This is a genomic window from Cellulomonas aerilata (genome assembly GCF_007991755.1).
In the GTDB taxonomy this organism is placed as follows: Bacteria; Actinomycetota; Actinomycetes; order Actinomycetales; family Cellulomonadaceae; genus Pengzhenrongella; species Pengzhenrongella aerilata.
In genome coordinates this window covers 1-210,180 of record NZ_BJYY01000014.1, presented here as the reverse complement: position 1 = coordinate 210,180, position 210,180 = coordinate 1, and the positions used below count along the sequence as shown (strand labels likewise).

Annotated in this window: 180 protein-coding genes, 3 tRNA genes and 2 riboswitches; of the genes, 54 read left to right on the top strand and 129 right to left on the bottom strand. The window is 74.7% G+C overall.

Translation table 11 applies throughout. From position 1 onward, the window contains the following. Positions 1-316: 316 nt before the first annotated feature. Entirely contained in the window at positions 317-763 is a 447-nt protein-coding gene (locus CAE01nite_RS11860) for an FAD synthase family protein (RefSeq protein ID WP_146904593.1), read from the bottom strand. 427 nt (positions 764-1,190) lie between these two features. On the opposite strand from CAE01nite_RS11860, the gene CAE01nite_RS11855 reads away from it, so the two are divergent. The 3 genes from CAE01nite_RS11855 to CAE01nite_RS11845 are packed head-to-tail and all read left to right on the top strand — an operon-like array spanning position 1,191 to position 5,184. Further along, complete coding sequence (locus CAE01nite_RS11855; protein WP_146904590.1) at positions 1,191-2,867, top strand: tyrosine-protein kinase domain-containing protein; 1,677 nt, start codon at positions 1,191-1,193, stop codon at positions 2,865-2,867. Beyond that, positions 2,864-4,168 carry a hypothetical protein gene (locus tag CAE01nite_RS11850; RefSeq protein WP_146904587.1) on the top strand — a complete coding sequence of 435 codons (1,305 nt, stop codon included), beginning with the start codon at positions 2,864-2,866 and terminating at the stop codon, positions 4,166-4,168. The genes CAE01nite_RS11855 and CAE01nite_RS11850 overlap by 4 nt, the downstream gene beginning before the upstream one ends. Continuing rightward, positions 4,165-5,184 (top strand): glycosyltransferase, encoded by a 1,020-nt coding sequence (locus tag CAE01nite_RS11845; protein ID WP_146904584.1) that lies wholly within the window; start codon positions 4,165-4,167, stop codon positions 5,182-5,184. The genes CAE01nite_RS11850 and CAE01nite_RS11845 overlap by 4 nt, the downstream gene beginning before the upstream one ends. A gap of 42 nt (positions 5,185-5,226) precedes the next feature. Here CAE01nite_RS11845 and CAE01nite_RS11840 read toward each other — a convergent pair whose 3' ends face one another. From CAE01nite_RS11840 to CAE01nite_RS11820, 5 genes are all read right to left on the bottom strand, one after another. Further along, complete coding sequence (locus CAE01nite_RS11840; RefSeq protein ID WP_246131168.1) at positions 5,227-6,168, bottom strand: glycosyltransferase family 2 protein; 942 nt, start codon at positions 6,166-6,168, stop codon at positions 5,227-5,229. A gap of 52 nt (positions 6,169-6,220) precedes the next feature. Then, on the bottom strand, positions 6,221-9,550 hold the full coding sequence (locus tag CAE01nite_RS11835; protein WP_146904581.1) for a LamG-like jellyroll fold domain-containing protein: 3,330 nt from the start codon (positions 9,548-9,550) through the stop codon (positions 6,221-6,223). Positions 9,551-9,764: 214 nt separating this feature from the next. After that, positions 9,765-14,252: a PKD domain-containing protein gene (locus tag CAE01nite_RS11830; protein WP_222595914.1), complete on the bottom strand. Its 4,488-nt coding sequence runs from the start codon at positions 14,250-14,252 to the stop codon at positions 9,765-9,767. Positions 14,253-14,360: 108 nt separating this feature from the next. Continuing rightward, positions 14,361-15,119, bottom strand: a complete 759-nt coding sequence (locus tag CAE01nite_RS11825) for a DUF4352 domain-containing protein (protein ID WP_146904578.1) — start codon at positions 15,117-15,119, stop codon at positions 14,361-14,363. Beyond that, the gene (locus CAE01nite_RS11820) at positions 15,116-16,294 is read right to left on the bottom strand and encodes a DUF1972 domain-containing protein (RefSeq protein WP_246131167.1); all 1,179 of its coding nucleotides are present in this window, start codon (positions 16,292-16,294) and stop codon (positions 15,116-15,118) included. Before CAE01nite_RS11820 ends, CAE01nite_RS11825 begins: the two co-directional genes overlap by 4 nt. Before the next feature lie 461 nt (positions 16,295-16,755). Here CAE01nite_RS11820 and CAE01nite_RS11815 point away from each other — a divergent pair, with 461 nt between their 5' ends. The 3 genes from CAE01nite_RS11815 to CAE01nite_RS11805 are packed head-to-tail and all read left to right on the top strand — an operon-like array spanning position 16,756 to position 19,987. Beyond that, a complete protein-coding gene (locus CAE01nite_RS11815) occupies positions 16,756-18,300 on the top strand; it encodes a lipopolysaccharide biosynthesis protein (RefSeq protein ID WP_146904571.1) in 1,545 nt (514 codons plus the stop codon). Further along, positions 18,297-19,232 (top strand): glycosyltransferase family 2 protein, encoded by a 936-nt coding sequence (locus CAE01nite_RS11810; RefSeq protein WP_146904568.1) that lies wholly within the window; start codon positions 18,297-18,299, stop codon positions 19,230-19,232. The genes CAE01nite_RS11815 and CAE01nite_RS11810 overlap by 4 nt, the downstream gene beginning before the upstream one ends. Continuing rightward, entirely contained in the window at positions 19,229-19,987 is a 759-nt protein-coding gene (locus tag CAE01nite_RS11805; protein WP_146904565.1) for a CDP-alcohol phosphatidyltransferase family protein, read from the top strand. The genes CAE01nite_RS11810 and CAE01nite_RS11805 overlap by 4 nt, the downstream gene beginning before the upstream one ends. Before the next feature lie 36 nt (positions 19,988-20,023). On the opposite strand, the gene CAE01nite_RS11800 is transcribed toward CAE01nite_RS11805, so the two are convergent. Then, the gene (locus CAE01nite_RS11800) at positions 20,024-21,277 is read right to left on the bottom strand and encodes a glycosyltransferase family 4 protein (RefSeq protein ID WP_246131166.1); all 1,254 of its coding nucleotides are present in this window, start codon (positions 21,275-21,277) and stop codon (positions 20,024-20,026) included. Between the two features lie 292 nt (positions 21,278-21,569). Next, positions 21,570-21,644: riboswitch (cyclic di-GMP riboswitch) on the top strand. Positions 21,645-21,660: 16 nt separating this feature from the next. Here CAE01nite_RS11800 and CAE01nite_RS11795 point away from each other — a divergent pair. Both CAE01nite_RS11795 and CAE01nite_RS11790 read left to right on the top strand, forming a co-directional pair. Continuing rightward, positions 21,661-23,805: a PKD domain-containing protein gene (locus CAE01nite_RS11795; protein ID WP_146904562.1), complete on the top strand. Its 2,145-nt coding sequence runs from the start codon at positions 21,661-21,663 to the stop codon at positions 23,803-23,805. A gap of 509 nt (positions 23,806-24,314) precedes the next feature. Next, entirely contained in the window at positions 24,315-25,928 is a 1,614-nt protein-coding gene (locus CAE01nite_RS11790) for a right-handed parallel beta-helix repeat-containing protein (RefSeq protein WP_146904559.1), read from the top strand. 89 nt (positions 25,929-26,017) lie between these two features. On the opposite strand, the gene CAE01nite_RS11785 is transcribed toward CAE01nite_RS11790, so the two are convergent. The 7 genes from CAE01nite_RS11785 to CAE01nite_RS11755 all read right to left on the bottom strand — a co-directional run bounded on the left by CAE01nite_RS11785 (position 26,018) and on the right by CAE01nite_RS11755 (position 33,475). After that, positions 26,018-26,881: an O-fucosyltransferase family protein gene (locus CAE01nite_RS11785; protein WP_146904556.1), complete on the bottom strand. Its 864-nt coding sequence runs from the start codon at positions 26,879-26,881 to the stop codon at positions 26,018-26,020. Positions 26,882-27,155: 274 nt separating this feature from the next. Further along, positions 27,156-28,691, bottom strand: a complete 1,536-nt coding sequence (locus CAE01nite_RS11780; protein ID WP_146904553.1) for a sugar transferase — start codon at positions 28,689-28,691, stop codon at positions 27,156-27,158. Positions 28,692-28,842: 151 nt separating this feature from the next. Then, a complete protein-coding gene (pth, locus tag CAE01nite_RS11775; protein ID WP_146904550.1) occupies positions 28,843-29,451 on the bottom strand; it encodes an aminoacyl-tRNA hydrolase in 609 nt (202 codons plus the stop codon). A gap of 128 nt (positions 29,452-29,579) precedes the next feature. Beyond that, positions 29,580-30,215, bottom strand: a complete 636-nt coding sequence (locus CAE01nite_RS11770) for a 50S ribosomal protein L25/general stress protein Ctc (protein WP_146904547.1) — start codon at positions 30,213-30,215, stop codon at positions 29,580-29,582. Positions 30,216-30,584: 369 nt separating this feature from the next. Further along, a complete protein-coding gene (locus CAE01nite_RS11765; protein WP_146904544.1) occupies positions 30,585-31,568 on the bottom strand; it encodes a ribose-phosphate diphosphokinase in 984 nt (327 codons plus the stop codon). Continuing rightward, positions 31,565-33,238, bottom strand: a complete 1,674-nt coding sequence (gene glmU / locus CAE01nite_RS11760) for a bifunctional UDP-N-acetylglucosamine diphosphorylase/glucosamine-1-phosphate N-acetyltransferase GlmU (RefSeq protein WP_146904540.1) — start codon at positions 33,236-33,238, stop codon at positions 31,565-31,567. Before glmU ends, CAE01nite_RS11765 begins: the two co-directional genes overlap by 4 nt. A gap of 165 nt (positions 33,239-33,403) precedes the next feature. Then, positions 33,404-33,475: transfer RNA gene (locus CAE01nite_RS11755), tRNA-Gln, on the bottom strand. A 97-nt stretch (positions 33,476-33,572) separates the two neighbouring features. Here CAE01nite_RS11755 and CAE01nite_RS11750 point away from each other — a divergent pair. Further along, positions 33,573-34,184: a TetR/AcrR family transcriptional regulator gene (locus CAE01nite_RS11750; RefSeq protein WP_146904644.1), complete on the top strand. Its 612-nt coding sequence runs from the start codon at positions 33,573-33,575 to the stop codon at positions 34,182-34,184. Between the two features lie 58 nt (positions 34,185-34,242). Continuing rightward, a complete protein-coding gene (locus CAE01nite_RS11745) occupies positions 34,243-34,812 on the top strand; it encodes a MarR family winged helix-turn-helix transcriptional regulator (RefSeq protein WP_146904538.1) in 570 nt (189 codons plus the stop codon). Positions 34,813-34,827: 15 nt separating this feature from the next. On the opposite strand, the gene CAE01nite_RS11740 is transcribed toward CAE01nite_RS11745, so the two are convergent. The 7 genes from CAE01nite_RS11740 to metG form a co-directional block, all read right to left on the bottom strand. Continuing rightward, positions 34,828-36,663, bottom strand: coding sequence for an ABC-F family ATP-binding cassette domain-containing protein (locus tag CAE01nite_RS11740; RefSeq protein ID WP_146904535.1), 1,836 nt, complete (start codon positions 36,661-36,663; stop codon positions 34,828-34,830). A 137-nt stretch (positions 36,664-36,800) separates the two neighbouring features. Next, positions 36,801-37,772: a 4-(cytidine 5'-diphospho)-2-C-methyl-D-erythritol kinase gene (locus tag CAE01nite_RS11735; protein ID WP_146904532.1), complete on the bottom strand. Its 972-nt coding sequence runs from the start codon at positions 37,770-37,772 to the stop codon at positions 36,801-36,803. Between the two features lie 22 nt (positions 37,773-37,794). Then, positions 37,795-38,673 (bottom strand): 16S rRNA (adenine(1518)-N(6)/adenine(1519)-N(6))-dimethyltransferase RsmA, encoded by an 879-nt coding sequence (gene rsmA, locus CAE01nite_RS11730; RefSeq protein ID WP_146904528.1) that lies wholly within the window; start codon positions 38,671-38,673, stop codon positions 37,795-37,797. Positions 38,674-38,728: 55 nt separating this feature from the next. Continuing rightward, positions 38,729-40,009: a resuscitation-promoting factor gene (locus CAE01nite_RS11725; RefSeq protein WP_246131165.1), complete on the bottom strand. Its 1,281-nt coding sequence runs from the start codon at positions 40,007-40,009 to the stop codon at positions 38,729-38,731. Positions 40,010-40,270: 261 nt separating this feature from the next. After that, entirely contained in the window at positions 40,271-41,557 is a 1,287-nt protein-coding gene (locus tag CAE01nite_RS11720; protein WP_246131164.1) for a resuscitation-promoting factor, read from the bottom strand. Between the two features lie 182 nt (positions 41,558-41,739). Next, the gene (locus CAE01nite_RS11715; RefSeq protein WP_146904525.1) at positions 41,740-42,651 is read right to left on the bottom strand and encodes a TatD family hydrolase; all 912 of its coding nucleotides are present in this window, start codon (positions 42,649-42,651) and stop codon (positions 41,740-41,742) included. 10 nt (positions 42,652-42,661) lie between these two features. Beyond that, on the bottom strand, positions 42,662-44,290 hold the full coding sequence (gene metG / locus CAE01nite_RS11710) for a methionine--tRNA ligase (protein ID WP_146904522.1): 1,629 nt from the start codon (positions 44,288-44,290) through the stop codon (positions 42,662-42,664). A 206-nt stretch (positions 44,291-44,496) separates the two neighbouring features. On the opposite strand from metG, the gene CAE01nite_RS11705 reads away from it, so the two are divergent. Then, positions 44,497-45,186, top strand: coding sequence for an isochorismatase family protein (locus CAE01nite_RS11705; RefSeq protein WP_146904520.1), 690 nt, complete (start codon positions 44,497-44,499; stop codon positions 45,184-45,186). Between the two features lie 166 nt (positions 45,187-45,352). On the opposite strand, the gene CAE01nite_RS11700 is transcribed toward CAE01nite_RS11705, so the two are convergent. Both CAE01nite_RS11700 and rsmI read right to left on the bottom strand, forming a co-directional pair. Beyond that, on the bottom strand, positions 45,353-46,984 hold the full coding sequence (locus CAE01nite_RS11700; RefSeq protein ID WP_146904517.1) for an HNH endonuclease: 1,632 nt from the start codon (positions 46,982-46,984) through the stop codon (positions 45,353-45,355). Between the two features lie 136 nt (positions 46,985-47,120). Then, positions 47,121-47,969, bottom strand: a complete 849-nt coding sequence (rsmI, locus tag CAE01nite_RS11695) for a 16S rRNA (cytidine(1402)-2'-O)-methyltransferase (RefSeq protein ID WP_146904514.1) — start codon at positions 47,967-47,969, stop codon at positions 47,121-47,123. A 40-nt stretch (positions 47,970-48,009) separates the two neighbouring features. Here rsmI and CAE01nite_RS11690 point away from each other — a divergent pair, with 40 nt between their 5' ends. Further along, positions 48,010-49,998, top strand: coding sequence for a dolichyl-phosphate-mannose--protein mannosyltransferase (locus CAE01nite_RS11690; RefSeq protein ID WP_246131163.1), 1,989 nt, complete (start codon positions 48,010-48,012; stop codon positions 49,996-49,998). Positions 49,999-50,039: 41 nt separating this feature from the next. On the opposite strand, the gene CAE01nite_RS11685 is transcribed toward CAE01nite_RS11690, so the two are convergent. From CAE01nite_RS11685 to CAE01nite_RS11660, 6 genes are all read right to left on the bottom strand, one after another. Then, positions 50,040-51,509, bottom strand: a complete 1,470-nt coding sequence (locus CAE01nite_RS11685) for a beta-N-acetylhexosaminidase (protein WP_146904512.1) — start codon at positions 51,507-51,509, stop codon at positions 50,040-50,042. 367 nt (positions 51,510-51,876) lie between these two features. Next, on the bottom strand, positions 51,877-53,367 hold the full coding sequence (locus CAE01nite_RS11680) for an outer membrane protein assembly factor BamB family protein (protein WP_146904510.1): 1,491 nt from the start codon (positions 53,365-53,367) through the stop codon (positions 51,877-51,879). 465 nt (positions 53,368-53,832) lie between these two features. Then, positions 53,833-53,905, bottom strand: a tRNA-Ala gene (locus tag CAE01nite_RS11675). 56 nt (positions 53,906-53,961) lie between these two features. Next, positions 53,962-55,107, bottom strand: a complete 1,146-nt coding sequence (locus tag CAE01nite_RS11670) for a SepX/GlpR family protein (RefSeq protein WP_146904508.1) — start codon at positions 55,105-55,107, stop codon at positions 53,962-53,964. Between the two features lie 76 nt (positions 55,108-55,183). Next, a complete protein-coding gene (locus tag CAE01nite_RS11665) occupies positions 55,184-55,804 on the bottom strand; it encodes a GNAT family N-acetyltransferase (RefSeq protein ID WP_146904506.1) in 621 nt (206 codons plus the stop codon). Positions 55,805-55,807: 3 nt separating this feature from the next. Beyond that, positions 55,808-57,040, bottom strand: a complete 1,233-nt coding sequence (locus CAE01nite_RS11660) for a molybdopterin molybdotransferase MoeA (RefSeq protein ID WP_146904504.1) — start codon at positions 57,038-57,040, stop codon at positions 55,808-55,810. A gap of 95 nt (positions 57,041-57,135) precedes the next feature. Here CAE01nite_RS11660 and CAE01nite_RS11655 point away from each other — a divergent pair, with 95 nt between their 5' ends. Then, entirely contained in the window at positions 57,136-57,795 is a 660-nt protein-coding gene (locus CAE01nite_RS11655) for a 5-formyltetrahydrofolate cyclo-ligase (protein WP_146904498.1), read from the top strand. On the opposite strand, the gene CAE01nite_RS11650 is transcribed toward CAE01nite_RS11655, so the two are convergent. Beyond that, positions 57,773-60,502, bottom strand: coding sequence for a penicillin acylase family protein (locus CAE01nite_RS11650; RefSeq protein ID WP_246131162.1), 2,730 nt, complete (start codon positions 60,500-60,502; stop codon positions 57,773-57,775). The two genes, CAE01nite_RS11655 and CAE01nite_RS11650, sit on opposite strands and share 23 nt — an antisense overlap. A 190-nt stretch (positions 60,503-60,692) precedes the next feature. Between CAE01nite_RS11650 and CAE01nite_RS11645 the strand changes: the two genes are divergently transcribed. The 3 genes from CAE01nite_RS11645 (at position 60,693) to mscL (ending at position 62,597) form a co-directional block, all read left to right on the top strand. Continuing rightward, complete coding sequence (locus CAE01nite_RS11645; RefSeq protein WP_146904492.1) at positions 60,693-61,055, top strand: FmdB family zinc ribbon protein; 363 nt, start codon at positions 60,693-60,695, stop codon at positions 61,053-61,055. Between the two features lie 143 nt (positions 61,056-61,198). Further along, a complete protein-coding gene (locus tag CAE01nite_RS11640) occupies positions 61,199-62,047 on the top strand; it encodes an SAF domain-containing protein (RefSeq protein WP_246131161.1) in 849 nt (282 codons plus the stop codon). Positions 62,048-62,087: 40 nt separating this feature from the next. Further along, positions 62,088-62,597, top strand: coding sequence for a large conductance mechanosensitive channel protein MscL (gene mscL, locus CAE01nite_RS11635; protein ID WP_246131160.1), 510 nt, complete (start codon positions 62,088-62,090; stop codon positions 62,595-62,597). A 209-nt stretch (positions 62,598-62,806) separates the two neighbouring features. On the opposite strand, the gene CAE01nite_RS11630 is transcribed toward mscL, so the two are convergent. The 4 genes from CAE01nite_RS11630 to CAE01nite_RS11615 form a co-directional block, all read right to left on the bottom strand. Next, complete coding sequence (locus tag CAE01nite_RS11630; protein ID WP_146904489.1) at positions 62,807-63,013, bottom strand: hypothetical protein; 207 nt, start codon at positions 63,011-63,013, stop codon at positions 62,807-62,809. Next, positions 63,010-67,794, bottom strand: a complete 4,785-nt coding sequence (locus CAE01nite_RS11625; protein ID WP_146904486.1) for a PDDEXK-like endonuclease domain-containing protein — start codon at positions 67,792-67,794, stop codon at positions 63,010-63,012. The genes CAE01nite_RS11630 and CAE01nite_RS11625 overlap by 4 nt, the downstream gene beginning before the upstream one ends. A 466-nt stretch (positions 67,795-68,260) precedes the next feature. Beyond that, entirely contained in the window at positions 68,261-68,833 is a 573-nt protein-coding gene (locus tag CAE01nite_RS11620; RefSeq protein WP_186816563.1) for a DUF3995 domain-containing protein, read from the bottom strand. Between the two features lie 35 nt (positions 68,834-68,868). After that, the gene (locus CAE01nite_RS11615; protein WP_186816562.1) at positions 68,869-69,384 is read right to left on the bottom strand and encodes a DUF2809 domain-containing protein; all 516 of its coding nucleotides are present in this window, start codon (positions 69,382-69,384) and stop codon (positions 68,869-68,871) included. 173 nt (positions 69,385-69,557) lie between these two features. Between CAE01nite_RS11615 and CAE01nite_RS11610 the strand changes: the two genes are divergently transcribed. Further along, on the top strand, positions 69,558-69,968 hold the full coding sequence (locus CAE01nite_RS11610) for a PPOX class F420-dependent oxidoreductase (RefSeq protein ID WP_146904477.1): 411 nt from the start codon (positions 69,558-69,560) through the stop codon (positions 69,966-69,968). Between the two features lie 58 nt (positions 69,969-70,026). On the opposite strand, the gene CAE01nite_RS11605 is transcribed toward CAE01nite_RS11610, so the two are convergent. The 6 genes from CAE01nite_RS11605 to CAE01nite_RS11580 all read right to left on the bottom strand — a co-directional run bounded on the left by CAE01nite_RS11605 (position 70,027) and on the right by CAE01nite_RS11580 (position 77,114). Beyond that, on the bottom strand, positions 70,027-71,682 hold the full coding sequence (locus tag CAE01nite_RS11605; protein WP_246131159.1) for an ABC transporter ATP-binding protein: 1,656 nt from the start codon (positions 71,680-71,682) through the stop codon (positions 70,027-70,029). Beyond that, positions 71,679-72,689: an ABC transporter permease gene (locus CAE01nite_RS11600; protein WP_146904475.1), complete on the bottom strand. Its 1,011-nt coding sequence runs from the start codon at positions 72,687-72,689 to the stop codon at positions 71,679-71,681. The genes CAE01nite_RS11605 and CAE01nite_RS11600 overlap by 4 nt, the downstream gene beginning before the upstream one ends. After that, positions 72,686-73,645, bottom strand: coding sequence for an ABC transporter permease (locus tag CAE01nite_RS11595; RefSeq protein ID WP_246131158.1), 960 nt, complete (start codon positions 73,643-73,645; stop codon positions 72,686-72,688). Before CAE01nite_RS11595 ends, CAE01nite_RS11600 begins: the two co-directional genes overlap by 4 nt. A gap of 4 nt (positions 73,646-73,649) precedes the next feature. After that, the gene (locus tag CAE01nite_RS11590) at positions 73,650-75,224 is read right to left on the bottom strand and encodes an ABC transporter substrate-binding protein (RefSeq protein WP_246131157.1); all 1,575 of its coding nucleotides are present in this window, start codon (positions 75,222-75,224) and stop codon (positions 73,650-73,652) included. A 241-nt stretch (positions 75,225-75,465) separates the two neighbouring features. Further along, on the bottom strand, positions 75,466-76,047 hold the full coding sequence (locus CAE01nite_RS11585) for a helix-turn-helix domain-containing protein (RefSeq protein ID WP_146904472.1): 582 nt from the start codon (positions 76,045-76,047) through the stop codon (positions 75,466-75,468). Positions 76,048-76,223: 176 nt separating this feature from the next. Continuing rightward, positions 76,224-77,114: a DUF1028 domain-containing protein gene (locus CAE01nite_RS11580; protein WP_146904469.1), complete on the bottom strand. Its 891-nt coding sequence runs from the start codon at positions 77,112-77,114 to the stop codon at positions 76,224-76,226. Between the two features lie 264 nt (positions 77,115-77,378). Here CAE01nite_RS11580 and CAE01nite_RS11575 point away from each other — a divergent pair, with 264 nt between their 5' ends. Then, positions 77,379-77,588 carry a DUF1918 domain-containing protein gene (locus CAE01nite_RS11575; protein ID WP_146904466.1) on the top strand — a complete coding sequence of 70 codons (210 nt, stop codon included), beginning with the start codon at positions 77,379-77,381 and terminating at the stop codon, positions 77,586-77,588. Between the two features lie 90 nt (positions 77,589-77,678). Here CAE01nite_RS11575 and CAE01nite_RS11570 read toward each other — a convergent pair whose 3' ends face one another. Beyond that, the gene (locus CAE01nite_RS11570; protein WP_281285597.1) at positions 77,679-77,891 is read right to left on the bottom strand and encodes a carbonic anhydrase; all 213 of its coding nucleotides are present in this window, start codon (positions 77,889-77,891) and stop codon (positions 77,679-77,681) included. Positions 77,892-78,195: 304 nt separating this feature from the next. On the opposite strand from CAE01nite_RS11570, the gene CAE01nite_RS11565 reads away from it, so the two are divergent. Both CAE01nite_RS11565 and rlmC read left to right on the top strand, forming a co-directional pair. Further along, positions 78,196-79,365 (top strand): S8 family peptidase, encoded by a 1,170-nt coding sequence (locus tag CAE01nite_RS11565; protein WP_146904463.1) that lies wholly within the window; start codon positions 78,196-78,198, stop codon positions 79,363-79,365. 134 nt (positions 79,366-79,499) lie between these two features. Further along, positions 79,500-80,675, top strand: a complete 1,176-nt coding sequence (gene rlmC, locus CAE01nite_RS11560) for a 23S rRNA (uracil(747)-C(5))-methyltransferase RlmC (RefSeq protein WP_146904460.1) — start codon at positions 79,500-79,502, stop codon at positions 80,673-80,675. Between the two features lie 117 nt (positions 80,676-80,792). On the opposite strand, the gene CAE01nite_RS11555 is transcribed toward rlmC, so the two are convergent. The 11 genes from CAE01nite_RS11555 to CAE01nite_RS11505 form a co-directional block, all read right to left on the bottom strand. Next, a complete protein-coding gene (locus CAE01nite_RS11555) occupies positions 80,793-81,773 on the bottom strand; it encodes an alpha/beta hydrolase (RefSeq protein ID WP_146904457.1) in 981 nt (326 codons plus the stop codon). A gap of 3 nt (positions 81,774-81,776) precedes the next feature. After that, the gene (locus tag CAE01nite_RS11550; protein WP_146904439.1) at positions 81,777-82,649 is read right to left on the bottom strand and encodes an HpcH/HpaI aldolase/citrate lyase family protein; all 873 of its coding nucleotides are present in this window, start codon (positions 82,647-82,649) and stop codon (positions 81,777-81,779) included. Then, positions 82,646-83,860 carry a CaiB/BaiF CoA transferase family protein gene (locus CAE01nite_RS11545; protein ID WP_146904436.1) on the bottom strand — a complete coding sequence of 405 codons (1,215 nt, stop codon included), beginning with the start codon at positions 83,858-83,860 and terminating at the stop codon, positions 82,646-82,648. Before CAE01nite_RS11545 ends, CAE01nite_RS11550 begins: the two co-directional genes overlap by 4 nt. Beyond that, entirely contained in the window at positions 83,860-86,043 is a 2,184-nt protein-coding gene (locus tag CAE01nite_RS11540) for an SUMF1/EgtB/PvdO family nonheme iron enzyme (protein ID WP_146904433.1), read from the bottom strand. The genes CAE01nite_RS11545 and CAE01nite_RS11540 overlap by 1 nt, the downstream gene beginning before the upstream one ends. Continuing rightward, positions 86,040-87,062 carry a ribokinase gene (locus tag CAE01nite_RS11535; RefSeq protein ID WP_146904430.1) on the bottom strand — a complete coding sequence of 341 codons (1,023 nt, stop codon included), beginning with the start codon at positions 87,060-87,062 and terminating at the stop codon, positions 86,040-86,042. The genes CAE01nite_RS11540 and CAE01nite_RS11535 overlap by 4 nt, the downstream gene beginning before the upstream one ends. Further along, on the bottom strand, positions 87,059-88,435 hold the full coding sequence (locus CAE01nite_RS11530; protein WP_146904428.1) for an ADP-ribosylglycohydrolase family protein: 1,377 nt from the start codon (positions 88,433-88,435) through the stop codon (positions 87,059-87,061). The genes CAE01nite_RS11535 and CAE01nite_RS11530 overlap by 4 nt, the downstream gene beginning before the upstream one ends. Further along, the gene (locus CAE01nite_RS11525; protein WP_146904425.1) at positions 88,432-89,652 is read right to left on the bottom strand and encodes an ADP-ribosylglycohydrolase family protein; all 1,221 of its coding nucleotides are present in this window, start codon (positions 89,650-89,652) and stop codon (positions 88,432-88,434) included. The genes CAE01nite_RS11530 and CAE01nite_RS11525 overlap by 4 nt, the downstream gene beginning before the upstream one ends. 39 nt (positions 89,653-89,691) lie before the next feature. Continuing rightward, entirely contained in the window at positions 89,692-90,990 is a 1,299-nt protein-coding gene (locus CAE01nite_RS11520; RefSeq protein ID WP_146904422.1) for an ABC transporter substrate-binding protein, read from the bottom strand. A gap of 149 nt (positions 90,991-91,139) precedes the next feature. After that, positions 91,140-91,967: a carbohydrate ABC transporter permease gene (locus CAE01nite_RS11515; protein WP_146904420.1), complete on the bottom strand. Its 828-nt coding sequence runs from the start codon at positions 91,965-91,967 to the stop codon at positions 91,140-91,142. Next, positions 91,967-92,926 (bottom strand): carbohydrate ABC transporter permease, encoded by a 960-nt coding sequence (locus tag CAE01nite_RS11510; protein ID WP_146904417.1) that lies wholly within the window; start codon positions 92,924-92,926, stop codon positions 91,967-91,969. Before CAE01nite_RS11510 ends, CAE01nite_RS11515 begins: the two co-directional genes overlap by 1 nt. Further along, positions 92,923-93,993, bottom strand: coding sequence for a LacI family DNA-binding transcriptional regulator (locus CAE01nite_RS11505; RefSeq protein WP_146904414.1), 1,071 nt, complete (start codon positions 93,991-93,993; stop codon positions 92,923-92,925). Before CAE01nite_RS11505 ends, CAE01nite_RS11510 begins: the two co-directional genes overlap by 4 nt. A gap of 233 nt (positions 93,994-94,226) precedes the next feature. Here CAE01nite_RS11505 and CAE01nite_RS18190 point away from each other — a divergent pair, with 233 nt between their 5' ends. The 3 genes from CAE01nite_RS18190 to CAE01nite_RS11490 all read left to right on the top strand — a co-directional run bounded on the left by CAE01nite_RS18190 (position 94,227) and on the right by CAE01nite_RS11490 (position 96,956). Next, a complete protein-coding gene (locus CAE01nite_RS18190) occupies positions 94,227-94,565 on the top strand; it encodes a hypothetical protein (protein WP_186816561.1) in 339 nt (112 codons plus the stop codon). Between the two features lie 371 nt (positions 94,566-94,936). After that, positions 94,937-96,352, top strand: coding sequence for an HNH endonuclease signature motif containing protein (locus tag CAE01nite_RS11495; RefSeq protein ID WP_186816560.1), 1,416 nt, complete (start codon positions 94,937-94,939; stop codon positions 96,350-96,352). A gap of 193 nt (positions 96,353-96,545) precedes the next feature. Further along, positions 96,546-96,956: an OsmC family protein gene (locus CAE01nite_RS11490; RefSeq protein ID WP_146904405.1), complete on the top strand. Its 411-nt coding sequence runs from the start codon at positions 96,546-96,548 to the stop codon at positions 96,954-96,956. Positions 96,957-96,981: 25 nt separating this feature from the next. On the opposite strand, the gene CAE01nite_RS11485 is transcribed toward CAE01nite_RS11490, so the two are convergent. Then, entirely contained in the window at positions 96,982-98,685 is a 1,704-nt protein-coding gene (locus tag CAE01nite_RS11485; RefSeq protein ID WP_146904403.1) for a non-homologous end-joining DNA ligase LigD, read from the bottom strand. A gap of 156 nt (positions 98,686-98,841) precedes the next feature. Between CAE01nite_RS11485 and CAE01nite_RS11480 the strand changes: the two genes are divergently transcribed. Together CAE01nite_RS11480 and galE are read left to right on the top strand one after the other, a co-directional pair. After that, a complete protein-coding gene (locus tag CAE01nite_RS11480; RefSeq protein ID WP_146904400.1) occupies positions 98,842-99,777 on the top strand; it encodes a S1C family serine protease in 936 nt (311 codons plus the stop codon). 112 nt (positions 99,778-99,889) lie between these two features. Next, positions 99,890-100,870, top strand: coding sequence for a UDP-glucose 4-epimerase GalE (gene galE, locus CAE01nite_RS11475; protein WP_146904397.1), 981 nt, complete (start codon positions 99,890-99,892; stop codon positions 100,868-100,870). 37 nt (positions 100,871-100,907) lie between these two features. On the opposite strand, the gene CAE01nite_RS11470 is transcribed toward galE, so the two are convergent. From CAE01nite_RS11470 to CAE01nite_RS11455, 4 genes are read right to left on the bottom strand one after another with little or no spacing between them, the layout of a single operon-like run. Beyond that, on the bottom strand, positions 100,908-101,585 hold the full coding sequence (locus tag CAE01nite_RS11470) for a class I SAM-dependent methyltransferase (protein WP_246131156.1): 678 nt from the start codon (positions 101,583-101,585) through the stop codon (positions 100,908-100,910). Between the two features lie 32 nt (positions 101,586-101,617). After that, a complete protein-coding gene (locus CAE01nite_RS11465; protein ID WP_146904392.1) occupies positions 101,618-102,460 on the bottom strand; it encodes a ChbG/HpnK family deacetylase in 843 nt (280 codons plus the stop codon). Further along, complete coding sequence (locus tag CAE01nite_RS11460; RefSeq protein WP_146904389.1) at positions 102,457-103,215, bottom strand: glycosyltransferase family 2 protein; 759 nt, start codon at positions 103,213-103,215, stop codon at positions 102,457-102,459. The genes CAE01nite_RS11465 and CAE01nite_RS11460 overlap by 4 nt, the downstream gene beginning before the upstream one ends. Next, positions 103,212-104,531 carry a putative hexosyltransferase gene (locus CAE01nite_RS11455; RefSeq protein ID WP_146904387.1) on the bottom strand — a complete coding sequence of 440 codons (1,320 nt, stop codon included), beginning with the start codon at positions 104,529-104,531 and terminating at the stop codon, positions 103,212-103,214. Before CAE01nite_RS11455 ends, CAE01nite_RS11460 begins: the two co-directional genes overlap by 4 nt. A gap of 105 nt (positions 104,532-104,636) precedes the next feature. Between CAE01nite_RS11455 and CAE01nite_RS11450 the strand changes: the two genes are divergently transcribed. The 4 genes from CAE01nite_RS11450 to CAE01nite_RS11435 are packed head-to-tail and all read left to right on the top strand — an operon-like array spanning position 104,637 to position 107,123. Then, positions 104,637-105,497, top strand: coding sequence for a hypothetical protein (locus CAE01nite_RS11450; protein WP_146904384.1), 861 nt, complete (start codon positions 104,637-104,639; stop codon positions 105,495-105,497). A 44-nt stretch (positions 105,498-105,541) separates the two neighbouring features. Beyond that, positions 105,542-106,324, top strand: a complete 783-nt coding sequence (locus tag CAE01nite_RS11445; RefSeq protein ID WP_146904381.1) for an SDR family oxidoreductase — start codon at positions 105,542-105,544, stop codon at positions 106,322-106,324. Further along, positions 106,321-106,737 carry a hypothetical protein gene (locus CAE01nite_RS11440; RefSeq protein ID WP_146904378.1) on the top strand — a complete coding sequence of 139 codons (417 nt, stop codon included), beginning with the start codon at positions 106,321-106,323 and terminating at the stop codon, positions 106,735-106,737. Before CAE01nite_RS11445 ends, CAE01nite_RS11440 begins: the two co-directional genes overlap by 4 nt. Beyond that, complete coding sequence (locus tag CAE01nite_RS11435) at positions 106,734-107,123, top strand: YchJ family protein (protein WP_146904375.1); 390 nt, start codon at positions 106,734-106,736, stop codon at positions 107,121-107,123. Before CAE01nite_RS11440 ends, CAE01nite_RS11435 begins: the two co-directional genes overlap by 4 nt. 18 nt (positions 107,124-107,141) lie before the next feature. Here the strand turns inward: CAE01nite_RS11435 and CAE01nite_RS11430 are convergent, their stop codons facing one another. After that, positions 107,142-108,710: a flotillin family protein gene (locus CAE01nite_RS11430; RefSeq protein WP_146904372.1), complete on the bottom strand. Its 1,569-nt coding sequence runs from the start codon at positions 108,708-108,710 to the stop codon at positions 107,142-107,144. A 205-nt stretch (positions 108,711-108,915) separates the two neighbouring features. On the opposite strand from CAE01nite_RS11430, the gene CAE01nite_RS11425 reads away from it, so the two are divergent. Then, entirely contained in the window at positions 108,916-109,935 is a 1,020-nt protein-coding gene (locus CAE01nite_RS11425; RefSeq protein ID WP_146904369.1) for a DNA glycosylase AlkZ-like family protein, read from the top strand. Between the two features lie 97 nt (positions 109,936-110,032). On the opposite strand, the gene CAE01nite_RS11420 is transcribed toward CAE01nite_RS11425, so the two are convergent. From CAE01nite_RS11420 to CAE01nite_RS11385, 8 genes are all read right to left on the bottom strand, one after another. Continuing rightward, positions 110,033-111,352: a pectate lyase family protein gene (locus CAE01nite_RS11420; RefSeq protein ID WP_222595912.1), complete on the bottom strand. Its 1,320-nt coding sequence runs from the start codon at positions 111,350-111,352 to the stop codon at positions 110,033-110,035. 301 nt (positions 111,353-111,653) lie between these two features. Further along, positions 111,654-112,238 carry a mycothiol transferase gene (locus CAE01nite_RS11415; protein ID WP_146904366.1) on the bottom strand — a complete coding sequence of 195 codons (585 nt, stop codon included), beginning with the start codon at positions 112,236-112,238 and terminating at the stop codon, positions 111,654-111,656. Positions 112,239-112,336: 98 nt separating this feature from the next. Beyond that, on the bottom strand, positions 112,337-112,981 hold the full coding sequence (locus CAE01nite_RS11410) for a transaldolase family protein (protein WP_186816559.1): 645 nt from the start codon (positions 112,979-112,981) through the stop codon (positions 112,337-112,339). An 8-nt stretch (positions 112,982-112,989) separates the two neighbouring features. Continuing rightward, positions 112,990-114,468: a xylulokinase gene (xylB, locus tag CAE01nite_RS11405; protein WP_146904361.1), complete on the bottom strand. Its 1,479-nt coding sequence runs from the start codon at positions 114,466-114,468 to the stop codon at positions 112,990-112,992. Then, positions 114,468-115,121: a KpsF/GutQ family sugar-phosphate isomerase gene (locus CAE01nite_RS11400; protein ID WP_146904359.1), complete on the bottom strand. Its 654-nt coding sequence runs from the start codon at positions 115,119-115,121 to the stop codon at positions 114,468-114,470. The genes xylB and CAE01nite_RS11400 overlap by 1 nt, the downstream gene beginning before the upstream one ends. Before the next feature lie 12 nt (positions 115,122-115,133). Continuing rightward, the gene (locus tag CAE01nite_RS11395) at positions 115,134-116,777 is read right to left on the bottom strand and encodes a sugar ABC transporter ATP-binding protein (RefSeq protein ID WP_146904357.1); all 1,644 of its coding nucleotides are present in this window, start codon (positions 116,775-116,777) and stop codon (positions 115,134-115,136) included. A gap of 1 nt (position 116,778) precedes the next feature. Next, entirely contained in the window at positions 116,779-117,795 is a 1,017-nt protein-coding gene (locus CAE01nite_RS11390; RefSeq protein WP_146904355.1) for a substrate-binding domain-containing protein, read from the bottom strand. Positions 117,796-117,835: 40 nt separating this feature from the next. Continuing rightward, positions 117,836-118,900 carry an ABC transporter permease gene (locus tag CAE01nite_RS11385; protein WP_146904352.1) on the bottom strand — a complete coding sequence of 355 codons (1,065 nt, stop codon included), beginning with the start codon at positions 118,898-118,900 and terminating at the stop codon, positions 117,836-117,838. Between the two features lie 139 nt (positions 118,901-119,039). Here CAE01nite_RS11385 and CAE01nite_RS11380 point away from each other — a divergent pair, with 139 nt between their 5' ends. Then, positions 119,040-120,029 carry a sugar-binding transcriptional regulator gene (locus CAE01nite_RS11380; RefSeq protein ID WP_186816558.1) on the top strand — a complete coding sequence of 330 codons (990 nt, stop codon included), beginning with the start codon at positions 119,040-119,042 and terminating at the stop codon, positions 120,027-120,029. Next, on the top strand, positions 120,026-120,700 hold the full coding sequence (locus CAE01nite_RS11375; RefSeq protein ID WP_146904347.1) for a ribulose-phosphate 3-epimerase: 675 nt from the start codon (positions 120,026-120,028) through the stop codon (positions 120,698-120,700). The genes CAE01nite_RS11380 and CAE01nite_RS11375 overlap by 4 nt, the downstream gene beginning before the upstream one ends. A gap of 27 nt (positions 120,701-120,727) precedes the next feature. Here the strand turns inward: CAE01nite_RS11375 and CAE01nite_RS11370 are convergent, their stop codons facing one another. Continuing rightward, entirely contained in the window at positions 120,728-121,624 is an 897-nt protein-coding gene (locus tag CAE01nite_RS11370) for a helix-turn-helix transcriptional regulator (RefSeq protein ID WP_146904345.1), read from the bottom strand. Positions 121,625-121,748: 124 nt separating this feature from the next. On the opposite strand from CAE01nite_RS11370, the gene CAE01nite_RS11365 reads away from it, so the two are divergent. Further along, positions 121,749-122,513, top strand: coding sequence for an SDR family oxidoreductase (locus CAE01nite_RS11365; protein WP_146904342.1), 765 nt, complete (start codon positions 121,749-121,751; stop codon positions 122,511-122,513). Between the two features lie 65 nt (positions 122,514-122,578). Beyond that, positions 122,579-123,808 carry a saccharopine dehydrogenase family protein gene (locus CAE01nite_RS11360; protein WP_146904339.1) on the top strand — a complete coding sequence of 410 codons (1,230 nt, stop codon included), beginning with the start codon at positions 122,579-122,581 and terminating at the stop codon, positions 123,806-123,808. Positions 123,809-123,880: 72 nt separating this feature from the next. On the opposite strand, the gene CAE01nite_RS11355 is transcribed toward CAE01nite_RS11360, so the two are convergent. Further along, positions 123,881-123,953: transfer RNA gene (locus CAE01nite_RS11355), tRNA-Arg, on the bottom strand. A gap of 162 nt (positions 123,954-124,115) precedes the next feature. Between CAE01nite_RS11355 and CAE01nite_RS11350 the strand changes: the two genes are divergently transcribed. Beyond that, a complete protein-coding gene (locus tag CAE01nite_RS11350) occupies positions 124,116-125,051 on the top strand; it encodes an alpha/beta hydrolase (RefSeq protein ID WP_146904336.1) in 936 nt (311 codons plus the stop codon). A gap of 43 nt (positions 125,052-125,094) precedes the next feature. On the opposite strand, the gene CAE01nite_RS11345 is transcribed toward CAE01nite_RS11350, so the two are convergent. Next, positions 125,095-126,333, bottom strand: coding sequence for a CAP domain-containing protein (locus tag CAE01nite_RS11345; RefSeq protein ID WP_146904333.1), 1,239 nt, complete (start codon positions 126,331-126,333; stop codon positions 125,095-125,097). A gap of 274 nt (positions 126,334-126,607) precedes the next feature. On the opposite strand from CAE01nite_RS11345, the gene CAE01nite_RS11340 reads away from it, so the two are divergent. Further along, positions 126,608-127,102 (top strand): OsmC family protein, encoded by a 495-nt coding sequence (locus tag CAE01nite_RS11340; protein WP_146904330.1) that lies wholly within the window; start codon positions 126,608-126,610, stop codon positions 127,100-127,102. Further along, positions 127,099-127,959, top strand: coding sequence for a hypothetical protein (locus CAE01nite_RS18185; protein ID WP_186816557.1), 861 nt, complete (start codon positions 127,099-127,101; stop codon positions 127,957-127,959). The genes CAE01nite_RS11340 and CAE01nite_RS18185 overlap by 4 nt, the downstream gene beginning before the upstream one ends. Before the next feature lie 100 nt (positions 127,960-128,059). Here the strand turns inward: CAE01nite_RS18185 and CAE01nite_RS11330 are convergent, their stop codons facing one another. Then, positions 128,060-129,049, bottom strand: coding sequence for an aldo/keto reductase (locus tag CAE01nite_RS11330; protein ID WP_146904329.1), 990 nt, complete (start codon positions 129,047-129,049; stop codon positions 128,060-128,062). A gap of 65 nt (positions 129,050-129,114) precedes the next feature. On the opposite strand from CAE01nite_RS11330, the gene CAE01nite_RS18180 reads away from it, so the two are divergent. The 6 genes from CAE01nite_RS18180 to CAE01nite_RS11305 all read left to right on the top strand — a co-directional run bounded on the left by CAE01nite_RS18180 (position 129,115) and on the right by CAE01nite_RS11305 (position 133,895). Next, the gene (locus CAE01nite_RS18180) at positions 129,115-129,291 is read left to right on the top strand and encodes a hypothetical protein (RefSeq protein ID WP_186816556.1); all 177 of its coding nucleotides are present in this window, start codon (positions 129,115-129,117) and stop codon (positions 129,289-129,291) included. Beyond that, positions 129,288-129,761: an SRPBCC family protein gene (locus tag CAE01nite_RS11325; RefSeq protein WP_186816555.1), complete on the top strand. Its 474-nt coding sequence runs from the start codon at positions 129,288-129,290 to the stop codon at positions 129,759-129,761. The genes CAE01nite_RS18180 and CAE01nite_RS11325 overlap by 4 nt, the downstream gene beginning before the upstream one ends. Before the next feature lie 39 nt (positions 129,762-129,800). Beyond that, positions 129,801-131,174, top strand: coding sequence for a low temperature requirement protein A (locus CAE01nite_RS11320; RefSeq protein WP_222595911.1), 1,374 nt, complete (start codon positions 129,801-129,803; stop codon positions 131,172-131,174). A 179-nt stretch (positions 131,175-131,353) separates the two neighbouring features. Then, positions 131,354-132,178 (top strand): dimethylargininase, encoded by an 825-nt coding sequence (gene ddaH / locus CAE01nite_RS11315; protein WP_146904324.1) that lies wholly within the window; start codon positions 131,354-131,356, stop codon positions 132,176-132,178. 50 nt (positions 132,179-132,228) lie between these two features. Beyond that, on the top strand, positions 132,229-133,419 hold the full coding sequence (gene rocD, locus CAE01nite_RS11310; RefSeq protein WP_146904611.1) for an ornithine--oxo-acid transaminase: 1,191 nt from the start codon (positions 132,229-132,231) through the stop codon (positions 133,417-133,419). Positions 133,420-133,433: 14 nt separating this feature from the next. After that, entirely contained in the window at positions 133,434-133,895 is a 462-nt protein-coding gene (locus tag CAE01nite_RS11305; protein WP_146904321.1) for an Lrp/AsnC family transcriptional regulator, read from the top strand. Between the two features lie 85 nt (positions 133,896-133,980). Here the strand turns inward: CAE01nite_RS11305 and CAE01nite_RS11300 are convergent, their stop codons facing one another. The 4 genes from CAE01nite_RS11300 to CAE01nite_RS11285 form a co-directional block, all read right to left on the bottom strand. After that, the gene (locus CAE01nite_RS11300) at positions 133,981-134,943 is read right to left on the bottom strand and encodes a universal stress protein (RefSeq protein WP_146904318.1); all 963 of its coding nucleotides are present in this window, start codon (positions 134,941-134,943) and stop codon (positions 133,981-133,983) included. A gap of 207 nt (positions 134,944-135,150) precedes the next feature. Beyond that, positions 135,151-135,669 carry an HNH endonuclease gene (locus CAE01nite_RS11295; RefSeq protein WP_146904316.1) on the bottom strand — a complete coding sequence of 173 codons (519 nt, stop codon included), beginning with the start codon at positions 135,667-135,669 and terminating at the stop codon, positions 135,151-135,153. A 183-nt stretch (positions 135,670-135,852) separates the two neighbouring features. Then, positions 135,853-136,695, bottom strand: a complete 843-nt coding sequence (locus CAE01nite_RS11290) for a C40 family peptidase (RefSeq protein ID WP_307724995.1) — start codon at positions 136,693-136,695, stop codon at positions 135,853-135,855. Positions 136,696-136,702: 7 nt separating this feature from the next. Beyond that, positions 136,703-136,867: riboswitch (cyclic di-AMP (ydaO/yuaA leader) on the bottom strand. A 331-nt stretch (positions 136,868-137,198) separates the two neighbouring features. Beyond that, positions 137,199-137,954 carry an iron-dependent transcriptional repressor DtxR gene (locus tag CAE01nite_RS11285; protein ID WP_146904312.1) on the bottom strand — a complete coding sequence of 252 codons (756 nt, stop codon included), beginning with the start codon at positions 137,952-137,954 and terminating at the stop codon, positions 137,199-137,201. Between the two features lie 153 nt (positions 137,955-138,107). On the opposite strand from CAE01nite_RS11285, the gene serC reads away from it, so the two are divergent. After that, entirely contained in the window at positions 138,108-139,241 is a 1,134-nt protein-coding gene (serC, locus tag CAE01nite_RS11280; RefSeq protein ID WP_246131155.1) for a phosphoserine transaminase, read from the top strand. A 129-nt stretch (positions 139,242-139,370) separates the two neighbouring features. Here the strand turns inward: serC and CAE01nite_RS11275 are convergent, their stop codons facing one another. The 4 genes from CAE01nite_RS11275 to CAE01nite_RS11260 all read right to left on the bottom strand — a co-directional run bounded on the left by CAE01nite_RS11275 (position 139,371) and on the right by CAE01nite_RS11260 (position 143,879). After that, complete coding sequence (locus CAE01nite_RS11275) at positions 139,371-140,000, bottom strand: hypothetical protein (protein ID WP_146904310.1); 630 nt, start codon at positions 139,998-140,000, stop codon at positions 139,371-139,373. 65 nt (positions 140,001-140,065) lie between these two features. Beyond that, a complete protein-coding gene (locus tag CAE01nite_RS11270; RefSeq protein ID WP_146904307.1) occupies positions 140,066-141,877 on the bottom strand; it encodes a DUF4012 domain-containing protein in 1,812 nt (603 codons plus the stop codon). A gap of 42 nt (positions 141,878-141,919) precedes the next feature. Beyond that, positions 141,920-143,275, bottom strand: coding sequence for an MFS transporter (locus CAE01nite_RS11265; protein ID WP_146904304.1), 1,356 nt, complete (start codon positions 143,273-143,275; stop codon positions 141,920-141,922). A gap of 22 nt (positions 143,276-143,297) precedes the next feature. Further along, on the bottom strand, positions 143,298-143,879 hold the full coding sequence (locus tag CAE01nite_RS11260; RefSeq protein ID WP_307724994.1) for a MarR family winged helix-turn-helix transcriptional regulator: 582 nt from the start codon (positions 143,877-143,879) through the stop codon (positions 143,298-143,300). 153 nt (positions 143,880-144,032) lie between these two features. On the opposite strand from CAE01nite_RS11260, the gene CAE01nite_RS11255 reads away from it, so the two are divergent. Continuing rightward, positions 144,033-144,578 (top strand): VanZ family protein, encoded by a 546-nt coding sequence (locus CAE01nite_RS11255; protein ID WP_146904302.1) that lies wholly within the window; start codon positions 144,033-144,035, stop codon positions 144,576-144,578. On the opposite strand, the gene CAE01nite_RS11250 is transcribed toward CAE01nite_RS11255, so the two are convergent. From CAE01nite_RS11250 to CAE01nite_RS11210, 10 genes are all read right to left on the bottom strand, one after another. Beyond that, the gene (locus CAE01nite_RS11250; RefSeq protein ID WP_186816554.1) at positions 144,529-145,098 is read right to left on the bottom strand and encodes a CAP domain-containing protein; all 570 of its coding nucleotides are present in this window, start codon (positions 145,096-145,098) and stop codon (positions 144,529-144,531) included. The genes CAE01nite_RS11255 and CAE01nite_RS11250 overlap by 50 nt on opposite strands. A gap of 2 nt (positions 145,099-145,100) precedes the next feature. Further along, complete coding sequence (locus CAE01nite_RS11245) at positions 145,101-146,414, bottom strand: UDP-glucose dehydrogenase family protein (protein WP_146904296.1); 1,314 nt, start codon at positions 146,412-146,414, stop codon at positions 145,101-145,103. A 74-nt stretch (positions 146,415-146,488) separates the two neighbouring features. Then, positions 146,489-147,955 (bottom strand): NCS2 family permease, encoded by a 1,467-nt coding sequence (locus CAE01nite_RS11240; protein ID WP_146904293.1) that lies wholly within the window; start codon positions 147,953-147,955, stop codon positions 146,489-146,491. A gap of 224 nt (positions 147,956-148,179) precedes the next feature. After that, a complete protein-coding gene (locus CAE01nite_RS11235) occupies positions 148,180-149,469 on the bottom strand; it encodes a CDP-glycerol glycerophosphotransferase family protein (protein ID WP_186816553.1) in 1,290 nt (429 codons plus the stop codon). After that, the gene (locus tag CAE01nite_RS18175) at positions 149,466-150,776 is read right to left on the bottom strand and encodes a polysaccharide biosynthesis protein (protein ID WP_186816552.1); all 1,311 of its coding nucleotides are present in this window, start codon (positions 150,774-150,776) and stop codon (positions 149,466-149,468) included. Before CAE01nite_RS18175 ends, CAE01nite_RS11235 begins: the two co-directional genes overlap by 4 nt. Further along, positions 150,766-151,821, bottom strand: coding sequence for a glycosyltransferase family 4 protein (locus CAE01nite_RS11230; protein WP_146904291.1), 1,056 nt, complete (start codon positions 151,819-151,821; stop codon positions 150,766-150,768). Before CAE01nite_RS11230 ends, CAE01nite_RS18175 begins: the two co-directional genes overlap by 11 nt. Then, entirely contained in the window at positions 151,818-152,897 is a 1,080-nt protein-coding gene (locus CAE01nite_RS11225) for a glycosyltransferase family protein (RefSeq protein ID WP_146904288.1), read from the bottom strand. The genes CAE01nite_RS11230 and CAE01nite_RS11225 overlap by 4 nt, the downstream gene beginning before the upstream one ends. A 94-nt stretch (positions 152,898-152,991) precedes the next feature. Next, positions 152,992-154,011: a glycosyltransferase family 2 protein gene (locus CAE01nite_RS11220; protein WP_146904286.1), complete on the bottom strand. Its 1,020-nt coding sequence runs from the start codon at positions 154,009-154,011 to the stop codon at positions 152,992-152,994. After that, a complete protein-coding gene (locus CAE01nite_RS11215) occupies positions 154,008-155,114 on the bottom strand; it encodes a glycosyltransferase (RefSeq protein ID WP_146904283.1) in 1,107 nt (368 codons plus the stop codon). Before CAE01nite_RS11215 ends, CAE01nite_RS11220 begins: the two co-directional genes overlap by 4 nt. Beyond that, positions 155,114-156,601, bottom strand: a complete 1,488-nt coding sequence (locus CAE01nite_RS11210) for a sugar transferase (RefSeq protein WP_146904280.1) — start codon at positions 156,599-156,601, stop codon at positions 155,114-155,116. Before CAE01nite_RS11210 ends, CAE01nite_RS11215 begins: the two co-directional genes overlap by 1 nt. 209 nt (positions 156,602-156,810) lie before the next feature. On the opposite strand from CAE01nite_RS11210, the gene CAE01nite_RS11205 reads away from it, so the two are divergent. The 3 genes from CAE01nite_RS11205 (at position 156,811) to CAE01nite_RS11195 (ending at position 161,224) form a co-directional block, all read left to right on the top strand. After that, on the top strand, positions 156,811-158,361 hold the full coding sequence (locus CAE01nite_RS11205; protein ID WP_146904278.1) for a tyrosine-protein kinase domain-containing protein: 1,551 nt from the start codon (positions 156,811-156,813) through the stop codon (positions 158,359-158,361). 109 nt (positions 158,362-158,470) lie between these two features. After that, positions 158,471-159,796 (top strand): O-antigen ligase family protein, encoded by a 1,326-nt coding sequence (locus CAE01nite_RS11200; RefSeq protein WP_146904275.1) that lies wholly within the window; start codon positions 158,471-158,473, stop codon positions 159,794-159,796. 336 nt (positions 159,797-160,132) lie between these two features. Beyond that, on the top strand, positions 160,133-161,224 hold the full coding sequence (locus CAE01nite_RS11195) for an acyltransferase family protein (protein ID WP_146904272.1): 1,092 nt from the start codon (positions 160,133-160,135) through the stop codon (positions 161,222-161,224). Between the two features lie 1,346 nt (positions 161,225-162,570). Here the strand turns inward: CAE01nite_RS11195 and CAE01nite_RS11190 are convergent. Both CAE01nite_RS11190 and CAE01nite_RS11185 read right to left on the bottom strand, forming a co-directional pair. Beyond that, entirely contained in the window at positions 162,571-163,104 is a 534-nt protein-coding gene (locus CAE01nite_RS11190; RefSeq protein WP_222595910.1) for a peptidase, read from the bottom strand. Positions 163,105-163,173: 69 nt separating this feature from the next. Continuing rightward, a complete protein-coding gene (locus tag CAE01nite_RS11185) occupies positions 163,174-165,138 on the bottom strand; it encodes a DUF4012 domain-containing protein (RefSeq protein ID WP_146904266.1) in 1,965 nt (654 codons plus the stop codon). A gap of 149 nt (positions 165,139-165,287) precedes the next feature. On the opposite strand from CAE01nite_RS11185, the gene CAE01nite_RS11180 reads away from it, so the two are divergent. Further along, entirely contained in the window at positions 165,288-165,899 is a 612-nt protein-coding gene (locus tag CAE01nite_RS11180; protein ID WP_146904264.1) for an arsenate reductase/protein-tyrosine-phosphatase family protein, read from the top strand. A gap of 169 nt (positions 165,900-166,068) precedes the next feature. Here the strand turns inward: CAE01nite_RS11180 and CAE01nite_RS11175 are convergent, their stop codons facing one another. The 23 genes from CAE01nite_RS11175 to CAE01nite_RS11065 all read right to left on the bottom strand — a co-directional run bounded on the left by CAE01nite_RS11175 (position 166,069) and on the right by CAE01nite_RS11065 (position 188,095). Beyond that, on the bottom strand, positions 166,069-166,566 hold the full coding sequence (locus CAE01nite_RS11175; RefSeq protein WP_146904262.1) for a hypothetical protein: 498 nt from the start codon (positions 166,564-166,566) through the stop codon (positions 166,069-166,071). Further along, positions 166,563-166,925: a response regulator gene (locus tag CAE01nite_RS11170; protein WP_222595909.1), complete on the bottom strand. Its 363-nt coding sequence runs from the start codon at positions 166,923-166,925 to the stop codon at positions 166,563-166,565. The genes CAE01nite_RS11175 and CAE01nite_RS11170 overlap by 4 nt, the downstream gene beginning before the upstream one ends. Positions 166,926-167,012: 87 nt before the next feature. After that, positions 167,013-167,471 carry a chemotaxis protein CheX gene (locus CAE01nite_RS11165; protein ID WP_146904259.1) on the bottom strand — a complete coding sequence of 153 codons (459 nt, stop codon included), beginning with the start codon at positions 167,469-167,471 and terminating at the stop codon, positions 167,013-167,015. Then, complete coding sequence (locus CAE01nite_RS11160; RefSeq protein WP_146904256.1) at positions 167,468-167,863, bottom strand: response regulator; 396 nt, start codon at positions 167,861-167,863, stop codon at positions 167,468-167,470. Before CAE01nite_RS11160 ends, CAE01nite_RS11165 begins: the two co-directional genes overlap by 4 nt. Next, a complete protein-coding gene (locus CAE01nite_RS11155; protein ID WP_146904253.1) occupies positions 167,860-168,684 on the bottom strand; it encodes a CheR family methyltransferase in 825 nt (274 codons plus the stop codon). Before CAE01nite_RS11155 ends, CAE01nite_RS11160 begins: the two co-directional genes overlap by 4 nt. Then, positions 168,681-169,922, bottom strand: a complete 1,242-nt coding sequence (locus tag CAE01nite_RS11150) for a protein-glutamate methylesterase/protein-glutamine glutaminase (RefSeq protein WP_146904250.1) — start codon at positions 169,920-169,922, stop codon at positions 168,681-168,683. The genes CAE01nite_RS11155 and CAE01nite_RS11150 overlap by 4 nt, the downstream gene beginning before the upstream one ends. 300 nt (positions 169,923-170,222) lie before the next feature. Then, positions 170,223-171,863, bottom strand: coding sequence for a methyl-accepting chemotaxis protein (locus CAE01nite_RS11145; RefSeq protein ID WP_146904247.1), 1,641 nt, complete (start codon positions 171,861-171,863; stop codon positions 170,223-170,225). Positions 171,864-172,063: 200 nt separating this feature from the next. Further along, positions 172,064-172,483 carry a chemotaxis protein CheW gene (locus tag CAE01nite_RS11140; RefSeq protein ID WP_146904244.1) on the bottom strand — a complete coding sequence of 140 codons (420 nt, stop codon included), beginning with the start codon at positions 172,481-172,483 and terminating at the stop codon, positions 172,064-172,066. Beyond that, a complete protein-coding gene (locus CAE01nite_RS11135) occupies positions 172,480-175,083 on the bottom strand; it encodes a chemotaxis protein CheA (protein WP_246131170.1) in 2,604 nt (867 codons plus the stop codon). The genes CAE01nite_RS11140 and CAE01nite_RS11135 overlap by 4 nt, the downstream gene beginning before the upstream one ends. A gap of 238 nt (positions 175,084-175,321) precedes the next feature. Then, positions 175,322-175,558: a carbon storage regulator CsrA gene (csrA, locus tag CAE01nite_RS11130; protein WP_146904239.1), complete on the bottom strand. Its 237-nt coding sequence runs from the start codon at positions 175,556-175,558 to the stop codon at positions 175,322-175,324. Between the two features lie 91 nt (positions 175,559-175,649). Further along, on the bottom strand, positions 175,650-177,146 hold the full coding sequence (locus CAE01nite_RS11125) for a hypothetical protein (RefSeq protein ID WP_146904236.1): 1,497 nt from the start codon (positions 177,144-177,146) through the stop codon (positions 175,650-175,652). Further along, complete coding sequence (locus tag CAE01nite_RS11120; protein WP_146904233.1) at positions 177,124-179,190, bottom strand: flagellar biosynthesis protein FlhA; 2,067 nt, start codon at positions 179,188-179,190, stop codon at positions 177,124-177,126. Before CAE01nite_RS11120 ends, CAE01nite_RS11125 begins: the two co-directional genes overlap by 23 nt. Positions 179,191-179,707: 517 nt before the next feature. Further along, entirely contained in the window at positions 179,708-180,799 is a 1,092-nt protein-coding gene (locus tag CAE01nite_RS11115; protein ID WP_146904230.1) for an EscU/YscU/HrcU family type III secretion system export apparatus switch protein, read from the bottom strand. A 31-nt stretch (positions 180,800-180,830) separates the two neighbouring features. Continuing rightward, complete coding sequence (locus tag CAE01nite_RS11110) at positions 180,831-181,592, bottom strand: flagellar biosynthetic protein FliR (protein WP_146904227.1); 762 nt, start codon at positions 181,590-181,592, stop codon at positions 180,831-180,833. Between the two features lie 4 nt (positions 181,593-181,596). Then, the gene (locus CAE01nite_RS11105; protein ID WP_146904224.1) at positions 181,597-181,869 is read right to left on the bottom strand and encodes a flagellar biosynthetic protein FliQ; all 273 of its coding nucleotides are present in this window, start codon (positions 181,867-181,869) and stop codon (positions 181,597-181,599) included. A gap of 3 nt (positions 181,870-181,872) precedes the next feature. After that, positions 181,873-182,745 (bottom strand): flagellar type III secretion system pore protein FliP, encoded by an 873-nt coding sequence (gene fliP / locus CAE01nite_RS11100; protein ID WP_146904221.1) that lies wholly within the window; start codon positions 182,743-182,745, stop codon positions 181,873-181,875. Then, positions 182,745-183,677 (bottom strand): FliO/MopB family protein, encoded by a 933-nt coding sequence (locus CAE01nite_RS11095; protein WP_146904218.1) that lies wholly within the window; start codon positions 183,675-183,677, stop codon positions 182,745-182,747. The genes fliP and CAE01nite_RS11095 overlap by 1 nt, the downstream gene beginning before the upstream one ends. Beyond that, on the bottom strand, positions 183,677-184,390 hold the full coding sequence (gene fliN / locus CAE01nite_RS11090) for a flagellar motor switch protein FliN (RefSeq protein WP_146904215.1): 714 nt from the start codon (positions 184,388-184,390) through the stop codon (positions 183,677-183,679). The genes CAE01nite_RS11095 and fliN overlap by 1 nt, the downstream gene beginning before the upstream one ends. Next, complete coding sequence (locus tag CAE01nite_RS11085; RefSeq protein WP_146904212.1) at positions 184,390-185,310, bottom strand: flagellar motor switch protein FliM; 921 nt, start codon at positions 185,308-185,310, stop codon at positions 184,390-184,392. The genes fliN and CAE01nite_RS11085 overlap by 1 nt, the downstream gene beginning before the upstream one ends. A 226-nt stretch (positions 185,311-185,536) precedes the next feature. Further along, on the bottom strand, positions 185,537-186,058 hold the full coding sequence (locus CAE01nite_RS11080) for a flagellar basal body-associated FliL family protein (protein ID WP_146904209.1): 522 nt from the start codon (positions 186,056-186,058) through the stop codon (positions 185,537-185,539). 2 nt (positions 186,059-186,060) lie between these two features. Next, positions 186,061-187,032, bottom strand: coding sequence for an OmpA/MotB family protein (locus tag CAE01nite_RS11075; RefSeq protein ID WP_146904206.1), 972 nt, complete (start codon positions 187,030-187,032; stop codon positions 186,061-186,063). After that, complete coding sequence (locus CAE01nite_RS11070) at positions 187,029-187,808, bottom strand: motility protein A (RefSeq protein WP_146904204.1); 780 nt, start codon at positions 187,806-187,808, stop codon at positions 187,029-187,031. Before CAE01nite_RS11070 ends, CAE01nite_RS11075 begins: the two co-directional genes overlap by 4 nt. Further along, positions 187,808-188,095: a flagellar FlbD family protein gene (locus CAE01nite_RS11065; protein WP_146904201.1), complete on the bottom strand. Its 288-nt coding sequence runs from the start codon at positions 188,093-188,095 to the stop codon at positions 187,808-187,810. The genes CAE01nite_RS11070 and CAE01nite_RS11065 overlap by 1 nt, the downstream gene beginning before the upstream one ends. A gap of 202 nt (positions 188,096-188,297) precedes the next feature. Here CAE01nite_RS11065 and CAE01nite_RS11060 point away from each other — a divergent pair, with 202 nt between their 5' ends. The 4 genes from CAE01nite_RS11060 (at position 188,298) to CAE01nite_RS11045 (ending at position 193,119) form a co-directional block, all read left to right on the top strand. Beyond that, a complete protein-coding gene (locus CAE01nite_RS11060; protein ID WP_186816551.1) occupies positions 188,298-189,719 on the top strand; it encodes a sensor histidine kinase in 1,422 nt (473 codons plus the stop codon). After that, complete coding sequence (locus tag CAE01nite_RS11055; RefSeq protein ID WP_146904196.1) at positions 189,716-190,378, top strand: response regulator; 663 nt, start codon at positions 189,716-189,718, stop codon at positions 190,376-190,378. Before CAE01nite_RS11060 ends, CAE01nite_RS11055 begins: the two co-directional genes overlap by 4 nt. 235 nt (positions 190,379-190,613) lie before the next feature. Continuing rightward, positions 190,614-192,596 carry a coiled-coil domain-containing protein gene (locus CAE01nite_RS11050; protein ID WP_146904193.1) on the top strand — a complete coding sequence of 661 codons (1,983 nt, stop codon included), beginning with the start codon at positions 190,614-190,616 and terminating at the stop codon, positions 192,594-192,596. Between the two features lie 100 nt (positions 192,597-192,696). Next, the gene (locus tag CAE01nite_RS11045; protein ID WP_146904190.1) at positions 192,697-193,119 is read left to right on the top strand and encodes a helix-turn-helix domain-containing protein; all 423 of its coding nucleotides are present in this window, start codon (positions 192,697-192,699) and stop codon (positions 193,117-193,119) included. An 84-nt stretch (positions 193,120-193,203) separates the two neighbouring features. Here CAE01nite_RS11045 and CAE01nite_RS11040 read toward each other — a convergent pair whose 3' ends face one another. From CAE01nite_RS11040 to CAE01nite_RS10985, 12 genes are all read right to left on the bottom strand, one after another. Then, positions 193,204-194,523, bottom strand: a complete 1,320-nt coding sequence (locus CAE01nite_RS11040) for a sensor domain-containing phosphodiesterase (protein WP_146904187.1) — start codon at positions 194,521-194,523, stop codon at positions 193,204-193,206. A gap of 249 nt (positions 194,524-194,772) precedes the next feature. Beyond that, entirely contained in the window at positions 194,773-195,948 is a 1,176-nt protein-coding gene (locus tag CAE01nite_RS11035; protein WP_146904184.1) for a flagellar hook protein FlgE, read from the bottom strand. A gap of 54 nt (positions 195,949-196,002) precedes the next feature. After that, positions 196,003-196,449, bottom strand: coding sequence for a flagellar hook assembly protein FlgD (locus CAE01nite_RS11030; RefSeq protein WP_146904181.1), 447 nt, complete (start codon positions 196,447-196,449; stop codon positions 196,003-196,005). Positions 196,450-196,575: 126 nt separating this feature from the next. After that, on the bottom strand, positions 196,576-198,144 hold the full coding sequence (locus tag CAE01nite_RS18775) for a flagellar hook-length control protein FliK (RefSeq protein WP_146904178.1): 1,569 nt from the start codon (positions 198,142-198,144) through the stop codon (positions 196,576-196,578). Positions 198,145-198,243: 99 nt separating this feature from the next. After that, positions 198,244-198,675 carry a flagellar FliJ family protein gene (locus tag CAE01nite_RS11020; RefSeq protein WP_146904176.1) on the bottom strand — a complete coding sequence of 144 codons (432 nt, stop codon included), beginning with the start codon at positions 198,673-198,675 and terminating at the stop codon, positions 198,244-198,246. After that, the gene (locus tag CAE01nite_RS11015) at positions 198,675-200,009 is read right to left on the bottom strand and encodes a FliI/YscN family ATPase (RefSeq protein ID WP_146904173.1); all 1,335 of its coding nucleotides are present in this window, start codon (positions 200,007-200,009) and stop codon (positions 198,675-198,677) included. Before CAE01nite_RS11015 ends, CAE01nite_RS11020 begins: the two co-directional genes overlap by 1 nt. Further along, positions 200,006-200,650: a FliH/SctL family protein gene (locus CAE01nite_RS11010; RefSeq protein WP_146904170.1), complete on the bottom strand. Its 645-nt coding sequence runs from the start codon at positions 200,648-200,650 to the stop codon at positions 200,006-200,008. The genes CAE01nite_RS11015 and CAE01nite_RS11010 overlap by 4 nt, the downstream gene beginning before the upstream one ends. Continuing rightward, complete coding sequence (gene fliG / locus CAE01nite_RS11005; protein WP_146904596.1) at positions 200,643-201,644, bottom strand: flagellar motor switch protein FliG; 1,002 nt, start codon at positions 201,642-201,644, stop codon at positions 200,643-200,645. The genes CAE01nite_RS11010 and fliG overlap by 8 nt, the downstream gene beginning before the upstream one ends. A gap of 68 nt (positions 201,645-201,712) precedes the next feature. Further along, a complete protein-coding gene (fliF, locus tag CAE01nite_RS11000) occupies positions 201,713-203,290 on the bottom strand; it encodes a flagellar basal-body MS-ring/collar protein FliF (RefSeq protein WP_146904167.1) in 1,578 nt (525 codons plus the stop codon). Next, positions 203,290-203,631 (bottom strand): flagellar hook-basal body complex protein FliE, encoded by a 342-nt coding sequence (gene fliE / locus CAE01nite_RS10995; protein WP_146904165.1) that lies wholly within the window; start codon positions 203,629-203,631, stop codon positions 203,290-203,292. The genes fliF and fliE overlap by 1 nt, the downstream gene beginning before the upstream one ends. Continuing rightward, positions 203,631-204,044: a flagellar basal body rod protein FlgC gene (gene flgC / locus CAE01nite_RS10990; protein WP_146904162.1), complete on the bottom strand. Its 414-nt coding sequence runs from the start codon at positions 204,042-204,044 to the stop codon at positions 203,631-203,633. Before flgC ends, fliE begins: the two co-directional genes overlap by 1 nt. After that, positions 204,044-204,385 carry a flagellar basal body rod protein FlgB gene (locus CAE01nite_RS10985; RefSeq protein WP_146904159.1) on the bottom strand — a complete coding sequence of 114 codons (342 nt, stop codon included), beginning with the start codon at positions 204,383-204,385 and terminating at the stop codon, positions 204,044-204,046. The genes flgC and CAE01nite_RS10985 overlap by 1 nt, the downstream gene beginning before the upstream one ends. 587 nt (positions 204,386-204,972) lie before the next feature. Here CAE01nite_RS10985 and CAE01nite_RS10980 point away from each other — a divergent pair. After that, positions 204,973-205,866, top strand: coding sequence for a type IV toxin-antitoxin system AbiEi family antitoxin (locus CAE01nite_RS10980; RefSeq protein ID WP_186816550.1), 894 nt, complete (start codon positions 204,973-204,975; stop codon positions 205,864-205,866). Between the two features lie 500 nt (positions 205,867-206,366). On the opposite strand, the gene CAE01nite_RS10975 is transcribed toward CAE01nite_RS10980, so the two are convergent. The 4 genes from CAE01nite_RS10975 to CAE01nite_RS10960 form a co-directional block, all read right to left on the bottom strand. Further along, a complete protein-coding gene (locus tag CAE01nite_RS10975) occupies positions 206,367-206,729 on the bottom strand; it encodes a hypothetical protein (protein ID WP_146904153.1) in 363 nt (120 codons plus the stop codon). Further along, positions 206,726-207,184, bottom strand: a complete 459-nt coding sequence (gene fliS, locus CAE01nite_RS10970; protein ID WP_146904150.1) for a flagellar export chaperone FliS — start codon at positions 207,182-207,184, stop codon at positions 206,726-206,728. Before fliS ends, CAE01nite_RS10975 begins: the two co-directional genes overlap by 4 nt. 34 nt (positions 207,185-207,218) lie before the next feature. Beyond that, on the bottom strand, positions 207,219-208,685 hold the full coding sequence (gene fliD, locus CAE01nite_RS10965) for a flagellar filament capping protein FliD (protein ID WP_146904147.1): 1,467 nt from the start codon (positions 208,683-208,685) through the stop codon (positions 207,219-207,221). A gap of 163 nt (positions 208,686-208,848) precedes the next feature. After that, a complete protein-coding gene (locus tag CAE01nite_RS10960; protein WP_146904145.1) occupies positions 208,849-209,979 on the bottom strand; it encodes a flagellin N-terminal helical domain-containing protein in 1,131 nt (376 codons plus the stop codon). Positions 209,980-210,180 lie beyond the last annotated feature (201 nt).

Here is a 210,180-nt window from a genome sequence, read left to right as displayed (position 1 = left end):
GGGCGCACGCCGGCCGGGGCGACGACGTCGAGCGCCCCGCGCGCGGGGACGAGCTCGACCGCCCGCGCGGCGGCCGGGTCGGCGAGGAGGGCGGGGAGCAGACCGGAGAGGTTCATGCGCGTGGGACCACTGTCTTCCGAGGGGCGTGAGGTGCCGCCCGGCGCACCACCGGGACAGCGCAGACGCCCCGGATCCGTCAGGAGCCGGGGTGCTCACCCATCGTAGGACGGCGGACCGACACCGCCCGAGGGCGCGGGGTCCGCCCGGAGTGAACGCGGTCCGTGGACGCCGGTCCCACGGGGCCCGGCCCCGGAGGTCAGGCGCGAGCGGCCTCAGGGCGCCCGGCGACCATACCGTCCAGCGCCTGGCGCAGCAGGGTGCTGGAGGTGTGGATCGTGTAGGGGAAGTAGACGACGTCCACGCCGACGGCGGCGAAGTCCCGCTCGAGCTTCAGGCCCTTGGGGGTGCCCCGCCAGTCGTCGCCCTTGAAGATCACGTCGAACTGCACGGACCGCCAGGTCTCGACCTTGTCCGGGACCACCTCGGCCACCACCTCGTCGACGAACGAGATGTGGCTGACGATCTCCATCCGCTCCGCGAGCGGGACGACCGGCGACTTGCCCTTGGTCAGCAGGCACATCTCGTCGGAGACCACGCCCGCGATCAGGTGGTCGCAGTGCTGCTTCGCCTGGCGCAGGATGTTGAGGTGCCCGACGTGGAACATGTCGTACGCGCCCGGCGCGTAGCCGACGATCTTCGTCACAGGTCCTCCTCGTGCGCTGTCAGGGCGTGCCTCGTGCGTGCCCACAGCACCGGGGGGTGCGGGTCCGCCCCTCGGCCCGCGCTCCCATGGTAGGCGGTGCCCCTCGCCGGCCCGCCACGGCCGTGCGGGTGAACCTCGCCCGCGCCGGTGCCCCGTCGTGGCCGGCGGGGGCCACCGGTGGGCCGCAGGGTCGCGGCGGTAGACTGACGGGGCCTCCTCCCGCCCGTGTCGCGGCCGGTGGCCCCACGCCATCCCCCGGCGCGCATGTGGGTGAGCAGGTGGGTGAACTTGGTCGCCGGTGAGCACGTCGTCTGCTGCGAACGGGCTCGTCACCGCACTCGCGGGCCCAAGAGTGCGGTCCACTAGGAACCACGGCACGACGGCCACCACGGCCACCACCACTCGGCCTGGAACGAAGGGACGCCCCATGGATCCGAGCGACTACCTCCGGGCGCTGCGCAAGCGCTGGGTGGTCATCGCCGTCCTCGCGCTGGTCGGGGCGTCGGTCGGCTACGCGATCGCGGCCACGACCACGCCCGTGTACCGCGCGACGACCAAGGTGTTCGTCTCGCTGCAGGGCGGCGAGACCGTCAGCGAGCTGGTCCAGGGCTCCACGTACACGCAGAACCTCGTGCAGTCGTACGTCGCGCTGGCCACCATGCCGGTGGTCCTCGACCCGGTCATCGACGAGCTGGGGCTGGACACCACGTCCCGGACGATGGCGCGCACCATCACGGCGGAGGCGCCGATCAACACCGTGATCGTGGAGATCGCCGCGACCGACAGCTCCCCCGCCCAGGCCGCGCTGGTCGCGGACGCGGTCGCGGAGCAGCTCGCGGTCGTCGTCGAGGAGCTGTCCGCGTCGGCCGGCACCCGCAGCGAGACGGTGTCGATGCGCACCGTCGCGCCCGCCGACGTCCCGCGCTTCCCGATCGCGCCGAACACCCGGTTCCTGGTGGCGACCGGACTCCTCGCCGGCCTGGTGATCGGTGTGGTCTTCGCTCTCGCGCGTGAGCTGCTGGACACCAAGGTCCGCGAGAGCAAGGACGTCGCCCGGGTGACCGACGCCGCGGTGCTCGGCTCGATCGGGGCACGCACGCGTCTGCGCGACGCGGGTCCGGTCATGCAGGTGGAGCCGCACAGCCAGACGGCGGAGGCCTACCGGCGCCTGCGGACCAACCTCCGGTTCCTGGACTTCGCCGGTCCCCTGCACTCCGTCGTCGTGACCTCGCCGCTGCCCGGTGACGGCAAGTCCACGACCTCCACGAACCTGGCGCTGTCGCTCGCCGAGGGACCGGCGCGGGTGCTCCTCGTCGACGCCGACCTGCGCCGCCCGTCCGTCGCGGAGTACCTGGGCCTCGAGGGGTCGGTGGGCCTGACCACGGTCCTCATCGGCGGCGCGGACCTGCACGAGGTCGTCCAGCCGTACGGCGAGGGCAACCTCGACGTGCTGCCCTCCGGCGCCATCCCGCCGAACCCGACCCAGCTGCTGAGCTCGCCGGCGATGGTGGACCTGCTCGCCCAGATGGTGGCGTCCTACGACCTCGTGATCCTGGACTCCCCGCCGCTGCTGCCGGTGGCCGACTCCGCGATCCTGGCCCGCCTCGCCGACGGCGCCCTGGTGGTCGCCGCCGCCCGCAAGACCCGGCGCCCCCAGCTGGCCGAGGCCATCGGCAGCCTCAACGCCGTCGGCGCGGTGTGCCTGGGCGTCGTGCTCAACCGCGTGGCGCGGCGCGAGACCGAGGGCTACTACGGCTACGCGCCCGAGGAGCTGGCCGCGCAGTCCGCCGGTCGCGGGCGGGCCGTGCGGCGCAAGGGTCCCCGACGACGTCGTCCCGACGTCCCCGAGGTGGCACCCGGCCGCAGCGGCGTCGTCAGGGTCGCGCCGGCGCGGGCGCCCGGCGGCCTCGTCAGCGCCGAGAGCGACACCCGGACGGCGCCGGTGCAGGCGGTCCCCGGTGACGTCCCGGGCATGTCGCCCGCCGTGCCGCCGGTGCTCGGTGACACGCACCTCACGACGGACGACGCCGCGGCGACGCAGCACGACCTGCGCAGCCGGACGCAGGTCCCGTCCGGCACGGACCAGGGGTCCAGGCGGCGATGACCGCCGTGGGGCTCCGGCCCGCCGCGCCACCACCGGAGCGACGAGAGCCGCCGCGGCCGGGTCTGCCGGCCGTCCGGGTGCTCCCGCAGGCCACCTCGGCGCCCGCCGTGCTGCGGTACTGGGTCGCCGCGGCGCTCCTGCTCGCGCTGGGGCTGCGCCAGACCGTCGCGGTCGGGGTGACGTCGGGCCTGGTGCTCGCCCTGGCGCTCGCACCGGTGTGGGCTCCGGCGCTCGCGCGCTACCGGGGTGCGCGGACGGTCGCGGTCTGCGCCGGGCTCGCGCTGGTGTGGGGCCTGTGGCTGACGGAGGCGTCGCTCGCCGAGCGCGGGGCCAGCCTGGCGAACCTGGTCGGGACCACGGCCCTGCTGCTCGGGGTGGTGTGCACGGCGGGCGTCCTGCTGTGGGCACGCGACGTCCTGCCAGTCAGCCACATGGGGCTGTGGTTCGCGCTGGGGATGCTCGCGTCCGCGGCGACGGGCGCGGCCCGGCTCAGCGACAACCCGTGGAAGTTCGCCTTCGGCATCCCGATCGCGATCGCCCTGCTCTCGCTCGTGCACCGGCCGCGCGGCACGGTCCGGCAGGTCCTCGCCCTGGTCGCTCTCGCCGGCGCGTCCGCGCTGCAGGACTCCCGGTCGTACTTCGCCACCTTCATGCTGGCGGCCCTGCTCGTCGCGTGGCAGCTGCGACCGACCGGCAGCCGGCGGGGGTCCGCTGTCGGGACCGTGCTCGTGGTCAGCGCGATCGGGCTGGTCGTGTACCAGGTCGGCAGCTCCCTCCTGGTTCAGGGGTACCTGGGGCGGGAGGCGCAGGAGCGCTCGATCGCGCAGATCGAGACGAGCGGGTCGATCCTGGTGGGCGGCCGGCCGGAGCTCACCGCGACGCTGGCGCTCATGCGAGAGCATCCCCTGGGCTTCGGGTCCGGCGCCGTCCCCGGCCCGGCCGACGTGCTCACGGCCAAGGAGGGCATGGCGTCCATCGGCTACCAGCCGAACAACGGCTACGTCGAGAACTACATGTTCGGCGACGACTTCAAGCTGCACTCCATGGTCGGGGACAGCTGGGCCTACTTCGGCTTCGCCGGGCTGCTGCTCATGGCCGTCGTCGCCCTGCTGCTGCTCGGGAACCTCGCACGCCAGCTGGCCGCGCGCACCGCCAGCGGCCTCGTGGTCTTCCTCACGTGCTGGACGGCGTGGAACCTGCTGTTCAGCCCGCTGTACAGCGCGGCGCCGACGCTCGGGCTCGCGCTCGGTCTCGGCCTGCTCGCTCGCGAGCCCGCACGGTCCCGCGTGGTCGGCGCATGAGCGACCCGCGCGAGCAGCGGCCCGTCCGGGTGCTGCAGTCCTTCGGCGGCCCACGCCCGACCACCAACCCCTACCTCGTGCAGCTGCTGGACTCGCTGCCGGCCGACGTGCGCGCGCGCACGTTCTCGTGGCGGGACGCGCTGCGGGGCGACTACGACGTGCTGCACGTGCACTGGCCGGAGCTGCTGGTCCGGTCCGCCGGGCGCGGCCGGACGGCGCTGCGCCGGCTGGCGTTCACGGCGCTGATGCTCCGGCTGCTCCTGCGGCGGTCCGCCGTCGTGCGGACCCTGCACAACGTCTCCCCGCACGAGGGCGGCTCGGCGTCCGAGCGGGCGCTGCTGCGGTGGCTCGACCGGTCCACGACGCGGTACGTCCGGCTCAACCCGGCCACCGAGCCGCCGACGGCGGCGCCGGTCGACACGATCCTGCACGGGGACTACACGCGCTGGTATGCCGACCAGACTGTGCCGGACCCCGTGCCCGGGCGGGTGCTGCACTTCGGTCTCGTCCGCCCGTACAAGGGTGTCGAGGAGCTGCTGGACGCCTTCGCCGCCGTCACCACGCCGGGCGCTCAGCTGCGCCTGGTCGGCCGGGCGACCGACGACGGCCTGGCCGCACGCATCCGGGCCGCGGAGCGGACCGATGCGCGGGTCAGCACCCTGCTCGACTACGTCGACGACGAGACCCTGGCGCACGAGGTGGGGTCCGCGTCGCTCGTCGTGCTGCCCTACCGGCGGATGCACAACTCCGGGGCGCTGCTGCTCGCGCTGTCCCTCGGCCGCCCGGTGCTGGTCCCGTCCAACGAGGTCACCGAGGCGCTGGCGCAGGAGGTCGGCGGGCACTGGGTCCGGACCTACCCGGGCGACGCGGTCACCACCGCGGCCGTCGAGGAGGCCCTGTCCCTGCCGGTCGACGGCGTGCCGGGACCGGACCTGAGCCGGCGCGACTGGACCGACATCGGCCGGCTCCACCGCGACACCTACCGTGCGGCGGTCACGGCCCGCCGGGCGGGCTGACGCCGACCGACGGGCTGCGTCCTGCAGGAGGCCCGGCTCCCGCTACGGCCGGCGGTACTCCGAGTACACCGAACCCCAGGCCCCGGCGACCAGCCCGGCGCCCCGGGCGACGGTCCGGACGCCCCGCACCCGGTGCGGCAGCGATCCGGTGACGGCCCCGACGCCGGCCCGCGCCGCCCCGGCCACCACGCGGATCGTCCCGCGCGTGGTCAGCACGGCCCGCTGCACGGCCCGCTCGCGCGGGGACGCGGCCAGCAGGAGCGAGGTGTGGCTCCAGGAGTTGCCCGAGCGGAACGCCCGGCGCAGGACCCACTCCCGTGACAGCCGGGACGCCGGGACGACGTCGACCACGAGGGCGCTGTCGCACCACACCAGGCGACCGCCCGCCCGGGTCAGCTGCCGGGTGAACAGGGTGTCCGACCCGCCGGTGATCCCCAGGCCGAGGTCGAAGGTGAGGCCCTCGCGGCGCACCTGCGCGAGGTCGAGCAGCAGGTTGTTCGTGGCGGCCAGCTCGACCGTGGTGCCGGTGGGCAGGCGGCGACGGTCGAAGAACCGCCCGGCCGCCACCCACGCGTCGGGGTCGCGCTCGTACTCGGAGACCACCGGGCCAACGACGGCGGCGGGCCGGTCGACGAGGTAGGTCCGCACCAGGTCCACGAGCCAGTGCTCGCTCGGCCGCTCGTCGTCGTCGATGAACACCAGGAGGTCGGTACCGGCCTCGGTCAGCGCCCGGTTCCGGGCGGCGGCGATCCCCGGCTCGGGCTCGTGCACGTAGCGGACCAGGTCGGACCCGTGGTCCACCACGGTCGTCCGCGCCCCTCCGTCGGGGTCGTTGTCGACCACGAGGACGCCGGCCGGAGGGTCCAGGGTGCGCGCCTGCTGGTCCAGCGCCGGCAGCACCGCGGCCAGGTCCCCCGGGCGCCGGTACGTCAGCACGGCGACCGTGACCGACTGGCTGACGGGCAGCGCGGGCTGTGCGGGCACGGCGTCACCCTCGAGGTCCTGCGCCGAGCCCGGCGACGGACGGTCGACCGCCTCAGCCACGCGGTGCACCGGCCCAGAGGTCGTCGTACGTCGCGACCGCGGGGGCGTTGGTGGAGGTGGACGACAGGTACGTCCCCACCCCGACGCCTCCGCCGGCCTGCAGCGCGGGTGTGGCGTCGGTCGCGGTGATCTGCCAGGCGTCCGGCTCGGCGTCCCCGGCGGGCCACGTCTTGACCCGCAGCGTGGTCGGCGACGTCCCGGTGACCTGCAGGCGCACCGCGAGCCGGTCACCGGCGGCGTAGCTCAGGCCGGGGACGTCCACGGCCCGGACCGCCGTGCCGCCGCGGGCGGCCTGGAGGTTCACGACGCCGGTCGGGTACAGCCGCAGCCGTGCGCGGTAGTCGCCGGCCGTGCCGACCTTGCGTCCGATCACGGACACATAGGTACCCCCGCCGGTCGGAGGCGTGCCCAGACCGACCACCACCTGGACCTCGGTGTCGGTCGAGGACCCGGCCAGCACGGAGGTCACGTCCCGGCCGGGCGCCGGGAGCACCTGGCGCCCCACCCCGCCGTCGACGGAGAAGCTGGACGCCGCGCCGCTCGTGGCCCACGCACCACCGACGGCGGCCGTGCCCCAGCCACCGGTCACCGTGCGGTCGAAGGCGTCGCGGGCGAGCTCCCCGGCGGGCAGGGCCGGCGGGGTCGCCGCGGTGACCGTGACGGGCTGGGTGGTGGACGCGGCCGCGGCGGCGTCGTCGGTGACCCGCAGGCCGACGGTGTAGGTGCCCGGCGCCGCGTACGTGTGGGACGCGGTCGGTCCGGTGGCGGTCGTGCCGTCGCCGAAGTCCCAGGCGTACGAGGCGACGGCGCCGTCCGGGTCGCTGGACGCGGACCCGTCGACGGTCACGGCCAGCCCGTCGGTGGTGGCGGTGAACGAGGCGGTCGGACCCGCGTTCGCCTCGTCGGCCGCCGGCGCGTCCGCAGGCGGGCTCGCCGCCGGCGCGTCCGCCGGTGGGCTCGCCGTGGCCGGCCCGCCCAAGGCCTCGTGGCCGGCGATCTGCGTCGCACTCAGGGCCGTCGGGTACACCGCCACCTCGTCGATCGAGCCGTTCAGGTAGCCGCTCGTCTTCGTGCCCGCCCAGCTCGGCCCGAGCGAGTCGCCGCCGATGCGCCAGTAGCCCCGGAAGGCCTGGCCCGCGGTGGCGTCGGTGCGCGAGCCGACCAGCGCGCCGTCGACGTACAGCTTCAGGCCGCCCGACCCCAGCGACGCCGCGACGTGGTGCCAGGCGCCGTTGTTGTACGACTGGGTGCTGGACACGGTCTTCGTGCCGTTGGAGTTGACGCCGAAGTAGATCTTCCCGGCGTTGTCCATGTAGAGGTGCCGGTCGTAGCTCGTCGAGCCGCCGGTCAGCGCGTTGCCGTAGCCGACGATCTTGCCGCCGGCCGTGGACGACGTCTTGACCCACGCCTCGACGGTGAACGTGTTCGGGCCGGGCTCGGGGGCGATGGTCCGGGCCGCCGCGAAGCCGGTGGACGTCCCGTTGAAGGCCGACGCGCCGTCCCCCGCGACCGCGCCCGGCGCGCCCCGCGTCACGCCGGTGCCTGCCGTCGCGTCGGTGAAGCCGACCCAGTCCTGCACCGCGGTCCCGGACGCCTCGCCGAGCCGCCAGTACAGCGACGCGCCGTCGTCGAAGACCTTGGCCGGGTACGGCTGCGTGGTGGTCGCGGTGGTGACGCCGACCAGGCTGGTCTTGGTGGTGTTCCCCATCGGGTCGCTGACGGCGAGCAGGTACTTGGGGGTCGCCCCGGGCGCCGTGTCCACGAACGTGCCGGACCTGGCACTCCAGAAGGGCGCGGTGACCGCCTTCTCGTAGTTCGGCGGCGTGGTCGGCGACGTCGTGGTCGTCCGGTAGACCCGGTGGGTCAGCGTCGCGTTGTCCCGGTCCCAGTACGCCGGCCAGGAGACCCGGACCTCGCCGGCCTTGACCGACCGCACGCGCGGGTTGACCGAGGCCTGCACCTGGCGCGGGGCGTCCTTGTCGGGTGCGATGGCCGAGACGGCGAACCGCACCAGACCCTGCTGGCCGGTGCCGTTCACCTTGGTGAACTCGCCGCCCATCACCACGTACTCGCTGGTGCCGGTGACGGCGAACGGACCCTGGCTCTGCCCGGTGAACGTGCCGCTGTTCACCGCGGGGAACCAGTTGAGCAGCTGCGGCGCCTTGTTCCCGGCGAAGTTGAAGTACCCGTGGGGGTCCCTCGTCACCGTGCCCCGCGCCGCCGTGGTCGTCGCCGTGGCGCGGTACTCCTGCCGCGGGCTGAACTCGGGGAAGCCGCCGATGTTGCCGCAGTAGTGCTTGTGGCTCGCGGAGTAGATCACCCCGCCGATCGCGAACGACTGGTGCGTGTCGCCGTGGCAGTCCTCCACCCACTCGATCGCGCCGTCGCTCCACCTGGCGGCGAACGACCCCTCGAGGTTGCCTCCGGACCCGAAGTGGTAGCCGGAGCCGTAGAAGTACTGGGCGTCCCCGCTGAGGCTGGTGATCGCGGAGTTGGCGCCGCCGTTGCGGATGAGGTTGTTCGCCGGCAGCGCGACGGACTGGCGCGTCGCGAGGTCGACCCGCGCGAGGCCGTAACCCGGTGTCGAGGCCCCGTTGAACGTGGTGAACGCTCCGCCGACGATGAGGTGGCTGGCTGTCGGTGACAGCTGCAGGGCACGGACCTGGTCGTTCGCGTTGCCGATCGACGCCTGCACTGCACCCGCCGTGTTCACCGCCGCGATCCGGACGCGCTCCTGCCCCCCGACCGAGCTGAAGACGCCGCCCAGGTACACCGTCGAGCTGGTCGCCGTGATCGCGCGGACCGCACCGTTGACGCTCGGCTTGAAGGCCGCGTCGAGCGCCCCCGTCGCGGTGCTGTACGCGACCAGGTAGTCGCGTGTCGTGTCACCGTTCACGTCGGTGAAGTTGCCGCCGACGTAGAGCCGGCTGCCGTCGGGCGACGCCCCGAGCGCCTCGACCTTGCTGTTGAGCCTGGGCGCGAACGCCGTGTACTGCCCCGTGCGGATGTCGTACGCCATGAGGTTCGTGCGCGCGACCGTGGACACGCCCGGAGCGGCGCCGGCGGGCCTCACCGCAGTGAACTCCCCGCCGACGTAGACGGTGTTGCCGATGATCTGCTGGTCCCACACCACGCCGTTGATCTGCGCCGTCGGCAGGGCGTCCGAGCTCACCGTCCTCGGCAGCGTGGTGTCCGACGGTGCGGTGTCCGCCGCTGCGGGAGCCGCCGCGGACACGGCCGTCAGCGCCCCTGCCAGGCCCACGGCGAGAGCCCCCACCGCCGCGGTCGCTCGTCGGGTCAGCCGGTCGAGTCTCGGTCCCATGGGATCCCCGCGTCGCTCGGGTGGTGCAACAGGTGTGGGCGCCACGAGGCTAACCGCTCACCCTGACACGCGGACCGGGCCGCGCGGGTGAACTGCGGTCGGCGTGCTCGGGCACGCGGCCGGTCGCACGGGCACGCCGGCGACGACGGACGGTCCGGCACCCGTGGGTGCCGGACCGTCGCCGTGCGGTGGACGTGCTGGTGGCCGACCTGCGTCAGGCTCCCGCGACCGGGGCGCCGGCGGTGGGACCGGCCCACACGCGGTCGAAGCTCGCGACCGTCGGGGCGTTCGTCGACGAGCCGGACAGGTACGCACCCAGCCCGATCCCGCCGGCGACCTGCAGCCCGGCCGTGGCGTCGGTCACCGTCCGCTGCCAGTCGGCGGGCTCGGACTCGCCGACCTTCCACACCTTCGCCCGGATGGTGGTCGGAGCCGTACCGGTCACCTGCAGCCGGACCTGGAGCGCGTCGCCCGCCGTGTACGTGACGGGGACGGTCACCGCGCCCAGGGTCGTCCCGGTGCGGGCCAGCGTCAGGTCCACCTTCCCGGTCGGGTAGATGCGCAGGCGGGCCTTGTAGTCCTCGGACCCCACCTGGCGGCCGACGACGGAGAAGTACACGCCGCCGCCGGTCGTCGGCTTGTCCAGGCTCATCTGCGCCTGGAGCTCGGTGTCGGTCGACGTGGCGCCGTTCAGCGACGCCTTGAGGTCGGCACCGGCGGTCGCCAGGCGCTGGCGCCCGACGCTGCCGTCCACGGAGAACAGCGACGCCGAGCCCGTCGTCGTCCACGCGCCGCCGACCTCGGCGGTGCCCCAGCCGTTGGCGACGGTGCGCCCGAAGGCGTCCTGCGCGACGGCGGTCGACGCCGGGGGCGTGGGCGGGGCGGGCGGGGCGGTCACCGTGACCGTCGCCGACTTCGTGCCCTTGCCGCCGTCGTCGTCGGTCACCGTGAGGACGACCGTGTAGGTGCCCGGCTCGGCGTAGGTCCACGACGCCGTCGGGCCGGTGGCCGTGCCGCCGTCACCGAAGGCCCAGGCGTAGGACGCCACGGTGCCGTCCGGGTCGCTCGACCCGGAGCCGTTCACCGACAGCGCCAGACCCTGCGCCGACGAGGTGAAGGAGGCCGTCGGCGCGACGTTGGCGGGCGGGGCCGGCGCGACCGTGACCTGCTGGGAGGTCTGGGTCCTGGCGCCGTCGTCGTCCGTCACGGTCAGGCCCACGGTGAAGGTGCCCGCGGCGGAGTAGGTGTGCGACGTGGTCGCGCCCGTGCCCGTGGTCCCGTCGCCGAAGCTCCAGTCGTACGAGGCGATGGTGCCGTCGCTGTCGGCGGACGCCCGCGCGTCGAGGTCGACGACCAGGTTCCGGACGCCGGGGGTGAACGCTGCCGTCGGTGCGACGTTGGCCGGCGCGGCGACCTTCACGGTCGCCTGCTCGGTGTCCGTCCCGCCCGCGGCGTCGGTCACCGTCAGACGCACGGTGTACGTGCCGTCGACGGCGTACGTGTGAGCGGCCGTCGGGCCGGTGCCGGTCGCGCCGTCCCCGAACTCCCACGCGAAGGTGAGCGCACCGCCCTCGGGGTCGGACGACGCCGTGCCGTCCACCGTGACACCCAGGGCGTCCACGGCCGAGGTGAAGGCCGCGGTGGGCAGCCCGTCGGCCGGCCCGCCGGTGGTGCCCAGCGCGAAGTGGTCGGCCACCGTCTGGGCGCCGAGCGCACGGGAGTAGATCGCGGCCTCGTCGACCTTGCCGTCGAAGCCCTGCGACGGACCCCAGTTGCGGTCCGCGCCCACCCGCCAGTACCCGGTGTAGGACTGCGCGCCGGTCACCGCGTTCTGCGCGACCAGCACACCGTCGACGTACAGGCGCATGCCCTCGGACGACTGGGTGGCGACCAGGTGGTGCCAGGCGCCGTCGTTGTAGGGCGCCGTGGAGGAGATGACGTTCTTGACGGAGGTCAGCGCGCCGAAGGACAGCCGGCCGTCGGTCTCCATGTACACCGTGCGGTCGTAGGAGGTCGACACGGCGTCCTTGCTGGTGCCGAAGCCGATGAGCCGGCCGCCGCGGGTCGTGGTCGTGGAGAACCACAGCTCCTGGGAGTAGACCCTCGGGTTGACGACGGACGTGTCGCCGGAGACGTAGTCGTCCACGCCGTCGAGGGTCACGGCCGTGGTGGCACCGGACGCGAGCGGCCCGGCGGCGCCGAGCGTCACGCCGCTGCGGTAGGTGCCGTGCAGGCCCGCGAGCCCGGTGTCGACCGCCTGCGTGCCCTCGGTCTCACCGAGGCGCCAGTAGAGCTCCGGCCCGGCGTCGCGGACCGCGGCGCCGTACGCGTCGGACGGCTTGACCGGCAGCGTGGAGGTGCGACCGGAGACCAGGTAGTGGTCGAGCAGCTGCTCCTGCACCAGGACGGTCGGGTAGACGGCGACGTCGTCGATGGCACCGGCCAGGTACTTGCTGGTCGGCGAGTTGGTCCAGCTCACCCCGATGGTGTCGCCGCCGATGCGCCAGTAGCCGTTGTACGCCTGCCCGCTCGTGGTGTCGGTGCGCTGGCCGACGATCTTGCCGTCGACGTACAGGCGCATGCCGTTGGAGCCCAGCGAGGCCGCCACGTGGTGCCACTGGCCGTCGTTGAACGACCCGGTGCTGACGACGGTGCGGTTCGTGCCCGGGTGGACCCCGAACACGATCCGGCCGGCGTTGTCCATGTAGACCTGGCGGTCGTAGCTGCCCGACGGCGCGGTGGCCGAGCTGCCGTAGCCGACGATCTTGCCGCCCGTGGTCGAGGTCGTGCTGAACCAGGCCTCCACCGTGAAGGTGTTCGGCCCGGGCGCGGCCTTCTGCGAGGCGGCCCACCCGCTGGTGGTGCCGTCGAAGGTCGAGGCGGTGCCGGGGACGGCACCTGCCGCGCCACGGGTCACGCCGGCCGCGGCGACCGCGTCGTTCCGGCCGGCCCAGTCCTGCACCGTGGTCCCGGACACCTCGTCCAGCCGCCAGTAGGACGACGCACCGTCCGCCAGCACCTCCCCGGCGTACGCGTTCGCGGTCTGCGCCGAGGCGACCGTGACCGTGACGAACTCGGACTGCACGGTGTTGTTGTAGGGGTCGGTCGCGGTGACGCGGTACCGCTGCGTCGAGCCCGGCTCGAGCCCGGTGTCGACGAACTGCAGGTCCTCGGTCTCCCAGAACGACGCGGTGACCGTCTGCTCGAAGATCGGCGGGGTGGTCGAGCTCGTCCGGTAGACCCGGTAGGTCAGGGTCGCGTTGTCGCGGTCCCAGTTCGCCGGCCAGGTCATCCGGACCTCGCCCGGCGTGACCGACCGCAGCCGCGGGTTGATGGTGGCGCCGCTCAGGCGCGGACCGTCCCGGTTCGGCGCGATCGACGGGACCGCGAACCGGGCGAGGCCCTGCTGCCCCACGTTGTTGACCCTGGTGAACTCACCAGACATGACGACGTACTGGCCGGTGCCGTCGACGGCCCACGGGCCCTGGTTCGAGCCGGAGAAGGTGCCGGTGTCCATCGCGGGGAACCAGTTGAGCAGCTCCGGCGCCGGGGTGCCGGCGTAGTTGTAGTAGCTGCCGGTCGGCTCCTTGGTGACCGTGCGCCGCGCGTCGATGGTCGTCGCGGTGGCGCGGTAGAAGGACCGCGGCGTGGTCTCGGGGAAGCCGCCGACGTTGCCGCAGTAGTGCTTGTGGCTGGCGGAGTACAGGACGCCGCCGATCGGCTTGGACTGATAGGTGTCGCCGTGGCAGTCCTCGACCCAGGCGATGCCGCCGTCGGACCAGCGGGCGGCGAAGGCGCCCTCGAGGTTGCCGCCGGCGCCGTACACGTAGCCGGAGCCGTAGAACGTGTCCGCGTCGGAGCTCAGGCTCGTGATCGAGGCGTTCGCGCCGCCGTTGCGGATCAGGTCGTTCGCCGGCAGCGGCAGCATCTGCCCGCTGGCCGTGTCGACCATCGCGAGCCCGTAGCCCGGCTTGGACGACGCGTTGAAGGTGGTGAAGCTGCCGCCGACGACCAGCTTGGAGCCGTCCGGGGAGACCACGAGCGCGTTGACCGCGCCGTCGTCCGCCGAGCCGACGGCGGGCAGGACGGCGCCGTTCGCCGCGTTGATGGCGGCGACGCGTGCCCGCGGCTGGTTGTTGACCGAGGAGAAGATGCCGCCGATGTAGACGGTCGTGTTCGTCACCGCGATGGAGGCGATGCGGGCGTTGACCGCGGGGCGGAACGAGGTGATGAGGGCGCCGGTCGCGGCGTTGAACGCGGCGACCCGGTACATCGTCGTCCCGTTGACCGTCGTGAACTCGCCGGCGGCGTACACGCGGGTCCCGTCCGGGGAGACCGCGAGCTGGCGCACCTGGCCGTTGAACGTGGGCGCGAAGCCGGTGTGCTGCCCGGTCCGGATGTCGTACGCCATCATGTTCGACCGCGCGACCGTGGACGCCCCGGGCGCCGCGCCGGCGGGCCGGACGCTGGTGAAGCGGCCGCCGACGTACACGGTGTTGCCGGCGATCTTCTGGTCCCACGCGATCCCGTCGATCTGCGCCGTCGGCAGGGAGTCCGAGCTCACGGTCTGCGGAAGGCCCGCCTCGACGGCCGGCGCGGTGTCCGCCGCTGCCGGGGACACCACCATCCCGACCAGAGCCATCGACAGCACACCCACCGTGGCCGTCGCCCGTCGGGCCAGCCGGTTCAGATCCGGACGCATAGATTCCTCGTGTCTCCCGCAGTGGTCGCGTCTGTCGACGCGGCGCTGCCACGAGGATATGGTGGCGCTCGGTGCGGCTTAGAGGTCGGACCGGGTGAAAGCGCGCGTTCACCCCGCCGGAGCAGCGGCCGCGGACCCCTGGAAGACGGCGACCGGGGCACCGGCCCGGTACTCCAGCGAGACGCTCACCGCACCCCGCTGCTCGGTCGGCACCACGAAGACGTACGTGCCGGTGGCCGTGGCGCCGGGGGCGACGTCGCCCACGAACGGCTGCCGTCCGGGACCGCTCACCTCGGTCGCCGGGGTGGCCTCGTCGCCGTACGTGACGTTGACCACGGCATCCTGCACGCGGATCGGCCCGGTGCCGGTGTTCTGCAGCTCGATCGTGAACCGCAGCGCGGGACCACCGATCTCGCCGACGCCCTGGGGCTCTCCCTCGACTGCCTCGAGGCGGCTGACCCGCGCGACCGCCTCAGGGCCGATCTCGGCCTCCTCGGTCAGCGCCCGTGGCGTCAGCGGCGGCGGCAGCGCCGGCTGCTCGGGGGTGGCCGGGTCCGGTGCGGCCGGCCCGGGCGCCGGCGCCGGGGCCGGGACGACGCCCGGCGTCGCGCTCGGCGTCGAGCTCGGGGTCGCCGACGGCTCGGGCGTCGCCGACGAGGTGACGGTGGGCTCGGCGTCGTCGGCGGTCACCGGTGCACGGTCGTCGTCCCGCTGCGTCAGGGCCCACACGACCAGCAGGAGGGCGACGAGAGCACCGGCGGCCACGGCGAGGGTGCGGCGGCGCCCGGTCGGGGGTCCGGTCGGCGGACGCGCCCCGGGGCGGTCACCGGGCCGGGCGGGCTCCCGGGGGTCGGACGTGCGGCTCATACCTGCCGCACGGCGACCATGGGCGTGCGGCCCTCGGCCGGTTGGACGTCGTCGTCCGCCTGACGACGCCGGCGGCCGGTGGCGCGCTCCGCGACCGCGCCGCTCGCGAGCGCGCGGCACAGCGCCTCGTAGCCGTCGGTGACGGCCTCCCAGTCGTAGCCCTTGGCGCGCTCGCGCAGGTTGCGGCCGCGCAGCATGACGCCGTCGGGGTCCGCCTCGGCGGCGTCCAGCGTGTGGGTGACGTCCTCGACGGTCGTGAAGTAGCGCCCGGCCTCACCGAGCACCTCCCAGTTGAACGACACGTCGAACGCGATGGTCGCCGCGCCGGCGCCGATCGCGCGCAGCAGCGACGGGTTGGTGCCCCCCACGGAGTGCCCGTGCAGGTAGGTGAAGGCGTTGGCGTACAGCTCGTCGAGCAGGTCCTGGTCCCAGACGCCGCCGAGGAACCGGACCCGCTCGTCGCCCAGCGCGTGCACGCGCGCGGTGTACTCGTCCGCGTACGGCGCCGAGCCCACCACGACCAGGGGCAGCCGGGCGCCGCTGCGCCGGTAGCCGTCGACGATCCGGTCGACGTGGTTCTCGGGCTCGAAGCGCGCGACCACCAGGTGGTACCCGTGCGGCTGGAGGCCCAGCGCCTCGACGCGGCCGGACCCGGAGTCGTCCAGCACGGGGGCGCCGTAGCGGATCAGCGTGCTGTCCGCGCCGAACTCGGCGCGGTAGTAGTCCTGGATGCCGACGGCGTCGGCGATCAGCGCGTCGGACCAGCGCACCGACAGCGCCTCCGCCGCGCGGTAGTACCGGCGGCCGGTGGGGCCCCACTTGGCGCGCTTCCACTCCAGGCCGTCGACGTGGGTGGCGAACGGGATGCCCGCGGCCCGCAGCACCGGCAGCCAGGGGGCGTTCGCGGCGTTGAACACGACGGCGACGTCGGTGCGGTGCCGCACGAGGTGCGCGACCGAGAGCCCGGTGTGGCTGAGGGTCTCCAGCGAGCGCTTGCGCATGGCGGGCAGGTGCACGAGCCGCATCCCCCGGTAGGCCTCCGGCCCGGTCCCCCCGGCCTGCTCGCGGCAGTAGACGAGCACGTCGTGGCCCCGCTCGGCGAGCCGGGCACCGACCTCCTCGACGCACGTCTCGAAGCCGCCGTAGCGCGCGGGGACGCCCCGGGTCCCGACCATGGCGATGCTGAGTGGAGACGTGTCCGTCCGTGCTGGCCTCATGGTCCCCCGTCGTCCTGCCGAATCCACGGCGAGCACGCTGCACGTCACTCGCGGGCACCTGCTCGTCCACCGAGGATAGGTGGTCCGTCCTCGGCGACGACGACTCGAGCGGCGCAATCACCCACTCAGCGACCCCATACCGGCGCAGACCACCGCAGAGGCGGACACTCCCGGCCACGTTTCACCCGCCCGGACGGAGCAGCGGCGCCGCCCCGGCACCGTGCCGTCCCTGCGCCGGAGATACGCTGGCCCACGGAGCCCTGTCGACGCGGCGCCACCCCGCCCTCGCGCGACCGGTCGCCTGCGCACACCGGCGAGACCCGGGCCACGAGTCCCCCGTCAGTGACCGCAGGAGGTCCCCATGCCAGTCCCCGTGCTCCGGGCGCGCCGCGTCGCGCCGGCCACGGCGGAAGGCCGACGTGACCGAGCCTGACGCGACGCGGCCCGACGTCGGCCGGACGGACGTCTCCGAAGCCGCCGCCCCGGCCGGCGCCGGGAGCCGGGGGCTGGGCCAGCGGGCGGCGCGCGGAGCCTTCGTCACGCTGGGCGGCCAGGCGGCACGCATCGTCCTGCAGCTGGTGTCGGTGGTCGTGCTCGCCCGGCTGCTCGACCCCCACGACTACGGCATCCTGGCGATGGTCCTGGCGGTGATCGGGGTCGGGGAGATCTTCCGTGACTTCGGGCTGTCCAACGCCGCGGTCCAGGCCAAGAGCCTGTCGACCGGCCAGCGCGACAACCTGTTCTGGACGAACGCGGGGATCGGGCTGGTCCTCGCGGCGATCGCCTTCGCCATCTCCGTCCCGCTGGCCGCGCTGTACGGGGAGCCCGCGCTCGTCGACGTGACCCGGGTGCTGGCGGTCACCTTCCTGCTCAACGGGCTCGCCACCCAGTTCCGCGCCGACCTCGTGCGGCGGCTGCAGTTCCGGCGGCTGGCCGTCGTCGACGTCACCGCGCCCGCGGTGGGGCTCACCCTCGCGGCGCTCGCCGCGCTGTCCGGCTGGGGGCTGTGGGCCCTGGTCGCCCAGCAGGTCGCCCAGTCGCTCGTGCTGCTGCTCGGCCTGGTCGCCGCCGCCCGGTGGCTGCCGGGCCGGCCGCGGCGCGGCGAGCCGATGGCCGGGCTGCTGCGCTTCGGCTGGGACATGGTGGGCAGCCAGCTCGTCGGGTACGCGGCGAACAACGTGGACTCGCTCCTGATCGGGGTGCGGTTCGGGGCAGGCCCGCTCGGCGTGTACAACCGGGCCTTCCAGCTCCTGATGTCGCCGCTGACCCAGCTCCGGGCACCGTCGACCACGGTGGCGCTGCCCGTGCTGTCCAGGCTGGCCGACGAGCCTCGGCGCTACGGGGAGTTCGTCCGGCGCGGCCAGCTGGCCCTGGGCTACTCGCTGGTGGCCGGGCTCGGCTTCGTCGTCGGTGCCGCCGAGCCCATCACCGACCTGTTCCTCGGCGCCCGGTGGGAGGCGGTCACGCCCCTCCTGCGGCTGCTCGCCGTCGCCGGCGCGTGCCAGACCCTGGCGTACGTCGGGTACTGGGTGTACCTGTCCCGCGGGCTCACCCGGGCCCTGCTGCGCTACTCCCTCGTCGCGGCCCTGATCAAGATCACCTGCGTCGCCGTGGGCAGCCTGTGGGGCGTCCAGGGCACCGCCGCCGGCTACGCGCTGGCTGCGGCGATCGAGTGGCCGCTGTCGCTGGCCTGGCTCTCCCGGCTGACGCCGGCGTACCCCGGCCGGGCGCTGGCGCTCGGGGCGCTGCGCATCCTGGCGATGAGCGCCGCCGGCGCACTGGCCGGCGCGGGGGTGACGACCGCCATGGCCGGTGCCCCCGCCGTCCTGCAGGTGCTCGCCGCGGCCGGTTCCACGGTCGTCGTCTACGCGGTGGCCACCGCGCTCGTCCCCGCCGTGCGGTCCGACATCCGCGGCGTCCTCGACGTCGCCCGGCTCGCCACCCGCCGGACCGTGCCGGCATGAGCGCGACCGCCCTCGTGGTGGTGAGCTACGGCTCCCACCGGCTCCTGGCCCACAACCTCCCCGCGGCCGACGCCTGCGGTGCTGAGCACGTCGTCGTCGTGGACAACTGGACCACACCGGCCGAGCGCGAGGCCGTGGCGGCGCTCGCGGCCGACCGCGGCTGGGACCTCGTCGCCCCGGAGCGCAACCTGGGCTTCGGCACCGGCGTGGACGTCGGGGTGGCGCGGGCCCGCGCGCTCGGCTGCACGACGTTCGTGCTGCTCAACCCCGACGCGACCGCGCCACCCGGCACCGTCGCGGCGCTCCTGCGCGCCGCGGCCGACGACACGCTCGCCCTCGTGGGGCCGCGGATCGTCCGTTCCGACGGGAGCCTGTGGTTCGGCGGCGCGCAGGTCCTGGTGGACGCCGGCCGCACCGGCAAGGCCGACGGGGCCGACCCGGCGGTGGCGCACCCGTGGCTGACCGGTGCCTGCCTGGCGGTGAGCGCCCCGGCGTGGGACCTCGTCGGCGGGTTCGGCGACGACTTCTTCCTGTACTGGGAGGACGTCGACCTGTCGTGGCGGCTGCGCGCCGCCGGTGGCCGGCTCGTCCACCGGCCGGACCTCGAGGTCGTGCACGACGCGGGCGGCACGCAGTCCGGCAGCGACAAGTCCCCCGTGTACGTCCGCTTCAACTGCCGCAACCGGCTGCTGTTCGCCGCCCGCAACCTCCCGCCGCACGACGTGCGCACCTGGCTGCTGCGGACGCCGGCGTACGCGCTGGAGGTGCTGCGGCGCGGCGGGTACCGCCGGCTGCTGCACCCCCGGTCCCTGCCGCTGCTGCGGGCGGCGCTGGCCGGCTCGCTCGCCGGCGTCCGGATCGCCCTGCCCGCCGCGCTGTCGTCCGAGCCGGCCGCCCCGTCCTCCCCCGCCCCCCGGAAGGTCTCCCGATGAAGTCCCCGACCCGCACGACCACCCCGACGGAGCCGCTGGCCGACATCGTCGCCCGGCTCGCGCGCGCCCAGAAGAGCAACCGCGGGGCCGCGGCCTACTCGCGCTGGGTCAACCGGCCGGTCGGCCGGTACATCGCGGCGCTGGCGTACCGGCAGGGACTGACCCCGAACCAGGTCACCCTGATCAGCGCCGTGCTCACCTTCAGCGGTCTCGCGGTGATCGCGCTCGTCCGGCCGACGCCGGCCGTCGGCGTCCTCATCGCGCTGCTGCTCATGGCCGGCTACGCCTTCGACGCCGCCGACGGCCAGCTGGCCCGGCTGCGCGGCGGGGGCAGCGCGGCGGGTGAGTGGCTGGACCACGTCGTCGACGGGACGAAGATCGCGATCATCCACCTCGCGGTCCTGATCTCCTGGTACCGCTGGTACGACCTCCCCGACGAGCGTCTGCTGCTCGTCCCGATGCTGTTCGCGGTGCAGGCGTCGGTGTTCTTCTTCGCGCTCATCCTCACCGAGCAGCTGCGCCGGTCCGCCGCGGGCACCACGCCGTCGTCCCGGCCGGCGTCGTCCGAGCCCGCCCCCTACCTGCGGTCCCTGGTCGTGCTGCCCGGGGACTACGGGCTGCTGTGCGTCGTCTTCGCTCTCATCGGCTTCTCCCGGGTGTTCGTGGTGCTCTACGGCGCACTCGCCGTGATCAACACCCTGTTCCTGCTCGCCGGTGCGGTGCGCTGGTACCGGGAGATGCGCACGCTGTCCTGACCGCCCGCACGTGGGCCGACCACGCCGGCTCGTCGGTCAGGCGGACGTGCCGCGCGTCGTCGACGGACCCCCGCAGCGCTCCAGCGCGGCGACGACGTCGCGCCCGTACCGCTCGGTGGAGAACCGGCGTCGGGCGTCGGCCAGCCCCTCGTCGGCCAGCCGGCGGGCCGTCCCGGGCTCGTCCAGCAGCGCCGCGACCGCCGAGGCCAGGGCGGGTGCGTCGCCGGCCGGCACGAGCAGCCCCGTGCGGCCGTCGACGACGACCTCGGCCAGGCCCTGGACGCCGGAGGCGACGACCGGCCGGCGGGCCAGCAGCGCCTCCGCCGCGGTGTTGCCGAACGGCTCCACCCGCGAGGGCACCAGCACGACGTCGGCGTCCGCCAGGACGTCCCAGGTCGGGTGGACGTAGCCGGCCAGGTGGACCCGACCGGCGAGGTCCGGCCGCGCGGCCCGCTCCGTCAGCTCCTGCTCGTACCACTCGTAGCCGGGGAACGGCGTCCCGCACACGGTCAGGGAGACGTCGCGCCCCTGGGCCACCAGCAGGGCGACGGCCTCGAGTGCGACGTCGATCCCCTTGCGCGGGGAGAGCCGACCCACCAGGGCCAGCCGCGCCGGGTCACCCGCTCGCCGGGGCCGGGGTGGCGGCGCATCGGCGGGCGGCCCGGGCACGCCGTTGTGCACCACGGTGGTCCGGCCCGCCAGCGCCGGGACCGCGTCCAGCAGGACCCGCCGGGCGGCGGCGCTGTTGACGACGACCTCGTCGGCGAGGAGGAACGGGGCGGCGAGGGCACGCCGGACCAGCATGGGCTGGTCCTCCTCCGCCTCGTGCACGTGCGCGAGGGCCGGCACCCCCGCCAGTCGTGCGGCGAGCAGCCAGAACGGGATCGTCACCGTGTTGACGTAGACCACGTCCGGACCGAGCCGGCGCAGACCGCGGGCCACCGTGGCCACGCTGACTGCGCCGCGCGCCGCCAGCCCGACCAGGGGACCGGGGCGCAGCAGCGCCTTGCGCAGCACCGGGAAGTCGACGACCCGGACCGTGGCGCCTCGCTCGCGCAGCAGCTCCACGAGCGGGCCGGGGCTGGGCAGCACCACCTGCACCGTCCAGCCGGCACGGCGGGCACCGTCGACCGTCTCCAGCAGCTGCCGGTCGGAGCCGTAGACGTCCGGTGAGGGGTGGGCGATCAGCAGCCGAGGCTGCCGGCGCGCAGGGCCGCTCCCCGCGTCCGGCGTCCCCGCGGTCCCCGGCGCCGAGGCCGCACGGACCAGTCCCCTGCGTCCCCTGCCCACGCGTGCCCTGTGACTCACGCACGACCCCCTCGCCCGTTCGTCCCGCGGCCGGCCGGCCACGCCGGCCGCACCTGGCACCGCAGCGCCCGCGTCGCGGGCCGGGCGAGGATAGCGCAGCGCTCCGGAGCGGCCCGGGCCGATGCCGTCGTCACCCGTCCGGAGCAGCGGGCTCGGCCCGGCGGGCGTCGCGGCGACCCGCGCCACGCTCACGGCCCCACACGGACGGGTGAGATCCACGTCACACCGCCGGAAACCTCGTCACGGAATCGCGTGTGGTCGATCTGGGAGGCGTCCACGACAAGGGCAAACCTGCCGCGAGGCAGGGACGCAAAGCCATGGGACCCACGCGGTCCGCCAGGCTACCGAAACGACCGGAGACCACCGTGCGCACAGCGCTGCCCCTCGCGGGCGCCCATCCGACTGCCCGGACCACCTCACCGCACCTCGCCCGCCGGGTCGCCCGGGCAGCAGCGTGCTCCGCCGTCGCCGCGGGCCTGCTCGCCGCCGCGGTGGCCCCTGCGCAGGCCGCCACCGCCGTCGCCGCCCTCCCCGCTGCGACGGCCGCCACCACGACGCAGGGCACCGACGTCGCGCTCGACCGGTTCGGCCGGTCGCTCACCGGCGGCTGGGGGACCGCGGAGGTCGGTGGCGCCTGGACCAGCGTCAACGCCGCCGCGACGTTCTCCGTGTCGGCGAACGGCGGTCGGCAGCGCGTCCCCGTCGCGCACACCGCCTCGAGCTTCCTCCACAGCGCGACGACGACCACGGCCGACGTCCGGACGGACGTCGCCCTGGACGCCGCACCGACCGGGGGCGGCACCTACCTGTCGGTCGTCGGCCGCCAGGTGGGCACCAGCAGCTACCACGCACGGGTCAAGGTGCTGCCCAACGGCGCCGTCAACCTGCAGATCGCCCGCTCGGGCACCTCCCTCGCGGCGACCGACGTGGCCGGTCTGAGCTACGCACCCGGCACGAAGCTCGCCGTGCGCGTGCAGGTGACGGGCACCGCTCCGACGACGATCCGCGCCAAGGTGTGGCGGGCCTCGGCCACCGAGCCCACCACGTGGCAGGTCACCAGGACGGACTCCACCGCCGGTCTCCAGACCGCCGGCGCCGTCGGCCTCACCACGTACGTGTCCGGCACGGCGACCCGCCCGGTGACCGCGACGTACTCCGACCTGCGGGTCGCCTCCACCGCGGCGACGGCCGGTGCCGTCGTGGTCGCCGACGTCCCCAACGTCGTGCCCACCGCGGCCGCGACGGCTACCCCCACGGACCTGTCCGTCGCGCTGTCCGCGGCCGGCTCCACCGACCGGGACGGCAGGATCGTCGCGTACGCCTGGGACAACGGCGACGGCACCACCACCTCGGGCGCCGCGGCGTCGCACACCTACCCGGCCGCCGGCACCTACCCCGTGACGCTCACCGTGACCGACGACCGTGGGGCGACCGCCACGGCGCGCCGCGACGTCACCGTGACGGCCCCGAACGTCGCGCCGACCGCGGCCGTGGCGGCCACGCCGACCGGCCTGACCGTCGCGCTGGACGGCACCAGGTCCACCGACGCGGACGGCACCATCACGAGCTACGCCTGGGCCTACGGCGACGGCACCACGGGCACCGGCGCCACCGGAACCCACACCTACCCGGCAGCCGGCACCTACACCGTCGCGCTGACCGTCACCGACAACCGGGGCGCCACCGCGCGCACGCAGCGAGCCGTCACGGTCGCCGCGCCGAGCAACCCCGGCGCCCGGCCGGACGACTCGAACACCGGGGTGCCGGCCGGCACCGCGCTGCGGGTGCACGACGGCAACCTCACCATCACCACCCCCGGCACCGTCATCGACGGCCTGGACATCCGTGGCCGCGTCAACGTCAAGGCCGCAGGCGTCACCATCAAGAACTCCATCGTCCGCGGTGGCGCGGCCGCCACGTCCGGCGCCTCCCTGATCACCGTCGACGGCGACACCTACAGCCTCACCCTGCAGGACTCGGAGGTATTCGCCGCCAACCCCTCCCCCTACATCAACGGCATCGTGGGACGGAACTTCACCGTCGTGCGCTCCGACATCCACCACGTCATCGACCAGGTCCACATCATCGGCAACAACGTCCGGGTCGAGGCCAGCTGGCTGCACGACAACCTGCACTACGCCGCCGGCGTCGACCCCAACCACGCCGACGGCAGCCACGACGACAACATCCAGGTCCAGGTCGGCTCCAACCTCACGTTCACCGGCAACACGATCACCGGCTCGCACAACGCCGCGATGATGATCACGCAGGACCGCGGCAAGGTGTCCACCGTCGCGTGGACCCGGAACTGGGCCGACAACGGCGCCTGCACCATCAACATCGCCGAGAAGACCTACGGCCCGGTCCAGGGCGTCACCGTCACCGACAGCACCTTCGGCCGCGGCACCCGCATCGCCGGCTGCGCCGTCCTGGCCAAGCCCACCACCCCCGTCACGGTCACCAACAGCCGCTACACCGACGGCGTCGCGGTCACCGTCAAGAAGGGCTGATCCCACCGCTGTCCCGGTCCCGACCCCCTGGCCTCCCCCGGCCAGGGGGTCGTGGTGTTCGTGGTCGGGCAGCAACCTGGGACTGTGGAAAGCGCTTTCGATGACGCTGGAAGTGGGACCGAAAACCGATCGGCGTGCGTGATCATGATCACATTGACACATCGAGCGGGGCTCGATCCTGACGCGCCTCGGGGCCGACGACAGGCCGCCCGAGACCCGGGGAAACGCCAGGTCACAGACGCATAACGGCCCTCAGCGCCCGGCCACCGGCGCCGCCGCCTGCCGGTCGTCCGCCCAACGGTGCTGGTCAGCGCCCTGCTGCGGTGTGACGTAGGGCATTTTCAGCCGTCACCCGGGTGGCCTAGCGTGTGCTCCGGTTCCCGGGTCAGCCCTTCTGGAGGGGTGGCGTCGGGCCGCTGAACACCGTGGGGACTGACGCGAGGCCGGGGGGGCGGGCACGCGTCGGGAGCACGGTGTGACGACCCCGTCGCCTACCTGAGGGAGCCCCCGTGCTTCAGTCCTACACGCACGCCCCGAGCCGGAAGCAGTCGACCCTCCGGGCGGCGTGCACCGTCCTCGTCGCCGCCACGTCGATCCTCGCGGTCGCGATGCCGGCGCAGGCCGCTGACGCCCCGCCCGCCGACCTCACCGCCGAGGTCGCGATCCCTGCCGACGACACCACCAGCGCGCCGTCGCCGGACGAGGCTGCCGCCTCCGACTCTGGCACGCCCGCTGACGAGGCGCCCGTCGAGGACGTCGTCCCGGACGAGGCGCCCGCGGAGGACGTCGTCCCGGACGAGGCTGCCGAGCCCGAGGCGTCGCCGGACCCCGACGCGGAGATCACCGACGAGGCCGACGCGGTCCAGCCCGCGGACGCGGTCGCGCCCGAGGTCGCAGCGCAGGCCGACGCGCAGGCCGCGGTGAAGGCCCTGCTCAAGCTGCCCAGCCGCGTCATCGGCCCCGGCGGCATGTCCGTGCTGACCTTCAAGGACAAGCCCGCGGGCGCCACCGCGGTCGAGCTGCGCCTGACCGGCTCCGGCGCCTGGCGCACGACCTCGGTGCTCGCCTGCACCAGCTGGGGCCGGTGCGACCGTGACCCGATCCTCGTCGCCCACAAGGGCCAGACCAACACGGGCACGCAGGTCGTGACGCTGGGCAGCAACGACAAGAACCGCGTCACCCTGCACAACGACCACGCGTCGGTGCGCGTCACGCCCGAGATCGTGCGCTTCATCGTCCCCGAGGGCGCGAAGCCGGCTCCCGCGCCCGTCGCCGCGCCGGCCCCCAAGCCCGCACCTGCTCCCAAGCCCGCACCCGCCCCGGCTCCCAAGCCCGCGCCGGCGCCGGCTCAGCCGGTCGGTGGCAAGCCCGGCGCGGCGAACACCGGCGTGCCCGCCGGCAAGACCCTCAAGGTGCACCACGGTGACCTCACCATCACGACGGCCGGCACCGTGATCGACGGCCTGGACATCCGTGGCTTCGTCCGCGTCAAGGCGCCGGACGTCACGATCAAGAACTCGATCGTCCGCGGCAAGCCGATCTCCGGCGGGATGCACCTCATCCAGGCCTCGAGCACCGGCCTGCTGGTCCAGGACTCCGAGCTCGTCCCGCAGTACCAGTCCGTGTGGATCAGCGGCATCGTGGGCAAGAGCTTCACGCTGCGCCGCGTCGACATCCACCACGTCATCGACCAGGTGGCCATCACCGGCGGCAACGTCCGGATCGAGTCGTCCTGGCTGCACGACAACCTGCACTACGCGAACGACCCCAACCACCGGGACGGCTCGCACGACGACAGCATCCAGATCCAGGCCGGGTCCGGCATCGCGATCGTGGGCAACACCATCGAGGACGCCAACAACGCGGCCGTGATGATCACCCAGGACACCGGCAAGGTCGCGAACGTGACCTTCGCGGGCAACTGGGCCGACGGCGGGGCCTGCACCATCAACGTGGCCGAGAAGGGCCGGGGCGCCATCCAGGGCATGTCCGTCCTGGACAACACCTTCGGTCGGGACACGCGGCACGACAACTGCGCGATCCTGGCGCCGCCGACCACGAGGCTCACCGTGGACGACAACTTCTACACCGACGGCAAGCCGGTCACCGTGTCGAAGGGCTGACCCAGCACGTCCCGCACGACCACGGGGCCCGCTCTCCTGATGGAGAGCGGGCCCCGTCGTCGTCCGTGCCGGGTGGCGGGCCTGTCGCGTCAGAGCCGCTCGAAGGGCCGCAGCGGGTCAGCGGCGAGCCCGGCCGCCGCGGCGTCGATCGTGCCCGGGCTCTCCACCACGGAGGTCTCGAAGGTCAGCCGGTCCCCGGCGAGGTGCTCGGCGAGGTGCACGAAGCTCGAGAAGTACGGGCCGAGGATGTACCCCGAGCACGCGAGCAGGTACAGGTCGACGAGGGCCGACCGCACGCCGGCCACCGAGTTGTACCCGCCCTTGCCCTGCTGGGCGACGCAGGTCGGGAAGGCGTCCATGACCCGGCGCTGGACCTCGGGGACGTCGCAAGACAGGAAGAAGCGGGTCCCCGGATCGCGCTCGACGATCTCGGCCATCCGGCGCAGGTACCACTCCACCGGGGACGCCTCGCGCGTACGGGCGTGCGAGACGGCGTGCGCACGGATCATCACGCCGATGTACGGCTCGCCGCGCAGGTTCTCGTCGTAGAACCGGGTGACCGCGCCGGCCACCTCCGGGACGGGCGTCAGCGCCCGCAGCTCGTCCTGCCACGGCCTGGCCTCGGGCGGCAGCCGCAGCGGGCTGCCGGTGCGGATCTGCCACAGGGTCTCGGTCCGCTTGCGGTCGTCGAGCCAGGTCAGCGACTCGTCCACGTACGGGTAGCGGTACGCCAGGGCGCGGGAGACGGCCCTCGGGACGGTCAGCCCCCGGTAGTGCCACAGGTCGGAGAACCTGGGCCCGAAGAGCTTGCCGGTCGGCCACACGTACGCGAACCGCCGGCCCTCGAGCTCCGCCAGGCTCTTGGCCCCCAGCACCACCCGCACCCGGTTGCCCAGGCCGGAGTCGTACCCGTTGTAGGCGATCAGGGACCGGGGGACGGGCGAGGGGGTCATGGACGTGCCTCCGAGGGGTCGGCGTACGAGGGATGCGCCGGGAACCGCCGGCGGCGGCACGCGCTGCCCTGCATGATGACCCGGCCGGGACGGCAGGCGACCGACCCGGACGCACCTTCACCCGGTGTGTCGCCCGCCTGGCCGCCGGGACGCCCACAACCTCGCAGGTGGTCCGGCGGCGGTCAGGGGACGACCGGGGACCGGGGCGCAGGACCCGGGCGCACGACGCGGACGTGCGCCGTGCACACGTCCGCGTCGGTGCGAGCAGGACCGATCAGTACGCCCCGGACCCGGCGAACACCGCACGCCCGGTCTTCCACAGGATCATCAGGTCCATCGCGACGGACCAGTTGTCGACGTACCGCAGGTCCAGGCGGACCGCCTCGTCCCAGCTGAGGTCCGAGCGCCCGCTGACCTGCCACAGGCCCGTCAGGCCCGGCTTGACGTGCAGCCGGCGCTGCACCATGTCCGGGTACGCCTCGACCTCGGCGACCAGCGGCGGACGCGGACCCACGAGCGACATCTCGCCACGGACCACGTTGAACAGCTGCGGCAGCTCGTCGATCGAGTACCGGCGCAGCACGCGGCCCACCGGGGTGACGCGCGGGTCCTGGCGCATCTTGAACAGCAGGCCCTGGCCCTCGTTCTGCTCGAGCAGGGCGTCGCGGCGCGCGTCGGCGTCCACGTACATGCTCCGCAGCTTCCAGATCGTGAAGGTCGACCCGTCCACGCCCACCCGGGTCTGGCGGTAGAACGCGGGGCCGGGGGACGTGAGCTTCACGGCCAGCGCGGCGCCGCCGATGACCGGGGACAGCGCCAGCAGGCCGAGGGTCGCGGCGGTGCGGTCCAGCACCGTCTTGGCGACGAGGCGGCGACGCGGGGCACCGATCTCCACCTCGAGCAGCGACAGGCCGGCCGTCGGGCGCACCGACAGGCGCGGGCCCGTCACCTCGACGAGGTCCGGAGCGACGACGAGCTGCGCGGACGTGCGGCCCAGCGCCCAGGACAGCCGGCGCAGCGCGCTCCCGCTGAGGTAGTGACCCGCGACGATGACGACGTCGATCGCGTTGTCCACCACGACCTGCGGCAGGTCGGAGATGGCGCCGAGCACCGGGCGGCCGATCATCGGGGGCTTGTTGTCCAGCGACGGCAGGCACACGCCGGTCACCTGGTAGCCGTGGAACGGCGCGGCGGACAGCTCGCCGACGACCTGCTCGACGGCCTCCGGCTCGCCGACGACGATGGTGCGCATCATCGCCTCACCGGCGGTGCGCCGGTGGTGCAGGTGGTGGCGGTGGCCGTACCGCGCCAGGCTCGACGCGACGATGAGCGCCGGGGCACCGAGGAAGACCAGGGCCCGGGAGATGTCGACGTCGAGCGTGAAGGCCGCCGTCATCAGGGCCACCGCGACCATCGAGCCACCGCGCAGGACGGCCTGGAACTCGCCCGGACCGTCACCCATCCCGTCCGGGTCGTAGCCGCGGAACAGCGCCACCATGAGGACGAACAGCGCCGCCCCGACGAGTGCGCCACCCAGCGCGCCGGTGGTCACGCCCATGAGCGGGACCAGCACAGCCAGGGCGACGAGCGCCGCCACGGTCGCGTCCAGGAGCACCGTGGTGCGGACGTAGCCACGGGCCACGACCTTCCACCGACGCTCCGCCACCTGGGGCGCGAGGTCGTTCTCCTCGGTGCGCCGCGGCTCGAACGGCTGAGCTGAGGCCCAGGACCGGCGGACGCCTGCAGCCCGACCACGACGGTCGCCCGAGGAGTCAATCCACTCGACATCCCGACCTACAGTCAACGTCACGACGGATCCCTACCCTCAATTCGTCTTCGTTGGATTCGTGCCACCGTATCCGCGTCCTGCGTCGAGCGGATGTCCGGGATGTAAGTTTTCACCCGGTCGTCGGCGTGAATGAGACGCAGTTCACCCGTTCGCCGCCTCAACCCGTCGCGGCTCACGAACGCGTGTGCAGGACGAGCTGCGCCTGCTGCAGTCCCTGGGTCAGGACGAGCTCCACGGCGTCGGCCGCCGCGTCGACGAGCCACGGCAGCTCCTTGCGCTCGGGCCCGGCGAAGTCCTTCAGGACGTAGTCCGCCGCGTCCATCCGGCCCGGCGGCCGGCCGACGCCGACGCGCACGCGGACGTAGTCCTTCGTGCCCAGGGCCTTGGTGATGTCCCGCAGGCCGTTGTGCCCGCCCTCGCCGCCGCCGATCTTGAGCCGGATGTCCGCGAACGGGATGTCCAGCTCGTCGTGCACGACGACGACGTGCTCGGGCGTCACGCCGAAGTACTGCACCAGCCCGGCGACCGGCCCCCCGGAGACGTTCATGTAGGTGGACGGCTTGGCGAGCACCACCCGTGGACCGGGGGCCCCGCCGGGCAGCACACCCAGTCGGGCCTCGGCCGTCGCGGCGCGCGCACCGCCCACGGCTCGGCTGGAGAACCCGGTCCCCGCGCGCCTCGCCAGCTCGTCGAGGACCATCTGGCCGACGTTGTGCCGGTTGCCCGCGTAGGCGGGTCCGGGGTTGCCGAGGCCGACGACGAGCCACAGGCCGTCGGTCATGGTCGCTCCTCACGTCGGGTCGGTCGGGTCCGGGGTCCGTGGTCCGGGACGACGAAGCGCCCGGCACCGTGGGGGTGCCGGGCGCTGCGTCGCGCGTCAGAGAGGTCGTGCCGTGGTGCCGTCGCTCGTCAGGACTCGTCGCCCGCGGCCGCGTCGGCCGCTGCGGAGGCCGCGGACTGCTCGGCGGCGACCTCGGCGTCGGCGGCCTCGTCGGCGGCGGAGCCGCGCGGCTCGGAGATGCTGACGACGACGTGCTCCGGGGCGACGACGAGGGTGGAGCCGGCCGGCAGGACGAGCTCGCCGGCGGTGACCTGCGTCCCGTCGACCAGACCCTCGACGGAGACCTCGATGGCCTCGGGGAGCTGGGTGGCGTCCGCCTCGACGGTGACCGTCTGGCTCTCCACGACGTGGATCGTGCCGGGCGCGGACTCGCCGACCACGTGCACCGGGACGTCGACGGTGACCTTCTCGCCACGGTTGACGATGAGGAGGTCGAGGTGCTCGATCGCCTCGTCGCGCATGGGGTCGCGCTGCACGTCCTTCGCCAGGGCGAGCTGCGTGGTCCCGTCGATGTCGATCTCGAAGAGCGGGTTCGACGAGTGCTTGAGGGCGAGGTAGGTCTGGTGGCCCGGCAGGGACACGTGGACCGGCGCGGTGCCGTGCCCGTACAGGACGGCGGGGATGAGGCCGGCGCGGCGCGTGCGGCGGGCGGCGCCCTTGCCGAAGTCGGTGCGGGCGGTGGCGACGAGCTTGGTCTCGGACACTTCGGTGGCTCCTCGGGCGGGACGTCAGGTCGGGCAGGTGCTGGCACCGGTGGTGCGCAGGTGGCGGTGGCCTCGACGCGGGACGCTGGACGGGCACGCGTGCGAGCGACCGCCAGGTCGATCACGGAAGTCGTCAGCCGTGGCGGGACCGAGGTCCCGCACAGCACTGGTGGGTACCGCAGGTGCTGGGTTCAGCGCCGCGGGGCCCGTCCGACGTCCCTCGCCGAGGCAACCTGACGAGTCTACCCGGCTCACCCCCGGGGTGGAACCGCGGCTGCGTCACAGGTCCCGCCACGCCGCCGGACGCCGACGGCCCGGCGTCCCGCGGTGCACGCGGGGGCCGGGCCGTAGGGCGTCGCGGGACGTCGGTCAGGCGTGGCCGTCGAAGAGCGAGGTGACCGAGCCGTCGTCGAACACCTGTCGGATCGCGCGGCCGAGCAGCGGCGCGATCGACAGCACGGTGAGCTGGGGGAAGTTCCGGTCGTCCGGGATCGGCAGCGTGTCGGACACCACCACCTCGGAGATCCGGGAGTTCTTCAGCCGGTCCACGGCCGGCCCGGACAGGATCGCGTGCGTGGAGGCCACGATGACGTCGGCCGCCCCGTGCTCGAAGAGCGCCTCGGCGGCCTGCACGATGGTGCCGCCGGTGTCGATCATGTCGTCCACCAGCACGCAGGTGCGGCCCTTGACCTCACCGACGAGCTCGTGGACCTTGACCTGGTTCGGGACGCTGGGGTCGCGACGCTTGTGGATGATCGCCAGCGGCGCGCCGAGGCGGTCCGACCACTGGTCGGCCAGGCGCACCCGGCCGGCGTCCGGCGAGACGACGGTGAGGGTGGCGAGGTCCACCTTGCTGCGCACGTAGCTCGCGAGCAGCGGCAGCGCCATGAGGTGGTCGACCGGCCCGTCGAAGAAGCCCTGGATCTGCGAGGTGTGCAGGTCGACGCTCATCATCCGGTCGGCGCCGGCGGTCTTGAACAGGTCGGCCATCAGGCGCGCCGAGATCGGCTCGCGGCCGCGGTGCTTCTTGTCCTGCCGGGAGTACCCGTAGAACGGCATGATCACGGTGATCGTCTTGGCCGAGGCGCGCTTGAGCGCGTCGACCATGAGCAGCTGCTCCATGATCCACTCGTTGATCGGCGCCGTGTGGCTCTGCAGGACGAAGGCGTCGCACCCCCGCACCGAGTCCCCGAACCGGACGTAGATCTCGCCGTTGGCGAAGTCGTACGCCGTGGTCGGGACGAGCTCGCTGCCGAGCTCGCGCGCGACGGCCGTGGCGAGGGCGGGGTGGGCGCGTCCGGAGACCAGCACCAGCCGCTTCTCGCTGTCCTTGGAGGTGATCCCGGTGCTCATCGGTGGCTGTCCTTGTCGTTCGCGGCGGAGGTCGTGGGCGTCGCGGCGACGGTGGAGGAACCGTGAGCCGGGGGCAAGGGGGGTGGAGGGGTCGGCGCCGGCGTGGAGGCGGCCTGCCCGGCGCGGGCGCGCTCGGCGCGGGCCTGCGGCGACAGCTCGTCCGAGCCGCCGCGCTGCGCGAGGGCGCGGGCCGCGGCCTCGGCGGCGGGCGTGCCGGACCGGCTGCGCGTGACCCAGCCCTCGATGTTGCGCTGCGCCCCGGCGCTGACGGCGAGCGCGCCGGGCGGCACGTCGCGGCGGATCACCGAGCCCGCGCCGGTGTAGGCGCCGTCGCCGACGGTCACCGGGGCGACGAACATGTTGTCCGACCCGGTGCGGGCGTAGGAGCCGATCGTGGTGTGGTGCTTGTGGACGCCGTCGTAGTTGACGAAGACCGAGGCGGCGCCGATGTTCGTCTGCTCGCCGATCGTCGCGTCGCCGACGTAGGACAGGTGCGGGACCTTGGAGCCGGTGCCGATCGACGCGTTCTTGGTCTCGACGAAGGTGCCGATCTTGCCCTCGTCGCCCAGCACGGTGCCCGGGCGCAGGTAGGCGAAGGGCCCGACGGTCGCGTCGGCGCCGATCACGGCGCCGGACCCGTGCGTGCGCACGACGCTCGCACGCGGGCCCACCGTCACGTCGAGCAGCGTGGTGTCCGGCCCGATCGTGGCGCCCGAGGCGACCGAGGTGCGGCCGTGCAGCTGGGTGCCGGGCAGCAGGGTGACGTCCTGCGCGAGCTCGACGTCGACGTCGACCCACGTGGTCGCAGGGTCGACGACCGTGACACCGGCCCGCATCCAGGCGTCGAGCAGGCGGCGGTTCAGCTCGGCCCGCAGCACCGCGAGCTGGGCGCGGTCGTTGACGCCCTCGACCAGCATCGGGTCGTCCGTCCTGACGGCGCGGACCGCCCCGCCGCCGGCGTGCGCGATCGCCAGCACGTCGGTGAGGTAGACCTCGCCCTGGGCGTTGTCGCGGCCGAGGCGGCTCAGCGCGTCCCGCAGCACCGCGGAGTCGAAGACGTACACGGACGAGTTGATCTCGGTGATGGCCAGCTGGTCCGGGTCGGCGTCCTTCTGCTCGACCACGGCGACCACGTGGCCGGTGGCCGGGTCGCGCACCACGCGGCCGTAGCCCGTGGGGTCGTCCACCTCGGTGGTGAGCACCGTCACGGCGTTGCCGTCCGCGGTGTGGGCGGCGAGCAGCTGGCCGAGCGTGGCGCCGTCCAGCAGCGGGACGTCGCCGGCGACGACGACGACCGGGCCCTCGAGCCGCGCGGAGGACGGCTGGGCCGGGACGCCGTCGCGGTCGGCGTCCGCCGCCATCCCGGCGTGGGCGGCGGCGTCCAGCACGGACAGCGCGCACTGCACGGCGCGACCGGTGCCCGGGACGTCGTCCTGGTCCGCGACCAGGAGCGCGCGGGAGAGCGAGCGGGCGTGCTCGACGACCTGGTCACGGGCGTGCCGGACGACCACGACGACGCGGCGCGGCTCCAGCTCCTCCGCGGCGGCGACGGCGTGCCCGAGCATCGACCGCCCCCCGAGGGTGTGCAGGACCTTGGGGGTGCTCGATCGCATGCGGGTGCCCTCGCCGGCGGCGAGGACGATCACGGCGGCGGGCCGGGTGTGGGTCACGACGTGGGACTCCCGTCGGAGGTGCCCGAGAGGTACCCGGGGTGCAGCGGATGTGGCGCGCGGCCACTCTACCGGTGCGGGAGGAGGGTCCCGCCCTCGGGCGCCGCGGGGTCACCCGATGGGCACCGCCGGGCGGCGGCGGAGCCGACGGGGCCACGGCCGGCGCTCCGCCCCCAGGATTCGAACCCGGACTGCAAGGCACCAAAGGCCTGCGTGCTGCCGTTACACCAGGGCGGACCGACTGCGCCCGCGCGGGCGACGGGACAAGTCTGCCAGCCCCGCACGGCATGATGGCGCGGTGGCCGCCGAGAGCAAGCGACCCGCGCGTGCGCGGATGACGGGGACCGAGCGGCGGGAGCAGCTGCTCGACGTGTCCCGCTCGCTGTTCGCGCACAAGGGCTTCGACGGCACGAGCGTGGAGGAGATCGCCTCCCGTGCCAAGGTCTCCAAGCCGGTGGTCTACGAGCACTTCGGCGGCAAGGAGGGCATGTACGCGGTCGTCGTCGACCGCGAGGTCCGCCTGCTGACCGGAGCGCTGACCGACGCGCTCACCGCCGGCGGGCACCCCAAGGTGCTGCTGGAGCGCACCGCCCTGGCGCTGCTGACGTACATCGAGCAGAACACCGACGGGTTCCGGATCCTGGTGCGCGACTCCCCCGTCGCACAGGCGACCGGGACCTTCTCGAGCCTCATCGGCGACGTCGCGACCGAGGTCGAGCACCTGCTCGCCGACCAGTTCACCCAGCAGGGGCTGGACCCGCGCACCGCACCCATCTACGCCCGGATGCTGGTCGGCATGGTGGCGCTCACCGGCCAGCACTGGCTGGACTCGCGCAGCCCGGCGAAGTCCGACGTCGCCGCGCACCTGGTCAACCTCGCCTGGAACGGCCTCAGCGGGCTCGAGCGCCGGCCGACCCTGACGCAGGCGCCCGCCAGCCACGCCTGACGCCGCCGTGCGCGCGCCGACCCTCGGCGGTATCTCGACGTCGAGGTAATCTCGCGCCATGGCACCCGCGACCGACCCGGAGCCGCCCGTGGGCCGGTCCGTGGGCCGGTCCGTGGGCAGGCCGGTGGTCCGGTCGGGCGAGGACGAGGTCGACCGCATCGTGGCGGCCTGGCGCCGGGAGCGTCCGGACCTGGACGTCGAGCCGCTCACGGTCCTGTCCCGCGTGACGCGGCTGGCCCGTCACCTCGACCTCGCCCGACGCGCGTCGTTCGCGCGGCACGGGCTCGAGGCGTGGGAGTTCGACGTGCTCTCCGCGCTGCGGCGCGACGGGGCGCCCTACCAGCTGTCCCCCGGGGCGCTGCTGACCCAGACGCTCGTGACGTCCGGGACGATGACGAACCGGATCGACCGGCTCGCCCAGCGCGGCCTGGTGCGGCGTCAGAAGTCCCCCGCGGACCGCCGCGGGGTGCTGGTGCAGCTCACCGACGAGGGCCGGGCACGGGTCGACGCGGCGATGTCGGACCTGCTGGACGTCGAGTCGAACCTGCTGGCCGGCCTGGACGAGTCCGGCCGGGCCCGGCTGGCCGACCTCCTGCGCGACGTCGTCGCCCCGCTCGACGCGTCCTGACCTGATCGCCCCGGTCTAGCCGGCGACCTCGGCCGCCTCGAGCCACGCCTCCTCGAGCTCGGCACGCTCCGCCGCGAGCGTGCGCAGCTCCGCGTCGAGCCCCTGCACGGCCGTGTGGTCCGTGGCCTGCTCGGCCATCCGCGTGTGCAGCCGGCTCTCCAGGTCCGCGATCTTGGCCAGCCGGCGCTCGATCCGGGCGATGTCCTTGCGCGCGGCGCGCACGTCGGCCGCGCTCGGGGCGTCGGCGTCCGGCGCCGCGCCGGCACGAGCGGTCGCCGCGCCGCCATCGGTCGCGTCCCCCGCCCGGGACGGCGCACCGCCGGCGCCGGCGCGACGCAGGTCGAGGTACTGCTCCACGCCGCCGGGGAGGTCGCGGATCGTGCCGTCGCCGAGCAGCGCGACCTGCCGGTCGCACACCCGCTCGAGCAGGTAGCGGTCGTGCGAGACCACGATGAGCGTGCCGGGCCAGCCGTCCAGGAGGTCCTCCAGCGCGGCCAGGGTGTCGGTGTCCAGGTCGTTGGTCGGCTCGTCGAGCAGCAGCACGTTCGGCTCGCCGACCAGCAGGCGCAGCAGCTGCAGCCGCCGGCGCTCGCCGCCGGACAGGTCCCGGACCAGGGTCCTCGCGCGGTCGTTGCTGAACCCGAGGCGCTCCACGAGCTGGGACGCGGTGAGCTCCTTGCCGCCGACCGAGACGGTCCGCTTCTCGCTCTCGATGAGCTCGACCACCCGCAGGCCGCCGACCTCGTCGAGGTCCTCCACGTCCTGCTTGAGCTCGGCGACCTGGATCGTCTTGCCGCGCTTGACCCGCCCGGCGACCGGCTGGAGCCGCCCGCCGAGCAGGCGCAGGAGCGACGTCTTGCCGGCGCCGTTGACGCCGACGACGCCGTACCGGTCGCCGGGGCCGAGCCGCCAGGTCACGTCCTGCAGCAGCACGCGGCGGTCGTCGCCCTCGCCGACCGCCAGCGTGACGTCCTCCAGGTCCAGGACGTCCTTGCCGAGCCGGGTGGTGGCCATGCGCGTCAGCTCGAGCTGGTCGCGCGGCGGCGGCTCGTCGGCGATCAGCGCGGCGGCGGCGTCCAGCCGGAACTTCGGCTTCGACGTCCGGGCGGGGGCGCCGCGGCGCAGCCACGCGAGCTCCTTGCGCAGCAGGTTGTTGCGCTTCTCCTGCGTCACGGCGGCGGTGCGGGCACGCTCGGCGCGCGCGAGCACGTAGGCGGCGTAGCCACCCTCGTAGCCGTCGACGACGCCGTCGTGCACCTCCCACATCCGGGTGCACACCGCGTCGAGGAACCACCGGTCGTGGGTCACCACCACGAGCGCGCCCTTGGCGCTGCCGGCCCGCCCGAAGCGGTCGGCGAGGTGGTCGGCGAGCCACGCGACGCCCTCGACGTCGAGGTGGTTGGTCGGCTCGTCCAGCGCGATGACGTCGTGGTCGCCGACCAGCAGCGCCGCCAGCGCGGCCCGGCGGCGCTGCCCGCCGGAGAGCGAGGCGACGTCCGCCTCCAGGTCCAGGTCGCCCAGCAGCCCCTCGTGCACCGAGCGGGAGCGCGGGTCGGACGCCCAGGTGTGCTCGGCCGCGGAGCCGTGCACGAGCTCGCGGACCGTGGTCCGGGCCGGCATCTCGTCGCGCTGGTCGAGCAGGGCGACGTCGAAGCTGCCGGCGCTGGTCACCCGCCCGGCATCGGGGGCGGCGCGGCCGGCGAGGACCCGCAGGAGGGTCGACTTGCCGGCGCCGTTGGGCCCGACCACCCCGATCCGGTCGCCGTCGTCGACGCCGAGGCTGACGCCGTCGAGCAGGGTGCGGGTGCCGAGGGTGAGCGAGACGGAGTCCGCTCCGAGCAGGTGGGCCATCGATCCTTTTTCCGGGTGGGCTGCAGGGCGCGGCGTGCGGAGGCCGGGTGCCGGCGCGGTCGCGCCGTGAGCACGAGCGTAGGTCGCCCCGGGGTGCGCCGTGGACCGGGGTGGACCGGGTGGGCCGGGGGCGGGCCTCAGAGCGACCGGTCGGCCGGGTCCTCGAGGGGTCCTGCCGTCCCGGCCGGGACGATGCGCGCCCCGGGCACGGGCCCGACGGCGGTCGCGACGTCGTCGGCCACTCCCGCGGCGGTCATCGCGGCGGCGATGACCAGGGCGTGCTGGCGGCTGCGGGCGAGGGCGGCGACCGTCGGCCCCGAGCCGGAGACCAGCACACCGAGGGCACCGGCGTCCTCGGCGACCGCGAGCGGTTCCGCGAGGGACGGCGCGAGCTCGAGCGCGGCGTGCTGCAGGTCGTTGTGCAGCGCCCGGCCGAGCGCCGGGGCGTCGCCGGCACGCAGCGCCTGCATGAGCGCGCGGTCGGCGTCCGGGTCGAGCCGGGTGCCGCCGGAGATGAGCTCGTCGAACGTGGCGAACACCAGGGCGGTGGACAGCCCCTCGTCCCGGACGGCGAAGGCCCAGTGGTACTCCCCGCGCACCATGGCGGCGGTGAGCAGGTGCCCGCGCCCGGTGCCGACGGCGGTGTGCCCGGTGAGCGGGAAGGGGACGTCGGAGCCGAGCTCGGCCGCCAGGTCGGTGAGCTCCTCGCGGGAGACGCCGGTCCGCCACAGGGCGTCGCACGCGACCAGCGCCGCGGCGGCGTCCGCCGAGCCGCCGGCCATGCCGCCCGCGACCGGGACGCCCTTGTGCAGGTGCAGGTGGACCCCGGCCTGGACCCCGGTGTGCACCGCGAGGAGCCGGGCCGCCCGCAGCGCGAGGTTCGTCTCGTCGGTGGGGACCCGCTCGGCCTGCTGGCCCGAGACGGTCAGCGTCATCTCGTCCGACGGGCGCGCCACGACGTCCTCGTAGAGCGAGACCGCCTGGAACACCGTCGCCAGCGGGTGGTAGCCGTCGGGCTCGCGGGCGCCGACGCGCAGCGACAGGTTGACCTTGCCGGGCGCTCGCACGCGGACCTCGCGCTCGGTGCGGGTCTGTCCGGAGAGGCTCACGGCCCCCACAATGCCAGGTCGCTCACGACGGGACGGCCAGGGCCTGCGCGACCCGGGCGAAGTCCGCGACGTCCAGCCGCTCCCCGCGGGCCTGCGGGTCGACACCCGCGGCGAGCAGGGCACGGGTCGCCGCCTCGGGCGAGCCGGCCAGCCCGGCGAGCGCGGAGCGGAGCATCTTGCGGCGCTGGGCGAAGGCCGCGTCGACGACCGCGAAGACGTCCTGCCGTGACGCCGTCGTGGACGGCGGGTCGCGCCGCTCGAGCGCCACCAGGGCGGAGTCCACGTTCGGGACCGGCCAGAACACGGTGCGCGCGATCGTGGACGTCCGGCGGGCGGAGGCGTACCAGGCGACCTTGGCCGACGGCACCCCGTAGGTGCGACTGCCCGGCGGCGCGGCGAGCCGGTCGGCGACCTCCGCCTGCACCATCACCAGCACGCGCTGGATGCTGTCGAACCGCTGCAGGAAGGTGAGCAGCACCGGGACGGACACGTTGTACGGCAGGTTCGCGACCAGCGCGGTCGGCGGGGGCCCGGGCAGCTCGGTCACGTCCAGGGCGTCCGCGCCGACGACGGTCAGCCGGGGGTCCCCGCCGTCGGGGTAGACGTCCGGCAGGTGCGCCGCCACGGTCTCGGGCAGCAGGCGGGCCAGCACCGGGTCGATCTCGACCGCGACGACCGAGGCGCCGGCGTCGAGCAGACCGAGGGTCAGGGAGCCCAGGCCGGGACCGACCTCGACCACGCGCTCGCCGGCGGTGACCCCCGCCTGCCGCACGATCTTTCGGACGGTGCCGCCGTCGATGACGAAGTTCTGCCCGAGCGTCTTGGTCGGCCGGATGCCCAGGCGACCCGCCAGGTCCCGGATCTCGGCCGGGCCCAGCAGGGCTCCTGAGGTCTCGGTCATGGGGGCGAGCCTAAGGGGGCGCCGACGGTGGACCGTCGACGCCCCCTGCGGTCGGTCAGCGGAACAGGCGCGGCCCGCAGTGCGGCCACTGGCCGGCACCGGAGCGGTCGAACAGCATCTGCGCGCGCATGGTCTGCTCCTCGGCGGACGCCTGCGACGGCAGCCCGGACCCGCCGACGGCGGCCCACGTGCTCACGGAGAACTGGTACAGCCCGTGGTACTTGCCCGTGGCGGACACCGCGTTCGCGCGACCACCGGACTCGCAGGCCGCCAGCGCGGCCCAGTTCAGCCCGCCGCCGCCACTGGGTGCCGGCGCCTCCGCAGCAGCCTCGCCGCCCTCGGCCGACGGGGACGCCGGTGCGGCCGCCGCAGCGACGGGCGCCGGGCGCGGCGCGACCGGACGCTTCTTGGTGCCGACGGCGGTGACCTCGGTGACCGGCTCGGTCGTGACGGCGTCGGACAGCAGCTCGCGCGCGGTCTCGGCGCCGTCGACGGTCGTGACGCGGTTGACGATCGTGCGCTGACCCTCGACCCCCGCGGTGACGACCTCACGGGTGCCGACGAAGCGGTCGCCGTCCTCCTGCTCGACGGCCTCGAACGCGATGGGGTGCACCTCGGCGACGTCCTGCACGACGACGCGGTTGACCACCACGGTCACCGCCCCGGTCTCGGAGTGCCGCACGGACACCCGGTCCAGGTCGGTGAGGGTCACGCCCAGGCCGTCGAGGACCCCGGCGACGCCGCCGGCGGGCTCGGCCACGGTGTGCGTCACGCCGTCCACGACGACGTCGACCGGCCCGTCCAGGTCCAGCGGGATCTCGGCGCGGCCCCCGGACGCGGAACGGGACGCCACGAGCCGGACGTCGCCGCCACGGGTGGCGAGCGTGCCGAGCGCCTCGTCGGCGGTCAGCGCGGTGGTCCACACGGCCGTCTCGGCACCGTCGACGGTGACCGTGACCTGGCGCGCGTGGCGCACGACGATCTCGGCGCCGTCGGCCAGCGCGGTCGGCTCGGCGGGTGCGACGGTGTCGCGGCCGCCCAGGTCCACCCCGGCCTCGGCCAGGACGCCGTCGACGGACCCGGCGAAGGTGGAGACCCGGGTGACGTCGCCGTCGACGTCGAGGGTCACGGTCTTGTGGGCCACGGCGTAGGCGGTGGTGCCACCGGCCAGCACGGCGAGGGTCGCGGTGGCGGCCACGAGGCGGCCACGGTGCTCATGGAGGCGCGTGACCTCGGGGGCGCCGCGGCGCAGGCGGGCGGACAGGGGGGCGGTGAGGCGGGCGAAGCGAGCCACTGGGTTCCAGACGTCGGTCTGCCCGGGCACGGGGGTGGGCACGCCGCACGGCGCCGCAGATCCCCGACCGTGGTCGGGCGTGCGCCGCGGGGGCGCCACGTCTGCTTCCCGGATCCCCGATCCGGCCGTCACGGCCTGCGGTGTCGGCACCACCGGCCGGCCGCGACCCGGCCCTGCGGAGCGAGGGGGCTCGTCCGGGGCGCGCTGTAGCGACACGCGACCGTAACTGATCTGTGACCTACGGGCCAAGGGCCCGTGAGGCGTCTCACACGATCAGGCGGCGGGCCCGTCGGCCCGGGTCGGTCAGTACCAGCCCTTGGCGCGGAAGGAGCTCCACGCCCCGCACGGGGTGCCGTAGCGGCTCTCGACGTAGCCCAGGCCCCACGTGATCTGGGTCGCGGGGTTGGTCCGCCAGTCGTCGCCCGCGCTCGCCATCTTGCTGCCCGGGAGCGCCTGCGGGATGCCGTAGGCGCTGCTCGTCGGGTTGTCGGCGTCGACGCGCCAGCGGCTCTCCCGGTTCCACAGCTGCACGAGGCAGGAGAACTGGTCCTCGCCCCAGCCACGGGCGGCGAGCATCTCGCGGGCGATCGCCTGCGCGCTGCCGGGGCTCACCTCCACCGGCGGGGTCGACGGCGGCGCCTCGGACGCGGCTCCGTCGGACGCGGGCCCGTCCGTCCCGGGCTCGGCCGGCTCGGGCTCGAGCTCCGGCGGCTTCGTCCCGACGCGGACGACCTGGGTGACCGGCTCGGCGAGCACCACGTCGGCGACGACGGATCGGCCGACCTCGGCGCCACCGACGGTCGCGGCGCTGTACGTGAGCTGGCGCCGACCCTCCTGACCCTCGGTGTCGACCTCGCGCTCACCCTGGGGCAGCGTCGGGTCCTCGACGACGGTCTCGGTGAACGGCAGCGCCTCCACCGCGGTCGTCGTGGTGGTCGCCGCGCGGGTGACGAGCACCACGAGCCCGTCGACGGCGGTCGCGTCCAGCGGGACGGACACCTGGTCGCCCTCGCGGAGCACGAGCCCCAGGTCCTGCAGGGCCTCGCGCACGGTCGGGGCGCTGGTCGCCCCGTCGACGACCTGACCGTCCACGGCCAGGTGGATCGTCTTCTCGGTCGACACCCGCAGCACCTCGCCGCGACCGAGCAGCGCGGACCGTGAGGCGGACGTGCGCGCGCCGTCGCCCCGCACCCCGAGGTCGCCGATCGCCTCGCCCACCGTCAGGGCGGTCGTCCACACGGTGCGGGTCTCGCCGTCGACCTCGACGGTCATCTCGCGTCCGTGCCGGACGACGACCTCGCCGCCGTCGCGGACCGGCGCGTCCAGGGCCGGTGCGACGAGGTCCCGCGCCCCGGCGTCGATGCCGGCGTCGGCCAGCACGTCCCCGACGGTGCGGCCGAACGCGCTGATCTGCGTGGTGGTGCCGTCGACGTCGACCGTGACGTCCTTGTGCAGGAGGGCGAACGCGCTGGTCGCACCCGTGACCAGCGCCAGCACGAGCCCCTGCGCGGCCACCCGGGCGACCCGGGACCTCGCCCGTCCGGACGGCCGCGGCACGCGCACCGGCTCCGCCGTCGTGGGGTCGGGCACGGGCGTCCTCCTCGGTGCGGGTCGGGCCGGGCGCACGGTGGCGGGCCGGACCCAGGACTGCGGTCTGCGCGGGCGCCGAGCGACCTCGCTCGTCGCCACCGGCGGTCGACCGTAACCGATCCGTGACCGGACCGGGTAGCGGCGTCCCCACCTGGCCGCCAGGGCGGCTCGCCAGCCGCCGGTCACCAGGGGCCGTAGACCGCCTCGGAGGTCGCCGCCACCGCGTCGCACGCCGTCGCGAGGTCGACGTCGAGCACGTCGGCGATCGTCCGCATCGTGAGCGGGACGAGGTAGGGCGCGTTCGGCCGGCCGCGGTACGGGTGCGGGGTGAGGTACGGCGCATCCGTCTCGACGAGCACCTGGCCGAGCGGCACCTGCGCGAGGGCCTCGCGCAGCCCGCCCGCCCCGGCGAAGGTCACCGTGCCTGCGAAGGACAGGTACCAGCCCTGCCCGGCGCAGAACCGTGCCATCTCGGCGTCGCCGGAGAAGCAGTGGAACACCGTGCGCTCGGGCGCGCCGTCGCGGGCGAGCACCTCGAGCACCTCGGCGTGCGCGTCGCGGTCGTGGATCTGCAGCGCGAGGCCGAGCTCCTTGGCGAGCGCGACGTGCGCCCGGAACGACTCGACCTGGGCCGCGCGGCCGTCCGGTCCCGAGCGGAAGTGGTCCAGTCCCGTCTCCCCGATCACCCGGATGCGGTCGTTGCCGCGGGCGAGGTCGGCGATCTCGGTCACCGCCGCGTCCAGGCCGCGCTCGTGCTCGGGCCGGGGGCGCGGGACGAGCCCGTCCGGCCCCGGGTCCGTCGCGCCGGCGAACAGGGTCGCCTCGTTGGGATGGATCGCGACCCCGCCGAGCAGCGCGGGGTGGTCGCGCACGACCCGGTCGGTCCACCGGGCCGCGTCCAGGTCGCACCCGATCTGCACCATGCGCGGGACGCCGACGGCGGCCGCCCGGGCGATCTGCTCGGCGACCGACGGCGGCGCCTCGCCGTCGGGCAGCTCGGCCTCGGTGTCGAGGTGGGTGTGGTTGTCGACGACCGGGACCGGCAGCGGGTCGGGGTCGGCGGGCCAGCTGCGGTCGCGGGTCCGGCGGCTCACGGGGCGCCGCTCACGCGGGGGCGTCCGCCGGGTCCTCCAGGCGCGGGAACAGGGACGCGCCCTTGGTCACCCGGGTGCCGGGCGGCAGGCCCGCGAGGTCGGCCGCGCTCGCGACCGGCTGCGACTCCAGCGGCCCCAGCGGTGCGTCCGCGCCGAGCTGCTGCCACAGCGACGCGGCGGCCTGCGGCGTGACGGGGTGCAGCAGGATCGCCAGCGCGCGCAGCGCCTCGGCGGCGGTGACGAGGATGGTCGCGAGCCGCCCGCCCTGGAGGTGACCATCGCCGTCGGACTCGGCGGCGTCCTTAGCGACCTGCCACGGCGCCTGCTCGGTGAGGTACCCGTTGGTCGCCTCGACCAGCGTCCAGACCGCGCCGATCGCCTCGTGCAGAGCGAGCCGGTCGATCGCGGCCTCGGCCTCCGCCACCGCGCGGACGGCCACGGCCTCCAGCGCCTGCTCGGCCGGTCCGGGCGGGCCGGCCTGCGGCAGCGCACCGCCGAAGTACTTGCCGATCATCGCCGCCACGCGCGAGGCGAGGTTGCCGAAGCCGTTGGCGAGCTCGGCGTTGTACCGGGCGGCGAGGTCCTCCCAGGAGAACGAGCCGTCCTGGCCGAACGGGATCGCGCGCAGGAAGTAGTAGCGGAACGCGTCGGAGCCGAAGTGGTCGACGATCTGGCTCGGGGCGATGCCGGTCAGCTTGGACTTGCTCATCTTCTCGCCGCCGACCAGCAGCCAGCCGTGCGCGAACACCTGCTTGGGCAGCTCCAGGCCCGCCGCCATGAGCATGGCCGGCCAGATCACCGCGTGGAACCGCAGGATGTCCTTGCCGACGAGGTGCACGTCGGCCGGCCAGGTCCGCTCGAACCTGGCCTTCTCCCCGGGGTCCTGCGCGCCGTACCCGATCGCGGTGGCGTAGTTGAGCAGCGCGTCGAACCACACGTAGAGCACGTGCGAGGTGTCCCACGGGATCGGCACGCCCCAGTCGAACGTGCTGCGCGAGATGGACAGGTCCTGCAGGCCCTGCCGGACGAAGGCCATGACCTCGTTGCGGGCGCTGGCCGGCTGCACGAACGTCGGGTTGGCCTCGTAGAAGTCCAGCAGGCGCTGGGTGTACGCGCTCATCCGGAAGAAGTAGTTCTGCTCCGACAGCATCTCCACAGGCCGGCCGTGGATCGCGCAGACCTGCTGCCCCTCGAACTCCCCCGTCCCGGCGACGAGGTCGCCGGGCAGCTTGTACTCCTCGCAGCCGACGCAGTACGGGCCCTCGTAGGAGCCGGCGAAGATCTCGCCCTTGTCGTACAGGTCCTGGATGAACGCCTGGACGCGAGTCGTGTGACGCTCCTGCGTGGTGCGGATGAAGTCGTCGTTCGCCACGTCGAGGAGGCCGAGCACCGGCTGCCACGACTCGGTCACGAGGCGGTCGGCCCAGTCCTGCGGCGAGACGCCGTTCGCCTCGGCGGTGCGCAGCACCTTCTGACCGTGCTCGTCGGTGCCGGTGAGGAACCAGACCGGCTCCTGCCGCTGCCGGTGCCAGCGCGTGACCATGTCCGCCGCGACCGTCGTGTACGCGTGCCCGATGTGGGGGGCGTCGTTCACGTAGTAGATCGGCGTGGTCAGGTAGAACGCGGTCGGCTCCGGCATGCGCACATCGTAGGTCCGCCCCGCCGACCGTCCTGGCGGGGGGGTGGTGGGCGCCGGGCTGCGACACCTGCCGGGCCGCGACGAGAGGTGGCGGGCTGCGACCCCGGTCGCCTGCTGCCAGGCTGGGCGGTGGTCCTGCCCGCGCCCCGTGGGCCGCGGAGGACCGCCGAGCAGTCACCCGCACGCGAGCACCACCGGAGGACGCCATGAGCACCAGCACCCACCCGATCGACACCCCGACCCACCGGGCGCTGCTCATCGTCGACGTCCAGCCCACCTTCTGCGAGGGCGGGTCGCTGCCGGTGGCCGGCGGCAACGACGTCGCGCACGCCGTCGCGTCGTTCGCGTCGCTGCACCGCGACCACTACGACACCCTCGTCACCACGCAGGACTGGCACGTCGACCCCGGTGACCACTTCTCCGACGAGCCCGACTTCGTCGACAGCTGGCCGCCGCACGGCGTCGCCGGCACCGAGGAGGCCGAGCTGCACCCGGCGCTCTCCGAGCTGTACCCCGAGGTCACCGTGAAGAAGGGCATGCACGCCGCGGCGTACTCGGGCTTCGAGGCCGTCGACGGCGACGACCGCCCCCTGGCCGCCATCCTGCGCGAGTACGAGATCACCGACGTCGACGTCGTCGGGCTCGCGGAGTCGCACTGCGTCAAGGCGACCGCGCTGGACGCCGTCCGCGAGGGCCTCACCGTGCGGGTGCTCACCGACCTCACCGCCCCGGTCACCCCTGAGCAGGGCGAAGCGGCCCGCGCCGAGCTCGCCGCGGCCGGCGTCCAGCTCATCCCGTCCTCCCAGGTCGCGCAGGAGCCGTCGGGTCAGGTCCCCGGAGGCGCCCCGGGCAAGTCGTCCGGCAAGACGGTGCGCGAGGGTGCCGGCGAGGGCTGACACCCGCGCTCGTCGCACGGGTCCGGGCCGCCCGAGCGCCCGAGCGCCCCGGAGCACTGTCGCCAGCAGTTCGTTGGTAGCCGCGTCGACCCCCAGCCGGTCATCCCGTCCAGCCCGATCGCCGCGTCAGCCGGTTAGCCGGTTAGCCCGTCATCCCGTCATCCGGTCATCCCGTCAGGAAGAGCGTCGGCGTCCGCGCGCCGGTCATCGGGTCGGTCGCCCACTCCAGCGGCGGTGGGATGTCCTGCGCCTCGGCGATCGGACTCGGGCGTGCGGCGGCTGCCTGCCCGACGACGCGCCCGGCGGCGTCGCGGAACTCGTACCCGACCACGGCCGGTGAACCGGCAAGCAGGGACCGCGGCGGCCCCGCGGACGCCTGCGGTGGGACGCGGGTGATCGCCAGGTCGCGGCGGTGGACCTCGTGATGGTGGAAGCTGCACAGCAGGACGCCGTTCTCGACGCTCGTCGGACCGGTGTCCCTCTCCCACCAGGCGATGTGGTGGACCTCGCACCAGCGGGCGTGGGCGTGGCACTCGGGCCAGGCGCACTCGCGGTCGCGAGCGATGACCGCTCGCCGTTGCAGACCGGTGAAGACCCTCTGCGCCCGGCCGACGTCGAGGGGGACGCCGTCCGCGTCGATGACGATCCGGGTGATCTCGCAGTCGCACATGGCCGCGGCCAGCTCGCTGGCCGCGACGGCGGTCCCGTCCTCCAGTGTGGCCGGCAGGTAGCCCGCGGCCCCGTCGCCCGTGGCGCCGCCGGTGCCGGTCCCGGTGCCGGTGCCGATGCCCGTGGCGGTGCCGGCGTCGCTCCCCTGCCCATCCGTTCGTTCCGCAGCATCGGCGCACACGGCGGTCGCGAGGGATGGCTCGGCCATGGTGCCGCGGCGCACCGCTGCACCCGCCCCTGCGCGAGCCTGCGCGCGGCGGCGGTCGCGGTCGGCCCGGGTGGCGAGCCACGTGTCCGCGGTGAGGATCAGGGAGATCTGCGGCGGGACGTGACCGCCGGGCTTGGTGTCGGCCAGGGCGAGGATGCGGCCGGCCATGGTGTCCAGGGCGTCGGCGCGCCGCTGGCCGGGGTCACGGTCGTCCTCCGCCGCCGGCCGCGGGGACAGGGCCTCGAGCGCGAGGGTCAGGCGGTGCCCGGCGACGTCGTCGAGCTGACCCTTGATCAGCGTGCCGCGTGGCGTGGTGGACACGGACAGGTAGCGGGCGGAGCGCTGCGCCTGGTGGTCGGCCTCGAGCGCGGCAGGGTCGACGGAGGCAGCCCAGCGAGCGACGGTGGTGGCGAACGTGCCGGCGTCCTGCGTCTCGGCCAGAGCCATCAGCTGCTGGGCCTCGCTCCGCACCGCGTCCCGCTGGACAGGCGTGCCGGTGGCAGCGACGGCACCGATGACCGCGGCGTGCCCCGCGCTCAACCGCCCCTCGGTCACTGCGGCGACCGCCGAGGGGACAGCCGCCAGCCGCTCGGCCTGCCGGACCTGGGCCACGGCGGCGCGCTGCCCGGCCCGGCTGGTGCGGGCACGCCACGCCTCGAAGGACCGGTCACCCGCGCCGTGCCACTCTCCTGAGTCGCGCTCCGCCACCAGCACCGTCGCCCGGACCATCGAGAGCCCGTCGACCACGCGATCCAGCTCGTCGAGCATCCGGCGGCGATCCAGGTCCGGCCACCGGCGCGCGTCCGTGACCTGTGCCGCCAGCCGGGCCATCGCCGCACCGATCCCGGCCACCTCGGACAGCGCTCCTGCGGACGACGGCAAGCCGACACGGGTGCCGACTCCAATGTCGACGGCTGTCATCCCGGTCACCTCGCTCGACTCGAACTGGTGTTCGAAGCCTATCCGCTGCCGCCGACACGCCGCGGGCCCGGTCGAGATATGTGGAAGACCCGTGGCCCGCCAACGTCACCCCTGACCGGACGGCGCCTGCGGCGAGCTATCGCCCCTCGGCCCGCCGCGCGATCGCCGCCGCGTACAGCTCCCGCTTCGCCGCTCCCCCCGCCGCGGCGACCTCCGCGACGGCGTCCTTCAGGCGCTCGCCGCCGTCCACCCGCGCCATGACCTCGGCCAGCAGGTCCGCGACCGGCGTCGCGGCGGGCACGGACGCCCCGGACACCACGACGCAGATCTCCCCGCGGATGTCCGTGCTCGCCGCCCACTCGGCCAGCTCCCCGAGCGGGCGCCGGACGACCTCCTCGTACGTCTTGGTCAGCTCCCGGCACACCGCGGCGGCGCGATCGGCGCCGAAGGCGGTCACCATGTCCGTCAGGGTGTCCGCCAGCCGGTGCGGGGACTCGAAGAACACCATGGTCCGCCGCTCGGCCGCCAGCTCGGCGAAGGCCCGCCCGCGCTCCCCGCCCTTGCGCGGCGGGAACCCCTCGAAGCAGAACCGGTCCGTCGGCAGGCCGGACAGCGCCAGCGCGGTCAGCACGGCGCTCGGGCCGGGAGCGGCGGTGACCGGCAGGCCGGCGTCGACCGCGGCGGCCACCACCCGGAAGCCGGGGTCGGACACGACCGGCATCCCGGCGTCGGTCACCACGAGCACGGTGCCGCCGTCGCGGACCACGTCCAGCAGCTCCCCCGCCCGCTCGGACTCGTTGTGCTCGTGATAGCTCACCACCCGCCCGCCGACGACGACGCCCATCCGGGCCGCGAGCGCGCGCAGGCGCCGGGTGTCCTCCGCGGCGACGACGTCGGCCTCCGTCAGCAGCCGGCGCAGGCGGGGTGACGCGTCCTCCACGTCCCCGATCGGGGTCGCGGCGAGGACGAGGCGGCCTGCGGTCATGGTTCGAGCCTGCCATGCACCCGCCACCTACGATGACCGCGTGACGACCGCCCCGCAGGCTGCCGGCGAGCCGCCCGCGCGGGGCCTGCCGCGGTGGCATGCGGTGGACGACGTCGCCTCCTCCGTCCGCCCTCCGACGTCCCCGACGCCGCCCGACCTGGGGGACGACGCTCCGGGCTCGGGCGACCACGACGACGTCCTGGTCCACGACGACCTCGGGACGCGCGACGACGTCGGGACGCGCGACCCCGTCCCGACCCGCGACCCCGTCCGGACCCGCGACCCCGTCCGGACCCGCGACCCGAAGGGAACGCACGACGCCGTCCGGACCCGCGCCACCGACAGAATCCGCGACGCCGTCGACACCCCCGACCCCGTCGCCACGCACGAGCTCATCGGCACGTACGACGCCGTCGGGACCCGCGACGCCGTCCGCCCCCCGGACCTCGCGCAGACCGTCGACCCCCAGGGTCGCAGCAACGGTCCCGGCACCCTCGCCCGCCTGCTCGGCACCGCGACCCTCCGGCTGGACGCCACCCCCCGCGACCGCCTGTGGGGCTGGCTCGGCCCGCTGCTCGTCACCGCGCTCGCCGCCGTGCTGCGCTTCGTCCACCTCGGCCGCCCGCCGACCCTCGTGTTCGACGAGACCCACTACGTCAAGCACGCCTGGACGCTGCTGCAGGTGGGCTTCGAGGCGCGCTGGCCGGACGATCCGAACCCGGCGTTCGAGGCCGGGCAGGTGGACACGTTCCTGCCGACGGCCGACTACTCGGTGCACCCGCAGGTCGGCAAGTGGCTGATCGCGCTGGGCATGCAGCTCGCCGGACCGACACCGGTCGGCTGGCGCCTGGCCGCCGCGGTCGCCGGGACGCTCAGCGTGCTCCTGCTCGCCCGGATCGCCCGGCGCCTGTTCGCCTCGACCGCGATGGGCACGCTCGCCGGCGGGCTCCTCGCCGTGGACGGGATGGCGATCGTCCACTCACGGACGGCGCTGCTGGACGGCTTTCTCATGCTCTTCGCGCTGGCGGCGTTCGGCGCGCTCCTCGTGGACCGCGACAGCGCCCGACGGCGGCTGGCCCGGCGGGTGGACGAGGCGCGCGAGCGCGGCCTGCCATTGACAGGAACCGGTCCGGGTCTGGGGCTGCGGCCGTGGCGGCTGGCCGCGGGTCTGCTGCTCGGGCTGGCGATCGGCACCAAGTGGTCCGGTCTGTACTTCCTCGCCGTCTTCGGGCTGGTGACGGTCGCCTGGGACCTGGCGGCGCGGCGCGCGGCCGGTCTGCCGAGGTGGGCGGTGGGAGGGCTGGTGCGCGACGGCGCCGCGGCGTTCGTCTCGCTGGTCCCGGTCGCGCTGGCCACCTATGTGGCGACCTGGTTCAGCTGGTTCCGCACCCCCGGTGCGTACGAGCGGCAGTGGGCGGCCACGCACCCGGGCGAGGGCGTGACCTGGCTGCCGGAGGCCCTGCGGTCCTTCTGGCACTACCACCAGTCGATGTGGCAGTTCCACACGACCCTGACCTCGCCGCACCCCTACGCGGCGAACCCGCTGGGCTGGCCGATCCAGTGGCGCCCGACGGCGTTCTTCTTCGAGACCCCGGTCCCGGCCGGCGCGGCGTGCGGGTCCGACCGGTGCGCGGCCGCGATCACCGCGCTGGGCAACCCGGTGCTGTGGTGGGCTGCGTCCCTGGCCGTGCTCGTGGCGGTGTGGTGGCTGGTGCGGCACCGGGACTGGCGGGCCGCGGCGGTGCTGTCCGGCTTCCTCGCCGGGTGGGTGCCGTGGCTCGCCTACGCCCACCGCACGATCTTCGCCTTCTACTCGATCGCGTTCACGCCCTGGGTCGTGCTCGTCGTCGTGTGGGGGCTCGACCGGCTGCGGCGGTCGACCCGGCACCGGCGGCTGGCGATCACCGTGACGGTCGCGTTCGTCCTCCTCGTCGTCGCGGTCAGCGCGTTCTTCTACCCGGTGTGGACGGCGCAGGTGGTGCCGCACCGGTTCTGGCAGCTGCACATATGGATGCCGGGCTGGATCTGAGCGCCGCTCCTCCGGTCCGGCTCGCGGCCCCGCTCTGGCTGCTACCAGTGCACCTGCGGGCTGGCGTACCAGGCGAACCCGTCGCGGTCCCAGCCGTCGGCGAGGTGCGCGACGCGCCCCCGGAAGCCGTCCCAGCCGCGGCGGTCGGCGGCGGACCAGGCGACCTCGGCGACGGCGGCGAGCCGCGGCAGCAGCATCGTGAACAGGTCCTCGGTGGTCTCGATCGTCTCGGTCCACACCGCCGCCTCGACGCCCAGGATCGAGCCGGGCGCCACGCCGGGGATGACGTCGTCCGGCTCCCAGTCGTAGGCGTCCCGCAGCTCGACGTGCCCCGCCCAGTGCAGGCCGAGGCGGGTGGCGGCGTCGTACTTCATGTCGAGGTAGACGCGCGACGCCGGCGAGAGCAGCAGGCGCGCCCCGCGGCTGGCGGCCGCGACGAACGGCGCCGGGTCCTCGCGCGGGTCCCAGTACTGCACGACCGTCCCGGCGTCGACCTCGCCGTGCGCGATCTCCTGCCAGCCGACGGTGACCTTGCCGGCCTGCCGGACGGCGTCCTGCGCGGAGCGCACGAACCACGCGTACTCGTCCGACCCCATCTCCAGGACCTCGTCGCCGCCGATGTGCAGGTACGGCCCCGGCGTCATCGCCGCGAGGTCGCCGAAGACGTCCCGGAGGAACGGCACGGTCGCCGGGACGTCGCGGTGGAGGCGGCTGAAGCCGACGTCGGTCCCGGTGTAGACGGGCGGCGCGACGCCGTCCGGCGTGAGCTCGGGCAGCGCGTGCAGCGCGGCGTTGACGTGCCCGGGGACGTCGATCTCGGGGACGACGGTGATGCTCCGCGCCGCCGCGTGGGCGACGATCGCGGCGTAGTCCTGCGCCGAGTAGCAGCCGCCGCGTCCGCCACCGACCTCGCTCCCGGAGGACCGCCCCGCGAGACCCGGCCGCGACGGCAGGTCGATGCGCCAGCCCTGGTCGTCGGTCAGGTGCAGGTGCAGGACGTTCAGCTTGAGCTGGGACATCACGCACAGCACCGCGCACACCTGCCCGACGGTGAAGAAGTGCCGGGCGACGTCCAGGCTCAGGCCGCGCCACGGGAAGCGCGGGGCGTCGTGCACCTCCAGCGCAGGCACCTCGACGCTCCCGTCCGGCTGCGGGGTCACGAGCTGCTGGAGCGTGGCGACGCCGCGCATCAGCCCGGCGGGTCGCGGCGCGCGGACCTCGATGCGGTCAGTGTCGACGGTGACGGTGTACCGCTCGGCGGGGTCGGCGTCCGCGGGGCCGGCGGCGGCGTCGATCTCGATCGCGATGGTCCCCGGCAGGCGCAGGTCCTCGGTGGACAGGCCGATCGGGAAGTCGACGACGGGCCCGAGCAGCTCCGCGGCGAGCACGCCGGCGCTGATCTCCTCGGAGCTGTCGCCGGTGGCGAACATCGTCCAGGGGCCCAGGACGAACGGGGCACGGCCGGTGCGCTCCACGGTGAGCGGCACGGGCACGAGCGGAAGGTCGGTCACGGTACGTCCTTCAGGGGGTCGTGATGCGGGGGGACGGTTGCCCGTGCCGTCACGCTACCGACGCCGCCCGGCCACCGACGCCCGGAACGGAGGGGAACGGCCGGGCTTCACCCGGGCGGCCCATGGATCCACATCCCACCGACGGTCGTCGGCATGCGGTGGAGCGGCACTCGGACCCCGTGCGTCCGGCAGCCGCACGGCGCTCGGGCTCGGCGCCGGCTGACGGCGTCGCCGGGGTCGCCGGGGTCGAGCGATACGGCTCCGCTCGTGCTCACCGTCATCCGGTGCGCCGGCGACGTGCCGGCGGCCACGCTGCCGGTCAGGTGCTCACCAGGCTGGTGATCGGCTGCGCCGCGGCGCCGGGGGGTCAGTCCGGCGCTGCGAGCACGACGAGGCCCTCGTCCGTCGCGGCGACCACCCGCCCACCCACCGAGGTGACGTGACGGGTTCTCGGGGGCAGCGCGGTGCGCCAGCGCTCGGTTCCGGACCGCACGTCGAGCGCCACCAGGTCGGTGCCCGCAGGACCCTCGGCGTCCCGACCGGGCAGCCCCAGCAGCACGACGTCGCCGTCCGTGAGCCCCGAGGTGGGCAGGGAGCTGCCCACCGGCTGCTCCCACAGCACGGTGCCGTCCCCGACGTCCAGACCGACCGCGCGGCCGGTCGCCGACAGGACGACGAGGACGCCGCCGACCTCGACGACGGCGCTCTCGCCGTCGAGGTCGGGAAGGGCCCACACCTCGGCGCCGGTGCGCGGGTCGAGCGCGCTGACGCCGCCCTCGTCGTGCTGGACCAGCAGCACGGCGTTCCGGGTGTCGGCGTCGACCCCGGGCAGCAGCACCGCCTCGTCGAGCGCGTACAGGGTCTCGCCACCAGCGGCCAGGACCTCGGTGCTCGAGGTGGCGTCCGTCCAGTCGTACGTCGTCCGCACCACCGTGCCGTCGGTCAGCTCCCGCTCCTCGATGCTGGTCTCCGGCGGCCGCCGGGGCGGCTGGGGCACCTCGAGGCCCGTCGCCAGGTCCAGGGCGATGCTGTCCGGCGCCGCGAGCGTGAGGACGCCGCCGTCCGACTCCATGCGCACCCCGCTCGACGGCGACACGAAGCCCTCGCGGCTCGCGTACCGCCAGCGCACGACGCCCGAGGTCGGGTCCCAACGCACCACGTGGAGGGTGAGGCCGCCCACCTCCGTGGCGTACACGGCGTCACCCTCGTGCGGGAGCGCGTGGACCAGCCGGCCCGGGAGGTCCAGGCGGTGCAGCACCTCCCCCGCCCGCAGGTCGACCGTCATCACGACCGAGCCGGGGCCCGACCCGGCAGAGGTGTCGCCGGCCCCGAGGTCGTCCGGGACGGTGACGCCGACGCAGAGCGCCAGGTCACCGCCCGGCGGCCCTGATTCGAGGGCCCTCGACGACCCGTCGAACGCGGCGCGGCCGGCGGTCGGCACGGCGGTGCACCAGAGCCCGTCGCCATCCACCCGCCACGCCTCGGTGCCGTGCGTGGCGTCGACCCCCGCGAGGCCGTCGCTCGTGCCGAGGACGAGCCGGCCTGCCGACACCCCGAGGACCGACGACGCGTCGTCCCGCCGCCACACCTCCGTCGGCGCCGCAGGGAGCGGCAGGAGGAGCCCAGGTACGTCGCGCAGCGCCGCCGCTCGGCTGCGCGCCTGCCACTGGTCGACCACGCCGACCACCCCGACGACCCCGACGAGGGCGGCGCCGACGGCGAGCCGGACCCGGCGGCGGTGCGGCCGGCCGGACGTCGTGGCCGGGTCGGTCGAGGATCCGGGGGCCGCTGCGTCGTCGACCTCGACGACCTCGACGACGAGTCCCGCGTCCCGCTCGCGCCGCCGTGGCCGCCGCATCGTCCCAGGGTACCGAGCGGTCCGGCTCAGCCGCCGGGGACGCCGACGAGCGCCTCGCGGGCCCGCCGCCCTCGGCACCTCCGGCTCACAGGAGCTCAGCGACCGACTGCCACCCACGGCCTCAGGAGGGTTGCCGGTCGCCCCGCTCCAAGACGCTCTGCACGACCAGGCAGAGCGCCGGCGCGGCGGCCGGCGCATCCACGAGCTGCGGCACACCGCGGCGTGCCTGTGGCTGGCGCGGGCGGCGACGCGGTGGCCGTTCAGACCTGGCTCGGGCACGGTGTCGATCGCGACGACGAACATCGGCCCGCGCCACCTCGGCACCACCGCTGACCGGGCCGGATCGGACCGTCTGAACGGTGAGGGCGCACAGGGAGAACACGTCACGACACCGGGGCACGGTGAACATGAGGAAACCCCGCCTGACCGGAGCATCTCTGCTGGTCAGACGGGGTTCTCGTGGGGTGGAGCTGAGGGGATTCGAACCCCTGACCTTCTCATTGCGAACGAGACGCGCTACCAACTGCGCCACAGCCCCTCGAGCGGCTCAAGACTAGCCCGAGCCGGGCCGATCCGAGAAATCGGCCTCCGCGGTCACTCCCCGGCGGCGCGGCGGCGGGCCAGGACGGCGTCCAGGTCGATCGCCGGCGGGGTGCTGACCGGCGCCTCGGCGTCCTCGGCAGAGCCACCGTCCACCGCTGCCGCGGGCTCCTCGACCACCAGGGGCAGCGGCTCGCGGCGCGGCGCCGTCGCCTTGGTCGTGTAGGTGGGGCGCGGCACCGGCACGGGCGACCAGCCGTCGGCGTCCTTGTCGGCACCCTCGCCCGCGGCCACCTCCGCAGCCCCAGCCTCGGCCTCGGCCTCGGCCTCGACGGTCGTCGCCGACACGTCGTCGTCGGACGACGTCGACGCGCGGTCGGACGTCGTGGCGCCAGGCGCCTCGAGGACCGACACGGTCGTCCCAGCCGTGGCCACCGGGGTCGACGCCGCGACGATCTCGGCGGCACGCCGGTCACCGGGTGCGGAGACGACACCCCCGGACCGCACCTGCGGCACGGCCTCAGTGTGGCTGTCGGACGGGTGCAGCGCGCGGCCGGTGATCGGGCCGCTGCGGCGTCCCCCGACGGCCTGCACGGTGGCGAGCCGCCGCTGCTGCTGCTCCCACGCGGCGTCGGCCGCCTGGCCCTGCAGCACGGCGCGGCGACCGAGGCCGAGCACGCCCACGAGCAGCACCGTCGGGACGACGGCGGCCATGACGGCGAGCGACGTCAGGCCGACCACGACCCACGCACCGGCCGCGACCACCAGCAGCGCGACGGTGAGCAGCGCCCGCCGTCGGGCGGCGGCGGCACGGCGGGCCAGTGCCGCGGCACGCTGCGAGCGCAGCTGGGCCTGGCGTCGGGCGGCGTCCGCGCTGATCTTGTCCTGGGTCCCGTACGGTCGCTCCACGACCCCGCCCTCTCTGTCCGTCAACGCCTGTCGCCCGGCCACGGGGACACCCCGCGCCGGGCTGAGCAGCTCGCACCGCTTGGAACGGTCCGCGCCGCACTCCGCCCGGTCGGCGCCCCGGTCGGCACGACCGCGAGGGTCCGTGACGACGAGGACGCGCAACGCGTCGGAGAACCGGTCCTCCGTGCGCGACTCGAGCAGCTGCTGCCGGTACCGCAGCCGGTGCGGCACCAGGTACGCGATCCACAGGCCCACGATCGCGAGTGCGACCAGGCCTGCGATGTCGTGCACGCCCCGACGGTAGGTGAGGGCTCGACGCGTCCCGGTCACCGGGCCCGGCGTGTCGGCGGGCAGAACTACACGGCTGTCATTCTCCGTCGACGGACGCAGCCCTGACCCGCCTCGCGTGCCACCGGGCGAGCAGGCCTTCCGGGACGTCCTCGACCGTGAGGGCGAACGTCCGGTGGTCGCACCAGTCGCCGTTGATGTGCAGGTACCGGGCGCGCAGGCCCTCGTCGCGGAAGCCGAGCTTCTCCACCACGCGCAGGCTCGGCGCGTTCTCGGGGCGGATGTTGACCTCCACGCGGTGCAGCGCCAGCGGGCCGAAGCAGTGGTCGGTGGCCAGCGCGACCGACGTCGGGATGACCCCCTGCCCGGCGACGTGCTGCGACACCCAGTAGCCGATCGAGGCCGACCGCAGCGACCCGTAGACGATGCTCGACACCGTGAGCTGACCGACCAGCTGGCCGCGGTGGTCCACCGCGAACGGCAGCGCGGTGCCCTGCCGGGCCTGCGCGGACAGCATCCGCACGAACTCGCCGAAGGTCGGGGACGGGCCCTCCGTGGGCACCGGCGACGACGCCTCCCACCGCTCCAGCCAGCGGGCGTTCACCGCGCGCAGCGCGAGCCACGCCTTGGCGTCGCGCCGGCGCAGCGGGCGCAGCCGGACGTCGCCGTCCTCCAGCACGACCGGCCACCGCGTCGCCACCGGTCAGCCCTCCAGCACGAGGCAGTGGACGTGGTCGCCGGGGCGGACGGCGGTCTCGTCCTCGGGGACGACGGCCAGGGCGTTGGCGCGGGACAGCGCGGAGACGGACACCTCGCCGGGGTCGCCGACGGGGGTCACGCCGTACCCCTCGCCCGGGCTGCCGACCACGAGCGCGGGCACGAACTGCCGGACCCCGGCCGGGGACGACCAGCCGACCGTCGCCGCCGCGGGCACCGACGGCCGGAACAGCTCGGACCGCCCGGCGATCGCACGCAGCGCCGGCCGGACGAACACCTCGAACGACACGTGCGCCGCGACCGGGTGCCCGGGCAGCGCGAAGATCGGCACCGGGTCGCCGCCGTCGTCGAGCCCGCCGACGGTGCCGAACCCCTGCCGCCGGCCGGGGCTCATGGCCACGTGGTCGAAGCGGACCGTCCCCAGCGGCGCGAGCACGTCCTTGACGGTGTCCCGGTCCGTCTCGCTCAGGCCGCCGGTGGTGAGCAGCAGGTCCGCGCGCACCAGCTGGTCCTCGATCGCCTCGCGCAGCCGGGCCCGGCCGTCGCCGACGACGCCGACCCGGATCGCCGTCGCGCCCGCGTCCTGGACGGCGGTGGCCAGCGCGTGGCTGTTGGCGTCGTGCACGTCGCCGGGAGCGGCGGGGGCGCCGGGCTCGATCAGCTCGTCCCCCACCGACAGGACCACCACGCGCGGCGTCGGGTGGACGCGCACGCGCGCCCGGCCCACCGCGGCGGCCATGGACAGCTGCCGTGCGCCGAGCCGGGTGCCCGCGGCGATGAGGACGTCGCCGCTCGCGGCGTCCACGCCCGCGCGGCGCACGTTCTCCCCCGCGCGCGCCGGACGCCTCACCAGCACGCGCGCCGTCCCGCGGTCGGTCTCCTCCAGCGGGACGACGGCGTCCGCGCCGTGCGGCAGCGGACCGCCGGACGCGACGCGCACCACCTGCCCGGGTGCCAGGCGCAGCGGGGCGGCGTCCCCGGCGTGCACGTCGTGCGCGACCGGCAGGTGCAGCGGGATCGCACCACCGGCGACGGCGGTCTCCGCGGCGGCCACGGCGTACCCGTCGCGCGTCGCCAGCGGGTGCAGCGGGAGGTCGGCGTGGGCGACGACGTCGGTGGCGAGGATGCAGCCGACGGCGTCGTGCAGGGCGACGTCGAGCGGGGGGACGGGCCCGACCGCGGCCAGCACGGCCGCGAGCTGGTCCTGGACGGAGATCACCTCTGGAGTGTAGGGACGCGGACGCCGTCCGGCCCGGAGCGCGAGCCGGGGCCCGTCGACGCCCCTCGGCGCCGCCCATGTCCGATACTGACCGCATGAGCAGCGCTGCCGTGCCGTCCCCGTCCCGTGCCGGCGAGGACGACGCCGAGCAGGTCGAGCACGCCAAGGAGACGCTGCGCAAGTCCATCCGCGCCGCGCGCTCGGCGCGGTCGGAGCGCCGTCGCCACGAGGCGGCCGAGGCCCTCGCCCAGGTCGTCGCCGGGATCCCGGCCGTCGCCGCCGCCGGCTGCGTCGCGGTGTACGCCGCCCGTCCGGGTGAGCCGGACACCGGTCCGCTGCTGGACCTGCTCGCCGCCCGGGGCACCCGCATCCTCATGCCCGTGCTCGGCACGGGTCTGCAGCGCGACTGGGCCGCCTACGCGGGCGCGGACGACCTGCGGCAGCGCGCCCCCGGTCGCCCGCCCGAGCCGGGCACGCCGCAGCTGGGCCCCGCCGCGCTGGCCCACGCGGACGTCGTGGTCGCCCCGGCGCTCGCGGTCGACACCTCCGGGGCACGGCTGGGGCAGGGCGGTGGCTGGTACGACCGCGCCCTGGAGCACGCCCGCCCGGGTGTCCCGGTGGTCGCCGTCGTCTACGCCGACGAGGTGTACGAGGCCGACGCGCGACCCCTGCCGCGCCTGCCGCACGACCGCACCGTGGACGCCGTGGCGACGCCGTCCGGCGTGCGGTGGTTCAGGAGCCCGGACGCAGGGTGAGCCGGTCGTCCGCGGCCGCCTCCACGGCCTCGGCCGTGTACGGCCACGGGAAGGTCTCCCCCGCCGCCCACGGACCCAGCTGGTCCGCGTAGTGCGGGCTGCCCGGGTGCCCGCTGACGCCGGTCAGGTTGACCCAGGTGGAGGCGTCCAGGTCGCCGAGGTCGACGACCATCCGCATCGACGGCGCCGCGGTGACCGCGTAGGAGTCGGTGTCGGCGTCCCAGCTCGTCGCGTTGACGACGCTCGAGCCGCCGCCCACGCCGACGCCCTCGGGGTTGACCAGCCGGCGCACCGGCCCGGGGACGCCGTCGCCGCCCAGGACCGGGTGCTGCGGGGCCAGGACGTGCACCTTGCCCCACTCCCATCCCGTGGCCTCCTTGCCCATCTCGACCGCGAGCTCCAGCCGGGCGGACGTCAGCGCGCGGGACAGGATCTCGTCGCGCCCCTCGACCAGGCCGACGGTGGTCCGGTCGTCCCACCAGGCGTCGTCGGGCCGCTGCAGCAGGCCTGAGACGACCTCCAGCCACCGGTCGCCGCCGGTGGGCCGGACGGACTGCGGCAGCTCGTCCCAGAAGATCAGCTGGAGCAGCGTCGACCAGACGGCGGAGAAGTACGCCGCGCCGGCCGAGTCCGCGGCGGCGACGCCGTCCCAGTCACGCAGCAGGTCCTGACCCGCCTCGTCGAACGACGACTCCAGGTCCACCTGCACCAGGGCGTCGAGCAGGACCCCGGCGTAGGGGCTGCGCTCGTCGAGCTGCAGGTCGTTCATCGCGTCCACGTCGACGTCGTCGCCCGCGGAGATCGTCTCCTGCAGGACGGTCCGGATCCGCTGCGACCGGTACCCGTAGTCCCAGTCCCCGGTGAGGAACGGCCCGACGCCGGCTGCCGTGACGGCCTGGTTGGCCGCCACGATGAAGCCCTCCGGCGGGTCGAGGGCCGCGGGCAGCTGGGCCGGGTCCACGGTGCCCTGCCAGTCGTACCGGCTGTCCCAGCCCGGGCGCGGCCAGGACCCGTCCGACGGGACCGGCGCGCCGGGCACGACCGCGCGCACCGGGATCTTGCCGGGCGCCTGGTAACCGATGTGCCCGTCGGTGGTGGCGAACACGATGTTCTGCGCCGGGACGTCGAACAGCGTCGCCGCGGCGGCGAGGTCGGCGGCGCCCGTGGCCGTGTCGATCGCGAAGACGGCGTCCGCAGTGCGGCCGGGGGTCAGCGCGGTCCAGGCGAGGGCGAGCTCGTGGTCGCCGGCGAAGGCGTCCGGGTCGCCGGGCCCGACCCGTGCGGACAGGGTCTCCACGAGCACCCCGGAGACGATCGGGCCGTGCTCGGTGGAGCGGACGGTAAGCTCGACGTCCTCGCCGCCGTTGACCCGGATGGTCTCGGTGCGCACCGTCATCGGCAGGCGCGCGCCGTCCTTCTCGTACTCGTCGCCGTCGGTCCGCTCGACGAAGAAGTCCGTGACGTCCGCGGCCATGTTCGTGATGCCCCAGGCGAGCTGCGCGTTGTGGCCGATGATCACCCCGGGGAAGCCGGCGAACGAGAACCCGCTCACGTCGAACGGGCAGTCGGTCCCGACGTCGGCGCACCGCAGGCCCACCTGGGTCCAGATGCCCGGGGCGGAGATGCCCAGGTGCGGGTCGTTGGCGAGCATCGGCGCCCCCGTGCTCGTGTGCTCGCCGGAGACCACCCAGGAGTTGGACCCGATGCCCTCGCCCTCGCCGACCAGGTGCGGGACGGCGGCCAGCGCCTCGGTCGCCGAGGCGAGGGCGCGCTGGAGGTCGGCCGAGGCGAGGTCGGGTCCGGTCGGCTCGGGTGCGAGGGTCGGGTCGCCCGGCTCGGTGGGCTCGGTCGGCTCGCTCGGCGCGGTCGGCTCGGTCGTCCCGGCGGGGACGGCGGCCGACGTCGGCGTGGCGGGCGCGGCCGCCGGCGCGGCAGGCGGCGCACCCGCAGCCTGCGCGGCTGCGGTGACCGGGGCGGCGGCGGGCGCGGAGGTGAGGTCGGCGGCGGCCACGATGGGGACGTTGACCGCCTGCGGGTACGCCGGGAAGAGCTCGGCGACCCGGGCGACGTCCTGCACGGACGCGTACGTCGTGGCGCGCGCGAGCTCCTCGTCGTAGTTGCCGCGCAGGTCCCAGGCCATCGCCTTGAGCCACGCCAGGGAGTCCACCGGGTCCCAGGGCGCGGGCTCGGGGACCGACACCTGCGTGCCGAGGACCGTGTACTCCACGCCCAGCGACTCCGTGCCGCGGGACTCGAGGTAGGCGTTGACGCCGTCGGCGTAGGCCTGCAGGTAGGCGCGGGTGGACTCGGCCACGATCGGCAGCTCCTGCTCGGCGACCCGGCGCCAGCCGAAGGTGCGAATCACCCGGTCCGCCGCGAGGGCGTCCGGGTTCGCCCCGACGAGCTCGGAGAGGCGGCCCGCAGTGACGTGCCGGCGGTAGTCCATCTCGAAGAACCGGTCCTGCGCGTGCACGAACCCCTGGGCGCGGAACAGGTCCTCGGAGGTCCGCGCGGTGATCGTCGGGACGCCGCGGGCGTCGCGCACGACCGTCACCTCGTCAGCCAGCCCCGGCACGTCCAGCGTGCCGGTGGTCTGGGGCAGCGGACGGCGGACGACCAGCACCGCCGCCACGGTGGTCGCGGCGAGCACCAGCACCAGCACGGCGGCGACGACAGCGAGGAGTCGGGTGGCTCGGCGGCGGGTCACGCCTGGGAGAGTAGCCGCAGCGGCGCGACGGCCCGGACGCGCGAGCGGCGGGAGGGCTCCGACGCACGAGCGGCGGGACGGCCGCGGGCCGTCGGGCACGTCACAGAGCGCACCGGGCGGAGCGGCCGGTATCATTAGCACTCGGATGAAGCGAGTGCCAGCTCGGCTGGCGTCGGCAGAGGAGACCCGCGTGCCCATCTACCCCTACGCCTGCACCGCGTGCGGACACACGTTCGAGGTGCAGCAGTCCTTCACCGACGCGTCCCTGACGCAGTGCCCGGAGTGCTCGGGCAAGCTTCGCAAGGTGTTCTCGAGCGTCGGCGTCGTCTTCAAGGGCTCCGGCTTCTACCGCACCGACTCGCGGTCCGGCAGCGTGGCCGCGTCGTCCGGCGGCGAGGGCGGCTCCGCACCGGCGGGCACGTCGGGCGCCGGCTCGTCCGGGGCGTCGGGCTCCTCGGGCACTTCCGGCTCCGGCAGCACACCGTCGTCCGGGTCCTCGTCGTCGGGATCCTCGTCGTCCGCTTCGGCGCCTGCGGCGGCGAAGAGCTCCTGACGGCCGGGCGTCGCCGAGGTCCTGCGCCTCGCGACGCCGTCGACGGGCGGTCCGCCGCCCCCAGGTCGACGTCGCGTCGGCTCGTCCACCGACGCCACTGACCGGGATCGGGCAGGCGCGACCGTCCGCCTAGCGTCCGGGCCGTGACCATCTCCGGCTCTCCCGACGTCCCGATCTCGCGGTGGCCCTCGCTCCCTGCGCCCGACGGCGGCGTGCGGGTGGGCGGCTCGCGTCCGGCCCGGATCCGCGGTGGCTCGGGTCACGCGCTCACGCTGCGCGGGTCCGGCGCGAGCTCGTCCTCCTCGGGCGCGGGGCCCCGGCCGCCGCACCGCTCCCCGCCCTACCGCTGGCGGGTGCTCGCCTGGCGCGCCCGGTTCGCGCTGGCGGCCCTCCTCCTCGGGACGGCCGCCGCACTGGCCGTCGCTCAGCTGCGCCCGCCGTCCCCGCCGACGGTGCCCGTGGTCACGGCGGCGCGGGACCTCGTGGCGGGCGCTGCGCTCACGACGGACGACGTCCGGGTGGTGCCCGTCCCGGTCGCGACGGCCGTCGCCGGCGCGCACCCCGACGTGGCCGCCGTGCTGGGGCGCGCGCCCGTGGTGGCCGTGCCGTCCGGGCTGCCGATCGTCGACTCGCTGCTCGGCGCCGACCGGCTGGCCGGGTCCGGACCGCCGGGCACGGTGGTGGTCCCGGTCCGGCTCGCGGACCCGGGCGTGGCCGCGCTGCTGCGGCCCGGCGACCGGGTCGATCTCGTCGCCGCGACGACGTCCGGCACCGGCGACCCGGTCAGCCGGCGGCTCGCCGAGCGTGCCGTCGTGCTGCCCCGCCCCGCCGTGGAGGACGACCGGTCGCCTCCGTCGTCCGGTCTGCTGGGCGGGGCCCCGCAGGACGACGTCGCCGGTGCCCTGACGCTGGTCGCGGTCGCGCCGGAGGAGGCGGCGGCCCTCGCAGGCGCCTCCGGGTGGGCTGGGATCAGTGCGGTGCTCGTGGAATGATCGCCCGTCGTCCTGCCGTCGACCTGCGAGGAGAGCACCCGTGCGGTCCCTGTTCACCGGGTTCAAGGACTTCATCATGCGCGGCAACGTGGTGGAGCTCGCGATCGCGGTCGTCATCGGCACCGCGTTCACCGCCCTGGTCAACGGCCTGGTCGAGGGGCTGCTCAACCCGCTCGTCGCCCTGGTCGCCGGCCGCAACGACCTCAGCCAGGTCGGCGCTTTCGAGGTGGCCGGCACGCCGTTCCGGCCGGGCCTGGCGATCGACGCCCTCATCACGTTCCTGCTGGTCGCGGCGGCGGTCTACTTCTTCATCAAGATGCCGCTGACCACCCTGGCCCGGCTGCGCGAGCGCGACGAGGCCGAGGCGGCTGCCGCCGCGCCGCTCGAGCCGGCGGACGTCGTCCTGCTCCGGGAGATCCGCGACCTGCTGACCCAGCAGGCGACCACCACTGCCCGGGTCGGTGGGGCCGGGAGCGCCGCCGGTGTTGGCGGTGCCGGCGGCGAGGAGCCCACCCCGGCGTCCGACCGCGCGCCCCGGCACGCGGGCTGACCGGCTGACCGGGCCGATCGGACCGGCCCGACGGGGCGCGCTCGGCTGACTCGGGAGGTCCGGTTGACTCGGGCGCCCCGCTGACTCGGGCGCCCCGCTGACTCGCGCGCCCGGCCGACTCGGGCACCACGCTGACTCGCGCACCCCGCTGGCTCGGGCACCAGGCCGCCCGGCCGTGCCAATGCCCGGCGCAGCGCCGCAACGGCCGGTCACCAGTGCGGGGGGACGTCCCGGCGCAGTCGCTCGTCGTTGCTGTCCAGGCCCGCCGCATCGGGCTGCCACCCCACGTCGGTGTCGTCGGCGCTGCGCAGGTCGACCGACGGGTCCGGGGCACCCGCGCCCTGGCGGACGGCGCGGCGGGGTCGCCGGATCGGGGCGGCACCCGGGCCGGGCGGCGGGGCGGCCGGCTCGGTCACCGCAGGGCCCGACGCACGGCGCCGGCCACGGCCGCGTCGACCCGGACACCGCGCCGGGTCAGGCCGAGCTCGGCCCGCAGGGCCGCGTCGAGCTGCGCCTCGGCGCGGGGGACGCCGTCCGACATGATCCAGGTCGCCACCTCGTCGAGCTGGTCGTCCCCGTAGGCGGTGATCGGCAGGCCGGCGGGCACGGCGGGACGCGGCCGCGGCCGCACGGGCAGCCTCGGCTGATCGACGAACGGCCGGGCCGGTGTCGCGCGGATGGAGGGCATCACCGCACGCCCGCGCCGGGTCGACGGTCGCGCGGGCGCGGGCGCCGGCGCGGCCGGCTCCGACACGTCCGGCTCAGGCCTGTCCGCGCGACCGGCCGGGGCCGGTCGGACGTCGCCGGTCGCGTCCGCGCTGGACGGCGGCTCCACGTCGCGGGTCGGTGCGCCGGTCCCCTGGTCCGGGCGCGGTCCGGTCGGCTCCGCCGGCGGGAGCTCCACCGGAGGCAGCACGATCGGAGGCAGGTCGACGGGCGGGGCCGCGACCCGGGCCTCGGTGGGCGGTAGTGGGTGCGGCGTCGGCACCGGGTCCGGCGTCGGCAGCGGCGTCGAGCCCGGCGTCGGCACCGGCGCCGGGCGGGGCAGCGTCCGCGGGACGGGCTCCGACCCGAGAGCGGGTTCCGGTTCCGGCTCGACCTCCGGCTCCGGTGCGACCGCCAACTCCGACACGGGCTCCGACCCGAGGACGGGCACCGACCCCGCAGCTGACTCCGGCTCGGTCTCGGACTGCGGCGGCACCGGCGGAGCGCCCTGCGCCGTGCGCACCGGCGCAGTCGCCGTCGGCACGCGCTCGGTCACCGGCCCAGCCTCCGCAGCGTCGACCACGGGCGCCGGCACGGCGTGACCGAGGTCCCCGTCCACGTCGTCGGCGAGCTGCAGCGGCTCCGGCGGCGCGGTCGGCCGCTCGGCGAGGCACGCCAGGACGGCACGCTCGATCGCCTCGGCCTCGGCCTGCGGGTCGAGGAACGCCGCGGCGGACCACACCTGGACCACGCGCCAGCCGAGCCGCTCCAGGCGCTGGGGGACCTGACGGTCCCGGACGCGCACGCTGGGCTCGGCGACGTAGGCCTCGTCGTCGGTCAGGACGGCGACGAGCATCTCGTCGGGCAGGTCGGGGTGCCCGACCGCGAGCGGGATCCGCGCCCCGCCGGCGACGCCGTACTCGACCTGCACGACCAGCCCGGCACGCCACAGGCGCTCGGCGAGGTCGGTGACGAGCCGGTCACGCGTGCCGGGCTCCCCCGCCACGGCCGGCCGGCGCGCCACCTCCACCTCCGGGGCGCGGCCGCGCTCGGCGGCGAACCCGAGCAGGTCGCCGAGCAGGCGCGCACCGGGCCCGCGCAGCCGCTCGGGGTCCAGGTCCTCCAGGGCGAAGCAACTGACCACCGTCAGGCGGTGGCGGATGGCGCCGAGGGCGTCGAGCAGCAGGGCCTCGCCCCCCGGACCGCTCAGCGGCCCGAAGCGGTGCAGCACCCGCCCGTGCGGCGTGCGGCCGTACCCGAGCGACAGGATGACCGCCTCCCGCCGCAGGCCGGCGACACCGGCCAGGTCGGTGGAGACGAACGGCTCGGCCCGTCGGGCGTCGAAGAACGCGGCGAGCGCGGGGTTGTCGCGGACTTCGCCGAGCACGGCCTCGCGGACCCGCGCGGCGTGCACGGACGACGGGGTGATGACGGCGAGCGACTCCTCGGGCCGGGTCAGCGCGTGCGTGATGACCAGCTCGACGACGTGCTCGACCTCCTCGCGGGTCGACTCCACCGCGCCGGTGCCCGGGTCGGGCATGCCGGACCCGGGCACCACGTCCAGGTGCACGAGCGGTGCGGCGTGCGGCAGCGGCGTCGCCTCCAGCACGCCCGCGTACCCGTGGTCGGCGAGGAACGCGGTGAGGTAGGGGTCGCGCCGGGTCGCCGAGGCCCGCAGCGCCACCCGGGGCAGCACCTCGGCCAGCTCGCGCACCGCCGTCCCGGACGCGCACCGCGGGTCGCCGACGACGACGACCTGGCGCCCGCGGGCGATCGCGGACAGCAGCAGCTCCAGCGGCAGGTGCTGGACCGCGTCGAGCACGACGAGGTCCACCGTGCGGGTCGCGGGGAGCAGCTGCGGCACGAGCATCGGCGAGGCGGTCACCACGGGCCGCAGCCGCCGGACCAGGTCGGGGTAGCGCTCGGTCACCTCGCGCAGGCTGGTCAGCCGCTCCTCGTTGAGCTCGCCGAACAGCGCACGGGCCCGCTCGCGGTGCCCGAGGAGGGTGTCGCCGACCTGCCGCGCGACACTGGCGCGCACGGGGCCGGACAGGCTGGCCACGTGCTCGAGGTCCAGCCGGCGGAACTCGGCGGCGAGCCCGGTCAGCGCGGCGCCGTCGTAGCCGGCGAGCGCGGGGTCGCCGCGCAGCAGCTCCTCGAACACGCTGCTCCACCAGGCCAGCTCCAGCTCGGCGCCGACCAGGCCCGGCGCGACCCGGCGGTGCGCGAGGTCCTGCAGCAGCGGGTCCAGGCCCGCCCCGCGCAGCGCCCGCAGGGCCGCGGTCCGCTCGGGCAGCGTCTCCAGCGCGCGGCGGTCGACCAGCAGCCGCCGCAGCCGCTCGACGAGGTCGGCGAACGACACCGCGGCCAGCGCGCCGCCGGCGGGGGTGCTGGCCAGCACCCGGGCGACGTGCTCGACGTCGTCCTGCACGACCGCGTACTCGGCCTCGATGTCGGCCAGACCGTCCGGCAGCCGGGGCCAGCCACCGGCCGGGCAGTGCGCCTGCCAGATCTCCCGCTGCTCCTGGACGTCGACCAGGGCGGCGTGCAGGTCGGCCACCGGGCGACCGGGCCGGACCATGTCCTTGGCCTGCTTGCGCAGCCGGCGCCGGTGCACCCCGCTCATCGTCACGCCGTGCTCGGCGCGCCAGGCGCGGCCCGCGGTGGCGGCGACCAGGTCGGCGGCGGAGCGCTCGAAGATCATCGGCTGGAACACGTCCAGCGCACCGCGGATCCCGGCCAGCATGCGCAGCTGCTCGCCCCAGCCGGCGACCGTGGTCGCGGGTGTGAGCCCGGTGGACACGGCGACGTCGCGGGCGCGCTCCACCACACCGGGCAGGCCGGTGCTCAGCAGCCGCTCGATCCGCACCATCGTGTCCTGCGCGGCCGCGTCGGTGGTCAGGTCGGCGTCGAACCACGGGGTGTCGACCGGTCGGAGGCTGAACGCGCCGAGCCGCGCGGCCCGGCCCAGGTCGGCGGCGTGGCGCTCGCGGTCGCGAGGGCGGGTCAGGGACCCGACCACCTCCGACGCCAGGCGCACGGTGGTCTGCGGCGCGGGCCGGGCGGACGTGAGCCGCGCCAGTGCCTGCAGCGCGTCGTACGGCGAGACGTCCCAGGGCCGGCGCGCCTCGTGCAGCGCCGTGACGTAGCGGCGCAGCCGGTCGCGGTGGTCGACGAGCTCGCGCCGGACGGTCGCCACGTGCGCGCCGTCGACCGGCGCGTCCTGCAGGGTCATCGCCGTGAGCAGCCGGCGTGCCGCCGCGGCGCGCCAGCCTGGCTCCGGGGCGACGTCGAGCAGGAGGTCGTCCACGCCGAGCTCGCTCATCCGGGCGCCCAGCGCCGCGGCGGCCCGCCGGTGACCGGGGACGTACAGCACGCTGCGTCCGCTGGCGGCGGCGTCGGCGACGACGGCGGCGACCGTCCCGCGCACGTCGCAGCCGGCCGGGGCGTCGATGAACAGGTGGGCGCCGAGCGCGAGCACGTCGAGGACGTGCTGCTGCGCGGGGTCCAGGTCCCCGACCCCACGCTCGTGGTCCGGGTGGCGGTCGCCGGCGACCGGGTCGGGCAGGTCCCGGGCCACCGCGGACCGCGCCGCCTCGTCCCCGGCGAGGGCGGCGATGACCTCGTGGTGGTCGAGCGTGGCGGACTGCTGGTCGAGGTCCTCGACGAGCACCTGGCCGGGGTGCACGAAGGTGCCGACCAGGAGGCGCTCGCTGAGCCGGAAGTCCTCGAGCACCGCGGCCCCGAGTGCGGCGAGCCGGTCCAGGGCGGGGCGCGGGTCGAAGCCCGAGGCGGTGAACGCCCCTCGGGCGAGCGCGGCCGGGTCGAGCAGCGCGCCGCGGGCGCGCAGCGCGCGGGCCAGCACCGGATTGACCTCTAGCGACGGCTCCAGCGCGAGCTCGTAGTCGCTCTCGCCGCTGCCCCGGGCCCGCAGCGACACGGGCCGGACCAGGACCGGCGCGCGGACCGTGCGCGGGCCACGGTCGACGACCGCGTCCTGCGGCGGCACCCAGGCGTCGTCGTGCGGCTCGTCGTCGGGGTGGACCGGGCCGTCGTGCGGCCGGGGGCGGGTGACGGCGGCGAGCGCGGCGACGTCGTCGGTGGCGACGTCGGGCGAGGTCCGCTCGGTCCAGCTCGCGACCCCGATCGACAGGTACGTGGGGGCGATGCCGTAGCGCTGCGCGTACTCGTCCGCGCGGGAGCCGACCGCCCGGGCGCGCCGCTTGGCAGCGGACAGCGCCCCGCCCTCGCGGACGAGGTTGGACAACCGGGTGTCGCGCCCGGCGAAGAGCTGGGCGATCCCGGACGGGTGCGCGGCGGACAGGTCCAGCGGGCCGTCGCCGAGGAGGTCCACCTCGGCGAGGGTCGAGCCGCCGGCGGCCTCCACGAGGGCGGCCCGCCACGTGGCCACGGCGGACTCGACGAGCTCGGACGTGGACGGCGGCTCCACGACGACGGGCTGGGCGCCGGTCTCGGGGGTCTGCGGGGCCACGTCGGGTCCCGTGCCTGAGGGGCGCGCGGGAACGGTCACCCGGCAACGCTACCCGCCGTGCCGACCGGGCCGGGCGCCCCGCGCCGTGGCACCCACGGGCGGCCGCCGTCCCGGCCCGAGGCCGTCCGCCGACCCGGACGGGGGTCGTCGGTCGCCCGCGCCGGAGTGGGGAGTCGCGGTGGGCGGAGAGGCGCAGGGACCACCCGGAGGAGGTCGAGCGGGCGAGCCTGGAGGGGTTCGCACGGACATCCGCTGAGGGGGGGGCCGGCCGCCGTCCGGGGGCGGACCCACCGGGTCCGGATGCAAGACAGTGCGCACCGCGCAGGGGGCAGGCGGTGCGCACTGTCAGGGACGAGTCTGCAACCCGGCTCCCACCGGGTCAAACCTTTCCCCCTACACGATCGGGTGATCGCGTGTGGTGCCACCCAGATGGAGCAATGGTGAACGTCCGGTGACGGTGGGCCGACTACCGGGCGTCCGGCTCCCGCGAGGCGAGCAGCGCCACCGTGGCCGCCAGCCCCCAGAGCAGGAACCACGGGTCCCACAGGTAGGCGTTCCACGCCACGGCCCGCAGGTCGGCGCCCGCCGCGGCGTCGACCACCCCGGTGGTCACCAGGAGCCCGCTGACCGTCATGACGGTGCCGTACCCGGTGAGGGACGCGGCGGCGACCCACGCGAGCGCGCGCACGACCCGACGACGGGCCGACGGGTAGCCGGTCGACCCGTCGGGGCTCAGCGCCCAGCCCGGCAGCATGGCCGCCACGACCTTGAGGGCCACCACGGCGACGACCGCGACGAGTGCGAGCGGTGTGCTCTCCTGCGCGACGCGCTCCGCGGCGCCGCCGACGGTGTCCAGCAGGACCGTGCCGCCGAGCCCCCACCCCAGGCTCAGCGCGGCGGACCCCAGCCCGAGCACGGACGCCGCGGCAGCCGCCACCTCGGCGACGCGGGTGCGGGTGGCGGGGGTCGCGGGGACCGCCGCTCCCTCGAGGGCGACGGCGGACGAGTTGCGGGGCACTCGCACGGCGGTGTTCGTCATGCGTCGATCGTGGCGGAGCGCCGGTGCCGGGCACATCAGTAATCTCCCCGACGTGACCCTGACCCCGGTCCACCCGTGGGCGGACGCGGGGTCACCGCGCGTCCTCCTCCGGGCGCAGCGCCGCCGAGCTGCGTGGTCCCGACGCCGCGGCCGCGGGCCGCCACCCCGGCCGCGACCGCCCCCACGGCGTAGGCGACGAGGTCCGAGGGCGTGAACGTGGTGCCCAGCACGTACCGGGCGGGCGCCCAGGCAGCGGTCGCGGCCGCCGGCAGCCCGGTGAGCTGCGCGAGCTCGATCCCCCAGCAGACGGTGATCGCGGTGAGCGTGACGGCGGGCGCACCCCACCGCGGCAGGACGAGCGCCAGCAGGACCCAGACCAGCGCCGCGTACAGGGCGTCCCCCAGCGCGTCCGCGAGCGGTCCCGACCCCGCCGTCGACACCGCGAGGCCCACGGCCACGAGCACGGCACCGGACACCAGCAGGCGACGTCGGCCTTGCCCGCGGGCGGCGGGCGTCGCGGCGGTCGCGGCGGGCACAGAGGCAGGGGCCATGGCGAGCATCCAAGCGGCAGCACGTGACCGGGCGGTCGCGCGCCTGTGCACGCGCCACGCACGGATGGTGAAGGAGTCGCGACCCGCCGGCTCGGTCACCGGTCGCAGCCGGGCACAGGACGGTGGTAGAGAACGAGGTCGCAGGCCCGTCCGACCACCCCCTGGAGGATCCCGTGCCCGTCCCCCCGCTGCCCGCCGACCTCGTCGAGCTGCTCTCCCGTCCCCTGCCCGCGGTGATGGCGACCCTCGCCGCGGACGGGCGCCCGGTCACCGTGGCCACCTGGTACCTCCTGGAGCCGGACGGCACGGTGCTGCTCAACCTGGACGCCGGCCGCGCCCGTCTCAAGCACCTGCGCCGCGACCCGCGGGTGTCGCTCACGGCGCTCGCGGAGGGCGACTGGTACACCCACGTCAGCGTGCAGGGACGCGTGGTGTCGATCACCGACGACGTCGACCTGGCCGACATCGACCGGCTGTCGCGCCACTACCTCGGGCAGGACTACGGCACCCGGGACCGGGCCAGGGTCAGCGCCCGGGTCGAGATCGAGAAGTGGCACGGCTGGGGCGCCGCGGCCCAGGACTGAACCTGTCCGGGAACGACCCGCACGCCGCCAGGCCCGGGGCCGCCCGTCCTGCCCCGCGTCACCCCGCCTGTGCGGCGCGTGGCCGGACCGGCGGGACGGCGTCGAGCAGGGCACGCGTGTACTCCTCGCGCGGGTCCGCGAAGAGGTCGGCCGCCGGCCGGTGCTCGACGGTGCGCCCGCCGCGCAGAACCAGGACGTCGTGGCTCATCCGCTGCACGACGCCCAGATCGTGCGCGATGAACAGGTAGGTCAGCCCGAGCTCGGCCTGCAGGCGCAGCAGCAGCTCGAGCACCCGGGCCTGGATCGACACGTCCAGGGATGCGGTGGACTCGTCGAGGATCACCAGGTCCGGCTCCAGGGCCAGCGCACGGGCGATCGACACCCGCTGGCGCTGCCCGCCGGAGAGCTCGTGCGGGTACCGGTCGACGTAGTCGCCGGAGAGGTCCACGAGCTCGAGCAGCTCGGCGATGCGCGCGCGCTCGGCGGCACCGGACGCGGTGAGCCGGTGCACGCGCAGCGGCTCGGCGATCGACGTGCCGATCGTGGAGCGTCCGTTGAGCGAGGAGAACGGGTCCTGGAAGACCATCGCCACGCGGCGGCGCAGCCGGCGACCGGACGCGCCGCGCCCGGCCAGCAGGTCCTCGCCGTCGAGCCGGGCGGCACCGGCCCGCGGCCTGACCAGCCCGGTCAGCGCACCGGCGATCGTCGACTTCCCGGACCCGGACTCCCCCACGACGCCCAGGGTGCGCCCGCGTCGGACGGTGAACGACACGTCGTCGACCGCGTGCACCACCGACCGCCCGGTGGGGCCGGTCACGGCGAACCGGACGTCGAGGCTCTCGACCGTCAGGAGCGCAGCGCCGGACGCGTCCGCCGGCGGCGGCGCGGACTGCCCGAGCAGGGGACGCGCGTCCAGGAGCTGACGCGTGTAGGCGTGCCGGGGCGCGTCGAAGACCCCCAGCACGGGCTGCTGCTCGACGGCCTCGCCCTGCCGCAGGACGGTGACGTCGTCGGCCACCTGCCCGATGAGGCCGAGGTCGTGGCTGATCCACACCACCGCCGTGCCGCGCTCCTGCTGCAGCGCGCGGACGAGCTCGACGATCTGCGCCTGCGTGGTGACGTCCAGCGCGGTGGTCGGCTCGTCGGCGATGAGCAGGGTCGGGTCGCACGCCAGCGCGATGGCGATCATCACCCGCTGGCGCTGCCCGCCCGAGAGCTGGTGCGGGTAGCCGTCAAGCCGCCGCTCGGGGTCCGGGATGCCGACCGCGGTGAGCAGGTCCAGGGCACGGGTGCGCGCGGCCCGGCGCGTCATGCCGCGGTGGGTCTCCAGGCTCTCGCTGATCTGCCGCTCGAGGGTCAGCACCGGGTTGAGGGACGTGCTCGGGTCCTGGAACACGAACCCGACCCGGTCGCCGTGCACGCGGCGCAGCGTCCGCTCGGCGGCTCCGATGAGCTGGGTCGGGGCGCCCCCGTCGGTCCCGGTGATCAGGCTGGACCCGGTCACCCGCGCACCCGGTGCGTCGAGCAGCCCGGTGGCGGCCAGCACGGTCATGGACTTCCCCGACCCGGACTCCCCCACGATCCCCAGGGTCTGCCCCGGCCGGACGTCGAAGGAGACGCCCCGGACGATCTCCCGTCCGCCGATGCTCACCCGCAGGTCCGCGACCGACAGCACCGCCCCGTTCGCCGGCACGACCGCCGGCGTGCCGGTCACGCCGCACCCCCGGTGCGGGCGGCACGACGGCGCCCGGGGACACGCGTGCTGCGGCGGGCCTGCAGCAGCGTGCGCTGGCGGGGGTCGAGCACGTCGCGGATCCCGTCGCCGATGAGGTTGAACGCCAGCACGCTGACGAAGATCGCGAGCCCGGGAAACACGCTCATCCACCAGGCCAGCCCGAGGAAGCCCTGCGCGTCGAACAGCATCCGGCCCCAGGAGGGCTCGGGCGGCTGGACCCCCAGGCCGAGGAAGGACAGCGCCGCCTCGGACAGGATGGCGAACGCCACCGACAGCGACGTCTGGACGATCACCGGTCCGCTGACGCCGGGCAGGACGTGCCTGCGCAGGATGTAGCCGCTCGGCGTGCCCATCGTCTGCGACACCTGCACGAACGGCTCGACCCGGACCGAGAGCGCGGACGCGCGGGCGACCCGGGCGAAGATCGGGGTGTAGACGATGCCGATGGCCAGGATGGTCGTCGTCGTGCCGGGGCCCAGGACGGCGATGATCGCCAGCGCCAGGAGCAGGACCGGGAACGCGAACATCACGTCGACGACGCGCATGAGGACGGTGTCGAGCCACCCGCCGCGGTAGCCGGCGACCACGCCCACCCCGACACCCACCACCAGCGCGAACGCCACGGACACGAACGCGACCCGCAGCGACACCTGGGTCGCTACCAGCACCCGGGAGAACACGTCGCGGCCGAGGTCGTCGGTGCCGAACCAGTGCGCGCCGCTGGGCGGCTGCAGGGCGTTGGCCACGTCGACGGCGTTGATCCCGTACGGCGCGACCCACCGGCCGACCAGGCCGACGACGAGCACGACGAGCAGGACGAGCGCGGCGGCGACGGACACGGGGTTGTCCCGGAACAGCCGCCACGCCCCGGCCCGCGGCGGCGCGTTGCCCGCGAGCCCCACCGTCGCGGCGAAGAGGGCGGATCCGGCGCCAGGGCCCACGGCCGACCCGGCGGCGGACCCGGCGGTGGGGTCGACCTGGGTCATGAGAGCCGGATCCGCGGGTCGACGACGGAGTACAGGGCGTCCACCACGAGGTTGACGAGCAGGAACATCACGGCCATGAGCAGCACGGCTCCCTGGATGAGCGGGTAGTCGCGCGCGGCGACGGCGTCATAGGTGAGGCGGCCCAGTCCCGGCCAGGCGAAGACCACCTCGACGACGATGACGCCACCGAGGATGGTGGCGAGCTGGATCCCGGTGATCGTGAGGATGGGGATCAGCGCGTTGCGGACCACGTGCCGGCCGGTGACCACGCTCGCCGGCAGCCCCTTGGACCGCGCGGTGCGCACGTACCCGGCGTGGGACACCTCGAGCACGGCGGTGCGCACGTACCGGGTCATGATCGCGGCGGCGACGAGCCCGACGGTCAGTGCCGGCAGCGCGACGCGGCGCGCCCACTGGACCGGGTCCTCGGCGATGGGGACGTAGCCCGACGACGGCAGCCATCCCAGCCCGGACGCGACCACGGTGATCAGCAGCATCCCGAGCCAGAAGTCCGGGACGGAGACCCCGGCCTGGCTGACGACGCGCACGACGGCGTCCGACACGCGTCCCTCGTGCAGGCCGGACCAGATCCCGGCGGGCAGCGCCACGACCAGCGCGATGACCACGCCGACGAGTGCGAGGGAGACTGTCGCCGGCAGCCGCTCGAGGAGCGTGCCGGCGACCGCCTCCCCGGTACGGAAGCTCACCCCGAGGTCCCCGGTCAGCGCGTTGCCGACGTAGGAGAGGAACTGCTCGAGCAGCGGGCGGTCCAGACCGCTCGCTGCCCGCAGCGCGTCGTAGGCCTCCTGCGTGTACCGCGTGCCCAACGCGATGCGCACCGGGTCCCCCGGGACGAGCTGGACGAGCGCGAACACGACGACCATGACGCCGAGCAGCACGACGGCGGAGTGCGCCACGCGCCGGCCCAGGAACCGGGCGATGCTGCCGGCGGTCACGGGGTCACTCGGCCAGGGTCACGTCGCGGAACCGGATGGCCCGGTCGCTGCGCGCCGTGTAGCCCTCGAGCTGCGGGCTCCACGCCTGGATGACCGACGGGTTGTAGAGGTAGATGTAGCTGGCCTCGTCCGCGATCGTCGTCGCAGCCTGGGCGTAGAGGTCCTTGCGGGCGGCGGTGTCGGTCTCGGTGCGCGCCGCGTCCAGCAGCCGGTCGACCTCGGGGTTGGCGTACCCCTGGTAGTTGGACCCGCCGGTGGAGTGGTGCTGGGCGTAGTAGAAGTCGTCCGGGTCGATGTTGCCCAGCCAGCTCAGCATGAAGGCGTCGAAGTTGCCCTCGCCCTGCTCGGCCAGCCAGGTGGCGAAGTCCACCGTGCGGATGTTCACCGTGATGCCCAGCGGAGCGAGGTTGTCGGCGATGATCTGCGCCGCCGTCACCGTCTCGGGGTACTCCGAGGTCGCCAGGAAGTCGACGGTCGCCGAGGTGACCCCGGCCTCGGCGAGCAGGCCCTTGGCCCTGTCGACGTCGGTGGAGTACTGGTCGTACTCGGTGAACCAGGACGACTCCTGCGGGATCGCCAGCTGGTTGGGGGTGGCGGTGCCGAAGCTGACCGCCTGGATGATCGCCTCGCGGTCGATCGCGTAGGCCACGGCCTGCCGGGCACGCACGTCGTCCCACGGCTCGCGCTTCTCGTTCAGCGCCACGTACCAGTAGTCGTTGGACGGCACGACGCCGGTCTCGACGGCCTCGTCGCCCTGGATCTGCTCCAGCTGCTGCACCGGGACGGAGTCGGTCCAGTCGATCTCGCCGCCCTGCAGCGCCGCGATCGCCGTCGCCCCCTCGGAGATGAACGTGTAGGTGACGCCGCCGATCTCCGGCGCACCGCCCCAGTAGTCGGGGTTGGCGACCAGGTCGATCGACTCCCCCGACGTGTAGTCGGCCACCGAGAACGGTCCGGTGCCGACCGGTGCCGTGGTGATGTCACCGGACTCGACGTTCGCCTGCTCGACGATGGCCAGGCCCTTGAACCCACCCAGGCTCGACAGGAGATTCGGGCTCGGCTGGCTGACCGTGATCTCGACCGTCCGGTCGTCGACCGCCGTGATGTCCTCGACGGCGCCGAACCGCCAGGACGGGGACAGCTCCTCGTCGACGATCCGGTCGAAGGAGTAGACGACGTCGTCGGCGGTGAACTCGCTGCCGTCGTGGAAGGTGACGTCGTCGCGCAGGTGGAAGGTCCACGTCAGGCCGTCGTCGCTGGTCTCCCAGGACTCCGCGAGCGCGGGCTGCATGTCGAGGTTCTCGTCCGGCTCGACGAGCGTGTCGAAGACGTTCTCGAGCACCTGGAAGGAGAAGTAGGACGACGTCTTGTTGGGGTCGAGCTGGTCCGGCTCGCCGCCGATCGCCGCGCGCAGCACGGGGCCGGACGCCTCGGCGCCCGCACCGGACGCGCCGTCGCCGCCGCCGTCGAGGTCGACGTCCTCGCCGCCGCCCGAGCACGCCGTGAGGAGCAGGAGGCCGGCGGTCGCGCCGGCGAGGACTCGGGTCTGACGCAGGGTCTGACGCATGGTCTGACGCATGGTGGCTCCGGGGGTCGGGACGGTCGTCCGAGGGGACTGCGGCGGGTCGTGCGGCGGGTCGTCCGAGCCGGGAGCGGTCTGCACCGGCGGAGCCGGTCCGGCTGCGATCAGCGGACTGATCGTTGCGTCACTTTGTAGCGCGGCAGCGGGTGCCGGGGAAGCCGACAGGCGTGTCGCAACACCATCGCAACATGCGCGGCGTCGCCGGGCAGGGACCCCGGCCGCGCCAGGCCCCACGGCCCTAGGCCTCCAGCGGGGTGACCGACCCGAGGACGACCGTGACGTCGTGGTGCGCGTTGGCCCACCAGTGCGGCGTCGAGCAGCCGTAGGTCATCGCGTCGCCCGGCTCAAGCTCCACCCGCCGCTCCCCGTGCACGACGAGCAGGCGGCCGCTCTCGACCAGGACGGATTCCGTGCCGAGGTGGCGGAACGGACGTCCCTCGTTGCTGAAGCCGACCGGCAGCGTGCTGCGGATGACCTGGAGGTGGGACTGCATGCGCGGGCTGAGCAGCTCGCGCACCGGGGACCCGCCGCCGGCGGTCCCGGGCAGCCGGTGCCGCTCCCCGGCGCGCACGACCATCTCGTCCCCGCCCACGCCCGAGAGCAGCTTGGGCAGTGTCACCTCGAGGGCGCGCGCGAGGCGGTGCATGGAGCCGAGGCCGGGGTTGCCCAGCCCGCGCTCGAGCTGGCTGATGAGGCCGAAGCTGACGCCGGACCGCTTGCTCAGCTCCTGGACGGACAGCCCCTGACGCTGTCGCTCGACCTTGACGGCGGCGCCGAGCGCGGCCACCTGGAGGCGCGTCTCGTCGTCGGCCTCGGGCACGTGGGCGAGCCTATCGGCGCTGGTGGGGCACCCGGCCGCGGGCACCGGGAGCGAACGGGACCGCCCCCGGCACGGCGACCGGCACGGGTTCGGCCGGGTTCTGCGGCACCGCCTCCGCGGAGGGCAGCCGGAGGGAGGCCGGCGGGCGGCCCGCCGGCCCGGTCGGGGACGTGCGGTCAGGGCGCCCCGGCCACGACCCCGCGCACCTGCCCGCGCAGCTCGTCGAGCAGGCGCCGGTCCACCGCCTCAGGGAGCACCCGGTGCTCGAGGTTCTCGGTCCGGGCCCAGGCGGCCAGCCGGTCGGGCAGCGGGTCCGGGTCCCGGGTCGGGCCTCGGCTCGGACCCCGGTCGGGGACGAGCACCGCAGGCAGGGCCGCGAGCAGCGCCTCCACCTCGGCGGCCGTCTCCCCGCGCAGCGGCAGGGCGGAGTCGGGGTCGGGCTCGCCGACGAGGGTCTCGTGCCGGCCCAGCAGCCGGGTCAGCTCCGCGACCGGCGCCGGGTGGTCGTCGACGCGCAGGTCGACGCGCGCCGGCGTGCGCAGGTGCACCACCCCCTCGCCGGCCGCCACGACCAGCGCGGCGCTCTGCCGGCCGCGGCGGTCACCGCCCGCCGCGTCGCCGGCGGCCAGCCCGGCCAGCAGCCGGCGCGCCAGGGTGCCGGTGGTCGCCTCGAACGCCGTCGTCATCGCGACCAGGACGTCGGCGCCGGTCAACAGGTTGCCGACGGCGACGCACGAGTCCCCGACGACGTGCCCGGCCACGGCCGAGCAGCCCCGTCCCGTCCACGCCGCGGGGGCGCCGCTGGCCGCGACCACGGCCACCTGACGCAGGTCGCGCCCGGGGTCGTCCGCGACGAGCAGCTCCACCGTGCGCACCGCCGTCCGGCCGTCCCGCAGCATCGCCAGCCCCGCCTCGCGGTACAGGACGTTGGTGTGGGCCTGGGTGACCAGCGCGCCGACGCCCGCCGCCACGGCCGGGACCGTCGCACCGACCGCCAGGTACTTCGACGCCGTGGCCGCACCGAACGTGCGCCCGTCGTCGTCGCGCGCCACGAGGGAGAAGGTCACGCTGCACCTTTCGGGCCGATGCCCCGCGGATCGCGCGGAGCAGCCTGGGACGCGCGAGCGGCTCGTCGGCCGGTCGCGCCGCGGTGTCCCATCATGGCCGAGCGTCGCCGCCGCGGTGACCCGGAGCGCGGGGCGGGCGGCGGCACGGGGGCGCGCCCGGCAGCGTTGACGACGGCCGAGTGACGGGTGCAGCGTGAGGACGAGCGGCGCCGGCCGCCCCTGGCGGCGCCCTCACACCGCGGGTCGAGACAGAGGAGCACCGCCATGCGCGCCGCCGTGGGAGACCGCCTGCACGTCCACAGCCGTTCCGTCGGGTCGACGCCTCAGGTCGCCGAGGTCATCGACGTCCAGGGCGCCGACGGCGGCCCGCCGTTCCGGGTGCGCTACCCCGACGGCCACGAGTCCGTCGTGTTCCCCGGTCCGGACTGCACGGTCGAGCACCTGCAGGACGCGCCGCACTCCGCCACGTCGTAGCCCGGAACGGGCGCTCGGGCGCGCCTGACGTCAGCCGGCATCGACCTCCTCCGGCGGCCCGTCGCGACATCGAACGAACCCCCGCGCGGCCTATGAGGCGTCGGCGGTCAAGGTCGGCATCCCGCAGCCGGTGTGGTGCACGAGCACGACCTCGCGGGTGCCCGGCAGTCGCTCGGAGAGCGTCAGGGAGCGCACGACGTCGTCCGTGACCACGCCGCCCACGGTGCGGACGACGTGCGCCTCGCCCTTGTTCAGGCCCAGCACGCGGTAGGCGTCCAGGCGTGCGTCCGTGCACGCGACCACCGCGACGCGCCGCGACGGCGGCAGGCAGCGGCCCGGGGAAGGCCTCGGCGTACGCCGCGTCGGCGGTGAGGAGCTCGTCGATCACGGACACGAGAGCCCTTGGTCAACCGGAGCAGGCGCCGGGAGAGCCCCGGCGACCCGGGAGCCGGTCACCGCACGAGAGTCGGGTGCTCGCAGCCGTCGCTGTCACACCGCACTGTCACTGATGTCATACCCTTCATGTCCCGAGTGCCCGCCGACGCGCGCCCGGATGCTCGCTCCCCACCGCCCCCGGTGCCACGGCACCCGACCCGAGGTGACACCCATGAACCGGACCTCCCCCCTCCGCCGCCGGACGAGCACCCCGCCCTGGGTCGCCGTCGCCGCGGCGGGCCTGCTCGCCGTCGGCGTCGTGCCCGCCGCTCAGGCCGCCCCTGCCGAGCGCACCGCGGTGATCGTCCAGCTCCGGCCGGGCTCCGACGCCGCCGCCGTCTCCCGCGGGGCCGCCGGGCCGACCGGCACGGTCTCGCACGTCTTCGGTCACGCCGTGGTCGGGTTCGCGGCGACGCTGCCGCAGCCGGCCATCGACGCGCTGCGCCGCAACCCGCGCGTCGTCGCGGTCGAGCCGGACGCCACCGTGCAGCTGTCCGGCACCCAGGCGCCCACCCCGAGCTGGGGCCTGGACCGCGTCGACCAGACCGCGCTGCCCCTGAACGGCTCGTACACCTGGACCACCGACGGCGCCGGGGTCAGCGCCTACGTCATCGACACCGGCATCCGGGCCGACCACACCGACCTGACCGGACGGGTCCGTGCCGGGTACACCGCCGTCGCCGACGGCACGGGGACGTCCGACTGCAACGGTCACGGGACCCACGTCGCGGGCACGCTCGGCGGCACGACGTACGGGGTGGCCAAGCGCGCCACCCTCGTCCCGGTCCGCGTGCTGGACTGCGCCGGGTCCGGCTCGTACTCGCAGGTCATCGCGGGGCTGGACTGGGCGGCGCAGCACCACCAGGCCGGGACGCCCGCCGTGGCGAACCTCAGCCTCGGCGGCCCGGTCAGCGCCGTGCTCGACCAGGCGGTCCAGGGCCTGATCGCCGACGGCGTCTCCGTCGCCGTGGCGGCCGGGAACTCCCACGTCGACGCCTGCCGGACGTCGCCCGCACGCGTGGGCGGGGCGCTCACGGTGGGCGCCACGACGTCGTCCGACGCCCGCGCCTCCTACTCCAACTACGGCGCCTGCCTGGACCTGTTCGCCCCCGGGTCCGCCATCACGTCCGCCTGGTCCACCTCGGCCTCGAGCGTCTCCACGATCTCGGGCACGTCCATGGCCTCGCCCCACGTCGCCGGGGCCGCCGCCGTGCTGCTGTCCCGGGACCCGGGTCTGACTCCCGCCGCCGTGGCGTACTCGTTGGTCACCTCGGCCACCAAGGACGTCGTCACCGGCGCCGGCTCGCGGAGCCCGAACCGCCTGCTGCACGCGGGACGCTGACGGTGGTCCGTGGGCCCGGTCGTCGTCGTGCGACCGGGCCCGCGGGGCCGCGTGACGGGTGCCGTCGGCGGTGGTCACGGGAGTGACCACCGCCACCCCCGGCGGACGGGCACCCGCACGTACCCTGGACGGTGATGCAGTGCTCCTACTTCGACGCTGGCCGGTGCCGCTCGTGCACCCTCATGGGGCAGCCCTACGAGGACCAGCTCGCCGGCAAGGAGCGCCACTGCCGCCACCTGCTCGCCGACCACCCAGGCCTGACCTGGCTGCCGTCGGTCCCCAGCCGTGAGTCCGGCTACCGCAACAAGGCCAAGATGGTCGTCGGCGGGACGGTGGAGTCCCCGACCCTCGGCATCCTGGACCCGCGGGGCACCGGGATCGACCTGCGCGCCTGCGGCATCACGAGCCCCGGGCTGCAGGCCGCCATGCCGGCGCTGGCCTCGTTCGTCACCCGGGCGTCCCTGACGCCGTACAGCGTGCCCACCCGGCGCGGCGAGCTGAAGAACCTGCTGGTCACCGAGTCGCCCGACGGCGAGCTCATGCTGCGGTTCGTCCTGCGCTCCCAGGAGCCGGTCGCGCGGATCCGCAAGCACCTGCCGTCCCTGCTCGCGGAGCTGCCCACACTGCGGGTCGTGTCGGCCAACATCCTCCCGGAGCACAGGGCGGTCCTCGAGGGCGAGCACGAGATCGTCCTGACCGACGCCGAGACGCTGACGATGCGCGTCAACGGGCTGGACCTGCACCTGCGACCGCAGAGCTTCTTCCAGACGAACACCGACATCGCGGCGGCGCTCTACCGCCAGGCGCAGCACTGGGTCGAGGACCTCGCACCGGCCTCGGTGTGGGACCTGTACTGCGGCGTCGGCGGGTTCGCGCTGCACTGCGCCGGCGGTGGGGCCGGACGAGCGGACGGCGAGGGTGCCGGTGGCGGTGCCGGCGCCGGTGCCGCGCGCGCGGTCACGGGGATCGAGGTGAGCGCTGAGGCCGTCGCGAGCGCCCGGCTTAGCGCCCGTGACGCCGGCCTCGACGCGCGCTTCGAGGCCGGCGACGCCACCGCCTTCGCGCTCGCCTCGGACACCGCGCCGGACCTGGTGATCGTCAACCCGCCGCGGCGCGGGATCGGGGCCGAGCTGAGCGGGTGGCTCGAGGCGTCGTCCGTCCGGCACGTCGTCTACTCGAGCTGCAACGCCGTCTCCCTCGCCCGCGACCTGGCGGCGATGCCGTCCCTGCGGCCGGTGACCGGGCGGGTGCTCGACATGTTCCCGCAGACCACCCACTACGAGGCGATGGTCCTGCTCGAGCGGGTGTGACCCGCCCGCGCGCTCCTCACCTCCATCCCCGCCGAGTGCGACGTCCTGGACCGTTCGCCCGCCCTGAAGGGTCCGAGACGTCGCACTCGGCGAGGGGTGGGGGTGGGCGTCGGCGCCTTAGGGGTCGGGTTGGGACGTGTGCAGGTGGGCGGCGATGTCGACGACGCCCTCGCGGAAGGCCGGCTGCCAGACGTCCCAGTCGTGCCCGCCGGGGAGCACGCGCAGCTCGGCGGTGATCCCCTCGACCCGCCGCGCGGCGTCGTGCAGCCGCGCGGACTCCCGGTCGAGGGCGTGCTCGGCGTCCCGCGGGTCCCGGTCGGCGTCCTCGTCGTCGCCCACGGCGATGAACAGGTGGACGGGCAGCGCCGGGTCGAACGCCGCCATCGCGGCGGGGTGGCTCAGCTCCGTGAACCGCTGCGGGACGAAACGCCTCGGGCCGTCGCCGTAGGCGCCGTGGTCGCGGGTCGAGGAGTCGGACGGCGGCTGCGGGACGTACACCGCGGCGGAGAGCACCAGCGCGGCGGAGAACCGGTCCTGGTGGGCGAGGGCGAACCGCAGCGCACCGGCGCCGCCCATGGAGTAGCCGCCGACGGCGCGGGCGCCGCGGTGCCCCACGGTGCGGTACGTGGCGTCGACGTGGTCGACGAGGTCCCGCGTGAACGCGGTCTCGACCGCCACCCCGGGCTCGTCCCCGGCCCGCCGACCGGTGTACCGGGAGTCGGTGTACCAGCTGGCGCGCTGGTTCCAGGGCGCGTCCGGCATGACGACGACCATCGGCTGGACCGCCCCCGTGACGATCAGCCTGTCGAGGTCGCCGGTGACGCGCTGCCACGCCGCCTGGGTGTCACCGCGTCCGTGCAGGAGGTAGAGGCTCGCGTACGCGCGGTCCGGCTCGTCGTCGTAGCCGGGCGGCAGGTAGACGGCGTGGTCGATGCTCCCCACCGCCGACGACGGCGCCTGCGCGGTCAGGACGGTGCCCGCCCGGGCGGCGCGCGCCGTGTCCGTCCCGGCTTCCCGCGCAGGGGCCGCCGGGGTGGTGCCGGTGACGGCGGCCGCCCCCTCGACCGGTCCGGCGGGCCGGGGTCGGGTCCGTGCCATCGGTCAGCTGCGGCCAGCGAGCGCCGCGGCGAGGGCGACGACGGTGCGGGCCCGCTCGACCATGGCGACGTCGAGGAACGTCCCGTCGGGCAGGACGAAGGCGCCGACCCCGGCGTCGTGGGCCTCGGCGACCCGGGCGAGGACCTCCTCGGCACGGGCGACCTCCTCGGCGGTCGGCCGGAAGGCGTCCCGGATCGGCTCGAGCTGGGCGGGGTGGATCGCGGCCCGGCCGAGGAAGCCCAGCGACCGGCCCACCCGGCAGGACGCGACCAGCCCGTCGACGTCCCGGACGTGCGGGTGGACCGACATCGCGGGGGCCGGCAGGCGGGCGGCCCGGGCCGCGACGACGACACGGCCGCGCGCCCACAGCAGCCCGGCGTCGTCGCCAACGCCGAGGTCCGAGCGCAGGTCCGCCTCGCCCAGCCCGAGCGAGGCGACCTGCGCGTGCGCGGTGGCCAGGGCGAACGCCCGCTCCAGCCCGAGCGCGGACTCCACCAGCAGGTGCAGCGGCCGGTCCGGCAGGGCGACGGCGAGGTCGAGGACCTGCTCGACCTCCTCGACCTTGGGGACGCGGACCTCGACGCGGGGCAGGTCCGCGAGCGCCGCGACGTCGTCGGCGTACCAGGGGCTCGAGGGGTGGTTGAGGCGCACCTGGACCCGGCGGTGTCCCGCGCCGTCCGCCCCCGCCCCGGCGGCGAGGTCCGCGAGCGCCGCCCGCGCCCTGTCCTTGCGCGCCGGGGCGACGGCGTCCTCCAGGTCGAGGACCACCACGTCGGCGTCGCCGGCCAGTGCCTTGGCGGCCCGGTCGGGCCGGTCCGCGGGGGCGTACAGCAGGGTGACCACCGGACCGGTCGAGCCCGCCGGCGCGCCGGTCACACCGCACCCGCCTTGCGCAGCGCGGCGACCTGCTCGGGGGTGTACCCGAGCTCGGCCAGGACGGCGTCGGTGTCGGCCCCGTGCGGGCGCCCGGTGAAGGCGATGACCGCGTCGTCCCCGGACAGCCGGAAGAGGGGGCCCTGCATGAGCATCGGGCCCAGCTCGGGGTCCTCGACCTCGTGGATCGTCCCGAGGGCCCGGAACTGCGGGTCGGCGACGATGTCGGACGCGTCGTAGACCGGCGCGACCGCCGCCTGCGCGCTCTCGAACGCGGCGACGACGTCGTCCCGGTCGCGCTCGCCGACCCAGCCGCCGACCGCGGCGTCCAGCTCGTCGGCGTGCCGGGCGCGCTGCGCGCCGTCGGCGAACCACGGCTCGTCCGCGAGGTCCGGGCGCCCGACCAGCCGCACCACGCGCTCCGCGATGGACTGCGCCGACGTGGACACCGCGACCCAGTGGCCGTCGCGCGTGCGGTAGGTGTTGCGCGGCGCGTTGTTCGCCGAGCGGTTCCCGGTGCGCGGCTGCACGGTGCGCAGCTGGTCCCACCGGGTGATCTGCGGGCCGAGCATCGCCAGGATCGGCTCGATGATCGCCACGTCGACCACCTGCCCGCGCCGCTCGGGGTGCCCGTCGCGGGCACGCAGCGCCACCATCACGGCGAACGCGGTGGCCAGGGACGCGATGCCGTCCCCGAGGCCGAACGGCGGGAGGGTCGGTGGCCCGTCCGGCTCGCCGGTCATCGCGGCGAACCCGCTCATCGCCTCGGCCAGCGTGCCGAACCCGGGACGCGCCCGGTACGGCCCGACCTGGCCGAAGCCGCTGACCCGTGCGAGCACCAGCCCGGGGTTGCGGGTCGACAGCTCTTCGTAGCCCAGCCCCCAGCGCTCGAGCGTCCCGGGGCGGAAGTTCTCCACGACGACGTCGGCCCGCGTCGCGAGCGCGAGGAACACGTCCCGACCGCCCGGGCTGGACAGGTCCGCGGTGAGCGTCCGCTTGTTGCGGCCCAGGGTCTTCCACCACAGGTTGACGCCGTCCCGGGCGGCCCCGTGACCGCGGGAGGGGTCGGGCCGGCGCGGGTGCTCGACCTTGACGACCTCGGCACCCAGGTCGCCGAGGTGCATCGCGGCCATCGGCCCGGCGAACAGGGTGGAGGCGTCGACCACGCGCAGCCCGGACAGCGGTCCGTCGGCGGGGTCCCGGGAGACCGCCATCAGTCCTCCTCGCTCGTGGGGGCGGGCCGGGGCCGCGGCAGGGCGGCACGCGCGGGGGCGCTGGCAGCCGGGCGGGCCGCGTCGATGACGTCCCAGGCGACGCGGAACCCGATGCTCGGGCTGCGCGCGACCCCGAGCCCGGGCAGCAGCAGCTTGAGGGACACCTCCGGCGGCTGGACGCCGCCGTCGACGTACCACGGAGACCCCTCGCTGCGGTGGTCCGCGCCGCCCTTGAGCATGACGAACCGGGTGCGCCCGTCGCTGTGCTCGCTCTCCGTCCAGCTCCACACCGCCGGCGCCCCGCGCACCAGCCGCCCGGTCTGGCCGGCGAGCTGCCACTCGTCCTCGCTCGGCAGGCGGCCCCCGCGCCAGGCGCAGTACGCCCGGGCGTCGTCGAGGTCGACATGGGTCACCGGCTGGTCCTCGGTCCCGGGTGCGGGCCCGTCGCCGGACCAGTGCGCCAGGTACCGGTGCGCCACGACGGGCCGGTGACCGGTGGCCCGGACGAACGCGTGGAACTCGGCGTTGGTGACCTCGCGGACGGCGACGGCGACCGGCGAGTCGAGCGTCCCGTCGCGCTGCAGGGTGCGTGCGTCGTGCAGCCGTGGGGGCAGCGGCTTCCACTCGTCGACGTACGGGGCGCCCTGGTACATGCCGGTCTCCCGGGCCCGGTAGCGCACGGTGAGCACCCAGTCCCCGGCCGGCACGACGACTGCCGCCGCACGCTCGGGGACGTCGGCCGCCACCGCGGGCGGGTCCGCGGCCGGTGGCGGGGCCAGCCGGCGGGCGAGGCGGTGCGGGAACCGCGCGTCGTCGTCGTGCACGAGGTCGCCGCGCCGTGCCGCGTCGCGCAGCGGCCCCAGCCAGGCCGGCCTCGCGGCGCCGTCGACCAGGTGCAGGACGGCGCCCACCCCGCGCGCGGGCACGGTGACGACGGCGTCCGGCCCGGCGTCGTCGCCGGTGGTGAGGTCGACGACCGTCCCACCGGTTGTCGCGGGAGCCGGCGGGAGCACCGGCCCGGTGCGGTCCACGTCGCCGCGGTTGACCAGCGTCAGCAGGGTCACGCCGTCCCGCGTCCAGGCCGAGGCGTAGATCCCGGCGGCGTGCGCCTGCGGGTGCAAGGGGGTGAGCGGGGTCCAGTCGCCGTCCAGGAGCAGGTCGTCCGCCGCGCGCTGGATGGTCACCATCCGGCGCAGCGTCGCCGCGTCCCGCGGGTTCCAGCCGACCCAGACGCCGAACACGACCTCCCACACCATGACCCCGACGCCGTTGAGCCACGCGGACTGCAGCTCCTCGGCGTGGTCGCGGTGCCACCGCCGCACGTGGTGCTGCATGTGCCGGCGCTCGTACCAGTGGGCGCGCAGCACCCCCGGCACGGGGCTGTCCGCGAAGAACTGCGCCCACGACGACGTGTGGTCCGCGATCCGCTCGGTCGCGAGCCTGGACTCCCCCTCGAGCACCAGGCCCGGGCGCGCCTCCTCCAGCCGGTCGACCAGCTCGGGCTCGGCCTTGCGCAGGGTGTCGAGGAACACGCCGTCGGCGCGCAGGTCCGCCACGAGCGCGGCGAGCTCGGTGACGTCGTCGCGGCCGCGGCGGGTGCCGGTGTCCCACGGGTTGTAGTCGACGAACACGTGGACCCCGCGGGCGTGGAAGCGGTCGACCAGCTCGGCGATCCCCGGCACGTCGCGGTAGTGGTCCCACTGGTTGCGGTCGTCGAGGCCGATCACCGGGTAGGCGTGCCACAGGACCACGGCGTCCAGCCCGCCGAAGCGGTCGGCGTCGGCGAGCAGCCGCTCGGGGGTGAACCGCTGCTCCGGGTAGGAGAACAGCAGCTCGTCCCACAGCCACACCTGCGCGACCGCCCGGCAGCGTGCGGCCCACTGCCCGCCCGGGCGCCGGTAGGCCGCGTCGGAGTAGGCGTGCCGGCGCCGGGCGTCGTCGCGCCAGGTGTGCAGGGTCGCGCGCCACGCCGGCCACAGCGCGGGGTCGTCGGGGGCCGCGAAGATCTTGGCGTCGTCCAGGGCGACGAGCCGCTCGTCGGCGGTCGGTGGGTCGAGGGGCGGGGTGAGCGGCCGGTCCGGTGGAGGGTCGAGGGGCGCGTCGAGCGGCGGGGCCGGCGGCAGGTCCAGCGGCACCGGGGTGGGCAGGTCGATCGGGCGCGGGACGAGCGGGTCGAAGGTCACCGGGCGCCACCGGCGTGGACCTGCGCGGCGTGCTCGACGTCCGCGGCGTCGGGCACGGCGTCCTGCGCACCGGGGCGGGTGACCGCGAGCGCCCCGGCGACGACGGCGACCCGGGCCGCGTCGGCCAGCGTGGCGCCGAGGGCGAGGTGCGCGGCGAGGACGCCGCAGAAGGTGTCCCCCGCGCCGGTGGTGTCCACCGGGTCGACGCGCGGTGCGGCCACGTGGACGACCCGCTGGTCGCGCTCGGCGACCAGGCAGCCACGGGCGCCCCGCGTGACGACGACCGCGGGGACCCGCGCGAGCAGCGCGGCGGCCAGGCGCTCGTGCTCGCCGTCGCCGTCACCGCGGCTGTCGCCGTCGCCCGCCCCGTCACCGTCGCCCGCCCCGTCACCGTCGCCCGCCCCGTCGCCAGCGCCCGCCCCGTCGGGAGGCGACCCGTCGGCGCCCCCCGCCAGGTCCCGCGCCTCGTGCTCGTTGACCACGAGGACGTCCACTAGCGGCCACACGTCATCCGGCAGCGGCCGTGACGGCGCCGCGTTGAGCACCATCCGGCTGCCGGCGCGACGGGCCCGGGCGGCGTCCACCACCGCCTCGAGCGGCACCTCCAGCTGCGCGAGCACGACGTCGGCCTCGGCCAGCCGCGCCACCGCCGCGGGTCCGAGGGTCAGCCGGGCGTTCGCCCCGGGGGCGACCACGATGGCGTTCTCCCCGCCCGGGTCCACGGCGATGAAGGCGGTCCCGGTCGCGGTGTCCGTGCGGTCGACGAGCGCGGTGTCGACGCGCGCCGAGGTCAGCGACGCCAGCAGGAGGTCCGCGGCGTCGTCGCGCCCGAGCGCACCGAGGAAGGTGGTCCGCACGCCCCCCGCCCGCGAGGCGGCGACCGCCTGGTTCGCGCCCTTCCCACCGGCGGTGCGCACGAGGTCCCCGCCCAGGACGGTCTCCCCTGCACCCGGGTGCCGCGGGACCGGGACGACCAGGTCGACGTTCGCGCTGCCGACGACCACCACGTGCGCGCTCATGCGCCCACCCGCGCCGACGTGGCCTGCAGGCGCAGCGTCCGCTCGACGAGGTCGTCGACCGTCCGCTCGGCCGGTCCGGGCAGGGACGTCGCGATGCGGCCGCGCAGCGGCCCGGACCAGCGCTCCTCGACGCCGGCCGTGCCCCGCAGCGCACCGACGACCGAGCCGACGGTGGCGCCGACCGAGTCGGTGTCCCACCCGGCGGTGACCGCGGCGGTGATGCTGCGGCCCAGGTCGCCGCGGCCGCGGGCGAGCGCCCAGGCGATCGTCGCGGCGTTGGGCAGCACGTGCACCCAGTGGTGGTGGCCGTACTCGGCGTGCAGCACGTCCAGGCCCCGGTCCAGACCGGTGAGGTCGTCCGTCCGTGCCGCGGTCTCCCGGCCGACGCGGACCGCGCGTGCCAGCCGGCTGCCGGGCGGGACGACGGCCGCGGCGGCGTCCAGCACGTCGTCGACGTCGTCCAGGACGAGGGCGGCCGAGCACAGCGCCGCCGCCCACAGGGCTCCGTAGACCCCGTTGCGGGTGTGGCTGAGCCGGGCGTCCACCCACGCGAGCGCGGCGGCGCCGCGCACGTCGCCCGGACGCACCCACCCCAGGACGTCGGCGCGGATGAGCGCACCGATCCACTCCCGGAACGGGTTGAGGTACGTCGCGGTCTGCGGCACCGGTCGGGCGTCGAGCAGGTTGCGGTACGCGGCGCGCTCGGCGGTGAAGACCCGCCCGGCCGGCATCCGGTCGAGCCACAGCGTCGCGACGTCGTCGGTGGTGAAGCCGGTCCCGTGCTGCTCGAGCAGGTCCAGGGCGAGCAGCGGGTAGTTGAGGTCGTCGTCCTCGGGCATCCCGTCGATGACCTCCTCCAGGGAGGTCGGGGCGCTGCGGCGGTTCCACGGCCACCGCTGCGCCACGTCCGCGGGCAGGCCGACGGCGGTGAAGTAGCGGTCCAGCGGCCACCGGCCGCTCGCTCGCAGGATCTCCTCGATGCCGCGGCGCGGGATCTTCTCGACCGGCTTGCCGAGCAGGCAGCCCGCGGCGCGGCCGGTCCAGGCGCCGGTGAGCCGGTCGCGCGCGTCCCCGGGCCGGGGGTCCAGCAGGCCGGGGGCGGCGGGCAGCGTCGCGACGATCGCGTTCCAGTCGTCCGGCTCCGCGGCCGACGGCGGTGCGGCACGCGTCGCGAGGTCGGCCAGCAGCACGCGGGCCAGGTCGCGGAGCCCCGGCGGCGCCGGCACGGGTCCGGCGCCGCTGACGGCGGGCACCAGGTCGCCCCCGGCGCCGGTCCACCGTGCCGCGACGTCGGACACGTCGGTGCCCTCGTCGCGGGCCTGCACGAGCTCGTGGGCGAGCAGGTCCTCGGGCTGGGCCCAGGTCAGCCTCACGCCGGGGCACCCCCCACACCCGCGGCAGCCACGGCGCTGCTGTCGGCCGACGGGGCCGCCTCGGCGAGCAGGCCGGCGAGCACGCGCGAGCGCTCGTCGGCGCGCTGGTGGTCCGCCGCCAGGACGTCGCGCGCGGCGGACGCGAGCAGGCGCCCGGTCTCCCGGAGGTCCATGCGGCTGGCCTCCTCGACCCGGTCGAGCCACTCGACCGGGACGACGCGGGAGCCGCCCAGCCCGGCCGCGACCGCCCCGGCCATGACGGCGATGGAGTCGGCGTCGCGTCCGTAGTTGACGGCCGCGAGCACGGACCCGCGGTAGTCGCCGCGGTGCCCGAGGAGCAGCCCGACCGCCGCCGGCAGCTCCTCGATCGCCATGGTGCGCGACGGTCGGCGCGCGTCACGCGACATCCGCCGGTACTCCGGGCCCACCGAGTCGTACGGCGCGACCGCGGTGCGGACGGCCCGGCCGAGCGCACGCTCCTCCGTGTCGGTCGTGGGGGCGCCGGGCCACCCGGAGAGCGCGTCGACGACGGCCTGCAGGGCGTCCGCGGTGCCGTCGTGCGCGACGTCGAGCATCGCCTCCACGACGTCGTCCAGCGTCGCCCCCGGGGCCACCGCCGCGGCGACCGCGGCCGCGAACACCCCGGCCGCCTCGCGCCCGTAGCTGGACTGGTGCGCGCCCGCGACGTCGATCGCCTCCGCGTACGCGGCGCGGTGGTCACCGGCGTTCACGACGCCGACCGGCGCCATGTACATCGCCGCACCGCAGTTGACGATGTTCCCGACGCCGGCCTCGCGGGGGTCGACGTGGCCGTAGTGCAGCCGCGCGACGATCCACTTCTCGGCGAGGAACACCCGTTGCAGGATCAGCGCCTCCGCCTCCAGCTCCGGCACCCAGCGCGGCTCGCCGATCATCAGCGGCACCAGGTCCTCGGCGACGGCGTACGCGTCCAGGTGGTCGCGGCGGGCCGCGTACACCTCGACGAGCGCGCGGGTCATGAGGGTGTCGTCGGTGATGTGCCCGTCGCCCTTGTGGTACGGCGCGATGGGCCGGGCGGTGCGCCAGTCCGGCAGGAACGGACCCACGATCCCGGTCACCCGGCCCCCGTGCCGCTCCTCGATCTGCTCGGGCGTCCAGCCCTCCGTCGCGCCGCCGAGGGCGTCCCCGACGGCGGCGCCGGTGACCACCGCGACCGCCCTGTCCTCCAACCACGTCACGTCGTGCTCCTGCTCGTCGCTGGGCTCGTCGGGCTGCCGTCAGGCGGTGATCTCGTCCCAGCCGGCCTGCAGCTCGGCGGCGAGGCCCGCGGAGTCCGTCTCCCCGGCGATGAACCGCTGGAACGCCGGGGTGGCGACCGTGTCCTTCCACTGCGCGTACGCGTCGACGAACAGGTACGGCGCGTCGGTCAGGTACTGGCCGGACGAGAGGATGACGTCCCAGCCGGGCTGGCCGGACAGGTTCTGCGCCATGAGCTCCTGGGCGGACGTCGTCGCCGGGATGAGCGCGTCGGCCTGGTTCAGCGCCGCGAGGTTCTCGGCCTGGGTGAAGAACTCCAGGAACTCCGCCGACTCCTCGACGTGCTCGGAGTCGATGTTGACCGACAGGGTCTGCGGGTTCGCGGCCTGGCCGGCCCCCTCCGGACCCTCCAGCGGCGGCAGCACGACCCAGTCGAAGCCCCCCGGGGCGTCCGTCGCGATGTTGGCGGCCTGGAACGAGCCCTGGACCGTCATCGCCACCTGACCGGCGTAGAACGCGGCGAGCACCTCGGAGCCGGACTGCGTCAGGCTGACCGGGTCGACGGTGCCGGCCGCCTTCATCTCCGCGACGATCCCCGGGATCGCCAGCTCCCCCTCGTCCACGACGAGCTCGGCGTCCGCGCCGGTGCCCTCGAAGAACCGGCCGCCGAACTCCGGCGCCATCGCCATGAAGGTCGCCGTCGGGCTCTTCAGGCCCCAGCCCATGCCGTACCGGCCCTCGGCGGTGGTGGCGGCGGCGATCTCCTGCAGCTCGTCCCACGTCATGGTGTCGCCCGTGGGCACCTCGACCCCGGCGGCCTCCAGCAGGCCCCGGTTGGCGAAGACCATGTAGGTCTGGAGCTCGGTGGGGTAGGCGATCACCTGGTCGTCGACGGTGACGGTCTCCAGGACGCCCTCGGGGACGTCGGCGACGAACTCGTCGGACATGAGCTCGGAGAGGTCCGCCAGGTACCCGTCGCGCGCGAACGGCACGATGCTCGCGGCCTCGTAGTGGATGATGTCCGGCGCCGCGCCGCCGTTGAACTGCGTGATGAGCTTGTCGTAGATGCCGTCCCAGCCGGCCGGGACGATCTCGACCTGGACGTCGGGGTTGTCCGCGTTCCACGCCGAGACGATCGACTCGGTCGCGTCGATGGCGGCCGGCTGGTCGGACAGGGACTGGAACTCCAGCGTGATCGGCTCGTCCGACCCCGCCTCGGGGGCGGCGTCGCCGCCGTCGTCGGCGCCCCCGCTGCACGCGGCGAGGAGGAGGACGCCGGCGGTGAGGCCGGCAGCGAGGGAAGCGCCACGGGTGTGCATGGGGGTCACCTTTCGGAGGGGGCGGTGAGGGGGACGACGGGGGTGGGGAAAGACGGGGGTGGGGGACGACGGGGTCGGAGCTGCCGGGGTCGGTGCTGCCGGGGAGCCGAACCCGCGGGTGGCGTCGACGCGGGCGCCGGTGAGGTCGGCTATCCCTTGACGGCGCCCGACAGGAGCCCGCCGGTGAGCCGCTTCTGCATGATCGAGAAGAAGACGATGCTCGGGATCGCGGCCAGAACCGAGCCGGCCGCCAGCGGCCCGAGGGCGACCTTCCCCTCCCCGCCGATGAACATCTTCAGCGTGATGGGGAGCGTGTAGTTCTCCGGCGACTGGAGCAGCACGAGGGCGAAGAAGAACTCGTTCCAGGACGACACGAACGAGAACATCGCGGTGGCGACGACGCCGGGCATGAGCAGGGGGAAGACGATCCGCCGCAGCACCGACGCCCGGTTGGCGCCGTCCATCGCGCCGGCCTCCTCGAGGTCGGTCGGGATCGCGGCGACGTAGCCCTGCAGCATCCACAGGGCGAACGGCAGGGTGTAGGTGGTGTGGACGAGGGTGAGGCCGAGCAGGCTGTCGGTCAGCCCCACGGTCCGCAGGATGAGGAAGAGCGGCAGGATCACCAGGATCACCGGGAAGACCTGGCTGACCAGGATCCAGCCGGTCCCCAGCGCCCGCAGCGCCCCCCGGAAGCGGGCCAGCGCGTAGGCGGCCGGCAGCGCCAGGAGCACCACGAGCGCGGTGGACACGAGCGCGACGACGAGGGAGTTGGACGCGGAGCGCACCAGGCCCTGCCGCTCGAGCGCCTGGCCGAAGTTGTCCCACCGGACGTCCTGCGGGATCAGGCTCACCGTCAGGGAGTTGAGCTCGGCGGACGACTTCAGCGACGCCGACACGAGCCACAGCAGGGGGAAGCCGAGGAAGGCGATGTAGGCCGCGAGCGCCAGGTACTGGGCGGGCCGGACGAGCGCGCGCATCAGCGGCTCCTCTCCTCGCGGAGCTGGGACCAGAGGTAGGCGGTGAGCAGCACGACCACCACGACGACGAGGACGACGCCCATCGCGGCGGCGTAGCCGATGTTCCGGTTCTTGAACGCCTCGAGGTAGGTGAACAGCATCGGGAGCATCGTCTTGCCGCCGGGTCCGCCCTCGGTCAGGACGTAGACCAGGCTGAACGAGTTGAAGTTCCAGATGAAGTTCAGCGACGTGATCGAGGTGATGATCGGGCGCAGGCTGGGCAGGGTCACGGACCTGAACCGGCGCATCGCCCCGGCGCCGTCCATCGACGCCGCCTCGTGCAGCTCGCCCGGGATCTGCTGCAGGCCGGCCAGCAGCGTGACGGTCGTCTGCGGCATCCCGACCCACACGCCGACGACGACGACCGCGGGCAGCGCGGTGGAGAAGTCCGCCAGCCAGTTGATGTCGTCCGGGAGCCCGACGGCGCCCAGGCCCGCGTTCAGCGGCCCGGCGTTGGGCGAGTAGATCATCCGCCACATGATCGCCACGACCACCGGCGGCATCGCCCACGGGATGAGTGCCAGGACCCGGGTCAGGCCCTTGAGCCGCAGGTCCGCGGCGAGCAGCAGCGCCAGGCCCATGGCCGCCACCAGCTGCAGGAGGGTGACCGAGACGGCCCACACCATGCCGATGCGGAAGGACTCCCAGAAGAACCCGTTGCCCAGCAGCCGCTCGAAGTTCTCCGCGCCCACGAACGCGTACTCCGGGCGGCGCACGAGGCGGGCGTCGGTGAAGGCCAGCAGCACGCCGACCACCAGCGGCGCGACGCTCAGGACGAGCACCGGCAGCAGCGACGGCAGCACCAGGGCAGCGGCTTCGCGCCGGCGCGCCTGGGCGACGGTGCCGCGCCGTCGGTCGCGGGTGCGACCGGTCGACGGCACGGGGGCCGGGTCGGGTCGGGTGACGGTGGGGACGCTCATGGGCGCTCCTCCCCGGTCGAGGGCCGGCGGTCGGGCGGGGCCGATGGAGCGTGCGCACCGAGCGTGGACTCGCGGACGACGAGCCGGGGCGCCACGACGACGGCTCCCCGCTCGTGCGCCGGGTCGTCGAGCCGGCCGAGCAGCAGCTCGGCGGCGGCGCGCCCGCGCGCGGCGGCGCCCAGGTCGACGCTCGTCAGGCTCGGCTGGAACACCCGGCCGAGCTCGGTGTCGTCCATCCCGGTGACGGCGACGTCGTCGGGCACCCGCAGCCCCGCCTCGCGGGCCGCCTTGACGGCGCAGATCGCGAGGAGGTCGTTGGCCGCGACGACGGCGTCCAGCGGCGCTGCGGTGTGCCGCGCGAGCAGCGCCCGGGCGGCGACCAGCCCGGCGGTGACGGTGAAGTCGTCGGCGACCTCGGTGTCCACGGTCTCGACGCCCGGTCCGGACCGGCCGACGGCGGCGTCGAAACCCCGCTGGCGCGCCTCGCCCGGCGTGGTGTCCAGCGGGCCGTTGAGGAAGCCGATCCGGCGACGGCCGAGCCCGACGACGTGGTCGACCGCCTGCCCGATGCCACCGGCGGAGTCGGTGGACACGCTGTCCAGCCGGTCGTCCGCGAGCGGGCGGCCGATGACCACCACGGGCTTGCCCGCTCCGGCCAGCGCCTCGACAAGCTCGTCGTCCAGGCGCAGGGGGCTGATGACCAGACCGTCGACGGACCCCGCGACCAGTCCGCGGACGAGCGCGGCCGTGTCCCGCGGGGTCTCCCCCGTGGTGGCGAGCAGCAGGCGGTAGCCCCGGTCGCTGACCACCTGCTGGATCGCCGTCATCATCTCGACGTAGACGGGGTTGCCGATGTCGGCGACGGCGAACGCGATCTGGAACGTGCGGCGCATCCGCAGCGACCGGCCGGTCGCGTCGGGGTGGTACCCGAGCTCCTCCGCCACGGCACGCACCCGGCCGACCATCGCGGCGCTCGCCCCGTTGCCGTGCAGGGCGCGGGACGCGGAGGACAGCGAGACACCGGCGCGCTCGGCGACCTGGGGCAGGGTCGCGCGGCTCCGCACCACGGTGTCCCCCCTCGTCGTCGAGGTCCGCGGCTCGACGCTGAGCCGGTCGGTCGTGTGCTGCGGGCGGCTGCCCGGAAACGTTTCCAGCGGAAACGTTTCCAACTGTGGCAGCGGGCTCGCGGACCTGTCAACGGGGCCGCGGCGTCGAGCATCCGGACGGGTCCTGCGGCACAGCCGGTGCGGACCGCGACGGCGTGCGACAGTGGGCTCGGACGCGACGAGGAGGAGACGAGGTGGACTTCTACATCGGCATCGGCGCCGTCGTCGTGCTGGCCGTGCTGATCGTGGGCCTGTTCCACGGGCCGTCCCACCACGTCCCCCGTCGGCCCACACGAAGGTCGAGGTCCAGCCCCGCCTCGCCCCCGCAGTCGGGGCCCGTCCCGCCGTCGACCGCGCCCCTCGTGCCGCAGCCCGGCACACCCGTCGAGCCCGGGGCGGTCTCCGGCGATCCGTCCCTCCCCGGGCACACGTCGCCGCTGCCGGCCGAGCCGCCCGCGTACGTCATGCCCCCGCCCCGCCGGCGCCACCTGCCGCGGCGTCCGGTCGGCGGGCCGCGAGGTCGGCGCCCCTGACGGTTGCGCGACCGGCGGGGGCTCCGGGGGCCTGGTCGGTCGGTCAGGCGGATGACGAGCTCAGTCGTTCACCGGTTCGGTGTCGGGCCCTACCGCCTGGTCGCCGCGTCGCGACCTCTGCAGGAGTTCTCCGTGGGATGTGCGCTCCGTTCCCCGACCATTGTGGTTGTGGACGGAGTATTCGTCCACAGCTTTTTCGCGCCCTTCTCCGGAAGTTCTGAGGAAAGGGAGACCCTTCCGCCGAGCGGCACACCTGCGCAATCTCCCGAGCGTTCCCCACAGATCGCGCCCGGCCGACGGGAATGTCGGTGGGTCACCGTAGAATTGGCCTCAGGAAACGAGGCGGGACGCAGCGACAGGAGGTGGGCATCGTGGCTGACGACGACACGCCCCTCGACTCCGCCGTCCTCCCCGCGCCGGATGCGGTGGGCAACCCTGCGCTGCCGCCTGAGGTCACCGGGTCGCTGCCGGCGGTGCTCGCCTGGCTCGACTCCCTCGGGTCGCTGTCGGCGACGGACCTGGACGGCCGTCAGGCCGAGGCGATCGCCACGGTGCTGGCCGACGTGATCAGCCGGGCCGGCGTCGCCCAGGCACGGATGCTCACGGTGATCGAGGCCGACGGGCTGTGGTCGATCTCCGCCCGGTCCCTGTCGCGGTACGCGGCTCGCCGGTTCGGGACGAGCGTGCACCTCGCCCAGGCGCAGGTGAGGCTCGGGCGCGCGCTGCGCGACGACCTGCCGGGGGCCGCTGTCGCCGCCGCGTCCGGCGAGATCGGGGTCGAGCACGCGCACGTGCTCGCCGCCCTGGCGCCCACGACCGAGCTGCGCCGTGCCGCGCTGTCATCCGACGGAGCGTGCAACGAGGCGTGGCTGGTCGAGCAGGCGCGGCTGCTGCCGGTCGACGAGTTCCGCCGGTGCGTCCGCGGCTGGGCCGCCGCGGCCGACCCGGACGCCGACGACCGTGGCTACGTCGAGGCGAGCGACCGGGCCTACCTGGAGGTCGCTCCCACGCTGAACGGGTACCACGTGGACGGGTTCCTCACGGTCGACGACGGGCAGAACCTGCGCACCGCGCTCGAGGCCCTGACCCCGGTCCCGGCGGCAGGCGACCAGCGCTCCGCCGGGCAGCGACGCGCCGCCGCCCTGGGGGCGCTCGCGCGCCGGGGTCTTGAGCTCATGGGGACCGGCAAGGGGTCCACCGTGCGGACGCGTGTCGGCGTCCTGGTCACGCACGAGAGGCTGCAGGAGCTGGCCGACCGCGCCCGGGCGACGGTGGACGGCCGTACGCCGGCCGGTCGGGCACCGGCACGAGCACCAGCACCAGCACCAGCACCGGCGCTCTCGCCGCGGACGGTGGCGCACGGGCCGCAGTTCGAGGACGGGATCCCGGTCCCCCGGGTTCTCCTGGACCGGCTGGCCTGCGACGGCGAATTGAACCGCTACATCTTCGGGCCGACGTCGGAGATCCTCGACGTCGGCCGGGCGGAGCGGACGTTCACGCGGGCGAGGCGGAACGCGATCGTCGCACGCGACCGGCACTGCCGATATCCCGGGTGCACCGCGCCACCGTTGATCTCGGAATGTCACCACGTGCAGCACTGGGCGCGTGACCACGGGAGCACCAGCGTCGAGAACGGGATCCTCCTGTGCTTCCACCACCACCGACATGTCCACCATCGCGGGATCGAGATCCGTCGGCGTGGCGCTCGGTGGGTGTTCACCGACGCCGCCGGACGCGAGCTGGCGGACCTGCGCCCGGACGGGGACGACGACGGCTGGCCGGCCTGACAAGGGGCGCGCCCGCCCAACGCCCGACACCACGACGCCACGACGCCACGACGCCACGACGGCACGAGCATCACGACGCCCACGACGAGGGCTGCCCATCCGAGGCGTGGTGCGGTAGACCGGTCGTCGGTCGGGGCCCGACCGACGGGCGCCAACTGGACGGGCCGCCGGCCGCGGCCGGGAGGAGCTCACGATGTCCGACACCTTCGAGGTCGTCGCTGCCGCCGGTTCGCTGCGGTCCTCGGACCCGGCGGCGACGCGTCTGCCGCACCGCTGGACCGACGGCGGGGTCACCGTGTCCACGGCCTTCACCGGTGCGCACCTGCTGCACCTGTCGGTCGCCGCGTGCGTGCTCAACGACCTCTACCGGGAGGCGACCGCGGCCGGCGTCGAGCTCGAGGGGGTGCGGGTGACGGCGGACGGCGGCTTCGACGCCGACGGCGGGGCGTCCACCGGGATCCGGTACGCCGTCGAGGTGGAGTCGCCGGCCGACCCGGCCGCGGTGGACCGACTCGTCGCGCGCGTCGACGAGGTCGCGGAGATCCCACGGGCGGTACGAGCGGGCGCGCCGGTGCACCGCCGGAGCGAGCCACCTCACCTGTGACGTGCGTCCCTGGGAGCGTCCGCCCTCACCCGAGCCGCGGCAGCACCTGGTCGGCGGCGAGCACGCCGCGGAACGCGTCCCCGCGCTCGGCGATCCGGTCCAGCACCGTCCGCACCGTGAACGCGTCGGGCCGCAGCCACGGCTCGTCGAGCTCGTCCCACGTGATCGGCGCGGAGACCGGCGCACCCGCGGCGGCCCGCGGGCTGTACGGGGCGACGAGCGTCTTGTTGACCGCGTTCTGCGTGTAGTCCAGCCGCGCCTGCCCGCCGCGCTCGCGCACCTCCCAGCGCCAGCTCACCAGGTCCGGGACGACGGCCCCCACCGTGCGCGACACCCGCTCCACCCACGCCCGCGTCTCGTCGAACGTCGGGCCGGACGCGACCGGCACCCACACCTGGATGCCGCGCCGGCCGGTCAGCTTGGGGTAGGCGCGCACGCCGAGGTGCTCGAACGCGTCCCGGTGCAGCCGGGCCAGCAGCAGCACGTCGTCCCACGGCGTCGCGGTGCCCGGGTCGATGTCGAACAGCGCGTAGTCCGGCAGCTGCGGCGCCCGCGTCGGGGACGTCCACGCGTGCCACTCGAGCGCGCCGAAGTTCGCCGCCCACACCAGTGCCGCCGGCTCGTCGACGACCAGGTAGGTGGTGGTCTCGCCGTCGTCCGCGTCGGGGTTCTGCCAGCGCGGCATCCACGACGGCGCGTGCGTGGGGAGCTGCTTGTGCCAGAACCCCTTGCCCGACGCCGCGCCCTCCGGGTAGCGGTGCATGTTCAGCGCCCGGCCGCGCAGGTACGGCAGCGCGACCGGGGCGATCTGCGCCGCGTACCGGACGAGCTCGCGCTTGGTGACGGGGGCCGCCCCCTCCCGCCCGGGGAACAGGGGCTTGTCGAGGTTCGTCACGCGCAGCCGCCGCCCGAACACCTCCCACGAGCCGCCCGGCCCGAGGTCGTCGAGCGCGGCGAGCTCGTCCTCGGAGGGGGCCCGGACCGCCGCCGACCGCAGGTCGACCGACGCCTCGGCGGCGGGCAGGTCGGACCGCCACAGCCGGTCGGGGTCCGCCAGCACCTCGTCGTTGGTGCGGCCGGACAGCACCGACCGGGGGTGGTCCTCGGCGTCCCACCCGTCGACGGCGTGGTCGTCACGCTTGTGCAGCATGATCCACTGCTCCTTGCCGTGCGGTTCGGGGTCCCCGGTCCGCACGAGCACGAACCGGCCGGCGAGCTTGGCGCCGTGCAGCTCGACGTGCAGCTCCCCCGCCGCGACGGCCGCCAGCGGGTCGTCGTCCTTGTGCAGGTCCCACGTCCCGCGGTCCCAGACGATGACGTCCCCGCCGCCGTACTCCCCGGCCGGGATGACGCCCTCGAAGTCCTCGTACTCCAGGGGGTGGTCCTCGACGTGGACGGCCATCCGCCGCACGTGCGGGTCGAGCGTCGGCCCGCGTGGCACCGCCCAGCTGACCAGGACGCCGCCCATCTCGAAGCGCACGTCGTAGTGCAGCCGACGGGCGCGGTGGCGCTGGACGACGAACCGGCGCCGCCCCTCCGGCGTGGGCGTCGGCTCGGGCGCCCCGGACGGCTCGGGCGTGCGGCCGAAGTCCCGCATGGACCGGTAGGTCTCGAGCTCGCCCCCGCCCGACCCTGCTCCGCCCGACGTGCCGCCCGACGTGCCGCCCGACGTGCCGCTCGGCCGGGCGCCCGGCCTGCCGCCCGACCCTGCACCGCGCGTGCGCGCCATCCCCCACCCCTCCGTACCCCGGCAGCCACCCCGGCCGCTCACCCTCCGCCGTCCGCCGTCCGCCGTCCGCCGTCCGCCGTCCAGGGTGGCGCACGGTCCGCTGATCTGCGCCCCGTCCTGCGGCATGCCGGACGGCGCCGCGGTGTTGTACCCGCCATGGTGGACGACCACCCCGGCGACGACCTGCTCGACGCGTACTCCGCGGCGGTGATCAACGTCGCCCGCACCGTGATGCCGAGCGTGGCGAGCCTGCAGGTCCGCACCGCCCGCGGCTCGGGGTCGGGCAGCGCCAGCGTGCTGACCGGCGACGGCTACCTGCTCACCAGCGCCCACGTGGTCGAGGGGGCCGAGACGGTACAGGCCACCTTCACCGACGGCAGCGAGGCGACCGCGGACGTCGTCGGGCGCGACCCGCTCTCCGACCTGGCCGTGCTCCTGGCGCGCGACGGCGTCCCGGCGCCGGTCCGGATGGGCGACGCGGCGCGGCTGCAGGTCGGCCAGCTGGTCGTCGCCGTCGGCAACCCGCTGGGCCTGGCCGGCAGCGTCACCGCCGGCATCGTGTCGGGTCTGGGTCGTTCCCTGCCCACGCGCGCCGGCCGGGTGGTGGACGAGGTGATCCAGACCGACGCCGCGCTCAACCCGGGCAACAGCGGCGGGGCGCTGGCCGACAGCGCGGGCCGGATGGTCGGGGTCAGCACGGCCGTGGCCGGCGTGGGGCTCGGGCTGGCCGTGCCGATCAACGTCACCACGCGCGGGATCATCAGCACCCTGATGACCCAGGGCCGCGTGCGGCGGGCCTCGCTGGGGATCGTGGGAGCGCAGGCGCCGCTGCCGCCCGACCTCGCCGTGACGCTCGGGCGCCGGACCGGCCTGCACGTCGCCCGCGTCCTGCCCGGGAGCCCCGCCGCCGAGGCGGGGCTGCGCGCCGGGGACGTCGTCGTGGAGATCGGCGGCGAGCGCATCGCCACGACCACCGCGATCCAGCGCCTCATGGTCGAGGGCGCGATCGGGCGGCCGCTGGAGATCACCGTCTGGCGCAACGGCGCGCTCGTCGACGTCATCGCGCTGCCCCGCGAGCTGACCGACGCCTGACCGGCCCGCGGGGCGCCTCCCGGCACGAGGGCCGAGCGGTGATAACTTGCCGCTGACCTCGACCGAACGGGTGACAGGGGCGTCACCCGTGACCGCGGGCAAGGGAGGGGCAGTGACCGTACTGGTCACCGGCGGTGCCGGGTACATCGGGGCGCACATCGTCCGGACGCTGCAGGACGCCGGCACGGCGGTCGTCGTGGCCGACGACCTCTCCACCGGGGTCGCGGCCCGCGTCCCGGACGTCCCGATGCTGCGGGCCGACCTGTCCGACCGGGGCACGGTGCCGGCGCTCGCGGCGTTCATGACCCGGCACGACGTCGACGCGGTCGTGCACATGTCGGGCCTCAAGCGCGCCGACGAGTCCGTCGCCCAGCCCGTCCGCTACTACCAGCAGAACGTCGGCCAGACCGCGAACGTGCTGCTCGCCATGGAGGCGGCAGCCGTGCGCGGCCTCGTCTTCTCCTCGTCGGCGGCGGTGTACGGCGAGACGACCGCGGCACCGGTGCGCGAGTGCGACGCGACCCGGCCCGTCAACCCGTACGGCGCGACGAAGCTCGCCTGCGAGGACCTGCTGCGCTGGGCCGCGGCGGCCGGCCGGGTCGACGTGATCGCGCTGCGCTACTTCAACGTCGCGGGCGCCGACCGGCCCGAGCTCGCCGACACCTCCCGGATCAACCTGCTGTCGATCCTGGTCGCGCGACTGCGCGCGGGGCTCCCGCCGGTCGTCTACGGCGACGACTACCCGACGCCGGACGGCACCTGCGTCCGCGACTACGTCCACGTGCAGGACCTCGCCGACGCCCACATCCTCGCGCTGCGCCGGACCACCGCCGCGGGCTTCCGGGTCTTCAACATCGGCACCGGGACGGGCACGTCCGTGCTGGAGATGGTCGCCGCGCTCGGCACCGCGTCGGGCTGCCGGGTCGAGCCGGTCAGGGCCCCGCGCCGCCCCGGCGACCCGGCGTTCGTCGTCGCGTCCGCCGAGGCCTTCGCCCGGGCGACCGGCTGGTCGCCGCGGCGCACCGTGGACGACATGGTCCGATCGACCCTGGCGTCGGTCGCCGCGTCGTCCTCGGGCGGGTCGGGCGCGTAGGCCGACCCGCTCGCGATCTCCTGTCGGCTCCGCGGCCTCAGCCGGCGCGTCGGGCGACGAGCAGGTGGTGCGGGTGCAGGCGCCCGCGGTCGAGGCGCTGCAGCGTGGTGGTCATGCCGAGGTCCTCGAGCCAGCCCGCCATCTCGCGGGGCGCGACGAAGTCGAACGACGACCCCTGCGTGATCCCCAGGACCTTGACGGACAGCGTCTCCTGCAGCGTGTTCCACCGGACCTTCCAGCCCGGCTCCGTCCCCATCTCCTTGACGACGATCGTGCCGCCGGGCGCCAGCACGGCGGCGGCCTCGGTGAGCAGGCGCCGCTGCTCGCCCGCCGGCAGCAGGTAGAGCATGTCGACGACGACGACGGCGTCCCACGGCCCGGGCGGGACGGCGCCCGAGCCGGCCACCGCGAAGCTCAGCCGGGACCCGGCGCCGCGGGCCGCGACGTGGGCGTGCGCGATCTTGTCGGCGTCGATGTCCACGCCCACGACACGGCGGCCCGGTGCGCCGAGGGCGGCGTACGCGGCGAACAGCCCGTGGCCGCAGCCGATCTCCAGGACGCGACCGGTCGCCGGCAGCGCCGCGGCGACCGGCTCGAACGGGGCGCTCCACCAGCGCACGTGCACGTGGGCGCGGACCGCCGCCGGAGTCGGTGCGTACAGGCGCAGCGCAGCCGCGCCCACCGCGGTCGGGCGTCGTCGGGTCCTCGTCCGCACGGCTCTCGTCCCCGCGGTCCCCGCGGCCCTGGTCATCGGCGGACCGCCGCCAGCTCGCGGAACGACGCGAGCCGGAACCCGTGCCGCTCGACGAGCCGCCGCGCGCCGGGGTCGGTCAGGGCGGCCAGCTCACGCTCCCAGTGGAAGCCCCACGCGAACCGGCCGGCGTCCGGGTCGTCCGCGACCCCCGGGTGGGCGTTGACCTCCAGCGTCGCCGCGCCGGACGCCGCGGCGGCCGCGAGCGCGCGTCCCAGCGCCCCCAGGCCCATCGAGCCGGACTCGTCCAGACCCGCGTAGGCGGCGGTCCGGGCCAGGCCGGCGTCGTCCAGCGTGCGCGCCAGGCGCCGCGACAGCAGCCGCACGCCCACGCCGACGGGTCCGGACGCCCGGCTGGACGGCAGCCGCACGACCGGCACGGCGAACCGCACGGCCAGGTCGGCCACGACGCGGCCGACCAGCGGCCACAGGTGGGTGTGCTGGTGGGTGTCGAGGTGCGTGACGGGCAGCCCGAGCCCCCGCACGCGCTCCAGCTGGGCGGTCAGCTCGCGCCGCACGTCGTCGGGGTCCGTACGCCCCGCTGCGGCGCGGGCCACCACGGTGCGGTACGACAGCGGGAACGCGCCGCGGCGGTCGACGAGCGTGGGCACCTCCCGCGCGGACAGCAGCGGCGGGTCCTCCCCGACCAGCGCGAGGTGGGCGCCGACGTCGAGGGTCGGGGTGTCGCGCAGCATGGCGGCCGCGCCGTCGAAGGCCCGGCCGACGGCGAGCAGCGACGTCGCGGTCACCACGCCGTCGAGGTGCGCCCGGCGGACGGCGCGGTTGACGCCGTCGGTCAGCCCCAGGTCGTCGGCGGTGACGACCAGCAGTGCTGTCATCGGTGCACGACCGGGGTCACCGACCGCAGCTGCTCGCGCAGGTCGCGCATCTCCCGCAGCATCGTGCGGATGACCCCGAACGACGACAGCGTGGAGACCCCGCGGGTGCGCGGGAAGTAGTCGACGCCGATCTGCACGATCTCGAAGCCCGAGCGCTGGGCGCGGATGACCAGCTCGGCGTCGATGAACGAGCCCTCGCTGGCGAGGTGGACGTGGTCGAGCACCCGGCGGCGGCACAGCTTGAAGGCGAAGTTGATGTCGCGCAGCCGGGTCCCGAACATCGCCCGGATGAGGCCGTTGTAGACCCAGGAGTAGACGGCGCGCCGGGGTCCCTCGCCGGTGCGGTCCAGGCGGTAGGCGCTGACGATGTCCGCCTCGTAGGTCCGCAGCACCCGGACGGCGCGCACCAGCTCGATCATCTCGAACGGCAGGTCGGCGTCGGTGTACAGGACGAGGTCGCCCTTGGCCGCCTCGAATCCGCTCTTGATGGAGCCACCGAGCTTGCGGTTGACCGCGTGGTGCACGACCCGCACGTGCGGGTCCGCGGCGGCGAGCTCGTCCGCCAGGCGTCCGGTGGCGTCCGTCGAGGCGTCGTCGACCACGATGATCTCGTAGTCCTCGACCTCGCCCTCGACGACCAGCCGCTCGCAGATCTCCTGGGCGGCCCCGACCGCCCGGTGGAGGTACTGCTCCTCGTTCCACATCGGGAAGAAGATCGAGAGCAGGCCGAAGCGTTCCCGCGTCAGTGGTGTCATGAGACTGCGACTCCCCGTCCGAACAAGGTCGTGAGCACCACGAGGAGCACCCCGCAGAGAAGGAGCGCCGCGGGTCGGAGCCAGCGGTGCTCCGTGGTCGCCAGGAGGTCACCGGCGGCGGCCATGACCGGGAAGGCGGCGAGCACGTAGCGGCCCGTGCCCATGAAGTCCTTGGTGCCGACGATCGGGATGGCGAGCACGACGACGCTGTACGCCAGGTACCCCCAGCCGAACCGCCGCCAGACGCGTCGCAGCAGCAGCACCGCCGCCAGGCACGCCAGGGCCTGCAGCGTCAGCAGCAGCGCGACCGAGTACGGCCCCTTCACCAGGGTGCCGAGGAAGGTGATCTTGAACCACGTGCGGGGCCCGACCCCCTGGTTCCACCCCGGCGCCGACTCGACCTCGACGAACGCCAGCGGGTTGCCGAACTCGAGCCACAGGAACACCGTCCACGCCAGCAGGCCCAGGCCGGAGACCAGCACGCCGGCCTCGCGCCACCGCACGAGCCGTACCGCGGACACCAGCTCGCGCCACGCCGGCCACCCCGGAGCGGCCGCTCGCGCGGAGCCGGAGCCGGAGCCCGAGCCGTGCGGCTGCGAGGTCGTCGGGCCACCCCCCGGTGCGGCGACCCGGGCCTCGGCCGCCGCCGGCGTCGCCCGGTCCGCCCGGTCCAGCGCGCGCAGCTCCAGGGCGCGCACCACCAGCCCGACGGCGACCGCGACACCCACCGGGCGCCCCGCCGTGGCGAGCGCGCCGACCAGCCCGGCGAGCCAGTACAGGCGCCGCTCGAGCAGGAGGAACGCGCCGATCGCCGTCAGCACGAACAGGGAGTCGGCGTACATCGCCCCGTACAGGAAGAACGCGTAGGGGTAGAGCATGAGGACGGCGATCGCCGTCACGGCGCTGCGACGTGGCAGCCGCCGCCACACCCAGGCGCCGAAGAGCAGCACGGACGCCGCACCGGACGCGACCCCGATGACCGACCCCGCGACCTGGTAGTCGTCCAGCAGGCCGCCCAGCCCGCGGACCGTCAGCGGGTACGTCGGGAAGAAGGCGATCGAGGACTGCTGCCCGGGGACGTAGAAGTACCCGGACGTCGCGATGGCGTGGTACCAGCCGGCGTCGTACTGGAACCAGCCGTCGAGCCACGCCGGCCCCTGCAGCACCGGGTCGGTCCTGGTCACCGTGCGCGACGCGAACGCGACCACCGTGGACAGCAGCGCCGTCATCAGCGCGAACACCCCGAGGACGGGCTTCCACGGGAACACCGCCACCGCCTCGCCGGTCCGGCGCTCGACGCGCGCTACCGTTCCCACTCGTCCCCCGTCCGTCCGCCCAGCACCCGCTGCGCCCGACGGAAGCCTACGCAGCCGTGCGGGTCCCCTCGGGGACGCTCGGCGGATCGAGCGGAGGAGTGTCCCGTGTGGTTGGCCCTCGCCGGCGTCGCCGCCGCCGCCGTGTGCTCGGGTGCCGCCGCCGTGCTCCAGGCGCGCGCCGCGCGGCTGGAGCCGGCCGGCACCCGGCTGGGTGCGTCCCTGCTGGTCCGGCTCCTGCGACGTCGGACGTACCTGCTGGCGCTGGTGCTCGTCGCGGCGGGCTTCGGGCTGTCGTTCCTGGCGCTGCGCACCCTGCCGCTGTTCGTCGTGCAGTCCGGGCGGGCGTCCAGCCTGGCGGTCACCGCGCTGCTGTCCGTGGTGGTGCTGCGGGCACGTCTGCGCCCGTGGGAGACCGCCGCCGTCGCCGTCGTGGTCGCCGGGCTGGTGCTGCTCGCGTCGTCGGCCGACGCCGAGCCGTCCGACGTCGTCCCCGACGCCACCCGGGTGGGGCTGCTCGTGGGTGTCGCGCTGCTGCCGGTGCTGGCGAGCGCGGCGGTGCGCCTGCTGCCCGGCCCGCGCGCCGGTCTCGCGGCGGCGGTGCTCGCGGGGGTCTCGTTCGCGCTGCTCGCGCTCGGCGCGAGGGCGCTGCGCAGCCTGGCGCCGCTCGCCCTCCTCACCGACGCGGCGGCGTGGGCGATGGGGCTCGCCGGTCTGCTCGGCCTGCTCTTCACCGCCATGGCGCTGCAGCGCACGCCCGTCGTCGCGGCGACCGCGGCGATGGTCGCGACCGAGACCCTCGTCGGCTCGGTGCTCGGGATGGTCGTGTGCGGCGACCGCCCGGCACCGGGCGGGACCGACCTCGCGGTCGCCGGGGTCGGGCTCGTGCTGGCCGGCGCGCTGAGCCTGACGAGGTTCGGCGCTCCGGAGGCCGTGACGGCGGCGACCGGACCGACCCCGCACCTGTGACCAGCCGCGCCGGACCGGCCCGCGGCTCTCGAGAGGGAGAACCCATGACGACCACCCTGGTGACCGGTGCGACCGGCCGGCTCGGGCGTCCCACCGTCGCCCGCCTGCGAGCGGCCGGGCACGACGTCCGCGCGCTCAGCCGGCGGTCCGGTCCCGGGCTGGCGACCGGTGACCTGCGCACCGGAGCGGGTCTGCGCGAGGCGCTGACCGGGGTGGGCACCGTGGTGCACCTGGCCACCGGTCCGCGCGGCAGGGGCGACGTCGACCTGGCCCGCACGCTGCTCACGGCGGTGGCGGAGGCCGACGTCGACCACCTCGTGCTCGTCTCCATCGTCGGCATCGACACCAACCCCTTGCCGTACTACCGGGACAAGCTGGCGGTCGAGCGGCTGGTCGGCGGGTCCGGCGTCCCGCACACGGTCCTGCGGGCGACCCAGTTCCACGCGCTGGTCGCCGGGCTGTTCACGGTCCAGCGCGCGCTGCCGGTCCTCGCCGCACCGGCGGTGCCCCTGCAGCCGATCGCGGTCGAGGACGTCGCCGAGCGCCTGGTGGAGCTCGCCGGCTCGGCGCCGGCCGGGCGGGTCGGCGACATCGGCGGTCCGGAGCAGCTCACCGTCCCCGAGCTCGCGCGCGTCTGGACGCACGGGACGGGCAGCCGGCGTCGGGTCGTGCCGGTCCGCCTGCCCGGCCGGGTGTTCGCGGCCCTCCACGCGGGCTCAGCGCTGGTGCCCGGGGTGCCGTACGGCCGTCGGACGTTCGCCGAGCACGTGGCGGCGACCGCCGCTCGCACCGGCACGCCCCGCACCGGCACCGGCGCACCGCGATGACCGCGCTGCTGCGGGTCGGCCTGGCGCTGCTCGCGGCGGTCGAGCTCGTCCTGGGCGCGTGGACCCTGGTGGCCCCGGCCGGGTTCTACGCGACCGTGCCGACGGTGGACCTGACCCCGCCCTTCAGCGAGCACCCGTTCCGCGACTTCGGTGGCGCGACCCTCGGGCTGGCCGTCGTCCTCGGCGCCGCCGCGCTGTGGGTGGAGCGACGGCTGGCCGTCGTCGCGCTGGTCGCGTACCTGGCGTTCTCCGTCCCGCACCTGGTGTTCCACCTGGGGCACCTGGGAGGGGCGGGCACCGGCGCGGCTGCCGCACTGGTCGTCGTCCTGCTGACCTCGGTGCTGGTGCCGCTCGCGCTGCTCGGCGTCGCGCTGCGGCTGGGGTCCGCGCCCGCGCCGGTGGGGCGCGCATGACCCCGACCCGGTGCCCCTGCCTGAGCGGGGAGACGTACGACGACTGCTGCGGACGGTTCCACACGGGGCGGGCGCACGCCCCGACCGCGGAGCAGCTGATGCGCTCGCGGTACGCGGCCTTCGCCGTCGGCGACGTCGGGTACCTGCGACGCACCTGGCACCCCCGGACCTGCCCGGCGGACCTGGACCTCGACCCTGCGGTGCGCTGGACCCGGCTCGACGTGCTCGACGTCCGGGGCGGCGGCCCATTCGACGCCGCGGGCACCGTGGAGTTCCGGGCGCACCACCGCCTCGACGGCGAGCGAGGGTCCCAGCACGAGGTCAGCCGGTTCGTCCGGGAGGGCGGGCGGTGGCTCTACGTGGGCCCGGTGGACGAGACCCGCTGAGGGCGCACGGGCGCCGTCTCAGCTCAGCGAGCCGTCGCCGGCCTCGTGGTCGAGCGCCGCGCGGGTCGCCCCCGGCCGTCCGTCCGGCACGCCCCGCTCCCCGGTGCGCGCACCCACCAGCTGCAGCAGGTCGACGCCGGTCTGCGCCTTGAGCAGCGACGCGAGCTCCTGGACGCCGGTCGCCACCTGACCGGTCAGCTTGGACGACCCGTCCTTGTCGATGATCGTGATGGCGTCGATGCTGCCCAGGGCGTCGGCATAGGGCTGGGCCATCTTCGGCAGGGCCTCGAGCACCATCTGCAGGCGGGCCGACTCCGGGAACGCCTGGTAGGCGTCCGACTCGGCCTTGATCGCGGCCGCACGCGCCTCGCCCCTGGCCCGCTCGGCCGCGGCCTCCGCCTCACCGCGCGCCTGGACGCCGTCGGCGTCGGCACGGGCGAGGGCGAGGGCGCCCTGGGCCTGACGCTGCTGCTTGACCAGCTCCGCCTCGGCGCGGGCACGTGCGGCGGCGGCCTCGGCCTCCGCCTGTGCGGTCGTGCGCTGCGCCTCGGCCTCGTACTGGCGGATCGCCGCGGTCTTGGCGGACTCGGCCTCCTGCTCGGCGGCGTACTTGCGCGCGTCGGCCTCCTGCGCCGCCTCGTACTTGCGGGCCTCGGCGGGCTTGCGGACCTCGGTCTGCAGCTCCTGCTCGCGCAGGGCGGCGCGGCGGATGGCCACCTGCTCCTGCTGGATGAGGACCGCCTGCTGCGCCTCGGCCTCGGCGCGCTCCTGCGCGGCCTCCGCCTCGGCACGGGCCTGGGCGGTCTCCTGCTGGATCTGGGAGTTGCGCAGCGCCAGCGCCTTGTTCGACTCGGCGATCTGGACCGCGGACTCGTTGGAGCGCTGCGTGCTCTCCTGCTGGGCCTGCGCCTCGGCGATCTCCGCGTCACGGGCGACGGCGGCCGCACGCGGGCGACCGAGGTTGCGGATGTAGTTGCCGGTGTCCTCCACCGTCTGGATCTCGAAGTTCTCCAGGACCAGGCCGCGCTCGGCCAGCATCGGCACGGCGATGTCCTTGACCTCCTTGGAGAAGTCCTGGCGCTCGTACAGGATCGACTCGACCGTCAGCGTGCCGGCGATCGTGCGCAGCACGCCGACGAGGACCTCGCTGGTCTGCTGCTCGATCACCTGCTCCTGGCTGCGCCCGGCGAAACGCTGCGCGGCGGCGCGGACCATGCGCTCGGTCCCGCCGACCTTGACGACGGCGATGCTGCGCAGCGTCACGGCGACGCCGCTCTTGGTGGTGGCGTCCTCGGCGGAGACCGGGAAGCTCTGCGACGCCAGCGACAGGCGCACCACCTGCTCGAACACCGGCTTGACGAAGGTGCCCCCGCCGATGACGACACGCTGCCCGGACAGGTCGGTGCTCTCCTCGCCGGTCTCGGGGTTGATGACCGGCGTCCCGCTCTTGCGGCCGGTGATGATGAGCGCCTCGTCGGGCGTGGCGATCTTGAAGCGCACCTTCGCGTAGACGAAGGCGACGACGGCCAGGACCAGCAGGGCGATCACCGCCGCAGCGACGATCATGACGGGGCCGGCGTTCTCCATGGGACTCCTCGGTCCAGGTCCTCCACGGGCGGAGGCGGGTGGTCGAGCAGACCGCTGCCTGCTCACGTCAGGACCGTGGCGGGCACGGTCGGCGCACGCCCGGACGCACCGGTCGGCGGTGCTGGCACTGTAGGGCCGCGGGCGGGGCACCGGGTGTCGTTCACCCGGAGGGCGCACCGCGGCACGGCGACCGGGAGGGACACCGATGACGACGCCGCTGCAGCTGAGCCGCGGGCAGGTGCTCGCCCACCGGCGGCGGGTGGGCGCGCTGGACGAGCGGCTCGTGTCCGGCGCCGACTCGCTGCGGCACGCCGCCTGGGCCGGGCTGACGGACAGCGTCCCGCGGGCCGCGCTGCTGTCGATCCACGCCCGGGTCGCCGGGACCACGCCGTCGGCCCTGGACGATCCCACGCTCGTCCAGGTGTGGGGGCCCCGGTTCAGCGCGTACGTCGTGGCCGCCGCCGACCTCGCGGTGTTCACCCTGGGTCGGCTGGCGCCGAGCGAGGCGCGCCGGCGGTTCGCCGAGGACCTGGCGGACCGGCTGGAGGCGTTCCTCGACGGGCGCGGGCTCCCGTACGGCCAGGCCGGCCGGGGCGTCGGCGTGCACCCGAACCAGCTGCGCTACGCGGCCACGACCGGGCGGGTGCTGATCCGGTGGGACGGCGCCCGGCAGCCGACGGTCCGGACGGTTCCCCCGCCCGGGACGGACGCCGGCGACGCCAGGCTCGAGCTCGTCCGGCGGTACCTGCACGTGCTCGGGCCCGGGACGGCGGAGGGGTTCGCTCGTTGGGCGGGCCTCTACGCGCGGGCGGCCGCCCCGGCCTTCGACGCGCTGCGCCCGGAGCTGACCCTGGTGCGGACCGACGTCGGCGACGCATGGGTCCTGGCGCGGGACGAGCCGGACCTGCGCGCCGACCCCGGTCCGGCCGCACCCGCCCGCCTGCTGCCCAGCGGCGACGCCTTCTCCCTGCTGCACGGCCGGGACCGTGAGCTCCTCGTGCCGGACGCGGCGCAGCGGGCCGCCCTGTGGACGTCACGGGTCTGGCCGGGCGCCGTCCTGGTGGAGGGCGAGGTGGCCGGCACCTGGCGCCGGGCGGAGGACAGGGTCACCGTGAGCCCGTGGCACCTGCTGAGCGCGGCGGCGCGCGAGGCGGTCGAGCGGGAGGCGGCGTCCCTGCCGCTGCCCGGACTCGGCGGCCCGGTCGGCGTGCGGTGGGACGAGTGAGCCCCGACCGTCGGTGACGGCGGTCGGGACGCCGTAGCGCCGGGGCACCGGCGGCGGTCAGGTGTCCGCCGCCGCCGGCGCCCCGTGGGCGGTGGTGTCAGCCGATGACGCCCACGCCGGCCGACGTCCGGACCGTGGCCCGGACCGCCTGCGTCGGCTGGACCCGGTCGTGCCACTGGGGCTGCCAGCCGGCGTCGTCACCGAGCGTCTCCCCCGGCTCCGCGGCTGCGTTGTGCAGCGCGAGGGCGCTCGCCCACTGCCGGTTGATCCGGGTACCGATCTCGGTCATCGCCGTGCCGCCCCAGAACTCCACGACGTCCTCCGGGGCCGCGCCGTCGGCCAGGTAGAGGTCGTTGTTCTCCGCGTAGACGTGGGACTCACGTCCGACGCCCCAGAAGTAGCTGAAGCCTTCGGCCTGCGTCTGGGTGTAGAGGTTGTTGTAGACGTGGACCTGGCCGTAGCGGACCCGCGGAGCCCGCTGGCCGATGTCCTGGAACCAGTTGTGGTGCAGCGTGATGCGCAGGAGCCCGCGATCGGTGACCCGGCTGTCGGACGAGCCGATGAGCATCGTCTTGTCGTGCTCGCCGAACACGTTGTACGAGGCGGTCACGAGGTCGGATCCGTTCGTGATGTCCAGCAGCCCGTCGTGCACCTCGTAGGGACGCCCGTAGACGGTCCCGAGCTGCGACGGCGGCAGCGCCCCGGAGTCGAGGGTGTTGTGGTCGATCCACACGTGCGTGGACGCCACCACCCCGATGGCGTCGTAGCGCGAGTTCCAGTTGCCGGCGTTCGTGTCGCTCGGGTCCCACACCGGGAAGCAGTCGGTGGCGTCGGAGACCGTGAGGTTACGGACGATGACGTTGTCGGAGTCGCGGACGAGCAGGCTGCCGCCGACGATCCGCGCGTCGTCCCCGACGCCGACCACCGTGGTGTTGGACCCGATCGCCTGCTGCGTCTGCAGGGCCTGGACGCTCGCCGCGCCGTCCTGCAGGTCCTGCAGCGCCTCGAGCTCCTCCGGCGTGACCGTGTAGGTCCACGTCTCGGGGTCGAAGGAGGCGACGTAGGCGTCCTGGTCGAAGCCCGCCTCGGCGGCGAGCGTGTCGCAGGTCGCGCGCGTGCCGTCCGCCCGGTCGTACGCGTTCAGCTCACCCTCGACGTACACGATGCGCGGGGTCGTGCTCCCGCGGGCGCCGGTGCCGCCGAGCGCGGCCTGCAGCTCGGGCCACGTGTCGACCCGGTAGACCTCGGCGTCGGCTGCGGCGGTCCCGCCGGTCGTCCCGCCGTCGGCCGCGGCCCAGCCGTCGGCCGCGCCGAGCACCTGGCGACCGAGCTCGGTCCGGTGCGTCCCGGTCCGGTCCCGGTCCGTGCCGGCCGCGGACGCCGGGACGGCGAGGGCGACGACGAGAGCTGCGCTCACGGTCGCGACGGGAAGCACTGCCCTGGTGATGCGTTGCGTCATGCGACGAACTCCCTCGTTCGTGTCGACGCCTGAGGTGCGCACCCCCGGGACCGGACGCGCGCCCTCCGCTGCGCTGCGGGGGGCGCGCGACCGCCCGTGGGTGGGGCCCGGTGGGTGTGGCGCCGGCGTCGGCGAAAGCGCTTACCAAGCGACTATGCCAGCAGCCGGGGCGCGTCGCCAGAGCAGACCCGGGACGGGTGCTCGGGCGATGTCCGCACCGGGCCGAGGCACGCCGTCGTGAACCCGTGGCCGTCCGGGGTCAGGCGTCCACCGGGGCCGCGACCGGGTCCTGCCCCCGCTGCGGGGGGTCCTCCCCCACCAGGCCGTCCGTCGCCTCCCGGAACAGGTCCGCGTGCCCGACATGACGGGCGTCCTCGTCGTGCAGGTCCGCCAGCACCCGGCGCAGGTTCGGCACCGGACCGTCCCCGGGGTCGCGGCGCGACGGCTGGTCCAGCCCCCCGGTGGCGAGCAGCTCGGCGAGGGCCGCGCGGGACCGGGCCACGCAGCCGGTCCACAGCGCGTACAGCTCCTCCGGGGTGTCGTCGGCCGCGGACCGCCACTCCCAGTCCGGCCCGTCGTAGCCCCTCCACTCGTGCCCGTGGCCGGGTCCGCCGAAGGACTCGGCCGTCTGCTGCGCCTCGACCAGCGCGAGGTGCTTGACGAGGCCGGCCAGCGTCATGGCCGACGGCGGGTGAGGGGCGTGCAGGGCGGCGGCGTCCAGCCCGCCGACCTTCCACGCGAACTGCGCTCGCGTGCGCTCCAGCGCGAACAGCACGACGTCGGCCTCGCTGGCGTCCGGGGCCGGCTCGTGGATGGTGGTGTCCAGGGTGATCCGCTCGGTCATGCGCGCACGCTAGAGGCCTCCGCGGACGATCCGCTCCGGAACGGGACGTCGCCCTGGCATCGGAGGTGGCCCGGCCGACGGTCGGACGTCCCGCCGGCTCACCGCAGGCGGGTCACGGCCTCGTCGAACTGGTCGACGGCGGCCGCCGTCAGGGGCTCCTCGAGCAGCTCGCGCGCGACTGCCGCGGAGACCGTCACCGCGTCGATCCCCGCGACCGCGAGCCTGTGCACGTCGTCGACGCTGCGGATGCTCGCCACCAGCACCCGCGTCCCGGAGCCGGTCAGGATCCCCTGCATCTGCTCCACGTGCCGGCGACCGTCGCGCCCCGCCTCGGTCATCCGCCCCAGGTACGGCGCGATCCAGGCAGCGCCGACCGCGCGGGCCAGGACGGCCTGGCGGACGTGGTAGACCGCGGTGAGCAGGGTCGGGACGCCGGCGCGTGCGAGCTCGGCGGTCGCCGTGAGGCCGGCGACCGTGGCGGGGACCTTGACCACCACGCGGTCGGACAGCGCCCGCAGCGCGTGCCCCTCGGCGACCACGGCCTCCACGTCGGACGTGGTGGTCTGCAGGAACACCTCGCGCGCGCCCGCGTCGAGCAGCCACCTGGTCAGCTCGGGCACCTCGCCGAGCCGGACGCCGGCCCGCTCAAGGATGAGCGGGTTGGTGGTGACCCCGGCGAACACCCCCGTCCGCAGCAGCGGGCCGAGCGCCTCGCGGTCGGCGCTGTCGAGGTAGAGGTCCACGTCGCTCCTCAGGTCGCAGGTGCGGTCTCGGTGGGCTGAGCCCACCCGGTCAGGGCGCGGTACTGCTCGCGGACCTCCTCGGGGATCGACCCGAGCGGCTCGACGACGACCGTACGGAATGGCGCCCACGCGTCCCGCACCTCCCGGACGTCGGCGCCGTGGAGCACGGCGGCGGCCTGGACCGCTGCTCCCCTGGCGGTCGCCTCGGGAGCGTCCCGGGTCTCCACCGGGACACCGAGCGCGTCGGCCAGCACCTGCAGGTAGGCCCGCGACCGCGCCCCGCCGCCGGTCGCCACCACGACCCCGTCGGCTGCGACCCCGGCCTGCCGGATGGCGTCGTGGCCACGCACCAGGCCGAGGACGACACCTTCCACCGCCGCCAGGGCCAGCTCCTCGCGCGTCGCGTCGGAGCGCAGGCCGCCGAGCAGTCCCCGGGCCCGCGGGCGGTCCGGGGACCGTTCGCCGTCGAGGTAGGCGGCGAGCACCATCCGGTCCGGCCGGCGCTCGGCTGCGAGCGCGAGGCGGGTGAGCTCGGCGTGGTCCACCCCGAGCAGGCGGGCCGCCAGGTCGGTGACCTTGGTGGAGTTCAGCGTGCACACCAGCGGCAGCCACCCGCCGGCGGCGTCGGCGACCCCGTCGACCCAGCCGGACGCGTCGTGCACCGCGGTGGTCGAGGTGGTCATCACGACACCGGAGGTGCCGAGGCTGTACAGCACCTGCCCCGGTGCGAGCCCGATCCCGAGCGCGCCCGCGTGCTGGTCGCCCGCGCCGGGACCCACGACGACGTCCGGGCGCAGCCCCAGCTCGCCCGCCGACGGGGTTCCGGCGGTCCCGGCCGGCTCGGAGGGACCGGCGACGTGCGGGAGCACGCTGTCCCAGTCCAGCCCCGGGGAGACCCAGCGCTCGAGGTGCTCGGTGAGCCACCGCTCGTCGTGCGCCGCGTAGTAGCCGGTGCCGGACGCCTCGGACCGGTCCGTGACTGCCCGCCCGGTCAGCCGGTGACTCAGGTGGTCGTGCGGGAGCAGGACGCGCGCCAGCGAGGTCAGGTGCTCCGGCTCGTGCCGGGCCACCCACGCGAGCTTGGTGATCGTGAAGGCCGCGGTCGGGACCGACCCGACGGCCCGCGCCCAGCCGGCCGGGCCGAGCTCGGCGACCATGGCGGCCGCCTGCGCGCTCGACGTGGTGTCGTTCCACAGCTTGACCGGCCGCAGGACGCGGTCGTCCGGGCCGAGCATCACCAGCCCGTGGGCCTGGGCGGCCACGCTGATCGCGTCCACGTCCCGGGCGGCCAGCCCGGCCGCGGCCAGCGCAGCGGCGAAGGACGACCGGAGCGCAGCCCACCAGTCGTCCGGGTGCTGCTCGCTGACCGGTGGGGACGTCGGCGGGTGCGGCGCGCGGCCGGAGCCCAGCAGCCGTCCGTCCACGCTGTCGCGCAGCTCGACGGTGCAGGACTGCGTGGAGCTGTCGACCCCCGCGACGACGCCCATCAGGCCGGGTCCGGGCGACCGTGGCCGTCCAGACCGGGCAGGGCGTCCGGCAGCTCCCGGATCCTGCCGACCGCGCCGGCGGGGTGGGTGAACAGCACCTCGTCCCACCCGTAGCCCCGCGCGCGCATGAGGACGTAGGCCAGCGCGTCGCCCCACACCGCCGCCACGAGGGTGGAGCCCATCGCGATGACACCGCCGGGGTCGACCTGCTCGGACACGTCGAGCACCACCGTCAGGTCGGCGAGCGTCCCGAGGGTGGAGCCTCTCGCCGCGGTGATCGCCATGACCGGGACCCCGCGCTGCTGGACGCGCGTCGACAGGTCGTTGAGCTCGGCCGACTCCCCGCCGCGGGAGATGGTGATGAGGACGTCGCCGCTGACGACGGCCCCCATCGTCCCGTGCAGGGCGTCCATCGCGGGGAGGAACACCGACGGCGTCCCGCACACGGCGAGCAGGTGCGCCATCCGCCGGGCGATGGCGCCCGAGGTCCCGGAGCCGGTGACGAACACCTTGCCCGTGCACGCCGTCAGCAGGTCGACGGCAGCGAGGAAGGTGTCGTCGAGGTGCTCGGCGACCTCCGTCACGCCGCGCCCCTCCCGGCGCACGAGGTCGCGCGCGGCGTCCAGCGCCGAGGCGCCAGCAGTCTCGGTCATCGTCTGTCTCCTCTACGCGGCGGCCCAGGCGGCCAGCCGCAGTGCCTGTGGGGTGCGCTCGGCGTCCGCGAGCGGGGTGCCGGTGCAGCGGCCGTGCGACATCACGACGACGTCGTCGGCGACCTCGTAGATCTCCTCCTCCTCGGAGGAGACCAGGACGACGGTGAGACCACCGTCGTGGGCGAGGCTGCGGATGATGCGGTGGATCTCCGCCTTGACCCCGAGGTCGACGCCCTTGGTGGGCTCGTCCAGGAGCAGCACGCGCGGCCTCTGGGCGATGGCGCGGGCCAGGAGGACCTTCTGCTGGTTGCCGCCCGAGAGGCTCACGACCGGGCCGTTGCGGTTGCCGCGCACCCGCAGCCGACCGAGCAGGTCGTCGGACTCCCGGCGCATCCGGCCCCGGTCGAGCAGGCCGACCCGGCGGTACCGGTGCAGGACCGGCAGCGCGACGTTCATCGGCGAGTCCAGGCCGGGGACGATCCCGTCCTGCTTGCGCTCCTCGGTCAGGTAGACCACGCCCTCGCGCTGCGCGCGTGCCGGGGACCCGGGCCGGAAGGGCGCGCCGTCCAGCAGGATCGCGCCGGACTGGACCGCCTGCAGCCCCACGAGCGTGCGCAGCGCCTCGGTCCTCCCGGCACCGACCAGCCCGTAGATGCCGAGCACCCGGCCCGGCTCGGCGGTGAACGTGACGTCGGTGAGCCCGGCGGCCCGCAGCCCGCGGACCTCCAGACGCCTGCCGCCGGCGCCGTCCAGCACCGGCGCGACGACCGCGGTCGCGGCGTCAGGCTCCCTCGCCGCGTCCGCCGCCGGCGCAGGGTCGGCGTCGTCGTGGGCCTGCCCGGGCCCGGGCGGCCCGGGCGGCCCGGGCGGCCCGGTCCGCCCGGTGCCGGCGAGCAGGTCGGCCGCCTCCTCGCCGGCGATGGCCGCCACGACGTCGTGCCGGCTAACCTCGTCGACGCGGGCGTCGATGCGGACCTTGCCGTCCACCAGGGCCACGACCCGGTTGCAGACCTGGTACAGCTCGTCGAGCTTGTGGTCCACCAGCACGATCCCGAGACCCCTGTCCCGCGCGAGCGACCGGACGCGCTCGAGGAAGCGCTCGACCTGGGCACCCTCGAGGCTGGTGGTCGGCTCGTCCAGCAGCAGGTACCGCGCCCTGCGGTGGGTGGCGATCGCGATCTCGAGCATCTGCCGCGTCGCGACCGGGTAGTCGCCCAGGCGCCGGTCGACGTCGAGGTCCAGGTCGAACGACGCCACCAGCCGACCTGCCTCGGTCCGCATGGCCTGCCGGTCGAGGATGCCGGACCGGGTCCGCTCGTCCCCGAGGAAGACGTTCTGCGCGACCGAGAGGTTCGGCAGCAGGGAGAGCTCCTGGTAGACCGTCGCCACGCCGGCGGCCAGCGCCTCCGACGGGGAGGAGATCGCACGAGGACGTCCGTCGATGCGGATCTCCCCGCCGTCCGGCGTGGTCGCCCCGGAGATCACCCGGAGCAAGGTCGACTTGCCCGCGCCGTTGTGGCCCACGAGGCCCACCACGTCGCCCGGGCGGACGAGGACCGAGACACCGTGGAGCACGGTCACGCCGGCGTACCGCTTGACGATCCCGCTGACGTCCAGGCCGCCGTCCGGCGTCCCGGTCCCTGCCGTGCCGGTCATGTCAGCCGACCTCGCCCGGACCGGGGGTGTCGCCGGAGACGAAGGTCTTCAGCGGCTGCAGGATCTCCTCCTCCGGGGTGTCGCCGTCGAGCCACCCGCGGATCTGCTCGACGACCTGGGTGCCGTAGGCCTCGGGCTCCTGGGCCACGCAGCCGGGGTACTGGTCGGTCAAGGTCACCTCGGCGGCGCAGAAGCCGTAGACCTTCACCGTGGAGCTGCTGCCCAGCGCCTGGATGGCACCGAAGGCGGCGGGACCGGTCGAGGCGAAGATGACGTTGATGTCCGGGTTGCCGGAGAGCATCTCGCTGGTGGCCCGCAGGCTGTCGTCGGGCTTGACGTTGCCGTCGACCTTGGCGACGACCTCGGCGTTCGGGTTCGCGGCGATCGCGTCCTCGAAGCCCTGGTCCCGGGCCAGCGTCGGCGTCTCGTCGGGCTCGGTCACGAAGCCGATCTTCAGCGGGGCGTCGGCGCCGAAGTCGGCGAGCACCTGCTCGGCGGTCTGCCGGCCACCGGCGACGTTGTCGGCGCCGAGGTACTGCACGATCGAGGCGTCCTGGTTCTCCAGCGCCTCGGGGTCGATGCCGACGTTGACGGTGAAGACCGGGACACCGGCGTCGTTGGCGGCCTTGACGATGGCCGCGCCCGGCTCGGACTTCACCGCGTTGAGCGCGAGGGCGCACGGGTCCTTCTGCAGCATGGACTGCACCTGGGCGAGCTGGTTCGCGTCGTCGTCGTCGGCGATCTGGACCTCGACCTCGAAGCCGTTCGCCTCGCCCGCGTCCTCGAAGCCCTGCTGCATCGCGACGTAGTAGGGGTTCGTCAGGTTGGGCAGCGCGACGGCCAGGTAGGGCGTCTCGTCGTCGCAGGACTCGGGCCGGGGGATGCCGCCCTCGGCGTCCGTCGCAGCCGCGTCGTCCGGTGCGTCGCCGGTCCCGGTGTCCACCGCGCCGGAGCATGCGCCCAGGACGAGCGTCGCTCCGAGGATGCCGGTCACGAGGCTGTATCTGCGTAGCGTCATCGCCAACTCCTGAGTAGGTGTGGTCGTGCGGGGGTGTCCCTCACCGCGTGGGGTGAGGCGTCAAGGTGGCCGGCTCGCCGGCGGGAGCGGCGCCCGGCGGGCTCGGCGGGGTGCCGGCCGCCCCGTCGGGACCGGGGCGACCCAGGCGTCGTCGCAGCAGGTCGCTCAGGGACGACTGGCGGCGGTAGGTGTCGATGATGACGCCGCCGAGGATGATCAGCCCGATGACCAGGGGCTGCCAGTAGCTCTGCACCCCGACGACGTTCATCCCGTTGGACACCGTCGCGATGAGCACGGCGCCGAGCAGGGCGCCGGGCAGCGAGCCGATGCCGCCGAACAGGCTGACGCCGCCGACCACGGCTGCGGCGATCGAGTAGAAGAGCTCGTTGCCGGACCCGGCCGAGGGGTAGCCGACCATCAGCCGGCTCGTCGTGATCAGGCCGCCGATCGCGGCGCAGAAGCCGCTCACCGCGTAGACGAGCATCGTCACCCGGCCGATCGGGATGCCCGAGAGGCGGGACGTCTCGGCGTTCCCGCCGACGGCGTAGATGTGCACACCGGTCGCGGTGAGCCGGAGCAGCACGGTGAACACCACCGCGAAGACGGCGACGAGGACGACTGGCATGGGGATGCCGAACAGGCCGCCGCGGCCGACGATCGCGAACAGGGGGTCGGCGACGTTCACCGAGCTCGCGCCGGTGAGGATGAGCGGGATGCTCGCGGCTACGCCGAAGGTCGCGAAGGTGACGATGAACGCGGGCAGCCTGAGGTAGTGGATGAGCGCACCGTTGACCACCCCGACGAGCGCGCCGACCGCGAGGGCGGCGAGAGCGGCGACCCACCACGAGGCACCGGACCGCATCACGAGGGCGGCGACCATCCCGGTCAGGGCGACGTTGGAGCCGGTGGACAGGTCGATCCCGCCGGTCAGCAGGACGAAGGCCTGCCCCATGGCGAGGAACGCGATCACGGCCCCGTTGAGCAGCAGCAGCTGCGCGTTGTCCAGCGTGCGGAAGGTCGGCGACATGACGCTGAAGGCGAGCGCCACCAGCACGATCACCACACCGATGCCGAGCTCCTCGGGGATCCGTCGCCGTGCCGCCATGCGCCTCTGCCTCCTCGCAGCGTCGCTCATATGAGCAGAGCAGAACGCTCATCTGTGTCGACCGTAGGACGGGGGTCGACGCCGGGGCAACAGCCCTGGATCACGATCGCGTAACGAAATGAGCGGCTACAGTGCTCACATGAGCGAGCGCCGGGGGGTACCGCCGAGCGGCGAGGAGCGCGCCCTGATGGTCCGGGCTGCCCGGCACTACTACGTCGACGACATGTCGAAGATGCAGACCGCCGACGCCCTGGGCGTCTCGCGGTTCAAGGTCGCCCGCCTGCTGGAGGGCGCCCGGGAGCTCGGCATCGTGACGATCACGGTCGACGACGCCGGGGTCCCGGTGCCCGAGCTCGCCGACGCCCTGGCCGCCCACCTGGGACTGTCGCGTGCGGTCGTGGTCGAGGCGCACGGCGCTCAGGCGGAGGTCCGCCACGAGGTCGGGGCGGCCGCCGCGGCCCTGCTCGGGAGCACCCTGCGCCAGGGCGAGGTCCTCGGGCTGGCCTGGGGGCGCACGCTGACCGGCATGAGCCACTCCATGCCGCCGCTCCCCCGGGTCGACGTCGTCCAGCTCACCGGGGCCCTCGGCACCGACCTGGAGGCCTCGCCCGTCGAGGTCGTGCGCCGGGTGGCGCTGAGGTCCGGGGGATCGGCCCAGCCGATCTTCGCGCCGCTCGTCCTCGACGACCCGCGGACGGCGGACGCCCTGAGGCGGCAGACCGACGTCGCGGGGGCCCTGCGGATGTTCGACCACCTGACCACGGCGGTGGTCGCCGTGGGCTCGTGGGACCCGCCCAACTCCCAGCTCCTCACCGCTCTGTCGCAGGAGGACCGGCAGGCGATGCACGAGGCCGGCGTCCGCGCGGAGGTCGCCGCCATCCTCGTGTCGGACACGGGCGAGGTCGTCTCCCCCGAGTTCGCCCGCCGCTGCATCTCGATCGGGGTGGACCAGCTCCGGCGCACCCCGCGGATCGTCGCCGCCGCTGCAGGGGCCGACAAGGCCCGGGCGGTGACGGCCATCGCCCGGGCCGGGCTGTGCACCGAGCTCGTGACCGACCGGGCCCTGGCCGAGGCGGTCCTGAGCCTGGACGGGGTCGACCCGGCCGTGGCCGAGCGAGGGACCGCATGACCGACGGCGGGGCGTCCCGGCAGGACGTCCTCCGCACCCCTGGGGCCACCGTGGCGGCGTCGCTGTGGTCCGTGCCGCGCGAGCAGCTCGAGCCCGAGGCCCGGCGCCTGGCGGCCGCGGGTCTGCAGCGGTGGCACTGGGACGTCGCCGACGGGCGGTTCGCCGCGGACGGTGGCTTCACGCCCGACGACGTCGCCCGGCTGACGGCCTCGACCGGCCTCCCCGGCGAGGCGCACCTCATGGTCACCGACCCGGTCGGCGTCGTCGACGGGTGGACCGACGTGTGCAGCACCGTCGTGGTGCACGCCGAGGCCGACCGGTGGCAGGAGGCCGTGGAGCGCATCCGCACCCGGGGCCGGCGCGCCGCCGTCGCGGTGAGCCCCGGGACGCCGGTCGACGCGGTGGCCGACCTCGATGCCGGCGTCGGGGTCCTGCTGATGTCCATCACGCCGGGCCGGGCGGGGGAGCCGTTCCTGCCCGCGACCCTCGAGCGCCTGTCCGCCCTGCGCGGCCGTCCGCTGCTCGGTGTCGACGGCGGCGTCACACGCGAGCTCGCGCACCGGTGCGTCGCGCACGGGGCGACCTGGATCATCAGCGGGTCGGACCTGCGCCGCTCGGCGGACCCGACGGCGTGGATCCGCGGCGTCGAGGACGGGCGTGCCGAGGTCTGAGACGACGCCGGTCCGCCCCGCGTCGCGTCAGGCCTCGCCGGCGACGCCGGTGGGCGACGTCCGGACCGGTGATGCCGGTGCGTCCGGCTGCAGCTCCTGGGTGCCGATCACCCCGAGCAGCGCGAGCTTCTCGGCCGACTCGCTCCGCGGCGGCGCGGTGAGGACCAGGAGGCACTGCGACTGGTCCTCGGTGAAGAGCGCCTGGCAGTCGAGCTCGAGGGCGCCGACCTGCGGGTGGAGCAGCACCTTGTGGTCCTCGAACCGCCGAGCCACCTCGTGGCGGCGCCACAGCTCGGCGAACTCGGGGCTCTCGCGCTGCAGCGCGTGCACGATCTCCCCGGCCCGCGACCGCGGTCCCAGCACGCCGTAGGCGACCCGCAGCGACGCCACCTGCGCGCGCGACTGCCGGTCCCGGTCCTCCTGCGGGTACAGGCGGCGGGCGGCGTCGGGCTCCGTGAACCACCGGTAGACCTCGCTCCGGGCCAGGCCGCGCAGACCCGACCGCTCCCCGAGCAGCGCGACGGCCATGCGGTTCATCACGAGGGTCTCCCCCAGCCAGGACAGGACGAGCGCCGGGGTGTCGTCGAGCCGGTCCAGGACCCGCTGCAGCGCCGGGGCGACGAACCCGCTGCCCGCGTCCGGACCGGGCGGGTTGCGGCCGGCGAGCCGGAAGAGGTGGTCGCGCTCGTCCCCGCTCAGCCGCAGGGCCCGGGCGAGGGAGGCGAGCAGGGGCTCGCTCGGCTGGGGGCCGCGCCGCTGCTCGAGGCGCGTGAGGTAGTCGGTCGACATCGCGGCGAGGCCCGCGACCTCCTCGCGGCGCAGGCCGGGCGCGCGGCGGCGGGCGCCCGCCGGGAGCCCGACGTCCTCGGGGCGCAGGGACTCGCGGCGGCGGCGGAGGAAGTCGGCGAGCGCGGGGCGGTCCACCGGACCATCGTCGCCGGTCGCCGGACCACCGGGCCACCGGACCCGGTGCGCGCAGCCAGGGACTGCCGATCCCCCGATCGACGGTCCGCTCACGCCCGGGCGGCGCACCCGCCACGGTGGACGCATGGACATCACCGACAGCACCGTCTTCATCCCCGGCGCCACGAGCGGCATCGGCCTGGCCCTGGCGCTCGCGCTGCACGACGCCGGCAGCACCGTCGTCGTCGGCGGCCGCCGCACCGAGCTGCTCGAGCAGATCGCCTCGGAGCACCCGGGCCTCGGCACCGTGCGCATCGACACGAGCGACCCCGCGAGCATCCGGGCCGCCGCGGCCGAGGTGATCGCCCGATGGCCGGGCCTGGACACCCTGGTGACCATGGCCGGCGTCATGCGGGTCGAGGACTGGCACCGTCCCGAGGGGTTCCTGGCCAGCGCCGAGGAGGTCGTCACGACGAACCTGCTGGGACCCGTGCGCCTCATCGCGGCCTTCGTCGAGCACCTGCGGTCGCGTCCGACGGCGACGATCATGACCGTCTCGTCCGGCCTCGCGTTCGCGCCCCTGCGGGTCACGCCGAGCTACAACGCCAGCAAGGCCGCGATCCACATGCTCAGCGAGAGCCTGCGGCTGCAGCTCGCGGACACCTCCGTCCGCGTGGTCGAGCTCGTGCCGCCCAGCGTGCGGACCGATCTCCTGCCCGGTCACGCGACCAATGCCGACGCCCTGCCGCTGGCCGCGTTCGTCGACGAGGTGATCGGCCTCCTGCGGGACCGGCCCGACGCCGACGAGGTGCTGGTCGAGCGGGTGAGGTTCCTGCGCTACGGCGAGGCGCGCGGCGACTACCCCCGCGTCGTCGCGGCGCTCAACGCGTCGGACCCGCACGGCAGGTAGCACCGGCGCCCGGCGCACGCCGGACGCCGGTTGCGGCGTCCACGCGGCACGGCGAGCATCGCCCGATGAGCACCGGCACCCGCGACCACGACGTCGTCGTCTTCGGGGCCACCGGCTTCGTCGGGCGGCTGGTGGCCGAGCACCTCGCCCGGCACGCCCCGCAGGGAACCCGGGTGGCGCTCGCGGGACGGTCACGGACGGGGGTGGAGCGGGTGCGCGACGCCCTCCCGGGCGCAGCGCGGGGGTGGCCGGTCCTGACCGCGGACGCCTCGGACGCGCGGTCGCTCGCGGCGATGGCCGGCAGCGCACGCGTCGTGGCGAGCACGGTCGGCCCGTACCTGCGCCACGGTCTGCCGGTCGTGGATGCCTGCGCGCGGGCAGGGACCCACTACGCGGACCTCACCGGCGAGGTGCCGTTCGTCCGGCAGGCCATCGACCGGTTCGACGCCGTGGGGCGGGCCTCCGGGGCACGGCTGGTCCACGGCTGCGGCTACGACTCCGTCCCGTCCGACCTCGCCGTCCTCACCCTGCACCGCCGGGTCGAGGACGACGACGCCGGTCCGCTCCGCGACGTCCTGCTGGTCGTCCACGGTCGGGGCGGCGTGAGCGGCGGGACCCTCGCGACGATGCGGGAGGTCGTCGAGCTCGCCTCGCGCGACCCGTCCGCGCGGCGGCTGCTGGCCGACCCGTTCGCCCTGAGCCCCGACCGCGCGGCCGAGCCGGCCACGGCGCAGCCGCCGGACGCCCCACGGCCCGGGCGGCTGAGCGACGGGCGGTGGGTGGCACCGTTCCCGATGGCCTCGGTCAACTCGCGGGTCGTGCGGCGGTCCAACGCCCTGCAGGGCTGGGCCTACGGGCGCGGCCTGCGGTACGGGGAGGTCCTGGACGCCGGCCCGGGCGCCGCCGGCGCGACGCGGGCGGTGGGGGTGACCGCCGGGCTGGGCGTCGGCGCCGCGGCGTTCGCCCTGCCAGCGACCCGGGCCCTGCTCGACCGGCTCCTGCCCGCGCCCGGCACCGGTCCGGACGAGGCGACCCGTCGCCGCGGCTGGTTCCGCATGGAGGTCCGCGCGACGACGGCGGCGGGACGGCGGTACGGGGCCGTCGCCGCCGGTCGCGGGGACCCGGGGTACGCCGCCACCGCGGTCATGCTCGGCGAGTCGGCGCTGGCGCTGGCGGTCGACGCCGACCGGCTGCCCGACCGGGCCGGCTCGCTGACGCCCGCCACGGGGATCGGCGACGTGCTCGTCGACCGGCTGCGCGCCGCCGGGCACACCTACGACGCGACGCCCCGGTGACGGGGCGCCCCGGTACGTGAGGCAGCGGTGACGGGGGCCACGGTGAGGCCCAGCGGTGACGGGACGCGGCGGTGCCCTGGAGCAGACTCGAACTGCTGACCTACCGCTTAGGAGGCGGTTGCTCTATCCACTGAGCTACCAGGGCGTGGGGCCAGGGTACCGGGACCGGCTCCGGCAGCCGGTCGCGTGCGCCGCGGATCGCCGCCACGCCGCGGACGGCCGCTGGCGCACCGTGGACGCCACGGAGCAGAGTGCACCGCAGCGACGCCACGCCCCCGCCCACCACGGACCCCGACAGGGAGCCCCTGTGACCTCGATCCCGGACGCCTCCGCCCACGCCCGCCCGGGCACGACCGTCGTGCACCCGAGCACGGTCGTCCCGGAGCTCCCGGAGCTCCCCGAGCCGCGGCGCACGGACGACCGGCTCGTCCGGCACGCGGTCACCTACGCCAGGCCGCTCGGCTACCGCCCGCTGCTCATGGACGTGCACCTGCCGGCGTCCGCGGGCGGGGACGCACGGGTTCCCTGCGTCGTGTGGATCCACGGCGGTGCGTGGTGGGAGGGCGACCGCCGCTTCCCGCCGGGCGGCTGGAACGGGGACGACTTCTGGTTCCGCCTGCTCACCGGCGCCGGGATGGCGGTCGCGACGATCGACTACCGGCTGTCGGGGGAGGCGCCCTACCCCGCGCAGCTCGCCGACGCCCAGGCGGCCATCCGGTTCCTGCGCCACCACGCACCGGCCCTGGGCATCGACCCGCAGCGGATCGGCGTCAGCGGGGAGTCGGCCGGCGGTCACCTCGCGGCGATGGTCGCGCTGACCGGGCACACGCCGGTCCCGGCGACCCACCGCAGCGTCGTCGGGCCCAGCAGCGCAGTCCAGGCGGCGGTGCCGATGTACCCGGTCACCGATCTGCTCGCGTTCGACGGCGACCCCGCCGGCGGACCGGCACCGGAGGACCTGCTGCTGGGCCACCCGGTCCGGGACGCGCTGGACGCGGCCGCCGCGGCGTCACCGGTCCGACACGCCTGGGCGGGCGCCCCGCCCATGCTGCTGCTGCACGGCGACGCGGACACGCTCGTCCCGCCGGCGCACAGCCGCCGGCTGGCGACGGCGCTCGAGGAGGCCGGCGCCACCGTGCGCCTGGAGCTGGTCCGGGGCGGTGAGCACTGCTTCGTCGGCGCCGACCCCGTGCCGCCGTTGCGCGCGGCGGTCGCCTTCCTCGCCGAGCACCTGCGGGCGTGATCGGGACCGGCCCGCGGACCCGCGGTCGACGCCGCGGGCGCCCTCAGCTGAAGTTGACCGCCCCGTAGAGCTTGTTGCCGAGGACCACCGCGCCGATCTGCATCGACGACCTGTCGCTGCGCAGCATCCACTCGTTGTGCGCCGGGGACGCGGCCCACGCGCTGACCAGCCGCGACGCGGTGCCGGGCATCGTGTACCCGACGATCTTGTCGCCGCCGCTGTGCCAGATGCTGCCGGCCTGCGCCATCGCCGAGGCGTGCGCCACGAGCGAGCCGGAGCGGGAGATGCTCAGGGCCGGCAGGCCGTGGCCGGCGCGGTAGGCGTTGATGGCCTCACCGAGTGCGCCGGCGCTGAACTCCGGGACGCTGCTCGCCGGGGCCTCGGCAGCCGGCTCGGGCGCCGCGGCCGCTCCACCGCCGGTCGCGGGCGCCGCGCCACCGCCGCCCGACGGTGCGGCGGCACCACCGCCCGCGGGAGCGGGGGCCGCGGTACGGCGGGTCGACGGCGCGGCGGTCTTGGCGGCGGACCGGGACGCGGGCTGTGACGCCCGGGCCTCGGCGGCCGCGCGCTCGGCGGCAGCCTGCGCCTCGGCGGCGGCCTGCGCGGCGGCCGCGGCCTCGGCGGCGATCCGCGCGTCCTCGGCAGCCTGCCAGGCCGCCTGCGAGTCGACGACGGCCTGCTGCGGCGCGGCGACGGGCTCGACCGCGGCCTGCGAGGCGGTGACCGCCGGCGCCGGCACGGTCGCCAGGACGGGCGCCGCGGTGTCGATCGCGACCTGCAGGGCGGTGCGCAGCTCGGGAGCGGCCTGCGGCGACGCGGCGAGCACGCCGCGGGCGCCGTCGAGCACAGCGGTCCCGGCGGCCACGGCGGCGGAGCGCTCGGCGAGCACGCGCTGCCGGTCGGCCTCCGCGCGGGCGGCCCGGTTCGCGGCCTGGTGCTCCTCCAGCTCGATCCTGGCGGCGGCACGTGCGTCCGCGATCCGGGCGGCAGCCGCAGCAGCCGCCGCCGCGCGGGCGTCCTGCTGGGCGTTCGCGGCGACCGCGGTGCCGGCGCCGAGGGCGAGCGTGAGGACCGCGGCGGCGGCGGCGCCGACCATGCGCGAGCGGTGCAGGCCGCGAGGCGCGCCGTCGGGCGTCCCGAGCGTCTCGGACGGCTCCGTCGTCACGGCCGTCCCCGGACCGCTGCTGTCCTCGCCGGCCGCCCGGACGCGCGCCGGGGCGGACGGCACCGGGGCGAGGTCGGGTGCGCCGTCGAGCAGCGGTCCGCGGTTCAGGAGCGTCATGTCGTCAACCTTCGGGAGGGCGGCGGAGAGCAGCGGGCGTCATCAGTGCGACGAGGGACTGATCGGTACGGGCACCGACGAGCTGAGCGGAAATGTCCGATGCGTCGCGTCTGTCCTGTGACAACCGCGAGGCGGGCTGTGACTGTTTCCGGTCACGGTGGCAGATCGGTCACACCCGGCACGCCCGCCCCCTCCCGTGCACGTACGGCGGCGCCCGGAACCGACGGGTACGGGCGCCCTGCCACGACCGTGGCCCCGTGGCATAGTCAGCCGGATGACGACTGATCACGGAACGGTCACGGAGACCGTAGCCGTTGCCGCGCCAGGTCCGGAGTCACCGTCCGCCGAAGGAGCGGCGCCGGCGCAGCTCTGGGTCGAGCGGACCGGGACCCGGACGTACACGGGCCGCAGCTCGCGCGGCGCGGAGGTCCTCATCGGACCGGCCGAGGCCGGTGCGGTCTTCACGCCCGGGGAGCTGCTGAAGATCGCGCTCGCGGGGTGCAGCGGCATGACGGCCGACGCGGCCCTGGCCCGCCGCCTGGGGGACGACGTCGCCGTCGTGGTGCGCGTCTCCGGCCAGTCCGACCCCGCGGAGGACCGCTACGAGCACCTGCGCGAGGAGATGGTCGTCGACCTGTCCGGCCTCGACGACACCGCGAAGGCCCGGCTGCTCACGGTCGTCAACCGGGCGATCGAGTCCCACTGCACCGTCGCGCGCACCCTCACGAACGGTGCCACCGTGGAGCTGACCATCGAGGGAGAGGGGTGAGGCTCGTGCCGTCCCTGCGCCGCAAGCGCCCGTCCGACCGCGAGCTGTCCCGCCGGACGCCCGACGACGTCACCACCGCCGGGCCGGAGCCCGAGGGCCCGCACCTGAGCAGGCGGGGACCGCTCGAGGCCCTCCTCGACCGAGCCGTCACGGTGCCGTCCAGCGCGATCCACGCGCACGTGCAGACCCTGCGCACCCGCAACCCGCACGCCTCCCCCGAGCAGATCATCGGGCTGCTGGAGAAGGAGTACCTGCGGGTCGTCTCCGCCGCCGGCGGCGCGGTCGGCGCGGCCGCGTCCGTGCCGGTCGGCGGCACCGGGGTGGCGGTCGGGCTGACCGCGGGCGACATCGCCGCGTTCTTCGCCGCCTCCGGGGCGTTCTCGCTGGCCGTGGCCAGCGTGCACGGCATCGAGGTGCAGGACGCCGACCGCCGGCGCACCCTGCTGCTGACCACCGTCCTGGGCGAGGACGGGGCCAGGGAGCTCGGCGAGGCGATCCAGAGCGGGTCCGGCGCGGCCGCCCGGACGCTGCTGACCCGCATGCCGACGACCACGATCAACGCCGTCAACGGCACCCTGACCCGCCGGCTGGTGCGCAGACAGGTCGCCAAGCGCGGCGCCCTGGTGTTCGGGCGGCTCGTGCCGTTCGGGGTCGGGGCGTGGATCGGCCTGCGGGGCGCCCGGTCGCTCGGCCGGACCGTGATCGAGGGCGCACGCGCCACGTTCGGCCCGCCGCCGCGGGAGTTCCCGCGCGTGGTCCAGGTGGTCGAGCCGGGCGGCACGAGCCGGCTCGTCGGGGCCGAGCAGGTGGACAGCACCCTGGACGGCTCCGGGACGAACGGGACGCCGACCGTCTGACGGCCCGCACCTGCGCCGCTCTCCGGCCGACGCACCGACGGCCGGGTCCCCGCCCGCGAGGCGGGGACCCGGCCGTCCTCAGGTCAGGACCGAGCAGCGCTCACCAGCGGTCGTGCACGTGCGGTCGGACGGCGTCGTCGTACACGCCGCGCAGCCCCTCCAGCGTCGTCTCGTCCAGCGGCGCCAGGTCGGCCGCTGCCGCGTTGGCCCGCGCCTGCTCGGCGTTGCGGGCCCCGGGGATGACGGTGCTGACACCCGGCTGGTCCACGATCCAGCGCAGGGCCAGCTGCGCCGTCGTCGCGCCCTGCGGGGTGTACGACGCCACCCGCTGCGCCGCGTCGACGCCGACGTCGTACGGCACGCCGGAGAACGTCTCGCCGACGTCGAAGGCCTCGCCGTTGCGGTTGTAGGTGCGGTGGTCGCTCTCGGCGAACGTCGTGCTGGCGTCGTACTTGCCGGACAGCAGCCCGCTGGCCAGCGGGACCCGCGCGATGATCCCCACGCCGGCCTCGGCGGCCGCGGGCAGCACCCGCTCGAGCGGCTTGCGGCGGAACACGTTGAGGATGATCTGGACGCTCGCGACGTTCGGCCGGGCGATCGCGGTCAGCGCCTCGTCGACCGTCTCCACCGAGACGCCGTACGCCGCGACGCGGCCCTCCTGGACCAGGGTGTCCAGCGCGTCGTAGGTCTCGTCGCGCGAGTAGACCTCGGTCGGCGGGCAGTGCAGCTGCACCAGGTCGAGGGTGTCGACTCCGAGGTTCGCGCGGGAGCGGTCGGTCCAGCCGCGGAACGCGTCCAGCGTGTACGCGTCGGCGACGTGGGGGTTCGCGCGGCGTCCCATCTTCGTCGCGACCGTCAGCTGCGGACCGCCCGACCGCTGGGCGAGGAACCGCCCGAGCAGGCTCTCGCTGCGCCCGTCGCCGTAGACGTCCGCCGTGTCGAGGAACGTCACCCCCGACTCCACGGCCGCGTCGAGCAGCGCGAACGCGTCGTCGTCGGCCACCTCGCCCCAGTCACCGCCCAGCTGCCACAACCCCAGCCCGACGACGCCGACCTGACGTCCCGTCCGTCCCAGAACCCGTGTCTCCATGGGGCCGGACGCTACCGTGGAGGCCCGGCGCCCGCCGGACCAGTCCGCGCGCTCGGAGGGACGCCATGGCGCACCCCCGCCGGTACGACGACGCCGACCCGGTGCCCGTCCGGCTGCGCGGGCGCGCCTCCCGGTTCCCCGCGTCCGGCGCGGCGGAGCAGTGGGGCCGGCCGACGTCCCGGACGTGGGCGATCGTCGCGTTCCACGCCCGCACCCGTACCCGTACCGAGGAGCACCGATGACCCGCACCGTGGCCGTGACCCGGGTGGTCGACCTGCCCGCCGACGCCGCCTGGGACCTGGTGGTCGACGCCCGCAACCACCAGCGCTGGGTCCCGCTCACCCGGATCACCGTGGAGGGGCTGCCGATCGCGGTCGGCTCGCGCGTCCGGGCGGTGTCCGGGCCGTTCCAGGAGCGCGGCGTCCCCGGCCTGCTCGACACCATGCGCGTCGACGTCCTGGACCCGCCCGCACCCGGACGGCCCGGGACGGCGGTGTTCACCAAGCTCGGCCCGGTCCTGCGCGGCAGCGCCGGGATCCACGTCGCCGGCGTGGACGGGGGACGCGCGGCGGTCACCTGGACCGAGGACGTGCACCTGGCCGGACCGCTCCCGCGCGCCCTCACCGCCGCCGTCCTGGCGCCGGCCCTCGCCGTCATGCTGCGACTGGCGCTGCACCGTGTGGTCCGCGAGGCCGCCCGCCGTCCCGTCTGACCCGGCCGTCGTGCCGCACGACCAGCACAGGAGTCCCTCGTGAGCGCCCCCGGCGTCCGCCCGCAGCACGACCACCCCGCGGACCCCGCGGGCACCGACAGCACCGGCAGCACCGCCCGCGGCAGCTTCGGCCGCACCGCCCCCGGCAGCGACGGCGGGCCGGCCGGCGGCGCCCGGCCCCGGCGCGGGGTCCCGGGCCGGGCGCAGGCCATGCCCGAGCGCGGATCGGTCACCACGCTGGAGCTGTTCTTCGACCTGGTCTTCGTGTTCGCGCTGACGCAGATCACCGCGACCATGGCGGACGCGCTCAGCCCGCAGGGCCTCCTCCGCGGGGTGCTGGTCATCGCGCTGCTGTGGTGGTGCTGGACGGGCTACGCCTGGCTCGCGAACCTCGTCCGCGCCGACGAGGGCGTCGCCCGGGTGGGCATGTTCGCCGCGATGGCGGCCATGTTCGTCCTGGCGCTGTGCATCCCGGAGGCCTTCGACGACGCCGCCGGCGGGCTGTCCGGCCCCGTCGTGGTGGCCCTGTGCTACTTCGCGATCCGCGCCCTGCACCTGCTGCTGTTCTGGGCGTGGTCCGGAGACGACCCCGAGCTGCGCGGACAGCTCAAGCGCTTCGCCCCGTCCATGGTCGCCGGCACCGCCCTGCTGCTCGCGGCCGCGGCGACCAGCGGCGCGACGCAGCTCGGGCTGTGGGTCGCGGCCCTGGTCGCCGACTACCTCGGCACCTACCTCGGCGGGGCGGCCGGCTGGCGGGTGCGCTCGGCGGCCCACTTCGCCGAGCGCCACGGGCTCATCGTCATCGTCGCGCTGGGCGAGTCCATCGTCGCGATCGGCGTCGGCGTCGCGCAGCTGCCGATCTCGACGCCGATCATCGCCGCCTCGACCCTCGGGCTGGCCCTGGCCGGGGCGCTGTGGTGGGCGTACTTCGACGTCTCCGCGCTGGTCGCCGAGCACGCCCTGGCCGCGGCCGGAGGTCCCCGGCGTGCCGGGCTGGCCCGCGACGCCTACAGCTTCCTGCACCTGCCGATGGTGGCCGGGATCGTCCTGCTGGCCCTGGGCCTGAAGAAGGTCCTCGAGTACGTCGGAGACACCGAGCACCACACCCTGTCCGACCCGCTCGGCGGAATCGCGCTGCTGGCCCTGGTCGGCGGCGTCGTGCTCTACCTGCTCGCGCACGTGGGCTTCGGCCTGCGCACCGGCGGCGGGCTCGCCGTGCCCCGCCTGCTCGTGGCCCTGGCCCTGCTCCCGCTCGCCTGGCTCGGGGCCGCGCTGCCCGCGCTGGCGACGCTCGCCCTGCTGACCGCGGTGGTCGTCGCCCTCGTCACCTTCGAGTCGCTCCACGACGCCGCGGACCGGGACCGCGCGCGGCACGGGCACCACCCCGCTGGGGACGCCCACCCCGGCACCTGACCGACCCGGACGCGTCCCTCAACGCGGATGCAACGGATCGCCGCCGATGCGTGCCGCCACGCAACGGATCGCGGGTCGGCGTGCAACGACACGACGCGGTCAGCCGCGTGGCCCCCGCCTACGCTGAGGACCGAGCCACGACGACGCGGCGACCGATCCCGTACGCCCCCGGAGGACCGATGACCGCCGCGACCCGTCGCCACTACCTCATGTGCGAGCCGACCCACTACACGGTGAGCTACGAGATCAACCCGTGGATGGACGCCACCCGGTTCACGGACAGCGAGCTGGCCGTCCGGCAGTGGCGCGTGCTGCGCGACACCTACCTCGAGCTGGGGCACACCGTCGAGCTCATCGACCCCGTCCCCGGCCTGCCGGACATGGTCTACGCGGCGAACGGCGCCACCGTGGTGGACGGCGTCGTCTACTCCGCCCGGTTCCGGTACCCCGAGCGCGCCGCCGAGGGTCCGGCGTACCAGAAGTGGTTCGCCGACGGCGGCTACGTCACGCACACCGCCGCCGAGACCAACGAGGGCGAGGGGGACCTGCTCACCGTCGGCGACCTCATCCTCGCGGGCACCGGGTTCCGCACCGCCCGCAGCTCGCACGCCGAGGCGCAGGAGCTGTTCGGGCTGCCGGTGGTCTCCCTCGAGCTCGTGGACCCGCACTACTACCACCTGGACACCGCGCTGGCGGTCCTGTCCAGCGACCCCGCGCACCCCCAGGTCGCCTACTACCCGCCGGCCTTCTCCCCCGGGTCCCGCCGGGTGCTCGAGCGCCTGTACCCCGACGCGGTCATCGCCACCGAGCGCGACGCCGTCGCCCTGGGCCTCAACGCCGTCAGCGACGGGCACCACGTCGTCGTCGCCCCCGGAGCGGTGGACCTCGCCCAGGCGCTGCGCGAGCGCGGCTACGAGCCGATCGCCGTCGACACCAGCGAGCTGCTCAAGGGCGGCGGCGGCGCCAAGTGCTGCACGCTCGAGATCCGCGGATCCGTCGCGTGAGCGCCGCGCCCGACGCCCTCACCCGTCCCGACGCGCACACGGGCCGCCCCGTGACGCCGTCGGGTGGCGGTCACCTCGCGCACAACTACCACCCGCTGCCCGTCACGCTGACCGGCGGGGAGGGCGCCTGGATGCGCGACGGCGACGGGCGCGAGTACCTGGACCTGCTCGCGGGGTACTCCGCCCTGAACTTCGGCCACCGCCACCCCACGCTGGTCGCGGCCGCGCACGCGCAGCTGGACCGGCTGACCCTGACGTCCCGGGCGTTCGACCACGACCTGCTGCACCCGTTCGCCGACCGGCTCACCGCGCTGACCGGCACGCAGATGATGGTGCCGATGAACACCGGCGCCGAGGCGGTGGAGACCGCCATCAAGGTCGCCCGCAAGTGGGGTCACGAGGTCAAGGGCGTCCCCGCCGACCGGGCCACGATCATCGTCGCGGACGGCAACTTCCACGGCCGCACCACCACGATCATCTCGTTCTCCACCGACGACGACGCGCGGCGCGGCTACGGCCCGTACACGCCCGGATTCCGCATCGTGCCGTTCGGCGACGCCGCCGCGCTCGCCGCGGCCATCGACGACACGACGGTCGCCGTCCTGCTCGAGCCGGTCCAGGGCGAGTCCGGGGTCGTGGTGCCGGGCGACGGCTACCTCCCGGCGGTCCGCGCGGCGTGCGACGCCGCCGGCGTGCTGCTCGTCGCCGACGAGATCCAGTCCGGACTCGGCCGGACCGGCACCACGCTCGCCTGCGAGCTGTGGGGCGTCACGCCGGACCTGGTCACCCTCGGCAAGGCGCTGGGCGGCGGGATCGTCCCGGTCTCCGCGGTGGTCGGACGCGCCGACGTCCTCGGGGTGCTGACGCCGGGGACGCACGGCTCGACCTTCGGCGGCAACCCGCTGGCGTGCGCCGTGGGGCTCGCCGTCGTGGGGCTGCTGGAGACCGGGGAGCACCAGGCCCGCGCCCGCGAGCTCGGCGCCCGGCTGCGGTCCCGCCTGGCCTCGCTCGCCGACGACGGCCTGATCGCCGGGTACCGGACCGCTGGCCTGTGGGCCGGGGTCGACGTCGACCCCGCGTGGGGCACCGGACGCGACCTGTGCGAGCGGCTGCTCGAGCGCCGGGTGCTGGCCAAGGACACCCACGGGTCCACGATCCGCCTGGCACCGCCGCTGACGATCGCGACCGACGAGCTGGACTGGGGCCTGGACCAGCTCACCGACGCGTTGCGCGTCCGCTGACCCGCCGTGGGCGCATGAGCCTGGACCCGCTCGACGAGGCGATCCTGCACGAGCTCGCGCTGGACGCCCGGTCCAGCTATGCCGACATCGGCGCCGTCGTGTCGCTCTCCGCGCCGGCCGTCAAGCGGCGGGTGGACCGGCTGCGCGAGACGGGCGTCATCCGGGGGTTCACCGTGCGGCTCGAGCCGTCCGCGCTCGGGTGGGAGACCGAGGCCTACGTCGAGCTGTTCTGCTCGGGCTCGACCAGCCCGCTGACGATGCGGACCGCCGTCGAGCGCTACCCCGAGGTCATCTCGGCCAGCACGGTGACCGGCGAGGTCGACCTGCTGCTGCACCTGCGCGCGCGGGACATGCGGCACCTGGAGCGGGTGGTCGAGCGGCTCAACGCGGAGCCGTTCGTCAGCCGCACCCGCTCGACGATCGTGCTGTCGGCGCTCGTGCGCCGACCCGACGTGCAGGGGTCGCCGGAGTCCTGACCGGGGCCATGGCCGCCCTGGCTCGCCCTGCTCGGACCACCCGCGCCGCCGGCGCCCCGTGCGCCCCAGGCGTCTGAGGGCCGGGTCAGGGGTACAGGTCGCCCATGTCGCGCACGCGACCTGTCGGCCGGGCACCGCCCTCCTCGCACCGGCGGGTCACCACCATGACCGGGCACGCCGAGTGGTGCAGGACGGCCTGGCTCGTGGAGCCCAGCAGCAGCCCCGCGAACCCGCCCCGGCCGCGGGACCCCACGACGATCAGGTCGGTCGCGGTGGAGAACTCGGTGAGCAGCTCGGCGCCCGTGCCGTCCAGCACGTGCCGCTTCACCTCCAGACCGGGGTCGTCCGCGACCGCGCGGTCGATGACGACGTCGAGGCCCTCGGCGATGTCGCGCAGCACGGCCTCGTGGTCGACGGCGGCCGGCAGCCACGCCAGCAGGCCCGACCCGGACCCCACCGGGACGCCGGCCACCGCGGTGAGCTCGGCACCCCACGCCTTGGCCTCGCGGATCGCGTGCCGCAGCGCGACGTCCGACGCGGGCGACCCGTCCACGCCGACGACGATCCGGCGCACCGGCTCGACGGGTGCCGTGTCCAGCGGGTCCACGCCCCCGGGCCGGGCCGGGACGACCACCGTCGGGCAGTACGCGTGCGCGGGCAGCGCGGACGAGACGGTCCCCAGCAGCCGGTCGGCGAACCCGCCGCGGCCACGGGTCCCGACCACGGCCATCCGGGCGGTGCGGGACATCTCGACCAGGACGGCGGCGGCGTCCCCGGTGACGACCGAGGCGGTCGACGGGACACCGCGGTGCTCGACCCGCTCCTGCGCCTCCGCGAGCACGGCCTTGGCGCCGGCCTGGATCGCGGTGTCGTCCAGGGCGGCGTACCCGCCGTCGAGGGAGGCGGCGGTGAACGCCGGCAGCGCGTAGGAGCAGACGAGCTTCAGCCGCAGCCCGTGCGCGCGCGCCTCGGCGGCGGCCCAGTCCAGGGCGTGCAGGCTCGTCGCCGAGCCGTCCACACCCACCAGAACGACGTCGTCGTGCGTCATGGCTTCCTCCTGCGATGGTCGCTGCTGTGCACAGTGTGCCCCCGCGGCACCCCTTGTCGGCAGAGGATGCGGCACACACTTGACCGAACGCAGACCTGCGGTTTTCTTTCACCCGAACGGGCCTCGCCCGGGTGGCACCGCCGCACTGGCCCGCCCCGAGGGCGGGCGGGTCGTGCCCGGCGGCCGGCGCCGGACCGACCGAGCGCGTCAGGCCGCGGCGCCGTCGGCCAGGTACGGCGACCACGACGGGTCGGCGCGCACGGTCGCGGAGAGCAGCGCCGCGGCCCCGCGCGGCGCGCGGGGCGTGAAGGACAGCTCCCACCCGATCTCGTGCAGGAGGTGGTTGGACTTGCGGTTGTTGCAGCGGCTGCACGCCGCCACGACGTTCGTCCACTCGTGCCGGCCGCCGCGCGATCGCGGCAGGACGTGGTCGACGGTGTCCGCCGGGCCGCTGCAGTACGCGCACCGGTGCCCGTCGCGCAGCAGGACGGTGCGGCGGGTCGGCGGGACCGCGCGGCGCATGGGGACGTGGACGTACCGCGTCAGGCACAGGACCAGCGGGACCGGCAGCGAGGTGCGCTCGGAGTGCAGCAGGCGGTCGTCCGCCTCCAGGACCGTCGCCTTGCCGGTCAGCACCAGCAGGACCGCGCGGTGCATGGAGACCACGCAGAGGGGCTCGAGGCTCGCGTTGAGCAGCAACGACCGGCGGACGGGCGCTGCGGGCATCAGCACGAGGGGCTCCGAACCAGGTGTGTGGACCCGTCTGGCTGGCCGGGCCCGGCTGGGTGGTGCAGGCGCGACCAGCGTAACCGCACGCCCGCCGCCGCATCGGGGTTTGACGCGGCGCACGACGAAGGGCCCCGCACGCGCTGTCGCGGTGCGGGGCCCTTCGTCGGTGGTGCGGAGCGGTCAGGCGACCCGGATGAAGACCGGGCTGCTCTGCCAGAGCGAGCGGACCTGGATGCTCTTGCCCGGACGCGGGGCGTCGACCTGCATGCCGTCGCCCAGGTAGATGCTGATGTGCCCCGGCGACCAGATGAGGTCGCCCGCACGGGCCTCGGACCGCGACACGACCGTGCCGGCGCCCCGCTGCGCACCCGAGGTCCGCGGCAGGGAGATGCCCACCTGCGCGAAGACGTACGACGTGAAGCCCGAGCAGTCGAACCCGTCCGGCGTGGTGCCGCCGGAGCGGTACGGCACACCGACGTAGCGGGTGGCGATCTCGGCGATCGCGCTGCCGCTGGCGGACGCCGGGACGCTGGCGGCCGGAGCCTCCTCGACGACGCTCTCGGTCACCGCCTCGGCCTCGGTGGCGGACTCGTCCGCGGCCGGGGCGGCCACCCGCTCGGCGGAGCGCGACGCCACGGCGGCGGTGCGCGTCGGCTTGGCGGCGACCTTCTTGACGACCGGCGGCGGCGGGGGCGGGTCCTTGACGACCGTGACCGCGGGGACGTCCAGCGCGAACTGGGCGTCGGCCGCGACGGTGACGACCGGGGCGGTGGCCAGCGCGGCACGTGCCGCGGCGGTCAGCGCCGACGTGTCGACGGCCGGCAGGCTCGACGGCGCCGACGCCGGCGCCCCTGCTGCCCCGGCCGGCGCGGCGATCGTGGAGACGACCAGCCCGGCGGACGCGGCGGCGATCGCCGTGCGACGACCGACGACGGCGATGGAGCCGGTGGCCGCGGTGGCGAGGTCGGTCAGGGGGGTTGCCGGTCGGCGCGCAGCGCGATGCCGGGCGCGAGTGGTGCTCACGGACACGTGTGCCTCTCCTGTACGCCTGCGAGGTCAGCTGTCGGGTTCGGGTAGGAGATGCACCCGGCCGTGGGGACGTCGCATGCGACATCCGCCCCGGCTTCACCCCGAGGACGCCATCCCTGGCGCCCACAAACCTTGGGTCCCCCGCTCCTGCCGGCGGTTCGTCCGGAACCTCGCGCGCCGGCAGGATTAGGCGTGCCGCGCGAGGGCTGCCCCGGGGGTGGATCCTCGAGGAGCAGGCACGACCGTACCTGAACGGCTTCGGCGATGTCACGCTCCGGTCACGGTCAGATCACGTGTCGCGCGTGAGTCGTGACACACCATCCCGGAGGTCGGACGGGGAGAACCGGGGCCTCGCGTCCCCGCGGTCACCCGATCGGCCGTCCACCGTCCGGCCCACCGACCGGTCGGCGGACCGGGAACCGGCCGTCGGACGGCCGGGGGTCAGGCGGTCAGGCGGTCCGGCGGTCAGGCGGTCCAGCGGTCAGGCGGTCCAGCGGTCAGGCGGTCGGCAGACCGCCGACCGGCTGCGGCTCGGGGAGCCCGTCCAGCGCCGCCGGCGTGGCCACGAAGATGTGCCGGGCGACCTCGTCGGGCAGGTCCAGGACCGTCTCGGCACCGGGCGCGCCGACGGTCAGGACGGTGGCCCCCCGCTCGACCGTGATGGTCTGCCCCGGGCGCACCCCGGCCTCCGCGAGCCGCGCGAGCAGCTCGATGTCGGTCTGCAGGGGCTCCCCCAGGCGCTCGACCACCGCGGTGGCCGGTGCGGCGCCCGCAGACGGGGCCACGCTGCGCAGCGGCACGACGCCGCTGAGGAACAGCTCGTCCTGGCGCTCCTCGCCCAGCTCCGCCAGTCCCGGGATGGGGTTGCCGTACGGGGAGCGGTGCGGGTGGTGGAGCAGGTCGACGAGCCGCTTCTCCACCCGGTCGCTCATCACGTGCTCCCAGCGGCACGCCTCCTCGTGCACGAACTCCCAGTCGAGGCCGATCACGTCGGTGAGCAGCCGCTCGGCCAGACGGTGCTTGCGCATCACCCGCATGGCCTTGAGGTGGCCGTCCTCGGTCAGCTCCAGGTGCCGGTCCCCGCTGACCACCACCAGCCCGTCGCGCTCCATCCGCGCCACCGTCTGCGACACCGTCGGACCCGAGTGCCCCAGCCGCTCGGCGATCCGGGCCCGCAGCGGGACGATGCCCTCCTCGGCGAGCTCGTAGATCGTGCGCAGGTACATCTCGGTCGTGTCGATCAGGTCGCTCACGGGTGCAGCCTCCAGGTGGTTCGCTCTCGCCGCCCCTCAGGCTACGGCGTGCGCACCGTGACCGTGGCGCACCGGTGCGCCGCACCCACCACCCGCCGTCCGGGGGGCGGGCACGTCCGTCGCCGGCGGTGCGGCGCGACCTACGCTCGCCGGGTGCCCACGGCTCCAGCGATCCAGATCCCCGCCGACCTGCTGCCCCGGGACGGACGCTTCGGCTCCGGACCCAGCAAGATCCGCGCGGAGCAGGTGACCGCGCTGGCCGCCGGGTGGCGCTCGCCGCTGGGCACCTCGCACCGCCAGCAGCCCGTGCGCTCGCTCGTGGGCCGGGTCCGGTCGGGGCTCGCCCAGCTGTTCGGCGCGCCGGACGGCTACGAGGTGGTGCTCGGCAACGGCGGCTCGACGGCGTTCTGGGACGTCGCCACGCTGTGCCTCGTGCACGAGCGCGCCCAGCACGCCGTCTTCGGCGAGTTCGGCGCCAAGTTCGCCACGGCCACCTCTCGCGCACCGTTCCTGGCCGACTCGTCCGTCCGCTCCGCCGAGCCGGGCTCCGTCGCGCTGCCCGAGCCCGAGGACGGCGTCGACGTGTACGCCTGGCCCCACAACGAGACGTCGACGGGCGCGATGGCGCCGGTGCGGCGGGTGCCCGGGTCCCGGGAGGCCGGGGCGCTGACCGTCGTGGACGCCACGTCAGCCGCCGGCGGGCTGGCCGTCGACGTCGCGGAGACGGACGTCTACTACTTCGCGCCGCAGAAGAGCTTCGCGTCGGACGGCGGGCTGTGGCTCGCCCTGCTGTCGCCCGAGGCCGTCGAGCGCGCGCACGCGGTGGAGGGCAGCGGACGATGGGTGCCGGAGTTCCTGTCGCTGACGACCGCGATCGCCAGCTCGCGCCAGGACCAGACCCTCAACACCCCGGCGATCGCCACCCTCGTGCTGCTCGCCGAGCAGCTCGACTGGATGCTGGCGGCGGGAGGCCTGCCGTGGGCGGCCGCGCGCACGGCGGAGTCGGCCGGGCACCTGTACGGCTGGGCGCAGGAGCGCCCCTGGGCGACGCCGTTCGTCACCGAGGCCGCCGACCGCTCGCACGTCGTGGGGACGGTCGACCTGGACCGGGCGGTCGACGCCGCTGTCGTGTCCGCCGTCCTGCGGGCCAACGGCGTGGTCGACGTCGACCCCTACCGCAAGCTCGGGCGCAACCAGCTGCGCGTCGCGATGTTCCCCGCGATCGACCCCTCGGACGTCCAGGCGCTCACCGCGTGCGTGGACCACGTGGTCGACCGCCTGGCCTGAGACCACGGGGCCCGCACCTGCTCCCGCGGACGACCGGCAGGGGCCGGGGGGCACGGCCCCGGCACGACGAAGGGCCACGCGCGGTGTGCGCGTGGCCCTTCGTCGGGTGCGGCCGGTGGCCGCGGTGGGTCAGACGCGCTGGCGGGCCCGGCGGGCGAGCAGCAGCGCGGTGCCGCCGAGGACCAGCGCGCCGCCACCCAGGGCGAGCGGCAGGACGGCGGACCCGGTCGCGGCGAGCACACCGGAGGACGACTGCGAGCGGACGCTGTCCGCCGCGGCGGCTGCGGCGCCCGAGCCGGCGGCGGCCGAGCGCGGGGTCTCACGGGACGCGAGGACGAGGCTGGACGCGCACGCCTCGGGGACGGTCACGTTGACGCGGGTCGCCTCCGGGGCGGTCGCGAAGACGAGCGTCACCTCGCCGTCCGCCCCCGCGGGCCACGCCTGGTTGTCCACGGTCAGCGGCTGGTCGGCCAGGACGAGGTCGGCGCCGGGCAGGTTCGTCCACGTGACGTCGACGGTCGCCGCTCCACCGACGGCGCCGGGCGCGACGACGTAGTCCAGGACCGGTGCGCCCTCGTTGCACTCCGGGGTCACGCGGACCTCGCAGGTGCCACCGGGGATGTACCGGTCGTTGGGCGTGCAGAGCGGGAGCGTCGCGGCGGCCGCGGGGCCGGCGAGCCCGGCCACGGCCACGGCGGCAGAGGCGAGAACGGTCAGAGCGCGGCGCATCGGGACCCCCGGGTCAGACTTTTCGGACATGTGGCCAGTGTGGCACGTGGGCCGAGCGGTCGGGCGACCGGCGCGGGTGAACCTGTCGCCCCAGGTCAGCGACCGGCGCAGTCCGCGGTGGCCGTGGTGAGGCCGGGGGACGAGGTCGTCGGCGTCGTCCACAGCGGGATCTCGGCACCCCGGTCCGGCGCGGTGACCGTGAACACGTAGCTGATCGTCTCGCCGGGCCCGAGCATCGTGGACAGCACCTGGGCCTGCCGGCCGGCGATCGTGGCGCCCGGCGCGCCGAGGAAGGAGTCCCCGCGCTGGATCTGGTCGATCGTGCCGTCCACCGGCGAGTACACCGACACCCGCATGCGCATGGACCCGATGGGCACCCCGGTGCTCTCGTCCCCGACGACGTAGGGCGGCAGACCGCTGGAGTCGGCGGGCAGCGTGGACGTCAGGTTGAGCCGGACCCGCATGGTGACCCGGCCGTCCTCGCACGTCGCCGAGTCCAGGCTGGTGGTGCTGCGCAGGAAGGTGTCGGTCTTCCACCCCGACGCGTTGTCGATGAAGACGCCGACCGCCTCGTCGTGCCCACCGGTGAGCAGCGCGCCGTCGACCCCCGTGCCGCGGATCCTCTCCTGCTCGTCCTGGTGCGCCGACCACACCGACAGCCGTCGCTCGGCCACGCCCTGCTCCACGCCGGCGAGCAGCGTCGCCGGGTCGCCCTGTCCCGCGGCGAGCGCGTCGAACGCGGTGGCCGCGGCGCTGGCGAAGAACTCGTCGGACTCGCGCGGGTCGCTCTGGTCCTCGTAGGCGTCGAACAGCAGCGTCTGCACGAGCGTGTCGGGGTCGAGCAGCACGCCGTTGGGGTGCGCGAGCGGCCCGGTCGCGCGCATCACGTAGGACAGCGCGACGGGGTCGATCGCGAGCACCCCGTCGACCGTCTGGCCGGTGATCCTGCGCCACATCTCGGCCGCGAGCTGCCCGGAGCGCGGCGCGTCCGGCAGGAGCACGACGTCCTCCAGGTGCTCGCCCGGCAGGTCCGTCGCCAGGGCGCGCTCGGGGTCGGTGAGCGGCAGCACCGGGTCGTCGAAGGAGGTGATCTCCGGGTTGGCGGCCTGCTGGACCAGCCGCAGCCGGCCGTCGTCGACGCTGATCACCGCCACGGCGCCCACGATGCCGCCCTGCGCGCGCAGCTCCCCGGAGTTGAGGAACAGGACGAGGTAGTTGCGCGGCTGCTCCGCGCCGAGCATCGGCGGCAGCAGGACCGCCAGCCGCTCGGCCTGGGTCAGCGTCGTGGTCGCGCTCGTCAGTTGCTCCTGCAGCTCGGCGACCGGCCCGGGGAGCGGTCCGTGCAGCCGGTCCGGGTCGAGCTCGGCGACGGCGCGCTGGGCCCGCCCGGCGGCCTCGGCCGCGGTGCCCAGGACGGGGGCCGCGGCGGCCAGCGGCTCGGTGTCGATGCGCCCGTCGACCGGACGCAGGGCCTCCGCGTCCAGCCCCTCGGCGACGCGGGCCAGCGGGGTGACCACGCCGACCGCCAGGCCGTCCACGGCGAGCGCGACGGTGCGCACCGCCTGGGCGTCCGCCCCGATCACCGGGAGGCGCTGGGCGATGCCCCACACGGGGTCGGAGGTGGCCGCGACCGCGCGGGCGGCGTCACGCTCGATCTGCTGCGCCGGCCCGGCCAGGCCGGAGGTGTCGCCGGAGCCCAGGGCGGACCGGACGCTGCCGACGGTGTCCGCGACGGACCGCAGCGCGCTCGCGGCCTGGTAGGCGCGCACCCCCATCCACGTCCCCACGACGAGCAGCAGGAGGGCGAGCCCGACGAGGGTGAGGACCACGGGACGGCGCCACCACGGGCGGGGCTCCTCGACCCAGGTCGCGCGGAAGTCCGCGCCCGGAGTCGTCGCCTGTGCCATGGATAGATCGTGACATACCGGGCACGGGGAGCCGTCCGGCGCTCAGGCGGCGCTGCTGGAGTCCCGCGCCTCCTGGTCCGCCATCGTCCGCGACGCCTGGTCGCGCGCCTCCCCCTCCGGCTGGGCCCGGACCGGGACGTCGGGGTAGGTGACCTCCAGGTGCGGGCGGTGCAGGACGCGGTACCGGACCTCCAGGTGCCAGCTGCGGATGGCCCACAGCGCCGCGCCGGTCGCGACGAGCAGCGCACTGATCGAGCCGATGCCGATCGCCCAGCGGGCGCCGTACTCCTCCCCGATCCACCCGATGACCGGGGACCCGATCGGGGTGGCACCGAGGAAGACCATCATGTAGATCGCCATGACCCGGCCCCGCATCGCCGGGTCCGTGCTCATCTGGATGGTGGAGTTCGCCGCGGTCATCATGGTCAGCGACGCGAGGCCGACCGGGATGCACGCGATCGCGAACGACGGGTACGTCGGCATGAGCGCCATGACGCCGGTCGCGATCCCGAAGCCGAAGGCGGCGCCGATGACCAGGCGCACCCGGGGACGCTCGCGGCGCGCCGCGAGCAGCGCCCCGGTCAGGGACCCGATCGCCAGGATGGACCCCAGGACCCCGTACTCCCCGGCGCCCTTGCCGAACTCCGTCCGCGCCATCAGCGCGCTGGTGAGCTGGAAGTTCAGCCCGAACGTGGAGACCACACCCACGACGACCATGATGACGACGATGTCGCTGCGGCCGCGCACGTACTGCCAGCCCGCCCGGATCTGGCCCTTCTCGTGGCGCTTGGCGGACGGCATCGGGTGCAGGTCCGCGGTCCGCATCCGCATCAGCGCCACGATGGTGGCGACGAAGGACACGCCGTTGGCGACGAACACCCAGCCGGTGCCGATCCACGCGATCGCGAGCCCCGCCAGGCCCGGCCCGATCAGCCGCGCGGCGTTGAAGGACGTGCTGTTCAGGCCCACCGCGTTGGAGAGCTTGTCCGGCGGGACGAGCTCCGCGACGAAGGTCTGCCGCACCGGGCCGTCCACCGCGGCGACCACGCCGAGCAGCGCGGCGAACACGTAGACGTGCCACAGCTCGACGTGGCCGAGCAGGACGAGCGCGCCGAGCCCCAGGGCCAGCACGGCCTGCGCCAGCTGCGTGACCATCAGCAGCACGCGGCGGTTCATCCGGTCCGCCAGCACCCCCGCCCACACCGACAGCAGCAGCACCGGGAGGAACTGCAGCGCGGTGACCGTGCCGACCGCGACGCCGGACTCGTCGGTCAGGACGGTCAGCACCAGCCAGTCCTGGGCGACGCGCTGCATCCAGGTGCCGATGTTCGCGACGAGCCCGCCGGCGAACCACAGGCGGTAGTTGGGGTAGCGCAGGGACGTGAACGTCGGGCTCACCGGGTCTGCCTCACGGGGTCGGTCACTGGGCGGCGATGCGACGCAGCAGCTCGGCGGCGCGCACCAGCAGGACGCGCTCGTCGGACGTCAGCGTCGCGAGCCGGCGGGTCAGCCAGGCGTCGCGTCGGCGGCGGGTCTCGCGCACCTCGGCCTCCCCGGCGGAGGTCAGGGCGACCGTGATCTGCCGCCCGTCGGTGGGGTGGCCGGTCTTGACGACCAGCCCGAGCTCGACGAGCGAGTTAACCGTCCGGGTCATCGACGGCGGCCTGACGTGCTCGCGCTCGGCCAGCGCCCCGGGGGTCATCGGGCCGACGGCGGTCAGCGCGGCGAGCACACCGAACTGCGCCTCGGACAGGTCCGCCTCGCCCCGCTCGGCGCGGATGCGCCGCGCGGACCGGCCGATGGCCACCCGCAGCTCGCCGGCCAGCACGGACGGGCGGGCCTGCGCCGCCGGCACCGGCGCGGGACCGCGCTCGCCGGCCAGAGCGGCGGTGCCGGTCACGGTGCCGGCGCCGGTGCTGGTGCCGGTGCCGGTCAGCCTCGGGCGCGTGCCGGGGACCTGCGACGGGGCCGAGGCGTGGTCGGCGGGCGCACGGGTGGTCACCCCTCCAGCGTAGTCGTTAGCCCGAGTAATGACCTCCGCTAAGGGCCCGAGCGAGGCCGGGGGGCGCCGTCGTCGGCGATTTCACCCGCCCGTCCGGCGCAATCCACCCGCCCCGACCCGGGGTGACGCCGCGCGGGCACGTAGCCTCGCCCGGTGACCTCCGCCCCCTCCACCCGCACCCTGGCGGGCCCGGACAAGGTGGACGCTCCCCCCGGCGCCCCGACGCGCCGCGGACGGACCTCGGCCCGCACCGCGCCCCGCCCACGACGCCGGCTGCCGTGGGTCGCGGCCCTGGCCCTCTACACCGTGCTGGTCGGGCTCGTCGTGGGCTGGCCCACGCCGGTGGACTCCGAGGCGCGGGCCCCGCTGACGGCCCTGTTCGCGACGCTGTACGGCTTCGGCATGCCGCCGTGGTTCGACTACGCCTTCCTCGAGCGGTGCGCGAACGTGGCGATGTTCGTCCCGTTCGGCGTGCTCATCACCGGCATGGACCGGCGCCGCTGGTGGTGGGGCGTGCTGGGCCCGGCGCTCGTCTCGGGCACGGCCGAGCTGGCGCAGCACCTGCTGCTCCCCGAGCGGTTCGCGACCTGGACCGACGTCGCCGCCAACACGACGGGCGCGGCGCTGGGTGTCGCGCTCGCCCTGGCGGTCATGGCCCGAGGAAGATCTGCGCGCAGAGCATCGCGTCGTCGTCCCTGACGCAGGTCACCCCGACGTCGGTCAGGGCCGGGTCCAGGACGTTCTCGCGGTGCCCGTAGGAGTCCAGCCAGGCGGCGACGACCTCCGCCGGGGTCGCCGCAGCGCGGCTGAGGTTCTCCGCCGCGGTGGTGTGCGGGGCGCACCGGGTCAGGACGTCGTCCATCGGGGCGTGCTCGAGACCGGCGGCGCCGACCAGGGCCTCGGCGCGGGGCCGGGCGGCGTCCTGCGCGCACGCGGACCCGGTGAGCGCCGCCAGCCCCTCGTCCGCCCGCACGCGGTTCGTCTCCTCGACGATCCCGGCCGCGTAGGCGCCCGGGTCGGCCGGGCTCAGGGTGCCCGCGGGCGCAGCAGGCCCCGCCGAGACGCCGGGCTGCGGAGTCCCGCCGCCGGGTGCCGACCCGCCGCGGGGTGCCGGCCCGCCGCAGCCGGCCGTGAGCAGCGCGAGCAGGGCGACCGACGCCGCGGCCGCGGTGCGGCCGCGGCGTCCCTGGCCCTCGGTCGGGGACGGCCGCGGCCGCACCGTCAGGGACGCCCCAGGGCCCGGTAGGTCCAGCCCGCCGCACGCCAGGTGGCCGGGTCCAGGACGTTGCGGCCGTCGACGATGTTGCGCGAGCGCACGACCGTGGCCAGCTTCTCCGGGTTGAGCTCGCGGTACTCGGTCCACTCCGTGGCCAGCAGGACGACGTCCGCGTCCGTGGCGGCCTCCTCCGCGGTCTCGGCGAAGGACAGGTCCGGCCACTTGGCGCGGGCGTTGTCGATCGCCTGCGGGTCGGTGACCACGACGCGGGCGCCCTGCAGCTGCATCTGCGCGGCGACGGACAGGGCCGGGGAGTCGCGCACGTCGTCGCTGTCGGGCTTGAAGGAGGCACCCAGGACGGCGACCCGGCGACCCACGATGGAGCCGTCGCAGACCTCGCGGGCCAGGTCCACCATGCGCACCCGGCGGCGCATGTTGATGGAGTCGACCTCGCGCAGGAAGGACAGCGCCTGGTCCACGCCCAGCTCGCCGGCGCGGGCCATGAAGGCCCGGATGTCCTTGGGCAGGCAGCCGCCACCGAAGCCGAGACCGGCGTTGAGGAACCGGCGCCCGATGCGCGCGTCGTGCCCGATCGCGTCCGCCAGGCTCGTCACGTCGGCGCCGGTGGCCTCGCACAGCTCGGCCATGGCGTTGATGAAGGAGATCTTGGTCGCCAGGAAGGAGTTCGCCGCGACCTTGACCAGCTGGGCGGTGGCGTAGTCGGTCACCACGAGCGGGGTGCCCTCGCTCAGCGGGGTCGCGTACACCTCGTCGAGGGCGGCCTTCGCGCGCTCCCCCGCCTCGCCGGCCGGGACCCCGTAGACCAGCCGGTCCGGGTGCAGCGTGTCCTGCACGGCGAAGCCCTCACGCAGGAACTCGGGGTTCCACACGAGCGTCGCGGTCGAGCCGGCGTCCGTCAGCCGCTGGGCCAGGCGCTCGGCGGTGCCGACCGGCACGGTGGACTTGCCCACGACGACGCCGTCCGGCCCGAGGTGGGCCATCACGCCGTCGAACGCGGCGTCCACGTAGGCCAGGTCCGCGCCGAACTCCCCGCGCTTCTGCGGGGTGCCCACGCAGATGAAGTGCACCTGGGCGCCGGCGATCTCGCCCATGTCGGTCGTGAACCGCAGGCGGCCGGTGTCGGCCGCCTCGCGCAGCAGCTCGGGCAGGCCGGGCTCGAAGAACGGAGCACGCGCGTGCGAGAGGGCGTCGACCTTCGCCGGGTCGACGTCGACGCCCACGACGTCGTGACCCAGCTGGGCCATGGCGGCGGCGTGCACCGCGCCGAGGTAGCCGCAGCCGATGACGGAGATGCGCATGGTGAGGTCCCCACGTGTCGCTGGTTGAGAGCCCGAGTCTAGGCGCCGGCGGCCAGGAGCCCGGCCGCCGCCGCTCAGACGCCGAGCAGGGTCCTGATGGGCCCGAGGGCGAAGTAGACGACGAAGAGGGCGGCGGACAGCCACATCAGCGGATGGACCTGGCGCACCTTGCCGGCCGAGACCTTCAGCACGACGAAGGCGATGAAGCCCGCACCGATCCCGGTGGTGATCGAGTACGTGAACGGCATCAGGACGATGGTGAGGAACGCCGGGACGGCGATCTCGTAGTCCTTCCAGGTGATGCCGGAGACCTGCATCATCATGAGGAACCCGACCATCACCAGCGCCGGCGTCGCGGCCTCGTAAGGCACCATCGCCACCAGCGGCGACAGGAACGTGGCCAGCAGGAACGCGATGCCGGTGACGACCGACGCCAGACCCGTCCGGGCGCCGTCCCCGACCCCGGTCGCGGACTCGATGTAGCTGGTGTTGGACGAGACGCTGCCCGCGCCGCCGGCCGCTGCCGCGAGGGAGTCGACGACCAGGATCTGGCGCGTGCGGGGCGGGTTTCCCTTCTCGTCGAGCAGGTCCGCCTCGCCGCCGATGGCGACCATCGTCCCCATCGTGTCGAAGAAGTCGGCCAGCATGATCGAGAACACGAGCAGCACGACGGCGACGACACCGATCTTCTCGATCGAGCCGAACAGCGAGAAGTTGCCCAGGAGCGAGAAGTCCGGCGCCGCGACGAGCTGGTCCGGGACGGCCGGGACGTCCAGGCTCCAGCCCGTGGGGTTGTCCTCCGAGCGGCCGCCGATGCCGACGACCGCCTCCAGGACCACCGCCAGCAGGGTGGCCGCGATGATCGAGATGAGGATCGCCCCGCGCACGCCGCGGGTGAACAGCACGATCATCAGCAGCAGCCCGACGACGAACACCAGGATCGGCCAGCCGGCCAGCGAGCCGTTCGACCCGAGCTGCAGCGGGGTCCCGTTGCCCTGGGACACGAAGCCGGCGTCCACCAGGCCGATCAGCGCGATGAACAGGCCGATCCCGACGCTGATCGCCGTCTTGAGCTGGACCGGGACCGCACGGAAGACCGCCTCGCGGAACCCGGTCAGCACCAGGAGCAGGATGATCAGGCCCTCCAGGACCACCAGGCCCATGGCGTCGGCCCAGGTCACGCCGTCCAGGCTGGCGATCGAGAAGGCGACCACGGCGTTCAGGCCGAGCCCGGCGGCGAGCGCGAGCGGGAAGTTGGCCACCACGCCCATGAGGATCGTCATGACCCCGGCCACGAGCGCGGTCGTCGCGGCGACCATGCCCAGGTTGGGCTCGGTACCGCCGCCGAGGAACTGCCCGGTGCCGTCCGGCACGGTCCCGATGATCAGCGGGTTCAGCACGATGATGTAGCTCATCGCGAAGAACGTCACCAGGCCGCCGCGCACCTCCGCGCCGACGCTCGAGCCGCGCTCGGTGATCTTGAAGTAGCGGTCGACGGCGCTGGTGGGGGCCGTCGGCTTGGTGGGGGTCGAGGTCGCCATGGCGGCATGGTCCCAGACGGTGTCGGAAGGTGGCGGGGGTGTCCGCCGGCGTTACCTGGTGGAAACTCGGGGGGCACACCTCCCGGGACGAGGAAGCGCGGCGCCGGCGCCCGCCGAAGTGGAGGTTCATCGCGGGGGAGCGCGTACGGGAGCCCGACACGGTGACCGAGGTCCGGTTCGGTGCGGCCTGAGGCGGCCGCGGCGTCGGCTCCGGTCGGCCGCTGTCACCGGCGGTCCTCGCGCTCCGTCCGTACGGCCGGTCCCGGCGCGGCGGGCCCGCGCGAGGCGACCCTCTGCCCGAATCGGCCGCCTCGGGACGCGAGCGCGTCCAGGAGGTCGTGCCCCGGTGTGCGCGTGGCGACGAACCCGATCGCGGAGCGTGTGGCCTGCCGACGGCCCAGTGACTGAGCCCCACCGCAGAGCACGTCACGGGCGAACGAGTCGAAGTCAGCTTCGGTCTCCAGGTCGTCCCCGGGCAACAGGGAGAGCAGCCACTCCGGCTCGACCCCACGACCACGCAGGTACGCGCCGCGGTCCGGCCAGAACATCCCGATCGGGCGGTCCAGCGCGAGGTAGTCGACCCACACGCTCGACACGTCCGAGATCAGGCCCGCCGACGCCCCGAGCAGCGAGTACAGGCGGACTCCGCGCGCTTCGAGCGTGGCGTCGTCCACCTGCAGCACGCCCGGGACGTCCCGAGCGACCGCGTCGAACGGGTGCGCCTTGGCGACGACCTGCAACCCCGCGCCACGCAGCCGGACGACGCCCGCAGCGAGCTGCTCCGCGAGCCGCCTGTCGGCGTGGACGTCGTCGGAGTCGCTGAAGGAACGCATCGTCCCAAGGGCCCGAGCCGACCTGAAGGCCGGCATCCACGCGACGAACGGACGGGCGGGGTCAATCCCCAGGGCGGTGAGGTCTGCCGCCGTCGCGGGCTCGAGGAGCGCGCCGTTCCTGGGGTGCCCGGTCAGCAGGAGGTCCTCGTCACGCAGACCCGACGCCGCGACCTTGGAGCGTCCCCACAGGCGTGTCTGGGAGACGACGACGTCGGACGGGCGACCGTGCAGGGTGCGCGCAGGAAACAGCCGATCGGTCTTCTTCAGCCCGTCGCCGTGCCACAGGTTGACGGTCAGCTTCCGCCGGTCGACCGACGGCTCGCCGTACAGGCCGTGGGTGAAGAACACCGCCTCGGCCGTCGCGTACCTCCCGAGGGCACCCAAGCTCCCCTTGGCGACCCGACGCACCCGGCCGGCGTACGGAAGTCCGACGGCTGCCAGGTACGCCGGAGTCGGGGCGTCCGCCCAGACGACGTCCCCGGGATACCGGTCGAGCAGGCACCGGACGATCTCCACCGCGTTGCCCTCCGTCGACGGCGTCCCGGCGACGAAGACGTGACCGCGCGCCGGGAGCACCGCCCGCGCCACGGTGAGCACCCGCGGGAGCGCCGTGCGTACCGCCCATCGGACAGCCCGCGCCGCCCCGCCACGCACCCGTGACCGCACGTCCATGGTCGTCATCGCTGCCCAGCTCCTCGGGTCGCGCGGGCACGCTGTCGCCGGCCGATCACCAGCACCGCCGACGCGAGGAGCGCCAGGTTGAGGACCTCGCTGGCCGCGAAGCCCCAGGCGATGCCCGCCGCGCCGAGATGCAGGCCCAGCGTCCACATGACACCCACGCCGAGCACCCCCGTGACCGTGGTCGTGGCGAGCACGACACCCGGCCTGCCACCCGGGATCAGCGTGTTGCGGACGAGCGGCGTCGACATGCTGACGGCCGCGTACGCGACACCGCAGGCCACGACGACCGCGGTGCCCGCGGCCACCGACTGCCCGAAGATGATCGCCGACGCGCGTTCGCCGACCAGCACGAGGAAGGCCAGGCCGACACCGCCCAGAACTGCGTGCGCCGAGACGGCGGACGACTGCCTGCGTGCCGTGCGACGCGCACCCTCGCCGCTCAGCACCCACGCCTGCAGACCGTTCGCGAGACCGATGACGCCGAACAGGCCGTATCGGTAGAGCTTGTCGCCGGACGCCAGCGTCGCCACCTCGTCGACGGACGCCAGGACGGCCGCGAGGGGCAGTGGGGCCGACGCGTAGATCCCGCCCGCGATGGAGAGGGCGCCGGCGCGCCACCGGCTGGTGGAGTCGCGCCACGCCGTGCCCAGGTCCCATCGGGACCCGTCCTGCGCGGGCACGCACCGACGCTGGAACAGGAGCGCGCCGCCGACGGTGGCGGCGAGCAGAGCCGCCGGGTAGACCCACACGAGCCCGGTGACGAGCAGGACGACGGCCGCCACCACCATCGCCAGCACCTTGGGGAGCACCTCGTAGGCCGCGACCCAACCCGGCCTCGCACGCCCGACGCAGTACCAGCCGAACGACAGCCCGGTCACTGCCGAGGCGACGTACATCAGGCTGTTCACGACGCCGTACGAGCCGGAGCCCACCAGGAACGCGAGGGCGCCGGTCGGCACGACGACGGCGGCGAGCAGCAGCCGGGAGCGCAACGAACGTCGGTACACCGCGGCCGCGTCGCGCTCCGTCGGTGCGAGGGCGACCTCCGACTGACCGGAGACCGACCAGCCGAACATGATGATCGTCGCGGCGAGCGTCCCGACCGCCTGCGCGGTGGCGATCCCAGCCCACCCGCCGGGACCGCTCGCGCGGGACACCAGCGGCAGCAGGACGACGGGGGCTATCGCGCCGGCGAACGGCAGGGAGGCGAAGCCCAGCAGGCGCCGCGCCAACGGCCAGCGCGCCACGCCCGTACCGCGCTCCGTCGACACGACCGGACGTGGCCGCAGGTGCTGGCTAGGCGACATCGGCCAGGCACCTCTCGAAGCACGACGCGGCCTCGCTCAGCCCGTAGCTCATGATCTTCTCGTGCCCGGCGTCCGCCTTCGCGGTGCACGCGTCCTCGTCGGCCAGGAGCTCCAGGGTCCTCGCCGCGAGCGCCCGCCCGTCACCCACGGGCGCGTAGACGATCGTGTCGCCGGCGAAGCTCCGCACGCCGCCGTTGTCCGTGCTGACCACCGCTGCCCCGCTCGCCATCGCCTCGGCGACCGGGAGGCCGAAGCCCTCGTAGTCACTGGCGCACACGAAGACGCGAGCCGACTGGTACAGCGCGGTGAGCTGCGCCGGTGTCGGCGTGCGGACGTGCCGGACCTCGGGGGGCAGCACCGCAGGCCGGGTGCACGTGCCGAACGTCAGCAGCTGGGCCCCCGGCGACGCCTGCGCGAGGGTGCGCATGGCGTCGGCGACCAGGTCCGTCCTCTTCCACACCTGGTCGGACACCATGGCCACGACGGCGTGCGGCCGCGCCGCGATCGGCTCGCCCCGGACGAACAGTCCGAGATCGGGTGCGTTGGGCACCACGACCGCCTCGACGCCGAGCTCGCGCGCCCGGACGGCCAGCCACTCCGCGACGGCGATCTTGCGCAGCGGCAGCCGCCACGTGGCGTCCACGACCGCAGCCGGAGCGGTGAAGTCCTCGTAGTGCTGGAGGAAGTAGTACCCGCGGGCCGACGTCGCCGAGCTGACCGAGGCGACGAAGTGGGCCGTCCGCACAGACGTCGCGACGATCACGTCGGACCCGGGAACCAGACGCGGCGACTGCGTGGCGGCATTCACCACCGCGATCCGTCGGTCCAGGGAGAACCACGTCGGCCGCCTGCTACGGGCCAGCCGGTAGGCGGCCCGCAGCGCGGAGCGACGCAGCGGGTGGCGCCCCGCATCGCCGGGCTTGTCCGGCCGAAGATGCAGCACCGTCACGTCGTGGCCGGCCCCGACGAGGTGGTTCGCGTACTGGTACACGACCTTGTACCCGCCGACGGGATGCAGAGCGACGCCCGGGAGGACAAAGGTCACGCGCACGTCGCCACCTCGTCCTCGCTGGACCGCACAGCGGCGGGGTGACCGGCGACCAGGGTCCCGGCGAGCCGCTCGTGACGGTCGAGCAGGAGGTCCCTGGCGTCGACGTACCACCGTCCCGCCCGGTCCGCGATCATCGCGGCCCCGGCGCGGCTCTCCGCGTCGAAGCGCGCCGGAGGCAGCGTCAGCAGCTCCAGCGCGGCCGCGACAGCGCCTGATCGATCGCCGATCGCGAAGGTCCTGATCCCGTGGTTGACCGGCGTCAGGTACGGCATCAGCCCGATGCGGGACGCGGCCACGACCGCACCCCGTGACATCGCCTCCTGCGCGGCGAGGCACGCTGTCTCGCCGCCGGTCGACGCCACGACGAACAGGTCGCCCGGCTCGATCCACGAGGCGTCGCGGGGACCCCGCACGAGCCAGGGCGCCAGGTCGTCCCGCAGACGCGCCTCGTAGCGGCGGTCCCCCGTCAGGCCCGTCCCCAGCGCGACCTCGCACGGGAAGCCGGCCGCCTCGAGCGCCGTGAAGATCGCCGGGAGCAGGTGCAGGCCCTTGCTGGCATCAGGCCGGGCGAAGGCCTTCACCCGGCGCGTCGACGTGATCCGCGCCGGGACGTCGGGGACGTCCGAGCGGCGGACGCTCAGCCAGCTCGGGATGACGGCATCGGACCGAAGCGTGGTCAGACCGGGTTCGACGACGATCGCCGTGTCCACCCGACCGAGGAGGTGCTTCGTCACGGCGCCCTTGAGGCGGCTCACCGGGTAGTTGTGGACGATCGCGGCGCTCGCCACGGGGCGACCGTCTCGCCGCGCCTGCGCCGAGACCCGGTGCACGACGGGCAGCGCGGCGTTCGCGTTGGCCACGACGAGGACGGGCTCCGCCGGCGCAACGGCCGCGAGCGCGTCCGACGCGGTGTCGAACGTCGCCACGTGCGGCGGGATGCGCACGCCGTCCCGGCTTGCCGGCGGCATCGCGAGCGAGACGGGTACCGCGTCGCCGAGCTCGACGAGCAGCTCTTCGAGGACCACCTGGCCGCCGCCACGCCCCGACTTCGGATCGACGATGAGGATCATCGCTCCCTGCCCTTCCCTTGCGCTGCGATGGATCGGCCGACGGCCGAGATGGACGCTCCGGGCCCGGACCTGCCGGCCCTGCGTAGCAGGCGGCTCACACGGGTCCCGTGGCCAGCAGGTCGCGGACGGCATCGAGCCGGCCGTTGCGGGCGTACCTGGTGTACGAGCCGACCAGCACGAGCCGTGCGACCGGGCCGGCACGAAGCAGCCGGGACCGCCTGAGCCGCGCCCGGCGGACGTGGAACGCGAGGGAACCTCGCACCTCCTCCCGGTGGGACCCGTGCCCCTCGTCGAGCTCGGGCAGCCGGGCGAGCAGTGCACGCATGCGGTCGGACTTCGCGTGCGCGGTCGGGGTCGAGCGCACGAGCCGGCGAAGCAGATACCCCGGCGTCCGTTCCTGGACCCCGACGACGTTCCTGCCGTGCTGGCGGTAGTCCACCAGCACGTCGTCGACCACGCGCAGGCCCGCGGCGGTCGCTGCCACCACGGCCAGCCAAGAGTCGTGCGGCCACGACGGCGGGATCGGCAGCGCCCGGTCGGCCAGCGCCCGGACGAAGAGGAAGGTCATCCCGGGGAGCACGTTGCCGCGGAGCAGGACCGCCAGGGCTTCTGGACCGCTCAGGGAGCGCAGTTCGTCGACGCCCGCGCCGAGCGTCCCGAACAGGTCCCGTCCGAGGGGTTCACCCCCCGGACCGACGAGACGTGCGTTGCTCGCCACGAGCACGGCCGACGGGTCCGAGTCGAGCTCGCGGACGAGTCGCTCGATCTTGTGCGGGCGCCAGACGTCGTCCTGGTCCGCCAGCAGGATCAGGTCCCCGCTGCAGGCCGCGATCGCACGCTCGAAGTTGGCGGCCACGCCCAGCGGGGCGTCCGCCGCCTCGACGACCCGCAGCCGCACGTCGGCGCCGCCGGCGGCCCGGACGGCCTCCCGCACGGCGTCGACGGTGCCGTCCGCCGAGCCGTCGTCGGCCAGCACGACCTCGTCGGGCGGCATCGTCTGCTCGAGGATGCTCCGCACCTGGTCGACGACGTAGGGCATGCCGTCGTACGTGCAGAGCGCGATCGAGATCGTCCGGCGGCCGTGCTCCTGCGCCGTCACCTGCGACGCCGTCACCGGAGACCCATCCACGAGTGGAGCCGCTCGGTGAACACCTCGCGCGAGAAGTCCTGGGCACGGTCGCGCGCCGCGCCCCGGGAGCACGCCGCGGCACGCAGGACGGCCGCCCGCAGCGACCCGGGCCGTCCGTCCCAGTGCGCACCGGTGCGGCCGTCCACCACGGACTCCGCAGCGCCCCCACGGTCGAGCGTGAGGACGGGCGTGCCGGCGGCCATCGCCTCGACCGGCATGATGCCGAAGTCCTCGACAGCCGGGAAGACGTAGACGAGGGCCTCCTGGAACAGCGCGCGCAGCAGGCCGTCGCTCGGGTCCTCGAGCACGTGCACGGGCACCGACGCCTCGCGTCCCCGCGCGACCAGCTCGTCCAGCAGCGGACCGGCACCAGCCAGGACGACAGGCAGTCCGGCGGCCTCACCGGCGGCGATCACCAGGTCGAGGCGCTTGTACGGGATGAAGCGCGACGCGCCGAGGAGGTACTCGCCCGGGAGCGACTCGAGGAGCCGGCGCTCCTCCGGGTCCAGCGTGTCCGCCCATCTCTCGACCGCCTGGATCTCGGTCACGTCCACGGGCGGGTGGATGACGGTCGCGTCGACACCCCAGGTGGACGCGATCCGGTCGCGGACGTAGGCGCTGTTCGCCGCGACGGCGAACGCCTCGTGCGCACGTCGTCTGTCGAGCGGACGCAGGGCGGCGGACGCCGTCCGGGGCAGCAGGCCGTTCCCGCGTCGGTCCAGCTCCGGCGTCCAGATGTACCGGGCCGGCGTGTGGACGTACAGGTACTTGCGGAAGTCAGCCGGCTGCCCGGCGAAGGAGACGTGGTGGGCGAAGAGGTGCGTGCTGACCAGGGCCCACTCCGCGGGGACGGCGGGCTGGCGCCGCCAGGTCGCCGGCATCAGCGCGAGCGCCGCGGCCTTGGAGCGGCGCAGGGGGGTCCGCGCCAGCCAGGTCTCACGGACGTGACGGCCGGGGTACCGGCGGTCGGGCGCGTCGTTCCAGAGCGCCAGCACGTCGGCGTCCGGGAACGCCTCCACCATCGCGTCGAAGACCTTCTCCGACCCACCCGTCCGGCTGAGCCACTCGTGCACGAGTATCCCGGCCATCAGTAGGCCCCCTCGCCCTGGACCACGGCCTTCGCCGTGCGGAAGAGGATCGCGAGGTCGCCGAACAGCGTCCAGTTCTCGACGTAGTAGACGTCCATGCGGATCCCCTCCTCGGGGCTCAGGCCCGACCGACCGGACACCTGCCACAGCCCGGTGAGCCCGGGCTTGACGAGCAGACGCCGGTGCGCGGCACGGTCGTACTGCGCGACCTCACGGTCGATCTGCGGCCTCGGCCCGACCAGGCTCATCTCCCCGCGGAGGACGTTGAACAGCTGCGGCAGCTCGTCCAGGGAGTAGCGCCTGAGGACCTTCCCCAGCGGGGTGACCCGCGGGTCCACCTGGAGCTTGTAGAAGAGCGGGAGGTCGTCGCCCATCACCTCGTCGAGCATGGCGTGCGCGCCGGCCTGCATGGAGCGGAACTTGACGACCCGGAACGACCTGCCGTTGCGACCGACACGCTCCTGGAAGAAGAAGACCGGCCCGCGGCTGGTGGCCTTGACGGCCGCTGCGACGACGGCGAGCAGCGGGGAGAGCAGCACGAGGATGACCACTGCGCAGACGACGTCGAACGCCGACTTCAGCGCGTACTTGGGCCCGGAGAACCGCGGCTCGTCCACGTACATCATCGGCAGCCCGCTCACCGGCTGCATGAGCACGCGCGGGCCGGCGACGTCGGTGAGCGAGACGGCCAGCGCCAGGTCGATGCCCGAGCCCTCGAGGTCCCACCCGAGCTTGCGGACCGCGTCGGCGGTGATCGCGTCCGATCCTGAGACCGCGACGGCATCGGCGCGGACGTCGCGCGCCACCTGCGCGGCATCGACGAACGTGCCCAGGACGGGGACGCCGAGCACGGTCTCGCCCAGCGGGACCGGTCCGTCCGAGACGCACACCCCGACCACTCCGAAGCCCGCGAGGGGCCGGCCGGCCAGCTCGCGCACCAGGGCCTCCGCCTTGCTGCGGTGCCCGATCACCACGACGCGCGAGAGCAGGTGCCCGGCCCGCCGCTCCCGGTGCAGCCAACGGCGCGACAGGAGGCGCCCGGCCAGGACCAGCACCGTCCCGAGCGGGAAGGCGATCGCCAGGTAGCCGCGGGCGATCTCCATCCGGAGCAGGAAGGACATGACCGCGACCGCGGCGAAGATCCGCCAGGTCGCCCCCACGACTCGCTGGTACTCCGCGGGCCCGGCACCGACGATCCGGCGGTCCTGGGTCCGGCCGACGACCAGAGCCAGGAGCCACGCCCACATCAGCGCGATGGAGACGATGAGGTAGCTGGGCTCCATCTCGCCGCGGACGCGCGCCGCACCGAGGTCGTCGAAGCGCACGACGTACGCGGTGAACACCGCGATGTAGACGGCGACGGCGTCGGTCAGCAGAAGGCGTGTGCCGTACCCGGACCACCAGCGCGGCTGGTGCTCGGCCGGTGCCGTGCGGCCGGGCGTCGGCGCCTCCTGGCGGATCTCGTCAAGGGTGGCGGTGTCCGCCATGGTGCTCCTCGTCTGCTGCATCGCTGCCCCCAGTGCCGGGAGCGCACGCCGGCTGCTCGGGACGGGTGCCGGCCCCGATGGGTCCTGTCGGGCTCTCCAGCCCGCTGGTCGCGAGCCACCCCTCACATCGGCCGGGGTGCGGCCGAATGGAGGAATAACGCACCAATCGTTCACGGGTGGTCACACCCGCAGGAAGCAGGAGAAGCCGGATGGAACTGCACGACTACCTCGTCGCCTTGCGCAAGCGCTGGGTCTCGGTGGTGCTCATCACCACGCTGGCGCTGTGCGGCGCCGTCGCGGCGACCTTCCTCACCACGCCGATCTACGAGGCGAAGTCCCAGGTGTTCGTGTCCGTGCGGACCGCGGGCGGCAGCACCTCCGACCTGGTGCAGGGCAGCAGCTTCACGCAGAAGCAGGTGAAGTCGTACACCGACCTCGTCACCAGCCCGCGCGTGCTCATCCCGGTCATCGAGCACTTGGACCTGGCCACCACCCCGGACGAGCTCGCGAAGTCGGTGACCTCGAGCTCGCCGCTGGACACCGTGCTGATCAACATCACCGCGAGCGACCCGGACCCCCAGGTCGCCGCCGGCGTCGCGAACGCCGTGGCGGGCAGCCTCGCGACGCAGGTGACGCTCCTGGAGAAGCCGACCGACGCCGCTGCGTCGCCGGTGGAGATCAACACCGTGCGCACCGCGACGTCCCCTACCGTGCCGTCGTCGCCGAACACGGCCCTGAACCTGGCACTGGGCATGCTCGTCGGGCTCACGGCCGGCGTCGGCCTGGCTGTGCTGCGCGAGGTCCTCGACACGAAGGTGCGCACCGAGGCCGACGTCAACCAGGTCACGAGCACCTCCGTCATCGCGACGATCGGCTACGACGACAACGCGCCCGACGAGCCGCTGATCGTCCAGACCAGCCCGCAGAGCCACCGGGCGGAGTCGTTCCGGCGCCTTCGGACCAACCTGCAGTTCCTGGACATCGCCGACCGTCCGCAGACGATCGTGGTCACGTCGTCCCTCCCGGGCGAGGGCAAGTCGACCACGACCGTGAACCTGGCGATCAGCCTCGCGGACGCGGGATCGCGCGTGATCCTCGTCGATGCCGACCTGCGCCGACCCTCCGTCGCGGAGTACATGGGCCTCGAGGGCGAGGTGGGTCTCACCACGGTCCTGATCGGCCATGCGTCCGTCCAGGACGTCGTCCAGCCGTGGGGCAACGGCAACCTGCACGTCCTGCCCTCCGGGCAGATCCCGCCGAACCCGAGCGAGCTGCTGGGCTCGCGCTCCATGGCCAACCTGCTCGACGAGCTGGCCCGCGCCTACGACGTGGTCCTCATCGACACCCCGCCACTCCTGCCGGTGACGGACGCGGCCATCCTGGCCAAGCTCACCGGCGGCGCCCTCGTCGTCGTGGGGTCCGAGAAGCTCCAGCGCCAGCAGCTGGCCGAGGCCATGGGCGCGCTGGAGACCGTTAACGCCCGCGTGCTCGGCGTCGTCCTCAACCGCCTGGCTCGTACCCAGGGCGACACGTACGCGTACTACGACTACTCCTCGGCCCCGGCCGAGGCGATGGGCCGCCGGCAGAAGCGATCGTCGTCCGCGCGTCTTCCGCAGCAGCGGTCAGCCGGTACGACCAGCCGCCGGTTCCCGTCCCGCGCGGAGGGCGACGTCGCCACGGAGATGGTCAGCACCACCTCGCAGCAGCGTGCGACGGCGGGGGCGCCCGACGACGTCGACCCGTCGCCGAGGCGGCCGTAGACACCGGTGGGAGGTGCGGGCGCCGCGCGCCCGCAACTCCCGCTCCGGCGTCCCTGCGGCGTCTGCACCGACCCGCGGGCGCGGGCCCGACCCACCAGCAAGGAGTGACATGAGCGTTGTCCGGGAGCACAAGCAGCGAGCGAGGCCGGTCGGTCTCACTGCGACCGACCGCGCCACGCGGGCGCCCGCGCCGTCGGACGACTTCGCTCGTGCGCTCGTGATGGGGATCTCCATCGCCATCCTGCTCGCGAGCCTGTACCTCAGCCCGGCGCTCCGGCTGCCGCACGCCACCGCGGAGATGCTGATCGGCGGACTGCCGGTCATCGGAGCCGTGGTGTCCTACGGCAAGCTCGCCGGTCGGACACGGTCACCGGGACCCCTGGCCCTCGGGGCCGCGTACGGCGCGGCGGTCGTCGTGACGAGCATCCTCAACCTGGGGACGGACACGTCGTTCCTGATGGTCGCCAGCCCCGTGGCCTCAGCCGTCGTGATGACCTTCGTCGGAGGACTGCTGACCCGTCGCGAGCTCCTTGCCATCGGGCGGGTGCTCGTCCTCGTCGGTGCGCTCCAGGCGCTGATCGCGATGATGGAGGTGCAGGCGCGGGCGCCCTGGGCCATCTCCCTCGCGGCGACCGCGGATGTCGGGTACGTCGTCCGGTCGAACCTGGTGCTGGACGGGTTCCTGCGCGCGAGCGGCAGCATGGGCCACCCCATCCTGCTCGGGGTCGCCTGCTCCGTCGCCCTGCTGTTCGTCCTCGCGCGCGGCGCGGTGCGCCATGCCGGGCTGCGCATGCTGTTGGTCGCGCTGCTCGGCTGGGGGATCGCGCTGTCCGGGTCGCGGAGCTCGCTCGCGGCACTCGGGTTCGCCGTGGTCATCTACTTCGCTCACCGGCACAGCCCGACGCGGCGCGGCCTGCGCACGCTGATCCTCCTGGCTCTGATCCCGCTGACCTGGCTGTACGTGTCGAGCACCATCGACGAGGCACGCGAGGTGTCGCCGTTCTCGTTGACCAACCGTCTGAGCGGATGGGGGCGGTTCCTCGAAACGATGTCCCGACCGGGTGCGGGGGCCATCTTCGGCCAGGGCCGCGACTTCGCGCTCGAGACCGTCGCGGACAACCAGTTCCTGACGACGGCCGGCCGATTCGGAATCGTGGGGCTGATCCTCCTCGTCCCGGCCGTCGCGTACGCGCTGAGCTCGCGGTCGCCGCTCCTCTCGGCAGTCAGCGCGTCGGTCCTGTTCATGTTCCTGTCGTTCGACGCCATGTCCTTCTCGTTCACGAGCAGCATGTTCTGGCTCCTGGTCGGCGCGTCCCGGGCAGCGGTCGAGATGCGGGCCCCCGGTCTGGATGCCCAGGTGCTCGGTCGAGCCGCCGGACGGCACGGCGGGTCACGCCGTCGAGGGCTGCAGCACAGGCGGCCGGTCGCCGTGTGACCCGTCCCGCATACCCATGACCGAGCACGGTCCAGACCAACACGGTCCCGGCCCTCGTCGTGGTCTGCCGTGTCGCGCCCGATGACATCGGCCAGGGCGGCGCGCTACGAGCTCGTTCGGCGTAAGCCACGTCACAGCGGGAATCCCTGCTGCGCCGTTCGACTGGGCCGATCAGGGGACATATCGCCACTCGTTCGTGCTCGCGGCGTCCGGGGGCGACTGCAAGGACGCCACCCAGGATGCGCCGCACTCGAACGGCTCGACCACGCAGTGGCGGCGTTTTCGGCATGACGCCTGCCGGCTCGGCGGGCTCACGACAGTGAGGCGACCACCACGATGCAACAGTCCGGCGCGAAGGCCAAGGCGTCACCGGCGAAGCAAGGCCGTGTAGCCGCGCTCGACGGCATGCGTGGGATCGCCGCACTCGCGGTGGTCGGATACCACTACCTGATGCATGGCCCCACCATGTATCCAGAGCTGGGCGTACCCGTGCACGCGGCGCTCGTGGGCCGCGAGGGCGTCCGCCTGTTCTTCATCATCTCGGGGTTCGTCATCGCGCTGTCCCTGCGCGGGTCCACCGTCTCGCGATTCGCGGTATCGCGCTTCATCCGCCTCTACCCGGTGTACTGGCTCGGGCTGTGCGGGACGTTCCTCGTGGTGGCGCTCTTCGGGCCTCCCAGCATGGGAGTGTCATGGTTCGACGCACTGGCGAACATCACGATGGTCCAGGGGTTTCTCGGTATCCCCCATGTCGAGGGAGCATACTGGACACTTGGCGTGGAGCTTCTGTTCTACATCACCTGCGCAATCCTCTGGTTCGGCGGGGCACTGACTCCGCGTCGACTTCCGACGACACTCTACGCATGGCTGGGAATGACGTTGGTCGCCGTTGTCGTGATTCCTCGCGAGCAGCTCGAGTGGTCGGCGGTCGCTCAGAATCTTCCATGGTTCATGGTCGGGATCGTCGCGCTGGCGATCTACGAGGGGGACCGCCGGCCGGCCGTGCTGCTGTTCCCGGCCGCCGCGATCGGCACGGTCGCCCTCGCACAGCCGAAGATCGCAGTGTTCGGCGCACTGCTGTTCGCGACAGTCATGCTTGTGCTCCTCTGGCGGCCGCTGGGGCTGACGTGTCGTCCCCTGAAGTTCCTCGGCGCGATCTCCTATCCGCTGTACCTCCTGCACCAGAACATCGGGTACGTGCTGCTGCTCGACCTATCGAGTCGAGGCGTGTACCGCCCGTTGGCGGTCCTGGTGACGACCACCGCCATGGTCGCGCTTGCTGCGCTCGTCACGCATGTGTTCGATGTCCCCGTGCGTCGCGCCTTGCGTCGCAGACTGCTCGCCGCGCCGGGCCGAGCAGCGTCCGCTGAGACATCCGCCCCGGAACCCGGAGATGACCGCCGGAGCGGTGTCCTGCTGGCCCGCTGATCGCGTCGTCGTCGACGACGGTCGCGGTCACCGTGTGAGCTCCCGCAGTTGACCTTCCACGGCGTTCTGGAAGAGGACGACCCGATGACCGCGCCCTCGGGTATCGACCCGCCCGGGTCTTGCACGAGCACCTGGCGTAGGCCTCTCCGGACCTGGGGCACGACCTGCTCGGCACGTTCGTCTTCGCCTTGTCGTCGGCCGACAGGCACGACGTGGTGGAACTCGAGTCTGGGTGGCTCAGGAGCTCCCGGGCGGACGTCGAGGCGAGCAGCACTCGGTGTACGACCAGCCCGACCCGACCCGGGTTCACGCAACCGACGAGCTGCTGAATTCCGTCGCCGCATCTCCGACCGCAACTCGATCACCCGCCTGGTCGGTGTCGGACTGGCCGAGCAGCACGACGGTCGGGCCAGAGAACGCCGCTACCTCGGCCGGACACCCTCGCGCACGCCCACCTCACCGGCATTCCCGGCAACGTCGTCGGAGAAGTGATCGCCGACCCGTCCAGACCCGACCGCCCTGAACACCTCGCGGATCACACCCCAATCGCTCCACCACTCCTGGGGACTTGACCGCGAGCCCGGTAAGTCCGTGGGCTCATTGCACGCGACGGTCTAGTTCTTGTCCGCGGTTCGCGGCGAAGGAGGCCGGGCGTAGCGCGCGGCGAGGTGTTACCCGCGTTGTCGCTGTGGTTCGTCGGGCCTGTGCCGCCGTGGCCGCCGGCTGCCGCTGCGATCCCGTCCCCCGTACGCCCAGGGTCACGTCGGTGTGCAGGAACTCGGACAGCTGTCCCCCCGTAGCGCGGCGGGTGCATGCGTCGATCACCGAGGCAGCATGGACCTACCCGGCCAAGGATCGATTTCCAGCAGTCGTCGCAACGGTCGATCACGCGGTGTCGAGCAGAGCCGCCACCGCTCGGGCGGGTATCCCGGTCCAGGCTCTCGCGGGTGCCCGTGGCATTGCTTCCGGCGACGACGGCGAAGGCGTCGTCGCCCTCCGGAGCTCCGCGATGACGCCCCTGGCCGTGGCACGTCGGCGTGAGCCCGAGTGCTGTCGAAGGAGAGCCGTCGACTCGGGAATCAGCGAGTCGTGCGTGAGCAGATGATGATGCCGCCCACCGGAACTGCCGGGTTCCGTGCCCTCCGGGTCAGGTCCTTAGAGTCGGCCGAGCCTCGCGAGGCCGGCTGCAGAACGAGCCGGCGCACCACCGGCCCGGCCGAGGACGCCAACCCGGTCACGAGCTCCTCCCACCGCGACGCACGAAGGACCGGAGCCCACGCCAGATGGCGCGGGGCTCCGGCCCTTCAGGTGACGCGGTGCTGCGGTGCTGCAGCCGAGGCCGTGGGTCAGATCGCGGCGGTCTGGCGGCGCTTGGCGATCAGGACCGCACCGGCACCGGCGACGACGAGCGCACCGGCGCCTGCGGCCAGGCCCGCACCGTCGAAGCCGGTCTCGGCCAGGGCCTTGCCGGACGCCGTGGCGGCCGAGGCGGCCGAGGCGGCCGAGGCGACGTTGAGGTCCATCGTGGAGACGGCGGCACCGTCGACCGTGGCGACGGCGCTGTAGGTGCCGGGCTGGCTCAGCGTCACGGAGAACTTCACGTCACCGCTGGCGTTGGCGACCTTGGAGGCCGTCGCCGTGCCGGCGATCTCGATGGCGCTGTTCGGCAGGGACGCCGGCGTGGAGGTGACGGTCAGCAGGACGGTCTTGCCGGCGGTGGCCGGGTCACCGTTCACCGCGAGGGAGATCGGGGCGCCGGTCGCCGGGGTGGCGTCGGAGACGGAGGACGTGTAGCCGGGGGCGTCGTACGCCATGGCCGCGGTCGGGACGAGGACGAGGGCGGCCGCAGCAGCGGACACCAGGGCGGTACGGCGGATCACGATAGGACTCCAGAAGTGTGTGGCGGGCTGTCTTGCTCGACGCCCTTCCCATCGGCACCGAGCCCGCGCCTATGAGCAGTCCGCACCGGGACCGGCGGTGACGCTCGACGCGGTCAACGGCGTCGTGCGGATGACCGGTGATCCGGTCTGTCCCGCTCCGCCGACGACGTCGTAGGCGATCTGCACCGTCCCGCCCGGCTTCAGCTGGATGGTCTGCCCCACGACGCCCAGGCCGTCGTGCGTCTGGGCGAAGACGGCGGCAGCGCCGCCGTTCACCCGGACGGTCTCCACCCGGCCGCCCTCCGGCGCGTAGGCGAGCACGTTGGTCTGCAGGTCGCCCCGGGGGAAGCCGTCCTCGGTACCGGTGACGTAGGGCGGCAGGGACGCGGCGTCCGCCGGGGCGGTGGAGGTCAGGTCCACGGTGACGGTGAACGTCGGCGCACCGTCGGCGGTGCAGTCCGTGGGCACCGTGGTGACGTCGGACCGCAGGTAGTACCCCATCTTCGCCGGGATGGCGTCGTTGAAGTACAGGCCCACGACCGGCACGCCTTCCCGGACGCCGCGCAGCTCGCCGCTGAGCGGCGTGCCGGCGAGGAGCGCCTGCTCGGCAGGGTGGGCGGACCACAGCATCAGCCGGCCCTCCCTGGCGCTGACGGCGAGCGCGTCGAGCGTCGCCGAGGCGCTCGCCCCGCCGGACACCAGCGCGTCGAACACGGTCGCCGCCGTGTCGGCGAAGAACACGTCCTGGTCCGCCGGGTCTTCGATGTCCAGGTACACGGTGTTGAGCAGCAGGCGGACGGCGTTCTCGGCCGTGAGCGTGCTCCCGTCCGCCAGCGCCACCGGCCCCGTCGCGCCGAGCACGTGGGCCAGGGCGCCGGGGTCGACGGAGAGGACGCCGTCGACGTCGCCACCGACCTGCTGCTGCCAGATGGCGCGGGCGATCTCGCCGGAGCGGGGGAAGTCCGGGGTGAAGGTGACGTCGCGCATGTCGGCGGCGAGGTCGGTCCCGAAGAGCGCCTGCTCGGCGGCGGTCAGCGGCAGGACCGGTGCCGCGAGGTCGCCCAGCGACCCCCCGGAGCGCTGGTCGACGACCTCGAGGGCTCCGGCCTCCGCGCGCAGCAGCACGACCGAGCCGGGGATCCCCCCGGTCGCGCGGAGCTCGGCGTTGTTCTGCACCAGCAGCAGGTAGTCCCGCGGGCCGTCGACGCCGAGCATGGGCGGCAGCAGCTCGACGGCGCGTGCCGCGGCCGCCGTCGCTGTGGCGACGCCGGTGAGCTGGTCGTCGAGGCGGGTGAGCTGCACGGCCACGGGTCCGACGACGGCGTCCGCGTCGACCCCGCGCACGGCGGCCAGCGCGTCCTGGACCGCGCCGTCGGCCGCGACGACGCCGGGGCGGGCGGCGACGAGCGGCGCGAGGTCCACCCGGCCGTCGACGGGCGCCATCGCCGCCGGGTCGACGAGCGCGGCGGCGTCCATGAGCGCGGGCAGCGCCGTCGTCGCCAGCGCGTCGACCACCTCGCTCACCGTCTGCACCGCGCGTGCGGTGGGGCCGGTCCCCGGGAGCGCGCCCGCGAGCGACCAGTGCGGGCCGTGGGTACGGTCCCGGGCCGTCGAGGCGTCGGCCTGCAGCGACGCGAGCGTCGTCGAGGCGCCCTCGAGGTCGCCGTCCAGGACCTGCGCCCGCAGCCGGTCGACGCCACCGGCGGCCGCGACGAGCGCGTCGCGCGCGCGCAGGGCGTCGAGCGCGACCCATCCGACCCAGGCGAGGACCGCGACGAGGGCGGCGGCCCCGACCGCGAGCAGCCGGCGGCCGGGGCGACGGCGGGGCAGCCCCTGGACCGCGCCGGCGCGCTCGCGACGCGCGCGGCGCGACGGCGGTGCCGGTGGGCGCATCGCGTCGGTCACCCCTCGCTCGGACGCGACCGGCGCCCGGGGGGTCGGCACGGCAGCGTGGGTCGCCGGAGCCAGCGGGGCCACCGTCGGGAGCCCGCCCGTCGTCCGCCCCGCACCGCGACCGTCGTCGAGCCGGCTCACCGGAGCTCCTCCCTGTCGTGCTCGTCCGTCACCTGGCGGGACGGGCCGGTCCCTGGTTGGGTCACGTCCCACCGGTCGCGCACACTGGCGCCGGGTGACCGTGGCGGCGCGACCGCACCGCCCGACCCGAACCCCGAGGAGCTCACGGCGTGCATCCCCCGAACGCGGCCACCCCGGCACGACCCTTCACCGTCCTGGCGGTCTGCACGGGCAACATCTGCCGCTCCCCCGCCGTCGAGCGGCTGCTCGCGGCGGAGCTCGGCGTCGACTCCCTGGCCACCGCGGGCCCGGCGTCCGAGGTCGTGGTGGCCAGCGCCGGTGTCGGCGCGGTGGTGGGGGCCCCGATCCCCGAGCCAATGGCGACGCTCGTCGCCCGGACCGGCGCCTCGGTGGAGGGCTTCGCCGCGCGGCAGCTCACCGAGCAGATCCTGCGCGGGTCGGACCTCGTGCTGGCCCTGACCAAGGCGCACCGGTCGAGGATCGTCGCGCTGCACCCGGGCGCGGTCCGCCGGACGTTCACCCTGCGCGAGCTGGCACGCCTCGCCGACGCCGTCGACCCCGGCGCGCTGCCGGCGGGCACGACGGCCGAGCGACTGGCGGCGCTGATCCCGCTGGCTGCGGCGCAGCGCGGCATGCAGGCCGGCGCCACGGGCGGCGACGACGTCGTCGACCCGTGGGGTCGCAGCGACGAGGTGTTCGCCCAGTCCTTCGGCGAGCTGCGCCCGGCCGTGGAGACGATCGCCCGCGTCGTCCGCGGCTGAACCCGGGCGCCCCCCGAGGACGGATCCGCCGCCCGTCCGCCGGCGCGCCAGTGAGACGTCCCGGACCCCTCGCATCTGGCGAAGGGTCCGGGACGTCTCACTCAGCAGGGGTGCACGCACGGCGGGCGGGTCGGCGGGGCGGGTCGGCGGGTCGGCGGTCGTCCTCGGTCTACAGCGCCAGGACCGAGAGCTTGCCGGGACCGTAGCCCTTGACGTCGACGTCCAGGTCGAGCCGGCGCACGTAGGACAGGACCCACTGCGCGACGTCGGCCGGGACGGCCTCGCCCGGGGCCCAGCAGCCGTCGAGCTTCACGTGCGGGGCGTCGCCGACGTTGAACAGCGACGCCATCACGTTGAGGACCTCGTAGGCGTTCTCGAACAGGGCCTGCGACAGCCGGCTCTCCTCGATCGCCACGTCGGCACCGCCGGCCGGCACGAGGGCGATGGCCGCCCCGGCCCGCGCGGCCAGCGGCAGGTCCGCCACGACCAGGGCGCGCAGCGCACCCAGCTTGTCGACGTACGCGCCGATCTGGGCTCCGCCCTCGGCACCCGGGTTGACCATCGCGCCGCCCGTGCGGACGTCGACCTCGCGGCCGAGCATCCCCTCGAGCAGGTCACGGACGTCCTTGGCGCCCGGCAGGGGCGACGTCAGCAGGTCGGCGCTCATGCGAGCACCGGCTCGATGACCTCGCGGAAGGACTCCGCGGTGAACGGCTTGGCGACGAGGAACAGCGCACCGGCCACGTCGGCCTGCTCGCGCATCTCGTCGGAGCCCTCGGACGTGACGAACCCGAACGGGACGTCGTCGCCGGCGGCGCGCAGCGCGCGCAGCAGCTCGATCCCGGTCATGTTCGGCATGTTCCAGTCGGACAGCACCAGGTCCGGCTGCTCGGCGCGCGCGATGGCGAACGCCTCCGCGCCGTCAGCGGCCTCCGTGATGTCCCAGTCGTACCCGGCCTGCCGCAGCGTGCGCACCACGATCTGGCGCATCACCCGGCTGTCGTCTGCCACAACGACTCGCAGCATCGTTCACTCACCCCGCTCTTTCTCGTGTCCATGGTCGGTAGGTCGTGCGTTCTCGCCGGGGCCCGTGGCCCCTCGGCCCGTGGGCCGTCAGAGCTGCCAGATGCTGATGTCGAACGACCGGCCCCGCCACGCGAGCGGGATCCGGTCCACGAGGGTCGTGCCCTCGTCGGAGGGGGGGGTCGCTGACACCCGGGGCAGCGTGAGCGTGCCCTGGACCGGCAGGAGCGCCTTGAGGTTGCCGCCGACGACGTTGGCGACCTCGCCGAACGCGTCGACGAGGTCCTCGTCCTCGACCGGCTCCTCGGCGCCCATCCGCAGCAGCGCGCGGGCGAGCTCGTGCGCCGTGCCGGTGTCGACGGAGAGCAGGACGCGCCCCGAGACGTCGGCGTGCATGTCGACCCACGCGTACAGCGGGTCGACGAGGTCCGACGGCGAGGTGGGGGCGGTCAGGTACAGGTGACCGGGCTCGCCGTCGATCAGGGCGGCGAACACCTCCTCGGCGATGGCCGAGACCTGGGTGCCGTCGAAGGCGGTGAGGGCGCTCATGCCGGCTCCCCCACGCTCAGCGACAGCGGAACCAGACCGAGCAGCTCGAGCTTGTCCCGCATCGCGTCCGGCGTGAACGGCTTGATCAGGTACTCGTGGGCCCCTGCCGCGAGCGCCCGCACGATCTGGCCGTGCTCGCTCTCGGTGGTCACCATCATCATCGTCAGGTCCCGCCACGCGCGGTTCGCGCGGACGGCGACGACGAACTCGAGGCCGTTCATGACCGGCATGTTCCAGTCGATGCAGGCCAGGTCGAACGTCTCACCCGCCTCCAGCCGGTCGAGGGCCTGGCGGCCGTCGCCGGCCTCGGCGGTCTCGTAGCCGAGCCCGGCGAGGATGCCGGAGACGATGCGGCGCATCGCCCGGGAGTCGTCGATGACGAGCGCTCTCATGCTGCCCTCCGTGCGGTCAGTCGGTAGACGGAACTGCGCCCGACCGGGATGCGCTCCCAGCCGTCGTCGATCCCGATGGTGGTCTCGGCGGCGCCGAGGAACAGGTAGCCACCGGGACGCACGACGGACTGCGCCCGGCGCAGCACGTCCCGCTTGGTGGCGAGGTCGAAGTAGATGAGGACGTTGCGCAGGAAGACGATGTCGAACGGTCCGCCGGCGGGGGGTGCGTGCAGCAGGTTGTTCTTGGAGAACGTCACCGCCGAGCGCAGCCGCTGGCTGATCTCCCACTCCGTGCCGGCGCGCGTGAAGTGCTTCACGAGCATCGGCGCCGGCAGCCCGCGGTTGACCTCGAGCTGGCTGTACCGTCCGACCCGCCCACGGGCCAGCACCTCCTCCGACAGGTCGGTGGCGGTGATCTGCACCCGCAGCTGCGGTGCGCTGTCCAGCAGGGTCATGGCGACGCTGTACGCCTCCTGACCCGTCGAGCACGCGGCGGACCAGATCCGCAGCGACGACGTGCCGGGCCGGGCCGCGAGCAGCTCGGGGACGACGTGCTCGGTCAGCGCCTTGAAGGGCGTGATGTCACGGAACCAGGACGTCTCGTTCGTGGTGAGCGCCTCGACGACGCGGTCGTACTCGTGCTGGCGCGGGACGCTGCGCAGGCCGCGCACGTACGCGTCCACGGTCGGCAGCTTGGCGTCCCGGGCGAGCGGCAGCAGCCGGCTCTCGACGAGGTACTCCTTGCCGCTCTCGAGCTGGATGGCGCTGCGCTGACGGACGAGGTCCGCGACGAACGAGAACGTGTCCGGGGCGAGTGTCACAGGGCACCTCCGGAGGGGGACGGGGCCGCGCCGGCCGCGGGGCGGGGCGAGGCGAACGACAGACGGCTGGGCAGGGTGGCCGGGCGGGCGGGTGCCTGCGCGGCGCGGGCGCCGGCCTGCACGACGCCGACGACGGCCGTGGCGATCTCGGTGAGCGGCAGCACGCGGTGCGCGAGGCCGGCGGTCGCGACGGCGCCCGGCATGCCCCACACGACGCTGGAGGCCTCGTCCTGGACGATGACCTGACCCCCGGCTGCGAGGACGTCCTCGCAGCCGGCGCGCCCGTCGACGCCCATGCCGGTGAGCACGACGGCGAGCAGGTCCCCGCCGTAGACGCGCACCGCGGAGCGGAACATGACGTCGACCGCCGGGCGGCAGAAGTTGACCGGCGGGCCCTGGGTCAGCACGGTGCGGGCACCGCTGGCGGACGGGCGCAGCTCGAGGTGGAAGTCCCCGGGCGCGACGTACACCTGCCCGGGGCGCAGCTCCTCCTCGCCGCCGGACTCCAGGACGGTGCAGCCGCTGCTGCGGTCCAGGCGTGCGGCGAGCTGCCGGGTGAAGACCGGCGGCATGTGCTGGACGACGATCACCGGGACCGGCAGCGGGGTCGCGATGGCCGAGAAGATGCGCGACAGCGCCTCGGGGCCGCCGGTGGACGAGCCGACGATGACGGCGCGGACCGGCCGGGTCCCGCCCTCGGGCGCGGGCGCCAGGGTCACGGTGCGGGCACCGGGCGCGGACCGCGGGGTGGCCAGCGCCGGTCGCCCGGTGGCCGTGGTGGACGACGTGGCGGCCGGGGACGCGGCGCCGGCACGCAGCGCGGTGCCCCGGTGCGGCACGAGCGCCTTGATCTTCGGGGTGAGCTGCTGGGCGACGCTCGCGAGGGACTCCTGGACGCTGCCGACGTTGGCCGGCTTGGTCACGTAGTCCGTCGCGCCGGCGGCGAGGGCGTCCAGGGTGGCGGACGCCCCCCGCTCGGTGAGCGTGGAGAACATGATGATGGGGACCGTCGAGCCGTTGCGGCGCAGCGTCCGGACCGCCTCGATGCCGTCCATGACGGGCATCTCGATGTCCATGGTCACGAGGTCGGGGGCGAGCTGCTCGACCTTGGTCTGGGCGATCTGCCCGTTGGCGGCGGTCCCGACGACGTCGATCGCCGGGTCACCGGCGAGGGCGTCGGCGACCAGGCGGCGTACGACGACCGAGTCGTCCACCACCAGCACCCGGATCCGGGACACGCGACCTCCAGCCGTCCGCACCGGGGCTTGTCCCGGCGTCACACTGCCCATCGGCCGCACCCCGGGCGTTGTAAGGAGTGCGGGGCAGGCGTCGGGCCGGCGCGGGGCGACCGTGGTCGCGGCACGGTGCCCGGCGTCCCGGCGCCCCCGCGCCCTCGCGCCCTCGCGCCCTCGCGCCCTCGCGCCCGTGGTCCGCCGGGGGCACTGCCCGCACCCGGGGCCGGGCACGACCTCCGGGACGACGCAGCGCCCCACCCGCGCGTGCGGGTGGGGCGCCGTCGTGCACCGGTGCGGGCGTGCTCAGTAGGTGAAGCGGGACACCCGCTCACGCAGGTCGCCCGACATCCGGGCCAGCTCGCTGACCGAGGTGCCCATCTCCGCGAGCACGTCGGACGACGAGGCCGCCGACCGGGCGACGCCCGTGATGGTGACCGCGATCTCGCCCGACCCGGTCGCCGCCTCGGTGACCGACCGGGACATCTCGTTGGTGGTCGCCGTCTGCTCCTCCACCGCCGAGGCGATGGTCATCTGGTAGTCGTTGATCGCCGCGATGATCTGGCTGATCTCGCCGATCCCGGCCACCGCGCCGGTGGTGTCGGCCTGGATGGCCTCGACCCGGCGGGCGATGTCCTCGGTGGCCCGGGCGGTCTCCTGCGCGAGCTCCTTGACCTCTCCGGCGACGACGGCGAAGCCCTTGCCGGCCTCCCCCGCGCGGGCGGCCTCGATGGTCGCGTTCAGCGCGAGCAGGTTTGTCTGCTCCGCGATGGAGGTGATGACCTTGACGACGTTGCCGATCTCCTGGCTCGAGGTGCCCAGCTTCGCGACCGAGTCGTTCGTCGCCGCGGCGACCCCGGTCGCCTGCATGGCGACCTTGGCGGCCTCGCTCGCGTTCTGGGCGATCTCCCGGATGGACGCGCCCATCTGCTCCGCCCCGGCGGCCACGGTCTGGACGTTGCGGCTGACCTGCTCGGCCGCGGCGGCGACGACGCCGGCCTGCGCGCTGCTCGCCTCGGACCCGGCGGCGACCTGGGTGTTGGCGGCGGACAGCTCCTCCGCGGCGGCGGCGACGGTCCCGGCCGTCTCGGACACCCCGGCCAGCGTGGCCCGCAGCGAGCCCTGGGCGGCGGCGAGGGCGTGCGCCATGCGGCCCACCTCGTCGCGGCTCGTGACACCGGCGGGCACGGTGAGGTCACCGGCGGCCATGGCCTCCAGGGACGTCTGCACCGCGGTGACCGAGCGCCGGATCCCCTGGGCGATCGCGTACCCGAGGGCCACCACGAGCAGCAGGGCCGCGGACAGCGTCAGGACCAGAGTGCGCTGCGCCGCGGACGCCGACGTCGCCGCCTTCCGGGCGATGTCGTCCATGTGCGCGGTGACGTCCTGCTCGACGGCGTCGAGCTCGTCGACGTAGACGTCGATGAGCGGCTGGCTCGCCGAGTCCAGCAGGCCGTCGTACGACCCGTCGTCCGCCTGCGCCGCGGGGACCAGCTGCGCGTCGCGGACGTCCAGCCACTCGGCGTAGGCCGCGCGGAACTCGACCCACCGGGGCGCCACCTCGACGCCGCCGCCCGCCTCGAACGCCTCGACGGCGGTCTCCACCTCCGCGTCGTTCTCCGCCTGCTTCTCGAGCCAGACCTCCTCGAGCTCGGCCGACTCGACCGCCGCGACCTGGGCCACGATGAGTCGTGCCTTCAGCTGGCCCTGGTGGACCGCTCCGCGGTTGGTCACCACCTCACGCTGGATCTCGGTGAGCTGGGCGGTGTCCTGGGCAAGACCCTGCAGCGCGGACACCGCCAGCACCCCGGTCCCGGCAGACACGACGGCCAGCAGGCCGATCGCGCTGAGGATGCGGGTCCGGACCGAGCGGTCGCCGAACCAGGCGACGGGCCCGCGTCGGGCGCTGGGCGGTGCGGCGGGCGTCCCGTACGTGGTCGTGCTCATGGCTGGCTCCTCATCGCCGGTGGGCGAGGTCTGGGTCGGGTGGCTCTCGCCCGGCCCATCGACGCCGTGAGCCGGGTCATGAGGGGTGGGGCGTCACCCGTCCCCGCACGACGGACGCCCCCGTCCGGTGCGGACGGGGGCGTTCGTCGAGGTGGCGCGGTCGAGCGGCCGGACGTGGTGACCGGACGTGCCGGCCGGCGTCAGGCCGCGGTGGCGCGGTCGACGTCCAGCGCGAGCAGCAGCCCGCGGTCGAGCTTGTACGCGCCGAGGATGACCTCGCGCAGTGCGGTCGGCAGGGTGTCGGGCGGGGTCTCGAACTGCCCCTCCTCGACGTCGGTCACGTCGCCGATCTCGTCGACGAGCAGGCTGATCGGCTCCCCGTCGACCTGGACGACGACCATCATCGGCTCCGCGTCGCCGGGCAGCGGCGCGAGCCCGAGGCGGCTGCGCAGGTCGATGGTCATGACGACCTGCCCGCGCAGGTTGACCAGGCCGGCGATCCCCTTGGGGGCCAGCGGCACGGGCGTGCGGGTGTGCGCCCGCAGCGCCTCCTGGACCCGCAGGACGTCGACGCCGTAGCGGGCGCCGTCGAGCGTGAAGGTGGCGAACTGGCGGCTCATGCGCTGGCTCCTGCGAAGACGTGCAGCTGGGAAAGGTCGGACGTGCCGTGCGTGTCGACGTCGTCGAAGAAGGACGGGTCGGCCGCCATGACGGCCTGGCGGACGTCGAGCAGCTCGGTCACGCGCTCCTTGAGCACCGTGGACCCGACCAGCCCGTGGTCGTCGATCTGGCTGTGCTGGGCGAAGTCGTCCTCGACGATGTCGACGATCTCCTCGACCACGATCGCCACGCTGCGGGTGCCCCGCGTGTAGACGACCACCAGCAGCTCCTCGGAGGCGGCCTCCGTGTAGCCGCCGAGCAGGCGCTCGAGCCGGACCAGCGGGACGATCGCGCCGCGGTACTGGACCACCTCGCGCCCACCGACGTGCTCGATCACCTCGTGCTTGAGCCGCTCCAGCCGCGTGACGGCCGAGAGCGGGATCGCGACCCGGCGGCCACCGCCGATGCCGGCGACCAGCACCTGCTCGGCGTCGGCCGCGCGTGCGGCCTTGGCCGCCGACTGCTCCCAGTCCGCCTCCAGGGACTCCCCGGACAGCGTGCGCCGGGCGATCGCCTGCACGTCGAGGATCAGCGAGACGCGCCCGTCACCCAGCAGCGTGGCGCCGGCGTAGGTGCCGATCGCCTTGAGCCGGGCGGAGAGGGGCTTGACGACGATCTCCTCGGTGTTCAGGACGCGGTCCACGACCAGACCGAAGCGCTGGGTGTCGGCCTGCAGGACGGCGATCACGGTGGGGGTGTCGGCGTCACGCTCGCCGCCGTACTCCAGGACGTCGCGCAGGCTGACCAGCGGGAGCAGCGCCCCGCGCAGCCGGTAGACCGGCGCGGAGTTGATGTACTCGATCGCCCCGCCGGCCTTCTGGCCGTCCAGCGCGACGAGCTCGAGCAGGCTGACCTGCGGGATCGCGTACAGCTCACCCGCCGACTCGACCGTCAGGGCGGGCATGATCGCCAGCGTCAGCGGGATCCGCAGGCGCCAGGTGGTGCCGCGGCTGACGACCGACTCCACCTCGACGGTGCCGCCGATCGCCTCGATCTTCGTGCGCACGACGTCCATGCCGACACCGCGCCCGGAGACGTTCGTGACCGCCTCGGCCGTGGAGAAGCCCGGCAGGAACAGCATCTGCAGGAGCTCCTGGGGGCTCATCCCGGTGACCTGGTCGGCGGTGCGCAGCCCCTTCTCGACGGCCTTGGCGCCGACCCGCTCGGGGTCGATGCCCTTGCCGTCGTCGGTGACCTCCACGACGACCTGACCACCGGCGTGGTAGGCGCGCAGGGTGAGCAGCCCAGTGGGGACCTTGCCCGCGGCCTCGCGCACCTCCGCCGCCTCGATGCCGTGGTCGACGGCGTTGCGCACCAGGTGCGTCAGCGGGTCCTTGACCGCCTCGAGCAGGGTGCGGTCAAGCTCGGTCTCCTTGCCGACCATCTCCAGGCGCACCTGGCGCCCGCACACGGCGGCGAGGTCCCGCACGATGCGCGGCATCTTGGACCACACGTGGTCGATGGGCTGCATGCGCGTCTTCATGACGCCCTCCTGCAGCTCGGAGGCGATGAGGCTCAGCCGCTGCGCGGAGCGGACCAGGTCGAGGTCGACGTTGCCGTCCGCGAGCCGGCTGATCTGGTTGCGGGCGAGCACGAGCTCGCCGACCTGGCGCATGAGCGCGTCCAGGAGCTCGACGTCCACGCGGATCGAGGTCTCCGCGGCGGTGCGCAGGCCGGGGCCCTCGGCGCCCGGCTCGGCCGCGGCGGTCTTCGGCGCCGCGGCGGGGACGGCCGCCTGGGCGACCGGCGGTGCTGCGGGCGGTGCGGTCGGCGCGACGGGCGGTGCGGTCGGCGGCGCGACGGGCACGCTCTCGGCTGCGGGGGCCGGCTGCTGGGCGGGCACGACGCCGGACGGCGCGGGGACCGCCGGGCGGTGGACCGGCGCGGCCTCCACGGCGACGGCGACGGCCTGCGCCGACGAGGCGGCGCGGGCGCCGGCGGCCTTGGTGGCCCTCGGGGCCCGCACGGCCTTCGTGGGGGCGGCGGCCTTGGTGGCAGGGGCCGGCGTGGCGGCGGACGCGGCCTTGCGGGCGCCGACCTTGCGGCTCGAGGCGACCGCGGCGGGCGCCGCGGCGACCTCGGTCACGACGGCGGCGGGCGCCTGCACGACCGGCAGGTCGACGGGCTCGACGACCGACGGCTCGACGTCCTCCGCGACGGGCGCCGCGGCGGCGTCGGCCGTGCGGCCCTCGAGGACGGCGTGGATCTTCTCGATGACGGGGTCGACGGCGACGTCGCCCTCCGCGCCGGACGCCTCGATGGTGCCGAGGATCAGGCGGATGGTGTCGACCATGAGCAGGAGCACGTCGGCGGTCGGCTGGTCCATGGACCGGCGGCCGTCGCGCAGCTCGACGAGCAGGTTCTCACCCGCGTGGGCGACCCGCTCCAGCAGCCCGAAGGCGAGGAACCCGCTGGTCCCCTTGATGGTGTGGATGGTGCGGAAAACGCTGCTGAGCAGCTCACGTGAGTCCGGCGCGCCCTCCAGGGCCACCAGGTCCTGGTCCAGCTGGTCGAGGTTCTCGTAGCTCTCGACCAGGAACTCACGGACGATCTCGTCCATGTCCTCCACGACTTGCCTCCCGTTGCACCTCGACTGCTGACTTCCGACCTGATCGGCACGGGGGTGGCGGACGTGAGGGGAACGCGGGGCCAGGCGGGCGGGGCGGGGCGGGGCGGGGCATGGACGTGGGGGCCGGGCAGGTGCTGCCGGGCTCGCGAGGCGGGTCGGCGGCCGGGGGGTTCGCGCGGGGCGGGTCGGCCGGGGTGGACGCTCGTCGAGGCCGGCGGTGGTCCGCGGGTCAGCGGGTGCGGGGCGGCATGAGGCGGCGCAGCGCCTCGACGGCGTCGTCGTCGGCGGTGGTCGCCTCGACGTTCGACTCCCGGACGGCCTCGATGACCTCGGCGCGGTTGATGACGACCGAGCGCGGTGCGTCGATGCCCAGCCGGACCCCGTCGCTGCGCACCTCGAGGATGGTGACGACGACGTCGTCCCCGATCATCAGTCGCTCCCCGACGCGACGGCTCAGCACCAGCATGGGCCGACCCTACTCGCCGCGGACCCGAGCACGCCGCCGGGACGGCCGTCCGGGCGCGCCCCGGTCACCCGGACGGCCCCGCCGCCGTCGGTCAGTCCCAGCGCGCGTCCGCGTCGAGGCGCTCGCTGAGGACCGCCGCCCACACGACCGGTGTCGCCGGCAGCCCGTCGAGCCACCCGACCGGGGCGCCCAGGTCCAGCACCGTCCCCGGTTCCTGCGTCTCGTGCACCCACGCGGCCGCGACGACGTCGAACGCGCGGGTCCCACCGATCGCGCGCATCCACGCGCGCAGGTCCGCGGCCTTGCGCCGGGCGTCGACGGCCGCCCAGCACTGGTCGGGCTCCAGCGCGGCGAGCAGCCCTGCGGCGGCGGACCAGTCCTCGCTGTCCGGACCGACGCCGAGGGCGACGATGCTGACCGGGTCCGTCTCCGTGAGCTTCGCGCGGTGCCGGGCCGCAGCGACCGGGCTCAGCAGGCGCCGGCCGTGTCCGGCGACCGCCTCGATGGCTCCCGCCAGGACGACGTCCTGGGCGTTGAGACGGGCACGCTGGGCGAGCTGGGTCGCCACCGGCAGGGCCTGGGACCCCTCCCCCACGACGACGACGACAGAGCCCTCCGCCCGCAGCGGCATCGGCGGTCGGGGCAGGGCACCCAGCAGCCGGGACAGCGGCAGCGGCTCGTCGAGCGGTCCGGCGCCGAGCACGGACGCGGGGACGCCCAGACCGAGCAGCGCGCGGCGGTCACCACCGCCCGGGGGGTGCGGGGTCGGGACGGACGGCAGGACGACGGTCGGCGCCACGGGGGCGGACGTCGCCTGGGCGGACGTCGCGGGGGCGGGCGCCGCGGCCGACACCGCGGCGGCGGGCGCCCCGGCGGCCGGCGCCGAGTGAGGGGTCGCGGTGGACGGGCCCGCCGGGGCGGGGGCCGCGACCGGGGTGGAGGCGTCCAGCGGCGCGAACGTCGCGGCGGTCACGGTCGCGCCCTGCGGGGCGAAGCGGGCAGCGGGGATCGGGGGCTTGTCGCCGGCGGGCTCCTCGCCGGCGGTGGGGTCGGCGGCGTCGCGGCCTGCCCCGGCCGGGACGCCCGGCGCGCCGGGTCGCTCGGTGCGGGGCGACGGGACGGGCGGTGCGGCGGGGTCCCGCGGCGCCTGCGCCATGCCGTCGATCGACGCGAGGAGGGTGGCGAACGAGTCGCCGTCGGTGGAGACCCGCGGTCCGCCCACCGGGCGGGCGCCCGGGGAGGCCGGTGCCGCCGGAACCGCGTGAGGCGTCGCGGCCGAGGACCTCGTCGGCGGGGACGTCGTGGCCGGGCCGGCCGGACCGGTCGCGCCGCCACCGAGGTCGGCGGCGTCCGCGGCGTCCAGCAGGGCCGACATGCCCACGGCGGCCGGGCGTGCGGCGGCGGGCCGGGTCGGCCCGTCCGGGATCTCGACGGTGACCTCGAAGTGCTCCTTGGCGAAGAAGCCGGCCACGCCGCCGGTGCGCACCCGCTCGGCCTTGACGACCACGGCGTCGGGCCCCATCTCGGTGCGCACGCGCTGCATCAGCGCCGGGAGGTCGTCACCGTCAAGCAGCAACCGCCTGGACATCTCGTACCGTCCCCACCGTCTCGATCCGCAGACCGGATTCGGTCACCTCGTGGTACGACAGTACGGGCAGGTCGGGGGTGGCGAGCAGCACCAGCGAGCGCAGCGGGGCCCGCAGCGCGGGGGCGCACGCGAGGACCGCGGAGACCCCCAGACGCTCGGCGGTCTCGACGCAGGCGCGCACCGAGCCGAGCATGGCGTCCACCCGGACGGGGTCCATCATGATCTGCATCCCGCCGTCGGCCGGCCGCAGCGACTCCACGAGCTGCTGCTCGAGCATCGGGTCGACGATCACGACGCGCAGGACGCCGTCGACCCCGTACGGGGCGGCGAGCGCGGGTCCCAGCGCGGCGCGCGACGCCTCGACGAGCCCACCGAGGTGGGTGCTGTCCTTGGCGCGCATGGACAGCGCCTCGTAGATGCGGCCCAGGTCACGGATCGGGACCTGCTCGTCGAGCAGGCCCTGCAGCACCCGCTGCACCTCGCCCAGGCTGAGCAGGCCGGGGACCAGCTCGTCGACCACGGACGGGTTGACGGCCTTCACGCCCTCGGTGAGGACGCGCACGTCCTCGCGGGACAGCAGCCGGGACGCGTGCTTGGTGATGATCGAGCCGAGGTGCGTGATGAGGACCGAGACGCGGTCGACGACGGTCGCGCCGGACATCTCGGCGGCGTGCCGCAGCTCGGCCGGGACCCACTTGCCGGCCAGGCCGAACACCGGCTCGTGCACCGACTGGCCGGGCAGGGCGTCCAGGGCGTCCCCGAGTGCGAGCATGCGACCACCGGGGAGCTCGCCGCGGCCCACCTCGACGCCGGAGATGCGCACGGCGTAGGTGCCGCGGGGCAGGTCCACCGAGTCGCGGGTGCGCACCGGGGGGACCACGACGCCGAGGTCGAACGCGATCTTGCGCCGCAGGCCCCGCACCCGGGACAGCAGGTCGCCGTCGCCGCCGCCGACGAGGTCGACCAGGTCCGGGGCGAGCAGGATCTCCAGGGCGTGGACCCGCATCTGCTCGATGAGCGCCTCGGGGGTGTCCGCCGAGGGGGCCGCTCCCCCGGGCGTCGACTCGGCCGCGGCGGCCTCGGCCTCCGCGGCGACCGTGCGGGCCTTGCTGCGCTGGGCGGCGACGAGCAGGAGGGCGCCGACCAGCACGAACGGGAGCTTGGGCAGGCCCGGGATCAGGCTCATCGCGATCGCGGAGGCGGCGGCGATCTGCAGCGCCTGGCGCGACTGCGTCAGCTGGGTGCTGGCGGTGCTGCCCAGGTCGGGGTCCGTTGCGGAGCGGGTGACGATGATGCCGCTGGAGACCGAGAGCAGCAGGGCGGGGATCTGGGTGACCAGGCCGTCACCGATGGTCAGCAGGCTGAACCGCTCGACGGCCTCCATGGGCGCCATGCCCATCTGCACCATCCCGATGATGATGCCGCCGACCAGGTTGATGACCGTGATGATGATGCCGGCGATGGCGTCGCCCTTGACGAACTTGGACCCACCGTCCATGGCCCCGTAGAAGTCGGCCTCGGCCGCGACGTCGGAGCGCCGTCTGCGGGCGGTGTCCTCGTCGATGAGGCCGGAGTTGAGGTCGGCGTCGATGGCCATCTGCTTGCCGGGCATCGCGTCGAGGGTGAAGCGCGCGCCGACCTCCGCGACGCGTCCAGCACCGTTGGTGATCACGACGAACTGGATGACTACCAGGATCAGGAAGATCACCAGGCCGATGACGAGCGAGCCGCCGACGACGAAGTGGCCGAAGGCGCCGATGACCTCGCCTGCGTACCCGTCGCGCAGCACGAGCCGGGTCGAGGCGACGTTGAGCCCCAGCCGGAACAGGGTCGCGATCAGCAGCAGCGACGGGAAGATCGAGAAGTCCAGCGGACGCTTGACGTACATGCTGGTCAGCAGGATGACCAGCGACCCCACGATGTTGAAGACGATGAGCATGTCCAGCAGGGGCGCCGGCAGGGGCACCACGAGCAGGAGCACGATCCCCACGACGCCGGCGGGGACGGCCAGACCGGCGATGTTCCGGTTCTTGCTCTTCGTCATGGGGTCCTCGTGGGGTGCGCGCGGGTCAGGGCTGGGCGTGCGGCGGACGGTCGCCGTGCGACCGTCACGGTGCAGATCGGGCGCATCGTCCGGTTTGTGAGGAGTGCACGGCCCCCGTCCCGCACTTCCCTCCCGGCCGAGTGCGACGTCGTGGACCCTTCCGCGACGCCTGAACGTCCGGAACGTCGCACTCGGCGGAGCGCAGGTGCCCGGCCCGCGCCTCCCCCGCCGGATGCACGGCACGCCCCCGCCGCCTCCGCTCCTCCCGGCCGAGTGCGACGTCGTGGACCCTTCCGCGGCGCCCAAACGTCCGGAACGTCACACTCGGCGAGCGCAGGCGCGCCCGCGCCTCCCCGGGCCGGGTGCACGGCGCGCCCCACGCCCGCCTCGCCTCCTCCCGGCCGAGTGCGACGTCGTGGACCCTTTAGCGGCAGCGAAAGGTCCGGGACGTCGCACTCGGCGAGCGGGCGGGCGAGCGGGGCGCGGGGCGAGCGGGCGCCCGGCGGGCGGGGATGGGTCAGGCGGCGGCGCGGGTGGGCACCTTGTGGGTGCCCTGGGCGGCGCCGCGGCGGCGCAGCGCCATGACGAACGCGAGGACCTTGGCGACCTGGGTGAACAGCTCGGCCGGGATCTCCTGACCCAGCTCGCACGCGGCGTGCAGCGCACGCGCCAGCGGGATGTCCTCCACGAGCGGCACGCGCTGGGCGCCCGCCTCCTGGCGGATGCGCGCGGCGACGTGCCCCGCGCCCTTCGCGACCACGCGCGGGGCGCCGGTGCCGGGCTCGTACTTGAGCGCGACGGCGACGTGGGTGGGGTTGACCAGGACGACGTCCGCGTCGGCGATCGCCGCCATCATGCGGTTGCGGCTCATCGCCAGCTGCTTGGACCGGATCTGGCCCTTGATGTGCGGGTCGCCCTCGGACGCCTTGTGCTCGTCCTTGACCTCCTTGAGCGTCATCTTGGTCTTCTTGCGGTTCTGCTTGCTGATGAAGACGACGTCGACGACGGCGAGCGCGAGCCCGGCCAACACGGCGGTGCGCAGCAGCGAGCCCACGCCGCCGGCGGCGACGTCGAGCACCTGCTGCAGGGACAGCCCGCCGGACGCGAGCAGGAGCGGGGTCAGGCCCTGGGCGACGCTGACCAGCACGGCGCCGATCACGACGGTCTTCAGCAGCGACTTGCCGCCCTGCCACCAGGACTGCGCGCCGACCAGGCGCTTGACCCCGGCGAAGACGTTGAACTGCTTGAAGGTCGGCTTGAGCTTCTTCGTCGAGACGTGGATGCCGCCCTGCACCGCGGAGCCGACGATCGCGGCGACCACGACGACGGCCAGCAGCGGGGCGACGGTCGTCAGGATCGAGCCGAGGCCGTCACCGAGCAGCCGGAGCGCCACGGCGGGGTCCGGGTCCGCGATCACGTCGCTGACCGCCCGGAGCTGCCCGGCGGCGGCGTCGGAGCCCGCCTTCACCACCACGGACAGCGTCACCCCGGCGACGCCCATGCCGAGCCACGCCGAGACGTCCTGCGAGCGCTGCAGGGAGCCGTCCCGGCGCAGCTCGCGCATGCGCTTCGGTGTGGCGTTCTCGGTCTTGTCCTCGCCGCCGCTCACGACGTCGCTCCTCGGCCCGGGGTGCGCCGGCTCATCGGGCGACCTCCATCACGTGGCGCATCGCGTCCTCCGCGAGCGCGGACACCAGCTCGGGCAGGGCGACGTAGGCCATGCCGAGCAGGCTCAGGGTCATCAGGATCTTCAGCGGGAAGCCCAGCGCGAAGGCGTTGAGCGCCGGCGCCACGCGGGTGAGCAGGCCCAGGCCGACGTCGGCCAGGAAGAGGACCACGGCGAGCGGTCCGGCGACCTGCAGGGCGGCGAGGAAGATCTGGGTCATCCCCTCCGTGCTGGAGGCGGCGGCCGCGGCGACGTCCAGCGGGGCGCCGACCGGCAGCACGTCGAACGTGCGGACCAGGCCGGTGACGACCAGCTGGTACCCGTCGGACGCGAAGAGCAGGACGATCGCGGTCATCTGGTACAGACGCTGCAGCAGCGCGCCGCTGCTCTGCTGCATCGGGTCGTAGGCCGACGCGACCTGGAACCCGGCGAACATGTCGAGCAGCGCACCGGCGGACTGGATGACGCCGAACACGACCGCCACCAGGAACCCCAGGGCGAGGCCGATGACGGCCTGCATGATCAGCTGCCCGACGAAGCCCGCGACGTCGCCGGGGTCCCCGGCCGCTCCGCCGCGCGGTGCGACCAGCAGCGCCAGGCCCATGGCGAGCATCGCCTTGACCGTGGCCGGGACGCCGCGGTGCGAGAACGGCGGCGCGATGACCAGGAACGCGGCCATCCGCACACCGGCCAGCAGCACCGACTCGAGGTCCCCCCAAGGCAGCGTGACGTCCACGGTCTCAGGACCCCAGCAGCGACGGGATGCGCTCGAAGAGGTCCTGGGTGAACGTCACCGTCTCGGCGATCATCCAGTGCCCGGCCACCAGCAGGGCCACCGAGACGCCGATGGCCTTGGGCACGAAACTCAGCGTCACCTCCTGGATCTGGGTGATCGACTGCAGCAGGGAGACGGCGAAGCCGATCACCAGCGCCGTGACCAGCACGGGGGCGCAGAGCTTGGCCGCGAGGAGGAGCGCGTCGAGGCCGATGTCGAGGATCGCGTTGGTGTCCATGGGTCAGCCGTTCCCGGTGTAGGAGCCCACGAGCGCGGTGATGATCAGGCCCCAGCCGTCGACGAGGACGAAGAGCAGCAGCTTGAAGGGCAGCGAGACCATGACGGGCGGCAGCATCATCATGCCCATCGCCATCAGCGCCGAGGACACGACCAGGTCGATGACCAGGAACGGCACGAAGACGACGAAGCCGATGATGAACGCCGACCGCAGCTCGGAGAGCATGAAGGCGGGGATGAGGGTGAGCGTGGGGACCGACTCGGCGGTCTCCGGGTTGGGCAGGTCCGCGGCGCGGGTCATCAGCGCCAGGTCCTCCTCGCGGGTCTGCCCGAGCATGAACTCGCGCAGCGGGCCGACGCCGGCCTCGACGGCCTGCTGGAAGGTGAGGGAGCCGTCCAGGTAGGGCTGCAGGCCGAGGCTGTTCACCTCGCCGAGCACCGGCGACATGACGAAGATGCTGAGGAACAGGGCCAGGCCGGCCAGCACCTGGTTCGGCGGCACGCCGGTCAGCCCCAGGGCGTTCCGGGTCAGCGCCAGCACCACGAAGATCTTGGTGAAGCTGGTCATCATCAGCAGCAGGGCCGGCGCGACGGAGAGCACGGTCAGCGCGAGCAGCACCACGATGGAGCTGCTCGGGGTCCCGTTGACGCCGTTGAGGTCGACGGTGATCGACGGGTCGGGCCCGGTGGGGGCACCCGGCACGGTCGGCGCGGCCGGAGCGGTGGGGTCGATCGGGGCCGCGTGCGCGCCCGGGGCGGCCACGACGCCGGTGACCACGGCGAGCAGCAGACCGAGGGCGAGTGCGAGCCCGACCAGCGCGAGCACCCGGGGCAGGCGGGCCAGGGGCCGAGGGTGTGCCCGGTGGGCGGCGGCCATCAGCGGGCCGTCCGGCGCTGCACGACGTCGACGGCGCGGCGCCAGGTGTCGGGCGACAGGATCGAGCCGGCCAGGGCACCGGACGAGGCGGTGCACGCCTGCGCGTCGGACCGGGTGGCGCCGGCCTGGGCGGCGCTCGCGCCGGCGGCCAGGCCGGCGAGGGCGGCCAGGCGGGCGGTGCCCTCGGCGTGCGGGGTCGGGACGGCGGGCGACTCGGCAGGGGCGTCCGGGCCGCGGTCCTCCGCGTCGCCGGCCGCGCCGTCGGAGCCCGCGGCCTCGGCCGTGTCCGACGTGTCGGCGGCGTCGGGGGTGACGGCGGCGTCGAGGGTGTCGGAGGCGTCGGGGGTGACGGAGGCGTCGAGGGTGTCGGCGGCGTCGGGGGTGACGGGGGTGTCGGAGGAGGTGCCGGTCGTGGGGGTCGTGCCGGCCGCGTCGTGCTCGTGCTGGACGGACGCGCCCGGCGCGGCGTCGTCGCCCGCGGCCGGGTCGGCGGGCACGGGCTCGCCAACGGACGACGTGCCGCCGGACGTGCGGCCGGGGACGTCGCTCCCCCGGTGGGGCTGCGTGTCGGTCGTCGTGCCGCTCTCCAGGGCCTGCAGGACGGGCAGCGTCGTCAGGTCGAGCTCCTCGCGCACCTGGCCGGTGCGCTCCGGGGCGCGACCCGTCGCGGCCGGCACCGCGTCGACGTCGACCTCGGTGAGCACGCTGACGCCCTGCTCGCCGACGCCGAGCAGCAGGACGCGGCCGGCGACCTCGACGAGCGCGACGCCCGCGCCCTTGCCGAGCGACTGGCGCCCAAGCACGGACAGCGGCACGGTGCGCTGCCGGCGCACGCCCGCGGTGCCCTGCAGCTTGCGGCCGGCGAACCAGATCAGGCCGAGCACGCAGGCGAGCGAGAGGACCACGCGCAGTCCCAGGAGAGCGGTGTCCATCAGCCGGCGGCCTGCTCGGCGGAGACGATCTCGGTGATCCGGATGCCGTAGTCCTCGTCCACGACGACGACCTCGCCGCGAGCGATCAGTCGGCCGTTGACCATGAGGTCGGCGGGGGCACCGGCCGTGCGGTCGAGCTCGAGCACCGAGCCCGGGACCAGGTCCAGGACCTGGCGGACCGGCAGGCGGGTGCGGCCGATCTCCGCGGTCAGGGTCATCTCGACGTCGTAGAGCACGCGCATGTCGGCACGCTGCGCGGCGGGACGGTCGCTCGAGGAGCGCTGCGTCGGGACGCCGGGGTGCTGGGCGCGCGGACGGACCCCGAACCAGGCCTGCGGGACGCCGTCGGCCTCGAGCGCGAAGGCGGTCAGGGCGTCGCCCGTCAGGTCCCCGCCGACGGGGCGGACCTCCGCGGCGTCCAGGACGCCGTGCCCGAACGCGCCGGCGGCGGCCTCCAGCGCCGGGCGCAGCGCGTCGGCGAGCGACACCCCACCCTGGCCGGCGAGGGACTGGGCCACGGCCGTCTCGGCGACCAGGACCAGCTCGACGCTGGTGGCGCCGACGAACGTGGCGACGACGGCGGTCTCGGTGGGCGCGGGGGCGGCGCCCGGGAGCAGCGGGGCCACGGTGAGCGGCACGGTGGAGGGGAGGAGCGCGACGAGCAGGTCCGCGGCGGTGCGCGCGTCCAGGGCCGGGGCGGTGCGGGCAGACATCAGACGATCTCCTCGGAGGTGACGATCCGGCACGCGAGCCGCGTGCCCTGGGTCCCGGCGGCGGCACGGGCGAGCACGACGTCGTCGACGACGACGTCGAGCGGACGGGCGGTGGGGTGGTTGAGCTGCAGGACGGCGCCGATGGTCAGGCCGATGATCTGCGTCGGGCGCACGGTCACCGGGGAGAACCGGACCGAGACGGGGACCGGGACGTCCTCGACGCCGCGGGCCAGGCTGGCGAGCGCCTCGGCGTGGGCCGCGACCTCGTCGTCGGACCGGCTGTCGGCGGACTCCCCCGCGCGCAGGCCGCCCAGCAGCAGGTCGGCGGGGATCATCATGGTCGCCGTCTGGTCGGTCTCGCCGATGCCCAGCGTGAAGGTGGCGACGATGACCGGCACGGAGGCGGGGACGACCTGGACGAACTGCGGGTTGTACTGCACTGAGCGCACCGACGCCTCGAGCGGCAGGACGGAGGCGAACGAGTAGCCGATGTCGGCCAGGGAGTGCTGCAGGACGGACCGCACCAGGGAGAACTCGATGTCGGTGAGCTCGCGGTCGACGTCGCCGACCGGGCGGCCCGGGCCGCCGAGGAGCAGGTCGACCCAGCTCATCACGAGCGCGCCGGGGAGCTGCACGACGGCAGTGGTCCGGCCGGGCTCGACGTTGCACAGGACCATGACGGTCGTCTGCGGGAGGCTGCGGATGTACTCCTCGTAGGAGTGCATGGCGACCTGCTCGAGCGTCACGGTGCACAGCGTCCGCAGCCGCGCGGTGAGCTGGTTGCCCCACTGACGCCCGTAGGTCTCGAAGGCCCGCTCGAGCACGCGGCCGTGCTCGCGGGCGAGGGTCATGGGCCGGCGGAAGTCGTAGACCTCCGGCGGGCCGCTCTTCTTGCTGCGGCGCGCGGTGTCCCGCTGCATGTCTTGGACCGTCACAGGCACCTGATCGGTCCCGCGCGGGGCCACATGAGGAAAGGTGCTGACCGGTTTGCACGGTGTATGCCCCGCTGCCCGAGTCGTCCTGCCGGCGACGTCACGGCGGGTGGGGCGGCGGGTGAGGTGGCGCCCTCCATGGCGCCGTGGATCGCCGGCGTCCTGCCGGCGGGAGGAGGTCCGCGCCCGGCGGGTGCCGGGCGCGGACCGTGCCTCACTGGGTGACGTACTCCGTGAGGTACACGTCCACCACCTCTCCGTGGTAGGTCTCGCTCAGCTGGTGGGCGAGGTCGGAGACGAGCTGGTCGCGGACGGCGGGGTCGCTGACCTCGGCGATGTCGCGGCCGGAGAACAGGGCGATCGCCTGGTCCAGTGCGCGGGCGGTGTCCAGCTCGCCGTGCGCGCCCGCCTCGGCGGACAGCTGCAGGGCGATCCCCAGCCGCAGGTAGCGGCCGTTCGCGAGGTTGAGGCTCACGGAGTCGACCGGCATCACCGCGCCCAGGACGACGGGCTCCGGCTCGTGCTCGGCGGCGTCCGCGGGTGCCGGCTTGAGGAACAGGAACCAGGCCGCCGCCGCCGCGGCGAGCAGCACGACCACCCCGATGATCAGGACCAGCTTCTTGCTCTTCTTCTTCGCGGGGGGCTCGGGGGTCTCCTCCGGCTTGGCCGCGCCGGCTCGGGCCGCCTCGCTCAGCGGCCGGCGGCCGCCGACCATCACGCGCTGCTCGGTGCTCATGCTCAGTGTCCTTCGTCGTCGGTCGAGGCAGCCGCCTCGGTGCTGGCGTGGGAGGTCGGTGCGGCGGGCGCCACCGCGACGGGGGCCGGTGCCACCGCGACCGGGGCGGGGGCGGCGGTGCCGTCCACCACCGCGGGGATCAGCCCGCGCACGGTGTCGGGCTGGGCGCTGTGCACCACGAGGTCGACGCGGCGGTTCGTCGCGAGGGCCTCCGGCGAGGAGCCGGCGTCCAGCGGCCGGGTGTCCCCGTAGCCGGTCGCCGAGATGCGCACGCCGGGCATGCCGTCGGACTCGACGAGGCGCCGCAGGACCTGCGTGGCGCGGTCCGCGGACAGCTCCCAGTTGGACGCGTACCGGCCCGAGGCCGGGACGACGTTGGCGTGGCCCTCGACCGAGATCCGGTCCGGGATGGAGAGCAGCACCGGCGCGGCCGCGTCGAGCAGGGTGTGGGCGGCCGGCCGGAGGACCGCGCTGCCCTGGTCGAAGAAGACGTCGTTGGCGACGAGCCCGATCACCAGCCCCCGCTCGTCGATGAGGTAGCGGACCTGCTGGCCCATCCCCACGGCGGCGAGCTGCGCCTCGATCTGCGCCTGCACCTGGCGCAGCCTGTCCACCTCGCTGACCGCAGCCGCGTAGTCGGCGGGCGGCGCGGCCGTCGGGTCGACCGTCGCCGGGGTGGCGGCCGCGGGCGTCGCCGCGGCAGCAGGCGGCGCCGGGCTGCCGGCCACCGAGGCGTCCAGGACCCCGTCGGACCCGCTGAGCACCGAGGCTGACTTGTTGTTGAAGCCCTCGGCCAGGGACTGCGCGAGGGCCTCGTACTTGGTCTGGTCCACCTGGCTCATCGAGTACAGGACGATGAACAGCGCGCACAGCACGGTCATCATGTCCCCGTAGGACACGGCCCACCGCTCGTGGTTCTCGTGCTCCTCCTCGTGGCCGCCCTTCGCGCGGCGACCGCCGTGTCCGGCACTCATGCTGCCGCCTTCTCCTTGTCCTTCTTCGCGGGCTCGGCCGGCAGCAGGCTGCGCAGACGCTCACCGACCAGGCGCGGGTTGGCCCCGGCCTGGACCGACATGAGGCCCTCGACCGTCAGCTCCATGTGGGAGCACTCGAGCTCGGACATCCGCTTCATGCGCGCCGAGAACGGCAGCCACATGAGGTTGGAGGTGAGCAGGCCCCACAGGGTCGCGACGAACGCGGCGGCGATCATGTGGCCGAGCTCGTCGGGCTTGTTCAGGTTCTCGAGCACGTGGACCAGGGACACGACCGTGCCGATGATCCCGACGGTCGGGGCGTACCCGCCCATGTCCGCGAAGTACTTCGCCGCGCCCTTGTCCCGGGTGCGCTTGGTCGCGATGCGGTCCTCGAGGATGGTCCGCAGGTCCTCCGGGTCGGTCCCGTCGATCGCACCCTGCAGGCCGGACTTGAGGAACTCGTCGTCGATGTCCTTGGCGGCGTCCTCCAGGGCGAGCAGGCCCTCGCGGCGCGCACGGTCGGCGAGCGAGACGATCGTCTCGACCGTCGCTGCCGGTGTCGGGGGCTTGAACAGGATGGCCTTGGGCAGGGACGTGAAGGCGAAGATCGCGTCCTTCAGGGTGCTGCCGATCAGCCCGGCGCCGAGCGTGCCGCCGATGACGAGCATCATGGGCGCGGGCAGGATGACCGACATCGGGCTGGCGCCCTCGAGGAAGATCGAGGCGATGACCGCGCCGAACGCGACGACGAGTCCGATCAGGGTTGCCGGGTCCATCACTTCCTCCGGGGTCGCAGCGGCACGGGCTGCGCGAGCGGCGCCGAGTCGTCGCCGTCGAGGTCCGGGACGCCGTGCAGGCCGAGCTGCTGCACGTCCTGAGCCCGCGCGACCAGCGTCGCGCGGTAGGTGGTGATCAGGTCGATGACCTGGGGCATGGTCTCCTCGACGATGTACTTCGTGCCGTCGACGAGAGTGAGGATGGTGTCGGGGGCGCTGTCGATGCGCTGCAGCAGGTCGGGGTTGACCGAGAACTGCCGCCCGTTCAGTCGGGTCACGATGATCACAGCGAGGGGTCCGTCCGTGGGTGGGTCGTCCGGGCCCGTCCATGAGCCCTGTACCCCGCCCATCGGTCCCCATGCCCGCGCTGTGAGGTTTCCCCGGGGCGAGAGGCGCGTTCGCCCGGTTGGCGCGGCGGCCGGACGGGCAGGGGTGAAACACCAGACCAGCGCGCGTCCGCGGCGCCGGCTGTGCCTAGGATCCGGACCCATGACCCCGCTCCGCAGCGCCGCGGGACGCCGTCCTGCCGCGGCGCTCGCGAGCCTGACGGCTGCGGTGGCCGCCCTCGTCACCGTCGCCGTCGCGACCCTGCCGTTCGTGCACTTCGCCTACCGGGCACCCGACCTGCGCGCCGTCGTGGAGACCGTCAACGCGGTCATCGCGCTGATGGTGGGCTACCTCGTCTACGGGCGCTTCCGCCAGGACCGCCGGCTGCAGGACCTCCTCCTGGGGCTGGCCCTGGGTACCGTCGCGGTGGCGAACCTCGTGCTCACGGCCGTCCCTGAGGCTCTGACCCTGGGAGCGGACACGAACCCGAGCCCGTGGGCGCCGCTGGCGGTCCGGCTCGTGGGGACGGCTCTGCTGACCGCGGCTGCGCTCGCCCCGGCACGCCGCAGCCTCCAGCCCCGCACCGCGCGGCTGCTGGTCCTGGGGCTGCTGGTCGTGGTGGGCGCTCTGGCCGCCGCCGGGCTGGCCTGGGGCGCGCGGCTCCCCGCTGCCGTCGACCCCCATCTGGTCGGGAGCGCCGCACGACCCTCGTTCGTCGCCCACCCCGTCGTGCTGGCCGTCCAGGTCGTCGGGGCCGCGCTCTACGCGTTCGCCGCGGTGGCGTTCGCCCGTCAGGCCGACAGGACACGCGACGAGCTGATCCGCTGGGTGGCCGCCGGCTGCGTGCTGGCGTCGTTCGCCCGCGTGCACTACCTGCTTCTCCCGTCGCTGTACACGCAGTTCCTGTACACCGGGGACCTGCTCCGCCTCGGGTTCTACGCCTTCCTGCTGGTCGGCGCCGCTCGCGAGATCACCACCTTCTGGCAGGCCAGGGCGCAGACCGCGGTGCTCGAGGACCGCCGACGCCTGGCGCGCGACCTGCACGACGGCCTCATCCAGGAGCTGTCGTACATCAGTGCACAGGCGCACCGCCTGACCGTCCGTCCGGGCGACCCCGTCACGGTCGAGCGGATCTCCGCGGCCGCCGGCCGCGCGGTGGACGAGGCACGGCGTGCGCTCGTCGCCCTGGCACGGTCCGACGACGAGCCGTTCCCCGTCGTACTCCGACGCGCCGTCGACGAGATGGCCGCACGCCACGACGTCAAGCTCGTCACCTCCCTGGACCGTCGCGCCCAGGCCGACGGTCCGCTGTCCGAGGCACTGCTGCGCATCACGGGCGAGGCGGTGCGCAACGCGGTACGGCACGGAGGCGCGGGGCGCATCGAGGTCGTGCTCGACGCCGAGCCGCTCGCCCTCACCGTGATGGACGACGGTGCCGGCTTCGACCTCGACAGCCCGCGCAGTCCGCACGGTGGCGGCTTCGGCCTGACGAGCATGCGCGAGCGCGCGACGGGTGTGGGGGCCATGCTCACCGTCGACTCCACACCGGGGAAGGGGACGACCGTGCGGGTGAGGTGGGTATGAGCAGGACGTTGCGGGTCGTGATCGCCGACGACCACGCGCCGACGCGGGAGATGGTGCGCGAGGCGCTGCAGGACGGCGGCTGCGAGGTTGTCGCCGAGGCGCGGACCGCTCCCGAGGCCGTGGTCGCGGCGCAGGAGCACCGGCCCGACGTGTGCCTGCTCGACATCCACATGCCCGGCAGCGGCCTGCTGGCCGCCGCGGACATCACGCAGTCCCTCCCCGAGACTGCGGTGGTCATGCTGACCGCGTCCCGCGACGACGAGGACCTGTTCGCGGCCCTGCGTGCCGGCGCGTCGGGCTACCTCCCCAAGGACATGGACCCCGAGCAGATCGCCCCGTCGTTGCGCGGCGTGCTGGCCGGCGAGGCAGCCCTGCCGCCCTGGCTCGTCCTGAAGGTGATGGAGCAGTTCCGCACGGAGCAGCCCCGGCGCCTGCCGAGCCTGCGGCCGAAGCCGAAGCACGCGACGTCGCAGCTCACGCCGCGGGAGTCGGAGATCCTGGCGCTCATGTCCGAGGGCATGTCCACCGAGGAGATCGCCGGCAGGCTCTTCGTCGCCCAGGTGACGGTGCGCACCCACATCTCGACGATCCTCAAGAAGATGCGGGTGCCGGACCGCGCGGCCGCGGTCCGGCTGGCCGCTGAGGAGGCCGGGCGTTGAGACGTCGAGGTGTTGAGGTGTTGAGGCGTTGAGATCCGATCTCAACGCCCCTGAGGCCTTGCAGTGGTAGCCGTGCGCGCCTCCGCTGGATAACGTTTTTCTCGACAGGCCGTGACGCACTTCCCCGGGACATCAGCTGGTCGCTCCGCCCCCGGGGAGCGCGTGGCGAGAACGGATGCGGTCGTCACGCTCCTCGGACCGAGGGGCTCCCACCCCGTCGAGGAGATCCTTCGTCATGTCTGCACGCACCCAGCGCACCGCCCGCCGCGTCGCCTCCGCCCTCGTCCTGCCCGGTCTGTTCGCCGGCATGCTGACGTTCGCCTCGCCCGCCACCGCGACGACCGCGACGTCGGGCGTCTGCAACGGCGTGATGAACCAGCTGGCGCACCGCGGCATGGTGCAGCCGAACCTGCTCAAGGCCGCGGCGCGCCAGAACGCCGAGCAGATCGCGACGCTCACCGCCGAGCGGACCGCCCTGGTGACGACGCAGAACACCCTGACGGCCCAGATCAAGGCAGCCGAGGCGGAGATCGCGGCGCTGGACGCGGAGTACGCCACGCTGGTCGGGAAGATCGACACCGCGACGATGTCGCTGACCAAGCTCGAGGCCGACAAGGCGACGCTGACCGCGGCGATCGCCGCGGCGAACACCGAGCTGACGGCGCTGCAGGGCCAGAAGACGACGCTGGTCAACCAGATCACCCCGCTGCAGACGCAGCTCGCCGGCGCCCAGAGCGACCTGGACGGCCTCAAGGCGCAGAAGGACGCGGCGGTCGGCAGCCTGGCGACCAAGGAGGCCGACCTGGCCGCCGCCACGACCCGCCTGCAGACCCTGACCGGCGCGGCGACCGCGGCGCAGAACACGGTCAACGCCCAGCTGGCCCTGATCAGGACGGCCACGCAGGAGCTGGCCGCGCTGGTCGCTCAGGGCGCCGCGGCACAGTCCCTCGTGGACGCGGCGGAGAAGAACCTGGCCAACGCCCGTGCGGCACTGCCGGCGCTGGAGACGGCTGCCAAGACGGCGGACACCAACGCCGCCACGGCGACCGCCGCCGTCGTCAAGGCCGAGGAGAACCTGCGTCTGGCGCAGCAGAGCGTGACGACCCTGCGCCAGCAGATCGGCACCATCGAGGCCCGTCTCCCCGTGCTGAAGACCGAGATCGCGGGCCTGGAGGGTGACCTCACCACGAAGAACGCGGAGATCGCCGCGAAGCAGCGCGAGATCGCCGCCGCCACCGCGACGCCGGTCGCCGACGCCGCGGGGCTGCGGACCCAACTGGCCGCCCTGGAGGCCGAGCTCGCAGCGATCAAGGGCAACGCGGACAAGAAGAAGCAGGAGCTGAACGCCTCGATCACGGCCAAGAAGGCGGAGATCGCCGCCGCGGAGCAGCAGGCCACGAACAAGACGGCGCTGATCACCGCCCTGAACGGCGACCTCACCAAGCTGCAGGGCCAGCTGGCCACGCTGAACTCGCAGCTGTCGGCCAAGCAGCAGGAGAGCAGCAACCTCCAGCAGCAGCTGCTCGGCCTGCAGACGAGCCTGGCCGGCGCGAACGCCCAGGTCACCAGCGCGACCGACACGCTGGCCGACGCCAGGACGGCGCAGACCGCCGCGAGCACGGCCCTGAGCGACGCCAACGCCGCCGTCACCGCGAAGAAGGTCGAGATCGCCGCCCTCGAGGCAGCGCTGCCCGGCCTGACCGGCGACCTGACCGCCGCGAAGGCGGAGATCACCACGAAGCAGGGCGAGCTCACGGCCCTCCAGGACGCCCTGCCGGGCCTGCAGGCGACGCTCACCGCCGCGAACACCGCCGTCACGAACGAGACCGCCGAGGTCACCCGCCTCGACGGTGAGGTTGCCAGGCTCGTCACGACGCTCGGCACCCTCAACACCTCGATCACCGCCGCGGAGAACAGCATCCTGTCGCTGCAGAACCAGCTCACGCCCCTCCAGACCTCGCTGAACACGCTCAACAAGGCGATCAGCGACAAGGAGGCGGCGCTCACCACCGCCAAGGCCGACCTGAACGCCGTCGACGCCAAGATCGTCACCGAGTCCGCGACCCTGCGGACCCTGGAGAGCGCCAAGAAGGTCAACCGCGACGCGGTCGCCGCGCAGAAGACGGTCCTGGCCGGCCTGCAGGCGCAGTACAAGACGGTCCTCGACCGCATCGCCTCCATCGACGGGACGATCGCGCTCGGCGGCTGCCTGGTCTGACGCCGCACCGTCAGTGGCACGAGCGAAGGCCCCCGGACGCACCGGGGGCCTTCGCTCGTCCGGTGCCGGACCCGTACCCGTGACTGGAAGGAGCCCGACCGTGCCGACCGACCGTCCGGCCGGCACCGGCACCCCGGCGGGCGACCTCTCGCTGCGCGACGCCGCGCTGCTGTACGCCGTCGCCCTCAGGACGCTGCGCACCAGGGTCCGCTGCGGCCAGATACCCGGCTACAAGGTCCGCGGGATCCGCGGGCACGAGTGGCGCGTGAGCCGCGACGCCCTCGACATCTCCGGTCTCGCCGCCCGCCCGGCAGTCACGACGGCGGCCGGTGAGCGCCCCGGTCGGGTCGCGGCCCTGGAGCTCGAGCTCGAGCTCGCTCGGCTCGCCCTCCGTGCTGAGAGCGCTCGGGCCGACCGGGCCGACCAGGAGCTCGGCTTCGCGCTGCTGGAGTGCGGCCGCCTGCGAGCGGCGTTGCGTCGGGCGGAGAGCATGCTCGGGTCCACCGTCGCCGCTCGACCGTGACCGACCTCGCGCGCCCGTGACGTACGCGCTCTGCGAGACCCGTGCCCACGTCCCGAGCGCCGAGGTCCCCAGGTCCCCGTCCCGTCAGACCCCCTCGGGTGCCCGCCGCGGCGTCGGCGGGCCCGGGCACGTCGTGCGCTCGGGGAGGCCGAAGGTGGCCGGCGGTGCGGGGCGACCCAGGTGGAAGCCCTGCCCGTGGCCGACGCCCAGCGACGCCAGCGTGTCGAGCTGGGCGGCGGACTCGATCCCCTCGGCGATCACGGTCGCACCGGTCTGCCGGGCGAACTGGCACATCGCCAGGGTGAGCGACTGCCGTGCGGGGTCGTGGTCGATCCCGCGGATGAGCTCCAGGTCGAGCTTGAGGATGTCCGGGCCCAGGGCCACGATCCGGTGCAGCCCCGCGTAGCCGGACCCGGCGTCGTCGACGGCGACACGGGCGCCGCCGGCGCGCAGGGCGGCGACGACCTGGGACACGTCGACGTGACTGCTGACCTCGGTCTGCTCGGTCAGCTCGACGACCAGGCGGTGCAGCGGCAGCGTCGGGATCCGGGCGGCGAACTCGCCCGAGCACAGGACTGCCGCGGAGAGGTTGACCGCGAGGTACTCGTCGGCCGGGAGACCCGGCAGGTGCCGCACGGCGGCGTCGAGGGCGGCCAGCTCCAGTGCGGTCCCCAGGCCCGACGCGGCCGCACGGGAGAACCACACGTCCGGCGACCCCTCGCCGAACCGGGTCAGCGCCTCGAAGCCCACCCGGCGACCGGTGCTCAGCTCGACGATGGGCTGCAGCGCCGTGGTGAAGTCCTGCCCCCCGATCACCGCGAGGATCTCGGCCCGGGCGGCCGACTGCTCCTCGCGGGCCCGCGAGCCGGCGGCCAGCGAGCCGGCGAGCAGCGCGGACAGCAGGCGCAGGGCTCCGAGGTGCTGCTCGGACAGCTCGGGCATCGGGTCGGCGCTGAACGCGCACAGGGTCCCGTAGAGGCGGCCGTCCGGGAGCGTGATGGGCACGCTGAGGTGGGCACCCACCGGCAGGACCCGGGTGACCGGCAGGGCGGCGGCCTCGAGGTTCGCCCCGGCGTCGGTCATCAGGCTCGGCAGGCGGCCGTCGACCACGCGCTGGCAGAAGGTGTCCTCGAGCCGGTGGGCGGCGCCGACCCGCACCGGTCCGTGGCCGTCGTCCGCGACGTGGCGGAACACCCGCAGGTCCTCGGTGAACTCGCCGACGAAGGCGACGTCCATGCCGAGGAACTCGCGCGCCCCGGCGAGAGCGGCCTGGATCAGCTCGTCGGCGGGGCCCGCCGCGCCGTCGTCCGCCGCGTCGCCGGCCGGATGTCCCGGTGCACCGGCCGCTGCGGCGGCCCGGACCTGCACGACGGTAGGACTGCGCTTTCCGGTCACCTCGGACATCCACTCTCCCCCAAGAGCTCAGCGACGCACCGGACCTGGCCGTCGCGACGACGTCGCCCGTCCGACCGGAGCCGGCTGTCCACGTGCGCGACGGCCGGCCGATCCGCGGTGCACCCTAAGGCCCCGACGTGCACCGGACGAAACCGGAGGGAAAGTCGCGCGAAAGCACGACCGCACCACTGCACGACGAGAGCAGGACGCCGGCGACCGCGGGTGCGGTCGCAGGCGTCCTGCCGTCTGCAGCGGGGATCAGCGCTTGAGGTTGACCAGCTCCTGCAGCAGCTCGTCCGACGTCGTGATGACGCGGGAGTTCGCCTGGAAGCCGCGCTGGGCGATGATCAGGCTGGTGAACTCGCTGGACAGGTCGACGTTCGACATCTCCAGCGCGCCCCCGGCCAGGGACCCCCGCCCGCCGGTGGCCGCGGTGCCGATCATCGGCTCACCGGAGTTGACCGAGGTCCGGAAGAGCGAGCTGCCGGCCTTGGACAGACCGGTCGGGTTGGCGAAGCTCGCCAGGGCGATCTGGCCGATGGCCTGCTTGAGGCCGTTGCTGAACGACCCCATGAGCGTGCCGTCCGCGTTCAGGGAGAACGACTGGAGGCTGCCGGCCTCCCGGCCGTCCTGCGACGCCGCCTCGACCGAGGTGATGCCGGCGTAGCCGGTCAGCGTGCTCAGGTCGACGGTCACGCCGGGTCCGCCCGCGATCGTCGCCGGGCCGGTCAGCGCACCCCGATCGGTGAACGTCATCGGCTGCGGGCCGCCCGAGAAGGGGGTCTGGACCGTCCAGCCCGTCGCGGCCTTGGTGAAGGTGACGGCGAGCGCGCTGGCGTTGCCGCGGTCGTCGTAGACGTCGATCGTGCGGTTCAGCACCGTGTCGACGGCGGCGTCGGACGGCAGGTTGCCCTTGAAGTCCACGCCCTGGGTGGCCTTGGCGCCCATGAGCGTCGTGATCGGCAGCTGCAGGGTGTCCAGCGCGCCGGTCGTGTCGACGGCGCCGTCGGCGTCGGCGGCCCAGCCCTGGACGAGCGAGCCGTCGGCCGTGACCAGCTGACCGAGGGAGTCGAAGTTGAACGACCCGGCACGGGTGTACATCTGCTCCGCACCGTTGCGGACCGTGAAGAACCCGTCGCCGTTGATCATCATGTCGGTGCTGCGGTTGGTCAGCTGCGACGAGCCCTGCTGGAAGTTCGTGGTGATGCCCGCGACCCGGACGCCGAGCCCGACCTGCGCCGGGTTCGTGCCACCCGCGACGCCCTGCTGCGCGCCGCCCGCGTTCGTCAGGACCTGGGAGAGCGTGTCCTGGAACTGCGTCTGGGACGCCTTGAAGCCGGCGGTGTTGACGTTGGAGATGTTGTTGCCGGTGACGTCGAGCATGGTCTGGTGTGCGCGGAGGCCGCTGATGCCGGAGAAGAGCGAGCGAAGCATGGAGAGGTCCGTTCCTTCGGTGGTCTGTGACGGGTCGTCGAGCGGGTGGCGCGGTCAGGCGGCCGGGGTCGGGCGGCGCACGGAGAGCGCCGAGACCGCGTCGAGCGCGACCTCCACGCCGTCGACCGTGACGGTGGGCACGGTGCCGGCGAACGAGACGGTGGTCGCCGTCCCGGTGACCGTCGTGGTGCCGTCGGGGCCGAGGTAGCTGACGTCCTGGCCGACCATGCCCGCGGCGTTCGCGCGCATCTGGAGCGCGAAGCTCTCGCGCTGGGTGGTGGACAGCTCCGTGAGCGACTCCATGGACGCCATCTGGCTGGTCTGCGTCATCAGCGAGTCGCTGTCCATCGGCTTGCTCGGGTCCTGGTTGCTCATCTGGGCGATCAGGAGCTGGAGGAACGCCTGCTTGCCGAGCTTGGAGGGGTCCTTGGCGGCGCTCGCCTCGACGGCCGCGGCGGAGTAGATGCCGCCGCTGGCCGAGGTGATGCTGTCGATGCTCACTGGCGGTCCTCCGTGGGGTCGGGCACATGGGTCGAGCTGCGGGTCGTGCTGGTCGAGCTGGTCGTCCGGGGTCCGGCTGGTGGAGCGAGGTCCGGCTGGTGGAGCGGGGTCCTGCTGGTGGAGCGGTCAGACCGTGACGTCCAGCCCGCGTCCACCGGTCCCGGCGGACGCGGGAGCGCCGTCGGGCCCGGCCGGCCCGGTGCTGCGACCGGCCGACGAGCCACCGGTGGAGCGCCCGCCGTCCTGCTTGCGGTCACCGGCCGGGCCGTTGCCGTTCCAGCCGGTGTCCGTGGAGGTTCCGGTGGACTGACGTCCCGACCCGAGAGAGATATCGGCCGGCAACCCCGCCGCGATGAGGTCTCTGCGCAAATCGGGCAAGGCGACCTTCAGCGCCTCCCGCGCGCCGTCGGTCGCACCGAGGAGCTCGATCCGCACGCCCTCCGCGCCGATGTGGGCCCGCACGCGGACCGGGCCGATGCTGTCGGGGCTGACTCGGACCACCATGACGTGCTCGCCCGCCGCCGCCGTGCGCAGCGAGGCGATCGGCGCGGTGAGCTGCGTCGCCACCGCGCGCTCCACCAGGGCGGCGGGCGTCGGGAGCGCTGCGGCTGCGGCGGGCGGCGTGGACGGGGCGGTCGTGACGGGCGCCAGGGCCGGCTGCCCGGCTCGCGCGGCGGCTGCGTCGACCGCCGGGGCGCCGGGGGCGGCGGCCGACGCGGCGGTCGACACGGCCGCGTCCGCCGGGAGCCCTGCCGCCGCCCCGGCTCCCGCGGCCGCGGTGTCCGCAGAGCCCGCGAGCCCGAGGGCGGTCGCCGTGGTCACGCCGGGCTGCTGCGCCGGAGCGGTCGTCGTGGGTGCACCGGGCACCGCCGGTACGGCGGCGTCCCCGGACGTCGGCGTGGCAGCCGGGTCCACAGGCGTGACGCCGTCGGCGCCGGCCACGGTGGTGGCGCCATCGGTGACCGTCGTGGTGGCGGTGGAGGCGCCCGGAGGCGTGAGGGGCGCCGCCCCGGCGGCCCGTCCCAGCGCAGCGGCGGCCGCCAGGGCGGTCGCCGGCAGGGCGAGGGCGGTGGTGGCCTCCGCGGTGGTGGGCTCCGTGGCGGCGGGCTCGGCGCCCTCCGCCGCGGTCGTCGCGGGGGCGGCCGTCGTCGACGCGTCGCCGGTCGGTGCGGTCGGTACCGCCGTCGTGCCGGCGGCGTCGGGGGCGCCCGCCGCGGGCGCCGTGGTGCCGACAGGCCCGTCCGCGGCCGGCGTCGGGACCGGCGTGGCCGGCTCGTCACCGGCGACGCCGTCCGCGCGGTCCGCCGTCTCCCCCACTCGGTCGGCCCGGTCCGTCGGCTCGCCCCGGTCCGTCCGGTCGGCCCGGTCCGTCCGGTCCGTCCGGTCGGCCCGATCCGTCCGGTCGCTCCGGTCCGTCCGGTCGGTGCGCTCGCGGCCGGCGATCTCGCGGCGGTCCGCACGGTCTGCGCGGTCCGGGCGGCCGACGTCGCGGTGGTGGTCGCGCTGGTGGTCGCGGGCGCCGGTGCGGTCGGCCGGACGCGCGGCGGCGGCGTCGCCCGCGCGGTCGGGTCGCTCCGCGTGGTGACCGAGGACGGCGGCGAAGTCGTCCGCGCGCTCGGCGGCACCGGGGCGCGTGCGGCCGCCGGCGAGGGGGTCGGCTCGGCCGGTTGCCGGGGCGATCGCCTGCAGGTTCATGTGTCGAGCTCCTCGGTCAGGGGTGCGGCGGGGGCGTCAGCCGGGGCCGACGGGGGCCCGGCGGGGTGCAGCGGGTGGCCCCGGGCGGGGCCGCGGCCATCAGGGACCTGCCAGATCGGCGCGCGCCCGGCGGGACGCGATCTCGTCGAGGGCGATCTGCTCGGCCCGGCCGTCCTCGACCGCGACGGCCTCGCGGTGCTTGTCGCGGAGCTTCTCGAGGCCGACGGAGCGCCCGCGGGCGGCCGACCAGTCGGCGGTGTCCTCGCCGACCCGGTACCCGGCGTCCGCGACCGCGACGCCGGCGTCCGCCACCAGGTGCGCGAGCGCCGCCCGGCCGGTGAGCGCCAGCCGCCACTCCCGTGACCCGGCGGTCTCGGGAACGGTGTGGCCGACCAGCGACGCCAGCGTGTCCCGCCGACGCTGCTCCGCCGCGCGCAGCGCCGCGTGGGACGCGGCGAGCCGGGCGGCCGCCTGGTCCTCCTGGAGCTCGCGCAGGCGGAGCAGACCGGCCAGGCGGAACGCACGCTCCATCAGGCGACCCCGAGCCGGCCGACGAGGCGCGCCAGCCGCTGCCAGGAGTCGGACGCGGGGACCTGCTCGTCCATGCCCTGCCGCAGGAAGTCGTCGATCTCGTCGGCGTGCGTGACCGCGGCGTCGACCAGCGGGTTGGTCCCGGCGGCGTACGCACCGACGTCGAGCAGGTCCTGGGCCTGGCGGCGCGCGGCCATGACGGTCCGCAGCGCGGTGGCCAGCCCCTTCTGGTCGCGGGTGGTGACGCGCGAGGCGACCCGGGAGATCGAGCCGAGCGCGTCGATGCTGGGGAAGTGACCGGCCGTGGCGAGCTTGCGGTCCAGGACGATGTGGCCGTCCAGGATGGACCGGGCGGCGTCCGCGACCGGCTCGTTGTGGTCGTCGCCGTCCACCAGGACGGTGTAGAGGCCGGTGACCGAGCCCGTCTCGCCGGTGCCCGCGCGCTCGAGCAGCTGGGCGAGCACGGAGAAGGTCGACGGCGGGTACCCGCGGGTCGCGGGCGGCTCGCCGACGGACAGGCCGATCTCGCGCTGTGCCATGGCGACGCGGGTGAGCGAGTCCATCATCAGGACGACGTCGGCGCCGCCGTCGCGGAAGGACTCCGCGATGCGGGTGGCCAGGAACGCCGAGCGCAGGCGGACCAGCGCCGGCTCGTCGGAGGTGGCGACCACGACGACGGAGCGGGCCAGGCCCTCGGGACCCAGGTCGTCCTCGAGGAACTCGCGGACCTCGCGACCGCGCTCGCCGACCAGGGCGATGACGGTGAGCTCGGCGTCGGTGCCGCGGGCGATCATCGACAGCAGGCTGGACTTGCCGACGCCGGAGCCGGCGAACAGACCCATGCGCTGCCCGCGTCCCACGGCGGTGAGGGTGTCCATGACGCGCACACCCAGGCTGAGCGGGGTGTCGACGCGGGCCCGCGTCATGGCGTTCGGGGCGGTCCCGGCGACCGGGACGGAGCCGGCCGCGGCGAGCGGGCCCTTGCCGTCGATCGGTCGGCCGAGGCCGTCCAGCACGCGACCGAGCAGGCCGTACCCGACCGGTGCGGTCAGCGAGCGACCGAGGCTGCGCACCGGGGTGCCGGCCCGCAGGCCGTCGAGCGGGCCGAGCGGCATGCAGCGCGCGCCGTCGCGGGTGGTGGCGACCACCTCGGCGAGCACGCCGCCGCCGTCGGTGTCGGGGTCGCCGATGCGCACGAGCCCACCGACCGGGCAGTCGACGCCGGCGACCTCGACGGACAGCCCGACGACGGTGCGCACGGTGCCCACCCGCTCCGGTGCGGCGGCGCCGAGCGCCGTCTGCCAGCGGGTGCTGCGGGTCAGGGACGCGCTCACGCGAGGTCCCCCGGCAGCGTGTCGACCGCGGCGAGGGCCCGCGCGGCGCGCTCGACCGCCGTGGAGATGCGGGCGTCGAGGAACCCGTCCGCCAGCTCGCTGACCGCGTCCCCGGGCCGCAGGGACCCGTCCGCGACCAGCTGCACGCCGGCGGGCACCGCGGCCCCGGCAGCCGTGACGGCGGCCAGGTCGGACGGGTGCAGCCTCACGGTGTGGACGCCGGCGTCGAGCGGCAGGCTCAGCGCACGGGCCAGCGCCGCGCGGGCCCGGTCGGCGCCGTCCGCGAGCTCGGCGCCCAGCACGGCCTGCGCGAGCAGCACCGCACCCTCGTCGAGCGTGGCCGCGGCGTCCTGGAGGACCGGCGCGGTCCGTGCGGCGGCCGCCTCGGCGGCACGGCGCAGGACGGCGACCGCACCGGCGACCTGCGCCGCGCGGGCCTCCTCGGCGGCGGCGTGCTCGGCGAGCAGCGCCTCCCGCTGGGCACGGGCGGCCTCCGCCGCGGCGCGGGCGCCGGCGGCCCAGCCCGCGGACCAGCCGGCGGCGCGGGCCTGCTCGGCCTGCGCGGACGTGCGGCCGGCGCCCGTGTCGAGCACCCCGCCGACCGGCGCGGGCCGGAACGGTGCGGTGACCTGCTCAGACATACTCGTCCTCGCCCTCGCGACGGATGACGATCTGGCCGGTCTCCTCGAGGCGGCGGATGGCCTGGACGATGCCGGCGCGCGCCTCCTCGACCTGCGACAGGCGCGTCGGGCCGAGCATCTCGATCTCCTCGACGAGGTTCTCGCGGGCACGCTCGGACAGGTTCGTGAGGATCTTGTCGCGCACCTCGTCGGCCGCGCCCTTGAGCGCCACGGACAGGGCCGCGCTCTCGATGCCGCGCAGCACGAGCTGGACAGCGCGGTCGTCGAGCATGACGACGTCGGCGAACACGAACATGCGGCTGCGGACCTCGTCCGCGAGCTCCTTGTCCCGGATCTCGAGCCCCTCGAGGATCAGCTTCTCCGTGCCGGGGTCGGCGCGGTTGATGATGTCGACCAGCGGCTGCACGCCGCCCACCGCGGACGTCTCCTGCGGCGAGAGCACCGAGGACGCCTTGCGCTGCAGCGTCTCGGCGACGACCGCCACGACGTCCGGCGAGGCGCGCTCCATCAGCGCGATGCGGTGGGCCACCTCCGCCTGGTTCTCCGGCGCGAGGCCGGCCATGATCGCCGAGGCGTGCTCGGGGCGCAGGTGGGCCAGCACGAGCGCCATGGTCTGCGGGTGCTCGCCGTTCAGCAGGGACAGGATCTGCTTGGCGTCCGCGTGCTGCAGGAACTCGAACGGCTGGCCGGCCATCGCGGCCGCGAGCCGGTCCATCACGCTGGCGGCGCGCTCGGCGCCCAGCGACGCCTCGAGCAGCTCCTGCGCGTAGGACAGACCACCGCGGGCGATCAGGCTGGGCCCCTGGATGGAGACCGCGTGGAACTCCTCGACGACGCTCTCGACGGTCGCGCTGTCGATGCTCTCGAGCCGGACGATCTCGGCGGTGATCTCGTCGATCTCCGTCTCGCCGAGCTGCGCCAGGACCTTGGCCCCGCGCTCCCGGCCGAGCTGCATGATGACGACGGCGGCCTTCTGGATGCCGTTGAGGGTCATGGCGGGCTTGGGCTTGAGGGCCGCGGCCGGCACGACGGCGGTCTCGGTGTCCTCGACGACGGCGACGGTCATCGCTTGCTCCCTTCCACGAGCCAGCCTCGGAGCAGATCGGCGACCTCACCCGGCGACTCGTCCGCCAGCGCGCCGATCTCGGCGCGGCGGACGGCGGACTCGTCGACCACCGGCTCGGGGGCCGGCAGGGCGAGGGCGGTGTCGGTCGGGTCGAAGGGCAGCTGCGGCGCCTCGACGATCTGCAGCTCGCCCAGGTCCAGCGCCTCGCGGCGGGCCCGGCGGGACCGGCGCTTGGCCATGATCAGCGCGACCAGCAGGAGCAGGACGACGCCACCGGCGATCGCCGCGGTGCGGTACAGCTCGGCCTGCTGGGCCGCCTTCTCCTCGGCCGCGGCGGCCGCGAGGGCCTCCTGCGCGGCCTCGGCGGACTGGGTGTCGAAGGCCATCCGGGCGACCTCGACGGTGTCGCCGCGGGCGACGTCCACCCCGGCGGCAGCGGTGACGAGCGCCTCCAGGTCGACCATGTTGATGGCGGCGGCTGCCCCGGCGTCCACGACGACCGAGACGGACTGGCGCTGGACGCTGCCGGGCGCCGTCGTGGTGTGCTCGGTGACCTTGTTGACGGCGGGGTTCAGGACCTCGGTCTCCTTGAGGTAGCTGCTGTCGCCGGCGCCACCACCGGGCACCGCGATGTTGTCCGGGCCCAGGACGCCGCCCACGGGGGCGCCGCCGGCGCCCGTGTACTCCTCGCGGGTCGTGGAGGACGACAGCGGCGGGACGTCCGCGGTCGCGTCGAAGGTCTCGCTGGTGCGGTCGGTGTTGTCGTAGTTGAGGTCGGCGGTGACAGCGACGACGGCCTTGCCGACGCCGACCACGCGGTCGAGCATCGTCTGGACGGACGCGGCGACGCGGGTCTCGTACTCCCCCGTCTGCTGGTCGGCCAGCCCCCCGGCGGTCGAGCCGCCGATCGCGGACAGGACGGTGCCGTCCGCGTCGATGACGGCGACGTCGGTGGGGTTCATGCCGGGGATGCCGGACGAGACCAGGTGGACGATCGCCTGGACCTGGCCGGCCTCGAGGTCGACGCCCTGCTTGGTCTCGACGAACACCGACGCGGTGGGGTCGGCCTGCTCGTCGACGAACACCGACTCCTCGGGCACCGCGAGCTTGACGGTCGCCGTCTTGACGCCGGCGATCGCGCCGATGGTCTTGGAGAGCTCGCCCTCCATGGCCCGCTGGTAGGTGACCTGCTGCTGGAACTCCGAGGCGGTCATGCCCATGTCGTCCAGGAGCGAGTAGCCGCCCTCCTCCGAGTCGGCCGGCAGCCCGGCCGCGGCGACGCTGATGCGGGTCGCGTAGAGCTTGTCCGCCGGGACCAGGATCGTCCCGCCGCCGTCGGCGAGCTCGTAGGCCACGCCCTCGCCCTCGAGCTGGTCGACGATCGCGCTGGCGTCGGCCGCCGATACGCCCGAGAACAGCGGGCTCATGGTCGGCTTGCTCATCCAGCTCGACAGGGCGACCAGGCCCAGCACGAGGCCGGCGACGCCGATGATCGCGAGCGTGCGCTGCGCGAGGCTGAACTGGCCGGCGACGCCCTTGGCGCGCTCGAGCAGTGCGGTGATCTGGGTGGGCATCAGGCCTGCATCCTCATGATCTCGGTGAAGGCCTCGACGGCCTTGTTGCGGACCGCGGCGGTCAGCTCGAGGGCGACCTTCGCCTGGCTCGAGGCGACGGTGTAGTCGTGCACGTCGTCCAGGTCACCGGTGACGGCCTTGACGGCCAGGTCGTTCGACGTGGACTGCGCCCGCTGCAGGCTGTCGACGGAGCCGGCCAGCGCGGCGCCGAAGGCGGCGTCCGTACCCGAGGCGGCTCCCGCCGCACCGCCCGCCGTCGAGGTGGCGCCCAGGGCGTCCAGCGCCCCGAGGTAGCCGGTGCCGGTGACGCCGGAGACGGCGCCGATCGCGGGGATGGACATCAGGACCGTCCGATCTGCAGTGCTGCCTGGTAGGACTCCTTGGCCCGGTCCACGACCGCGGCGTTCGCCTGGTAGCCGCGCTGCGCCATGATCAGCTGCGTCATCTGGCTCGACATGTCGATGTCGGGGTACTTGACGTACCCGCCCTCGTCGGCAAGGGGGTGGTCGGGCTCGTAGACCATGCGGCCCTCGGCGTCGCCCAGGGCGATGCCCTGCACCCGGACGCCGGCGCCGTCGTCGGTGTCGTTGCCGTAGTTGGCCGCCTCCGCGACGACGTACTTGGCCTGGTAGGCCGCCTCGTTCGTCGAGCGGACCGTGTTCATGTTGGAGAGGTTGTCGCTGACCGCGTCGATCCACTTGCGGTAGACGGTCAGGCCGGTGCTCGCGATGCCGATCGCGCCGAAGACGGTCATCAGCGCGACCCCATCGCGATCCGCAGCGACGAGAACTGGCCGTCGACGGCCTGCGAGGCCAGCTGGTAGCGCAGCTGCGTGTCGACGTTGAGCAGCGTCTCGGCGTCCAGGTTGACGTTGTTGCCGTCCTCGCGGGTCGGCTCGAGCGAGCGCGCGACGGACGGCGTCACCGCGCCGGAGCCGCCGGAGACGGCGGCGGCGAGGGAGTCCTCGAAGGCGACCCGACCGGCGAGGAAGCCGGGAGTCTGGATGTTGGCGACGTTGTCGGCGATGACGCGCTGGCGCAGCGCGAGGCCGTCCAGGGCGCTGTTCAGCGCGACGGAGGTCACGGAGTCGAACACAGGTGGGCCACCTTGAGGAAAGCAGGTGAAGTCGGCCGATCCGTGGCCTTCGAGGCGAGCGATCCGTGCTCACGCTGCTCATCGGGCGTGGGCGGGTGGGTGTGAGGGGTTTGTCCGAGTCGTCTCCCGCCCCCGCGCCGCACCACCCGCCCGCCCCTCCCCTGCCCGCTCCTCCCCTCCCGCTCCTCCCCCACCCGCCCCCCGCTTCCCCGTCCGCCCCTCACCCCTCCGCCGAGTGCGACGTTCCCGCCCCTTCCCCTCGCCCGAACGGTCCACGACGTCACACTCGCGCCGCCGCCGCCGCCGACGCCGGCGCCGGGCCGGGGCCGGGGCCGAGGCCGGGGCCGACCCTGGCCACGCGCTGGCCCGCTCCGCCGTCGAGTGCGACGTTTCGGCCCTCTGAGTCCTTGAGAAAGGTCCACGAGGTCGCACTCGGCCCAAGCGGGACGCCGGGGGGCCCAGCGAGGTGCGCCGGGCCGGTGAGGGACGGCGTACCGGGGCGTCCCCAGGCGGCCGGCGCGGCCCGTCGTCCACCGGCACGCTCGGCGCGTCGGAAGCCGACTGTGGCAGCGGCCGACGCTGCCGTGGTGCCCCGTCCCCCCGCTGCCGTTCCCCGCGAGCTGGCGCTCCAGCCCTTCTCGCGGCGCACCGCGCTCGAGCACGCGGTGACCGACCGCACCTTGCGTGGGCCGTCGTACCGCTCGGTCCTGCGCGGGGCGCACGCCTGCGCCGACCTGCACCTCACGTACGGGCACCGCATCCGTGCGGCTCGCGCGGTACTGCCGCCGCAGGCCGTGCTCGGCGGACGGTCGGCGTTGTGGGCGTGGGGAGTCCGCCTGGCCGAGCCCGACGAGCCGGTCGAGGTCGTGCTCCCACCGACCGCTCGGGTGCGCAACCGTGCCGAGATCCGAATCCGTGCTGACGTCCTCCGACCGGGCGAGGCGGTCCCCTCCCGATGGGGACCGGTGACCACACCCGCGCGCACCGCCTTCGACCTGGGCAGACGCGGCGTCTTGCGGCAGTCGGTCCCGTTGCTCGACGCGCTCGCCCGCGCCACCGGCGTCACCGCCGAGGACGTCGACCGGCTGGCCAGCGAGCACCGCGGCGCTCGGCACCTCACGCGGTTGGCACCGGCGCTGACCGAGATGGACGGGCGAGCAGAGTCGCTCCGGGAGTCGCTCCTGCGGCTGCTGGTCGTCGAGGCGGGCTTCCCGCGGCCGACACTGCAGCACACGGTCCGTGACGCCGGCGGACGCTTCGTCGCGCGCGTCGACCTCGCATGGCCGGAGCTGAGGTTGGCGCTCGAGTACGACGGCAGCCACCACGACGACCCGGGCCGGATCGCGCTCGACCGCCGACGGCTCAACGCGCTGCACACGTGCGGATGGCGGACGCTCGTGATCGACCGTCACCAGCTGCGCGACGAGGCTCGCGTGGTCGACATGATCCGCATCCTGCGCAAGGCAGCGGCCGGCTCCTGAGCCGTCACCTCACCTCTCCGCGGCCGACACGTCCGCATCCGCCACCGATCGCCGAGTGCGACGAAGTGGACCCGTGCTGGCACGAACCGAGTCCACGACGTCACACTCGCCGGGGCCGGCCGGCCGGCTCGGCTGAGTGCGCGGGTCGTGGAGTGCGACGTTGCGGACCCTGAGCGAGACCGGAGCGGTCCACGACGTCGCACTGAGCGGGAGGAATTGGACGCCTCGGCTGAGTCAGCGGGCGACGTCGTCGAGTGCGACGTTGCGGACCCTTGGTGAGACTGGAACGGTCCGCGACGTCGCACTGGGCGGGAGAGGTTGGACGGGTCGGCTCAGTCAGCGGACGTCGTCGTCGAGTGCGACGTTGCGGACCCTCGGTGAGACGGGAGGGGTCCACGACGTCGCACTCGGCGGGAGGGGTCGGACGCGTCGGCTCGGTCAGCGGGCGTCGTCGTCGAGTGCCCCGTCGCGCTCGGCGACGGGGGGACGGGTGGAGGGTGTCAGCCGGCGGTGTCGATGTAGACGGGGCCGGACTCGGCCGTGGCGCGCATGCCCTCGACCGCGCGCAGCTGACGGCGGCTGTGCGCAGCGGCCTCCGCGAGCTGGCGTGCGACCCGCACCTGACGGTCGAGCAGCGCCTTCGCGCGGTCGACCAACGGCGCGGGGAGCTGGCCGAGACCTGTGGGCGGCTGCCAGCCCGACCCGACGCCGGCGACCGCGGCGACGTCGACGGCGCCACGGGTGTGCGCGGCTCGCAGCAGCGCCTCGGCCTCGTCGACGCTCATCTCGAGCTCGGCCAGGGCATCGGTCCATGCCGCGGACCATGCGGGCGACCCCGCGGGTCGCGGCAGGACGGCGGTCATCCGACGCCGAGCTCCCCGCCCATGGTCGACTCACCGAAGAAGGAGCCGGGGCGCTGGGTCGGGATGACGGGCGCGGCCGACGCGGCGACCGTGGCGGCCGCCTCGTGCCAGGCGTCGCGCAGGGGGATGACGATCGACGCGCAGGCGGCCACACGGTCGGCGTCGCCGTCGATCGAGGCACCGACGAGCTCGCGGAGCAGGTACATGTACAGCTCCATGAGGCTCTTGCCGCCGTCCCACACCTCCACGTCGAGAGTCGACGAGAGGCTGCCGACGATCTCCTGGGCGTGCCCGAGCAGGTCGCTCGCCTGGGCGCGCTCGCCCTTGCGCAGCGCGAGCTCCGCCCGGTTGATGTCGAGCACCAGGCGGTCGTACAGCATCGTGAGGATCTGCTGGGGGCCGGCCGTCGCGACGGTGTCGGCGAGGAAGCGGTTGCGCGTCATGGTGTAGTTCATGGTCAGGTCTCCGGGGTCCGCGGGTTCGGGCGCGCTACTTGTTGGCGCTCAGGGACTCGAGCTGCGACGTCAGCCAGTTCGCCTGGGAGTTGATGTTGCTCAGCGAGACCTCCAGCGACGAGTACGTCCGCTCGAGCGTCCGGCGGCGCAGCGCGAGCCGGCTGTCCCAGTTGTCGACCTGCTCGCTGAGGTTCTTCGCCAGGCTCTGCTGACCCTTGATCTTCTGGGACAGCGAGCCGACGGTGGGGTCCGACAGGTCCTTGGCCGTCTTCTCGACGCGCGTGGCGATCTCGGTGAGGACCTTCTGCGTCCGGACCGGGTCGGCCACCAGGGCCGCGGAGAACTTCGACTCGTCGAACGAGAACGTGCCGTCCTTGGCGAGGTTGATCCCCACGGTCGCAGGGGACACGAGAACCTTCCCCGTGGCCGGGAGCGTCGCGTCCACGCTGACCGGCAGGGACGCCGCCGACGTGACGGACTGACGGACCTGGCGGGTCGCGCTGTCGGCCGAGAGCACACCGCCGGAGACGACCTGCCGCCCGTCGCTGGACGTGGTCGTCGTCACCTTCGTGCGCGAGGCGACCTCGGACAGCACCGTGCCGATGTTCGTCACCAGGTCGGACCCGAGCTTCTTGAGCGCGGCGTCGTCGCGTCCCACGGTGACGGTGACCGACTTCTTCAGCGGGTCGGTCTCCACGGCGGAGACGGTGAAGCTCACGCCGGCGACGACGTCCTTGAACGTGTTCGACGCGGACGTCACCTCAGACGCGGCGGCGGTGCCGCTCCACAGCGTGACCTTGGCGTCCTGGGCGACGGTGATCGCGGCGCCGCCCGCCGGACCGTTGTCCGCGGCTGCGGTGCCACGCCCGAGGAGCCGCGTCGCACCGCTGACCGTCGTCGCGGTGACGGCTCCCCGGTGGAGGTCGAAGGCCGAGGCGTCGCCGGTGTCCTTGCCGGTGAGCTGGACCTTGGTGGCGCCGTTGACGGTCACGAGCGTCGCGCTGACGCCTGCGCCGGCCTTGTTGATGGCACCGGCGAGCCCGGGGAGGTCCGTGACGTCCGTCAGGTCGATCTTCGTGAAGGTCGCCGAGGCGGCGTCCTTGCCCTTCATGAGCGTGAGCTCGGTGGGAGGCGGCGTCCCGACGAAGTCCGCCAGCTTCGACACGTTGCCGCTGACCGAGGTCTGGCGGGTGGCGACCCGGTCGACGGTGAACGTCAGGGTCGAGGGAAGTGCGGTGCCGGCGGCGGTCGCGGTGACCGACGGCGTGCTGCTGGACGCCGTGACCGCCTGCCACGAGGTCGCCGACGCCGCCTTGGCTGCCGAGTCCTTCAGGGACGAGAGCTTGGTGTTGAGGGACTGCAGCGCGGACACGAGACTCTCCGCCTTGGTGACCTTGCTCTTGAGCAGAGTCTGCGGCGCCGCCTCCAGCTGCATCAGCTGGCCGATCATCTCGGTGGTGTTGATACCGCTGACCAGCCCGTCGACAGCCATCCCGGCCATGCGTGTCCCCCTCGTGCGTGTGGTGCCGAGGCGATGGTGCCCCCGGTAGGTAGCGCACCGGCGGTGGGCTGACTGGTCGTCTGCCCACCGCCGGTGCGGTCATGCGGTCGTGCGGTCCTGCTGCGCAGTCATGCGGTCATCCGGTGGCCCCCAGGGCCCTGGATCACTGCAGGAGCTGCAGCACACCCTGCGGGATCGACTTCGCCTGCGCGAGCATGGCGGTGCCGGCCTGCGACAGGATCTGCGAGCGGCTGAACTTCAGGGTCTCCTGAGCCATGTCGGTGTCGCGGATCCGGCTCTCGGACGCGGACAGGTTCTCCACCGCGACGTTGAGGTTGTTGATGGTGTGCTCGAAGCGGTTCTGCACGGCACCCAGGTCGGACCGGGTCGTGGAGACCTTCTTGATCGCGCCGTCGATCGCGTCGATGGCCTTGTTCGCGCCACCGCCCGTGATGACCTCGGAGGTCGCAGCCGCACCGAAGACGGTCGCGCTGGTGGCGATCGCGGCGCCGCCCAGCGACACCTTGCCGAACTCGTTGACCGTGGCGGTGTAGTCGGTGTTCTTCAGCGCCGTGTCCACGGCCTTCTGCACCAGCTCGTGGTTCTTCTTGGCCGCGGCGGGGGTGCCCGCAGCGTCCCAACCCGAGGACAGGTCGACCGCGAAGCTCTTGCCGTCGACCTCGATGGACGTGGCACCGGCCGTACCGGGAGCGGTCGCGGACGAGAGGTCCACGACACCGCTGTACTGCGTCGCGTTGGCGGTGACGTCGACGTCGGCCACACCCAGGCCGGTGGCGCTCATGTTCTGGGCGACCTTGACGTCGATCTTCTCGCCGACGTTGGCGCCGACCTGGAACGTGCCCTCGTAGCCGCCCTTGAGCAGCTCCTGGCCGTTGAACTTCGTGGTGTCGGCGATGCGGGTGAGCTCCGACTTGAGCTGCTTGACCTCGGACTGGATGTTGCCCTTGGCCTCGGCGTTCAGCGCGCCACCGTTCGACGCCTGGACCGAGAGGTCACGCATGCGCTGCAGGATGGAGTGCGTCTCGTTCAGGGCGCCCTCAGCGGTCTGGACGACGGAGATGCCGTCCTGAGCGTTGCGGATGCCCATCTTGATGCCGCCGATCTGGGAGCGCATGCCCTCGGAGATCGCCAGGCCGGCCGCGTCGTCCGCAGCGCGGTTGATGCGGAAGCCGGACGAGAGCTTCTCCAGGGACTTGCCCAGGTCGTTCTGCGTGGTGTTGAGGTTGCGGTACGCGTTGAGCGCCGCGACGTTCGTGTTGATCGAGAGAGCCATGATGATTTCCTCCGTGTGTTGGCCCGAACCTGCTGTCCCGCCTTCCATGGCCGGACACCTTGCTCATCGGGTCCTCCCCCGGCCGAGTGAGGAATTGCCCGGACGAGTTCTCGGGTGACCCGTTCGGCCCAACGCCCCACCGCACCGCGCCCGCCGCGCATGCGCCCGCGTGCGTGCCCGGGTACGCCGAGAGCGACGTCG

Bases quoted from the DNA above. Each gene is read 5' to 3' on its own strand.
- CAE01nite_RS11510 (WP_146904417.1), bottom strand. From the start codon at position 92,926: ATGAGCGTCCCCACCGTCACCCGACCCGACCCGGCCCCCGTGCCGTCG.
- CAE01nite_RS11205 (WP_146904278.1), top strand. From the start codon at position 156,811: ATGGAACTGCACGACTACCTCGTCGCCTTGCGCAAGCGCTGGGTCTCG.
- CAE01nite_RS11300 (WP_146904318.1), bottom strand. From the start codon at position 134,943: ATGACGCACGACGACGTCGTTCTGGTGGGTGTGGACGGCTCGGCGACG.
- CAE01nite_RS11240 (WP_146904293.1), bottom strand. From the start codon at position 147,955: ATGGCGACCTCGACCCCCACCAAGCCGACGGCCCCCACCAGCGCCGTC.
- rsmA (WP_146904528.1), bottom strand. From the start codon at position 38,673: ATGACCGAGACCTCAGGAGCCCTGCTGGGCCCGGCCGAGATCCGGGAC.
- CAE01nite_RS10960 (WP_146904145.1), bottom strand. From the start codon at position 209,979: ATGGCTCTCTCGATCAACACGAACGTCGCGGCGCTCAACGCGTACCGC.
- CAE01nite_RS11555 (WP_146904457.1), bottom strand. From the start codon at position 81,773: ATGGCACGGACCCGACCCCGGCCCGCCGGACCGGTCGAGGGGGCGGCC.
- fliF (WP_146904167.1), bottom strand. From the start codon at position 203,290: ATGCCCACCCAGATCACCGCACTGCTCGAGCGCGCCAAGGGCGTCGCC.
- CAE01nite_RS11165 (WP_146904259.1), bottom strand. From the start codon at position 167,471: ATGAGCGCCCTCACCGCCTTCGACGGCACCCAGGTCTCGGCCATCGCC.
- CAE01nite_RS11035 (WP_146904184.1), bottom strand. From the start codon at position 195,948: ATGCTTCGCTCGCTCTTCTCCGGCATCAGCGGCCTCCGCGCACACCAG.
- CAE01nite_RS11830 (WP_222595914.1), bottom strand. From the start codon at position 14,252: ATGCGTCCGGATCTGAACCGGCTGGCCCGACGGGCGACGGCCACGGTG.
- CAE01nite_RS11140 (WP_146904244.1), bottom strand. From the start codon at position 172,483: ATGAGCCGCCAGTTCGCCACCTTCACGCTCGACGGCGCCCGCTACGGC.
- CAE01nite_RS11745 (WP_146904538.1), top strand. From the start codon at position 34,243: ATGGCACCCGCGACCGACCCGGAGCCGCCCGTGGGCCGGTCCGTGGGC.
- CAE01nite_RS11200 (WP_146904275.1), top strand. From the start codon at position 158,471: ATGAGCGTTGTCCGGGAGCACAAGCAGCGAGCGAGGCCGGTCGGTCTC.
- CAE01nite_RS11360 (WP_146904339.1), top strand. From the start codon at position 122,579: ATGAGCACCGGCACCCGCGACCACGACGTCGTCGTCTTCGGGGCCACC.
- CAE01nite_RS11750 (WP_146904644.1), top strand. From the start codon at position 33,573: ATGACGGGGACCGAGCGGCGGGAGCAGCTGCTCGACGTGTCCCGCTCG.
- CAE01nite_RS11210 (WP_146904280.1), bottom strand. From the start codon at position 156,601: ATGGCGGACACCGCCACCCTTGACGAGATCCGCCAGGAGGCGCCGACG.
- CAE01nite_RS11040 (WP_146904187.1), bottom strand. From the start codon at position 194,523: ATGTCCGAGGTGACCGGAAAGCGCAGTCCTACCGTCGTGCAGGTCCGG.
- CAE01nite_RS11845 (WP_146904584.1), top strand. From the start codon at position 4,165: ATGAGCGACCCGCGCGAGCAGCGGCCCGTCCGGGTGCTGCAGTCCTTC.
- CAE01nite_RS11380 (WP_186816558.1), top strand. From the start codon at position 119,040: ATGAGCGAGCGCCGGGGGGTACCGCCGAGCGGCGAGGAGCGCGCCCTG.
- CAE01nite_RS11095 (WP_146904218.1), bottom strand. From the start codon at position 183,677: ATGGACACCGCTCTCCTGGGACTGCGCGTGGTCCTCTCGCTCGCCTGC.
- CAE01nite_RS11070 (WP_146904204.1), bottom strand. From the start codon at position 187,808: ATGGACCCGGCAACCCTGATCGGACTCGTCGTCGCGTTCGGCGCGGTC.
- CAE01nite_RS11195 (WP_146904272.1), top strand. From the start codon at position 160,133: ATGCAACAGTCCGGCGCGAAGGCCAAGGCGTCACCGGCGAAGCAAGGC.
- CAE01nite_RS11170 (WP_222595909.1), bottom strand. From the start codon at position 166,925: ATGCTGCGAGTCGTTGTGGCAGACGACAGCCGGGTGATGCGCCAGATC.
- CAE01nite_RS11340 (WP_146904330.1), top strand. From the start codon at position 126,608: ATGACGACTGATCACGGAACGGTCACGGAGACCGTAGCCGTTGCCGCG.
- CAE01nite_RS11125 (WP_146904236.1), bottom strand. From the start codon at position 177,146: ATGTCCAGGCGGTTGCTGCTTGACGGTGACGACCTCCCGGCGCTGATG.
- CAE01nite_RS11590 (WP_246131157.1), bottom strand. From the start codon at position 75,224: ATGCGTCAGACCATGCGTCAGACCCTGCGTCAGACCCGAGTCCTCGCC.
- CAE01nite_RS11680 (WP_146904510.1), bottom strand. From the start codon at position 53,367: ATGCGGCGGCCACGGCGGCGCGAGCGGGACGCGGGACTCGTCGTCGAG.
- CAE01nite_RS11050 (WP_146904193.1), top strand. From the start codon at position 190,614: ATGTCTGCACGCACCCAGCGCACCGCCCGCCGCGTCGCCTCCGCCCTC.
- CAE01nite_RS11305 (WP_146904321.1), top strand. From the start codon at position 133,434: ATGAGCCTGGACCCGCTCGACGAGGCGATCCTGCACGAGCTCGCGCTG.
- CAE01nite_RS11145 (WP_146904247.1), bottom strand. From the start codon at position 171,863: ATGAGCACGACCACGTACGGGACGCCCGCCGCACCGCCCAGCGCCCGA.
- CAE01nite_RS11345 (WP_146904333.1), bottom strand. From the start codon at position 126,333: ATGACGCTCCTGAACCGCGGACCGCTGCTCGACGGCGCACCCGACCTC.
- fliN (WP_146904215.1), bottom strand. From the start codon at position 184,390: ATGTCTGCCCGCACCGCCCCGGCCCTGGACGCGCGCACCGCCGCGGAC.
- csrA (WP_146904239.1), bottom strand. From the start codon at position 175,558: ATGCTGGTGCTGAGCCGTCGCGTCGGGGAGCGACTGATGATCGGGGAC.
- CAE01nite_RS11460 (WP_146904389.1), bottom strand. From the start codon at position 103,215: ATGACACCACTGACGCGGGAACGCTTCGGCCTGCTCTCGATCTTCTTC.
- CAE01nite_RS11395 (WP_146904357.1), bottom strand. From the start codon at position 116,777: ATGACCGGCACGGCAGGGACCGGGACGCCGGACGGCGGCCTGGACGTC.
- CAE01nite_RS11245 (WP_146904296.1), bottom strand. From the start codon at position 146,414: ATGCGCATCTCCGTCATCGGCTGCGGCTACCTCGGCGCGGTGCACGCC.
- CAE01nite_RS11075 (WP_146904206.1), bottom strand. From the start codon at position 187,032: ATGAGTGCCGGACACGGCGGTCGCCGCGCGAAGGGCGGCCACGAGGAG.
- CAE01nite_RS11515 (WP_146904420.1), bottom strand. From the start codon at position 91,967: ATGCGCGCGCTCGTCCGGCCCGCCCAGTACCTGGCGCTCGCGGCCTAC.
- CAE01nite_RS11855 (WP_146904590.1), top strand. From the start codon at position 1,191: ATGGATCCGAGCGACTACCTCCGGGCGCTGCGCAAGCGCTGGGTGGTC.
- CAE01nite_RS11435 (WP_146904375.1), top strand. From the start codon at position 106,734: ATGACCCCGACCCGGTGCCCCTGCCTGAGCGGGGAGACGTACGACGAC.
- CAE01nite_RS11740 (WP_146904535.1), bottom strand. From the start codon at position 36,663: ATGGCCCACCTGCTCGGAGCGGACTCCGTCTCGCTCACCCTCGGCACC.
- CAE01nite_RS11415 (WP_146904366.1), bottom strand. From the start codon at position 112,238: ATGACCGAGCGGATCACCCTGGACACCACCATCCACGAGCCGGCCCCG.
- CAE01nite_RS11390 (WP_146904355.1), bottom strand. From the start codon at position 117,795: ATGACGCTACGCAGATACAGCCTCGTGACCGGCATCCTCGGAGCGACG.
- CAE01nite_RS11655 (WP_146904498.1), top strand. From the start codon at position 57,136: ATGAGCAGCGCTGCCGTGCCGTCCCCGTCCCGTGCCGGCGAGGACGAC.
- CAE01nite_RS11600 (WP_146904475.1), bottom strand. From the start codon at position 72,689: ATGACCCAGGTCGACCCCACCGCCGGGTCCGCCGCCGGGTCGGCCGTG.
- CAE01nite_RS11705 (WP_146904520.1), top strand. From the start codon at position 44,497: ATGAGCACCAGCACCCACCCGATCGACACCCCGACCCACCGGGCGCTG.
- CAE01nite_RS11445 (WP_146904381.1), top strand. From the start codon at position 105,542: ATGACGACCACCCTGGTGACCGGTGCGACCGGCCGGCTCGGGCGTCCC.
- ddaH (WP_146904324.1), top strand. From the start codon at position 131,354: ATGACCGCCGCGACCCGTCGCCACTACCTCATGTGCGAGCCGACCCAC.
- CAE01nite_RS11080 (WP_146904209.1), bottom strand. From the start codon at position 186,058: ATGAGCACCGAGCAGCGCGTGATGGTCGGCGGCCGCCGGCCGCTGAGC.
- CAE01nite_RS11215 (WP_146904283.1), bottom strand. From the start codon at position 155,114: ATGGCCGGGATACTCGTGCACGAGTGGCTCAGCCGGACGGGTGGGTCG.
- CAE01nite_RS11565 (WP_146904463.1), top strand. From the start codon at position 78,196: ATGAACCGGACCTCCCCCCTCCGCCGCCGGACGAGCACCCCGCCCTGG.
- CAE01nite_RS11275 (WP_146904310.1), bottom strand. From the start codon at position 140,000: ATGTCCGAAAAGTCTGACCCGGGGGTCCCGATGCGCCGCGCTCTGACC.
- CAE01nite_RS11325 (WP_186816555.1), top strand. From the start codon at position 129,288: ATGACCCGCACCGTGGCCGTGACCCGGGTGGTCGACCTGCCCGCCGAC.
- xylB (WP_146904361.1), bottom strand. From the start codon at position 114,468: ATGGGCGTCGTCGCGGGGGTCGACAGCTCCACGCAGTCCTGCACCGTC.
- flgC (WP_146904162.1), bottom strand. From the start codon at position 204,044: ATGACCGTCTTCGGCGCGATCGGCATCGCGAGCACCGGCCTGACCGTC.
- CAE01nite_RS11085 (WP_146904212.1), bottom strand. From the start codon at position 185,310: ATGCAGCGGGACACCGCGCGCCGCAGCAAGAAGAGCGGCCCGCCGGAG.
- CAE01nite_RS11480 (WP_146904400.1), top strand. From the start codon at position 98,842: ATGGTGGACGACCACCCCGGCGACGACCTGCTCGACGCGTACTCCGCG.
- CAE01nite_RS11850 (WP_146904587.1), top strand. From the start codon at position 2,864: ATGACCGCCGTGGGGCTCCGGCCCGCCGCGCCACCACCGGAGCGACGA.
- CAE01nite_RS11485 (WP_146904403.1), bottom strand. From the start codon at position 98,685: ATGGCGCGCACGCGCGGTGCAGGGTCGGGCGGCAGGCCGGGCGCCCGG.
- CAE01nite_RS11010 (WP_146904170.1), bottom strand. From the start codon at position 200,650: ATGTCTGAGCAGGTCACCGCACCGTTCCGGCCCGCGCCGGTCGGCGGG.
- CAE01nite_RS11825 (WP_146904578.1), bottom strand. From the start codon at position 15,119: ATGAGCCGCACGTCCGACCCCCGGGAGCCCGCCCGGCCCGGTGACCGC.
- CAE01nite_RS11615 (WP_186816562.1), bottom strand. From the start codon at position 69,384: ATGGCCCCTGCCTCTGTGCCCGCCGCGACCGCCGCGACGCCCGCCGCC.
- CAE01nite_RS11440 (WP_146904378.1), top strand. From the start codon at position 106,321: ATGACCGCGCTGCTGCGGGTCGGCCTGGCGCTGCTCGCGGCGGTCGAG.
- CAE01nite_RS11270 (WP_146904307.1), bottom strand. From the start codon at position 141,877: ATGGCACAGGCGACGACTCCGGGCGCGGACTTCCGCGCGACCTGGGTC.
- CAE01nite_RS11135 (WP_246131170.1), bottom strand. From the start codon at position 175,083: ATGGACGAGATCGTCCGTGAGTTCCTGGTCGAGAGCTACGAGAACCTC.
- CAE01nite_RS11160 (WP_146904256.1), bottom strand. From the start codon at position 167,863: ATGAGAGCGCTCGTCATCGACGACTCCCGGGCGATGCGCCGCATCGTC.
- CAE01nite_RS11490 (WP_146904405.1), top strand. From the start codon at position 96,546: ATGTCCGACACCTTCGAGGTCGTCGCTGCCGCCGGTTCGCTGCGGTCC.
- CAE01nite_RS11400 (WP_146904359.1), bottom strand. From the start codon at position 115,121: ATGACCGAGACTGCTGGCGCCTCGGCGCTGGACGCCGCGCGCGACCTC.
- fliG (WP_146904596.1), bottom strand. From the start codon at position 201,644: ATGACCCTCAACGGCATCCAGAAGGCCGCCGTCGTCATCATGCAGCTC.
- pth (WP_146904550.1), bottom strand. From the start codon at position 29,451: ATGACCGACGGCCTGTGGCTCGTCGTCGGCCTCGGCAACCCCGGACCC.
- CAE01nite_RS11105 (WP_146904224.1), bottom strand. From the start codon at position 181,869: ATGGACACCAACGCGATCCTCGACATCGGCCTCGACGCGCTCCTCCTC.
- fliP (WP_146904221.1), bottom strand. From the start codon at position 182,745: ATGGCCGCCGCCCACCGGGCACACCCTCGGCCCCTGGCCCGCCTGCCC.
- CAE01nite_RS11785 (WP_146904556.1), bottom strand. From the start codon at position 26,881: ATGACCCCCTCGCCCGTCCCCCGGTCCCTGATCGCCTACAACGGGTAC.
- CAE01nite_RS11060 (WP_186816551.1), top strand. From the start codon at position 188,298: ATGACCCCGCTCCGCAGCGCCGCGGGACGCCGTCCTGCCGCGGCGCTC.
- CAE01nite_RS11765 (WP_146904544.1), bottom strand. From the start codon at position 31,568: ATGAGCACCGGGATCACCTCCAAGGACAGCGAGAAGCGGCTGGTGCTG.
- CAE01nite_RS11235 (WP_186816553.1), bottom strand. From the start codon at position 149,469: ATGACGACCATGGACGTGCGGTCACGGGTGCGTGGCGGGGCGGCGCGG.
- CAE01nite_RS11805 (WP_146904565.1), top strand. From the start codon at position 19,229: ATGAAGTCCCCGACCCGCACGACCACCCCGACGGAGCCGCTGGCCGAC.
- CAE01nite_RS11365 (WP_146904342.1), top strand. From the start codon at position 121,749: ATGGACATCACCGACAGCACCGTCTTCATCCCCGGCGCCACGAGCGGC.
- CAE01nite_RS11055 (WP_146904196.1), top strand. From the start codon at position 189,716: ATGAGCAGGACGTTGCGGGTCGTGATCGCCGACGACCACGCGCCGACG.
- CAE01nite_RS18175 (WP_186816552.1), bottom strand. From the start codon at position 150,776: ATGTCGCCTAGCCAGCACCTGCGGCCACGTCCGGTCGTGTCGACGGAG.
- CAE01nite_RS11575 (WP_146904466.1), top strand. From the start codon at position 77,379: ATGCGCGCCGCCGTGGGAGACCGCCTGCACGTCCACAGCCGTTCCGTC.
- CAE01nite_RS11425 (WP_146904369.1), top strand. From the start codon at position 108,916: ATGACGACGCCGCTGCAGCTGAGCCGCGGGCAGGTGCTCGCCCACCGG.
- CAE01nite_RS11120 (WP_146904233.1), bottom strand. From the start codon at position 179,190: ATGACGAAGAGCAAGAACCGGAACATCGCCGGTCTGGCCGTCCCCGCC.
- CAE01nite_RS11700 (WP_146904517.1), bottom strand. From the start codon at position 46,984: ATGACAGCCGTCGACATTGGAGTCGGCACCCGTGTCGGCTTGCCGTCG.
- CAE01nite_RS18180 (WP_186816556.1), top strand. From the start codon at position 129,115: ATGGCGCACCCCCGCCGGTACGACGACGCCGACCCGGTGCCCGTCCGG.
- CAE01nite_RS11020 (WP_146904176.1), bottom strand. From the start codon at position 198,675: ATGGAGCGTGCGTTCCGCCTGGCCGGTCTGCTCCGCCTGCGCGAGCTC.
- CAE01nite_RS11385 (WP_146904352.1), bottom strand. From the start codon at position 118,900: ATGGCGGCACGGCGACGGATCCCCGAGGAGCTCGGCATCGGTGTGGTG.
- CAE01nite_RS11465 (WP_146904392.1), bottom strand. From the start codon at position 102,460: ATGACAGCACTGCTGGTCGTCACCGCCGACGACCTGGGGCTGACCGAC.
- CAE01nite_RS11430 (WP_146904372.1), bottom strand. From the start codon at position 108,710: ATGGAGAACGCCGGCCCCGTCATGATCGTCGCTGCGGCGGTGATCGCC.
- CAE01nite_RS11225 (WP_146904288.1), bottom strand. From the start codon at position 152,897: ATGATCCTCATCGTCGATCCGAAGTCGGGGCGTGGCGGCGGCCAGGTG.
- CAE01nite_RS10975 (WP_146904153.1), bottom strand. From the start codon at position 206,729: ATGACCGCCGTCCTGCCGCGACCCGCGGGGTCGCCCGCATGGTCCGCG.
- CAE01nite_RS11175 (WP_146904262.1), bottom strand. From the start codon at position 166,566: ATGAGCGCCGACCTGCTGACGTCGCCCCTGCCGGGCGCCAAGGACGTC.
- CAE01nite_RS11620 (WP_186816563.1), bottom strand. From the start codon at position 68,833: ATGACGAACACCGCCGTGCGAGTGCCCCGCAACTCGTCCGCCGTCGCC.
- CAE01nite_RS11330 (WP_146904329.1), bottom strand. From the start codon at position 129,049: ATGGAGACACGGGTTCTGGGACGGACGGGACGTCAGGTCGGCGTCGTC.
- CAE01nite_RS11545 (WP_146904436.1), bottom strand. From the start codon at position 83,860: ATGGCGGTCTCCCGGGACCCCGCCGACGGACCGCTGTCCGGGCTGCGC.
- CAE01nite_RS18775 (WP_146904178.1), bottom strand. From the start codon at position 198,144: ATGAACCTGCAGGCGATCGCCCCGGCAACCGGCCGAGCCGACCCCCTC.
- rsmI (WP_146904514.1), bottom strand. From the start codon at position 47,969: ATGACCGCAGGCCGCCTCGTCCTCGCCGCGACCCCGATCGGGGACGTG.
- CAE01nite_RS11295 (WP_146904316.1), bottom strand. From the start codon at position 135,669: ATGCCCGCAGCGCCCGTCCGCCGGTCGTTGCTGCTCAACGCGAGCCTC.
- fliE (WP_146904165.1), bottom strand. From the start codon at position 203,631: ATGTCCATCCCCGCGATCGGCGCCGTCTCCGGCGTCACCGGCACCGGC.
- CAE01nite_RS11810 (WP_146904568.1), top strand. From the start codon at position 18,297: ATGAGCGCGACCGCCCTCGTGGTGGTGAGCTACGGCTCCCACCGGCTC.
- fliS (WP_146904150.1), bottom strand. From the start codon at position 207,184: ATGAACTACACCATGACGCGCAACCGCTTCCTCGCCGACACCGTCGCG.
- metG (WP_146904522.1), bottom strand. From the start codon at position 44,290: ATGCCGGAGCCGACCGCGTTCTACCTGACCACGCCGATCTACTACGTG.
- rlmC (WP_146904460.1), top strand. From the start codon at position 79,500: ATGCAGTGCTCCTACTTCGACGCTGGCCGGTGCCGCTCGTGCACCCTC.
- CAE01nite_RS11535 (WP_146904430.1), bottom strand. From the start codon at position 87,062: ATGAGCGCGCACGTGGTGGTCGTCGGCAGCGCGAACGTCGACCTGGTC.
- fliD (WP_146904147.1), bottom strand. From the start codon at position 208,685: ATGGCCGGGATGGCTGTCGACGGGCTGGTCAGCGGTATCAACACCACC.
- CAE01nite_RS11835 (WP_146904581.1), bottom strand. From the start codon at position 9,550: ATGGGACCGAGACTCGACCGGCTGACCCGACGAGCGACCGCGGCGGTG.
- CAE01nite_RS11375 (WP_146904347.1), top strand. From the start codon at position 120,026: ATGACCGACGGCGGGGCGTCCCGGCAGGACGTCCTCCGCACCCCTGGG.
- CAE01nite_RS11520 (WP_146904422.1), bottom strand. From the start codon at position 90,990: ATGCACACCCGTGGCGCTTCCCTCGCTGCCGGCCTCACCGCCGGCGTC.
- CAE01nite_RS11820 (WP_246131167.1), bottom strand. From the start codon at position 16,294: ATGGTCGGGACCCGGGGCGTCCCCGCGCGCTACGGCGGCTTCGAGACG.